At 73.5% G+C, this 230,686-nt stretch carries 186 protein-coding genes and 6 pseudogenes (1 of these 192 cut by a window edge); 132 read left to right on the forward strand and 60 right to left on the reverse strand.

Features of this window, described 5'->3' with window-relative positions:
- Positions 1-17 precede the first annotated feature (17 nt).
- Positions 18-1,280: an IS110 family RNA-guided transposase gene (locus HDA34_RS00005; RefSeq protein ID WP_220482113.1), complete on the reverse strand. Its 1,263-nt coding sequence runs from the start codon at positions 1,278-1,280 to the stop codon at positions 18-20.
- 274 nt (positions 1,281-1,554) lie between these two features.
- Positions 1,555-2,836: pseudogene (locus HDA34_RS00010) on the reverse strand (IS256 family transposase).
- 112 nt (positions 2,837-2,948) lie between these two features.
- Between HDA34_RS00010 and HDA34_RS00015 the strand changes: the two are divergent.
- Both HDA34_RS00015 and HDA34_RS00020 read left to right on the forward strand, forming a co-directional pair.
- Positions 2,949-4,292 carry an IS256-like element ISMlu11 family transposase gene (locus HDA34_RS00015; RefSeq protein ID WP_012750929.1) on the forward strand — a complete coding sequence of 448 codons (1,344 nt, stop codon included), beginning with the start codon at positions 2,949-2,951 and terminating at the stop codon, positions 4,290-4,292.
- A gap of 109 nt (positions 4,293-4,401) precedes the next feature.
- Positions 4,402-4,866: pseudogene (locus tag HDA34_RS00020) on the forward strand (transposase); the annotation flags it as partial.
- On the opposite strand, the pseudogene HDA34_RS00025 reads toward HDA34_RS00020, so the two are convergent.
- Positions 4,835-6,207: pseudogene (locus tag HDA34_RS00025) on the reverse strand (IS1380 family transposase). The pseudogenes HDA34_RS00020 and HDA34_RS00025 overlap by 32 nt on opposite strands.
- Positions 6,208-6,379: 172 nt before the next feature.
- Here HDA34_RS00025 and HDA34_RS00030 point away from each other — a divergent pair.
- The 4 genes and pseudogenes from HDA34_RS00030 to HDA34_RS00045 form a co-directional block, all read left to right on the forward strand.
- Positions 6,380-7,522: a calcium/sodium antiporter gene (locus HDA34_RS00030; protein ID WP_043282823.1), complete on the forward strand. Its 1,143-nt coding sequence runs from the start codon at positions 6,380-6,382 to the stop codon at positions 7,520-7,522.
- Positions 7,523-7,663: 141 nt separating this feature from the next.
- Positions 7,664-8,447: pseudogene (locus tag HDA34_RS00035) on the forward strand (IS30 family transposase); the annotation flags it as partial.
- An 85-nt stretch (positions 8,448-8,532) separates the two neighbouring features.
- Positions 8,533-9,683, forward strand: a protein-coding gene (locus HDA34_RS00040) for an IS3 family transposase (protein WP_131661471.1) whose coding sequence is annotated in 2 segments (ribosomal slippage) — positions 8,533-8,803 and positions 8,803-9,683 — 1,152 coding nt in all. Because the reading frame shifts where the segments join, the coding sequence is not laid out codon by codon here.
- 14 nt (positions 9,684-9,697) lie between these two features.
- A pseudogene (locus HDA34_RS00045) lies at positions 9,698-11,005 on the forward strand (AAA family ATPase); the annotation flags it as partial.
- A gap of 174 nt (positions 11,006-11,179) precedes the next feature.
- Here HDA34_RS00045 and HDA34_RS00050 read toward each other — a convergent pair.
- Positions 11,180-11,701: an adenine phosphoribosyltransferase gene (locus HDA34_RS00050; protein WP_036316668.1), complete on the reverse strand. Its 522-nt coding sequence runs from the start codon at positions 11,699-11,701 to the stop codon at positions 11,180-11,182.
- Between the two features lie 100 nt (positions 11,702-11,801).
- Here HDA34_RS00050 and HDA34_RS00055 point away from each other — a divergent pair, with 100 nt between their 5' ends.
- The 8 genes from HDA34_RS00055 (at position 11,802) to HDA34_RS00090 (ending at position 21,552) form a co-directional block, all read left to right on the forward strand.
- Positions 11,802-13,337 (forward strand): peptide MFS transporter, encoded by a 1,536-nt coding sequence (locus HDA34_RS00055; RefSeq protein ID WP_134377088.1) that lies wholly within the window; start codon positions 11,802-11,804, stop codon positions 13,335-13,337.
- Positions 13,338-13,422: 85 nt separating this feature from the next.
- On the forward strand, positions 13,423-13,809 hold the full coding sequence (gcvH, locus tag HDA34_RS00060; RefSeq protein ID WP_002854607.1) for a glycine cleavage system protein GcvH: 387 nt from the start codon (positions 13,423-13,425) through the stop codon (positions 13,807-13,809).
- 101 nt (positions 13,810-13,910) lie between these two features.
- A complete protein-coding gene (locus HDA34_RS00065; RefSeq protein WP_049146965.1) occupies positions 13,911-14,336 on the forward strand; it encodes an FHA domain-containing protein in 426 nt (141 codons plus the stop codon).
- Positions 14,337-14,348: 12 nt separating this feature from the next.
- Entirely contained in the window at positions 14,349-15,092 is a 744-nt protein-coding gene (gene ftsR / locus HDA34_RS00070; protein WP_060974307.1) for a transcriptional regulator FtsR, read from the forward strand.
- Positions 15,085-15,600 carry a bifunctional nuclease family protein gene (locus HDA34_RS00075; protein ID WP_073116584.1) on the forward strand — a complete coding sequence of 172 codons (516 nt, stop codon included), beginning with the start codon at positions 15,085-15,087 and terminating at the stop codon, positions 15,598-15,600. The genes ftsR and HDA34_RS00075 overlap by 8 nt, the downstream gene beginning before the upstream one ends.
- 212 nt (positions 15,601-15,812) lie before the next feature.
- Entirely contained in the window at positions 15,813-16,376 is a 564-nt protein-coding gene (locus HDA34_RS00080) for a MerR family transcriptional regulator (RefSeq protein ID WP_036384587.1), read from the forward strand.
- A 111-nt stretch (positions 16,377-16,487) separates the two neighbouring features.
- On the forward strand, positions 16,488-20,006 hold the full coding sequence (locus HDA34_RS00085; protein WP_134377089.1) for a pyruvate carboxylase: 3,519 nt from the start codon (positions 16,488-16,490) through the stop codon (positions 20,004-20,006).
- Positions 20,007-20,088: 82 nt separating this feature from the next.
- A complete protein-coding gene (locus HDA34_RS00090; RefSeq protein ID WP_134377090.1) occupies positions 20,089-21,552 on the forward strand; it encodes a mycothione reductase in 1,464 nt (487 codons plus the stop codon).
- A gap of 61 nt (positions 21,553-21,613) precedes the next feature.
- On the opposite strand, the gene HDA34_RS00095 is transcribed toward HDA34_RS00090, so the two are convergent.
- Positions 21,614-23,449, reverse strand: a complete 1,836-nt coding sequence (locus tag HDA34_RS00095) for an AMP-dependent synthetase/ligase (protein ID WP_134377091.1) — start codon at positions 23,447-23,449, stop codon at positions 21,614-21,616.
- A gap of 115 nt (positions 23,450-23,564) precedes the next feature.
- A complete protein-coding gene (locus HDA34_RS00100) occupies positions 23,565-24,335 on the reverse strand; it encodes an alpha/beta hydrolase (protein WP_134377092.1) in 771 nt (256 codons plus the stop codon).
- A 68-nt stretch (positions 24,336-24,403) separates the two neighbouring features.
- Here HDA34_RS00100 and HDA34_RS00105 point away from each other — a divergent pair, with 68 nt between their 5' ends.
- Both HDA34_RS00105 and HDA34_RS00110 read left to right on the forward strand, forming a co-directional pair.
- Positions 24,404-25,111 carry a lysophospholipid acyltransferase family protein gene (locus tag HDA34_RS00105; protein ID WP_134377093.1) on the forward strand — a complete coding sequence of 236 codons (708 nt, stop codon included), beginning with the start codon at positions 24,404-24,406 and terminating at the stop codon, positions 25,109-25,111.
- Positions 25,112-25,182: 71 nt separating this feature from the next.
- Positions 25,183-26,595, forward strand: coding sequence for a class II 3-deoxy-7-phosphoheptulonate synthase (locus tag HDA34_RS00110; RefSeq protein WP_036316682.1), 1,413 nt, complete (start codon positions 25,183-25,185; stop codon positions 26,593-26,595).
- Positions 26,596-26,619: 24 nt separating this feature from the next.
- On the opposite strand, the gene pknB is transcribed toward HDA34_RS00110, so the two are convergent.
- A complete protein-coding gene (gene pknB / locus HDA34_RS00115) occupies positions 26,620-28,557 on the reverse strand; it encodes a Stk1 family PASTA domain-containing Ser/Thr kinase (protein ID WP_220482114.1) in 1,938 nt (645 codons plus the stop codon).
- Positions 28,558-28,612: 55 nt separating this feature from the next.
- Positions 28,613-29,785 carry a LysM peptidoglycan-binding domain-containing protein gene (locus HDA34_RS00120; RefSeq protein ID WP_134377094.1) on the reverse strand — a complete coding sequence of 391 codons (1,173 nt, stop codon included), beginning with the start codon at positions 29,783-29,785 and terminating at the stop codon, positions 28,613-28,615.
- 210 nt (positions 29,786-29,995) lie between these two features.
- Between HDA34_RS00120 and HDA34_RS00125 the strand changes: the two genes are divergently transcribed.
- Positions 29,996-30,394 carry an Rv2175c family DNA-binding protein gene (locus HDA34_RS00125; RefSeq protein ID WP_134377095.1) on the forward strand — a complete coding sequence of 133 codons (399 nt, stop codon included), beginning with the start codon at positions 29,996-29,998 and terminating at the stop codon, positions 30,392-30,394.
- A 42-nt stretch (positions 30,395-30,436) separates the two neighbouring features.
- On the opposite strand, the gene HDA34_RS00130 is transcribed toward HDA34_RS00125, so the two are convergent.
- Positions 30,437-31,552: a polyprenyl synthetase family protein gene (locus HDA34_RS00130; protein WP_078025833.1), complete on the reverse strand. Its 1,116-nt coding sequence runs from the start codon at positions 31,550-31,552 to the stop codon at positions 30,437-30,439.
- Between the two features lie 56 nt (positions 31,553-31,608).
- On the opposite strand from HDA34_RS00130, the gene dinB reads away from it, so the two are divergent.
- The 24 genes from dinB to nrdR all read left to right on the forward strand — a co-directional run bounded on the left by dinB (position 31,609) and on the right by nrdR (position 59,145).
- Positions 31,609-32,904 carry a DNA polymerase IV gene (gene dinB, locus HDA34_RS00135; RefSeq protein WP_134377096.1) on the forward strand — a complete coding sequence of 432 codons (1,296 nt, stop codon included), beginning with the start codon at positions 31,609-31,611 and terminating at the stop codon, positions 32,902-32,904.
- Between the two features lie 133 nt (positions 32,905-33,037).
- Positions 33,038-33,424, forward strand: a complete 387-nt coding sequence (locus HDA34_RS00140; RefSeq protein WP_134377097.1) for an SCO2097 family morphological protein — start codon at positions 33,038-33,040, stop codon at positions 33,422-33,424.
- A 326-nt stretch (positions 33,425-33,750) separates the two neighbouring features.
- Positions 33,751-34,182, forward strand: coding sequence for a division/cell wall cluster transcriptional repressor MraZ (mraZ, locus tag HDA34_RS00145; RefSeq protein WP_044659496.1), 432 nt, complete (start codon positions 33,751-33,753; stop codon positions 34,180-34,182).
- A gap of 142 nt (positions 34,183-34,324) precedes the next feature.
- Positions 34,325-35,320, forward strand: a complete 996-nt coding sequence (rsmH, locus tag HDA34_RS00150; RefSeq protein WP_134377098.1) for a 16S rRNA (cytosine(1402)-N(4))-methyltransferase RsmH — start codon at positions 34,325-34,327, stop codon at positions 35,318-35,320.
- Positions 35,321-35,340: 20 nt separating this feature from the next.
- Positions 35,341-35,910, forward strand: coding sequence for a cell division protein FtsL (gene ftsL / locus HDA34_RS00155; protein ID WP_233437068.1), 570 nt, complete (start codon positions 35,341-35,343; stop codon positions 35,908-35,910).
- Positions 35,911-35,978: 68 nt separating this feature from the next.
- A complete protein-coding gene (locus tag HDA34_RS00160) occupies positions 35,979-37,733 on the forward strand; it encodes a peptidoglycan D,D-transpeptidase FtsI family protein (RefSeq protein ID WP_233437069.1) in 1,755 nt (584 codons plus the stop codon).
- A 38-nt stretch (positions 37,734-37,771) separates the two neighbouring features.
- Entirely contained in the window at positions 37,772-39,529 is a 1,758-nt protein-coding gene (locus HDA34_RS00165) for a Mur ligase family protein (protein ID WP_134377101.1), read from the forward strand.
- Positions 39,526-41,040 (forward strand): UDP-N-acetylmuramoyl-tripeptide--D-alanyl-D-alanine ligase, encoded by a 1,515-nt coding sequence (locus HDA34_RS00170; RefSeq protein WP_134377102.1) that lies wholly within the window; start codon positions 39,526-39,528, stop codon positions 41,038-41,040. Before HDA34_RS00165 ends, HDA34_RS00170 begins: the two co-directional genes overlap by 4 nt.
- Positions 41,037-42,164 carry a phospho-N-acetylmuramoyl-pentapeptide-transferase gene (gene mraY / locus HDA34_RS00175; RefSeq protein WP_036341564.1) on the forward strand — a complete coding sequence of 376 codons (1,128 nt, stop codon included), beginning with the start codon at positions 41,037-41,039 and terminating at the stop codon, positions 42,162-42,164. Before HDA34_RS00170 ends, mraY begins: the two co-directional genes overlap by 4 nt.
- A complete protein-coding gene (gene murD, locus HDA34_RS00180; RefSeq protein WP_182496693.1) occupies positions 42,161-43,756 on the forward strand; it encodes a UDP-N-acetylmuramoyl-L-alanine--D-glutamate ligase in 1,596 nt (531 codons plus the stop codon). The genes mraY and murD overlap by 4 nt, the downstream gene beginning before the upstream one ends.
- A 44-nt stretch (positions 43,757-43,800) precedes the next feature.
- Complete coding sequence (gene ftsW / locus HDA34_RS00185; protein WP_134377103.1) at positions 43,801-45,093, forward strand: putative lipid II flippase FtsW; 1,293 nt, start codon at positions 43,801-43,803, stop codon at positions 45,091-45,093.
- On the forward strand, positions 45,090-46,220 hold the full coding sequence (gene murG / locus HDA34_RS00190; protein WP_134377104.1) for an undecaprenyldiphospho-muramoylpentapeptide beta-N-acetylglucosaminyltransferase: 1,131 nt from the start codon (positions 45,090-45,092) through the stop codon (positions 46,218-46,220). Before ftsW ends, murG begins: the two co-directional genes overlap by 4 nt.
- The gene (gene murC / locus HDA34_RS00195; RefSeq protein WP_134377105.1) at positions 46,217-47,704 is read left to right on the forward strand and encodes a UDP-N-acetylmuramate--L-alanine ligase; all 1,488 of its coding nucleotides are present in this window, start codon (positions 46,217-46,219) and stop codon (positions 47,702-47,704) included. Before murG ends, murC begins: the two co-directional genes overlap by 4 nt.
- The gene (locus tag HDA34_RS00200; protein ID WP_233437070.1) at positions 47,701-48,480 is read left to right on the forward strand and encodes a cell division protein FtsQ/DivIB; all 780 of its coding nucleotides are present in this window, start codon (positions 47,701-47,703) and stop codon (positions 48,478-48,480) included. The genes murC and HDA34_RS00200 overlap by 4 nt, the downstream gene beginning before the upstream one ends.
- A 317-nt stretch (positions 48,481-48,797) precedes the next feature.
- Positions 48,798-50,021 carry a cell division protein FtsZ gene (gene ftsZ, locus HDA34_RS00205; RefSeq protein ID WP_049146932.1) on the forward strand — a complete coding sequence of 408 codons (1,224 nt, stop codon included), beginning with the start codon at positions 48,798-48,800 and terminating at the stop codon, positions 50,019-50,021.
- Positions 50,018-50,839: a purine nucleoside phosphorylase YfiH/LACC1 family protein gene (locus HDA34_RS00210; RefSeq protein ID WP_060974345.1), complete on the forward strand. Its 822-nt coding sequence runs from the start codon at positions 50,018-50,020 to the stop codon at positions 50,837-50,839. Before ftsZ ends, HDA34_RS00210 begins: the two co-directional genes overlap by 4 nt.
- The gene (locus tag HDA34_RS00215; protein ID WP_134377106.1) at positions 50,836-51,624 is read left to right on the forward strand and encodes a YggS family pyridoxal phosphate-dependent enzyme; all 789 of its coding nucleotides are present in this window, start codon (positions 50,836-50,838) and stop codon (positions 51,622-51,624) included. Before HDA34_RS00210 ends, HDA34_RS00215 begins: the two co-directional genes overlap by 4 nt.
- Positions 51,625-51,734: 110 nt before the next feature.
- Positions 51,735-52,367 carry a cell division protein SepF gene (locus tag HDA34_RS00220; RefSeq protein ID WP_061867226.1) on the forward strand — a complete coding sequence of 211 codons (633 nt, stop codon included), beginning with the start codon at positions 51,735-51,737 and terminating at the stop codon, positions 52,365-52,367.
- Between the two features lie 7 nt (positions 52,368-52,374).
- The gene (locus HDA34_RS00225; RefSeq protein WP_049146938.1) at positions 52,375-52,671 is read left to right on the forward strand and encodes a YggT family protein; all 297 of its coding nucleotides are present in this window, start codon (positions 52,375-52,377) and stop codon (positions 52,669-52,671) included.
- 139 nt (positions 52,672-52,810) lie between these two features.
- The gene (locus HDA34_RS00230) at positions 52,811-53,410 is read left to right on the forward strand and encodes a DivIVA domain-containing protein (protein ID WP_134377107.1); all 600 of its coding nucleotides are present in this window, start codon (positions 52,811-52,813) and stop codon (positions 53,408-53,410) included.
- 56 nt (positions 53,411-53,466) lie between these two features.
- Positions 53,467-53,937 carry a signal peptidase II gene (lspA, locus tag HDA34_RS00235; protein WP_134377108.1) on the forward strand — a complete coding sequence of 157 codons (471 nt, stop codon included), beginning with the start codon at positions 53,467-53,469 and terminating at the stop codon, positions 53,935-53,937.
- Between the two features lie 4 nt (positions 53,938-53,941).
- Positions 53,942-54,904, forward strand: a complete 963-nt coding sequence (locus tag HDA34_RS00240) for an RluA family pseudouridine synthase (protein ID WP_134377109.1) — start codon at positions 53,942-53,944, stop codon at positions 54,902-54,904.
- 106 nt (positions 54,905-55,010) lie between these two features.
- Complete coding sequence (gene dnaE / locus HDA34_RS00245) at positions 55,011-58,607, forward strand: DNA polymerase III subunit alpha (protein WP_049146940.1); 3,597 nt, start codon at positions 55,011-55,013, stop codon at positions 58,605-58,607.
- A gap of 43 nt (positions 58,608-58,650) precedes the next feature.
- Entirely contained in the window at positions 58,651-59,145 is a 495-nt protein-coding gene (gene nrdR / locus HDA34_RS00250; protein WP_002855838.1) for a transcriptional regulator NrdR, read from the forward strand.
- Positions 59,146-59,303: 158 nt separating this feature from the next.
- On the opposite strand, the gene ppgK is transcribed toward nrdR, so the two are convergent.
- Positions 59,304-60,128, reverse strand: a complete 825-nt coding sequence (gene ppgK, locus HDA34_RS00255; RefSeq protein ID WP_049146942.1) for a polyphosphate--glucose phosphotransferase — start codon at positions 60,126-60,128, stop codon at positions 59,304-59,306.
- A gap of 21 nt (positions 60,129-60,149) precedes the next feature.
- Positions 60,150-61,094, reverse strand: a complete 945-nt coding sequence (gene map, locus HDA34_RS00260) for a type I methionyl aminopeptidase (protein ID WP_082836650.1) — start codon at positions 61,092-61,094, stop codon at positions 60,150-60,152.
- 36 nt (positions 61,095-61,130) lie between these two features.
- Here map and HDA34_RS00265 point away from each other — a divergent pair, with 36 nt between their 5' ends.
- Positions 61,131-61,343: an SPOR domain-containing protein gene (locus HDA34_RS00265; protein WP_036340724.1), complete on the forward strand. Its 213-nt coding sequence runs from the start codon at positions 61,131-61,133 to the stop codon at positions 61,341-61,343.
- A 68-nt stretch (positions 61,344-61,411) separates the two neighbouring features.
- Here HDA34_RS00265 and panB read toward each other — a convergent pair whose 3' ends face one another.
- Positions 61,412-62,275 carry a 3-methyl-2-oxobutanoate hydroxymethyltransferase gene (gene panB, locus HDA34_RS00270; RefSeq protein WP_044659514.1) on the reverse strand — a complete coding sequence of 288 codons (864 nt, stop codon included), beginning with the start codon at positions 62,273-62,275 and terminating at the stop codon, positions 61,412-61,414.
- Positions 62,276-62,311: 36 nt separating this feature from the next.
- Here panB and glnA (HDA34_RS00275) point away from each other — a divergent pair, with 36 nt between their 5' ends.
- Both glnA (HDA34_RS00275) and HDA34_RS00280 read left to right on the forward strand, forming a co-directional pair.
- Entirely contained in the window at positions 62,312-63,652 is a 1,341-nt protein-coding gene (glnA, locus tag HDA34_RS00275; protein ID WP_134377110.1) for a type I glutamate--ammonia ligase, read from the forward strand.
- Positions 63,653-63,662: 10 nt separating this feature from the next.
- A complete protein-coding gene (locus HDA34_RS00280) occupies positions 63,663-66,785 on the forward strand; it encodes a bifunctional [glutamine synthetase] adenylyltransferase/[glutamine synthetase]-adenylyl-L-tyrosine phosphorylase (RefSeq protein ID WP_080772537.1) in 3,123 nt (1,040 codons plus the stop codon).
- A gap of 66 nt (positions 66,786-66,851) precedes the next feature.
- Here the strand turns inward: HDA34_RS00280 and HDA34_RS00285 are convergent, their stop codons facing one another.
- Together HDA34_RS00285 and glnA (HDA34_RS00290) are read right to left on the reverse strand one after the other, a co-directional pair.
- Positions 66,852-67,856 (reverse strand): LLM class flavin-dependent oxidoreductase, encoded by a 1,005-nt coding sequence (locus HDA34_RS00285; protein ID WP_036314199.1) that lies wholly within the window; start codon positions 67,854-67,856, stop codon positions 66,852-66,854.
- Between the two features lie 153 nt (positions 67,857-68,009).
- Entirely contained in the window at positions 68,010-69,434 is a 1,425-nt protein-coding gene (gene glnA / locus HDA34_RS00290) for a type I glutamate--ammonia ligase (protein ID WP_036314201.1), read from the reverse strand.
- Between the two features lie 151 nt (positions 69,435-69,585).
- Between glnA (HDA34_RS00290) and HDA34_RS00295 the strand changes: the two genes are divergently transcribed.
- Positions 69,586-70,086 (forward strand): RDD family protein, encoded by a 501-nt coding sequence (locus HDA34_RS00295; protein ID WP_049146950.1) that lies wholly within the window; start codon positions 69,586-69,588, stop codon positions 70,084-70,086.
- Between the two features lie 123 nt (positions 70,087-70,209).
- Here HDA34_RS00295 and HDA34_RS00300 read toward each other — a convergent pair whose 3' ends face one another.
- Genes HDA34_RS00300 through lipB form a run of 3 tightly spaced genes read right to left on the reverse strand, consistent with a single transcriptional unit; the run spans position 70,210 to position 72,754 of the window.
- Positions 70,210-71,022, reverse strand: a complete 813-nt coding sequence (locus tag HDA34_RS00300) for a DUF4191 domain-containing protein (RefSeq protein ID WP_036314203.1) — start codon at positions 71,020-71,022, stop codon at positions 70,210-70,212.
- Positions 71,023-71,048: 26 nt separating this feature from the next.
- Positions 71,049-72,056 (reverse strand): lipoyl synthase, encoded by a 1,008-nt coding sequence (gene lipA, locus HDA34_RS00305; RefSeq protein WP_098092552.1) that lies wholly within the window; start codon positions 72,054-72,056, stop codon positions 71,049-71,051.
- Complete coding sequence (gene lipB / locus HDA34_RS00310; protein WP_036314221.1) at positions 72,053-72,754, reverse strand: lipoyl(octanoyl) transferase LipB; 702 nt, start codon at positions 72,752-72,754, stop codon at positions 72,053-72,055. Before lipB ends, lipA begins: the two co-directional genes overlap by 4 nt.
- Before the next feature lie 108 nt (positions 72,755-72,862).
- Between lipB and HDA34_RS00315 the strand changes: the two genes are divergently transcribed.
- Positions 72,863-74,536, forward strand: a complete 1,674-nt coding sequence (locus HDA34_RS00315; RefSeq protein WP_134377111.1) for a serine/threonine-protein kinase — start codon at positions 72,863-72,865, stop codon at positions 74,534-74,536.
- A gap of 116 nt (positions 74,537-74,652) precedes the next feature.
- Here HDA34_RS00315 and HDA34_RS00320 read toward each other — a convergent pair whose 3' ends face one another.
- From HDA34_RS00320 to HDA34_RS00335, 4 genes are all read right to left on the reverse strand, one after another.
- Positions 74,653-74,997, reverse strand: coding sequence for a hypothetical protein (locus HDA34_RS00320; protein WP_010078527.1), 345 nt, complete (start codon positions 74,995-74,997; stop codon positions 74,653-74,655).
- Positions 74,998-75,015: 18 nt separating this feature from the next.
- Complete coding sequence (gene sucB, locus HDA34_RS00325) at positions 75,016-76,881, reverse strand: 2-oxoglutarate dehydrogenase, E2 component, dihydrolipoamide succinyltransferase (RefSeq protein ID WP_134377112.1); 1,866 nt, start codon at positions 76,879-76,881, stop codon at positions 75,016-75,018.
- Positions 76,882-76,979: 98 nt separating this feature from the next.
- Positions 76,980-78,359, reverse strand: coding sequence for a dihydrolipoyl dehydrogenase (gene lpdA / locus HDA34_RS00330; RefSeq protein ID WP_134377113.1), 1,380 nt, complete (start codon positions 78,357-78,359; stop codon positions 76,980-76,982).
- A gap of 115 nt (positions 78,360-78,474) precedes the next feature.
- Entirely contained in the window at positions 78,475-80,007 is a 1,533-nt protein-coding gene (locus tag HDA34_RS00335; RefSeq protein ID WP_041104597.1) for a leucyl aminopeptidase, read from the reverse strand.
- A gap of 233 nt (positions 80,008-80,240) precedes the next feature.
- Between HDA34_RS00335 and HDA34_RS00340 the strand changes: the two genes are divergently transcribed.
- From HDA34_RS00340 to HDA34_RS00350, 3 genes are all read left to right on the forward strand, one after another.
- Positions 80,241-81,197 (forward strand): PAC2 family protein, encoded by a 957-nt coding sequence (locus HDA34_RS00340; protein WP_036336980.1) that lies wholly within the window; start codon positions 80,241-80,243, stop codon positions 81,195-81,197.
- Between the two features lie 36 nt (positions 81,198-81,233).
- Positions 81,234-82,292: a DUF4192 family protein gene (locus HDA34_RS00345; RefSeq protein WP_041104600.1), complete on the forward strand. Its 1,059-nt coding sequence runs from the start codon at positions 81,234-81,236 to the stop codon at positions 82,290-82,292.
- Positions 82,293-82,452: 160 nt separating this feature from the next.
- Complete coding sequence (locus tag HDA34_RS00350; protein ID WP_220482117.1) at positions 82,453-84,003, forward strand: RNA polymerase sigma factor; 1,551 nt, start codon at positions 82,453-82,455, stop codon at positions 84,001-84,003.
- 65 nt (positions 84,004-84,068) lie between these two features.
- Here the strand turns inward: HDA34_RS00350 and HDA34_RS00355 are convergent, their stop codons facing one another.
- Entirely contained in the window at positions 84,069-84,278 is a 210-nt protein-coding gene (locus HDA34_RS00355; RefSeq protein WP_002858172.1) for a DUF7455 domain-containing protein, read from the reverse strand.
- Between the two features lie 252 nt (positions 84,279-84,530).
- On the opposite strand from HDA34_RS00355, the gene HDA34_RS00360 reads away from it, so the two are divergent.
- Positions 84,531-86,636: a DNA gyrase/topoisomerase IV subunit B gene (locus tag HDA34_RS00360; protein WP_041104604.1), complete on the forward strand. Its 2,106-nt coding sequence runs from the start codon at positions 84,531-84,533 to the stop codon at positions 86,634-86,636.
- Between the two features lie 124 nt (positions 86,637-86,760).
- Here HDA34_RS00360 and HDA34_RS00365 read toward each other — a convergent pair whose 3' ends face one another.
- From HDA34_RS00365 to HDA34_RS00375, 3 genes are read right to left on the reverse strand one after another with little or no spacing between them, the layout of a single operon-like run.
- Positions 86,761-87,834, reverse strand: a complete 1,074-nt coding sequence (locus HDA34_RS00365; RefSeq protein WP_041104605.1) for an NAD-dependent epimerase/dehydratase family protein — start codon at positions 87,832-87,834, stop codon at positions 86,761-86,763.
- On the reverse strand, positions 87,831-90,767 hold the full coding sequence (locus HDA34_RS00370; RefSeq protein WP_134377114.1) for an alpha/beta fold hydrolase: 2,937 nt from the start codon (positions 90,765-90,767) through the stop codon (positions 87,831-87,833). The genes HDA34_RS00365 and HDA34_RS00370 overlap by 4 nt, the downstream gene beginning before the upstream one ends.
- Positions 90,768-90,785: 18 nt before the next feature.
- Positions 90,786-91,817 (reverse strand): 3-oxoacyl-ACP synthase III, encoded by a 1,032-nt coding sequence (locus HDA34_RS00375; RefSeq protein ID WP_002858168.1) that lies wholly within the window; start codon positions 91,815-91,817, stop codon positions 90,786-90,788.
- Between the two features lie 272 nt (positions 91,818-92,089).
- On the opposite strand from HDA34_RS00375, the gene HDA34_RS00380 reads away from it, so the two are divergent.
- The 3 genes from HDA34_RS00380 to cydC are packed head-to-tail and all read left to right on the forward strand — an operon-like array spanning position 92,090 to position 98,238.
- The gene (locus tag HDA34_RS00380; protein ID WP_070709091.1) at positions 92,090-93,664 is read left to right on the forward strand and encodes a cytochrome ubiquinol oxidase subunit I; all 1,575 of its coding nucleotides are present in this window, start codon (positions 92,090-92,092) and stop codon (positions 93,662-93,664) included.
- Between the two features lie 27 nt (positions 93,665-93,691).
- Entirely contained in the window at positions 93,692-94,714 is a 1,023-nt protein-coding gene (gene cydB / locus HDA34_RS00385; protein ID WP_036314110.1) for a cytochrome d ubiquinol oxidase subunit II, read from the forward strand.
- A complete protein-coding gene (cydC, locus tag HDA34_RS00390) occupies positions 94,711-98,238 on the forward strand; it encodes a thiol reductant ABC exporter subunit CydC (RefSeq protein WP_134377115.1) in 3,528 nt (1,175 codons plus the stop codon). Before cydB ends, cydC begins: the two co-directional genes overlap by 4 nt.
- A 9-nt stretch (positions 98,239-98,247) precedes the next feature.
- On the opposite strand, the gene HDA34_RS00395 is transcribed toward cydC, so the two are convergent.
- A complete protein-coding gene (locus HDA34_RS00395; protein WP_134377116.1) occupies positions 98,248-100,854 on the reverse strand; it encodes a DNA gyrase/topoisomerase IV subunit A in 2,607 nt (868 codons plus the stop codon).
- A 48-nt stretch (positions 100,855-100,902) separates the two neighbouring features.
- On the opposite strand from HDA34_RS00395, the gene HDA34_RS00400 reads away from it, so the two are divergent.
- Genes HDA34_RS00400 through HDA34_RS00410 form a run of 3 tightly spaced genes read left to right on the forward strand, consistent with a single transcriptional unit; the run spans position 100,903 to position 105,536 of the window.
- Positions 100,903-103,632, forward strand: a complete 2,730-nt coding sequence (locus HDA34_RS00400; protein WP_069941355.1) for a bifunctional acetate--CoA ligase family protein/GNAT family N-acetyltransferase — start codon at positions 100,903-100,905, stop codon at positions 103,630-103,632.
- Between the two features lie 57 nt (positions 103,633-103,689).
- Positions 103,690-104,358: a DUF5998 family protein gene (locus tag HDA34_RS00405; protein WP_044659536.1), complete on the forward strand. Its 669-nt coding sequence runs from the start codon at positions 103,690-103,692 to the stop codon at positions 104,356-104,358.
- The gene (locus HDA34_RS00410; RefSeq protein ID WP_134377117.1) at positions 104,355-105,536 is read left to right on the forward strand and encodes an alkaline phosphatase family protein; all 1,182 of its coding nucleotides are present in this window, start codon (positions 104,355-104,357) and stop codon (positions 105,534-105,536) included. Before HDA34_RS00405 ends, HDA34_RS00410 begins: the two co-directional genes overlap by 4 nt.
- A gap of 30 nt (positions 105,537-105,566) precedes the next feature.
- Here the strand turns inward: HDA34_RS00410 and sepH are convergent, their stop codons facing one another.
- Positions 105,567-107,006, reverse strand: coding sequence for a septation protein SepH (gene sepH / locus HDA34_RS00415; protein ID WP_134377118.1), 1,440 nt, complete (start codon positions 107,004-107,006; stop codon positions 105,567-105,569).
- Positions 107,007-107,297: 291 nt separating this feature from the next.
- On the opposite strand from sepH, the gene HDA34_RS00420 reads away from it, so the two are divergent.
- Entirely contained in the window at positions 107,298-107,597 is a 300-nt protein-coding gene (locus HDA34_RS00420) for a DUF4193 domain-containing protein (protein ID WP_041104622.1), read from the forward strand.
- Between the two features lie 19 nt (positions 107,598-107,616).
- Here the strand turns inward: HDA34_RS00420 and HDA34_RS00425 are convergent, their stop codons facing one another.
- Positions 107,617-108,159 carry a DUF3093 domain-containing protein gene (locus HDA34_RS00425; RefSeq protein WP_041104623.1) on the reverse strand — a complete coding sequence of 181 codons (543 nt, stop codon included), beginning with the start codon at positions 108,157-108,159 and terminating at the stop codon, positions 107,617-107,619.
- A gap of 117 nt (positions 108,160-108,276) precedes the next feature.
- Between HDA34_RS00425 and dut the strand changes: the two genes are divergently transcribed.
- From dut to HDA34_RS00445, 4 genes are read left to right on the forward strand one after another with little or no spacing between them, the layout of a single operon-like run.
- Positions 108,277-108,759, forward strand: a complete 483-nt coding sequence (gene dut / locus HDA34_RS00430; RefSeq protein WP_010078549.1) for a dUTP diphosphatase — start codon at positions 108,277-108,279, stop codon at positions 108,757-108,759.
- On the forward strand, positions 108,756-109,532 hold the full coding sequence (locus HDA34_RS00435) for a DUF3710 domain-containing protein (protein ID WP_134377119.1): 777 nt from the start codon (positions 108,756-108,758) through the stop codon (positions 109,530-109,532). The genes dut and HDA34_RS00435 overlap by 4 nt, the downstream gene beginning before the upstream one ends.
- Positions 109,529-109,846, forward strand: a complete 318-nt coding sequence (locus HDA34_RS00440) for a single stranded DNA-binding domain-containing protein (RefSeq protein ID WP_041104625.1) — start codon at positions 109,529-109,531, stop codon at positions 109,844-109,846. Before HDA34_RS00435 ends, HDA34_RS00440 begins: the two co-directional genes overlap by 4 nt.
- Positions 109,847-109,869: 23 nt before the next feature.
- Positions 109,870-110,574, forward strand: coding sequence for a DUF3159 domain-containing protein (locus tag HDA34_RS00445; RefSeq protein ID WP_020625079.1), 705 nt, complete (start codon positions 109,870-109,872; stop codon positions 110,572-110,574).
- Here the strand turns inward: HDA34_RS00445 and HDA34_RS00450 are convergent.
- Both HDA34_RS00450 and HDA34_RS00455 read right to left on the reverse strand, forming a co-directional pair.
- Positions 110,526-111,239: a potassium channel family protein gene (locus HDA34_RS00450; RefSeq protein ID WP_020625080.1), complete on the reverse strand. Its 714-nt coding sequence runs from the start codon at positions 111,237-111,239 to the stop codon at positions 110,526-110,528. The genes HDA34_RS00445 and HDA34_RS00450 overlap by 49 nt on opposite strands.
- Positions 111,236-111,937, reverse strand: a complete 702-nt coding sequence (locus HDA34_RS00455; RefSeq protein WP_020625081.1) for a potassium channel family protein — start codon at positions 111,935-111,937, stop codon at positions 111,236-111,238. The genes HDA34_RS00450 and HDA34_RS00455 overlap by 4 nt, the downstream gene beginning before the upstream one ends.
- A 134-nt stretch (positions 111,938-112,071) precedes the next feature.
- Between HDA34_RS00455 and HDA34_RS00460 the strand changes: the two genes are divergently transcribed.
- From HDA34_RS00460 to HDA34_RS00475, 4 genes and pseudogenes are all read left to right on the forward strand, one after another.
- On the forward strand, positions 112,072-114,024 hold the full coding sequence (locus HDA34_RS00460; RefSeq protein WP_134377120.1) for an APC family permease: 1,953 nt from the start codon (positions 112,072-112,074) through the stop codon (positions 114,022-114,024).
- A gap of 159 nt (positions 114,025-114,183) precedes the next feature.
- Complete coding sequence (locus tag HDA34_RS00465; protein WP_020625083.1) at positions 114,184-115,656, forward strand: class I SAM-dependent RNA methyltransferase; 1,473 nt, start codon at positions 114,184-114,186, stop codon at positions 115,654-115,656.
- A 201-nt stretch (positions 115,657-115,857) separates the two neighbouring features.
- On the forward strand, positions 115,858-118,560 hold the full coding sequence (gene acnA / locus HDA34_RS00470; protein ID WP_127435158.1) for an aconitate hydratase AcnA: 2,703 nt from the start codon (positions 115,858-115,860) through the stop codon (positions 118,558-118,560).
- Positions 118,561-118,794: 234 nt separating this feature from the next.
- Positions 118,795-119,512, forward strand: a pseudogene (locus HDA34_RS00475) (transposase); the annotation flags it as partial.
- 336 nt (positions 119,513-119,848) lie between these two features.
- Here the strand turns inward: HDA34_RS00475 and HDA34_RS00480 are convergent.
- The 4 genes from HDA34_RS00480 to HDA34_RS00495 all read right to left on the reverse strand — a co-directional run bounded on the left by HDA34_RS00480 (position 119,849) and on the right by HDA34_RS00495 (position 123,814).
- A complete protein-coding gene (locus HDA34_RS00480; RefSeq protein ID WP_127435159.1) occupies positions 119,849-120,472 on the reverse strand; it encodes a CueP family metal-binding protein in 624 nt (207 codons plus the stop codon).
- Between the two features lie 182 nt (positions 120,473-120,654).
- A complete protein-coding gene (locus tag HDA34_RS00485; protein WP_276528384.1) occupies positions 120,655-120,990 on the reverse strand; it encodes a metal-sensitive transcriptional regulator in 336 nt (111 codons plus the stop codon).
- Between the two features lie 11 nt (positions 120,991-121,001).
- Positions 121,002-123,137, reverse strand: a complete 2,136-nt coding sequence (locus HDA34_RS00490) for a heavy metal translocating P-type ATPase (protein WP_134377121.1) — start codon at positions 123,135-123,137, stop codon at positions 121,002-121,004.
- An 89-nt stretch (positions 123,138-123,226) separates the two neighbouring features.
- The gene (locus HDA34_RS00495; RefSeq protein ID WP_036382830.1) at positions 123,227-123,814 is read right to left on the reverse strand and encodes a YdhK family protein; all 588 of its coding nucleotides are present in this window, start codon (positions 123,812-123,814) and stop codon (positions 123,227-123,229) included.
- 501 nt (positions 123,815-124,315) lie between these two features.
- Here HDA34_RS00495 and dxs point away from each other — a divergent pair.
- Genes dxs through HDA34_RS00515 form a run of 4 tightly spaced genes read left to right on the forward strand, consistent with a single transcriptional unit; the run spans position 124,316 to position 128,153 of the window.
- On the forward strand, positions 124,316-126,331 hold the full coding sequence (dxs, locus tag HDA34_RS00500) for a 1-deoxy-D-xylulose-5-phosphate synthase (protein WP_049147652.1): 2,016 nt from the start codon (positions 124,316-124,318) through the stop codon (positions 126,329-126,331).
- Entirely contained in the window at positions 126,328-126,846 is a 519-nt protein-coding gene (locus HDA34_RS00505; RefSeq protein WP_095694651.1) for a hypothetical protein, read from the forward strand. Before dxs ends, HDA34_RS00505 begins: the two co-directional genes overlap by 4 nt.
- Positions 126,847-126,849: 3 nt before the next feature.
- On the forward strand, positions 126,850-127,824 hold the full coding sequence (locus HDA34_RS00510; RefSeq protein WP_036317666.1) for an aldo/keto reductase: 975 nt from the start codon (positions 126,850-126,852) through the stop codon (positions 127,822-127,824).
- Positions 127,824-128,153, forward strand: a complete 330-nt coding sequence (locus HDA34_RS00515; protein ID WP_020627854.1) for a PLD nuclease N-terminal domain-containing protein — start codon at positions 127,824-127,826, stop codon at positions 128,151-128,153. Before HDA34_RS00510 ends, HDA34_RS00515 begins: the two co-directional genes overlap by 1 nt.
- 7 nt (positions 128,154-128,160) lie before the next feature.
- On the opposite strand, the gene HDA34_RS00520 is transcribed toward HDA34_RS00515, so the two are convergent.
- The gene (locus tag HDA34_RS00520; RefSeq protein WP_020627853.1) at positions 128,161-128,673 is read right to left on the reverse strand and encodes a Rieske (2Fe-2S) protein; all 513 of its coding nucleotides are present in this window, start codon (positions 128,671-128,673) and stop codon (positions 128,161-128,163) included.
- A 94-nt stretch (positions 128,674-128,767) separates the two neighbouring features.
- On the opposite strand from HDA34_RS00520, the gene HDA34_RS00525 reads away from it, so the two are divergent.
- Positions 128,768-129,424 (forward strand): hypothetical protein, encoded by a 657-nt coding sequence (locus HDA34_RS00525; protein WP_134377122.1) that lies wholly within the window; start codon positions 128,768-128,770, stop codon positions 129,422-129,424.
- Between the two features lie 41 nt (positions 129,425-129,465).
- Here HDA34_RS00525 and HDA34_RS00530 read toward each other — a convergent pair whose 3' ends face one another.
- The 4 genes from HDA34_RS00530 to msrB form a co-directional block, all read right to left on the reverse strand.
- Positions 129,466-131,637, reverse strand: coding sequence for a 3-hydroxyacyl-CoA dehydrogenase NAD-binding domain-containing protein (locus HDA34_RS00530; RefSeq protein WP_049147647.1), 2,172 nt, complete (start codon positions 131,635-131,637; stop codon positions 129,466-129,468).
- Positions 131,638-131,713: 76 nt separating this feature from the next.
- Positions 131,714-132,964 (reverse strand): ribonuclease D, encoded by a 1,251-nt coding sequence (locus HDA34_RS00535; protein ID WP_020627850.1) that lies wholly within the window; start codon positions 132,962-132,964, stop codon positions 131,714-131,716.
- Positions 132,965-133,035: 71 nt separating this feature from the next.
- Positions 133,036-133,650 carry a DUF3000 domain-containing protein gene (locus HDA34_RS00540; protein ID WP_020627849.1) on the reverse strand — a complete coding sequence of 205 codons (615 nt, stop codon included), beginning with the start codon at positions 133,648-133,650 and terminating at the stop codon, positions 133,036-133,038.
- 75 nt (positions 133,651-133,725) lie between these two features.
- Positions 133,726-134,241, reverse strand: coding sequence for a peptide-methionine (R)-S-oxide reductase MsrB (gene msrB, locus HDA34_RS00545; RefSeq protein ID WP_020627848.1), 516 nt, complete (start codon positions 134,239-134,241; stop codon positions 133,726-133,728).
- Between the two features lie 87 nt (positions 134,242-134,328).
- On the opposite strand from msrB, the gene HDA34_RS00550 reads away from it, so the two are divergent.
- Complete coding sequence (locus HDA34_RS00550) at positions 134,329-135,729, forward strand: alpha/beta hydrolase family protein (RefSeq protein WP_020627847.1); 1,401 nt, start codon at positions 134,329-134,331, stop codon at positions 135,727-135,729.
- Positions 135,730-135,735: 6 nt separating this feature from the next.
- Here the strand turns inward: HDA34_RS00550 and HDA34_RS00555 are convergent, their stop codons facing one another.
- Entirely contained in the window at positions 135,736-137,829 is a 2,094-nt protein-coding gene (locus HDA34_RS00555; RefSeq protein ID WP_049147643.1) for a M3 family metallopeptidase, read from the reverse strand.
- A gap of 99 nt (positions 137,830-137,928) precedes the next feature.
- Between HDA34_RS00555 and HDA34_RS00560 the strand changes: the two genes are divergently transcribed.
- From HDA34_RS00560 to HDA34_RS00595, 8 genes are all read left to right on the forward strand, one after another.
- Positions 137,929-138,690, forward strand: a complete 762-nt coding sequence (locus HDA34_RS00560; protein ID WP_049147641.1) for a YebC/PmpR family DNA-binding transcriptional regulator — start codon at positions 137,929-137,931, stop codon at positions 138,688-138,690.
- A gap of 47 nt (positions 138,691-138,737) precedes the next feature.
- On the forward strand, positions 138,738-139,373 hold the full coding sequence (ruvC, locus tag HDA34_RS00565) for a crossover junction endodeoxyribonuclease RuvC (protein WP_036317938.1): 636 nt from the start codon (positions 138,738-138,740) through the stop codon (positions 139,371-139,373).
- An 80-nt stretch (positions 139,374-139,453) separates the two neighbouring features.
- Positions 139,454-140,098: a Holliday junction branch migration protein RuvA gene (ruvA, locus tag HDA34_RS00570; protein WP_049147639.1), complete on the forward strand. Its 645-nt coding sequence runs from the start codon at positions 139,454-139,456 to the stop codon at positions 140,096-140,098.
- The gene (ruvB, locus tag HDA34_RS00575; RefSeq protein ID WP_095353336.1) at positions 140,095-141,117 is read left to right on the forward strand and encodes a Holliday junction branch migration DNA helicase RuvB; all 1,023 of its coding nucleotides are present in this window, start codon (positions 140,095-140,097) and stop codon (positions 141,115-141,117) included. The genes ruvA and ruvB overlap by 4 nt, the downstream gene beginning before the upstream one ends.
- A 60-nt stretch (positions 141,118-141,177) precedes the next feature.
- Positions 141,178-141,615: a preprotein translocase subunit YajC gene (gene yajC / locus HDA34_RS00580; protein ID WP_049147635.1), complete on the forward strand. Its 438-nt coding sequence runs from the start codon at positions 141,178-141,180 to the stop codon at positions 141,613-141,615.
- A gap of 70 nt (positions 141,616-141,685) precedes the next feature.
- Complete coding sequence (gene secD / locus HDA34_RS00585) at positions 141,686-143,512, forward strand: protein translocase subunit SecD (protein ID WP_134377123.1); 1,827 nt, start codon at positions 141,686-141,688, stop codon at positions 143,510-143,512.
- Positions 143,509-144,549: a protein translocase subunit SecF gene (gene secF / locus HDA34_RS00590; RefSeq protein ID WP_036317952.1), complete on the forward strand. Its 1,041-nt coding sequence runs from the start codon at positions 143,509-143,511 to the stop codon at positions 144,547-144,549. Before secD ends, secF begins: the two co-directional genes overlap by 4 nt.
- Positions 144,550-144,685: 136 nt before the next feature.
- On the forward strand, positions 144,686-146,980 hold the full coding sequence (locus HDA34_RS00595; protein WP_134377124.1) for a RelA/SpoT family protein: 2,295 nt from the start codon (positions 144,686-144,688) through the stop codon (positions 146,978-146,980).
- Positions 146,981-146,991: 11 nt separating this feature from the next.
- On the opposite strand, the gene HDA34_RS00600 is transcribed toward HDA34_RS00595, so the two are convergent.
- The gene (locus HDA34_RS00600; RefSeq protein WP_036380977.1) at positions 146,992-147,609 is read right to left on the reverse strand and encodes a hypothetical protein; all 618 of its coding nucleotides are present in this window, start codon (positions 147,607-147,609) and stop codon (positions 146,992-146,994) included.
- Between the two features lie 85 nt (positions 147,610-147,694).
- Positions 147,695-149,233: a DUF349 domain-containing protein gene (locus HDA34_RS00605; protein ID WP_095694637.1), complete on the reverse strand. Its 1,539-nt coding sequence runs from the start codon at positions 149,231-149,233 to the stop codon at positions 147,695-147,697.
- Between the two features lie 174 nt (positions 149,234-149,407).
- Between HDA34_RS00605 and hisS the strand changes: the two genes are divergently transcribed.
- Positions 149,408-150,784, forward strand: a complete 1,377-nt coding sequence (gene hisS / locus HDA34_RS00610; RefSeq protein ID WP_095694636.1) for a histidine--tRNA ligase — start codon at positions 149,408-149,410, stop codon at positions 150,782-150,784.
- A 59-nt stretch (positions 150,785-150,843) separates the two neighbouring features.
- Here hisS and HDA34_RS00615 read toward each other — a convergent pair whose 3' ends face one another.
- Positions 150,844-152,145, reverse strand: coding sequence for an APC family permease (locus HDA34_RS00615; protein ID WP_060973791.1), 1,302 nt, complete (start codon positions 152,143-152,145; stop codon positions 150,844-150,846).
- A 145-nt stretch (positions 152,146-152,290) separates the two neighbouring features.
- Here HDA34_RS00615 and aspS point away from each other — a divergent pair, with 145 nt between their 5' ends.
- Entirely contained in the window at positions 152,291-154,105 is a 1,815-nt protein-coding gene (gene aspS / locus HDA34_RS00620) for an aspartate--tRNA ligase (protein ID WP_044659819.1), read from the forward strand.
- 45 nt (positions 154,106-154,150) lie between these two features.
- Here aspS and dtd read toward each other — a convergent pair whose 3' ends face one another.
- The 3 genes from dtd to HDA34_RS00635 form a co-directional block, all read right to left on the reverse strand.
- Complete coding sequence (dtd, locus tag HDA34_RS00625) at positions 154,151-154,603, reverse strand: D-aminoacyl-tRNA deacylase (protein ID WP_036380968.1); 453 nt, start codon at positions 154,601-154,603, stop codon at positions 154,151-154,153.
- Between the two features lie 44 nt (positions 154,604-154,647).
- A complete protein-coding gene (locus HDA34_RS00630; protein ID WP_127445893.1) occupies positions 154,648-156,387 on the reverse strand; it encodes a choice-of-anchor I family protein in 1,740 nt (579 codons plus the stop codon).
- 139 nt (positions 156,388-156,526) lie between these two features.
- Positions 156,527-157,117, reverse strand: coding sequence for a DUF1697 domain-containing protein (locus HDA34_RS00635; RefSeq protein WP_134377125.1), 591 nt, complete (start codon positions 157,115-157,117; stop codon positions 156,527-156,529).
- A gap of 52 nt (positions 157,118-157,169) precedes the next feature.
- Here HDA34_RS00635 and HDA34_RS00640 point away from each other — a divergent pair, with 52 nt between their 5' ends.
- The 26 genes from HDA34_RS00640 to HDA34_RS00765 all read left to right on the forward strand — a co-directional run bounded on the left by HDA34_RS00640 (position 157,170) and on the right by HDA34_RS00765 (position 186,079).
- Positions 157,170-158,567: a replication-associated recombination protein A gene (locus HDA34_RS00640; protein WP_127435446.1), complete on the forward strand. Its 1,398-nt coding sequence runs from the start codon at positions 157,170-157,172 to the stop codon at positions 158,565-158,567.
- A gap of 172 nt (positions 158,568-158,739) precedes the next feature.
- Positions 158,740-159,303, forward strand: a complete 564-nt coding sequence (locus HDA34_RS00645; RefSeq protein WP_020621560.1) for a general stress protein — start codon at positions 158,740-158,742, stop codon at positions 159,301-159,303.
- Between the two features lie 284 nt (positions 159,304-159,587).
- Positions 159,588-160,214 carry a 30S ribosomal protein S4 gene (gene rpsD / locus HDA34_RS00650; RefSeq protein ID WP_036313685.1) on the forward strand — a complete coding sequence of 209 codons (627 nt, stop codon included), beginning with the start codon at positions 159,588-159,590 and terminating at the stop codon, positions 160,212-160,214.
- A 171-nt stretch (positions 160,215-160,385) separates the two neighbouring features.
- Positions 160,386-160,775 carry a hypothetical protein gene (locus tag HDA34_RS00655; RefSeq protein ID WP_020621562.1) on the forward strand — a complete coding sequence of 130 codons (390 nt, stop codon included), beginning with the start codon at positions 160,386-160,388 and terminating at the stop codon, positions 160,773-160,775.
- A complete protein-coding gene (gene alaS, locus HDA34_RS00660) occupies positions 160,772-163,483 on the forward strand; it encodes an alanine--tRNA ligase (protein ID WP_049145318.1) in 2,712 nt (903 codons plus the stop codon). Before HDA34_RS00655 ends, alaS begins: the two co-directional genes overlap by 4 nt.
- Positions 163,443-164,012, forward strand: coding sequence for a Holliday junction resolvase RuvX (gene ruvX / locus HDA34_RS00665; protein ID WP_041103686.1), 570 nt, complete (start codon positions 163,443-163,445; stop codon positions 164,010-164,012). The genes alaS and ruvX overlap by 41 nt, the downstream gene beginning before the upstream one ends.
- Positions 164,009-165,277, forward strand: coding sequence for an endolytic transglycosylase MltG (gene mltG, locus HDA34_RS00670; protein ID WP_134377126.1), 1,269 nt, complete (start codon positions 164,009-164,011; stop codon positions 165,275-165,277). The genes ruvX and mltG overlap by 4 nt, the downstream gene beginning before the upstream one ends.
- Positions 165,277-166,200, forward strand: coding sequence for a shikimate dehydrogenase family protein (locus tag HDA34_RS00675; RefSeq protein ID WP_134377127.1), 924 nt, complete (start codon positions 165,277-165,279; stop codon positions 166,198-166,200). Before mltG ends, HDA34_RS00675 begins: the two co-directional genes overlap by 1 nt.
- Before the next feature lie 79 nt (positions 166,201-166,279).
- Positions 166,280-167,515 (forward strand): chorismate synthase, encoded by a 1,236-nt coding sequence (gene aroC / locus HDA34_RS00680; RefSeq protein WP_134377128.1) that lies wholly within the window; start codon positions 166,280-166,282, stop codon positions 167,513-167,515.
- Positions 167,516-167,604: 89 nt separating this feature from the next.
- Positions 167,605-168,216 (forward strand): shikimate kinase, encoded by a 612-nt coding sequence (locus tag HDA34_RS00685; RefSeq protein ID WP_267899369.1) that lies wholly within the window; start codon positions 167,605-167,607, stop codon positions 168,214-168,216.
- Positions 168,213-169,382 (forward strand): 3-dehydroquinate synthase, encoded by a 1,170-nt coding sequence (aroB, locus tag HDA34_RS00690; protein ID WP_134377130.1) that lies wholly within the window; start codon positions 168,213-168,215, stop codon positions 169,380-169,382. Before HDA34_RS00685 ends, aroB begins: the two co-directional genes overlap by 4 nt.
- Before the next feature lie 120 nt (positions 169,383-169,502).
- Complete coding sequence (gene efp, locus HDA34_RS00695; RefSeq protein WP_002857030.1) at positions 169,503-170,066, forward strand: elongation factor P; 564 nt, start codon at positions 169,503-169,505, stop codon at positions 170,064-170,066.
- Positions 170,059-170,511 carry a transcription antitermination factor NusB gene (gene nusB, locus HDA34_RS00700; protein WP_044659811.1) on the forward strand — a complete coding sequence of 151 codons (453 nt, stop codon included), beginning with the start codon at positions 170,059-170,061 and terminating at the stop codon, positions 170,509-170,511. The genes efp and nusB overlap by 8 nt, the downstream gene beginning before the upstream one ends.
- 169 nt (positions 170,512-170,680) lie before the next feature.
- Positions 170,681-171,289, forward strand: coding sequence for a bifunctional pyr operon transcriptional regulator/uracil phosphoribosyltransferase PyrR (gene pyrR, locus HDA34_RS00705; protein WP_036313707.1), 609 nt, complete (start codon positions 170,681-170,683; stop codon positions 171,287-171,289).
- Between the two features lie 3 nt (positions 171,290-171,292).
- Positions 171,293-172,276, forward strand: coding sequence for an aspartate carbamoyltransferase catalytic subunit (locus HDA34_RS00710; RefSeq protein WP_036313715.1), 984 nt, complete (start codon positions 171,293-171,295; stop codon positions 172,274-172,276).
- On the forward strand, positions 172,273-173,652 hold the full coding sequence (locus tag HDA34_RS00715; protein ID WP_036336600.1) for a dihydroorotase: 1,380 nt from the start codon (positions 172,273-172,275) through the stop codon (positions 173,650-173,652). The genes HDA34_RS00710 and HDA34_RS00715 overlap by 4 nt, the downstream gene beginning before the upstream one ends.
- The gene (locus HDA34_RS00720) at positions 173,649-174,275 is read left to right on the forward strand and encodes a PH-like domain-containing protein (RefSeq protein ID WP_012750893.1); all 627 of its coding nucleotides are present in this window, start codon (positions 173,649-173,651) and stop codon (positions 174,273-174,275) included. The genes HDA34_RS00715 and HDA34_RS00720 overlap by 4 nt, the downstream gene beginning before the upstream one ends.
- Positions 174,272-175,456, forward strand: a complete 1,185-nt coding sequence (gene carA, locus HDA34_RS00725) for a glutamine-hydrolyzing carbamoyl-phosphate synthase small subunit (RefSeq protein WP_010078598.1) — start codon at positions 174,272-174,274, stop codon at positions 175,454-175,456. Before HDA34_RS00720 ends, carA begins: the two co-directional genes overlap by 4 nt.
- Before the next feature lie 3 nt (positions 175,457-175,459).
- Positions 175,460-178,765, forward strand: a complete 3,306-nt coding sequence (gene carB, locus HDA34_RS00730) for a carbamoyl-phosphate synthase large subunit (protein ID WP_134377131.1) — start codon at positions 175,460-175,462, stop codon at positions 178,763-178,765.
- On the forward strand, positions 178,762-179,649 hold the full coding sequence (gene pyrF, locus HDA34_RS00735) for an orotidine-5'-phosphate decarboxylase (RefSeq protein ID WP_036336596.1): 888 nt from the start codon (positions 178,762-178,764) through the stop codon (positions 179,647-179,649). The genes carB and pyrF overlap by 4 nt, the downstream gene beginning before the upstream one ends.
- Positions 179,650-179,787: 138 nt before the next feature.
- Positions 179,788-180,102 carry an integration host factor, actinobacterial type gene (gene mihF, locus HDA34_RS00740; protein WP_010078601.1) on the forward strand — a complete coding sequence of 105 codons (315 nt, stop codon included), beginning with the start codon at positions 179,788-179,790 and terminating at the stop codon, positions 180,100-180,102.
- Between the two features lie 71 nt (positions 180,103-180,173).
- A complete protein-coding gene (gmk, locus tag HDA34_RS00745) occupies positions 180,174-180,824 on the forward strand; it encodes a guanylate kinase (RefSeq protein WP_010078602.1) in 651 nt (216 codons plus the stop codon).
- 66 nt (positions 180,825-180,890) lie between these two features.
- On the forward strand, positions 180,891-181,331 hold the full coding sequence (gene rpoZ, locus HDA34_RS12095) for a DNA-directed RNA polymerase subunit omega (protein WP_134377132.1): 441 nt from the start codon (positions 180,891-180,893) through the stop codon (positions 181,329-181,331).
- A 7-nt stretch (positions 181,332-181,338) separates the two neighbouring features.
- Entirely contained in the window at positions 181,339-182,625 is a 1,287-nt protein-coding gene (gene coaBC, locus HDA34_RS00755) for a bifunctional phosphopantothenoylcysteine decarboxylase/phosphopantothenate--cysteine ligase CoaBC (RefSeq protein WP_044659810.1), read from the forward strand.
- A gap of 15 nt (positions 182,626-182,640) precedes the next feature.
- Positions 182,641-183,903, forward strand: coding sequence for a methionine adenosyltransferase (gene metK, locus HDA34_RS00760; RefSeq protein ID WP_010078605.1), 1,263 nt, complete (start codon positions 182,641-182,643; stop codon positions 183,901-183,903).
- A 112-nt stretch (positions 183,904-184,015) separates the two neighbouring features.
- Entirely contained in the window at positions 184,016-186,079 is a 2,064-nt protein-coding gene (locus HDA34_RS00765) for a primosomal protein N' family DNA-binding protein (protein WP_159401773.1), read from the forward strand.
- 66 nt (positions 186,080-186,145) lie between these two features.
- On the opposite strand, the gene HDA34_RS00770 is transcribed toward HDA34_RS00765, so the two are convergent.
- Positions 186,146-187,201 carry an alpha/beta fold hydrolase gene (locus HDA34_RS00770; protein WP_044659808.1) on the reverse strand — a complete coding sequence of 352 codons (1,056 nt, stop codon included), beginning with the start codon at positions 187,199-187,201 and terminating at the stop codon, positions 186,146-186,148.
- A 9-nt stretch (positions 187,202-187,210) separates the two neighbouring features.
- Positions 187,211-188,218, reverse strand: a complete 1,008-nt coding sequence (locus HDA34_RS00775) for an IS481 family transposase (protein WP_182496695.1) — start codon at positions 188,216-188,218, stop codon at positions 187,211-187,213.
- A 376-nt stretch (positions 188,219-188,594) separates the two neighbouring features.
- Here HDA34_RS00775 and HDA34_RS00780 point away from each other — a divergent pair, with 376 nt between their 5' ends.
- The 6 genes from HDA34_RS00780 to holA all read left to right on the forward strand — a co-directional run bounded on the left by HDA34_RS00780 (position 188,595) and on the right by holA (position 198,220).
- Entirely contained in the window at positions 188,595-189,920 is a 1,326-nt protein-coding gene (locus tag HDA34_RS00780) for a YkvI family membrane protein (RefSeq protein WP_044659806.1), read from the forward strand.
- Positions 189,921-190,077: 157 nt separating this feature from the next.
- A complete protein-coding gene (gene leuS, locus HDA34_RS00785; protein ID WP_134377194.1) occupies positions 190,078-192,585 on the forward strand; it encodes a leucine--tRNA ligase in 2,508 nt (835 codons plus the stop codon).
- A 46-nt stretch (positions 192,586-192,631) separates the two neighbouring features.
- Positions 192,632-193,606 carry a DegV family protein gene (locus HDA34_RS00790; RefSeq protein WP_134377193.1) on the forward strand — a complete coding sequence of 325 codons (975 nt, stop codon included), beginning with the start codon at positions 192,632-192,634 and terminating at the stop codon, positions 193,604-193,606.
- Positions 193,607-193,735: 129 nt separating this feature from the next.
- Positions 193,736-194,593 carry a ComEA family DNA-binding protein gene (locus tag HDA34_RS00795; protein ID WP_134377192.1) on the forward strand — a complete coding sequence of 286 codons (858 nt, stop codon included), beginning with the start codon at positions 193,736-193,738 and terminating at the stop codon, positions 194,591-194,593.
- Between the two features lie 29 nt (positions 194,594-194,622).
- Positions 194,623-197,190, forward strand: a complete 2,568-nt coding sequence (locus tag HDA34_RS00800; RefSeq protein WP_134377191.1) for a ComEC/Rec2 family competence protein — start codon at positions 194,623-194,625, stop codon at positions 197,188-197,190.
- Between the two features lie 10 nt (positions 197,191-197,200).
- Complete coding sequence (holA, locus tag HDA34_RS00805) at positions 197,201-198,220, forward strand: DNA polymerase III subunit delta (RefSeq protein ID WP_134377190.1); 1,020 nt, start codon at positions 197,201-197,203, stop codon at positions 198,218-198,220.
- Positions 198,221-198,322: 102 nt separating this feature from the next.
- On the opposite strand, the gene rpsT is transcribed toward holA, so the two are convergent.
- Together rpsT and HDA34_RS00815 are read right to left on the reverse strand one after the other, a co-directional pair.
- On the reverse strand, positions 198,323-198,589 hold the full coding sequence (gene rpsT / locus HDA34_RS00810) for a 30S ribosomal protein S20 (RefSeq protein WP_002854699.1): 267 nt from the start codon (positions 198,587-198,589) through the stop codon (positions 198,323-198,325).
- A gap of 195 nt (positions 198,590-198,784) precedes the next feature.
- Complete coding sequence (locus HDA34_RS00815; RefSeq protein ID WP_134377189.1) at positions 198,785-199,447, reverse strand: type II toxin-antitoxin system PemK/MazF family toxin; 663 nt, start codon at positions 199,445-199,447, stop codon at positions 198,785-198,787.
- A 111-nt stretch (positions 199,448-199,558) separates the two neighbouring features.
- On the opposite strand from HDA34_RS00815, the gene lepA reads away from it, so the two are divergent.
- Both lepA and hemW read left to right on the forward strand, forming a co-directional pair.
- Positions 199,559-201,418 (forward strand): translation elongation factor 4, encoded by a 1,860-nt coding sequence (lepA, locus tag HDA34_RS00820; protein WP_010078615.1) that lies wholly within the window; start codon positions 199,559-199,561, stop codon positions 201,416-201,418.
- Positions 201,419-202,699 carry a radical SAM family heme chaperone HemW gene (gene hemW / locus HDA34_RS00825; protein WP_134377188.1) on the forward strand — a complete coding sequence of 427 codons (1,281 nt, stop codon included), beginning with the start codon at positions 201,419-201,421 and terminating at the stop codon, positions 202,697-202,699.
- A gap of 15 nt (positions 202,700-202,714) precedes the next feature.
- Here the strand turns inward: hemW and HDA34_RS00830 are convergent, their stop codons facing one another.
- Together HDA34_RS00830 and HDA34_RS00835 are read right to left on the reverse strand one after the other, a co-directional pair.
- Positions 202,715-203,134 (reverse strand): DUF4870 domain-containing protein, encoded by a 420-nt coding sequence (locus HDA34_RS00830; RefSeq protein WP_002854682.1) that lies wholly within the window; start codon positions 203,132-203,134, stop codon positions 202,715-202,717.
- 94 nt (positions 203,135-203,228) lie between these two features.
- Positions 203,229-204,089: a DUF3097 family protein gene (locus HDA34_RS00835; protein ID WP_010078617.1), complete on the reverse strand. Its 861-nt coding sequence runs from the start codon at positions 204,087-204,089 to the stop codon at positions 203,229-203,231.
- Positions 204,090-204,259: 170 nt separating this feature from the next.
- On the opposite strand from HDA34_RS00835, the gene hrcA reads away from it, so the two are divergent.
- The 10 genes from hrcA (at position 204,260) to HDA34_RS00885 (ending at position 214,912) form a co-directional block, all read left to right on the forward strand.
- Positions 204,260-205,273 (forward strand): heat-inducible transcriptional repressor HrcA, encoded by a 1,014-nt coding sequence (gene hrcA, locus HDA34_RS00840; RefSeq protein ID WP_134377187.1) that lies wholly within the window; start codon positions 204,260-204,262, stop codon positions 205,271-205,273.
- A 75-nt stretch (positions 205,274-205,348) separates the two neighbouring features.
- A complete protein-coding gene (dnaJ, locus tag HDA34_RS00845) occupies positions 205,349-206,482 on the forward strand; it encodes a molecular chaperone DnaJ (RefSeq protein ID WP_134377186.1) in 1,134 nt (377 codons plus the stop codon).
- A complete protein-coding gene (locus HDA34_RS00850; RefSeq protein ID WP_101962541.1) occupies positions 206,479-207,240 on the forward strand; it encodes a 16S rRNA (uracil(1498)-N(3))-methyltransferase in 762 nt (253 codons plus the stop codon). Before dnaJ ends, HDA34_RS00850 begins: the two co-directional genes overlap by 4 nt.
- A 76-nt stretch (positions 207,241-207,316) precedes the next feature.
- Positions 207,317-208,354 (forward strand): PhoH family protein, encoded by a 1,038-nt coding sequence (locus HDA34_RS00855; protein WP_230278170.1) that lies wholly within the window; start codon positions 207,317-207,319, stop codon positions 208,352-208,354.
- Positions 208,344-208,817, forward strand: coding sequence for an rRNA maturation RNase YbeY (ybeY, locus tag HDA34_RS00860; protein ID WP_041103738.1), 474 nt, complete (start codon positions 208,344-208,346; stop codon positions 208,815-208,817). Before HDA34_RS00855 ends, ybeY begins: the two co-directional genes overlap by 11 nt.
- 11 nt (positions 208,818-208,828) lie before the next feature.
- Positions 208,829-210,154, forward strand: a complete 1,326-nt coding sequence (locus HDA34_RS00865; protein ID WP_119217271.1) for a hemolysin family protein — start codon at positions 208,829-208,831, stop codon at positions 210,152-210,154.
- 43 nt (positions 210,155-210,197) lie between these two features.
- A complete protein-coding gene (gene era, locus HDA34_RS00870; RefSeq protein ID WP_041103742.1) occupies positions 210,198-211,163 on the forward strand; it encodes a GTPase Era in 966 nt (321 codons plus the stop codon).
- A gap of 337 nt (positions 211,164-211,500) precedes the next feature.
- A complete protein-coding gene (leuA, locus tag HDA34_RS00875) occupies positions 211,501-213,234 on the forward strand; it encodes a 2-isopropylmalate synthase (protein ID WP_127435400.1) in 1,734 nt (577 codons plus the stop codon).
- On the forward strand, positions 213,231-214,052 hold the full coding sequence (recO, locus tag HDA34_RS00880) for a DNA repair protein RecO (RefSeq protein ID WP_041103746.1): 822 nt from the start codon (positions 213,231-213,233) through the stop codon (positions 214,050-214,052). Before leuA ends, recO begins: the two co-directional genes overlap by 4 nt.
- Positions 214,049-214,912: an isoprenyl transferase gene (locus tag HDA34_RS00885; protein WP_060973667.1), complete on the forward strand. Its 864-nt coding sequence runs from the start codon at positions 214,049-214,051 to the stop codon at positions 214,910-214,912. The genes recO and HDA34_RS00885 overlap by 4 nt, the downstream gene beginning before the upstream one ends.
- On the opposite strand, the gene HDA34_RS00890 is transcribed toward HDA34_RS00885, so the two are convergent.
- Complete coding sequence (locus HDA34_RS00890; protein ID WP_060973666.1) at positions 214,852-215,961, reverse strand: alpha/beta hydrolase; 1,110 nt, start codon at positions 215,959-215,961, stop codon at positions 214,852-214,854. The genes HDA34_RS00885 and HDA34_RS00890 overlap by 61 nt on opposite strands.
- 55 nt (positions 215,962-216,016) lie before the next feature.
- Between HDA34_RS00890 and HDA34_RS00895 the strand changes: the two genes are divergently transcribed.
- Positions 216,017-217,144, forward strand: coding sequence for a quinone-dependent dihydroorotate dehydrogenase (locus tag HDA34_RS00895; protein ID WP_060973665.1), 1,128 nt, complete (start codon positions 216,017-216,019; stop codon positions 217,142-217,144).
- 66 nt (positions 217,145-217,210) lie between these two features.
- Here the strand turns inward: HDA34_RS00895 and HDA34_RS00900 are convergent, their stop codons facing one another.
- Positions 217,211-217,834, reverse strand: coding sequence for a DUF3043 domain-containing protein (locus tag HDA34_RS00900; RefSeq protein WP_036336545.1), 624 nt, complete (start codon positions 217,832-217,834; stop codon positions 217,211-217,213).
- Between the two features lie 80 nt (positions 217,835-217,914).
- Here HDA34_RS00900 and HDA34_RS00905 point away from each other — a divergent pair, with 80 nt between their 5' ends.
- From HDA34_RS00905 to HDA34_RS00925, 5 genes are all read left to right on the forward strand, one after another.
- Positions 217,915-219,318: a dipeptidase gene (locus HDA34_RS00905; protein WP_060973664.1), complete on the forward strand. Its 1,404-nt coding sequence runs from the start codon at positions 217,915-217,917 to the stop codon at positions 219,316-219,318.
- Positions 219,319-219,436: 118 nt separating this feature from the next.
- Positions 219,437-219,829 carry an iron-sulfur cluster insertion protein ErpA gene (gene erpA / locus HDA34_RS00910; RefSeq protein WP_002854644.1) on the forward strand — a complete coding sequence of 131 codons (393 nt, stop codon included), beginning with the start codon at positions 219,437-219,439 and terminating at the stop codon, positions 219,827-219,829.
- 278 nt (positions 219,830-220,107) lie between these two features.
- A complete protein-coding gene (gene ctaC / locus HDA34_RS00915; RefSeq protein WP_060973663.1) occupies positions 220,108-221,025 on the forward strand; it encodes an aa3-type cytochrome oxidase subunit II in 918 nt (305 codons plus the stop codon).
- Positions 221,025-222,734: an aa3-type cytochrome oxidase subunit I gene (gene ctaD / locus HDA34_RS00920; protein WP_049161847.1), complete on the forward strand. Its 1,710-nt coding sequence runs from the start codon at positions 221,025-221,027 to the stop codon at positions 222,732-222,734. Before ctaC ends, ctaD begins: the two co-directional genes overlap by 1 nt.
- The gene (locus HDA34_RS00925) at positions 222,731-223,132 is read left to right on the forward strand and encodes a cytochrome c oxidase subunit 4 (protein ID WP_002854636.1); all 402 of its coding nucleotides are present in this window, start codon (positions 222,731-222,733) and stop codon (positions 223,130-223,132) included. The genes ctaD and HDA34_RS00925 overlap by 4 nt, the downstream gene beginning before the upstream one ends.
- 1,409 nt (positions 223,133-224,541) lie before the next feature.
- Here the strand turns inward: HDA34_RS00925 and qcrB are convergent.
- From qcrB to ctaE, 4 genes are all read right to left on the reverse strand, one after another.
- The gene (gene qcrB, locus HDA34_RS00930) at positions 224,542-226,236 is read right to left on the reverse strand and encodes a cytochrome bc1 complex cytochrome b subunit (protein ID WP_060973439.1); all 1,695 of its coding nucleotides are present in this window, start codon (positions 226,234-226,236) and stop codon (positions 224,542-224,544) included.
- Positions 226,237-226,241: 5 nt separating this feature from the next.
- On the reverse strand, positions 226,242-227,318 hold the full coding sequence (qcrA, locus tag HDA34_RS00935; RefSeq protein WP_044658560.1) for a cytochrome bc1 complex Rieske iron-sulfur subunit: 1,077 nt from the start codon (positions 227,316-227,318) through the stop codon (positions 226,242-226,244).
- 69 nt (positions 227,319-227,387) lie between these two features.
- The gene (qcrC, locus tag HDA34_RS00940) at positions 227,388-228,194 is read right to left on the reverse strand and encodes a cytochrome bc1 complex diheme cytochrome c subunit (protein WP_002854532.1); all 807 of its coding nucleotides are present in this window, start codon (positions 228,192-228,194) and stop codon (positions 227,388-227,390) included.
- Positions 228,195-228,279: 85 nt separating this feature from the next.
- Positions 228,280-228,918 (reverse strand): aa3-type cytochrome oxidase subunit III, encoded by a 639-nt coding sequence (gene ctaE / locus HDA34_RS00945; protein WP_428842618.1) that lies wholly within the window; start codon positions 228,916-228,918, stop codon positions 228,280-228,282.
- A gap of 190 nt (positions 228,919-229,108) precedes the next feature.
- On the opposite strand from ctaE, the gene trpD reads away from it, so the two are divergent.
- Entirely contained in the window at positions 229,109-230,167 is a 1,059-nt protein-coding gene (trpD, locus tag HDA34_RS00950; protein ID WP_044658561.1) for an anthranilate phosphoribosyltransferase, read from the forward strand.
- A gap of 54 nt (positions 230,168-230,221) precedes the next feature.
- Here trpD and HDA34_RS00955 read toward each other — a convergent pair whose 3' ends face one another.
- Entirely contained in the window at positions 230,222-230,503 is a 282-nt protein-coding gene (locus HDA34_RS00955; protein WP_036384759.1) for an Lrp/AsnC family transcriptional regulator, read from the reverse strand.
- A 68-nt stretch (positions 230,504-230,571) separates the two neighbouring features.
- Positions 230,572-230,686 carry the final stretch of a DUF3054 domain-containing protein gene (locus HDA34_RS00960; protein ID WP_036315092.1) on the reverse strand. 302 nt of this gene lie beyond the right edge of the window, so the window shows 115 of its 417 coding nt (coding positions 303-417); the start codon falls outside the window, past its right edge; the stop codon is at positions 230,572-230,574.

Genomic DNA, 230,686 nt, shown 5'->3' on the forward strand with positions numbered 1-230,686 from the left:
GGATGCTCCTATTGCTGTCAAGCGGCCAGTGGCGGGCTGATCTGCTCCAGGATGGCGGTCGCTCGGGCCTCGAGTTCAGGGTCGGCGCGAGTGCCGATCTCGAGTCGTCGGAGCCGCTGGTAGGGGACGCCGAGAGTGGCGGCGAGAACGCTGATCGGGATGCCTTTCGCTTGTCGGCGTGCTCGGAGTTCGCGCCCGACGGGATTGTCGGTGGCGGGATTGAGCAGAGCGGCATAGATCTCGTTCGCGACGTGTCGTTTGAGGCAGCGCATGATGTCACGGTCGGTGAGTTGCTCCGAACGACGCCTCTCGAAGTAGGCCATCGTCCGAGGCTCGCGATGCCGCATGCGCAACAGCACAATCCGGTGCAGCGCGGCGTTCGCGTGCCGGTTCCCGCCGCGAGAGAGTCGATGCCGTGTGCGTTGTCCGGAGGAGGCGGGGATCGGGGCGACACCGGCGAGAGCGGCGAAGCTGGCGCGGGTTCCGAGCCGCTCGGGGTTGTCGCCGGCGGCGACCAGGAGCGTCGCTGCAGTGACAGGACCGACTCCGCTCAGGGACAGCAGCGTGGGGTTGACCTGCCGGACGAGCATCTCCAACTGTTGTTCTATCAGGTCGATCTCGGCTTGCATCGTGAGGTGTCGGACCGCGAACCGTCGCAGTGTCTGCCGGGCGACGACCGCGGGATCGGGGGACGTGATTGTTCCGGGCCGAGTCTTGGCGAGCGTGTTCACCAGACGCTGCCCGCTGAGAGCGCGGAACGCCTGTCGCACGAGCTCGGGTGCGGTGATCAGCAGCGCGTGGATCTGGTTCATCACTTGCGCTCTGGCCTTGGCCGCCGAGCGCCGCTCTGCGAGGAGGATCCGCATCGACTCGACCGCGCCATCACCAGACTTTGGGATCGCGGTGTCCGTTCCTGCGAGGACAGCGACCGCTGCCTGGTGGGCGTCGAGGGGGTCGGACTTGCCGCGACGACGGCGGGCTTGCCGGTCCTGTCGCGCGACTTCGATGACGGTCAGCCCCGCCGTGGTCAGCGCGCGTGCGAGGCCAGCCCCGTACGACCCCGTTCCCTCCACCCCGATACGGACGACATCACCGTGCGCGTGGAGGAACGCGACGATCTGCGCGTAACCGCGACCGTCGGCACGGAACTCTCGGTCCGCGACAGGTCGGCCCACGAGATCGAGGATCGCGACGTGATGCGTTTTCTTGTGCGTGTCGACCCCGGCGACCAACTCGGAGCCTGGTGGCAACGGGTTGGTCAGCGGCGGGTCGAGTGTCATGCTCGTCATTGACGGGATTCCCTTCCAATGGTGATGAACGTCACCGCGGGTCGGGTGAGTGCAGACAGCACAAAGGTGAGACGACTTTCCGGTCAGGCTCCTATCAAGTCATGTGCCCGCCCGGCCCGCAGCGACCCCGGCGTCGACGGACAGATCCACAAAAAGACAGCCGCGAACGGCGTCCGTGTAATTTCGGGTCACGCCGGCGCCGGAGCCGAATCCATCATCTCTGTGTATCGAGGCTTTGTCGGGTTCCTCGTGGTCGGGTGGGTTGTCAGGCGGCGAGTGCCGCGTGGCCGGGGTCGTCGGTCATGGTGTCGCTGACCTGTAGGGCGGCTTGTTCAGCCGCGGCTTTCGCGGCTGCTTCGGCGAGCATCGTGTCGGTCGCGGTCAGCAATTCCAGGCTCATGTAGCGCCGTGATTCGGTCCATTCGTCGTGCTGCTCGGCCAGCACCGCGCCGAGGAGTCTAATCACCGCGACTCGGCTGGGGAAGATGCCGACGACGTCGGTGCGTCTCCGGATCTCCTTGTTGAGCCGTTCGTTCGGGTTGTTCGACCAGATCTTCTTCCACACCTCCTTCGGGAACTTCGTGAACGTGAGCACCTCATCGCGGGCGCCCTCGAGGTGCTCGGCAGCGGCCGGCAGATGGGTGGCCAGGCTGTCGATCATGTGCTCGTACTGGGCGATCACCGCCTCGACGTCGGGCTGGGTGTAGACGCTGTGCAGCAGCGCTTTCACCGCGGGCCACTGCGACTTCGGGCACACCGCCATCAGGTTGGCCGCGTAGTGGGTGCGGCAGCGCTGCCACTGCGCCGTCCCGAACACCGCCCCGGCCGCTTCGACCAGCCCGGCATGGGCATCGGAGGTGATCAGCTCCACCCCCGACAGGCCGCGGGCAGCCAGATCACGGAAGAACCCGAGCCACCCCTCCCTGGTCTCCGCGGTGCCCAGTTGCAGGCCGAGGATCTCGCGGTAGCCGTCGTTGTTGATGCCGGTGGCGACCATGGCGGCGACCTTGACGACCCGGCCGTGTTCACGCACTTTGAGCACGAGCGCGTCGGCGGCGACAAACCGATACGGCCCAGCATCGAGCGGCCGGGTGCGGAACGCTTCGACCTGCGCATCCAGGTCTTTACTCATCTCTGAGACCTGCGATTTCGACAGGCCCGTGATGCCGAGTCTGCACCAGTTTGTCCATCCGGCGGGTGGAGACGCCGAGCAGGTAGCAGGTGGCGACCACCGTGGTCAGCGCTGCCTCGGCGCGGCGGCGCCGCTCCAGGAGCCAGTCGGGAAAGTAGGTGCCTTCGCGCAGTTTCGGGATCGCGACGTCGATGGTGCCGGCGCGGGTGTCCAGGTCCCGGTGCCGGTAGCCGTTACGCCGGTTGGTGCGCTCATCCGAGCGGGCGCCGTAGGCGGCGCCGCACACGCTGTCAGCCTCGGCCGACAGCAGGGCATTGATGAAGGTGGTGAGCATCTGACGCATCAAGTCCGGCGAGGCCTGGGTGAGCAGATCGGACAGAAACGCCTGGGGGTCGATATCGTGGGGAGCGGTCATCGCGGGTGTCCCTTTCGAGTGGGATGTGAGAGTTTCCTCGAAAGCCTCCCGCGGTGGGCGTGTCAGATGGTCTGTGTAAGCCGTACCGAGAGGAACGGTAAGAATCATGACCATGATCGACGAGAAGAACCCAGGCGAGCCCTCGGGCCAGGACCTGGTCGAGCAGCTGAAAGCCTCAGGGCAGCTTGATGCCCTGTTCGCGCAGATCGACGCGGGCGGCGTCGAGCTCACCGGTGACGGCGGGTTCGTGCCCGCGCTGGTCAAGGCCGCGCTCGAGCGGGGCCTGCAGGCCGAGCTGACCAGCCATCTGGGCTACGAGAAGGGCTCGAGCGAGGCGCCGAAGCACGCCAACTCCCGCAACGGGACCACCCCGAAGACCGTGGAGTCCGAGGTCGGGCCGATCGAGCTGGACGTCCCGCGAGACCGGGGCGGGTCGTTCACCCCGCGCCTGGTGCCCAAGGGCCAGCGGCGCCTCGGGGGCCTGGATGACATGATCATCAGCCTCTATGCCGGCGGAATGACGATCCGGGACATCCAGCACCACCTGGCCTCCACGATCGGCACGGACCTGTCGCACGAGACGATCTCCAACATCACCGACGCCGTGAGCGAAGAGGTCCTGGCGTGGCAGTCGCGGCCGCTGGAGGAGTTCTATCCGGTGATCTATCTCGACGCAATCCGGATCAAGATCCGAGAGAACAGCCAGGTCCTCAACCGTGCCGCCTACATCGCCGTCGGCGTGGACCTCGAGGGCATCAAGCACGTGCTGGGGATCTGGGTCCAGGACACCGAGGGCTCGGCGTTCTGGGCCCACGTCTGCGCCGATCTCGCCAACCGGGGCGTGCAGGACGTGCTGATCGTGTGCTGCGACGGGCTCAAGGGCCTGCCGGAGGCGATCGAGGCGACGTGGCCGGACTCGATGGTCCAGACCTGCGTGGTTCACCTGATCCGGGCCGCGATGCGGTTCGTGGCCTACCAGGACCGCAAGAAGGTCGCCGCCGCGCTGAAGCCGATCTACACTGCCCCCAACGAAGAGACCGCGAGGAAGGCGCTGGCCGAGTTCGAGGCCTCCGAGCTCGGCACGAAGTACCCGTCTGCAGCCGCGACCTGGGCGAACTCCTGGGAGCGGTTCATCCCGTTCCTGCAGTTCCCACCCATGCTCCGCAAGGTCATCTACACGACCAACAGCATCGAGTCGCTGAACTTCCAGCTACGGAAGGTGACCAAGAACCGCGGCCACTTCCCCTCGACCGAGGCGGCGGTGAAGCTGCTCTGGCTGGCGATCTGCAACATCGAAGACAAACGCGCCGCCGAACGCGCTCGGGACCGGGGCAAACCCGCCGGCCAGCGCAAAGCCCAGGGCCGGCTCGTCGAAGGCCAGGCCGTCACGAACTGGAAGCAGGCCCTCGCCCAGCTCGCCGCGGCCTACCCCGACCGGATCAACCCCTACCTGTGACCACCCCGCTTACACAGACAAGTTGACACGCCCCCCGCGGTGACCGCTTCTACTTCGCGGTCGACACGCCAACCGGAGTCAACGTGCTGCGGGATTCGTACACCACTCTGCCGGACGCAACTGCGCCGAACTGCGCCGCACCCTCCACACCGGGATGAGCCTGCTGACCGACCGCCAAAAAGAACACCTCAGCGTCCTCTTCGCCCACGAGAAGCACGCCGCGGTCGAAGCGGCCTGGGAGATCTACCAGGCCATGGTCGCCGCGTATCGAGAATTCGACCGCGCAAAGGCTAAGGCCAAGATGGAGAAGGTGATCGCGGCGCTGAGCAAGAAGGTCCCCGACACCCTCGAGGAACTGGGCAAGCTCGGCCGGACACTGACCAAACGCGCCGCCGACGTGCTGGCGTTCTTCGAGCGACTGGGCACCAGCAACGGTCCGACGGAGGCGATCAACGGCCGGCTCGAACACCTGCGCGGCTCCGCCCTCGGCTTCCGCAACCTCACCAACTACATCGCCCGCAGCCTCCTCGAATCAGGCGGCTTCAGACCCTTGCTACACCCTCAAATGCGATGAGCCTCGAATGCAGGATCTTGTGCCGACAGCGGCGCACGATGGTCGCGGGGATCTCGAACAACCGTGCGCGAAACCGTTTGGGCTCCCAGCGACGTGCATCATGGCCGGCCAGCGCGATGGCCTGCATCCAGGCGACGATGACGCCGGCGAGCTGGACGATCTGGCACCAGACCTGGTTCTGCGCGAATCCCTGCAGCGGGAACTTCATCAGGCCCATGTCCTTGGCGTTGCGGATCCGGTCCTCGCAGCGCGCGCGGCGGCGGTGACGCAGCTCCAGCACTGGAAGCTGGCCGCGTGGGGCGTTGGTCGCGAACGCAGTGATCCGCATCCCTTTGTGATCGGTGATCCGTAGCTGCACTCCGGGGTGGGGGCGTTCCTTCCTTACGGTTACCCGCATTCCGGGGGCCACCCGGGCAGGTCCAGTAGTCCGGTCAGTTCCGCGACCCATGCCCCATCGCGGATCCCTTCGGTGTCGGTGTCGTAGGCAGGAGTCCACGCCTTCGCCTCATCAATACGTTCCAACAGGTCAGGAGTGTTCGCGGGGAGGGTGAACCCGACTGAGTAGGCCAGACGCTGCCGCTCCAGCCAGCCCGCGAAGTCCTTGGGGCCGCCGGCCCCGTCGGTGCGAATCAGGACCTTTTTCGATCCCCGCCCGCCCCGGCCCAGCAGGGCCGGTGGGAGCTGCGCAAGGGCCAGACGGGTGACGGCGATGTGATCGCTGGCGGTGTTCGAGCCCGCGTTGCCGGGGCGAAGGTGGATCGCGAGCGGTTCCCCGGTTCCTTCGCTGCCGTGGTCCAGGAACGCGTACAGAGGGTGGTAGCCGAAGCCGCGTTTGAACGTCGGGGCGGCTTGCTCCTTCTCACTGTGGACGTTGATCAGGGTGGCGTCGAGGTCGATGACCAGCGGGGTCTTCGCGCTCGTCCCCTCGGCCGGGGAATGCTCGCCGGCCAGGGCCCAGGCCTGCTCGCGCGCGGTCCTGCGAGCCCTGGCGATCGCGGTCATCACGGCGGGCGCGTCCTCAGCGAGGGTGGTGAGCGTGCGGGAGATCGTTGGGGCCGAGGCGACGTCACCGAACAGGCCCGGCTCGCACCGCAGCAGGTCGGTGTCACGGGCGACCTCCCCGCCCACCGCGAGAGTCATCGCGAGGTCCAGCAGGACCTTGGAGGCGTGATGCTCGGCCAGCGGTTTCGTCCATGAACCCAACGCTTCACGCAGCGAAGAGGCGAGGCCGGTGGCGTGGATCGTGTCGGTCAGCAGCACCGCGCCCGCATGCGAGGCCGCCGGGACCTCAGCGACGTCCACACGCGGGCGGGGGTAGAAGAACACGGTAGGGTGGGACACCTGAAAGGTGCTCCTTCCGGCCAGGGATTACGAGACTCGACACCCCGTATCATCCCAGGCCAGGAGCACCTTTCTCTATGACGCCCACCCGTCGAGACCACACCCCAGTGAAATCTCGAGGTCAGCGGGTGCTCGTGGCAGGGCCTGAACTGTGGTCCGTACACTCCTACTCATGGATGCGCTTGATATTGGACGGATCGTGGCCGGACTGGTGCTGCTGGTCTTGGGTGGGGAATTTCTGGTGCGTGGGGCGTCAGCACTGGCCGGACGTTTCGGGATTTCGTCATTGGTGATCGGTCTCACCGTAGTGTCAGCGGCGACGTCGGCACCCGAGTTCGCAGTGAGCGTCGGTGCTGTACTGCGTGATGAACCGGGGCTTGCCGTGGGCAATGCGGTTGGCAGCAACATCATTAATGTCCTGCTCATCCTGGGACTGTCCGCGCTGGTCGTTCCCCTCGCTGTAAAGCGGAGGCTGATCCGCTTTGACCTGCCCCTGATGGTCGTCTTGTCAGTTCTACTGCTCCTTGTGTCCCTGGATGGGAGGATCAGTGCGGTGGACGGGCTGATACTATTTTTCGGTGTGGTGGTCCACACCATAATGTCCGTGGTGATTAGTCGGCGGGACGCCAAGACCGCGGTGAATGCCCGGGAAGGGACAGGAGATTCGGCAACCGTCGATCCAGCCGACGAGGAAGGGGCTGCGCTAGGCGCCTCGGTCAGCAGGTCGCTCTTCTTTGTGCTGCTGGGGGTCGCGTTGCTGGTCGCCGGTGCCACGCTGCTCGTGGAAGGAGCAGTGAACATAGCCACCACGTTGGGCGTAAGCAGCCTCGTGGTCGGACTGACCGTTGTGGCTGTCGGGACATCGCTGCCCGAGCTGGCGACGTCCATCATTGCCGTGCGTCGCGGTGAACGCGACCTAGCGGTGGGCAACGTGGTCGGCAGCAATATCTTCAACATAGGGGTAGTGCTAGGACTAACCGCGCTCATCTCTCTTGAGGGCATTCCCGTATCCGGCGCCGCAGTGGCCTTCGATATCCCAGTAATGCTGGCGGCCGCAGTGGCACTACTGCCGATCGCGTTCACGGGCTTCGCGGTGGCGCGTTGGGAGGGCGGCTTGTTCGTGGTTTTGTACGCCGCCTACACCGGATACCTTGTGCTGGCTGCCACAGCGCACGATGCACTGGAGGGATTCACCGTAGCCATGGCGTGGTTCGTGCTGCCGTTAATCGCACTGACGCTCATTTCCTTTACAGCCTACGAAATCGGGCTCCGCAAGGGACGCCGAGACCTGGACCAGACCACGACTTCGACGTAGACCGTCGAGTGCATTCGGCTGCTGGCTTCATTCAGGTCGTCGGCTGGATGTAAATCGGCAAGAGATGACTGTCGGTTGGTGGTGTCATAGCGTCGTAGCAACACTCCCGGTCGGTGGGGGCTCGAGGCGAGGAGGCCTGGGATGGTGCGGCGGCGACTCACGTTCACGGAGCGGATGGAGATCTCGACGGGATCGAAGGCCGGGTGGGGAGTCCGGAAGATCGCGTCTCACCTGGGTAGATGCCCTTCGGTGGTCTCCAGAGAGCTTCGACCGAACTCGACGAAGACGCGCGGCTATCAAGCCGTGACCGCGGACGTGAAAGCGCAACGCCAGCGCTCTCGCCCACAGGTCCGGAAAGTGGCAAAGGACCCGGTACTCGAGGCCCGCGTCAACGCCGACCTCGCAGCGTCATGGATGCCGAACGAGATCGCGGGTCGCTTGCGTCTGGAGGCCGCAGACCCGACCGTTGAACGCATGGCGAACTCTCCCGACGCTCAGGGCCGCACCGTCAGCGGAGAAGCGATCTACCAGTACATCTACGCGATCCCCCGCGGAGAACTCGCCAAGCGTGGGATCTTCTTGCAGTCCAAACGGACCAAGCGCCGGCCCCGCACGCACGGCCGCTCCCGAGGCGGGCCGATCGTGGGGATGGTCCCGATCGCGGAGCGTGGCGAGGACGCGGCGAAGCGGCGGGTACCCGGGCACTGGGAGGGCGACCTGATCATCGGGAAGAACGGGTCCTCGTGCGCGGCGACGCTGGTGGAGCGGATGAGCGGGTTCACCGGCCCGCTCGCCCTGCCCTCGAAACACGCCGAGGGCCCCCGCGGACGCGGTGATCGAGTACTTCACCGAGCTGCCCCGGATGATGCAGACCTCGCTGGTAAGGGACCAGGGCAGCGAGATGGCGCACCACGCAAAGGTCTCCCCTGGGCTGACCCCGTTTCGTAGGTCCAGTCGTTATGAGAGTCGTCCTGTTGCCCGCGGTCGCGGGCAGGGAGACTGGTCAGATCATGACGAACAGCAGGAAGCGTCACACCCCCGAGCAGGTCGTCCGTAAGCTCGGGCAGGCCGACAGGATGCTCGCCGATGGTCAGGACGTCGCGGCGGTGTGCCGGGAGCTCGGGGTGTCCGAGCAGACGTACTACCGGTGGCGGAACCAGTACGGCGGCCTCAAGGCCGACGACGCAAAGCGCCTGAAGGAGCTGGAGAAGCAGAACGCGACCCTGAAGCGTCTGCTCGCGGAAGCGGAGCTGGAGAAGGCCGCGCTCAAGGAGCTGGCTGAGGGAAACTTCTAAGCCCGGACAGGCGCCGCGCCGCCGTCGATCACCTCAAGGGCAAGTTGCGGGTGAGCGAACGGATGGCGTGCCGTCTGGTCGGGCTGAGCCGCTCCGCGTACCGGCGACCGCTCAAGGGCGACACGGTCGCGGACCCGGATCGGGCGCTCAGGGAGTGGCTGCGCGCCTGGGCGAAGGACCATCCCCGCTACGGGTATCGGCGGGCGTATCACGACGCCCGCGCCGAGGGGTGGGTGGTGAACCACAAGAAGATCCAACGCCTGTGGCGTGACGAAGGGCTCCGGGTCCCGCAGCGGCGTCGACGCAAGCGCGTCGGGTCCTCGACCGTCGACGCGCCGACGGCGGACGCGCCGAACGTGGTGTGGGCGGTGGACTTCCAGTTCGACGCCGACGAGCACGGACGACCGATCAAGATCTGCTCGATCGTCGACGAACACACCCGGGAGTGCATCGGCGGGCTCGTGGAGCGCTCGATTACCGCCGACCGACTCACCGCCCACCTCGAGGACCTCGTCGCCGCCCGGGGCGCCCCGGCGGTGCTCAGGTCGGACAACGGGCCGGAGTTCATCAGCGAGGCGATGGCCGACTGGGCCGGCACCCGCACCGGCCTGTCCTACATCCCTCCGGGCTCGCCGTGGCGCAACGGGTACGTCGAGTCGTTCAACAGCCGGATCCGCGACGAGTGCCTCAACATCAACAGCTTCTACTCGCTGCTGCACGCACAGGTCATCATCGGCGACTGGAAGGACGAGTACAACCACCACCGCCGGCACTCCTCGCTCGGCTACCTAACCCCAGCCGAGTACGCTCGGCAGTGCACCCATCAAATGGAAACCGGCGACTCACAGAACGTCCGGACCGAATGAAGGGGGCGGCTCAGAACCTGATGGCCGAGGCCGCCCGGCAGACCACCGGCTACAGGTTCGCCTCCACCGAAGACCGGGAAGCGATCGTCGGCCTCGTGGTCGACGCCGCCGAGTCCGTGTCGCTGCGGCTGACCCCGCCCGAGCTCGCTTCGAGCCCCGCGGCGTTCCGCCGCCCGGATGGCACATCAGTGTTCCGGCCGAAGCACTCGGCCGTGTTCTCCTCCGAGGTTCTGCTGGCGGCCGAAGACCGCCTCCTCGAGCGCGCCCGCACCACTACCGGCCCGACCGTGCCGTTGGCGACGGTAGAGCGGATCACGGCCCGGCCCGACCGGGAGGGCCGCACCCTCGGCCCGGACCAGGCGGACGCGTTGGCGAGGATCGCGCTGTCAGGCCGGATGATCGACGTGCTCGTAGGGCCGGCCGGGGCTGGGAAGACGACGGCGATGAACGCGCTGCGCCGAGCGTGGGAGCACGAGCACGGCCGAGGCTCTGTCGTCGGCCTCGCTCCGTCCGCGGTCGCGGCGCACGTCCTCGCCGACGACCTCGGGATTGCCGCCGAGAACACGGCGAAGTGGCTGGACACCCACGACCGCACCGGGGCCACGTTCCGCCGGGGGCAGCTCGTCATCGTCGATGAGGCGTCGATGGCCGGCACCCTCGCCCTCGACCGCATCACCGCCCTCGCCACCGCGGCCGGGGCGAAGACGTTGGTCGTCGGGGACTACGCTCAGCTCCAGTTGCCGACCGCGGCCGGCGCCTACGCGATGCTCGTCCACGACCGGGATGACGCCCCCGAGCTCACCGCCGTGCACCGCCTCGCCCACGCCTGGGAGAAGACTGCCTCCCTCGGCCTGCGCCACGGCGACACCAGCGTCATCAACGCCTACGCGGACCACGGCCGCATCGCCGAAGGCGACAGCGAGGCGATGGTCGAAGTCGCCTACCGGGCGTGGCGCGCCGACACGCTGGCCGGGCGGGCGGCGGTGCTCGTGGCCGACTCCAACGAAGCCGTGCTCGCCCTCAACCGGCGAGCCCGCGCCGAGCTGATCCTTGACGGCATCGTGAACGCCCTCCGCGAAGTCGAACTGCACGACGGCACCCGCGCCGCCGCCGGGGACACCGTCATCACCCGACACAACGACCGGCGCCTGCGCTCCGGGCGTGGCTGGGTCAGCAACAGCAACAGGTGGACGGTCACCGACGTCCGCGACGACGACTCCCTCGCCCTCCGCCGTGCTGGCCGGAAGCGAGGTGGCTCCGTCGTGATCCCGGCCGACTACGCGGCCGAGCATCTGGAGCTCGGCTACGCCGTCACGTCGCATTTTCGGAGAAGTATGAACGGTCTGGACGCCTGGGGGTCAAGAGGTCGTGGGTTCAAATCCCGCTAGCCCGACCACGTCGACGAAGCCGGAGTTCAGCAGTTCGGGGCTCCGGCTTCGTCGTACCCGGCGCGGAGCAGCCTGGTCCGCCACTCTCCGTCGGTCGGGCGGGGCGGTTCAGGACGCGAACAGCACGTGCGTGTCCGGCACGACGGCCCGGCCGCCAAGGGCCGTGAGCTCCAGCAGGCAGGCCGCGCCCACCACCTCCGCGCCCCGCGCCTCGATGAGCCGTCGGCCGGCGGCGAGGGTGCCGCCCGTGGCGAGGACGTCGTCGAGCAGGAGCACCCGTGACCCGGCCCGCAGGTCTTCCGACACCTCGATGCTCGCGTTCCCGTACTCCAGCGTGTAGTCCGCACGGGCCGCGGGAGCCGGGAGGCGCCCGGCCTTGCGCAGCGGCACGAGGCCGGTGCCGGTCAGGACGGCGGCCGCCCCGGCGAGCAGGAACCCGCGGGCCTCGAGGCCGGCCACGAGGTCGAACCGCCCCTCGAACGGCGCCACCAGGGCTTCGACGCACGCCCTCAGGGCGCGGGCGTCCGCGAGCAGGGGCGTGATGTCCTGGAAGGCCACGCCCGGGCTGGGATGGTCGGGGACCACGCGGATGAGGGAGCGGGCACGGGCGATCTCGGAGGTGACGGACACGGCCTCCACTCTAGGACGGACGCCGCGCGGGCAGCGGATGTGATCGGCGTCACCGGGCAGGGAGTTTGCCCTGACTCCCTCGGAGGAGGACAGTGGATCGGTGGAAAATCCCCAGAATCCTCTCGCGGGCCGCGTGCCCGACGTCGAGCCGCCCGCCCGCGTGGCGGCGTCGACGGCCACCCGTCCCGACGACGCCACCCCCGACTGGCGCGGCCGCCCGTTCCTCGGCCAGCCCGGCCCGCTGGCGAACCTGTTCTCCGTGGAGCTGTGGGAGCGCTTCTCCTTCTACGGCATGCAGGCCATGCTCGTGTACTACATGTCCTGGACCGCCGCGGAGGGCGGCCTCGGGATCGACCCGGCCGTGGCCACGGGCATCGTCGGCGCCTACGGCGGCATGGTGTACGTGTTCTGCATCCTCGGCGGCTGGGTCGCCGACCGCCTGCTCGGCTCCGAGCGCACCATGTTCATCAGCGCCGTCGGGATCATGTTCGGCCACATCGCGCTGGCCCTCGTCCCGGGTGTCCCGGGCCTGGCCCTCGGCCTCGTGCTCGTCGCCGTCGGCTCGGGCGGCCTCAAGGCCAACGCCACGAACCTCGTCGGCTCCCTGTACTCCCGCGAGGACCCCAAGCGCGACGCCGGCTTCTCCATCTTCTACATGGGCGTGAACATCGGCGCCCTCTTCGGCCCGCTGCTGACCGGCCTGGCGCGGGACACGCTGGGCTTCCACGTCGGCTTCGGCCTCGCCGCCGCCGGCATGGCCATCGGCCTGGCGCAGTACGCCCTGACCCGCAAGAACCTGCCCACGGACGTGCACCGGGTCCCGGATCCGCTGCCGCGGTCGCAGTACGGCCGCTGGGGCCTGATCGGCCTGGGGATGGTCGCCGTCGTCGTGGTCCTGTTCCTCACGGGCGTCGTCACCCTGGGCAACCTCTCCGACGCCGTCGTCGTGCTCGCCGCCGTCGCGGCCATCGCGATCTTCGCCGTCCTGCTGACCTCCACGAAGGTCACGGAGGAGGAGCGCTCGCGCGTGAAGGCGTTCATCCCGCTGTTCATCGGCACGTCCGTGTTCTTCGCCCTCTTCCAGCAGCAGTTCACCGTGATCGCGCTGTACTCCGAGCACCGCCTCGACCGGAACCTGTTCGGCTGGCTCATGCCCATGGAGTGGGTCAACTCCATCAACCCGATCTTCATCATCGTGTTCGCCCCGGTGTTCGCCGCGCTGTGGACCAAGCTGGGCGCCCGCCAGCCCGCCACCCCGGTGAAGTTCGGCATCGGCATCGTCCTGATCGGCATCGCCTTCCTGCTGTTCATCCCGGTGGCCGACGTCGTCGCCGTGCCGCTGCTGTGGCTGACGCTGATCCTCTTCGTCTGCACCATGGGCGAGCTGCTCGTCTCCCCGGTGGGCCTCTCCCTGGCCACCAAGGTCGCCCCGCGCAGCTACCCGGTGATGATGGTGTCGCTGTACAACCTGTCCGTCGCCCTGGGCACGGCCCTGGCAGGCTCCCTGGCCGGCTCCTACTCGGAGCAGAACGAGGTGGGCTACTTCGGCATGATCGGTGCGGTCACCCTGGGCGTGGGCCTGCTCGTGCTGGCCATCGCCAAGCCGGTGCGTCGCGGCATGCGCGGCGTGCTCTGAGCGCGCCAGTGGCGCGAATCACGCGCCGCTCGGTAGTCTGCGAGACGACGTCATCACTCCCGACCACACAAAGGACGCGCACTCCATGAGCTCCATCCCCGAAGGCCTGAAGTACTCCGCCGAGCACGAGTGGATCGCCGAGGCCGGTGCCGCCGGCACGGTCCGCGTGGGCATCACCGACTTCGCCCAGGATGCGCTGGGTGACGTCGTCTACGTGGACCTGCCGGAGGTCGGCACCGAGGTCACCGCGGGCACCGCGGTGGGCGAGGTCGAGTCCACGAAGTCCGTCTCGGACATCTACGCCCCGGTCTCCGGCACCGTGGCCGCCGTCAACGACGAGCTCGACGGCGAGCCCGGCCTGGTCAACTCTGCCCCCTACGAGGGCGGCTGGCTGTTCGAGATCACCCTCGCGGACGAGGCCCAGCTCGAGGGCCTCATGGACGCCGAGGGCTACGCCTCGCACACCAGCTGAGCCCCGTCCGCCGTCGCCCCGTCGCTGGCCGGCGGGGCGACGGCGTCCCCTTCGTCTCTCCATCCGGCGCCGCGGCGCCGGCCCCCGCACAGGAGCACCCCATGAACCAGCCCGGACGTGAACCGGACCTGTCCACCTCCGCCATCAACCTCACCGAGCTGGCGCCGCTGGTCTCGGCGGACCTCACCCGCGAGGAGTCGGACGCGATCCGCGCCCTCCCGGCCGGTTCCGCGCTGCTGCTCGCCCACGAGGGCCCGGACCAGTCCGCCCGCTTCCTGCTGGACGAGGACGTGGTCTCCGTGGGGCGCCACCCGGACGCGGACATCTTCCTCGACGACGTCACGGTCTCCCGTCGTCACGCGGAGTTCCGGGCCGAGGACGGCGGCCATCGGCTCGTGGACCTGAACTCCCTCAACGGCACCTTCGTGAACCACGACCGCGTGGACGAGATCCTGCTGCGCTCCGGGATGCACGTGCAGATCGGCAAATACCGGCTCACGTACTACGCCGCACCGGCGCGGGGCTGAGCCGTCATCCCCGTGACCGATCCGCGCCCGCGACCCGACGCCGTCCCCGCCGCCCGCCCTGCGGGCCGGCTGGGCATCGGCGAGGTCGTGGCCGCCCTCGAAGCCGAATTCCCCGGCGTCACCGCGTCCAAGGTGCGCTTCCTGGAGGACCGCGGCCTCGTCCTGCCCGAGCGGACTCCCGCCGGCTACCGGCGCTTCCGGCCCGGGGACGTGGACCGGCTCCGGTTCGTCCTCGCCCTGCAGCGCGACCACTTCCTGCCGCTCAAGGTCATCGCCGACCACCTGGCCGCGCTGGACCGCGGCGAACGCCCCACCGGCCTGCCCGGAACCGCGGCGGTCCCGGCGTCCTCGGACGCGGAGCGGCTCGGCCGCGAGGTCGCCGGGGGTCGCCGGTCGTGGACCCGCGCCGAGCTCGCCGCCGAATCCGGTGCGGGCGAGGAGCTGCTGGCCGAGCTGGATCAGTACTCGCTCCTGCCCGTCGATCCCGACGGCGGCTACCCGAGCCACGCGATGGACGTGGCCCGGGCCGCCGTCGTGCTCGCGGGCCACGGCCTGGAGCCCCGGCACCTCCGCCCGCTGCGGGCCGCGGCCGACCGCGAACTGGGCCTGGTGGAGCGCGCCGTCGCCCCGCTGCAGGCCCGCCGCGACGCCGGCACCCGCCCCCGCGTGGCCCGCTCGGCACGCGAGATCGCGCAGGCCAGCCTGCGGCTGCATGCGGCCCTCGTGGCCGTGGGACTGGAGCAGTGGGATGACTGAGCCGCGCCCCGTGCCCGCCGACGACGCCGGCGACGTGCCGCTCTCCGTGCTCGGCGTGCGTGTCGAGCTGCCCGAACAGCACCACGTGATCCTGCTGGTGGATCCGCCCGGCCGCACGATGGTCCCGCTGTGGGTGGGCGCGCCCGAGGCCGCCGCCGCCGCGCTCGCGCTCGAGGGCGTCCGCGCGCCCCGGCCCCTCACCCATGAGCTGCTCCTGGCCGCCGTCGACGCCCTGGGCGCCGAGGTCGTGCGGGTGCGCCTCACCGAGGTCCGGGACGAGGTCGTGCACGCCGAGCTCGTGCTCTCCACGGGCGCCCGGGTCGACGCCCGCGCGTCGGACGCCGTCGTGGTCGCCCTGCGCGCCGACGCCCCCGTGCTGGGCAGCCCCGCCGTGCTCGCGGACGCCGGCATGCCGGCGCGGACGGGGGAGGAGGACGCCGGCCAGGAGCGCGCCGTCGAGGACTTCCGCGACTTCCTGGACACCGTGCGCCCCGAGGACTTCGCCTGAGCGGAGCCGGCGCGACACGGCGCGGCCTCGCCGCCGGCTTCGTTGACCGCCCCCGGACCCGCGCGTACCTTCGAGGGGAAGAGGGCCCCGCCACCCGGGGCGCCTCCGTCGCCCTCCCCACGGTCACCGGGGAGCGCCGCCACGGTCACCGGCGGCACACGACGGTCGCGTCCCCCTCCCCGCACCGGGGGCCCCGCACCAGGAGGTTCCCCGTGACACCCACTGCAGGTCCTGGCCGGCCCCCCGCGCTCGGCACCCAGGGCACGCTCTTCGACGAGGGCGCGACCCGGGGCGACGACGTCGGCTTCCGCGGTCCCACCGCGTGCAAGGCCGCCGGCATCACCTATCGCCAGCTCGACTACTGGGCCCGCACGGACCTCGTGGTCCCCACGGTCCGCAGCGCCTCCGGCTCCGGCTCCCAGCGGCTCTACTCGTTCCGCGACATCCTCGTCCTCAAGGTCGTCAAGCGCCTCCTGGACACCGGCGTCTCGCTCCAGCAGATCCGCACCGCCGTGGGCCACCTGCGCGAGCGGGGTGTCGAGGACCTGGCGCAGATCACCCTGATGAGCGACGGCGCCTCGGTGTACGAGTGCACCTCGGCGGACGAGGTCGTGGACCTCGTCCAGGGCGGCCAGGGCGTCTTCGGGATCGCCGTCGGCCGCGTGTGGCGCGAGGTCGAGGGCAGCCTCGCCGAGCTGCCCCGCGAGAGCGTGGTCGGCGCCCCCGAGCCGGGGGACGAGCTGGCCGGGCGGCGTCGGGCCCGCCGCTCCGCCTGATCCTCCACCCCGGGGCGCCCCGGAGGGCCGAGTCAGTCATCTTTCGTCTCGCAGCGGTGACTGTGCGCGACATGAGGCGGAACTCCGGCGCGGTGTGACACACTCCCAACCATGACCGCACCTGTCGAGAACTTCACCCCTCCAGAGGACGCGGCCGGGTCGACCGGAGCCGGCGCCGTCTTCTCCAAGGTCTTGGTGGCCAACCGCGGCGAGATCGCCGTCCGCGCCTTCCGCGCCTGCTACGAGCTGGGCGCCCGCACCGTCGCCGTCTTCCCCTACGAGGACCGCAATTCGATCCACCGCCAGAAGGCGGACGAGGCCTACCGCATCGGCGAGGAGGGCCACCCCGTGCGCGCCTACCTCGACGTGGACGAGATCATCCGCGTGGCGAAGGACGCCGGGGCCGACGCGATCTACCCGGGCTACGGCTTCCTGTCGGAGAACGCCGGCCTGGCCCGTGCCGCGGCTGAGAACGGGATCACCTTCGTCGGCCCGCCCGCCGACGTCCTCGAGCTGACCGGCAACAAGGTCGAGGCCCTGCGCGCGGCCAAGCGTGCGGGCATCCCCACCCTGGCCTCCTCGGACCCGAGCGCCGACGTCGAGTGGCTCCTGGAGCAGGCCGAGGAGATCGGCTTCCCCATCTTCGTCAAGGCCGTCGCCGGCGGCGGCGGCCGCGGCATGCGCCGCGTCGAGCGCCGCGAGGACCTGCGCGGCTCCCTCGAGGCCGCGATGCGCGAGGCGGACACCGCCTTCGGCGACCCCACCGTGTTCCTCGAGCAGGCCGTCCTGCGGCCGCGGCACATCGAGGTGCAGATCCTCGCCGACGGCGAGGGCAACGTCGTGCACCTCTTCGAGCGGGACTGCTCGCTCCAGCGCCGCCACCAGAAGGTCATCGAGATGGCCCCGGCCCCGAACCTGGACGAGGAGATCCGGCAGGCCCTGCACCGGGACGCCGTCGCCTTCGCCAAGGAGATGGGGTACGTCAACGCGGGCACCGTCGAGTTCCTCGTGGACACGGCGGGCGAGCGTGCGGGCCAGCACGTGTTCATCGAGATGAACCCCCGCATCCAGGTGGAGCACACCGTGACCGAGGAGGTCACGGACGTGGACCTGGTGGGCGCGCAGCTGCGCATCGCCGCCGGCGCCACCCTGCCCGAGCTGGGCATCACCCAGGACGCCCTCCAGGTCCGCGGCTTCGCCATCCAGTGCCGCATCACCACCGAGGACCCGGCCAACGGCTTCCGCCCGGACACCGGCACCATCACCGCCTACCGCTCGGCCGGCGGCTCCGGTGTGCGCCTCGACGGCGGCACCATCTACGCCGGTGCGGAGATCAGCCCCCACTTCGACTCCATGCTGGTCAAGCTCACCTGCCGCGGACGCGACTACGCCACGGCCGTGCGCCGCGTGCGCCGCGCCCTGGCCGAGTTCCGCGTGCGCGGCGTGGCCACCAACATCCCGTTCCTGATGAACGTGATGGACGACCCGCAGTTCGTCAGCGGCGACGTCGCCACGGACTTCATCGACAAGCACCCCGAGCTGGCCACGGTGAACCGCTCCCAGGACCGCGGCTCCAAGGCCCTGCAGTACCTCGTGGACGTCACGGTCAACCAGCCGCACGGCCCGCGCATCGAGGGCATCGACCCCCGCGACCGCCTCCCGGAGCACCCGGGCGACAAGCACCAGGAGCCGGACCGCTCGCCCTTCGACGGCCCGAGCCGGAACGAGGACGCGGCGCCCCCGCACGGCTGGCGTCAGGTGCTGCTGGAGCAGGGCCCCGAGGGCTTCGCCCGCACCCTGCGCGAACAGACCGCGCTGGCCGTCACGGACACCACGTTCCGCGACGCCCACCAGTCCCTGCTGGCCACCCGCGTCCGCACGCGCGACCTGCTGGCCGCCGCGCCCGCCGTCGCGCACACCCTGCCGGGGCTGCTCTCCGTGGAGGCCTGGGGCGGGGCGACGTACGACGTCGCGCTGCGCTTCCTCCACGAGGACCCGTGGCAGCGCCTCGAGCTGCTGCGCGCGGAGCTGCCGAACATCCCGATCCAGATGCTGCTGCGCGGCCGCAACACGGTGGGCTACACGCCGTACCCCACCGAGGTGACGGACGCGTTCGTGGCCGAGGCCGCGGCGTCCGGCGTCGACGTGTTCCGCATCTTCGACGCCCTCAACGACGTCGAGCAGATCACCCCGGCCATCGAGGCGGTGCGTGCCACGGGCACCGCCGTGGCCGAGGCGGCCCTGTGCTACACGGGCAACATGACGGACCCGAAGGAGACGCTCTACACGCTCGACTACTACCTGGGCCTCGCCCGCCGGATGGTCGACGCCGGCGCCCACGTCCTGGCGATCAAGGACATGGCGGGCCTGCTGCGGCCCGCCGCCGCGCGCGAGCTCGTCACCGCCCTGCGCGCCGAGTTCGACCTGCCCGTGCACCTGCACACGCACGACACCGCCGGCGGCCAGCTGGCCACCCTGCTCGCGGCGGCGGAGGCCGGCGTGGACGCCGTCGACGCGGCCACCGCGTCCATGGCGGGCACCACGAGCCAGGTGCCGCTGTCCGCCCTGGTCGCGGCGCTCGAGCACACCGAGCGGGACACCGGTCTCGGCCTCGAGGCCGCCACCGCGATGGAGCCCTACTGGGAGTCCGTCCGCTCGGCGTACGCGCCCTTCGAGGCGGGGCTGCCCGCCCCGACCGGCCGCGTGTACCACCACGAGATCCCGGGCGGCCAGCTGTCCAACCTGCGCACGCAGGCGATCGCGCTCGGCCTGGGGGAGCGGTTCGAGGCCATCGAGTCGATGTACGCCGCGGCCGACGACCTGCTCGGCCACCTCGTCAAGGTCACCCCGTCCTCCAAGGTGGTGGGCGATCTGGCGCTGCAGCTGGTCGGCTCCGGCGTGGACCCGAAGGAGTTCGCGGAGCGTCCGCAGGAGTTCGACATCCCGGACTCCGTGATCGGCTTCCTGCGCGGCGAGCTCGGCGACCCGCCCGGCGGCTGGCCGGAGCCCTTCCGGACCAAGGCCCTCCAGGGTCGCCGCGAGGGCGCGGGCATGGTGGAGATCTCCGCGGAGGACTCGACCGCCCTCGCCGAGGCCGGACAGACCCGCCGCGCGGTGCTGAACCGCCTGCTCTTCCCCGGCCCCACGAAGGAGTTCGAGGCGCACCGCGAGGAGTTCGGGGACACCGTCACCCTGCACACCCGCGACTTCCTCTACGGCCTCGTCCCCGGGCGCGAGCACGTCATCTCGCTCGGACGCGGTGTGCGGCTGCTCGCCACCCTCATGTCCGTCTCCGAGCCGGACGAGAAGGGCATGCGCACCGTGATGGTCACCCTGAACGGCCAGCTGCGCCAGATGACCGTCCGGGACCGCTCGATCGAGTCCACCGTGCGGACCGCGGAGAAGGCGGACCCCGGCACCCCCGGCCACGTCGCCGCCCCGTTCGCGGGCTCGGTCACCGTGCAGGTGGCCGAGGGCGACGCCGTCGAGGTCGGCCAGGCGGTGGCCACGATCGAGGCGATGAAGATGGAGGCCGCGATCACGGCCCAGGCCGCGGGCACCGTGCGCCGCGTGGTCACGGAGGGCGTCACGCCCGTCAACGGCGGAGACCTGCTGCTCGTGATCGAGTGAGCCCCGCGTGAGCCCGCCGCCGACGGGCCGCCCCACGGGCCCGGACGCCACCGCGTCCGGGCCCGTGCCTATCCTGGGAGGCATGGCCACCTCTGCGGAACACCACGACCTGCTCATCATCGGCTCCGGATCGGGGAACTCCCTGATCAGCGAACACTGGAAGGGCCGGAGCGTCGTGATCGCCGACTCCGGCACGTTCGGCGGCACCTGTCTGAACGTCGGCTGCATCCCCACCAAGATGTACGCCTACCCGGCCGGCCTGGCCGCGCTGCCCCCCGAGGCTCGGAGCCTCGGGGTGGGGCTGGAGTTCACGGGCGCCGACTTCCCGGCCATCCGGGACCGCATCTTCACGCGCATCGACGGCATCAGCCGCGACGGGCTCCGCTACCGCCGGGACGATCTGGACTACACGAGCGTGATCCAGGAGGAGGTCCGCTTCGTCGGCCCCCGCCGCGTGCGCACCGCCTCGGGCCGGGAGATCACGGCGGACCAGGTGGTGGTCGCCGCGGGGTCGCGGCCCACCCTCCCCGCGATCCCGGGCCTGGACCTGCCGTCGGTGCACACCTCGGACACCGTGATGCGACTGGATCGGCTGCCGCGGCGGCTGCTCGTGGTGGGCGGCGGGTTCATCGCCTGCGAGTTCGCCTCCGTCTTCGCCGGGCTGGGGACCGAGGTCGTCCAGGTCAACCGCGGCCACCGGCTGCTCAAGCAGCACGACATGTCCGTGTCCACGACGTTCACGAAGATCGCGGCCCGGCGGTGGGACCTGCGCACGGGGTGGACCCCGGCCGGGATCGAACCGGTCGAGGACGCCGAGCGGGCCGCGGACGGCTGGGTCCGGGTGCGCCTGGATCGCGCAGAGGGCCAGGAGCAGACCGGCATCGTGGAGGAGGCCATCGAGGCGGACGCGGTGCTGATCGCGGTCGGCCGGACGCCGAACACGGACCGCCTCGACCCCGCCGCCGCGGGACTGGACGTCACCGACGACGGCGTCCTGGCCAGCGACGAGCATCAGCGCGCACTCTCCGACGGTGCACCGGTGGAGGGGGTCTACGTGCTCGGGGACGTCGCCAACACGTGGCAGCTCAAGCACGTGGCCAATCACGAGGCCCGCGTCGTCGCGCACAACCTGGAGCATCCGGACGACCTCCGCGCCAACACGCTCGGCCCCGTGCCGGCGGCCGTGTTCACCCATCCGCAGGCGGCCTCCGTCGGGCTCACGGTGGAACAGGCACTCGCCGACTACGGGGCGGACGCGATCACGGTGAAGACCCAGTCCTTCGGGGACGTCGCCTACGGCTGGGCCATGGAGGACACCGAGGGCGTGTGCACCGTCGTCGCGGAGAAGGCCACGGGACGGATCCTCGGCGGGCACATCCTGGGGCACGAGGCCGCGAACCTCATCCAGCCGCTCGTGACCGGCATGGCGTTCGGCATCGACGCCCACCGGCTCGCGCGGGGCCAGTACTGGCCCCACCCGGCCCTCACCGAGGTCGTCGAGAACGCGCTGCTGGGCCTGGACGTGCCGGACTCCGGTCTGCTCTGACCGGACCCGCGGGGACGACGGCGCCCGGCCGAGGGGCCGGGCGCCGTCGTCGAGGGGGCGTTCAGTTCTGCGGGGCGGGCTCCCCGTAGATGTCCGCGATCTGCGCGGCGAAGTCCTTCATGATCGCCGACCGGCGCATCTTCAGGGACGGGGTCACATGGCCCTCCTCCAGGGAGAAGTCGCGGTCGAGGATGCGGAACTCCCGGATCCCCTCGGCGCGCGAGACCAGGCTGTTGGCCTTGTCCACGGCCTCCTGGATGTGGCGGCGCACCGCGTCCTCGCGTGCGGCCGCGGCGACGTCGAGGTCCTTCGGCAGGCCGTTCGCGGCGAGCCACGCGGGCAGGGTGTCGGTGTCGAGGGTGACGATCGCCGCGATGAAGGGCTTGCCGTCGCCGACCACCATCACCTGGGAGACGAGCGCGTCGCTGCGGATCGCGTCCTCGAGCATCGCCGGTGCCACGTTCTTGCCGCCGGCCGTCACCAGCAGCTCCTTCTTGCGGCCGGTGATCGTGAGGAAGCCGTCGTCGTCCAGGACCCCGAGGTCGCCGGTGCGGAACCAGCCGTCCTCGAAGGCCTCCTCGTCCGCCTCCGGCCGGTTGTGGTAGCCGCGCATCAGCGACGTGCCGCGCGTGAGGATCTCGCCGTCCTCGGCGATCCGCACCTGGTTGCCGCCGAGGGGGTGTCCGACCGTGCCGATCTTCAGCCGGTCCGGCCGGCCCACGGTGATGGGGGCCGTCGTCTCGGTGAGGCCGTAGCCCTCGAGGATGGTCACGCCCACGCCGCGGAAGAAGTGCGCCAGGTCGGTGGAGAGGGGGCCGCCGCCGGAGACCGCGTACGCGAGCCGGCCGCCCATGGCCGTCCGGATCCGGCGGTAGATCAGCGCGGAGTAGAACGCGCGCTGCAGCCGCAGGGGCGCCGTCATCTGGCCCGAGTCCAGCGCCCGGGACCAGCGGATCGCCACGTCCGCGCCACGGCGGAAGATCTTCTCCTTGCCGCCGCTCTGCGCGTTGAGCAGCGCCGCGTTGTAGATCTTCTCGAACACGCGCGGCACGGCCAGCACGAAGCTCGGCTGGAAGGTCTGCAGCGAGACCGAGAGCCGCTTGATGTCCGAGACGTGCCCGCAGCGTGCGCCCGCGGCGACGGTGAGCACCGAGACGAAGCGTGCGAACACGTGCGCCAGGGGGATGAACAGCACGGTGGAGGTGTCCTGGCGGACGACGTCGCCGAGCGAGGAGGACAGGGTCTGGTTGACGAGCTCCGCGAAGTTCTCGTGCGTGAGCTCGCAGCCCTTGGGTCGGCCCGTGGTGCCGGAGGTGTAGATGATGGTCGCCAGGTCGGCCAGGCCGGCGGAGGACCGACGCGTCTCGAGCTCCTCATCGGTGACGTCCGCGCCCAGGGCGACGAGCGCCTCGAGGCCGGAGCCGGGGGCGCCGTCGGCCGGGTCCATCGTCCACAGGCCGATCAGCTCCGGCAGGCCCTCGCGCTGCACCGCGTCCCGCACCGTCTTGGCGAGGTCCTCGTTCCCGGTCACGACGGCGCGCACGTGCGCGTCCTCGATGATCCAGGACACCTGGCTGACGGAGGAGGTCTCGTACACGGGCACGGTGACCGCGCCGGCATACCAGATGGCGAAGTCGACCAGTGTCCACTCCAGGCGGGTGGAGGCCAGGAGCCCGACCGTCTCCCCGGGTTGGATCCCGGCGGCGATGAGCCCCTTGGCCAGGGCCCGCACGCGCTCGCGGGCGTCCCGGGCGGAGACGTCCGTCCACTGATCCTGCGCGTCCGCCACCGCGAAGAGGCCGTGGTCGGGACGCTCCGTGGCCTGGCGTTCCAGGAAGTCCGTGATGTTCGCCTCCGGGGACAGGCGGGGCTGGTACGGCTCGCTGATCTCGTGCATGGGACTCCTCGGGCGTTGGGTCGGTTCCGCCGACCGGTGGGCGGCACAACGGAAGTAAGTGTGAGTCGTGTCACGCACACTGTACAACCGGGAGCGGTGGGGTCCGGGGCGCGACTCAGTGCGTCGTCATGGCGGCGACCGCGCTCCGGCCGTGGTCGATCAGCAGCGGCAGGTCGTGGTCGAGCGTGGCGACGTGGCGGCTGCGGGGCAGCCCCACCACTTCCACGGGGGCCTGGCGCAGGCCCCGCACCAGGGTCCGGTGGCTCGAGGCGGGCACGACGGCGTCGCGGGCGGACCGGTAGACCGTCACGGGAGCGGTGATCCGCGGCAGGGCGCGGCGGGCGGCCCGCTGGATGCGGCCGACGGCGGCGACGCCGGCCATCGGCGTGCGGGGGTAGGCGCGCTCGCGCGCCGTCGGGTCCGCGATGTCGTCCGCGATCGGGGCGACCGTGGGGACGAACGGGGCCAGCAGCGGGGCGAAGGGGGCGAGCGGGCTGGCGAAGCGCAGCGCGGGGTTCACCACGAGCACCCCGGCCACGGGTCGGTGGGCGGCGGCGTCGAGCGCGAGGGCGCCGCCCATCGAGATGCCCGCCATGACCACGCGGCCGTGTCGGGCGAGCTCGAGGTCCACGACGGCCCGGACGGCGGCGCGGATCTCGTCCGCACCGGTGGCGGCGAGGTCCTCCCACCGGGTGCCGTGCCCCGGCAGCAGGGGCACGCTCACGGGGGAGCCGCCTGCCGCGAGCCCCTCGGCCCAGGCGCGGACGGAGGCCGGAGTCGAGGTGAACCCGTGTAGGAGCACGACGCAGTGGTCGCGCCGGGCGGGAGCGGCGGGCATGAGACGCAGGGGCAGGTCTTCGGGGGCGACGGCGACGGGGCGGGGCATAGTGCCAGGGTAAGGCAGGCGGACCGTACGATGGGCAGGCACCCGACCGCCCCGACCGGAAGGCCCTCGTGTCCACGTTCTACTGGTCCGCCAAGACGTTCGCCGTGGCTCCGGCCACCCGCCTGCTGTTCCGCCCCTGGGTGAAGGGCCTCGGGAACGTGCCGGCCGAGGGCCCGGCGATCCTGGCCAGCAACCACCTGTCCGTCTCGGACTCGGTGTTCATGCCGGCCATGCTCGACCGCCAGGTGCACTTCCTGGCCAAGCACGAGTACTTCACCGGCCCGGGCGTGAAGGGGTGGGTCACCCGCCGGTTCTTCGAGGCGGCGAACCAGCTGCCCATGGACCGCTCCGGCGGAGAGGCGTCCCTGCGCTCGCTGGACGCGGGCCTCGAGGCGCTGCGGGAGGGCCGGCTGCTCGGGATCTACCCGGAGGGCACCCGCAGCCCGGATGGTCGGCTGCACCGCGGCAAGATCGGCGTGGCCAAGCTCGCGCTGGCCTCGGGCGCGCCCGTGGTGCCCATCGCCATGATCGGCACGGACCGGGTCCAGCCGATCGGCCGCGTGCTGCCGCGGATCCGGCGCCTGGGCGTGATCTTCGGTGAGCCGCTGGACTTCTCCGACCGTGCCGCGGCCGCCGCCGACCGCCGGGTGCTGCGGGAGGTGACGGACGAGATCATGGAGGCCATCCGGCGCCTGTCAGGCCAGGAGTATGTGGACACCTACGCGGCGGACGTGAAGGCGGGCCGCGTGGCCGCTCCGCCGCGCGCCCGCGACTGAGCGGGGCCCGCGCGTCGTCATCCGGGGACGCTCAGACCGGGGCGCGGCACGCGGCCCCTAGCCTGGTGTGCATGACTGAAGACCCCCGCGAGAAGATCCTGGCCTTCGGCACCGCCATCTCGGAGGGCGCCGCCGACATCCCCGGCCTGGACCACTGGCGCTCGCTGCCGATCGCGCAGGCACCGTCCTGGGCGGACGAGGCCGATCACCGCGCCGCCGTCGCCGAGCTGAGCGCCCTGCCCCCGCTCGTCTTCGCGGGCGAGGTCGACCTGCTGCGCGCCCGTCTGGCCGATGTCGCCCAGGGTCGCGCGTTCCTCCTGCAGGGCGGCGACTGCGCCGAGACGTTCGCCGGGTCCACCGCCAACCGGATCAGCGCCCGGGTGAAGACCATCCTGCAGATGGCCGCGGTGCTGACCTACGGCGCCTCCATGCCGGTCGTGAAGATGGGCCGGATCGCCGGCCAGTTCGCCAAGCCGCGGTCCTCGGACACGGAGACCCGCGACGGCGTCACGCTGCCCAGCTTCCGCGGTGAGATCGTGAACGGCTATGAGTTCACCGAGCAGGCACGCCGGCACGACGCCCGACGGATGGTGCAGGCGTACCACACCTCCGCCTCCACCCTGAACCTGGTCCGCGCCTTCACCCAGGGCGGCTTCGCCGATCTGCGCAGCGTGCACCAGTGGAACCAGGGCTTCATGGCCAACCCGGCCTACGCCCAGTACGAGGAGATGGCCGCCGAGATCGACCGCGCGGTCCGTTTCATGAACGCCGCGGGCGTGGACTTCGAGGCCATGCGCCGCACCGAGTTCTATTCGGCCCACGAGGCGCTCCTGCTCGACTACGAGCGCGCCCTGACCCGCGTGGACTCGCGCAGCGGCGACCCCTACGCCACGAGCGCCCACTTCCTGTGGATCGGCGAGCGCACCCGCCAGGTGGACGGCGCCCACGTCGACTTCCTCTCCCGGGTCCGCAACCCGATCGGCGTGAAGCTCGGCCCGACCACCACGGTCGCGGACGCGCTCGAGCTCGCCGAGCGGCTGGACCCGGAGCGCGAGCCGGGCCGCCTGACCTTCATCACCCGCATGGGTGCGGAGCGGATCCGGGACGTGCTGCCCGGCATCGTCGAGGGCGTCCGGGATGCGGGGCTGGAGCCGGTGTGGGTCACCGACCCCATGCACGGCAACACCGTGACCGCGGCCAACGGCTACAAGACCCGCCGGTTCGAGGACGTGATGGACGAGGTCAGCGGCTTCTTCGAGGTGCACCGCGAGCTCGGCACGCACCCGGGCGGCATGCACGTCGAGCTGACCGGCGACGACGTCGCCGAGTGCCTGGGCGGCTCCGACCCGATCAACGAGGCCGACTTCGACGCCCGCTACGAGACGCTGTGCGACCCGCGGCTGAACCACCAGCAGTCCCTGGAGATGGCGTTCAAGGTCACCGAGGCCCTCTCGCACCCCGAGCGTCGCGCGCCGCGGGCCTGACCGCGTGGCCGGGCACGCCCCGGCTCAGCCGACCCAGGCGTGGACCGCGGTGCCCTCGGGCAGCGCGGTCCCGGCGGCGGGGGACTGGTGCAGGACCCGGGACTCGCCCCGGCCGGAGAGCGGCAGCGGCAGGCGATGCACGCGGGCGTCCCAGCCGTCGTCCGCCAGCGTCGTGCGCGCCGTCTCCGGATCCTGCCCGGTCACGTCCGGCACCGGGCGCACGGCGCGGCCCTCGGAGAGCACCACGCGGACCGCGGTGCCCGGCGTCGCCTGCTCGCCGGGGGCCGGGTGCTGCTCGATCACGGCCCCGGCCGGCACTGCGGGATCGGTGCGGCGCTCCGCGACCTCCACGGTGAATCGGGCGTCCCGGGCCACGCCGTGGGCCCGCCGGATCACGACGCCGGTCAGGTCCGGCACCGGCACCGGCGCGGGGCCGGCGGAGACGGTGAGCTCGACGGGGGTGCCGCGCCCCGCCGGCTCCCCGGCCGCGGGCGAGCTGGCGACGACCGTGCCCTCCGTGCGGAGTTCGTCGTGCCGGGCCGTGACCGCCGCGGTGAAGCCCGCGGCGGTCAGCCGTTCCTCCGCCGCCTCCCGGGCCAGCCCGTCGAGGTCGGGGACCACCGCCACGCCACCGACTCCGAGGCCGCCGGAGCCCAGCGTCCAGCCCAGCAGCAGGGCGACGCCGGTGAGCAGCAGGGTCACGGCCGCGCCTATCGCCGCGGCCCGGCCGGTGCCCTGGCCGAGGTCGAGCGCGGGGCGGCGGGCCGCCCGACGCAGCCGCCGCTGGGAGCTGCGCCCCGAATGCCGGTCCGCCGGAGCGGGGTCGACCGCGAGCGGGCCGATCGGCTCCGCCGGATGCGCGGCGGGCCGCCGGTCGGCCCCGCGCGTCGCCGCACGGGTGTCGATGACGTCGGTCATGTCCTCGTCGAGGTCGGACTCGGCCAGGGCGGGGAGCACGCGCGTCGCGTGGTGGTCGCCGGCGTCGAGGGCCCGGGTCTCCAGGTTCCCGTCCGGGGCTGCGTCCTCGGGGCCATCGGCGGCGGGGGCGGCCACCGCCGGCTCCGCACCCGGGCCCTCGACGGGGCGGCGGTCCGGTTCGTCGGGGTCCAGGCCCGCCGCCACGGCGTCGATGCGGTGCAGGAGCTCGCCGGCACCGGCGGGCCGGTCGGCCGGGTCCGGCTCGGTGCACCACAGCACGAGGTCGTCGAGGTCCTCGGGGAGCCCGGGGTGCAGCGTGGACGGCACGGGGACCCGCTCGTGGACGTGTCGGTAGGCGACCTGCAGCGCGGACGCCGCGGTGTACGGCTGGCGGCCCGTGAGCAGCTCGAACAGGATGATGCCCACGGCGTACACGTCGGAGCGGGCGTCGGCGGGCGCCCCGGCGATGTGCTCGGGGGCGAGGTAGGCGGGCGTGCCCACGACGGCCTGCCCGGCCAGGGTGTGGGCCGTGGCGGCGCGGGACAGGCCGAAGTCCGCGACCGTCACCCGGCCGTCGTCGCGGACGAGCACGTTCTCGGGCTTCACGTCCCGGTGCACCAGCCCGGCGCGGTGCGCGGCGGCCAGGCCGTCGACGAGCGGCCGCAGGAACCGCAGCGCCTCCCGGGGCGAGAGCGGTGCACGGTCCCGGATGACGGTGCGCAGCGTGCGGCCGGGCACGTGCTCCATCACGAGGTAGGCCAGCACGTCGCCGTCCTCGGCCTCGGTGTGGCCCTGGTCCAGGACCGCGACGACGTGCGGATGGGACAGCCGCGCCGCCGTCTTCGCCTCCTGCTCGAATCGGCCGACGAGGACGGGGTCCTCCGCCAGGTGTGGGTGCATGACCTTGAGCGCCACCTGGCGGTCGAGACGCTCGTCCACGGCCAGGTAGACGGTGGACATGCCGCCCCGGGCCAGCCGCTCGACGACCCGGTAGCGGCCGTCGACGATGCCCCCCACGAGGGGGTCTCGGCGTGCGCTGCTCATCGTCCCAGGGTAGGACAGGCGGCGGACCCCCTCGGGGCGGTCCGCCGCCGGCGGATCAGAACATCGCCATCGCGGCGCGCACCTTGGCCACGTAGTCCCGTGCCTCCGGGTTCAGGCCGCTGTCCAGCACTCCGCCGAGGCCCTGGTAGTAGGCCCCGATGCCCTCATCGAGCGTGGGGGTGCGGTCCTGGACGTACTTGATGAACGCGACGCCGGCCACCGCGTTGTCGTAGGGGTCCAACAGGTTCAGCTCGCGGCCCACCAGCTCCGAGGCGAACTCGCCCGTGATCGGGATGACCTGCATCGCCCCCACGGCGTTGGCGGGGGAGACCGAGGCCATGCGGAAGCGGGACTCGGTGTATGCGTGGCCCAGGGCCAGGCGGGGGTCCACGCCCATCCGCTCGGCGGTCTCGCGGACGATCTGCTGCATCTGCTCGGGGGTGGGCTGCGGGACGGAGCGCAGCAGGCGCAGGTTCTCGTTCGCCGAGGCCGTGACGTGCGGCGCGTAGGTGCGCCCGAGGAAGGTGTCGCCGACCCCCTGGACGGCGGAGGCCGACTCCACCTCGAGGGTGCCGTCGGAGATCACGAGCACGTCGCCGGGATGCAGCGTCGAGGCCCGCGTCAGGCCGTTGAGCTCGCGCAGACGGGGGATGGAGACCTCGAACCGCTGGGAGATCCCCCAGAGGGAGTCGCCGGAGACCACGGTGTACCGGACCGTCCCGCCGGCCGCCGCCGGGGCCGTCGACGCCGGCGCGGGGGCGGGGGTCGTGGCCGGGGTGGTCGACGTGGGGGCCTTCGGCGCGGGGGCCGTGCGCTGCGTGGTGAGGACCATGCCCGGGTGGAGCATGCTCGACGCGCTCATGCCGTTGAAGCGCTGCAGCTGCGCGGCGGAGACGCCGGTGTGGCGGGCGATGATCCACCACCCGTCGTTCGGCTGCACCGTGTAGGTCCCGGCGGCCGGGGCCGGGGCCGCCGCGCCGGTCAGGCGGAGCTCGTCACCCGGGTAGAGCACGGTCTCCAGGCCCAGGCCGTTGAACCGCAGCAGGTCGGCGACGGAGACGCCGCGGGCGGCCGAGATCCGGGTGAGGGTGTCGCCCGGGCGCACGGTGTGCACCGCCGCCTCCTGGGCGTGGGCCTGGGCGGGCAGACCGGTGAGCAGCAGCAGGGGCACCGCACCGCCGGTCAGGGCGGAGCGCAGTCGGCGGGAGCGGACGGGGGTGTGGGACACGGCAGACCTCGGCATCGGATCGGACGGATGGAACACGACGGGGAAGTGACGGGTGGGACCCGTGGCCCCCGCGGTCGACCGACGACGTCGGCGCCCGGCCGTGGAGCCTCGGCGATGTTATCGGAATGTGATCTTCGTGACCATACTGAGATCTATGCCGTCCGAGGCGCGGCGGGCCGGGCCCGTCGGCGGCCACGTAGGCTGGCGCCCGTGAGCACCACTTCCTCCGACACCCCGGTCCCCGCTGACGCGATCCCCGCCGAGCTCGACGCCCTCGTGGGCGAGTGGCTCTCCGTGCCCGACGTGGCGGAGTACCTCGACCAGCGCGTGACCCGCGTCCACAACCTCGTGCATGATCGCCGCCTGCTGGCCGTGCGTCGTCCCGAGCCCGCGGTGCGGTCCGTGCCGGCCCTGTTCCTCACCGAGACCGGCGTGCTCGACTCCCTGCAGGGCACGCTCGTGCTGCTGGCCGACGCCGGCTTCTCCGACGAGGAGGCCCTCCGTTGGCTGTTCACCGAGGACGAGTCGTTGCCCGGCCGGCCCATCGACGCACTCCGGGACGGCCGGAAGACCGAGATCCGGCGTCGCGCCCAGGCCCTGGCCTGGTGAGCCGGCCCCGCGGGCGGCCTTCGCCCGCGGGGTCCGTGCCGCTCAGTGGCGGCGCGACGTGTAGGCGTCGATCAGCTGCGTGAGCTCGGCGCTAACGTCCTCGGGGACGCCGTGCGCGAGCAGGCCCGCCACGGCCCCGGCCGCCTCGTGCGAGAGCGCCGCGACCCGCTCCTCGACGGCCCGGCGCGCGCCGCACGCCTCGAGGACGCCCTGCCAGTGGGCCACCCGGTCCGCGCCGAGGTCCGGGTCGCCGAGGTCCGCGTCGAGCGCGGCGGCCTCGTCCGGGGCGAGCAGCTCGACGGCGCGGGCGATGAGCACCGTCTGCTTCCCCTCCCGCAGGTCGTCGCCCGCGGGCTTGCCCGTGGTCGCCGGATCGCCGAACACGCCGAGCAGGTCGTCCCGGTACTGGAAGGCCATGCCGAACGGCAGCGACACCCGGGCGAACGCGGTCACCAGCCCGTCGTCCGCCCCCGCCAGCAGCCCGCCGAGGGCCAGCGGGTGCACCGCCGAATAGCGCGCCGACTTGTGCTCCACCACCGCCTCGGCGGCCGCCTCGGCCTCGCGGGCATCGCGCGCCGCCGGGGCCATCTCGGCCACCACGTCGAGGTACTGACCCGCCATCACGCCGAAGCGCATCCGCTCGAGCTCGGCCCGCGCCCGATCCTCCCGGGGCGTGCCGGCGAGGACGCGTGCGAAGGCCGTCTCGCTCATCCCCAGGGCGACGTCGCCGGCGAGGATCGCGGCGGAGACGCCGAAGTGCTCCGCGGCGTGGCGCCAGCCCGCCTCCCGGTGGAGGGACTCGAAGCGGCGGTGCACGCTGGGCATCCCGCGGCGGGTGTCCGAGCGGTCCAGGATGTCGTCGTGGATCAGCGCCGCGGCCTGGAACAGCTCGAACGCCGCGCCCGCCTCGGCGATGCGGGGGTCCTCCGCCTCGCCACCGGCCGCCCGCCAGCCGAGCCAGGCCAGGACGGCGCGCAGGCGCTTGCCGCCCGCGGTCAGGTCCGCGATCGCGTCCACGAGGGGCGCGGTCAGCGGGTGGACGTCCCGGGCGAGGTCCCGGTGCTCCGCCAGCAGGCGGTCGAGGGCGTCGGCGACGGCGGCGCGGAAGCGGTCCTGGTCGGCGGGACGGGGGCGGGGGACGGCGACGTCGGCGGGCATGGCCCCACCCTAGCCGCGCCGCGCGACGGATCGCCGGTCCCGGATAGGCTCGGTCCATGTCCGAGACCGCGCCCGCTGCACCCCGCGATGAGGCGACGATCCTGCACGTGGACATGGACGCGTTCTTCCTGTCCGTCGAGCTGCGCGAACGGCCCGACCTCGAGGGGCGTCCCGCCGCCGTCGCCGCCCCGAGCGGCCGGTCCGTGGTGCTCTCCGCCTCGTACGCCGCGCGGGCCTACGGGGTCCGCTCGGCAATGCCCCTGGCGCACGCCCGCGCCCTGTGCCCGCCCCTCGTGGTCATCCCGCCGCGACAGCAGCTCTACCGGGCCGTCTCCGCCGAGGTGATGGCCGTGCTCGCGGACGTGACCCCCGTGATGGAGCAGCTCAGCGTGGACGAGGCGTTCCTCGACGTCGCCGGCGCGCGCCGCCGGCTCGGCCCGCCCGAGCACATCGGCCACCTGATCCGGGAGCGCGTCCGCTCCGCGCTGGGGCTGCCGTGCACCGTGGGCGGTTCAGCCGTGAAGTTCGTGGCCAAGACGGCGTCCACCGCGGCCAAGCCCGACGGCCTGCTGATCGTGCCGCCGGAGCGCACCCTGGACTTCCTCCATCCGCTGCCCGTGGGCCGGCTGTGGGGCGTGGGACCCAAGGCCGCCGAGCGGCTCGCCCGGCGGGGGGTGGCGACCATCGGCGACCTCGCCCGGGTGGACCCCGCGCGTCTGGAGGCGTCGTTCGGGGCCGCCGGCCGGGAGTGGGCGTCGCTCGCCCGGGGCATCGACCCGCGTCCCGTCGCCCCGCGCCCGGCGGCCCGCAGCATCGGCGCGGACCACACCTTCGACGTCGACCCCGTCGACGTCGCGGGCGTCGACCCGGAGGTCCTGCGCCTGTGTCACCGGGTCGCGGCCCGGCTGCGGGCGGAGCAGGTCACCGCCGGGGCGGTCACGGTCCGCCTCAAGGCGCCGGACGGGTCCGTCCGCAGCCGCACCGCCCGCCTCGCCCGCCCCACCGCCACGGGCCACGACCTCCTCGGCCCCGCACGGCGGCTCGTCCGTGAGCTGCACGCCGAACGGCCGCATCCGGTCCGGCTCGTGGGCGTGCGCGCCGAGCGCCTCGGGGACGCGGCCGATCAGCCCCCGGCCCAGGAGGCGCTCTTCGGCGGTGCCGCCTGGGGGACGGAGGACGAGGCGGCGGAGGCGGGCGACTGGGCCGGCGCCGAGGCCGCCCTCGACGCCGTCGCCCGGCGCTTCCCGACGGCGGCCGTGCGGCCGGCGTCGCTGCTGGATCGCCGCGAGGCCCGCGCCGACGCCCGCCGGGACGCGCCGCGGCCGGGCGCGGGCGGCCCGGACCGGGAGTGAGGGGTTCCGGGGCCGGCGACGTCGCCACCTGGCTGGGGTGGGGCGGCAGGTCCTATCCTGGAGGGCAAGTCGGACGCGCGGGCGTCCCCTCCCGGTCCCGGAGGCGTCGGAGGCCGCGTTTGAAGGAGTCGCCATGCCCCTCTCAGAGCATGAGCAGCGGATGCTGGACCAGCTGGAGCAGCAGCTGCGCACCGAGGACCCCCGGCTGGCCACCCAGATGGCGGACACGGGGCGGTATCGGCTGCCCGTGGGCCGCGTGGTGGCCGGGGCCGTCCTCGGGGTGGCCGGGCTGCTCGTCGTGGTCCTCGGGGTCGCCAACCACGCGATCCTCCTGGGCGTGCTCGGCGTCGTCGTCATCGGGGCCGGCATCTTCCTGCTGACCACGCGGCCGCGCGCCGTCGCCTCCGGGGCCTCGGGCCCGGCGGCCCGACGGTCGGGCGCACCGCGGCGGAAGGGGAGCGGCGACTTCATGGGCCGCCTCGAGCGGCGCTGGGACGAGCGACGCGCCCGAGGCGACTGAGCGCCTGGCCCGTCGGTCCCCCCCACCCTCCTCCACTCGAGGCCCCGATCCGCGTCGGATCGGGGCCTTTCTGCTGCCCGAGACCCCCGTCGTCGCCCCGGCCCTCCACCGGCGTCCCCCCGGCCCTCCACTTCCCTCCACGGCGACACCGGTCCCCGGATCCGCGGGATGGCGCGCCGGACCCGGGGGCCTCGACACGCCCGTGGCGCCGTGACCCGCGTTGTGGGGTTGATGGTGGAGGGAAGTGGGGTAATGTGGAGGAAAGGAGAGAGCATGGGTCCCGACCTTGGTCGGGAGGGACCGCTCGACGAGCCAGGGGGTGTGCCGTGTTCTTGGGCACGTACACCCCCCGGCTCGACGAGAAGTCCCGGCTGATCCTCCCCGCCAAGTTCCGCGAGGAGCTGGCGGAGGGGCTGGTCCTGACCCGGGGTCAGGAGCGCTGCGTCTACGTGTTCAGCGCTCGTGAGTTCGAGCGGGTCCACGAGCAGATGAGGTCGGCTCCACTGTCCTCCCGCCAGGCCCGTGACTACATCCGCGTCTTCCTCTCGGGGGCGTCGGACGAGGTCCCGGACAAGCAGGGTCGGGTGACCGTGCCGGCGCCGCTGCGGCAGTACGCGGGGCTGGACCGGGACGTGACCGTGATCGGCGCGGGGACGCGAGTGGAGATCTGGGACTCGGAGTCCTGGAACACCTACCTCGCCGAGCAGGAAGCCGCCTTCTCCGAGACCGACGAGGACGTCCTGCCCGGCGTCTTCTGACCGTGACCACCCGACCTCGAGCGCGACCTCCAGCCGACGCCGCCGCACCTGACCCGTCTTCCCCTGGGCCAGGCGCGGCGGCGGACGGATGGGGATCCCGCCTGAGGTCCGCCAGGACCGCGATGTGAGCAGGAGGTCGAGAGTGGACGCAGGCCAGCCGCGCCCCGAGGACCGCCACCTGCCCGTGATGCGGGACCGCGTCGTCGACCTCCTCGCCCCCGCCGTCCAGGCCGCGCTCGAGGCCGGCCGCACGCCCGTCGCCGTCGACGGCACGCTGGGCATGGGCGGGCACACCGAGGCCCTGCTGACCCGGTTCCCCCAGCTGCGCGTCATCGGCATCGACCGCGACGCCCACGCCCAGGCCATGGCCGCCGAGCGCCTCGGCCCCCTCGCCGACCGTCTGATCCCCTTCCACGGCACCTACGACCGGGTGCCCGAGGCCATGGCCGCCGCGGGCGTCACGAAGGTCGACGCCGCGCTCTACGACCTCGGCGTGTCCTCCTACCAGCTGGACGACCGGGAGCGTGGCTTCGCCTACTCCTACGACGCTCCGCTGGACATGCGCATGGACGACACCGCCGAGCCCTCCGCCGCGACGCTCGTGGCGGAGCTGGACGAGCAGGAGCTGCGCCGCATCATCCGTCGCGACGGTGAGGAGCGCTTCGCCGGTCCCATCGCACGGGCCATCGTCCGGGCCCGCGCCGAGGCCCCCATCGAGACCACCGGCCGCCTCGTCGAGGTGATCCGCTCGGCCGTCCCCGTCGCCGCGGGGGCCACCGGCGGGCACCCGGCCAAGCGCACCTTCCAGGCCCTGCGCATCGCCGTGAACGAGGAGCTCGACATCCTCGACGCCGCCGTGCCCGCCATCCTCGACGCCCTCCACGTGGGCGGCCGCCTCGTGGTGATGAGCTACCACTCCCTCGAGGACCGGATCACGAAGCGGCACCTGAGCGCGTGGGCCACGTCCACGGCGCCCCCGGGGTTCCCGGTGGTGCTGGAGGAGCACGAACCCGTGGTGCGGGTGCTCACCCGCGGCACCGAGAAGCCCACCGAAGAAGAAATCTCAGAGAACCGTCGCGCCTCCTCCGCGAAAGTGCGTGCGGTTGAGAAGATCAGGACGTCCAGGACCACGGCATGACGCTGCACGAGGAGATGAGCATGGCCGCACACGCACGGATCGCAGAGTCGCTGCGCCCCGGGTCGACCCCCGTCGCCCCCGCGCGGCCGGCTCCGCAGGAGCGCACGCCGCTCTCGGTGGTGCCCGCCCCGCTGCCCCGATCCCGCTCCGGCGTGACCGTGCTGTGCGTCCTCGTGGTGCTCGCCGCGCTCGCGGCGGTCCTCGTCATGAACATCACCATGTCCAACCGGCAGTACGCCCTCCTGGACCTGCGCCAGGAGCAGCAGGCCGTCACCGAGACCAATGAGCGGCTGGCCGAGCAGGTGGGCCACCTCGAGGCGCCGCAGAACCTGGCCGCGCGCGCCGACGCCCTCGGGATGGTCGCCCCCGCCGGCACCGCCTCCGTGGACGCGGGCACGGGCCAGTTCGGCGGCGAGGCCCAGGTGGCCCAGCACGGCGACATCTCCGCCACCTACGTCGCGCCGCCGGCGGACGCGGACGCGGTCCGCCAGGGGGCGTCCGACGACGGCCAGGACGAGATCGAGGGACCGCGCACCTTCAGCGGCGCGGACGCCTCCGCCGCCGCCGACCAGGACGCCGCCGACCGTTGATCGACCGTCCCGCCTCGCACCTTCCCCGCGGCGGATCGACGGTCGGGCCCGCTCCCGGGCACCCTGCCGTGCGCACCCGCATCCTGCTGCTGCTCGTCTTCGTCCTGCTCGGCGGGCTCGCGCTGCGGCTCGTCTACGTGCAGGGCATCGACCCCACGGGGCAGGCCGCGGCCGCCATGGATCAGCGCCTGACCCACCAGGAGACCCTGCCGCAGCGCGGGTCCATCCTGGACCGTGACGGCGACGTGCTGGCCGCCAGCGTGCGCCGATACGACATCGTCGTGGACCAGCGCCTCGTCAAGGACTTCAACGAATGGGACCGCGAGGCCCGGGAGACCGTGCTCGTGGACGTGGACTCCCGCCTGGCCAGCCTGGCCGAGGTGCTCGGCATGACGGAGGAGGAGGTGCGCGAGGCCACCATCGGCTCCCGCCCGTACGCCGTGGTGCGTCGCTCCGTGACCCCGGAGGTCCGGGACAAGGCCATGGCGCTCAACGTGCCGGGCCTGCTCTCCGAGGCGGTGGACCGCCGCACCTACCCGAACGGGTCGGTCGCCGGCAGCATCATCGGCTTCATGGGCGGTGATGGCACCGCCCTCGAAGGCCTCGAGCTCAGCCAGGACGACGTCATGACCGGCACTCCGGGCACCCGCACGTTCGAGGTGGGCGCGGACGGCATCCGCATCCCCAACGCCCCGCTCGAGGAGGTTCCGGCCGTGGACGGCGCCGACCTGCGCCTGACCGTGGACAAGGACGCCCAGTGGTTCGCGCAGGAGACCCTCGGCGCCCTCGCCGCCGAGTACGACGCGGAGTGGGCGAACGCCGTCGTGATGGACGTGAAGACGGGCGACGTGATCGTCATGGCGGACTCCACCACGGTGGACCCCGCCGACCCCGACGCCACCGAGGAAAACTTCCGCACCTCCACCGTGATGAGCACCCCGTACGAGCCGGGCTCCACGGGCAAGGCGCTGCCGATCGCGGCCGCCGTCGACGCCGGGAAGGTCACCGCCACGGACGGCTTCACCGTCCCCGGCAGCCAGGACTTCGACGGGCAGACCATCCGGGACTTCTCCCCGCACCCGACGTTCGACATGACCGTGGCAGGCATCTACGCGCGCTCCTACAACACGGGCACGGTGCAGATCGCCGAGAAGATCACGGACGAGCAGCGCTACGAGTACATGCGCTCCTTCGGGGTCGGCCAGCCCATCGACCTCGGCCTGCCGCAGCAGGCGGGCAGCGTCCTCGTCCCGCCCGAACAGTGGGACGGCCGCCAGCGCCTGACCACGGCCTTCGGCCAGGGCTACACCCAGACCACCCTGCACACCGCCCAGATGTACCAGGCCCTCGCCAACGGCGGCGTGCTGATCCCGGCCCGGCTGATCGACGCCACGGTGGACGGCGACGGCGCGGAGAAGCGCTGGGAGTCGTCCGCGGAGCCCCACCGCGTGGTCTCCGAGGAGACGGCGGCGCAGATGCTCCGCATGATGGAGACCGTCGTGACGCAGGGCACCAGCAAGGCCGCCGCGATCCCCGGGTATCGCGTGGGCGGCAAGTCCTCCACCGCCGAGGCCGCGAGCGACACCGGCACGTACGACGGCTACAACCTCGGCTTCACCGCCGTCGCCCCGCTCGACGACCCCCGCTTCGTGGTGTCTGTGTCCATGCATCGGCCGCCGTCGAAGCAGGGCTCCCGAGACGTGTCCGTCGCGGCCGCCACGATCATGGAGTACATGCTCCGCCAGGCGGACGTGCCCGCCACCGGAGCCGAGCCGAACGACTACCGCGTCTTCGTGGACGATCCGCAGGACCGGCCGTGGTGACCCACGCCTCCGGCCCCGAGCACCCCAGGAGCACCCCCATGACCACTCCGAGCGACCCCCCTGCGCCGCTGACCCCGGCCCAGCAGGACGCCGCCTTCCGGCCCTCCCACACCCCCGCCACGGCCTGGCCCGCCCTCGCACAGGCGCTGGCCGAGGCGGGGATCGCGGCCCACGTCCACGGCGCGGCCCCGGCCGACGGCGTCACGGGGGTCAGCCTCGACTCGCGTGTCGTGCGCCCGGGCGACCTCTACGTCGCCGTTCCGGGGGCGCGCGCCCACGGCGCGGCGTTCGCGGCCACGGCGCTGGAGGCCGGCGCCGTCGGCGTCCTGACGGACGCGGCGGGCCGCGCGCTCCTGGCGGAGCAGGGCCTGGCCGACGTCCCGGTGCTCGAGGTCGACGCCGTGCGCACCGCCGCCGGCACCGTGGCGGCCCGCGTCTACGGCGGCGGGGGCGACGCCGGCCCGCGCCTGCTCGGCGTGACCGGCACCAACGGCAAGACCACCACGAGCTTCCTCGCCGCCGCCCTGCTCGAGGCCCTGGGGCGCCGGTCGGGCATCGTGGGCACGATCCTGATCCGCGCGGGGGAGCGGGAGGTCCCCTCCACGCTCACCACGCCCGAGGCCACCCAGCTGCACGCCCTCATGGCGCTCATGCGCGAGGAGGAGGTGGACACCGCCGTCATGGAGGTCTCCTCCCACGCCGTGGCGTACCAGCGGATCGCCGGCCTGCGCTACGCGGTGGCCGGGTTCACCAACCTGACCCAGGACCACCTGGACATGCACGGCTCGATGCAGGAGTACTTCGCGGCCAAGGCCGGTCTGTTCGACCCCGCTCGCACCGACCACGCCGTCATCACGCTCGACGGCGGCGAGGGGCCCCGCTGGGGCGTCGCCATGGCCCGGGCCGCCGGCGCTCCCGTCACCACGCTCGCCCTCGGGCCGGCCGCGCCGACGCCGGGCGCCCTGGCCGAACACGACCCCGGCCTCCGGGCGGACTGGGAGGTCGCCGAGCTCGCGCCGGACGGCCTCGGCCACCGCTTCACGCTGCGCCACGCGGCCACGGGCCGGGAGCTGCGGGCCTCCGTCGGTCTGCCGGGCCGCTTCAACGTGGCCAACGCGGCCCTCGCGGTCCTGCTCGTGCTGCACGCCGTGGGGGAGGAGCACCTGGACGCGCTCGCCGCGGTCCTGGACGTGCCGGCGGGGGAGGGCCCTCTGGCCGCCGCCGTCCCGGGACGGATGGAGGTCGTGGGCCGCGAGCCGGACGCCGTCGTCGACTTCGCGCACAACCCGGACGGCATGGTCCAGGCGCTGCGCTCCCTCGCCGACGCCCGGGCGGCGGCCGGGACGCGCGGCCGCACCCTGATCGTGTTCGGCTCCGCCGGTGACCGTGACCGTGACAAACGGCCCGTGATGGGCGCGATCGCGGCCCGGGCGGCGGATGTGCTGATCGTCACCGACGACACCCCCCACTCGGAGGACCCGGCCCCGATCCGCGCCCACATCCTCGCCGGCGCCCGCGCCGAGGCCGACCGCATCGCGCGGGAGGAGGGCCGCACGGTCGTGATCGAGGAGGTGGCCGACCGTGCCACGGCCATCCGCCGCGCCGTGGAGCTGGCGGGGCCGCAGGACGGCATCCTCTTGGCCGGCCGCGGGCACGAGACCACGATGGACTACGACGGCGAGCTCGTCCCGCTGGACGACCGGGTGGCCCTGCGCGAGGCCCTGGCCGCCCGTGTCGCGGCGGCCTCCGCCTCGGGCTCCGGCCCCGCCCGCGAGGGTAAGGTCATCGAGTCATGATCGCTCTCACCGCAGCCCAGATCGCCGAGGCCGTGTCCGGCACGCTCTCGGCCACCCTCGACCCCGCCACCGTGCTGGTGCACGTCACCCCCGACTCGCGGGAGGTCACCGCCGAGGGCACGCTCTACGTGGCGAAGCCGGGGGAGCACGCCGACGGCCACGACTTCATCGACGCCGCGCTGGGCGCCGGCGCCGCCGCTGTGCTCGCCGAGCGCGCCACGCACGCCCCCGACGGCGCCGCGCACCCGGCGATCATCGTGGAGGACGCCGTGCTCGCGATGGGCGCGCTCGCCCGGGAGGTCGTGCGCCGCATCCGGGAGCACTCCCCGACCACCGTCATCGGCATCACCGGCTCGGCCGGCAAGACCACCACGAAGGACCTGCTCGCCGCCCTGCTGGCCACCCAGGGCCCCACCGTCGCACCGGTCGGCTCGTACAACGGCGAGGTCGGCGTGCCGCTCACGGTGTTCCGGGCGGAGCTGGACACGCGCTTCCTCGTGGTCGAGATGGGCGCGGACCACGTCGGCAACATCGCGTACCTCTGCGACATCGTGCGCCCGGACATCGGCGTCGTGCTCATGGTGGGCACCGCCCATGCGGGCAGCTTCGGCGGCGTGGCGAACATCACGCGCACCAAGGGCGAGCTCGTGGAGGCCCTCGGCCCCGACGGCGTCGCCGTCCTCAACCTCGACGACGAGCGTGTCGCCGGCATGGCGGCGCGGACCGCCGCCCCGATCACCTGGTTCACCGCGGACGAGCGGGGCGTCGCCCGCGCGGCCGAGGACGTGGCCGCCGGCCGCGCGTCAGGCCTCGTCGCCGCACGGGACGTGCGCGCCGACGACCAGGAGCGCCCCGTCTTCGACCTGCAGGTCGGGACGGAGGAGGCCGCCCTGCGGCACCCGGTCGCCTCCGGACTGACCGGCCTGCACCACGTGCACAACGTGCTGGCCGCCGCCGCGGCCGCCCACGCCGCCGGCATGGACCCGGCCGAGATCGCCCGTGGTCTCGACGGGCTCGGACCCGCCAGCCGCTTCCGAATGGAGCGCACCGACCGCGCGGACGGCGTCACGGTCATCAACGACGCGTACAACGCCAACCCCGAGTCCATGCGCGCCGCGCTCCGGACGCTGGCCACCCTCGGCCGCTCCAGCGGCCGCCGCACCTGGGCCGTCCTGGGGGAGATGCTCGAACTCGGCGATGCCCGCGTCCGTGAGCACACCCTCGTGGGCGAGTCCGTGGTGCGCCTGAACATCGCCCAGCTGCTGGTGGTGGGCGCCGGAGCCCGGCCGCTCTACATCGGCGCCCTCAACGAGGGCAGCTGGGGCGAGGAGGCGCACTTCGTCGACGACGCCGCGCAGGCCGAGGCGTTCCTCGCCGAGCACCTGCGCCCCGGCGACCTCGTCCTCGTCAAGTCCTCCAACGGCGTCGGGCTCGCGGCCCTCGGCGAGCGCCTCGCCACGGCCGACGCCATCGCCGCCCCCTCCGCCTCCCCGAAGGAGTCCCGACCGTGATCGGACTGCTCATCGGCGGCGTGCTCGGCCTGGTCCTCTCGGCCGCCGGCACCCCGCTGTTCATCCGGTTCCTCGTCAAGCGCGGGTACGGCCAGTTCGTCCGCGACGACGGCCCGACCACCCACAAGACCAAGCGCGGCACGCCCACGATGGGCGGCGCGGTCATCATCGGCTCCCTGGTGCTGGCGTATCTGATCACCCACGGGCTGCTCGCGGTGCTCGGTGTCGACTTCGGCGGGCCCACGGCCTCCGGCCTCATCCTGTTGCTGCTCACCGTGGGCATGGCCTTCGTCGGGTTCGTGGACGACTTCACGAAGATCACGAAGCAGCGCTCGCTCGGCCTGACGCCGCGCGGCAAGATCATCCTCCAGGCCCTGATCGGCACCGCCTTCGCCGTCCTCGCCCTGAACTTCCCGGACGAGCGGGGCCTGACCCCCGCCTCGACGGCGATCTCCTTCGCCCGGGATGTCCCGTGGCTCGACCTGGCCTTCGCCGGACCTGCGATCGGCGTCATCCTGTTCGTGATCTGGTCGAACCTCATCACCACCGCCACCACGAACGCCGTGAACCTCACGGACGGCCTCGACGGGCTCGCCACGGGCGCCACCGCCATGATCACGGGCGCCTACGTCCTGATGTCGCTCTTCCAGTCGAGCCAGTCCTGCGCGCTCGAGGGCACCCGCGGCTGCTACGAGGTCCGCGACCCCATGGACCTCGCCCTGCTCGCGGCGATCCTCACGGGCAGCCTGCTGGGCTTCCTCTGGTGGAACACCTCCCCGGCCAAGATCTTCATGGGGGACACCGGCTCCCTGGGCCTGGGCGGCGCCCTGGCCGGCTTCGCGATCTTCACGCGCACCGAGATCCTGGTGGCCGTGCTGGCCGGCCTCATGGTCGCGATCACCCTCTCCGTCATCATCCAGGTGGGCTGGTTCAAGGTCTCCGGCGGCAAGCGCGTGTTCCTCATGGCGCCGCTGCAGCACCACTTCGAGCTCAAGGGCTGGGCCGAGGTGACCGTCGTGGTCCGCTTCTGGCTGCTGTCCCTGATGTGCGTCACCGTGGGGCTCGCGATCTTCTACGGCGACTGGCTCATCCGCCAGGGCGGCCTCGCGGGGGTGACCCCGTGACCGGCCCCGCGTCCGACGCCGCGCCCGCACCGGTGCGCCGGCCCCGCGCCGACACCGCCCGCACCGCCGACCTCACGTCCTGGGACGCCCCGGGGTGGGCCGGCCTGCGCGTCGTCGTCACGGGCCTGGGCGTCACCGGCTTCTCCGTGGCCGACACCCTGGCCGAGCTGGGCGCCGCCGTCGTGGTGGTGGACGGCGACGACGGCCCCGAGAACCGGGCGCGCGCCGAGACCCTGCGGATCGTGGGGGTCCGCGAGGTCCTGCTCGACCGGGCGGCCACGCAGGCGCTGCCCGAGGTCGACGGCGCCGCCGCGGACCTCGTCGTGACCTCCCCGGGCTGGCGTCCGGACCAGCCGCTGCTGATGGCCGCCCACGCGGCGGGCCTGCCGATCTGGTCCGACGTTGAGCTGGCCTGGCGGCTGCGCGAGCGCGCCGGCCGGAAGACCGCCGACTGGGTGTGCCTGACGGGCACGAACGGCAAGACGACCACCGTGACGATGGTCGAGGCCATCCTGCGGGCGGACGGCCGTCGGGCGGTGGCCTGCGGCAACGTCGGCACCCCCGTGCTCGACGCGATCCGCGACCCGGAGGGCTTCGACGTGCTCGCCCTCGAGCTCTCCAGCTTCCAGCTGCACTGGACGCACGGACTGGCGCCGGCGTCATCGGCGGTGCTGAACCTGGCCGAGGACCACGTGGACTGGCACGGCTCGATGGACGAGTACGCCGCCGCCAAGGGCAAGGTGTATGCGAACACGCGGGTGGCCTGCGTGTTCAACGAGCAGGACCCGCTGACCCGCACCCTCGTGGAGCGCGCGGACGTCCAGGAGGGCTGCCGCGCGATCGGCTTCACCACGGACACCCCGGGCCTGTCCGACATCGGCGTCGTGGACGGGATCCTCGTGGACCGTGCGTTCCTGGACAACCGGCGCCACGAGGCGATCGCCCTGGCCGAGCGCGCCGACCTGGGCCCGGTGGCGCCGCGCCACACCATGGCCAACGCGGCCGCCGCGGCGGCGCTGACCCGGGCCGTCGGGGTGAGCCCCGCGGCCGTGGCCGAGGGCCTGCGCGCCTACGACCGCGGCGAGCACCGCATCCAGCTCGTGGCCACCTCCCGCGACGTGATGTGGGTCAACGACTCCAAGGCGACGAACCCGCACGCCGCGGACGCGTCGCTGGCGGCGTTCAGCTCCGTGGTGTGGCTGGCCGGCGGCCTGCCCAAGGGCGTGACCTATCACGAGCTGGTGGCCGCGCACGCCGACCGGCTCCGCGCGGTGGTGCTCCTGGGCAGGGACACCTCGGCCCTGCGCGCGGCCCTGGCCGCGCACGCCCCCGAGGTCCCCGTCCACGCCCCCCTCACCGCGGCCGACGGCACCGGCCCCGCCGACGGTGCGGCCGTGATGGCCGAGGCGGTGCGCGTGGCCGACGGCCTGGCCCGCCCCGGCGACACCGTGCTCATGGCGCCCGCCGCGGCGTCGATGGACCAGTTCCGCTCCTACGCGGCCCGCGGCGAGGCGTTCATCGAGGCCGTCGCCGGGCTGATGCGCGAGCACGGCTGGGACGTGGACGACGACGCCGCGCCCGACGCCGACTGACCTGCCGCCCACCCGACCGTCTCGCTTCCCCCGTGAGGAGGGCCATGTCCCCGATCGAGCTCCGCCCGGTGCGCTCCGGCGCGGACGACGACGCCCCCGAGTCCCGGGAGCGGCTCCTGCGCCGGATGTGGCGGGTCCTCGAGGGTCGCCGCGCCCTCGACCTGTCGGTCCTGCTCATCAGCGGCTGCACCGCCCTGCTCACGGTGCTGGGCCTCGTGATGGTGCTCTCCTCGTCCTCCGTCGAGGCGATCGGCACCGGCGGCGGCTCGTACGCTCTGTTCCTGCGCCAGACCGCCTGGGCGGTGGCGGGCGTGGCGGCCCTGCTCGTGTTCTCGCGCCTGCCGGTGCGCGTCTTCAAGGCGCTCGCCTGGCCGGCGTTCGGCGTGGCCGTGATCCTGCTCGCGCTGGTCGCGTTCTCCCCGCTCGGGGTCACCGTGGGCGGCAATCGCAACTGGCTGGGCATCGGCGGGTTCCGGATGCAGCCCTCCGAGGCCGCCAAGCTCGCCCTGGCCCTGTGGGCGGCGGCGGTCCTGGAGCGCAAGCACCGCCTTGTCACCCAGGTGCGGCACGCGCTGATCCCGGTGCTGCCCGGCGGCCTGTTGCTGCTGGTCCTGGTGATGGCGGGCAGCGACCTCGGGACCGCGATCATCCTCGCGCTCGTGCTGGCCACGGTGCTGTACGTGGCCGGCACCCACTGGGGGGTCTTCCTCACCTTCCTGGCGCTGAGCGTGCTGGGCATCCTGGCCCTGACCCTCCTCGCCCCGCACCGCATGGTCCGGGTGCAGGCCTGGCTGGGGGACTGCTCCGACGCCACCGACCCCTGCTTCCAGCCGGCGCACGGGTTGTACGCCCTGGCCTCGGGCGGCTGGTGGGGCGCGGGCCTCGGCCAGTCCCGCCAGAAGTGGAGCTACATCCCGGAGGCCGAGAACGACTTCATCTTCACCATCCTCGGCGAGGAGCTGGGGCTCGTGGGCACGCTGGTGGTGCTGCTGGCCTATCTCGGCCTGGCGATCGGCATCTACCGCGTCGCCGCCGGGACCACGTCCACGTTCATCCGCCTGTCCACGTGGGGGATCCTGGCCTGGCTGGTGGGCCAGGCGGCCGTCAACATCGCGATGGTCTCCGGGATCATCCCCGTGGTGGGCGTCCCGCTGCCCTTCATCTCCTATGGTGGTTCCGCGCTGACCCTGTCCTTGAGCGCGGTCGGCATCGTGCTGGCCTTCGCCCGTCACGAGCGTCGCCGTGCCGCGCAGCCGGACGCCCGCCCGCAGGTGGACGAGCCGGACACCGACCCCCTCCCCGTGATCCCCACCCCCGTCCTCCAGGAGCCCCGATGACGCAGACCTCTCATCCCTCCGGACCCCTGCGGGTGGTGCTGGCCGGCGGCGGCACCGCCGGCCACATCTCCCCGATGCTCGCGATCGCCCGCGCCCTGGAGGACGACGGCGGCGGTCCCGTCGAGTGCACCATGGTCGGCACCGCCTCCGGCATGGAGACGCGTCTCGTCCCCGAGGCGGGCTACGAGCTCGACCTGATCGACCGGGTCCCGATGCCGCGCCGCCCGTCGATGGACGTCGTCCGCTTCCCGGCTCGCATGCGCGCCGCGGTCGCCACGGCGGCCCGGATCCTGCGGGACCGGCGCGCCGACGTCGTCGTGGGCGTGGGCGGCTACGTCGCCACCCCCGTGTACCTCGCCGCGTTCCGGGCCGGTGTGCCCGTGGTGGTCCACGAGGCCAACGCGCGCCCCGGCCTGGCCAACCGCATCGGGGCCCTGCGGGCCACGCACGTCGGTACCGCCCTGCCGGGCACCCGCCTCCGCGGTGCCCGCTGGGTGGGCATGCCGATGCGCCCCGAGGTCTCCGGCCTGGACCGGGCGGCCGCCGGCCGTGCCGCCCGTGAGGCCCTCGGCCTCGACCCGGACCGGACCACCGTCGTGGTGACCGGCGGCAGCTCGGGCGCGCTGGCCGTGAACCGCACTGTGCGCGCCGCGCTGGGCGACCTCCTCGACGCCGGTCTGCAGGTGTTCCACCTGACCGGTCGGGACAAGGCGCTCACCGAGGACGACGGCAGCCTCCTGGTCCGTGACGGCTACGTCCAGCGGGAGTACCTGGCGGGCATGGAGCAGGCGTACGCCGCCGCCGACCTCATCGTCGCCCGCTCGGGCGCCGGCACGGTCTGTGAGGTGTCCGCGGTCGGCCTGCCCGCCGTCTACGTCCCCCTGCCCATCGGCAACGGCGAGCAGGCGCTCAACGCCCGCCCCGTGGTGGAGGCGGAGGGCGCGCTGCTCGTCCGCGACGACGCCTTCGGGCGCGCGTGGGTGCAGCGTCAGCTGATCCCGCTGGCGACCGACCCCGAGCGTCTGGCGCGCATGGGGGAGGCGGCCGCCCGCTTCGGCGTCCGGGACGCGGACGTCACCATGGCCGGCCTCGTGCGCTCGGCCGCCCAGGAAGGAGCCCGGCGATGAGCCGCGACGAGAGCACCCGTCCCGCGGCCGAGGGCCGCTTCGCCGACCTGGGCCGCGTGCACCTGCTGGGGATCGGCGGCGTGGGCGTGTCGGGGGTCGCCCGCATCCTCCAGGAGCAGGGCGTCGCGGTGTCCGGCTCCGACGCGAAGGCCCTGCCCGTGATGCGCGAGCTTGCCGTGGGCGGCGCCCGGATCACGGTCGGCTACGACGCCGCGCACCTGGGCGAGGACGTCACCACGGTGATCGCCTCCTCGATCGCCGGGCCGGGCAACCCGGAGCACGACGCCGCCGTGGCACGCGGACTGCGCGTGCTGCACCGTTCCGAGGGCCTCGCCCTGGCCATGCGCGGCCACCGGGTGCTGGCCGTCGCCGGCACGCACGGGAAGACCACCACGTCCTCCATGGCCGCCATGGCCTTCTCCGACGCCGGCTGGGACCCCACGTTCGCCGTCGGCGCCGCCGTCGCCGGGCTCGGCACCAACGCCCGGGCGGGCCGGGGCGAGTGGTTCATCGCGGAGGCCGACGAGTCCGACGGCACCCTGGTGAACTACCCGAGCACGATCGGGATCGTCACGACCGTGGAGGCCGACCACCTGGACCACTACGGGACCGAGGAGGCGGTGCACCAGGTCTTCCGGGACTTCGCGGGCGGGCTGCCAGCCGCCGCCCAGGGCGGGGTCCTCGTGGCCTGCCTCGACGACGCCGGCGCGGCGGAGCTCGCCGCGTGGGCCCGTGACAACGCGGCCGCCGACGTCGTGACCTACGGCACGGCGCCCCGCGACGGCGTGGTGCCGGACCTGCTGGTCACCGACCTCGCGGTGGAGCCGGGCGAGACCGGAGTGGGCCAGCGCGCCACGTTCCGGATGGCGGACGGGCCGGAGCGCACCCTGCACCTGCAGGTGCCCGGCCGGCACAACGCGCTGAACGCCGCCGCCGTGGTCCTGGCCGCCGTCCGGGCGGGCATGGCCTTCGAGGCCGCCGTGCGGGGCGTCGAGGCCTTCCGGGGCACGGCCCGCCGATTCGAGTTCCGTGGCGCCGCGCGCGGCGTGCGGGTCTTCGACGACTACGCGCACCATCCCACGGAGGTGGCCGCCGCGGTCTCCGCCGGCCGTGCCGTGGCCGGTGACGCCCGCGTGCACGTCCTGTTCCAGCCCCACCTGTTCTCCCGCACCCGGGACTTCGCCGCCGAGTTCGCCGCCGCCCTCTCCGGGGCGGACGTGGTGCGCGTGCTGCCCGTGTACGCGGCCCGGGAGGAGCCGATGCCCGGCGTCGACTCGTCCCTCATCGCCTCCCGCCTCACCACGGGTGCCGCCGAGGACCGTGTCGTCGCCGAGGACCGCGCCGAGGCGGTGCGCTCGCTCGCGGCGGGCGCCACGGCCGGCGACGTCGTCCTGACGATGGGCGCGGGGGACGTCACCGCCCTGGGTCCGGACCTGCTGGCCGAGCTCGGCCGGGACGCGGCGCCCGGCGTCGCCCACCCGTGAGGCGCGGCCGCGGGACGCCGCCGCCGGCCGGAACCGACGCCTCCACCGTCGTCCAGTTCCCGGGCCGCACCGCGCGCCGGCGCCGCGCCACCCGCTGGGGTGTGGCGGCCGCGGTGCTCGCGGTGCTGGGCGCCCTGGGCTCGGTCGTGTTCTTCTCGCCCGTGCTCGCGGTGGACCGCGTCGAGGTCACCGGCACCCGCCACGTCTCCGCCACCGACGTCCAGGAGCGCCTGGAGCCCGTGTACGGCGTGCCGCTGTCCCGCGTCGGCGCCGGCCGCGTGCGCGAGCTGGTCGGCGGTCTGCCCGGGGTGGCCGAGGTCCAGACCGTGCCCCGCCTGCCCACCGGCCTGGAGGTCGTGGTCCGGGAGCACGAGGCGCGGGCCCGGCGGGACGGCGACGACGGCGTGCAGCTGCTGCTCGCGGACGGCACCGTCCTGACGGGAGTGCCGGAGGAGCGGCTCGAGGGGGAGGACCTCCCCGCGTTCTCGGAGGAGCTGGCGCACCGGGCGCAGGAGGAGCGCGCCGAGGTGGCCGAGGTGCTGGCCGCGCTGCCGGAGTCCGTGGCCGATCGTGTCGAGACCGCGGACTCTCGGGGCCCGGGCCAGGTCCGTCTGGCGCTCGAGGGCGGGGTGACCCTGGTCTGGGGCGACGCGCAGGACGCCGGTCTCAAGGGGTCCGTGGCCGAGGCGTTCCTGGCGGACGAGCGGCACGGATCCGCGGCGGGCGGCGTCGCCGAGATCGACGTCTCCGTGCCCACGCGGCCGATCACGCGCTGAACCGGGGCCACAGGAGTCTCCAGTAGAACGTGAAGGTGAAGGTCGGGGCGCGGGACCTCGTGCGAGTCGGGGGGTCCTCACCGCGGCTGCTGGTCCTTCGAGTCTCACGTGAAAGTTGATGTTGAGGCCGTCTTTTCCGCGTGGACACGCCGTTTTCTTTTGCACGTGACGCGGGCCTCCCAGTACGGTGGACCCGAACGCGCGCGAGGCTCGCTTCACGCTGTGCTTGAAGGTGTCCACCCCGGGTGGCCGCCGATCACCGGGGCGATGTGCCTCGCGCTGACCTCTCGAGATCTCGAACAAAGGGAACCAACACCGTGGCTGCACCCCAGAACTACCTGGCCGTCATCAAGGTCGTCGGCATCGGCGGCGGCGGCGTGAACGCCGTGAACCGCATGATCGAGGTGGGGCTCCGCGGCGTGGAGTTCATCGCCATCAACACGGACGCCCAGGCGCTGCTGATGTCGGACGCGGACGTGAAGCTGGACGTGGGCCGCGAGCTCACCCGTGGACTCGGCGCGGGCGCGAACCCCGAGGTCGGCCGCCAGGCCGCCGAGGACCACGCGGAGGAGATCGAGGAGGTCCTGCGGGGCGCGGACATGGTGTTCGTGACCGCGGGCGAGGGCGGCGGCACCGGCACCGGCGGAGCGCCCGTCGTGGCCCGCATCGCGCGCTCGCTCGGCGCCCTGACCATCGGCGTCGTGACCCGTCCGTTCACGTTCGAGGGCCGCCGTCGCGCCGGCTCCGCCGAGGCGGGCATCGACGCCCTGCGGGACGAGGTCGACACCCTCATCGTGATCCCGAACGACCGCCTGCTGTCCATCTCGGACCGCAACGTCTCGGTCATGGACGCCTTCCGTCAGGCGGACCAGGTGCTCCTCTCCGGCGTCCAGGGCATCACCGACCTGATCACCACCCCGGGCCTGATCAACCTCGACTTCGCGGACGTGAAGTCCGTGATGCAGGGCGCGGGCTCCGCGCTCATGGGCATCGGCCACGCGCAGGGCGAGGACCGCGCCGTCAAGGCGGCCGAGCTGGCGATCGCCTCGCCGCTGCTCGAGGCCTCCATCGACGGCGCGTACGGCGTGCTGCTCTCCATCCAGGGCGGCTCCGACCTCGGCCTCTTCGAGATCAACGAGGCCGCGCGACTGGTCCAGGAGGTCGCCCACCCGGAGGCCAACATCATCTTCGGCGCGGTCATCGACGACGCCCTCGGCGACGAGGTGCGCGTGACCGTGATCGCCGCGGGCTTCGACAAGGTGGACGTCACCTCCGCCCCGGCCGCCCCGCAGGCCGCGCAGCAGCAGCAGGCGGCCCCGCAGCGGGCCGCGGCCCCCGCGCAGCCGCAGCCCGTCCCCGCCCAGCCGCAGCCGGCCGCCCCGGCCCCGCCGCAGCAGGCCGAGCGCCCCGCCGTGCGCGGCACCGTGCCGCTGGCCCCGCAGGAGCAGCAGCCGCGCCGCCAGCAGGACCTGCCCACCGTGGTGGAGCCGGACCTCGGCGCCGGGTCCTCGGACCTGGACGTCCCGGACTTCCTCAAGTGACGGCCGCGGAGGGGCCGGCCGGGACCACACGGGTCCCCGCCGGCCCCTTCGTGCACCGCGAGACCGTCCGCACCGCGACGGGCGCCGTGCACGTCGCCTGGACCTCCGTGGCCGCCGGCAACCTCGCGCTGCACGTGGTCCCGCCGGACGAGGCCGAGGGGCTCGCTCGCGTCAGCGCCGCCCGTCGCGCCCTGGAGCGCGTGATGGGGGTCCCCGAGGGCGCCACGCTCTATCTGGACCAGGTGCACTCGGCCGACGTCGTGTGGGCGGACGGGCCCGGGCGCGGCGGTGCCCCGGCCCCCGTGGCCGACGCCGCCGTGAGCCGCGACGGGTCCCGGCCGCTGGCCGTCATGGTGGCCGACTGCCTCCCCGTGGTCCTCGTCGACGAGACGACCGGCGCGACCGCCGTGGCCCACGCCGGGCGACGCGGGCTGCTGGAGGGCGTCCTGGAGGCGACCGTCGATCGGCTGCTCTCCCTGCGTCCGGAGGCCGACCGGGCCGGTCCCGGCCTGCGCGCCTGGATCGGCCCCGGCGTGTGCGGCCGCTGCTACGAGGTGCCCGCGGCCATGCGCGACGACGCCGCCGCCCGCCTCCCGGCGACCGCCGCCACCACGTCCTGGGGCACCCCCGCCCTCGACCTGCCCGCCGGCGCCGCGGAGGTCCTCCGTGCCCGCGGGGTGGCCGCCGCGACGATCGACGTGTGCACGCGGGAGGACGAGCGCCTGTTCTCGCACCGTCGGGCGCCCGGTGAGGGCCGGTTCGCCGGCCTCGTCTGGCGCGCCGACCCCGACGCCACCACCCCGAGAGGAGACGCATGACCGCCCCCGCCACCGCCGGGCCGACCCCGACGGACCCCCGCGCCCGGGAGATCGCCGACGCGCTCGCCGCGGTGCACTCCCGCATCGCCGACGCCGCGCGGGACGCCGGGCGCGAGGCGGAGCCCGCGCTCGTCGTCGTGACCAAGACCCACCCCGCCGAGGACGTCGTGCGCCTCACCGCGCTCGGCGTGACCGACGTGGGGGAGAACCGCGACCAGGAGGCCCGGCCCAAGGCCGAGGCCGTCGCTGCGGCCCTGGGGGCGGACGCCCCGCGCTGGCACTTCGTGGGCCAGCTGCAGACCAACAAGGCCAAGTACGTGGTGCGCTACGCGTCCGTGGTGGAGTCGGTGGACCGACCCGAACTGGCCGAGGCGCTCTCGCGGGCGCTCGTGCTGCGGCGCGAGCGCGAGCCCGAGGCCGCGATCCCCGACCTGGAGTGCCTCGTGCAGGTGGATGTCGACGACCGCGCCGACGAGGACCGTCCCGAGGGGATCGGCCCGCGCGGCGGCGCCCGCCCCGAGGACGTCCCCGCCCTCGCGGCCGTCGTCGCCGGCCTGCCGGGTCTGCGGCTGGGCGGGCTGATGTGCGTGGCACCGCGCGGCCTGGACCCGGAGGACGCGTTCCGCCGGCTCGCCGCTCTCGGCGCGCGCGTGCGGCAGACGCATCCGGAGGCCACCGCGCTGTCGATGGGGATGAGCGCGGACCTCGAGGCGGCCGTGCGCGCCGGGGCGACACAGGTGCGCATCGGCTCCGACGTTCTGGGGGCCCGGGACGCGGTGGGCTAACGTTGACCCCGCGCGTCCCGGCGGGACGCGACAGGACCGTGCGGACGCACGCGCACCGACGACGAACGACGGCGGCCCCCGGGGCCGGAGGACGTGGTGAAGGAAGACTCATGGCTGGTGCCCTGAAGAAGACGATGATCTACCTCGGCCTGGCCGACGGCGACGAGTACGACGAGCAGCCCCGTGCCACCGAGCGGGAGACCGCGCCCCGACACGAGGTCGTCGAGGCGCGCCGCCCCGCGGAGCCGGACACCGACCCCCACATGGAGGCCGTCCGCCCGACTGCGGTCCGCGATCCCGAGCCGGCCGAGCGGCCGGAGCCCGTGACCCCGTCCGGCTCCACCGCGGCCGATCCCGTCGAACCCCGGCGTCCGGCGCGTCCCGAGCCGGCCGACCCGGGCTACCGGGCCCCGGTGACCCCCATCAAGCGAGCCGCAGCGTCGTCTGCCGAAGGAGCCTCCGTGCACACCCTGTCCACCGTCCACCCCCGCTCCTACAACGACGCGAAGGCGATCGGCGAGGCCTTCCGCTCCGGCGTCCCCGTGATCATGAACGTGACCGACCTCGGTGAGAACGAGGCCAAGCGCCTCGTGGACTTCGCGGCCGGCCTCGTCTTCGGCCTGCACGGCTCGATCTCCCGCATCACCAGCAAGGTGTTCCTGCTGACCCCGGCCACCGTGGACGTCGTCGGCGCCGAGCAGGGCGAGTCCGGCGCGGCCGACTCCCCGTTCGACGGCGACTGAGGCGCCCATGCAGCTGCTCCTCGCCCTCGCCTACCTCGCCCTGACGGTGGTGCTCGCGGCGCTGACCGTGCGGATCGTCCTGGACGTCACGCAGTCGTTCGCCCGCCACTGGCGCCCCACCGGGGCGGCCCTCGTGCTGGCCAGCGGCGTGTACGGGGCCACCGACCCGTTGCTGCGCCCCGTGCGTCGTGCCGTGCCGCCGGTGAACCTGGGCGGCATCGGCCTGGACGTGGCCTTCCTCATCGTGTTCCTCGGCGTCGTCCTGCTGCGGGTCCTGGTGCTGAGCCTGGCCGGCGTGGCCTGACCCGCGGCCCGGGGCGGCTGTCGGCCCCGGTGGTAGTCTTCGCGGCAGGATCGGCGCCGCCCCTCACCGGCGCGCCGACCGCCGACGCGCCGGGCCGCCCGGCCGTCCCCGAGCACCGAGCAGAGAGCGAGACGGTTCCATGGCGCTGTCCTGGGAAGACGTGGTCAACAAGCAGTTCCAGCCCACGAAGTTCCGCGAGGGCTACGACCAGACCGAGGTGGATGACTTCCTCGACGAGATCGTGGCGGAGTTCAAGCGCCTGATCGCGCTCAACGAGCAGCTCGAGTCCGAGAACGCGGAGCTGCGCGCCGGCGGCGCCGCCCCGGCCGCCGGCCCCGCTGCGGACACCCCGGAGGCCGCCGCGACCCCGGCCTCCGCCGAGGAGTCGGCCCCGGCCGCCGCCCCCGAGTCCGCCGACGCGGCCGCGACCTCCGCCGCCGGCGTCCTGGCCATGGCCCAGCGGCTGCACGACGAGCACGTCGCCGCGGGCGAGCAGCGCAGCACCGAGCTCGTCGCCGAGGCCGAGGCCACCGCGGCCCGGCTCGTCAGCGACGCCGAGGAGCAGAAGGCCCGCACCCTCGAAGCCCTGGCCGAGGAGAAGGCCGGCCTGGAGGGCGAGGTCGAACAGCTGCGCAGCTTCGAGACCGACTACCGCAGCCGCCTCACCTCCTACATCGAGGGCCAGCTGCGGGAGATCCGCGCCCAGAAGCGCGTCGAGCCCCCCGCACCCACGGCGTGAGTCGTGCCGTCGACGCCGCGCCGGCCCCGCGATCCCCTCGCGCGGGCCGGCGATCCGTGCTCACCGCCCTCATCCTGGCGGTGGTGGCCTACGCCCTCGACCAGCTGACCAAGTACGCGGTCGAGAGCACGATGCAGCTGGGGGACTCCGTCGCGGTGATCCCCGGGGTGCTGCGCTGGCACTACATCCTGAACCCGGGGGCCGCGTTCTCCATCGGCGAGGACCACACCTGGGTGTTCACCGTCATCCAAGCCGTGGTGGCGGTGGCCGCCCTCGTCGGGATCGCCCGCGTGCGCTCGACGCCGTGGGCCCTGGCGCTGGGCGGGCTCGCCGGCGGCGTGCTCGGCAACCTCACGGACCGGCTGTTCCGGCCCCCGGCGTTCGGCCGCGGCCACGTGGTCGACATGATCTCCGTGCCGCACTTCGCGATCTTCAACGTGGCGGACTCGTTCATCGTCTGCTCCGTCATCGGCGTCGCCCTGCTCGTGATGACCGGCCGCCGCCTGGACGGCACACGGGAGGCGTGAGGACATGGGCATGAGACCGGGACTGACCGAGCGGCTCGAGGTCACCGAGGCCGAGGCGGGCCGGCGGGTCGACGCGGTGCTCGCCGACGCGTTCGGCGTCTCCCGCTCGCTGCTGGCGGACTGGTTCACCCGGGGCCTGGTGCGGGCCGAGTCGCGCTCCGGCCGTCGGGACCGCGTCCTGGCCAAGTCCGCGAAGGCCGTGGCGGGGGAGACCCTCGCCGTCGACGTCCCCGACGACCCCGACCCCCTGGAAGTGAGGGCAGAGCGCGTGGACGCGCTGAGCATCCTGTACGAGGACGAGGACCTGGTGGCCGTGGACAAGCCCACCGGCGTGGCCGCACACCCCTCGCCCGGCTGGGTCGGGCCCACCGTGGTGGGCGCCCTGGCCGCCCTCGGCTACGACATCACCACCTCGGGCGCCCCCGAGCGCCAGGGGATCGTGCACCGGCTCGACGTCGGCACCACCGGGGTCATGGTCGTGGCCAAGACCGAGCGCGCCTACACGGCCATGAAGGACCAGTTCCGCGAGCGCGTGCCGGAGAAGGTCTACCACGCCGTGGTCCAGGGCATCCCGGACCCGCTGAGCGGCACCGTGGACGCGCCCATCGGGCGGCATCCCGGCCACCACTGGAAGTTCGCGGTGCTCGAGGACGGCCGGCCGTCCGTGACCCACTACGAGACGCTCGAGGTGTTCGGCCGGGCCACCCTGCTCGAGGTCCACCTGGAGACCGGGCGCACCCACCAGATCCGCGTGCACACCTCGGCGCTGCGCCACCCGTGCGTCGGCGACCTCACGTACGGGGCGGATCCGCGCCTGGCGGCCGAACTCGGGCTGACCCGCCAGTGGCTGCACGCCCACCGGCTGGCGTTCCCGCACCCGGTCACGGGGGAGCCGGTGACGATCACCTCCCCGTATCCGGACGACCTCGCCCACGCCCTGGCGGCGCTGCGCGGCGACGAGGACTGACCGGCGCCGTCGACGTGACCCCCGTCCCGGTCCGGCCCCGCCGCCCGGGCACCACGAGTAGGCTGGTGCGGCCCCGCCGTCCTCCCCGTCGAAAGGCCCACCCCGCATGACCGTGTCCGCCGACGCCCGCCCCGACGCCGTGAAGGACGGCGGCTTCGTCCACCTGCACACGCACACCGAGTACTCCATGCTCGACGGCGCCGCGAAGCTGGACGACCTGTTCGCCGAGGCCCAGCGGCTGGGCATGGACTCGCTGGCCATCACGGACCACGGCTACCTCTTCGGCGCCTACGACTTCTGGTCCAAGGCGAAGGCGGCGGGCGTCAAGCCGATCATCGGGCTCGAGGCCTACGTGGCCCCCGGGCAGCAGCACCGCACGGACAAGGAGAAGACCCGCTGGGGCGAGCCCCACCAGCGGGGGGACGACGTGTCCGGCGGCGGTGCGTACACGCACATGACGCTGCTGAGCGAGACCACCGAGGGGATGCACAACCTGTTCCGGATGGGCTCGATCGCCTCGCTGGACTCGGTGTACGCCAAGTGGCCGCGGCTGGACCGGGAGCTGCTGAGCCAGTACTCGAAGGGCCTGATCGCCACCACGGGCTGCCCCTCCGGCGAGGTGCAGACGCGCCTGCGCCTGGGCCAGTACCGGGAGGCGATGCAGGCGGCCTCGGACTTCCGGGACATCTTCGGCAAGGACAACTACTACTGCGAGATCATGCACCACGGCCTCGACATCGAGCGCCGGGTGATGACCGACCTGCGCCGGCTCGCCAAGGACCTGGGCCTGCCGTTCGTGGCCACGAACGACCTGCACTACACCCACGAGCACGACGCCAAGGCGCACGAGGCGCTGCTGGCCCTGCAGTCGGGCTCGAAGCTCAACGAGCCCAGCTACGACCAGGGCGGCTCCCGCTTCGCGTTCTCCGGCACGGAGTACTACCTGAAGTCCCCGCGGCAGATGCGCGAGCTCTTCGCGGAGCTGCCCGAGGCCTGCGACAACACGCTGCTCATCGCCGAGCGGTGCGAGGTCGAGTTCGACACGAAGGCCAACTACATGCCGGTCTTCCCCACGCCGGAGGGCGAGGACGAGACCAGCTGGCTCATCAAGGAGGTCGCCTCCGGTCTGGCCTACCGCTACCCGGACGGCGTGCCGGACCACGTGCGCAAGCAGGCGGACTACGAGCTGGACGTCATCATCTCGATGGGCTTCCCCGGGTACTTCCTCGTCGTGGCCGACTTCATCAACTGGGCCAAGGAGAACGGCATCCGGGTGGGCCCGGGCCGTGGCTCGGGCGCCGGATCGATGGTGGCGTACGCGCTGCGCATCACGGACCTGGACCCGCTCAAGCACGGGCTGATCTTCGAGCGGTTCCTCAACCCGGACCGCGTGTCCATGCCCGACTTCGACGTCGACTTCGACGACCGCCGTCGCTCCGAGGTGATCGACTACGTCACCCGCAAGTACGGCGACGAGCGCGTCACCATGATCGTCACGTACGGCACCATCAAGACCAAGCAGGCCCTGAAGGACTCGGCCCGCGTGATGGACCAGCCGTTCTCGATGGGCGAGTCCCTCACCAAGGCGCTGCCGCCGGCGGTGATGGCCAAGGACATCCCGCTCAAGGACATCGAGGACCCCGCGGCCCCGCGCTACGGGGAGGCCGCGCCCTTCCGCGAGCTGATCGCCACGGACCCGGTGGCGAAGGAGGTCTTCGAGACCGCCAAGGGTCTCGAGGGTCTGAAGCGGCAGTGGGGCGTGCACGCGGCCGGCGTGATCATGTCCTCGGTGCCGGTGATCGACGTCATCCCGATCATGCGTCGTCTCCAGGACGGCCAGGTCATCACCCAGTTCGACTACCCGATGGCGGAGTCCCTGGGCCTGATCAAGATGGACTTCCTGGGGCTGCGCAACCTCACGATCATCTCGGACGCGCTCGAGAACGTGAAGGCGAACCAGGGCGTGGACCTGGACCTGGAGACCCTCGACGTGGACGACCCGGCGGCCTACGAGCTGCTGGCCCGCGGCGACACCCTCGGCGTGTTCCAGCTCGACGGCGGCCCCATGCGCTCGCTGCTGAAGATGATGCGCCCGGACAACTTCGAGGACATCTCGGCGACCATCGCCCTGTACCGCCCCGGCCCCATGGGCGCGAACTCGCACACCAACTACGCGCTGCGCAAGAACGGGCAGCAGGAGATCACCCCGATCCACCCGGAGCTGGAGGAGCCGCTGCGGGAGATCCTGGACACCACCTACGGCCTGATCGTGTATCAGGAGCAGGTCATGGCGATCGCCCAGAAGGTGGCGGGCTACTCGCTCGGCCAGGCCGACATCCTGCGCCGCGCGATGGGCAAGAAGAAGAAGTCGGAGCTGGACAAGCAGTACGAGGCGTTCCACCAGGGCATGCTGGACCGCGGCTACTCGGAGGCCGCGGTGAAGGCCCTGTGGGACATCCTGCTGCCCTTCTCGGACTACGCGTTCAACAAGGCGCACTCGGCCGCCTACGGCCTGGTCTCCTACTGGACGGCCTACCTCAAGGCGCACTACCCGGCGGAGTACATGGCGGCGCTGCTCACCTCGGTGGGCGACGACAAGGACAAGCTGGCCATGTACCTCAACGAGTGCCGCCACATGGGCATCACGGTGCTGCCCCCGGACGTGAACGAGTCCCACCTGACCTTCACCCCCGTCGGCCGGGACATCCGCTTCGGCATGGGCGCCGTCCGCAACGTGGGCGCCAACGTGGTCAAGGGCATGGTCCAGGCGCGCGAGGACAAGGGCTCGTACACGGGCTTCGGCGACTTCCTGGCGAAGGTGCCGCTCGTGGTGTGCAACAAGCGCACCATCGAGTCCATGATCAAGGCCGGCGCCTTCGACTCCCTCGGCTACGCCCGCCGCGCCCTGCTGGCCGTGCACGAGGAGGCCGTGGACGCCACCGTGGCGCAGAAGCGCAAGGAGGATCACGGCGAGTTCACCTTCGACCTGTTCGCGCTCGGCGGCGGCGACGAGGACGACTCCGACGCCGCGGACGGCGTCGCCGTCCCGGACCTGCCGGAGTGGGCGAAGAAGGAGAAGCTCGCGTTCGAGCGCGAGATGCTGGGCCTGTACGTGTCCGACCATCCGCTGCAGGGCCTCGACGGCGTCCTGGCCCAGCACGCCGACGTCCAGATCACCCGCGTGCTCGACGACGACGGGCCCGCCGACGGCGCGATCGTCACCATCGCGGGCCTGATCACCACGCTCGAGCGCCGCATCGCCAAGTCCTCGGGCAACGCGTACGCGCGCTGCGAGATCGAGGACCTCGGCGGCTCGATGGACGTCATGTTCTTCGGCCAGGTGTATGCGCCCATCGCGATGATGCTGGCCGAGGACCTCGTCGTCGCCGTCAAGGGCAGGGTGCAGCGCCGGGACGACGGGTCGGTGTCCCTGTCGGCGATGGAGCTGACCATCCCGGAGCTCTCGGACGGCCCCGGCGGCCCCGTGCGGATCACGCTGCCCGCGTTCAAGGCCACGGAGCAGGTCATGGGCCAGCTGGCGGACGTGCTGCGCACCCACGAGGGCTCCTCGGAGGTGCGGCTGTCCCTGGTGGGCCAGCGTGCCACGCAGGAGTTCCAGCTGGGCCCGCAGTTCCGGGTGAGCCCGAACCCGGCGCTGTTCGGCGACCTCAAGATCCTGCTGGGTCCGGCCTGCCTCGGCTGAGCGGACGTAGCATGGGAGTGCCCCGCCCAGGAGGAGAGAGCTGATGCACTGCCCGTTCTGCCGCCATGAGGACTCGCGCGTGGTCGACTCGCGCTCCCTCGACGACGGCTCCGCCATCCGTCGGCGTCGGCAGTGTCAGGCCTGCGGCAAGCGGTTCACCACCATGGAGACCACCGCCCTGACCGTCGTCAAGCGCTCCGGGGTGGCGGAGCCGTTCGACCGCTCCAAGGTGATCAACGGCGTCCGGAAGGCGTGCCAGGGGCGGCCGGTGACGAGCGACGACCTGGCCATGCTCGCCCAGGAGGTCGAGGAGACGGTCCGTGCCACGGGCAACGCCGAGGTGGACGCCCACGACGTCGGCCTGGCCATCCTCGATCCGCTGCGCCGTCTCGACCAGGTGGCCTTCCTGCGCTTCGCCTCCGTCTACCGGGACTTCGAGTCCCTCGACGACTTCGAGGAGGCCATCGCGGAGCTCCGGGCCGGTGACGGGGACGACCGCGGCCGTCCCGCCGTGCAGCCGCGGCTGTTCACCCGCTGACCTGGGCCGATGCGACGGCGCCGCCGGGATCGACGGTGCAGTGGTGCGCACGGCCTCCAGACGCTACAGTGATCCCCGGGCCGACCTCGGTCGGCCCGGCAAGACTGCCGAGGGCGGTTCCGGAGGGGAAGCCGGAACCGCCCTCGGTGTCTGCGCCCTCAGTTGCCGTCGGCGAGCGAGCCGTGCGCGGCCAGGGCGGCGCCCACGATGCCCGCGTTGTTCTGCAGCTGGGCCGGGACGATCGGGGTGCGCAGGCGCAGCAGCGGCAGGTAGTCGTCCGGCCGCTTGGAGATGCCGCCGCCGACGATGAACAGGTCGGGCGAGAAGATCCGCTCCACGTGGGAGAAGAAGCGCTGCAGTCGCTCGGCGTACTCGGCCCAGCTGAGCTGATCGCGCTCCCGGGCCTTCGCGGAGGCCCGCGACTCGGCCATCACGCCGTCGAGCTCCAGGGAGCCGACCTCGAAGTTCGGGACGAGCACGCCGTCGTGGATCATCGCGCCGCCGATGCCGGTGCCGAGGGTGATCACGTGCACCAGGCCGCGCACGCCCCGCCCGGCCCCGTAGCGGGCCTCCGCGAGGCCGGCCGCGTCGGCGTCGTTGACCACGGTCACGGGGCGGCGCAGGTGCTCCTCGAACGTGCCGCGCAGGTCCGTGCCGATCCACGAGTGGTCGATGTTGTTCGCGGACAGGCACACCCCGTCCTTGACGATCGAGGGGAAGCACACACCCAGCGGGGCGGAGGGCTTCGGCGCCTTCTCGCGCCCGTCGAGCTCGGCGGTGATGGCCGCCAGGGTCGCCGCCACGGGCTCGGGCATGGCCGGCTGCGGCGTGGGGATGCGGAAGCGGTCCCCGCGCAGGGTGCCCGCCTTCGGCCCCGACCCGAGGCGGACCAGGCCGCCCTTCATGCCGGTCCCCCCGACGTCGATGCCGATCGTCGTGGGGTACTTGGAGGAGCGCTGGGCGGTGCTGGTGTGCGTCGTCACGGCCCCCAGCTTAGTGCCGGGTCACGGCAGCGTGAGAATCTCCGCGCCGTCGTCCGTGACCACGATCGTGTGCTCGAACTGCGCGGTGCGACGGCGGTCGCGGGTCACCACGGTCCAGCCGTCGTCCCACTGGTCCCACTCGATCGTGCCGAGGGTGAGCATCGGCTCGATGGTGAACACCATGCCGGGCACGAGCAGGCGGTCGTGGGCCGGGGCCGCGTCGTAGTGGGGGATCACGAGGCCGGAGTGGAAGTCCACGCCCACGCCGTGGCCGATGAAGTCGCGCACCACGCCGTAGCCGAAGCGCTTGGCGTAGGACTCGATGGCGCGGCCGATCACGTTGACCTGACGGCCGGGCTTCACGGCGCGGATGCCGCGGCGCAGGGCCTCCTCGGTGCGCTCGACGAGCAGCCGGGACTCCTCGTCCACGTCGCCGACCAGGTAGGTGCGGTTGTGGTCCCCGTGGACGCCGTCCAGGTACGCGGTGATGTCCAGGTTGACGATGTCCCCGTCCTCCAGGACGGTGCCGTCCGGGATGCCGTGGCAGATGACCTCGTTGATCGAGGTGCAGATGGACCGCGGGAAGCCGCGGTAGCCCAGGCAGGACGGGTAGGCGCCGCGCTCCACGAGGAAGGCGTGCGCGATCCGGTCCAGCTCGTCCGTGGTGACGCCCGGGCGGATGTGGGCGGCGGTGTGCTCCATGGCCTGCGCGGCCAGGCGGCCGGCGGCGCGGATCCGCTCGATGCCGGCGGCGTCGTAGACGTCCGAGGCGTTGCCCTCGTCCGGGGTGGCCTTGCCGACGTACTCGGGGCGCGGGATCGCGGCCGGCACGGGCGGGGCGGGGGACGGGGCCCCGGGCGTCAGAGTGCCGACGGGGGCGAGCGACCCGGGCTCCGGTGCGGTGGGGCCCGCGGGGCGGGGACCGTTGTGGCTGGACGGGACGGCGGGGTTCTGACGCTGGGACATGTCCTCCAGCCTATCGGCCCGGCTATTGTGGCCCCCATGACCGAGACGAGCGAGTTCTGGTACAACGTCAACACGCATCAGGTGGAGGTGGGCGCCCAGTCGGACTGGTCCCAGCTGCTGGGCCCGTTCGGCACCCGTGAGGAGGCCCAGGCCGCGATGGACCGCGTGCGGGCGAACAACGAGGCCGCCGACGCGGAGGACGCGCGCGACGACGACTGGGACAGCCGTCCCGTCGACGACGCCTCCTGACCGCGACGCCGGACGACACCGGGCCCCCGTCCCTCGGGACGGTGGCCCGGTCGTCTCACAGGGCGGGTTCAGCCCTCGAAGCCGTGCTCCGGGGCCGGGAACGCGCCGTCGAGCACGTCCGCGCGATAGGCCCGGACCGCCTCACCCACGACCTCGTGCAGGCGGGCGTACTGACGGACGAACCGGGGCACCCGTCCCTCGCGTAGACCGAGCATGTCCTGCCACACGAGCACCTGGCCCGTGGTGCCCGGGCCCGCGCCGATGCCCACGGTGGGCACCCGCAGTGCGGCGTCGACGGCGGCGGCGACGTCCGAGGGGACCATCTCCATCAGGACGGCGAACGCCCCCGCGGCCTCGAGGGCCTGGGCCGACACGGTCATCCGCTCGGCCGCCCCCGCGCCGCGGCCCTGCACCCGGTAGCCGCCGAGCACGTGCTCGGACTGCGGGGTGAAGCCGATGTGGGCCATGACCGCGACGCCGGCGGCCGTCATCGCGGCCACGTGCTCGGCGAAGCGCTCGTCGCCCTCCACCTTGACGGCGTGCGCGCCGGACTCCTTCACGAGGCGGACGGCCGACTCGACGGCCTGCCGCGGGGAGGCCTCGTACGAGCCGAAGGGCAGGTCCGCGACCACGAGGGCACGCTCGGCACCGCGCACCACGGCCTGGGTGAACAGGATCATCTGGTCCAGGGTGACCGGCAGGGTGGTCGGGTGGCCCAGCATGGTGTTGCCCACCGAGTCGCCCACGAGCAGCACCTCGACGCCGGCCTCGTCGAACAGGGCCGCCGTCATCGCGTCGTAGGTGGTGAGCATCGCGAAGCGCCGGCCCTCGTCCTTGGCCCGCTGCAGGTGGACCGTCCGGTACCGGGACGGGGCGGGCGGACCGTAGGGGGCGGTGTCGTCAGGCTGCCGGGGGGACTGGGGAGCAGACATGGGCCGGAGTCTACGCGGCGCGTCTAGAGTGGCGGCATGGATCGACAGCAGGACTACGTGCTCCGCACCATCGAGGACCGGGACGTCAGGTTCGTCCGGCTCTGGTTCACGGACGTGATCGGCACCCTGAAGTCGGTGGCCCTGTCTCCGGCCGAGGTGGAGAACGCCTTCACGGAGGGCCTGGGCTTCGACGGCTCCTCGATCGACGGATACACCCGCATCTCCGAGTCGGACATGCTGCTGCAGCCCGACCCCTCGACCTTCCAGATCCTGCCGTGGCGCGGCGACCAGGGACAGAGCTCCCGGATGTTCTGCGACGTGCTCACCCCGGACGGCCGCCCCGCCCCCGCCGACCCGCGGCACGTGCTGCGCCGCGTGCTGGACCGGGCCGCCGACCGGGGCTTCACGTGCTTCACCCACCCGGAGATCGAGTTCTACCTCCTCCAGTCGGACCAGCCCGGCCCGGACGGGGAGCCGGTGCCCGTGGACCGCGCGGGCTACTTCGACAACGTGCCCGGCTCCGACGCGGCCGACTTCCGCCGCGACGCCGTCAGCCTCCTCGAGGGGATGGGCATCTCCGTCGAGTTCAGCCACCACGAGAACGGCCCCGGCCAGAACGAGATCGACCTGCGCGCGGCGGACGCGCTCACGACGGCGGACAACGTGATGACGTTCCGGACCGTCGTCAAGGAGGTCGCCGCCGCCCAGGGCACGTACGCCACGTTCATGCCCAAGCCGTTCTCCGAGCACCCCGGCTCGGGCATGCACACCCACATCTCCCTCTTCGAGGGCGACTCCAACGCCTTCTACGACCCCGCGGACGAGTTCCGGCTCTCCGTGACGGGCCGCCGGTTCATCGCGGGCCTGCTGCGCCACTCCGTGGAGATCAGCGCCGTCACCCACCAGTTCGTGAACTCCTACAAGCGCCTGTGGGGCGGCGGCGAGGCGCCCTCGTACGTCTCCTGGGGCCACAACAACCGTTCCGCGCTCGTGCGCGTGCCCCTGTACAAGCCGGACAAGGCCGGCTCCGCCCGCATCGAGTACCGCGGCATCGACGCCTCGGCCAACCCGTACCTGGCCTACGCGCTGCTGCTGGCCGCCGGCCTGAAGGGCATCGAGGAGGGCTACGAGCTGCCCGAGTCCGCCGCCGAGGACGTCAGCGCGCTCACCACCCACGAGCGGCGCGTGCTCGGCCACGTCCCCCTGCCCGGCACCCTGCACGACGCCCTGCGCGCCGCCGAGGAGTCCGAGTTCGTCGCCTCCGTTCTGGGCGAGCACGTCTTCGACGCCCTGCTGCGCAACAAGCGCCAGGAGTGGGACGACTACCGGGTGGAGGTCACGCCGTACGAGCTGCGGCGCTACCTCTCCGGCCTCTGAGGCGCCGGCCGTGTCCGCCCTGCCCGACGCGGCGACCGCCGACGCCCCGGACCGCCGCACCCTCGCGCACGCCGGCGTCGCCGACGCCGGCCGCGTGCAGACGCTGCTCACCTCGCCCGAGTTCGAGGGCGTGGACGTGCGTCCCCTCGTCGAGCTCCTCGGCCACGCCGCCGATCCCGACCGGGCCCTGCTGCTGTGGGTGCGCCTGGCCGAGCGCGAGCCCCGCGTCCACCACGCCCTCCGGGACCCCGAGACGACGGCCCGCCTGCTGCGGCTGCTCGGCGCCTCCGAGGCCCTCGGCGAGTTCCTCATCCGCCGTCCCGAGCAACTGGACCTCGTCCTCGACCCGGACGCGGCCGCCGCCACCGCGCCCGCCCTCGCCCAGCCCGACCCGACCGCCGGCGAGCCCTGGGGTGATGCGTCCGCCGCCCTGCGCCGCCTGCTCCTGGACTCGGTGGGCGCCGACCCGGACGCCGACCGCCCCCTCGCGGCCGTCACCGGCAAGGACGCCGCCGTCGCCTTGCGCCGCGCCTACCGCCGCCAGCTGGCCGCGATCGCCCTGCGCGACCTCGACTCCGCCGAGCCCACGGCGGCCATGCCCTCGGTGGGCCGCTGGCTCGCGGACCTGGCCGGCGCCACCGTGGACGCGGCGCTCGCCGTCTCACGGGCCGTCCTCACCGAGCGGGAGGGCCCCGTGGTGGACCGCGTGGACCTCGCCGTGATCGGCATGGGCAAGTGCGGCGCCGGCGAACTCAACTACGTCTCAGACGTGGACGTCGTGTTCGCCCACGCCGTCCGCGAGGCCGCGGACGGCGCGGACCCCGACGCCGAGGTCCCGGACGGGCCGCGCGCCGCCGCGCTCGCGGCCGAGCTGGCCGCGGGCATCGGCCGCGTGATCCAGGGCGCGGCCCCCGAGCCGGGACTGTGGGAAGTCGACGCCAACCTGCGTCCCGAGGGCAAGGACGGCGCCCTGAGCCGCACCGTGGAGTCCCACGCCGAGTACTACCGCCGCTGGGCCCACGGCTGGGAGTTCCAGGCCCTGCTCAAGGCCCGCCCCATCGCGGGCTCGCCACAGCTCGGCGAGCGCTACATCGCGGAAATCTGGCCCCGGGTGTGGGAGTCCTCCGCGCGCGACGGGTTCGTCGAGTCCGTCCGGGCCATGCGCGCCCGGGTCCTGGACACCCTCGCCCCCGCGGAGCGCGAGCGGGAGATCAAGCTCGGGCCCGGCGGCCTGCGCGACGTCGAGTTCACGGCCCAGCTGCTCCAGCTCGTGCACGGCCGTGCGGACGAGTCGCTGCGGGTGCGCGGCACGCTCGACGCGGTGCGGGCGCTGCACGCCGCCTCCTACGTCACCACGCGAGACGCGCGGGCGTTCGACGAGCACTACCGGTGGCTGCGCACCCTCGAGCACCGCATCCAGCTCGTGCACCTGCGGCGCACCCACCTGATGCCGGTCAAGGAAGAGGCCCGCCGCGTCGTCGCCCGGTCGATGCGCGGCGCCGCCGACCGGGGCCCCGCCACCGGCGAGGACCTCCAGGCCGAGTTCACGCGCGTGCGCCGCGCCGTGCGCGGTCTCCACGAGACCGTGTTCTACCGGCCGCTGCTGTCGACGACGGCCGCCCTGTCCGCCGAGGACGTGCGGCTGTCCGCGGAGGCCGTCCGCGACCGCCTGGCGGCGCTGGGCTACCGCGACCCGCAGGGCGCCCTGCGGCACATCGAGGCCCTCACGCAGGGCGTCTCGCGCCGGGCCGCGGTCCAGCGGCAGCTGCTGCCGGCCATGCTCGGGTGGTTCGCGCGGGGCGCCGACCCCGACGGCGGCCTGCTCGCCTTCCGCCGGCTCTCCGAGTCGCTCGGCGGCACGGCCTGGTATCTGCGGATGCTCCGCGACTCCTCGGACGCCGCCCGGCGGCTGTGCCTAGTCCTGTCCGGCTCCCGGTTCGTGGGGGACCTGCTCGAGCACTCGCCCGAGGCCGTGGCCTGGGTGGGGGACGACCGGGAGCTCGACCCCCGGGGCGCCATACAGCTCTGGCGCCAGGTCGACGCGCGGCTCGACCGCCGCGTGGCCGCGCAGGAGGCCCCGGCCGCCGTCCGCCACGTGCGGCAGGTGCGCCGCAGCGAGACCCTGCGCGTGGCCCTGGCGGACATCTCGGGGCTGCTGGACCTCGAGGCCGTCACCGGGGCCCTGTCGGACATCGACCAGATCACCGTCGTCGGCGCCCTGCGCGTGGCCTCGCGCGCCGTCGTCGGGGACGCCGACCCGCTCACCGACGTGCTCGTGGTGGCCATGGGCCGCCAGGGCGGCCGGGAGATCACCTACGGCTCGGACCTCGACGCCCTGTTCGTGCACCGGCCACGCCCCGGCGTCGACGAGGGGCGGGCGCGCGAGCAGGCCGAGGAGGTCGTGCGGACGCTGATGTCCCTGCTGCACCGCCCCGCGACCCCGCCGCTGCCCGGCGAGCGGCCGCTCGAGGTGGACGCCGACCTGCGCCCCGAGGGGCGCCAGGGGCCGCTCGTGCGCACCCTGGACTCGTACCGGGAGTACTACGGGCGCTGGGCGGAGATGTGGGAGCGTCAGGCGCTGCTGCGCGCCCGGCCCCTGGCCGGCGACGACGACCTGGCCACCGACTTCCGGCGGTGGGCCGACGGGGTCCGCTACGCCGGGGACCTGACCACCGCGGACGCGCGGGAGATCCGGCGCATCAAGGCCCGTGTGGAGGCCGAGCGCCTGCCCCGCGGCGCGGACCCCTCCCGGCACGTCAAGCTCGGCCGCGGCGGGCTCTCGGACGTGGAGTGGCTGGTGCAGTCCCTGCAGCTGCGCCACGCGGGAGAGGTCGAGGACCTGCGGGTCACCGGCACGCTGCCGGCCCTGCGGGCGATCGCCCGGCACGGGCTGCTGCCCGAGGCCGAGGTCGCCGTGCTGGAGGAGGCGTGGCTGCTGGCCACCCGGATCCGCGCCGCCCTGCTGCTGTGGACGGGCAAGGTCTCGGACGTGCTGCCCACGAACATGCGCGACCTCGAGGCCGTGGCCCGCCTCAGCGGGGTGGGCACGACCGGCGGGGAGCTCGAGGAGCGCTACCTGCGGGTGACCCGCCTGGCCCGTCAGGTGTTCGAGACCCGGTTCTACGGGCTCTGAACGACGCCGGCCCGCCACCTCGACGGGGTGGCGGGCCGGCCGTGCTCCGGTGTCACGAGCGCCGGCTCAGGCGCGCACGACGTGCTCCCCGAGCAGCTCCAGGGTGCGTCGCCGCACGCCGGCGTCCTGGGCCGCCGTCGTGATGATCAGCTCGTCCGCCTGGACCCGCGCCGCGAAGTCGTGCAGCCACGCCGCCGTCGTCGGGCCGGTGCCCACGGCCGTGCACTCGAGCATCCCGAGCACCTGCTGACCGGCGGGGGAGTGCAGCAGCATCTCGACCTCGTCGTCGGTGAGGGTGCGGCCCCGGCCGAGCATCATCCGGATGCGCGCCCGCTGCGCGGCCTGCCACTCCCGCTCGGCCACCTCCTCGGTGTCCGCGGCGATCACGTTGGCCGCCGCGATGAAGTGCGGCTCCGCGAGGGCCTCGGAGGGCTCGAAGTGCTCCCGGTACAGGCGCGCCGCATGCTCGAGCATCTGCGGTGCGAAGTGGCTCGCGAACGCGTAGCCCAGGCCGAGCTGCGCGGCCAGCTGGGCGCCGAACGCCGAGGAGCCGAGGATGTACAGCGGCACGTTGGTGCCCTTGCCGGGGTAGGCGTCGATGCCGGGGATCAGGCTCTGGCCGGTGAGGTAGCCCTGCAGCTCGAGCACGTCCTGCGGGAAGCGCTCGGCCGCCGACGGATCCCGGCGCAGCGCCTGCAGCGTCCGCTGGTCGGTGCCGGGGGCGCGACCCAGGCCCAGGTCGATGCGGCCGGGGTGCAGCTCGGCCAGGGTGCCGAACTGCTCGGCGATCACCAGCGGCGAGTGGTTGGGCAGCATGACGCCGCCGGAGCCGAGGCGGATCGAGTCGGTGTGCGCGGCCACGTGCGCGATGAGTACGGCCGTGGCGGAGGAGGCGATGGAGGGCATGTTGTGGTGCTCCGCGTACCAGACGCGCCGGAAGCCGGCGGCCTCGGCGACGCGGGCCTGCTCCACGGATTCGGCGAAGGCTTCGCCCATCGGGGCGCCGTCGCGGACGAGGGCGAGGTCCAGCAGGGACAGCGGCAGGGGGGTGGGGGCGGTGTGCTCGGTCATGGTGCTCCTGGTCTGCGGGCCGCCCGGCCGGGCGGAGGTCTCCACAGATCCAGCGCCCACCGGCCCCGGACTATTCCGCGGCCGGGCACGACGACGGCCGCCCGCCTCCGGCGTGGGAGACGAACGGCCGTCGTCGGGGCCGCGGCGGGCGGATCAGACCGAGTAGTACAGCTCGAACTCGTAGGGGTTCGGGCGCAGGGCCAGCGGGGCGATCTCCATCTCGCGCTTGTACGCGATCCAGGTCTCGATCAGCTCCTCGGTGAACACGTCGCCGGCCAGGAGGAACTCGTGGTCCTCCTCGAGGGCGTTCAGGGCCTCGTCCAGGGTGGCGGGTGCCTTCTGGATGTCGGCGGCCTCCTCGGCCGGCAGCTCGTAGAGGTCCTTGTCGATCGGCTCGGCCGGCTCGATGCGGTTGCGGATGCCGTCCAGGCCGGCCATCAGCTGCGCGGCGAACGCGAGGTACGGGTTGCCCGAGGCGTCCGGGGCGCGGAACTCGATGCGCTTGGCCTTCGGGTTGGAGCCGGTGATCGGGATGCGGATGCCCGCCGAGCGGTTGCCCTGCGAGTAAACCATGTTCACGGGGGCCTCGAAGCCCGGCACCAGGCGGCGGTAGGAGTTCACCGTGGGGTTGGTGAAGGCCAGGACCGCGGAGGCGTGCTTCAGCAGGCCGCCGATGTACCAGCGGGCGGTGTCCGAGAGGTTCGCGTAGCCCTTCTCGTCGAAGAACAGCGGCTCGCCGCCGTTCCACAGGGACTGGTGGCAGTGCATGCCGGAGCCGTTGTCGCCGAAGACGGGCTTGGGCATGAAGGTCGCGGACTTGCCGAACATGTTGGCGACGTTCTTGACGACGTACTTGAACTTCTGCAGGTCGTCCGCCGAGTGGGTCAGCGTGTTGAAGCGGTAGTTGATCTCCGCCTGGCCCGCGGCGCCCACCTCGTGGTGGGAGCGCTCTACCTCGAGGCCGACCTCGGCCAGGACCGAGCAGATCTCGTCGCGCAGGTCGGCCTGCTTGTCCGTGGGGGAGACGGGGAAGTAGCCGCCCTTGAGGCCGGTCTTGTGGCTCAGGTTGCCGCCCTCGTCCTCGCGGGAGGCGTTCCACCAGGCCTCGTCCGAGTCCACGGCGTAGAACGAGCCGCGGGGGGAGGACTCGTAGCGGACGTCCTCGAAGATGAAGAACTCGGCCTCGGGGGCGAAGAACGCCGTGTCGGCGATGCCGGAGGAGCTCAGGTAGGCCTCCGCGCGCTGGGCCACGCCGCGCGGGTCGCGCAGGTAGGGCTCGCCGGTGCGGGGGTTCACGATGGAGAAGTTCATCGTGAGGGTCTTGCGGACCCGGAAGGGGTCCACGAAGGCCGTCGCGACGTCCGGGATGAGCTGCATGTCGGACTCGGCGATGCCGGCGAAGCCCCGGATCGAGGAGCCGTCGAAGAGCTGGCCCGTGACGAAGAAGTCCTCGTCGACGCTCGAGGCGGGCACGTTGAAGTGGTGCTGCATGCCGGGGAGGTCGGTGAAGCGGACGTCGACGAACTCGATCCCCTCATCCTTGATGTACGCGAGGACGTCCGCGGGGGAGGTGAACATGGTGCGCTCCTGTGGTCGTGACGATGGTGGCATGTCCGGCACGGCGGCGCTGGCGTGGCGGGTGTCATCACCCTACTTGCCCGGCGGCCTCCGTGGGCGTCGGTGACGCCCCACGGCGAGCCTCGCGGTTCCGCGCCGGTAGGCTGGGCCGGTGGCACGCAGAGCACCCGACCCCGCGCAAGAGCCCGAACCGACCCGCCGCGACGAGCCGCTGATCACCCGGCGCGACCTCGCCGGCTGGGTGGACGGTCCGGGCGGCGGCCTGGCCGGCGGCCGCTGGCCGGGGGACCTGCTGGGCCTGCCCGAGCACGGCCCGACCTCGATGGCCACTGCGGCCCGCCGCGCCGTCGCCCTCGTGATCGACTGGTTCCTGGCCCTGGGCGTGTCCTGGCTGCTCTTCGACTCCGACGCGATCGCCACCCTGATGGTCTTCGCCACCATGCACATCCTGGGCATCACCCTGCTGGCCACCACCGTGGGCAAGGCCGTGTGCCGCACCCAGGTGGTGCGCCTCGGCGGCCGGACCGCCCCCGTGCACCGCGTGGTGGTGCGCACGGCGCTGCTGTGCCTCGTGCTGCCGGCCGTCGTCGTCGGCCCGGACGGCCGCGGCATGCACGACAAGGTCGCCGGCACCGTCGAGATCCGCATGTGAGCGCACCGGCCCGCGCCGGACGACGCCGGATCCGACTCGACGCGAGGCCGGACACGACGAAAGGGGGGCGCCCCGCCGAATCCTCGGCGGGGCGCCCCCCCTTTCGCGCGGGTGCGTCGGCGCTCAGCGGCCGCGCATGGCGCGCCGGCTCGGGCGCACCTTGTTCGGGTCGACGCCCTTGGGGATGGGCAGCCGGTTGGTGTTGAGCGCGGTCAGACGCTTGTCCACGGCCTGGACCTCCTGCGCCGTGAGGGCCTTCTTCATGCCCTTGAGCGTGCCGGGCAGCTCGTGCAGCGGGACCTGGCCCTGGCCGTTGCCGGACTCCACCACGGTGACGGGCACGCCGGGCAGGAAGCGGCGCATGGCCTTCTCCTCCTTGACCACCAGCGCGGCGACGCGGGGGGAGGGGCCCTCCGTCACCAGCACGACGCCCGGCCGGCCCACGGCGCGGTAGACGAGGTCCTGGGTCTTCGGGTTCACGGCGGCCGGCTGCTCGGACACGATCCAGCCGCGGCCCAGCGTGGAGAGCGCGGCGCCGGCGGCGCCGGGGCGGCCCTCGAGCTGGGCGAACCCGGCGCGGCGCGCCTTCCGGTTCAGGATGACGACGGCGGCGAGCACACCGAACGGGATCGCGATGAGCAGCCACGTGATCCAGTTGTCCAGCAGGAGGCCGATGACGAGGCCGACGACCAGGGCGCCCAGGAAGGCCAGCAGCATCCACAGTCCGACCTTGGGGTCGTGCGCCTTGGTCATGGCGTAGGCCTGCTTGAGCTGGGAGATCACGCCCGGGCCCTTCGTGGCGCGCTTGTCCCGGCGCTGGGCCTTCGCCTGCTCCTTCTCGCGGAGGCGACGCTCGCGCTGCATGGCCTTGACCTCCTTGAGCGTGGCGGAGGTGGAGCCGGAGGAGGACGCGGGGGGCTGGCTGTTCTTCGTCATGACGGGGTCCAGTCTAGTCGGGCGGCTCAGGACATCTGGGCGACGACGGCGGAGGCCTCCTGGCGGGCGGTCTTCTCCCCGGCCAGGTGCGCCAGGTTCTCCGGCAGGGCCCGGCCGAGGCGCTGCATGGCCTGCGCATAGAGCTTGCCCGCGCGGTACGACGAGCGCACCAGCGGGCCCGCCATGACGCCCTGGAAGCCGATCTCCTCGGCGCGCTGGGACCACTGGACGAACTCCTGCGGCTTCACCCAGCGGTCGATGGGGTGATGCAGCTTCGAGGGCCGCACGTACTGCGTGATGGTGATGATGTCGCAGCCGGCCTCGTGCAGGTCCACCAGGGCCTGGTCGATCTCGTGGTCCTCCTCGCCCATGCCGAGGATGAGGTTGGACTTGGTCACGAGCCCGTCGGCCTTGGCCATCGTGAGCACCCGGAGGGACTTCTCGTACGTGAAGGCCGGGCGGATGCGCTTGAAGATGCGCGGCACCGTCTCCAGGTTGTGCGCGAACACCTCGGGCCGCGCGTCGAACACCTGCTGGACGAGCTCCGGCACCGCGCCGAAGTCCGGCGGCAGGATCTCGACGCCGGTCCCCGGGTTGAGCGCGTGGATGCGGCGGATGGTCTCCGCGTAGAGCCACGCCGCGCCGTCCTTCTGGTCGTCACGGGCCACGCCCGTGACGGTGGCGTACCGCAGGTCCATCTCGCGGATGTTCTCGGCGACCTTCTGCGGCTCCTCCATGTCCAGGGGGCGCGGCTTGCCGGAGGTGATGTCGCAGAAGTCACACCGGCGGGTGCAGATGTCCCCGCCGATGAGGAACGTGGCCTCGCGGTCCTCCCAGCACTCGAAGATGTTGGGGCAGCCGGCCTCCTCGCACACGGTGTGCAGGCCGGCGGACTTGACCTTGTTCTTCAGGCCGATGTACTCGGGGCCCATGTGGACCTTGGCCTTGATCCACTCGGGCTTGCGCTCGACGGGCACCTCGGCGTTGCGCGCCTCCACGCGCAGCAGGCGGCGTCCTTCGGGGGCGAGGCTCATGCGGGGATTCCTTCCGTGGGGGTGACGGCGATGTACGCAGGCCCGAGCTCGTCCAGATGACGGGTGAGCACCGGCACGACGTCGGCCGGGGTGATGGTCCGGCCCGTCTCGACCGACAGGGTGGTGGTGGCGGCGTCCGTGATGCCGCACGCGATGATGCCCTCGTAGGGGGCCAGGGAGTTGGAGCAGTTCAGTGCGAAGCCGTGCATCGAGACGCCGTCGTGGATGGACAGGCCGATGGCGCCGACCTTGCGGTCCGGGCGGGCCGTGCCGTCGTCGTCCCGGTCCGCGAGGACCCAGATGCCTGCCCGCCCGTCCACGCGGACGGCCGTGACGCCGAACTCGGCGGCGGTGCGGATCAGCAGCTCCTCGAGGAACCAGACGTAGTCCTTGACGTGGGCACGGTCGCGCAGCCGGACCACGGGGTAGCCGACCAGCTGGCCCGGCCCGTGCCATGTGATCTTGCCGCCGCGGTCCACGTCCACGACGGGGGCGCCGTCCGTGGGGCGCTCGGCGTCCTCGGTGCGGCGACCGGCCGTGTAGACGGCTTCGTGCTCCAGGAGGAGGAATTCGCCGTCGGAGCGGCCGGCGACGACGTCCGCGTGCAGGGCGCGCTGGGCGTCCCAGGCGGCGTGGTAGTCCACCAGGTCGGGCGCCAGGCCGAGCACGCGCAGGGGCGGCAGGGGTGTCTCGGGCATGACGTCCACTGTAGTCCTCGGGCCCGGACCTGTGGACAACCGCCGTGACGCTCGGGGACATGCGGCACCCTGGGCTGGAACGGACGGCGCGGCGGAGAGGGGAGACCGATGCGGGACTGGGACGAGGCGGACGGCGGCGCGGCCGGACGCGTCGGCGGCGGGCCGGAGACCGAACCGGGGAGGTCATCGGAGCCGGGCACGGCTGCGCCGCGCGCCCCGGGCTGGGAACCCGTCCGGCTGCTCGGCGCGGGCGCCCAGGCGGAGGTCTGGCTCGTCGAGGACGGCCGGGGCGTCCGGTCCGCCCTGAAGGTGCCCCGCGCCGGCGCGGCGCCGGACGCCCTGGCGGCGGAGGCGCAGGCCGGACGGGTCGCGCATCCCCATCTGCTGCGCGTGCTCGGGGTGGTGGAGACGGACCGGGGCCTCGGGGTCCTCACCGAGCACCGCGCGGCCGGCACGCTGCAGGACATGGTGCAGCGGGTCGGACCCCTGAGCCCGGGGCAGGCCGTCACCGTGCTCGTCCCGATCGCGCAGGCTCTCGCGTGCCTTCACCGCGAGGGGGTGGTGCACGGCGACGTGTCCCCGGCGAACGTCCTGTTCGGCGTCGACGGCAGCCCGGCCCTCGCCGACCTCGGCGTCGCCCGGGTGGTCGGCGGGGCGTCGGGGGCCGGGGCGACGCCGGGCTTCGCGGCCCCCGAGGCGCTCGCCGCGGTGCAGGGGGCCGGGGCGGAACCGGGGGCGTCTCCGGCGGTGGGGGCGCCGAGTGACGTCCATGCGTGGGCCGCCCTGGGCTGGTACGCGCTCACCGGTCGGGCGCCGGGCGCCGCCGGGCATCGGGCGCCGCTGCCCGTCCTGGTCCCCGAAGCGTCCCCCGAGCTCGCGCTGCTGCTCGATGCGGCGCTCTCCCCGGACCCGGCGGCGCGGCCGAGCGCGGAAGAGGCCGCCGCAGCCGTATACGCGACGGCCCGGCCCGAGCCGGTCCCGCTGGGAGAGGCCGCCCCCGCCGAGGTGGCGCACCTGCTGCCCACGGTGCTGCCGGGCTCCGGGCCCACGCGGCGACGCCGGGGACGACGCGCGGCTCCGAGACGGCGCGCGCTCGCGCGCCGACGGGGGGCGGTGCCACGCCGGGGCGTCCTCGTGGCCGCCGGGCTGGCCACCGCGCTGGCCCTGGGCGGCGGCACCGTGGGGCTGTGGTGGCCGGCGTCCCTGGGCGACGCGACGGAGGGGGCGCCGGAGCCGGCGGGCGCGGTGCCGGCCGGCACCTCGGTGGACGCGGCGCGCCCGGCGGACGGGACGCGGGAGAGCGGGACGCCGGCGAGGGTGCCGGACGCGGGTGCCCCCGGGGAGGACGCCGCCGGGGAGGACGCCGTCGACGTGGGCGAGGCGCTGGCCGCGGTCGGCCACGCCCGGACGGCCGCGCTCATCGACCCGGAGCCTGCGCGACTGGACGCCTACGCCGTGCCCGGGGGACCGGCGTGGGAGAACGACCGGGATCTGCTGCGCCGGCTGACGGACGAGGGGTTCGCCTTCTCCGGCCTCGAGGTGACGGTGGAGCAGGCCGGACCCGCCCGGCGGGCCGGGGACGACGCGCTGCGTGTCGACGCCGTGCTCCGGACGTCGGCCCACACCGTGCTGGACCGCGCGGGACGCGTGGCGGCGCATCGGGAGGCGACGGCCGAGGAGGTCGTGCTGGTCCTGCGCAGCGGCCACGGAGAGGGCCCCGAGGGGCGGGACGGCGGCGCGGCGGGTCGGACGTGGCGGGTCGAGACCGTCGATCCGCGCTGACCCCGGGCCCGGATCCAGCGCCGGAGGCCGGCGGTCCAGACGGGGGGACGCCGCGGGCCCCGGGGAGAAGCTCCCCGGGGCCCGCGGCGTGGTGCGGCGTCAGCCGCCTGGGCTGATCACTGCCAGAGGACGGCGACCAGGATGTTCACCAGGCCCAGACCGCCCACCGCGTGGGCCAGGCCCGTGGGCACGACCTCCCCGCGGTTGGACTTGCGGCGGCCGATCAGGGCGGCCACGAAGACGATGACGCCGATCAGGAACTTGACGCCCAGCTTCATGTGGTTCGGCTCCCCGCTCATGGCGAGGCCGAAAAGCACCACGCCGGAGACGATCATGCCCACGGAGCCCCACCACTGCGAGGTGGTGACGGTCGGGTTGCGGAAGTGCGCGAACCAACCGCCCACGATCGCTGCGGCGGACACGATGTGCACGGCCACCAGGATGCTGTGCAGGATATCCACAGTCCTTCTCCCCTTCCGTCAGAGACCCAGCTCGTTGGCGAACTCGCCGCCCTCGAGACGCTGACGCAGCGTCGTCAGGAAGCGGCCCGCGTCGGCCCCGTCCACCAGGCGGTGGTCGTAGGTCAGGGACAGGTACATCATGTGGCGGATGGCGATCGAGTCGTTGCCGTCCGCGTCGGTCACCACCATGGGGCGCTTCACGATCGCACCGGTGCCCAGGATCGCGACCTGCGGCTGGTTGATGATCGGCGTGTCGAACAGCGCGCCCACGGAGCCGATGTTCGTGATCGAGAACGTGCCGCCCGAGAGCTCGTCCGGCGAGATCTTGTTCGTGCGGGTGCGCTCGGCCACGTCGGCGATCTTCTGGGCGAGGCCCGTCAGGTTCAGGGAGCCGGCGTCCTTGATGACGGGCACCAGCAGCCCCTTCTCCGTGTCCACGGCGATCGCGATGTCCTCGGACGCGTGGTAGGTGATCTCCTTGTTGTCCTCGGAGAACGACGCGTTCAGCTTGGGGTGCTGCTTGAGGGCCTCGGCGACCGCCTTGGTGATGAACGGCAGGTACGTCAGGTTCACGCCGGCCTGCTGCTGGAAGGAGGCCTTGGCCTTCTTGCGCAGCTGCACGATGCGGGTGACGTCCACCTCGTGCACCTGGGTGAGCTGGGTGGACAGGTCGAGGGACTCGCGCATGCGCTGGGCGATGACCTGGCGGATGCGCGGCGCCTTCTCCACCTCGCCGCGGACCGAGGGGTCCACGGAGGAGCTCGCGGCCGGGGCGGACGCAGCGGCCGGGGCCGACGACGGGGCGGCAGCCTCGGAGGCCTGCTCGGCCGGAGCCTCGGACCCGCCCGCGGCGGCCTGCGAGGCCAGCGCGGCGGCGAGCACGTCCTGCTTGCGGATGCGGCCGCCGACGCCCGTGCCGCGGACCGTGGACAGGTCCACGTTGTTCTGGTGGGCCAGGCGGCGCACCAGCGGGGTCACGTAGCCCTGGCCGGGCTCGGTGGCGGAGGGCGCCTCGGCGGACTCGGCCTGCGCGGAGTCGCGCTCGGCGGACTCGCGCCGGGAGGCCTCCTCGGACGGGGACGCCTCGGGCGTCTCCTCCGACTTCTCGGCGCCGGCGGCCTCGGCGGCCTCCTCGGTCTCCTCGGGGGCCTCGGCCTCGGTCGCCTTGTCCTCGATCTCCTCGGCGGACGCCTCGTCCTGACCGGAGGAGCCCTCCGACGGGGCGGAGCCGCCGCCGGCGGAGCCGGAGCCGACGAGCGCGAGGACGGCGCCCACCTCGACGGTGTCGTCCTCCTCCGCACGGATCTCCAGGAGGGTGCCCGCCACGGGGGAGGGGATCTCGGTGTCGACCTTGTCGGTGGAGACCTCGAGCAGCGGCTCGTCGACCTCGACCTCGTCGCCGACGGACTTCAGCCAGCGGGTCACGGTGCCCTCGGTCACGGACTCGCCCAGCGCGGGCAGGGTGACCTCGGAGGCCTCGCCGCCGGCCGACGGGGCCCCGTCCGAGCCCTGGTCGGTGGAGGCGCGCTCCTCCGGAGCCGGCTCGCCGGCGGGCTCCTGCTGGGCGTCGTCCTGCTGCGCCTCCTCGACGGCGGGCTCCTCGGCCGCGGCGTCGTCCTCCGACGCAGCGGCGGAGCCGCCGCCGGAGCCGTCGCCGATCGTGGCCAGCGGGGCGCCGACCTCGACCGTGTCGTCCTCCTCGACCAGGATCTCCTCGAGCACGCCGGCCACGGGGGACGGGATCTCGGTGTCGACCTTGTCGGTGGAGACCTCCACCAGGGGCTCGTCGACGGCGACCTCGTCGCCGACGGCCTTGAGCCAGCGGGTCACGGTGCCCTCGGTGACGGATTCGCCCAGGGCGGGCAGGTTCACGGTTTCAGACATGGTTCCGATGCTCCTCATGAGGGGTGGGCGCCGGGGGCGCCCACCCGGGGTTGCGAGGTGGGCCCGACGCACGGACCCGGGATGGTCAGTGCGGTGGGTCAGCTGTGCAGCGGGTGGCCGAACAGGGCCATGGCGGCCTCGCCCAGGGCCTCGTTCTGCGTGGGGTGCGCGTGCACGAACTGGGCGACGTCCTCGGGGTAGGCCTCCCAGTTCACGATGAGCTGCGCCTCGCCGATCTGCTCGCCGATGCGCTTGCCGATGCCGTGCACGCCCACGATCGGGCCGTTCTTCTGGCGGATCATCTTGATGATGCCGCCGGTGCCGAGGATCGAGGACTTGCCGTTGCCGGCCAGGTTGTACTCGGCGACCTCGACGTTGTCCTTGCCGAACTTCTCCTCCGCCTTGGGCTGGGTGTAGCCCACGGACATGATCTCCGGCTCGGTGAAGGTGACCTTCGGGATGTTGATGTCCTCGACGACCATCGGCTTGTTGCCGGCGATCTCCTCGGCCACGAAGATGCCCTGCTGGAAGCCGCGGTGCGCCAGCTGCAGACCGGGGACGATGTCGCCCACGGCGTAGATGTTGCCGACGCCGGTGTGCAGGCGCTCGTCGGTGAGGACGAAGCCGCGGTCCATCTTGACGCCCTGCTCCTCGTAGCCGAGGCCCTCGGTGTTCGGGCCGCGGCCGACGGCGACGAGGCAGACCTCGGCCTCGAACTCCTTGCCGTCCGCGAGGGTCACCTTGACGCCCGAGTCGGTCTCCTCGACCTTGTCGAAGAACGTGCCCAGGTTGGTCTTGATGCCCTTCTTCTTGAACTCGCGCTCGAGGACCTTGATGATCGCCGGGTCCTCGTTGGGGACCAGGGTCGTCAGGCCCTCGATGATGGTGACGTCGACGCCGAAGGAGTTCCACAGGGACGCGAACTCGGAGCCGATGACACCGCCGCCGAGCACGATGGCCGACTTCGGGGTGTAGTCCAGCTCGAGGGCCTCCGTGGAGGTCATGATCTTCTTGGAGATGGGCAGGCCCATGGTCTTGGCCACGGAGCCGGAGGCCAGCACGATGTTCTCCGCCGTGTAACGGGTGCCGTCGACCTCGACCTCGTTCTTCGAGACGAGCTTGCCCTCCCCCTCGATGACCTGGACCTTGCGCATCTTCAGCAGGCCGGCCAGGCCCTTGTGCTTGCCGGCGACGATGCCGTCCTTGTAGTCGCGCACCTTCGCCATGTCCACGGACTCGAGGGTCGCGTTGACGCCGAACTTGGCGGCGTTGCGGGTCTCGTCGGCCACCTCGGCGGCGTGCAGGTAGGCCTTCGTGGGGATGCAGCCCCAGTGCAGGCAGGTGCCGCCGACCTTGGACTTCTCCACGAGGGCGACGGACTTGCCGTACTGCACGGAACGCAGGGCTGCGGCGTACCCGGCGGAGCCACCGCCGAGGACGAGGACGTCGAATTCCTGAGCGGTTGCCTTGTCGGCCACGGTGTTGCTCCTTGGTGCTGGGGTCGGTGGATCGTGGTGGTGGTGCGTCACCGCCACCCCCGGCCGTCGGCGGCGGGCCGCGCGGCCGGGGATGCGGTGGACATCGGGACCAACCTTACCGGGCACGCCCCTCGATGAGACCCAACAGGGTCCGCACCATCACGCCGGTGGCGTCCTGCGGGGTGTAGCCGTACGCGGCCGACTCGTTGAAGGAGGGACCGGCGATGTCGAGGTGGGCCCAGGGGGTCCGGGCGGCGGCGTCGCCCTCCGACCGTCCGGCGTCGACGAATTCGCGCAGGAAGGTGGCGGCGGTCATCATGCCGCCGAAGCGGTCGCCCATGTTGGAGATGTCCGCGACGCGCGAATTGAGCGAGGCGCGCAGCTGCTCCGGCAGGGGCATGCCCCACGCGAGCTCCCCGGCGGCGTCGGCCGCGGCGACGACCTCGTCGCGCAGCGCGTCGTCACCCATGACGCCCGTGTGGCGCACGCCGAGGGCGACCAGCTGGGCGCCGGTGAGGGTGGCCACGTCGAGCACCGCGTCGGGACGCTCGTCGGTGGCCGCCACGAGGGCGTCGGCCATGACGACGCGGCCCTCGGCGTCCGTGTTCATCACCTCCACGGTCTTGCCGCCGTACATCGTGATGACGTCGGACGGGCGGATGGCGGTGCCCGAGGGCATGTTCTCGGCCAGCGCCAGCCAGCCGGTCACCTTCACGGGGACGTCCAGGGCCGCGGCGGCGCGCACGACGGCGAAGACGGTGGCGGCGCCGGCCATGTCCGACTTCATCGTCATCATCGAGGCGGCGGGCTTCAGCGAGATGCCGCCCGAGTCGAAGGTGATGCCCTTGCCCACCAGCGCGATGTGCGCGGCGGCGTCGGCCGGCGCGTGCTCGATGCGCACGAGCCGCGGCGGGCGGGAGGAGCCCTGGCCGATCGCGAGGATGCCGCCGAAGCCTTCGGCGCGCAGGCGGTCCTCGTCCCACACGTCCACGCTCACGGACGAGTCCGCGAGGTCCTCCGCGACGGCGTCCGCGAACGTGGCCGGGTAGAGGTGCGAGGGGGCCGTGTTCACCAGGTCGCGCACGGCGCAGACCGCGTCGCCCACGACGGCGGCCCGGCGCAGCACGGGGTCGGCGTCCGCGGCGGCGAGCGGGGTGACGACCTCGAGCTCGCGGACGGGCCGGGACGTGTCCGCCTCGGCGCGGGCGCGCTCGGACTTCTGGGCGGTGAACGCGTACGCACCCAACACGGCGCCCTCGGCGACGGCGGCCAGCCGGGCCGGGGTGTCGGCCGGCAGGGCCAGGGCCACGGCGTCGGTGCCGGCCAGGGAGCGCACGGCAGCCCCGGCGGCGCGGCGCAGGGACTCGTCCGCGGCCTCGCCGTCGTCGTCCAGACCGCCGACGCCGGCCAGGACCAGCAGCGGCACTGGCACGCCGCCCAGGCCCGGCAGGCGATGGACCTCGTCCTCGGCGCCCCGCACGCCCAGCAGCTCGAACGAGGCCTCGAGGGCGGTGGCCGCCTCGGCCGGCAGCGCGTCCGTCAGGAGCACGGGGCCGTCCGGGCCGGTGCCCACCCCCACCACGAGGGCGGAGGCGGTCAGGTCCTCCAGGGCGCGGGCGGTCAGGGTCGGGCGGTCCAGGGTGATCACGGACGGGCCTCTCTTCCGGGGGTGGGGGATGCGCCCGGCGGGGTGGGCCGGGCCGTCCCGCGTCATCCTAGCCAGAGGGCTCGCGCGCCCGTCCAGGGCGCGCGGGCGCGGAATAGGAGTGTGCCGTGCCGTGGTTGACTGACGCCAGAGGACAGGGAGGGATCCGCGTCCGCCGCCATCCGGGCGGCGGGGACGGCTCTCCCGCAGACGGACCACCGGAAGGGGAACGAGACGTGCAGGACGCCGCGCCGCTGTACACCCGTCATGAGGGGGCGCCCGTGCCCCCCGGCCTGGGCATGCTCGTGGCCCTGACCGGGCACATGGACGCGGGCCGGGTCGCTCGGCAGGTGCGGGCCGCGCTGCACGAGCACCTGACCCATCGGACCGTCGTCTCCTTCGACGTCGACTCGATGTTCGACTACCGCGCCCGGCGTCCCCGGCTCCGGTTCGACCGGGACCGCTACCGTGATCTGCGCCTGCCCGCGCTCGAGGTGCAGCTGGTCGAGGACCTGCTCGGCCACCCCTTCCTGCTGCTGTCCGGCCCCGAGCCGGACTTCCGGTGGCAGGCGGTGACGGAGGCCGTGCTCGGCCTCGCGCAGGAGTGGGAGGTGGACTCGCTCACCTTCCTCGACGCGGCCCCGCTGCCCGTGCCGCACACGCGGCGGCTCGGGGTCACGACGCACGGGTCCCGCGCCGATGCCGTCGAGGGGCTGTCCACCTGGAGCCCGCAGGCGGACATCGTCGCGGGGCTGCTGCAGATGCTCGAGCTGCGCGCCGAGGAGGCGGACCTGCCGACGGCGGGCTACACCGTCCATGTGCCGCACTACGTGGCCGAGGCGTCCTTCCCCCAGGCGGCCGTGGCCGCGCTCGAGTACGCGGGGGCCGCCATGGGGCTCATGCTGCCCTCGGACGACCTGCGAGACGCCTCGCGGGACATCGAGGCCGAGCTGGAGCGCCAGGTCTCCGGGTCCGGGGAGATCCAGCAGATGATCGCCGGCCTGGAGCGCAACTACGACCAGAACGCCGAGGACCAGGAGCGATCGCTCCTGGAGACCGAGCAGGGCCTGCCCGACGGGGACGAACTCGCCTCCGCCGTCGAGGCGTACCTCGCCGCGCGGGACGCCGGCGGCGGGTCCGCTCCTGCACAGGAGGACGGACCCGGCCGTCCGTCCACCGGCGACGGGGACTGATCCCACCGCGGGCGCCCGGTCGGCCAGGGTGGCGGCATGGAAGCCCCCACCTCACTCGACGTCCCCGTCCTGCCGGCCCGCGGCCCGGAGGACCTGCTCGCCTACGTCGGCCACGCCCTCGGGCGGTTGCCCGAGGGCAGCCTGGTCCTCCTCACCCTGCGCGACGGGCGCCTGCGCGCCGTGGTGCGGGTCGACCTGCCTCCCGAGGAGGTCGACGTCGGCGCCTGGGCCTGCGCCGTGGCCGAGGTGTGCCGGCGGGACGCAGCCGCGGACGCGACGCTCTGCCTCGCGCTGCCGGACGGCGCCCGGGCCACGCTCGCCCGTCCCGGCTGGGCCGCGGCGCTCGACGACGCCCTGGCGTCCGCGGGTCGCCCCCTGACCGCGGCCTGGACGTGCGCGCGGGGACGGGCGCGCCCCTGGTGGGGGAGCGGCGTCGCCGAGGAGGGCCCGCTCGACCCCCGAGCCGCGCCGCTGTCCCTGCACCTGATGACCCGCGGTTCGGTCTGGGACCGTGCAGCGGTGCCCGACCCGGTCCCGCGCCGCGGTCCCGCGGCGGCCCGGGCCGACGACGCGCGGTGGCGGCCTCCCGAGCAGGACGCGCCCGCGGCACGCCGCGCGTGGCTGGCGCAGTGGGAGTCGGTGCTGACCGGCGCGGCGCGTGACCGCGGCGCGCCCGCACCGGCCGTGCTGGGCTCGCCGCTGACGCGTCCGGCCTGGCGCGACGGCCTGCTGCTCCATGCCGCCGCGCCGTCCGGCGCGGCCACGGGGGATCCGGGGGACGAGGAACGGATCCTCACCGCGGCCTCGGGCCGGGCGCCGGCCTGGGATCGGCTGGACGCCCTGCGGGCGGGGCTGCGCGCGCTCGTGCCCGTCGCGACGCCGGCTGTGGCGGCGCAGGCCCTGGCGCTGGCCGGGTGGGTCGGCTGGGCCCGCGGCCACGGCTCCGACGCGGACGCCCACCTGACCGCGGCGGCGGCGCTGAGCCCCGGCGACCCGTTCGTCTCCGTCCTGCGACGCATCGTGGCCGCGGGGTGCGTCGCCGGCTGGGCGACCGACCCGGCCACCGCGTGGCGGCCCGACGGTGGCGGCCCATGAGAGAATGATGCGGCTTCACGACGGCACGGCCGACCGCACCCCGTTTCCCGGGTTCGGAATAGATCGGTCACAGCCGTCGTTGACACAGACGGACCCTGCAGTCGACGGGCCCGGACGACGTCGGTCGTCCGAGGCCGGGACTTGACAGGGTCACGTGTATATGGACTGCAAGGATCCGCGGGTGGCCGCGGACGAGACGGAAAGGCCTCGAGTGACCACTTCGACGACCAGCGGTGCGCAGGACGGCAAGGAGACCACTGCCTCCGGGGCCACGACCACGCGCACCCGCTCCACGGCAGCCAAGAAGTCGACCGCCACGAAGAGCGCCACGACCAAGGGCGGCACGACGCGGACGACCGCGACGAAGTCGGCGGCGACCAAGACCGCTGCCACGCCGACGGCCAAGAAGAAGTCGACCCGGAAGCCCGCCGCGGCCAAGACCACCGCCGCGGCCAAGACCACCGCCGCGAAGAAGACCGCCACGACCCGGGGCAAGAAGGCCACCGCGTCCGCCGCCTCCGCCGAGCAGGCCGAGGACGACGAGGAGTTCGTCGAGGCGCGCGAGCGCACCGAGGCCGCGGACGCCGTCGAGGAGGACGTGGTGGAGGACGAGACCGCCACCGAGGACTCGGACGACGAGGACGCGGACGGCTCGGACGCTCCGGAGCGCCCGGCGATGGACGCGGAGGCCGTGACCGGCACGAAGGCCGCCACGGGCCAGAAGGTGGCCCAGTCCAAGGGCGCGTTCGTCATGGACGACTCCGAGGACGACGCCCCGGTGCAGCAGGTGGTCGTGGCGGGCGCCACGGCGGACCCGGTGAAGGACTACCTGAAGCAGATCGGCAAGGTCGCCCTGCTCAACGCCGAGCAGGAGGTGGACCTGGCCATGCGCATCGAGGCCGGCCTCTACGCCGAGCACGTCGTGCAGCACGAGGCCTCCGACGACTACCGCGAGCGCCGGGACATCCAGCTGATCATCGCGGACGGGCGCAAGGCCAAGAACCACCTGCTCGAGGCCAACCTGCGTCTGGTGGTCTCGCTGGCCAAGCGCTACACCGGCCGCGGCATGCTGTTCCTGGACCTCATCCAGGAGGGCAACCTCGGCCTGATCCGCGCCGTCGAGAAGTTCGACTACACCAAGGGCTTCAAGTTCTCCACGTATGCCACGTGGTGGATCCGACAGGCCATCACCCGCGCCATGGCGGACCAGGCCCGCACCATCCGCATCCCGGTGCACATGGTGGAGGTCATCAACAAGCTGGCCCGCGTGCAGCGGCAGATGCTCCAGGACCTCGGCCGCGAGCCCACCCCGGAGGAGCTGGCCAAGGAGCTGGACATGACCCCGGAGAAGGTCGTGGAGGTGCAGAAGTACGGCCGCGAGCCCATCTCCCTGCACACCCCGCTCGGCGAGGACGGCGACTCCGAGTTCGGCGACCTGATCGAGGACTCCGAGGCCGTCGTGCCCGCGGACGCCGTCTCCTTCACGCTGCTCCAGGAGCAGCTGCACTCGGTGCTGGACACGCTCTCCGAGCGCGAGGCCGGTGTCGTCGCCATGCGCTTCGGCCTGACCGACGGCCAGCCCAAGACGCTGGATGAGATCGGCAAGGTCTACGGCGTGACGCGCGAGCGGATCCGCCAGATCGAGTCGAAGACCATGTCCAAGCTGCGTCACCCCTCCCGCTCGCAGGTGCTCCGGGACTACCTGGACTGAGTCGGAGCGGCATGACGAAGGGCCGGACCCCCGCGGGGGTCCGGCCCTTCGTCATGCCGGGCGCGTCAGGCGCCGGCGGTGAGGCGGTCCGTCTCGTCCTGCCACAGTGCGGCCTGGGGACGCAGCGCGTCCTCGACGGCGCGGGCGTGGTGGGCGCAGAACTGGAGGGCACCGCCGGAGTGCAGCACGGCGCGGACGTAGGCCTGCGCGCCGCAGCGGTCGCAGCGGTCGGAACGGGTGAGGGCGGCCGGCTCGGCCACGGCGGTGATGGACATGGTGTCCTCCTCGGGTCTCTCGGGGCTGGAGGGCGACGACGCCGGTGGGGCGGGCCGGTCCTCCTCTTGTCCCATGGAACAGCAAGGATGGCAGGGAACTTCCCCGCGCGCCCGCCCCGCACCCGCGTTTCGCCACCCGCGTACGCAAGCGCGCGGGCCGGGCGGCCCGGGAGGTCCGGCTCGGATCCTGGCGTGTCCGGCCCGCGGAGTAGGCTGGACCGGCCGCCGTCGTCCACCGAAAGGCCCGCCCCCGTGCCCGCGAACACCGAGTACAACGCCCGCCACCTCTCCGTGCTGGAGGGGCTCGAGGCCGTCCGTAAGCGGCCGGGCATGTACATCGGCTCCACCGATTCCCGCGGCCTCATGCACTGCCTCTGGGAGATCATCGACAACTCGGTGGACGAGGCCCTGGCCGGCTTCGGGCAGTCGATCGAGATCACCCTGCATCCGGACGGCTCCGTCGAGGTCGAGGACAACGGGCGCGGCATCCCCGTGGATGTGGAGCCGCGCACCGGCCTGTCCGGCGTCGAGGTGGTGTTCACCAAGCTCCACGCCGGCGGCAAGTTCGGCGGCGGTTCCTACGCCGCTTCGGGCGGCCTGCACGGCGTGGGCGCGTCGGTGGTCAACGCCCTGTCCTCGCGCCTGGACGTGCAGGTGCTGCGCGCGGGCAAGGTCCATCAGATGTCGTTCCGGCGCGGCGAGCCGGGCCGCTTCCAGGACGGGTCGCGCCCGTCGCCGGACGCCCCGTTCGAGCCGTCCACGGACGCCTCGCCGCTGGACGTCGTCGGGAAGGCCAAGCGCGGGCAGACCGGCACGCGCGTGCGCTACTGGGCGGACGAGCAGATCTTCGTGAAGGACGCGACGTTCTCCGCCGAGGAGCTCCGTGCGCGGGCGCGCCAGACCGCCTACCTGATCCCGGGCCTGCGGATCACGGTCAAGGACCTGCGCCGCCGACCCGGCACGCCCGGCGCCGACGGCCCGGTCGAGGAGGTCTTCCAGTACGACGGCGGCATCTCCGAGTTCGTGGAGCACCTCACGCCCGCCACCCCGGTGACGGACGTGTGGCGGATCCAGGGCTCCGGCACCTTCAAGGAGCGGGTCCCGGTGCTCGGCGAGGACGGGCGCACCTCCATGCAGGATGTGCAGCGCACGTGCGAGGTGGACGTCGCCCTGCGCTGGGACGTCGGCTACGACACCGTGTTCCGGTCCTTCGTGAACATCATCGCCACGCCCAAGGGCGGCACCCATCAGTCCGGGTTCGAGGCGGCACTGCTGAAGGTGTTCCGGGCCCAGGTGGAGGCCAACGCGCGCCGGCTCAAGGCCGGGTCGGACAAGGTGGAGAAGGACGACGTGCTGGCCGGCATGACCGCCGTCCTGACGGTGCGGCTCGCCGAGCCGCAGTTCGAGGGGCAGACCAAGGAGATCCTCGGCACCTCCGCGGTGCGGCGGATCGTCTCCCAAGTGGTGGAGAAGCAGCTGACCGCCCGCCTCACCTCCACGGCCCGCGCCCAGAAGCAGCAGGTGCACACGCTGCTGGAGAAGGTCGTCGCCGAGATGAAGTCGCGCATCTCCGCGCGCACCCACAAGGAGAACCAGCGGCGCAAGAACGCCCTGGAGACCTCGACGATGCCGGCCAAGCTGGCGGACTGCCGCAGCAACGACGTCGCCTCCTCCGAGCTGTTCATCGTCGAGGGCGACTCGGCGCTCGGCACCGCCAAGCTGGCCCGGTCCTCCGACTTCCAGGCCCTGCTGCCGATCCGGGGCAAGATCCTGAACGTGCAGAAGGCCTCCGTCTCGGACATCCTGGCCAATGCCGAGTGCGCGGCGCTGATCCAGGTCGTCGGGGGTGGTGCGGGGCGCAGCTTCGACCTGGATGCGGCCCGCTACGGCAAGGTCGTGCTGATGACGGACGCGGACGTGGACGGTGCCCACATCCGCACCCTCCTGCTGACGCTCTTCTTCCGCTACATGCGGCCCATGGTCGAGGCCGGGCGCGTGTACGCGGCCGTCCCGCCGCTGCACCGGATCGAGGCGGTGACCCGGGGCGTCAAGGAACGCGAGGTCATCTACACGTACTCCGAGCAGGAGCTGCACGCGACGCTCGCCCGCCTGGAGCGGGAGGGCCGCTCGTATCGCGAGCCGATCCAGCGCTACAAGGGTCTGGGCGAGATGGACGCGGACCAGCTGGCCGAGACCACCATGGACCCGCGCCACCGCATGCTCCGCCGCGTGAACATCGCCGAGGTGGAGGCCGCCGAGCGCGTCTTCGACCTGCTCATGGGTTCCGCGGTGGCCCCGCGCAAGGACTTCATCGTCTCCCACGCCGACGAGCTGGACCGCGAGCGCATCGACGCCTGACCCTCCGCTTTCGTTCGGGAAACGGCGGCGCGGCCGCCGCCGTTTCCCGAACGAAAGCGGCGTGACCCGCGCCGTTTCCCGAACGAAAGCTCGGGACGGGCGCTCGTTCCGGCCGCGGCGGGCGTCAGCGGTCGCGGTAGTACGCCGCGACGCGGTGCAGGCCCTCGTCGATGCTCACGGTCGGCGTCCACGAGAGGACCTCACGGGTGCGACGCTGGTCGAACCAGTGGGCGGTCGAGAGCTGCTCGGCGAGGAACTCGGTCAGCGGCGGCTCGCCGTCGTCGGAGCCGACGCCCCGGGACCGCAGCCCGAACAGATCCCGCTCCCACGCCCGCTCGATCAGGGCGCCGGCGCGCCGGGCCAGGCCCGCCGGGATGCGGCGTTCGGGCTCCGCGGCGCCGCCCGCCAGCGCGATCTGGCGGATCAGCTCGCCGACCGGTCGCGGCTCGCCGTTGGTGACCACGAGGGCCTCGCCGTGGTGCACGTCGGCCGCGGACACGGCCGCCACCACGGCCTCGACGGCGTTGGCCGTGTACAGCGTGTCGACGAGGGGAGCGCCCGTGCCGAGCACGGGCATCCGCCCGGCCCGCGCGCGCTGCACGATCCGGTCGGTGAGCTGCAGGTCCCCGGGCCCCCACATCAGGTGGGGGCGCAGCACGAGGACGCGGAAGTCGTCGCGGTCGGCGGCCAGGGCCAGCCGCTCGCCGGCCGCCTTCGTGCGGGCGTAGGGTCCGCGCGCGTGCTCGGGGCTGGCGGCTCCGGCGCCCTCGCCGACGATGGAGTCGCCGGCGTGCGCCACGGAGGGGGAGGAGACGTGGACGAAGCGTCGCACGCCGTGCCGCTGCGCGGCGTGCAGCAGGATGCGCGTGCCCTCGACGTTCACGGCCTCGTATTCGTGCTCGGGGCCGGACACGGACACCTTCGCGGCCACGTGCACCACGGTGTCCGCGCCGGTCAGGGCCTCCTCGACGGCGGCCGGGTCGGTCACCGACCCGCGCACGTCCCGCGCACCGGGCACGCCCGAGGGACGCCGCTGCAGGGTGGTCACGTCGTTGCCGGCATCGGCGAGCACCCGGGCGACACCCGCGCCCAGCAGCCCCGAGGCGCCGGTCACCAGGACGCGGCGCGACTCGAGGCGCTCGACGAGGTCGGGCATGCCGGCGGCATCGAGGCCGACGTCGTAGCCGAAGCCGCTCACAGCGCACCCGCCTTCCCGCCGGCGAGCACGGCCTCCGCCCAGTCGGCCACCCGGGCGCGGTCGATCTTGGAATTGTGCCGGATGTCCGTGGGGATCTCATCCGCCACGAGCACCGCGGCCACCGGCAGCGGCTCGAGGGCCGCGCGCACGGCGGAGGCCAGCGCGGTCGGGGCGAGGCCCTGCTTGGGCCGGCCGTCGCGGTGGTGACCCGGGCGCCGCGCCGGGCGCGTGGCCGGCACGGCCGCCTCCACGACGACGACCACGGCCTGCGTGCCCCGGGGCCCGACGCCGACGACGGCGCTGCGCCGCACCGGCCCGAGCGCGTCGACGGTCTTCTCGGGCCCGCCCGGACCGACCGGGCCCTCGGGCGTGGTGATCACGTGCTGGAGCCGACCCTCGAGCCAGACGCGGCCCTCGGCGTCGAAGTGGCCGACGTCGGCGGTGCGGTGCCATACCCGGCCGTCCCGCCGCCACAGCCCGTCGCGCTTGCTCTGCTGGTCGGTGTGCCAGAGCGCGTCGTAGCGGTCCTTCAGGTGGGGGGCGCTGACCACGATCTCGCCGAGGACGCCGTGTCCCCGCGCGGGGTCGAGGATGACGTCCTCGGCGCTACCGTCCTCCAGCAGCGGCGCGATGGCCAGGGACACCGTGGGCAGCGCGGAGCCCACGCAGACGCCCGCGTCGTCGGCGGTGCGCAGGCGCTGCACCTCGGCGCCGTCGATGTCCGTGAGCAGCAGCCCCTCGGTCATGCCCCACGGCGTGTGGACCCGGGCGTTCGGCATGAGGTCCGAGACCTGGCGCATCAGCTGCGGGTGCACGGGGGCGCCGGCCGAGAGCACGAGCCGCACGGCGTCGAGCGCCTCGCGCCGGGGCGCGTCGAGGCCGTCGGCGGTCGCGACCACGTTCGCCAGGGCGGCGGGGGAGGCGAACAGCACGCTCGACTGCCCGGCGATCGCGGCGTCGGCCAGCTTCTGCGCGGTGAGGGTGGCCGGCTGGGTGACGTCCATGTCCGGGGAGACGGACGCGGCGCCGAGGGCGGGTCCGAGCAGCGCGAACGGGGCGAAGCCGGCCAGCAGGGACCCGCCCGGGCGGATGCCCAGGGTGCGGGAGATCAGCGCCACGAGGCGGCCCAGCCGCTCGTGCGTGTACACGACGCCCTTGGCCGGGCCCGTGGAGCCGGAGGTGAACAGCACCGCGGCGTCCGCGTCCAGGGCGGGCTCGGGCAGCACGGTGCCGTGCTCGTCGACGGCGTCGCCCGCGGCCGGGTCGCGGTGGCGGTCCACCATCGCGTAGAGCGAGTCGGAGACGTCGAGCAGGCGGCGCTGGGCGGCGCCCGGCTCGGTCACGGAGATCCGGGTGCCCGGCCAGGACTGGGCGCGGGCCAGCGTCAGCCCGGGGGTGCGGCCGATGATCCAGCGGGGGCGGGCCGACTTCATCGCCCGGGTCATGCCCTTGACCCCGAGGCCCTGGTCCGCCACCACGGCGACGGCGCCCACGCGCAGCACGGCGTACAGGGCCGCCGACAGGTCGCGACCCGGCGGCACGAGCATGGCGACCCGGTCGCCCGGCCGCATGCCCGCGGCCCACAGCCCGGTGGCGATGGCCGAGACCATCTCCTGCAGCTCGCCCCAGGTGACGGCCACGGGGCGGCGGGCGGTGCCCACGAGCGAGCGGCCGGCCTGGGCGCCGGCCATGTCCACCAGTGCGGTGTACTCGCGGTGGTCCGAGCCGGGGGCGCCCCAGTCGCGCAGGTGGTCCCAGAGCCGGACCACGCCGGGCTCGCGGGCTCCGGGCTCCTCCCCGAGGTCCACCTCCAGGCCCGGGTCGGCGGCCGCGTCGGCGGTGGCGTGCGGGACGGGGCCCGGCAGCCCCGAGGCGGGGTCGGAGAGCTGGCCGCCGCGCAGCAGCTGGGCCCACTGCAGCAGGGGCGCGGTGATGTCGCGGTCGTCCACGAGCAGGTGCCCCGCCCGCTCGTAACGGTGCACGCGCGCGTGGGGCAGGCGGTCGCGGAGGTCGTCGAGGTAGCGGTCCAGGAAGACCGGGTCGTCGGCGCCCCACAGGATGAGGGCGGGCACGTCGGTGCGGCCCAGGGCGGCGAGGTCCTCGCCCACCCGCTGCAGTTCGGGATGGCTGCCGTGGCCGGGGTCGGCCGGGATGTCCGCGACGAAGCCGCCGACGCCGCCGCGTCGGGCCGCCGTGTCGTAGGGCAGGTGGTAGGCGGCCCGGGTCTCGCGGTCGAGGGCCGGGGTGGCGAGGGAGGTCGTCACGGAGAGGAAGGCGTCCGTGGTGACGGTGGAGGCCGGCAGGACGGGCCCGGCGAGGGCGGCCTGCAGCGGGGCGGGGATCGGCGCCCCCTCGGGCTGGTGGACCGCGGTGTTCAGGGTCGCGACGCCGGCCACCAGCTCCGGATGACGCGCCGCCCAGCCGAGGGACACGACGCCGCCCCAGTCGTGGCCGAGCGTGATCAGCGGGTGGCCGGTGGCTGCCAGGTCGCGCAGCCCGAGAGCCGCCAGCAGGGCGTCCAGGTCGTCGATGCGGCCGCCCAGCGTGCGGTAGGTGTCGCCGGCACGGCCCATCGACGCGGCGGACGGGGAGCCCGCGTGCGCGAGGCGCTCGGAGAAGCCCATGTCCAGCTGGTCCGGCGCCACGACGCGCCACGCGGCCATGCCCCGGCGTGCCCGGCGCACGGTCTCCGCGAGCAGGGACCGCCACAGCCAGGACCACGTCGGGTTGCCGTGCACCGCCACGATCGTGCCGACGATCTCCGCCCCGGCCGCCGCGAGCACGGGACCGGTGTCCGCCACGTGCAGCGTCCGCACGGTCCCCTCCGGGTCCGCGGCGGAGCGGATCTCCACGAGGCGGGACCACGCCGGGTCCCAGCCGGGCAGTCGGTCGGCCGGCGGCAGGGCGGCGGGGGCGGCGGGGATCTGGGGCATGGCTCTGGCTCCTTCAGCTCACCATTCGATCTCGAGCATCGCGGTGTTCAGACCCGAGCCCACGCCCAGGCAGACCACCGTGTCCCCGTCCTCCAGGGCGTCCATCTCCCGCACGAGGGTGATGGGCAACGACGCCGGGCCGACGTTGCCCAGCGTGGGGAACGTCGTCGGGATGCGCGCCGGGTCCAGGTGGGCGGACTCCGCGATCGCGTCGGTGTGCATCTGCGAGACCTGGTGCGTGATGAACCGGTCGGCCTCCGGCCACGCCCACTCCGCCGGGACGTCGTGCCACGCGTCCATCACGAGCTCGAGACCGTCCTTGAGCAGGGCGGTGGAGTCGGTGTACATGCCGTGGTGGTCGCCCACGCACAGGCCGTGGTGGTCGGTGCCGGCGCGGGTGATCCCGCGGACGATCCGATGGGCGTCCGGGTGGTCCTCGATGCGGCCGACGACGGCGGCGGCGGCCCCGGAGCCCAGCGTCAGGGACGCGAACTGCTCCATGAAGTTGCCGCGGTGCGTGGTCTCGGCGTGCAGGTTGGCCACGGTGGCGGCCTGCACCTTCGAGGCGTCCTCCGCGGCGACCACGACCGCGTAGTCGATCTGGCCGGCGTCCACGAGGGTGGAGGCGAGCATGAGGCCGTTGACGAACCCGAGGCACGCGTTCGTGATGTCGAAGTTGGTCGCCGAGGTCGGCAGCCCCATGAGGTGGTGGATCCGCACGGCCACGGAGGGCTCGAGCGTGGCCCGGGTCACCGACGTGTTCACGAGCAGGCCCACCCGCTCCCGCGGGACGCCGGCCTGCTCCAGGGCCGCGACGCCGGCGCGCGCGGCGGCCTCCTGGAAGTCCTCGGTCTCGTCCCAGTTCCGTCGGCTGCGCACACCGGCCACCCGCTCCAGGAGGGAGCCGGGCAGGCGCAGGCGGGTGAGCACCTCCGCCAGCTGGTCGTCGAGGTCCTGCGAGGTGACTTCGACGGGGGCCTCCACCTCGGTGACCGCCAGGAGGGCGGCGCGGGAGTACTCGTAGCTGGCGTTGCCGGACACGTTCGTCACCAGGACCAATCTGCGGGGGGTCGGGGGAGGGGGCGCTCACCTGCGGTGAGACGACAGCCCACTGTATCGGAGGGGTCGGGTGAGGCGCCCATCGGAGGCGTCGATCGGCCCGAGGCGAACAGGGTCGCCTCGGCCGGGACAGTCCGCGGACACGGTCAGGGCGTCGTCGGCCCGGCGCCGTCCGGCGATGTCACGACGTCCGACGGACTAGGGTGGTGGTATCCAGCGACCGCGTTGTCGCGGTCGAACGCCTGTCTCAGGAGCGCAGCCTCGTGGATCCCCTCGAACTCGCACGGTGGCAGTTCGGCATCACCACCGTCTACCACTTCCTCATGGTCCCGCTGACCATCGGACTCGGCCTCGTCGTCGCCGTCCTGCAGACCCTCTGGGTCGCCACGGGCAAGGACCACTACCTGCGGATGACGAAGTTCTGGGGAAAGCTGTTCCTGATCAACTTCATCATGGGCGTGGCCACCGGGCTGGTGCAGGAGTTCCAGTTCGGCATGGCCTGGTCGGAGTACTCCCGGTTCGTCGGGGACGTCTTCGGGGCGCCGCTGGCCCTCGAGGCGCTCATCGCGTTCTTCCTGGAATCGGTGTTCCTGGGCATCTGGATCTTCGGCTGGGACCGGATCCCGCGCAGACTCCACCTGGCCGCCCTGTGGTGCGCGGTGCTGGGGATCAACCTCTCGGCCTACTTCATCATGGTGGCCAACGGCTTCATGCAGCACCCGGTGGGCTATGAGGTCGTCGACGGCCGCCCGGTGCTCAACGACCTCGGCGCCGTGCTGACCAACCCGATCGTCCTCACCCACTACCCGCACACCATCTTCGGCTCCTGGGCCGTGGCCGGCGGCTTCCTCGTGGGGATCGCCTGGTACCACCTGTGGAAGCGCCGCCGGGACGGCATCGACGTCGTGGACGAGGCGGGCCTGGTCGTCGTCGGCGACGCCGGCACCGCCGCCCGGGACCGCACCGACCACCGCGTCTGGCTCACCTCGCTGCGCGCCGGGGCGGCCGTCGCCCTGATCGGCTTCGTCGGCACCGCATTCTCCGGCCATGCCCAGGCCCAGCAGATGATCCACTTCCAGCCCACCAAGATGGCCGCCGCGGAGGCCGCCTGCCACGACGGCACCGCGTTCTCCGTGCTCACCCTCGGCGATGTGCGCTCGGGTGGAGCGACCACCTGCGAGGACGTCCAGGGCGTGATCGAGGTGCCGGGCCTGCTCTCCTACCTCGCGTACGAGGACTTCACCACGCCGGTGCGCGGCATCAACACCCTGCTGCCGGAGTTCGAGCAGAAGTACGGCACGCACCTGCCCGACTCCGAGCTCTACGGCGACCGCGCCGGCAGCGAGATCTCCTATCTGCCGCTGATGGAGGTCACCTACTGGGGATTCCGGCTCATGATCCTCTTCGGCGGACTCGGCGCGCTCGCGGCACTGGGCGCGCTGTGGTTCTCCCGCCGCGGCACCGTCCCGGCCTCCCGTGGCTGGATGCGCCTGGCCGTGGCCTCGATCGGGGCGCCGTTCGCGGCGAACATGACCGGCTGGGTGTTCACCGAGATGGGCCGGCAGCCGTTCGTGGTGTACCCGAACCCGGCGATGGGCGTAGATCAGGTGTACATGTTCACCGCCGCGGCCGTCTCGCCCGGGGTCACGGGTGAAGAGGTCCTCGTGTCCCTGATCGTCCTGGTCGGGATCTACGCGGTGCTGCTGGGCGTCGAGGTCTTCCTGCTGACCCGGTTCGTCCGCGGCGGCGTCCCGGCCGCCATGCCGGAGCTCACCGCCGCCGAGCACTCCGATGAACAGAAGCGCGACCGCGACGACGTGCTCGCGTTCGCCTACTGACCCGCTCGCAGAGAGGACAGCACGACCATGGCTGAGGTCCTTCCCGTCTACTGGTACGTCATCATCGCCGTGCTCTGGCTCGGCTACCTGGCCCTCGAGGGCTTCGACCTCGGGGTCGGCATGCTCGTGCGCTTCTGGGCGCGGGACGAGCCACGGCGCCGGGTGCTGCTGAACATCATCGGCCCCGTCTGGGAGGGCAACGAGGTGTGGCTGATCACCGCCGTCGGAGCGATGTTCGCGGCCTTCCCGTTCTGGTACGCGGCGGTGTTCTCCACCCTGTACCTGCCGATGCTCGTGATGCTGTTCGGTCTGATCCTGCGGGCGGTGTCCATCGAGTACCGCGGCAAGGCCGCCACCGACGCCGGCCGGGAGATCTGGACCTGGACCCTGGGCATCGGCTCGTTCCTGGCGGCCTTCATGGCCGGCGTGCTGCTCGTGCTGACGACGACCGGCCTGCCGCTGGACGCCAACGGGGACCGGGTGGGCGGCCCCTTCGTGTGGGTGACCGGCCCGGCGCTGCTCGGTGGTCTGGCCGTGGTCGGCTTCTCCCTGGCGCAGGCGTGGGCGTTCATCGGCCTGAAGACCGACGGCGCCCCCCGCCGGTCGGCCGCCCGCTTCCTGTCCACGTGGACCCCGCTGGCCGTGCTGCCGCTGCTGGTCTGGGCAGGGCTCGTGGTGGCCCGCGGCGACCGCCCGTGGACCTGGGCGCTGCTGGTGCTGGCCGTCGTGGCGGTGGCCGCGTCGGTGGTGGCCGCCCGGGCCGGCCGCGAGGGCCTGGCCTTCACGTCCCTGACGCTGGTTCTGGTGCTGGCGTGGACGGCGATCATGGTCACCCAGTACCCGGTCGTGCTGCCCTCTACGGTGGACCCGCAGTTCAGCCTCACCGCTCAGCTGGCCTCCTCCGGCCCGTACACCCTGGGCCTGATGGCCGTGATCTCCCTGATCTTCGTGCCCATCGTGCTGGCCTACACAGGGTGGTCCTACTGGATGTTCCGCCGCCGTCTGGCCGACACCCACATCCCGGAGGCCCACCTGGTGGAGCCGCTGTGAGCCCCAGCCGCCCCGCCGCCCCGGCCGTCGAGCGCTCCGCCTCGGCGGCCGGGCCGCCTCCGGGCCCGACCCGTCGGGCCCGGCCCCCGATGACCCCGGCCGCACTTCGGGCCCTGCCGGCCCTGCTGGCCCTCGCCGTGCTGCGCGCGCTCGGCTGGATCCTGCTCGCCGAATCCCTGGCCCGGCTGATCACCGGCCTGGCGATGACCCTGGACCCCGAGGACTCCGCCCGGCTGCTCGACCTGCTGTTCCACCCGCCGGCCCCCGTGGGCCCTGTGCCCGCCGCGCAGACCCTGAGCGGCCCCGTGCTGCTCGGGGCGGCCGGGGTGGCCCTGCGTGCCCTGGCGGAGGCGGGGCAGCGCGTGGTGGGCCGCCGCGCCGCGCTGGGGGCCCAGCAGCAGGTGCGGGCCGCCGTCGTCGCCCAACGACTGGCCGCCGCCGACGGCGGACGCCCCCGTTCCGGCGCCGATGCCGTCCTGGTCACCCACGGCCTCAAGAGCCTGGACGACCACTACACCGAAGCCCTGCCCGCGCTGGCCGCCACCGCCGTGGTCCCGGCGGCCCTGGGCGTGTGGATCCTCACCCACGACCTCGTCTCCGCCGTGGTGGCCGCCATCACCCTGCCCCTGGTTCCCCTGTTCATGATCCTGGTGGGCCGCCACACCCAGGAGCGCATCGATGCCGCCCAGGACGGGCTCGACCGGCTGGCCGGGCACCTGCTGGAGCTCGCCCGCGGCCTGCCGGTGCTCGTCGGACTCCACCGGGCCGGCGTCCAGCGCCGCGCTCTGCAGGAGGTCTCCCAGCGGCACCACGCGGCCACGATGGTCACGCTGCGCACCGCATTCCTCTCCGGTCTCGCCCTCGAGCTGATCGCCTCCCTGTCCGTGGCCGTCATGGCGGTGTTCATCGGACTGCGCCTGGTGAACGGGCAGATGGCGCTTCTCGACGGCCTGGTGGTCCTCATCCTCGCCGCCGAGCTCTACCTGCCGCTGCGGGAGGTCGGCGCGGCCTTCCACGCCTCCGAGGACGGCCGCGAGGCCGAGTCCCGCGCCCGGGCCGCGGCCGACGCCCCCGTCCCGGCCCCCGTGCTCGACACGCTCGGGCCGGCCTCCGGGCCGGACCGGGACGGCGGCGTCCTGGTGCAGGACCTGAGCGTCCGGATGGCCGGACGGCAGGTGCTCGAGGGTCTCGACCTCACCGCGCCCCCGGGGCATCTGACCGCCCTGGCCGGGCCCTCCGGCACCGGCAAGTCCACCGTCCTGCGTCTGCTGGCCGGCCTGCTGCGCCAGGACGCCGCCGAGGCCACCGGCCGGGTCGCCGGAGTCGACACGGAACGCACCCTCTGGCTCGGGCAGCACCCCGTGCTGACCGAGCGCACGGTCGCCGCCGAACTGGACCTGGCCGCCGGGGGTGCGCTGCCCGGTCCCGTTCGCTCCGCCGTGCTGGCCGCCGTCGCGCTCGGGGGTCTCCAGGAGCGGGACCCGGCCGATCTGAGCCCGGGGGAGCGCCGGCGGGTCGCGGTCGCCCGCCTCCTGGCCCGCCTGCACGCCGCGGACGGGACCGGCCCGTGGCTCGTGCTCCTGGACGAGCCCACCGCCCACCTGGACGGCGCCGCGGCCGCCGTCGTCGCCGAGACCCTCGCGGCCCTGCCCTCCGGTGCGGTGCCCGGGCTGAGCACGCCGCAGTGCACCGTGGTGGTCGCCTCCCACGATCCCACCCTGCTGACGGCCGCCGACGCCCTCGTCCGGCTGGCCCCCGGCGCCGGTCCGACCGCCGGATCCCCGGCCACGGCGGAGCCGGTCGCCGCCGCCCAGAGGCGCTCGCGGCCGGAGCCGGCCACTCCGCGACGGGCCTCGCTGCGGGCCGGGCTGCGGCTGCTGCCGTGGCGGCATCGGAAGCTGTGGGCCGGCATCGGCTGGGCCGCCGGGACCCACGTGTCCGCCGCACTGCTGGCGGCGCTGTCCGGCTGGCTGATCGTCACCGCCTCCTCGCGGCCGCCGGTGCTCTACCTGCTGGCCGTGATCGTGCTGGTGCGCGGGTTCGGCCTGTCCCGGGCCGTGTTCCGCTACCTGGACCGGCTGGTCACCCACGACGCCGTGTTCGGCTGGGCCACGGTGCTGCGGCTGCGCCTGTGGGACGCGCTGGGCCGTCAACCCCGGCTGTGGGGCCGGGTGGGCCGGGCCGACGGCGCCCTGTCCCTGCTGGTCTCGGACGTGGACGCCTTTCGGGACGCGGTGCCCCGGGTGCTCGTGCCTGCCCCGGCGGCCCTGCTCGCCTGGCTGGCCACCGCCGCCCTGACCCAGGCGTTGGCCCCGGAGCTTGCGGTCGTGGCCCTGGCGCCCGGGGCGGTCGCCCTGGTGGTGATCCCCGTGCTGGTCGCCGTCCTGGACCGTCGCCAGACCGCGGCCCAGGTGCGCGGGCAGGGCGCGCTCGTCGACCGCGCGGCCGCCGTGCTGAACGCGGCCGGAGACCTGCGCGGGCTGGGGCTGACCGAGCCTGCACTGCGGGGACTGGCGGCACTGGACGACCGGCTGCAGCGTCCCCGTCGTCGGGCCGCGTGGGCCGCCGGTGGGGGCCGGGCGCTGGCGGTCGTGGCCTCCGGGGGGATCGCGGTGGCCGTGGCGGCCGCGGCGGCCCACACCGGCACCTCCGCGCCGGTCGCGGCGCTGGTGGTGCTGCTCGCGCTCTCCTGGGCAGAGCCCTATGGGGCGCTGGCCGCCGCCGCCCAGCATTGGGGCACCCTGGCGGATCGGGCGCGGGCGACCGGTGAGCTGCTCGGCCCGGAGGAGGGCGGAGCTGCCGCGGCGCGGCGTGCACCGGCGGAGGCCGCAGAATCGGCGGCGCCGCCGGAGGGGCCGGTGTGTCGCCTGCGTCTGTCGGAGGCCGCCTTCGCCCACCCCGGTGCGGCCCCGCTGTGGACCGACCTGGAGCTCGACCTGGCCCCCGGGGACGTCGCCGTCGTCACCGGGCCCTCCGGGTCCGGGAAGTCGACCCTGCTGGCCGTGCTGCTGGGCTTCCTGCCCCTGACCGCCGGCCGGTACACGCTCGGGACCTCGCCCCCGACGCCCCAGTCGGACCCGGCCCGCCCGGACGCGACGGCGCTGGCCCGGGTCGCCTGGACCCCGCAGGACGCCCTGATCTTCGACTCCACGGCGCGCGGCAATCTCGCCCTGGCCCGCGGCGTCGCGGACGCCCCGTCCGACGCAGAGCTCACCGCCGTGCTCGAGCTGGTGGGACTGGGTCCGTGGCTGGCCGCCGCACCGCAGGGCCTGGACACGCGCGTCGGCCCAGGCGGGCAGCGGCTCTCAGGCGGGCAGCGTCAACGCCTGGCCGTGGCCCGGGCACTCGTGGCCCGCGCCGATGTCGTGCTGCTGGACGAGCCGACCGCACACGTGGACGCCGACGAGGCACGCGCCCTCATGAGGGATCTGCGCCAGGCCCTGACGGACAGGATCGTCGTGGTCGTCACCCATGACGGCAGGCTGTTGGAGGACGGCGACGTCCCGGTGCGGATCGGCCGCTAAGGCCCCTGATCAGTCCGCGGACACGGCCACGGCGTCCTCCTCGGCGGGCGGGGCTGAGACGAGTTCGGGGGAGGCGCCGGCACCGACGGCCTCGATGCGCTGGTCCACGGGCACGCCCGAGCCGTCCCGGCGCCCGTACTCGATCGGCAGCGCGCGGGCCACGCCGGCCCGGGAGGCCGCGAGCGCGGGCGCGGCGCCGATCCAGCCGAGCTCGAGGCCGCTCTCGCCCTTGAGCAGCCGGTGGGCGCGCACGCCGCCGGTGCCGCGGCCCTTGGCCGGATACTCCCCGAGCGGGGTGACCTTGACGGAGCCCGGGGCGGAGCCGAGCACGTCCGCCTCGCCGTCCGTCACGGTCACCACGACGGCGGGCCGCGGGTGGGCCGCGGCGTCCGCACCGGTCTCGGTGAGGGAGGCGGCGGGGGCCACCCCGAACGCGAGCACCGTGTCCCCGGCGGCCAGCCGGATGCCCGCGACACCGCCGCCGGCCGGGCCCTGGGGGCGCACGGCGGAGGCGGCGTAGCGCAGCAGCTGGCCGGTGCGGGTGAGGAAGACGAGCTGGTCGGCCTCGTCCGGAGCGGGGGCGGCGCCGACCACCGCGTCGCCGTCCTTCAGGGCGACGGCGTCGACGACCTGGCGGTTCAGGGGCCACTCCGGCCGGACGCGCTTGACGACCCCGTGGGCGGTGCCCAGTGCCAGGACGGCGTCCAGGGGGACCAGGGCCACGAGCGTCTCGCCCTTGGCCAGGGGCACCAGCTCCGCGGCGGGGAGGGCCGCGGTCATCGCGGGGGCCGCGGACGGCTCGCCGGCCACCGGCAGGTCGACGGCCTGGAGGCGGTGCAGCGCGCCGGCGGAGGTGAGGGCCCCGATCTCGCCGCGGGCCGTCGTCGGGACCACGGAGGCGAAGGCGTCGTGCTTGCGGCGCCGGCCCTGCGGGGCGATCGGCGTGCGGTCCACGGTGCGCAGCAGGCGTCCGGAGGTGGAGAGCAGGGCCCAGCACGCCGTGTCCGGGACCATCAGGTCCGCCCCGGCCTCCGCGGCGCCGGCGGGGGTCGGCCCGGACGGCGCGGGCCCGGCGGCGGGGGCCGCGGCGGTCTCGGCCTCGAGCAGGACCGTGCGGCGGTCGTCGCCGTGCTCGTCGGCGACGGCCTGCAGCTCGGCCGAGACCACCTCCCGCAGCCGCGCGTCGGAGGCGAGGATCGCCTCGAGCTCGGCGATCGCGGCCTGCAGCTCGTCGCGCTCGGCCTCCAGCTCGATGCGGGAGAACTTCGTCAGCTGGCGCAGCCGCAGCTCCAGGATGTGATCGGCCTGCACCTGGGTGAGGTCGAAGACGCCCATGAGGCGGGTGCGCGCGGCCGCCGTGTCGTCCGAGGAACGGATGATCTCGATGACCTCGTCGATGTCCACGAGCGCCAGCAGCAGGCCCTCGACGAGGTGGAGACGATCGCGGTGCTTGCCGAGGCGGTGCCCCGTGCGGCGCCGCACCACGTCCAGACGGTGGTCCACGTAGACCCGCAGCAGGGGCAGCAGGCCCAGGGTCTGCGGCTGGCCGTCGACGAGCGCGACGTTGTTGATCCCGAACGTCTCCTCGAGCGGGGTGTGCCGGTACAGGGCGGCCAGCACGGCCTGGGGGTTGAACCCGGACTTGAGCTCGATCTGCAGGCGCAGCCCGTTCTTGCGGTCCGTCAGGTCCACGACGTCGGCGATGCCGCTGAGCTTCTTCGCGTCGACGCCGGCCTTGATCCGCTCGATGACCTTCTCGGGGCCCACGCCGTACGGCAGCTCGGTGACGACCAGGCCGGTGCGACGCGCGGAGACCTGCTCCACGGCGACGGCGGCCCGCATGCGGAACGTGCCGCGGCCGGTCGCGTAGGCGTCGCGGACGCCGTCGAGCCCCACGATCCGGCCGCCCGAGGGGAGGTCGGGGCCGGGGATGTGGGCCATGATCGCCTCGAGGTCCGCCTCGGGGTCCGCGAGCAGGTGGCGCGCGCCCGCCACGACCTCGCGCAGGTTGTGCGGGGCCATGTTCGTGGCCATGCCGACGGCGATGCCGGTGGTGCCGTTGACGAGCAGGTTGGGGTAGGCGGCGGGCAGCACGGCCGGCTGCTGGAGCTGGTTGTCGTAGTTGGGGACGAAGTCCACGGTGCCCTCGTCGAGGTCCGCGGTGAGCGCCAGGGCGGCCGGGGCCATGCGGGCCTCCGTGTAGCGCGGGGCCGCGGGGCCGTCGTCGAGCGAGCCGAAGTTGCCGTGCCCGTCCACCACGGGCAGGCGCAGGGAGAACGGCTGGGCGAGGCGGACCATCGCGTCGTAGATCGCGGCGTCGCCGTGGGGGTGCAGCTTGCCCATCACCTCGCCCACCACACGGGCGGACTTCACGTGACCGCGGTCCGGGCGCAGGCCCATGCGGGACATCATGTAGAGGATGCGCCGCTGCACCGGCTTGAGGCCGTCGCGCGCGTCCGGCAGGGCGCGCGAGTAGATCACCGAGTAGGCGTACTCGAGGAAGGACGCCTCCATCTCCTCGGAGACGTCGACGTCGACGATGTTCTCCTGCTCCAGCGGCAGCGGGCGCGGGGCGTCCTGCTCGGCGGGGCGGGAACGGGATGAACGGGCCATCATGGTGGTCGGGGAGTCCTCACGGCGTCGGGGATTGTCTACAGTGATCCTATGGGTGAGACCGAAGCCGTCCGCGGATATCCCTCCCACTGGGAGGCCGATGTGGTGCTCCGTGACGGCGCCACGGCCCACCTGCGGCCCATCTCGCCCGAGGACGCCGCTGAGCTGCAGCGCATGCACGCCGGGCAGTCCGAGAACTCCATCTACCTGCGCTACTTCACGTACAAGTCCGAGCTGAGCGCCAAGGACCTGGACCGGTTCACCCACGTGGACCACCGGGACCGGGTGGCGTTCGTGATCACCCGCGGCGGCCGCCTGCTCGGCGTGGGCCGCTACGACCGCTACGGGGACTCCGACGCCGCGGAGGTCGCCTTCAACATCTCCGACGCCGCCCAGGGCCGCGGGCTGGGCTCCATCCTCATGGAGCACCTGGCCGTGGCCGCCCGCGAGAACGGCATCCGCCGCTTCACCGCCGAGGTCCTGCCCGAGAACCGCAAGATGCTGTCGGTGTTCCAGGAGTCCGGCTTCGAGGTGACCCGCCGGTTCGAGGACGGCGTCGTGGCCGTCGAGTTCCCCATCGACCCCACCGCCCGGTGGCGCGCCGTCGTCGAGTCCCGCGAGCACCGGGCCGAGTCCCGCAGCGTGGCCGAGCTGGTCGAGCCCGCGTCCGTGGCCGTCGTCGGCGCCTCCCGCGATCCGCAGGCCGTCGGCTCGCTCGTGCTGCGCCACGTCCTCGAGGCGGGCTTCACGGGTGCGGTCCACGCCGTGAACCGCGCCGCCGAGGACGTCCAGGGCCTCACCGCCCACCGCTCCCTGGCCGACATCGGCGAGCCGGTCGACCTCGTCGTCGTCGCGGTGCCCGCCGACGAGGTCGAGGCCCTCATCCCCGAGGCCGCCGCGGCCGGGGCCCAGGGGCTCGTCGTCCTCACCTCGGGCTACGCCGACGCCGGTGCCGAGGGACTCGAGGCCCAGCGCTCCCTGGTCTCCCTCGCCCGCGCCCACGGCATGCGCGTGATCGGCCCGGCCTCCGCCGGCCTGGTCCGCACGGACCCCGCGATCCGCCTCAACGCCTCCCCGTCCCCGGGCCTGGCCCAGCGCGGCCCCGTCGGGCTGTTCAGCCAGTCCGGCGCCGTCGGCGCCATGGTCTCCGCCGGCGTCAAGCGCCGCGGGGTGGGGATCTCCACCTCGATCAGCGCCGGCAACCGTGCGGACGTCTCGGGCAACGACGCCATGCAGTTCTTCGAGGCGGACCCCCACACCGCCGCCGTCGGCGTGTACCTCGAGTCGTTCGGCAACCCGCGCAAGTTCTCCCGCATCGCCCGGCGGCTCTCCCGCACCAAGCCCGTCGTGGTGGTCCGCTCCGACGTCACCGGGCGCTTCCTGCCCCCGGGCCACGAGACCCGCACCACCCAGGCCCCCGAGGGCACCGTGGACTCGATGCTCGACCAGACCGGCGTGCTCGAGGCCCACACGCACGAGGCCATGCTCGACATCCTCATGGCCGTGGCCAGCCAACCGCTGCCCACGGGCCACCGCGTCGTCCTCGTGGCCGACTCGCTCGCCCTGGACCGGCTGGGCCGCGACGCCGCGGCCGAGGCCGGGCTGGAGGTCACGGCCACCATCGGCCTCGTCGGCAGCGAACAGGGCATCGCCCCGCCCGCCGAGACGCTGGTCTCCGCTGTCCGGGACGCCGTCCGCCACGAGCAGCCCGATGCCGTCGTGGTGCTGGCCCGCCTCGGCCTGCACCAGGCGGACGACGAGCCGGAGCGGCTGGCCCACGCCCTCGCCGACGCGACCCGGAACGCCCGCATCCCCGTGCTCGGCTGCCTGACCGACGTCGTCTCCCCGCGCTATCGCGGCGCCACGCTCGGCGCCACCGGGCCCGTGGGTGACGACGCCGAGCCCGGTTCCCTGCAGCCCGGCCTGCCCTTCTACCCGTCGCCGCAGCAGGCCATGACCGTGCTCGGCGCGCTCGCGGACTACGTCCACTGGCGCCGCCAGGAGGTCGGCGAGCCGCTCGAGCCGACCGGCCTGCACCCGCACGAGGCCGAGGAGCTCGTGGAGGCGGCCGCCGCGCGTGCCGAGGGCACCGAACTCGTCCGGCTCTACGACGAGGAGACCGAGACGCTGCTGGGCCACTACGGGATCACCGTGCTGCCCTCGGCCCGGTTCGAGACCGCCGACGAGGCCGTGGCGGCCGCCGAGCGGCTCGGCTTCCCCGTGGCGCTCAAGGCCGTGGACCCCCACCTGCGGCACCGACTCGACCTGGGCGGCGTCCGCCTGAACGTGGTGGACGCCGACTCCCTGCGCCGCAACGTCGAGCACATGCGCCGTCTGCTCGCGCCGTTCGGCGTGCGCGAGCTCGAGGTCCAGGCCATGGCCCCCGCCGGGCAGGCCTGCATGCTCACGGCGCTCGAGGACCCGCTGCTGGGCCCCGTGGTCTCCTTCGGCATCGCCGGCGACGCCACGGACCTGCTGGGGGACTGGGTGCACCGCGTGCCCCCGCTCACGGACCGGGACGTGGCCCGCATGGTCCGCGCCCCCCGCGCCGCCGTGAAGCTGCGCGGCACCGGCGGGGTGCCCTCCGTCGACCTCGCCGCGCTGGAGGACCTCGTGGGCCGCGTCAGCGTCCTCAAGGACGACCTGCCGCAGGTCGCCCGCCTGCGCTTCGCGCCCGTGCTGGCCGCCCCCGAGGGCGTGACGGTGCTGCAGGCCGAGGTGCACGTCGCCAACGCGGCCCGCCGCACCGACTCGGCCCGGCGCGCGCTGCGCGGCCGCTGACCGGGCCGTCCACAGCGGGCCCGGACGGCCCGGCGCCGGACCCGTAGCATGGGGGACATGAGCCCGTTCCGCAGGAGTCACGAGCCAGGCCGTCCCGACCACCGCCCCGACGCCCCCGAGGCCGAGGGCCGGCAGCGCGAGGCCCGCACCCTGGACGGTAGCGGCGGCCTCGACGCCTCACTCGTCCGCGCCGGCTTCTACCCGGACCTCGTGGCGCACGCCATCGCCCTCGAGCTCGAAGGCCGCACCCCGGACGCGCACCTCGTCCACGTGGACACGCACTTCGACTACGAGGAGATCCACCGGCACATCACGGCCCTCGTGCTCGCCGGGGACACCCTGCTGGCCGTCCACCTCGACGACCACGCCGCCGACCCGGCCGGCCAGGCGGTCCTCGCCCAGGTCTCCACCGAGATGGTCCCGGTCCGCGCCCTCGGCTCCGTGGTCCTGACCACCGGCCACGCCGACCCCGCCCGCTTCCGGCCGTCCGACCCCGTGGCCGAGATGACCCTCGGGCTGATGTGGGCCGGAGGCCAGCGACTGGACCTGCAGCCCGCCGGCTGCGCCGACCCCCAGTGCGACCTCGACCACGGCTACACCGGCACCGCCACCCGCGAGGACCTCGTGATCCGCGTCGCCGCCGACGCCGACGGGCAGGGGGCCGTCGACGGCGCCCTGGCCTTCGCCCGGGCCCTGCGCCGCGCCCACCTGGCGGCCACCACGTGACGGGGCCCGCCCTCCCCGACGGCGTGGTCCCCGCCGACCGTGCCCTGCGCTCCGTCCTGACCTCCGCCGCGGCCGCCCTCGGTGTCCCGGGCTGTGAGAACGCGCTCGCGGTCCCGGCGGGCCGCCGCGTGGTCGTCGCCCTGGTGGACGGCCTCGGACGGTCCCTCCTGAAGCGCTTCGGCGGCCACGCCCCCACGCTGCGCTCGGCGATGGCCGACGGCGGCCGCGTCCTCGAGGCGGCCGTGCCCACCACGACGGCCGCGTCCCTCACGAGCCTGGGCACCGGGCTGGACGTCGGGGAGCACGGCGTGGCCGGCTACGACGTGCTCGACCCGGACCGGGACGTGGTGATCAACCAGCTGGGCGGCTGGGACGAGGCCACCGACCCGGTGGGGTGGCAGCCGAAGCCCACCGTGTTCGAGCGCGCCGCCGCGGCCGGCGTGGACGCCGTCACGGTCTCGCTGCCCGCCTTCGAGCGTTCGGCCCTGACACGGGCGGGGCTGCGTGGCGGCCGGTTCGTGGCCGGCCGCGCCCTGATCGCCCGCGCCCAGGCCGTCGAACGCGTGCTGAAGGACGCCCGCGTGCCCACGCTCGTCTACTTCTACGTCAACGAGCTGGACAAGGCCGGCCACCGGGACGGCGTGGGCTCGGACCGGTGGCTGCACGCCCTCGAGGAGATCGACGCGGCGGTGCGGCGCCTGGTGGACCGCGTGCCCGCCGGGACGGTGGTGCTCGCCACCGGCGACCACGGCATGGTCGACGTGCCGCCGTCGCGCCGCGTGGACTACGCCGCCCTGGACGAGGCCGGGGAGCTCGCCGACCCCGCGCTGCTCGAGGGGATCGCGCACACCGCGGGGGAGCCCCGCCTCGTGCAGCTGCACTTCCGATCCGACGCGGGTCCGGACGTGCGCGAGAGGGTGCGGCGCACCTGGGCCGAGCGCTACGGGGCGCACGCGTGGGTGCTCACGCGGGACGAGGCCGTCGACGCCGGCTGGTTCGGCGCCGTCGTCGAGGACCGGGTCCGTGCCCGCATCGGGGATCTGCTCGTCGCCGGGCACGGGGATCTTGCCCTCTACGACGGCCGGCGGGTGCCCCCGCACGCCTTCGAGATGGTGGGCCAGCACGGCGCGCCCACGCGCGCCGAGCGGGAGGTCCCGCTGCTCACCTGGCACCGCTGAGCCCGCCCCGCGGCCGGGGCCGGGCCGGGGTCAGTCGCCCTTGCGGCCGAAGACGATCTCGTCCCAGCTGGGCACGGACGCGCGGCGAGCGGCCGAGCGGGCCCGGGGGCGCGGCGTGACGGCCGGCATGGCAGGGCGCGCGGCACGCTCGCGAGGCGCGGGCTCCGCCCCCTCGTCCTCGACACCCGCGTCCGCGACCTCCGCGTCCGCGACGTCTGCGGCAGTGTCCTCGGCGCGGTCGGTCTCGGCGGCCGGTTCCGGCTCGTCGATGCCCGGGGCGTCGTCGGCGGTCGTCAGGGCCCCCTCGGCGTCGACCGGGGCGAGCGGCTCGGGCGCCTGGGCGGCCTCGCGCCGACTCCGGTCCTGGTGCTCGCGGGCGATCAGGTGCGCGAGCGTGTCGTCCGACTCCAGGTCCGCGCCCACACGCTGACCCCGGCGCACCCGCAGGATCTCCAGCAGATCGGCGTCGCGGTCGGCGGCCGGGGAGTGCGCACCCGCGGGGGTCACGGCGTCCTCGGCGTCCACGTCGTCCGTCACCGGTTCGGCCGCGGGGGCGCGGGGGACCAGGTCCCAGGCCTCCGCCTCGGACAGGGCGCGGGCCCAGGCGTTCTCGGGTTCGAGGTGGCGTCCGGCCGGGCGGAACGTCCAGAGCGCCGGCGGCTCCTCGCGGGTGGGCAGACTCCCCGCACCGGACACGGCGAACCGGGCGGCCACGGTCCAGCCGGCCTGGTCCTCGCGCCACGCGTCCCACTCGAGGCTCGCCTCGTCCACGCCCAGCTCGGCGAGCCGGTGCGCGGCGAGCTCACCGAGCGTCGTGGGGCCGCCGTCCTGGACGAGGTCCGAGTAGAGGTCGGGCCCGCCGACCCAGACCTCGACGGCGCGGGCCTGCCGGGCGATCCAGTCGCGCTCGGCCAAGACGGGGTGACCGTAGGTGCGGATGCGCGAGAACGCGTTCCCGCTCTCCCGGGCCACCTGCTCCACGGAGGCGCCCGCACGGATGCGCTGCTGGATCTCCCGGGGGGTGAGGGGCACGGCCTCCTGGGTCGCGGCGGCCTTGACGGACTCCTGGTCGGTCAGCGGCGCCGGGGTCGGGCCGTCTGCGGTCTCATCGTCGGCCGCGGGCTGCGGGTCGATGCGGGGGGTGAGCGCGAGGTCCTCGTCCGGACGGGTCGGGCCGGAGGGCACGTCGGGAGCCCGCTCGCCCTCCTCCGCGGCATCGTCGGCGTGCATCGTCGCGTCCACCGGTCCCTCGGCGTCCTCGTCGCCCGTCCCGGGGACGTCCGTCTCCGTCATGTCGTGCCAGGCCGCGGGGCCGCCCTCGGCCGGTCGCACGGCCTCGGGCGCAGCGCCCTCGATGACCAGCCGGCGCAGATAGGGGGAGAGGGCGAGCGTGTGCTCCTCACCCTCGGGCCCCGACAGGCGCAGCGCGTCGCCGTCCTCGGTGGGTCCGGTCAGTCGCAGCTCTGCCATGGCGGTGGTCCCTCCCACATCGTGTTCTGGTCACCGGGCATGTGGACGCCCGGCCGGGCATGCCCCGATCCTAGCCGCCGTGCCGCAGACCACGGCCCGGGCGAGGGACGAGCGGCCGCGGGAATCCGCCCTGGGCGAGCGTGCCCGTCAACATTTGGCACGGGTTCGGCCATGGTGCACAATCTACGCGCAACGGCGCAGGCCGGTGACGCGTGGTCCGCCCACGACGCCGTCCGCGCAGTGCCGGCACCGGTCCCGGTGCCGTCCCCCACCAGCGGAGCGTGAAACCCCATGGCCACTGACTACGACGCCCCTCGCAAGAACGAGGAAGAGCTGAGCCAGAACTCCATCGAGGAGCTGAAGGCACGGCGCACGGACACCCAGTCCGCCGTCGTGGACGAGGACGAGGCGGAGGCCGCCGAGGGGTTCGAGCTGCCTGGCGCCGACCTCTCGGGTGAAGAGCTGATGGTGCGGGTGCTGCCCGCCCAGTCGGATGAGTTCACCTGCGCCTCCTGCTTCCTGGTCCGCCATCGCTCGCAGGCCGCGCGTGAGAAGAACGGCCTGATCTACTGCAGCGACTGCGAGGGCTGAGCCCCCGCCGCCGGGGCGGTCAGCGGTCCTCGGCCGCCCCCTCCTGCCGGGCCATGGCCCCGCCGAGGGCCGCGACCAGCTCCTCCGGACGCCGGGTGCTGGTCAGCCAGTAGGGCGTGCGGTCGCGCTCGTCGGTCAGCTGGATCCGCACGACGGGCCCGATCCAGCCGCGCAGGTTCACGAAGGCCAGCCCGTGCAGCAGCGGGCCGCGCTGGGCCCGGGCGTCCTCGCCGCGATACCCCGTGACCTGACCGACGTGGTGCCGTTCGATGCTGGCGCGGCCCACCTGGAGGGTGCGTTCGCGCACCACGATGCGCGGGGTGGTGGCCACCAGGAGCAGGGCCTCGACGGCGAAGAACACGACGGCGGCGGCGATGCCCAGCCCGAGGTCGATCGGCGCGAACACGAGGATCGTCAACGCCGCCAGCATGAGCGCCACGGCCCAGACCCCCGGGGAGGGCGTCAACCGCTCCTCGAACAGGACCGGATCGGGTCCCGCCGCAGCGCCCTCGGGGGCGCGGCGGGAGGCATCGGCGACGGGGTGCTGCTGGGGATCACGCATGGGTCCCAGCTTCCCACATCCGGACTCCGGTCCCGCCGCGCGGCACCGGCGAGGGCGCCCGCCCGACCGCCTCGACGCGGCCCCGGGCCGACGGGTGCTCGTGTAGGGTCGGGCCTCGTGACCGACTCCGCCGAGCTGCCCGTGCCACTGCACGCCCTCGATCCGGGCCTGGCCCCGCCCGCCTACGCGCAGCCGGGCGACGCGGGCGCGGACCTGCGCACCGCCGTCGACGTGACCCTGGCCCCGGGCGAGCGCGCCCTGGTGCCGACCGGCGTGGCGTTGGCCATCCCGGAAGGCCACGCGGGGTTCGTGCACCCCCGCTCGGGTCTCGCGGTCCGTCGCGGCCTGACCATCGTCAACGCCCCGGGCACCATCGACGCCGGCTACCGCGGCGAGATCAAGGTGCCCCTGATCAACCTGGACCCGACCGAGCCGATCGTGCTGCGCCGCGGCGACCGGATCGCCCAGCTCGTGCTGCAGCCGGTTGTGCGCGCCCGCTTCGAGCCCGTGGACGTGCTGCCCGACTCCGAGCGCGGGGCCGGCGGCTTCGGCTCGACCGGCGGCTTCACCGCCGACACCACCCCTGGGAGGACGTCGTGATCTTCGGACGCAACCGCACCGTGCGCCACGAGCAGGTCAGCCTGCCGGACGAGCTGCTGGAGGAGCGCGACCTCGAGATCGCCGCCGCGCCGGCAACCGCCGACGTCGGTCCGCACGACGTCGCCACCCGCCCGGATCCCGCCGGCATGATCGACCTGGGGTCGCTGCGCCTGAGGGCCGTCCAGGGCATGAAGCTGCGCCTCGACGTCGAGGACGCGACGAAGCGGATCGTCGCCGCCACCATCAGCCTCGGACGCTCGGCCCTGCAGGTCCAGGCGTTCAGCGCCCCCCGTCGCACGGGTCTGTGGGACGACCTGCGCGCCGAGCTGCACGACTCCCTGTCGACCACGGCCCACGCGACCGTGCAGGAGCAGACCGGCCGTTTCGGCGTCGAGATCCTCACGCGCGTGCCGGCGGCGCTGCCGGACGGCTCGCCGGGGTGGAACGTCGCCCGGTTCGTGGGCGTGGACGGACCGCGCTGGTTCGTCCGCGGCGTGTTCCACGGCGAGGCCGCCTTCCAGCCGGAGGCCGCCGAGCCGCTGGAACAGGTGTTCTCCGACCTGGTCGTGGTGCGGGGCGACGAGCCGCTCCCGCCGCGCGAGCTGCTGCCCCTGCGTCCGCCGCCCAACGCGCGCCCGCTGCAGCGTCGCCGCCCGGCCCCGGACGAGGGCCGGGACGTGCTCGCGGACACCGCCGCCGGCCCGGGGGACGGCGCGGCACCGGAGACCACCGCGCTGCCCGAGCGCGGTCCGGAGATCACGGAGATCCGGTGAGCCCCGCCGTCGCGGCCCGCCCGACCGGCGCCGCAGGCCGCATCGAGCGCCGCGGCGTCATCGCCTCCGTCACGCTGCCCGGCGCGGACGAGGCGACCGTCTTCCGCGCGGCCCTGGCCGACCGCCTGCCCGCACCCGGGAGCATGGCGCCCGCCGAGACGCTGCAGCTGGTCTGGCACGGGCGGCGCCGCGTGCCCGGCGTCATGCCGGGGGAGTGGCTGACGGTCCGCGGCCGCGTCACCCAGATGGACGGCGTGCCCACCCTGCACAACCCCGAGTTCGACCTGGTCGACGCGCCCGAGGCCACGCTCTGAGCACGGCCCCGAGAGGAGAGCCCATGACCGAGCCGCGTGGCCCCGTCACCGCCGCCCCGGACGGGGCCGGCCCCCTGCCGTCTCGAGCCCGCCTGGACGAGCGCGGCCGCCTCGACGCGCTGGGCAGCGTCGGTGGCTGGCGCGGCATCGTCGAGGCCTCCCTGCCCACCCTCGTCTACATGGTCGGCTACGTCGCCACCCAGCAGGTGTGGCCCTCCGGCGTGGCGGCCGTCGCGGTCGCTCTCGTGCTGGGCGTCGCGCGCCTCGTCCAGCGCCAGTCGCCGGTCCAGGTGCTGGCCGGCCTCGCCGTCGTCGTCCTGTCCGTCGTGGTCTCCCTGACCACCGGCCAGGCCCGCGACTACTACCTGTGGGGCTTCGTCACCAACGCCGCCTACGGCCTCGCGTTCGCGGTGTCCGTCCTCGTGGGCTGGCCCGCGGCGGGCCTGGTGCTCGGCCTCGTGCGCGCCGAGGGCACCCGCTGGCGGGCCCACCGGCGTCGGCGCCGCGCCTACGCCGCGGCCACCTGGATCCTCGTGGCCGTGTTCGCACTGCGCCTGGCGGTGCAGGTGCCCCTCTACCTCGGGGACGCCGTCACCGCGCTCGGGGTGGCCCGCCTGGTGATGGGCCTGCCGCTCTATGCCCTGGGGCTCTGGCTCGCCTGGTCCGTCAGCTCGCCCGGTCAGGACGACGGCGTGCCGGCGGACTCCGCCGCCTCCGAGCGTCCCTGAGCGCGGCCCTCGCCGACGAGGAGGCGACGCAGGGCCGGCTCGGCGGAGCCGGCGGCCAGGAAGAAGAGCTCGTCGCCCACCTCCAGGACCTCGTCCGCCGACGCCTGCCGGGGGGCGCCGTCGCGCACGACCGCCACGAGCGGAGCCTCCTGCGGCCAGGACACGGTGCCGATGCGCCGGCCCTCGAGCCAGTGCTTTGCCGGGACCCGGAACTCGGACAGCGCCGCGCCGCCGGCCTCCAGCCTGAGCAGGCGCACGAGGTCCCCGGTCTCCACGGCCTCCTCCACGAGCGCCGTCATGATCGAGGGGGTGGACACGGCCACGTCCACGCCCCACGACTCGTCGAAGAGCCAGTCGTTGAGCGGGTTGTTGACGCGAGCCACGGTGCGGCCGACGCCGAACTCCGAGCGGCTCAGCAGGGAGCACACGAGGTTGACCCGGTCGTCGCCGGTCGCCGCGACGAGCACGTCCGCCTCCAGGGCGCCGCACTGCTCGAGCACGGTCAGGTCGCACGCATCCCCGAGGACGAGGCGTGCGCCGCCGACGTCGGCCTTGCGGGCCGCGTCCGTGCGCGCCTCGACGACGACCACCTCGTGGCCGTGCGCGTGCAGCTCCCGCGCGATGGAGGCGCCCACGGCGCCGGCTCCGGCGATGACGGCCCTCATGCCCGTCCCTCCTCGTCCTCGTCCGTGCCGTCCGGCACGCGTGCCTCGCCCTGCAGGGCGGCCTCCACCTGGTCCCGGCGGTCCACCGGGTAGACGGCGTGCAGCACGTCGCCCTCCTGCAGGCGGTCGCCCGGCCGGGGCAGCTGGCCGTCGCCGAGCCGGGTGAGGTAGGCGATGCGCATCCCCACCGTGGACTCGACGTCGGTCAGCCGACGGCCCCACCACGAAGAGTGGGGGACCAGCTCGGTCACGAGCAGCCGGCCGGAGGCGTCGCGGTGCTCCGCGTCGGCGGTGCCGGCCGGCAGCAGCCGGTGCAGCACCTGGTCGGCCGTCCACTGGATCGAGGCGACCGTGGGGATGCCGAGGCGCTGGTACAGCCGGGCCCGGTCGGCGTCGTAGATGCGCGCCACCACGTGGTCCACGTGGAAGGTCTCGCGGGCCACGCGGGCGGCGATGATGTTCGTGTTGTCGTCCGCGGTCACGGCCGCCAGGCCCTGCGCGCGGTCGATGCCGGCGGCGAGCAGCGCGGAGCGGTCGAAGCCCACGCCGGCCACGAGCTCGCCGGAGAAGCCGGGGGCCAGCCCCTCCACGGTCCGCGGGTCGCGGTCCACGAGGGCGACGCCGTGACCGGCCGCGTCCAGCGCGGCCGCCAACCGGGTGCCCACCCGTCCGCCGCCGACGATCACGTAGTGGGCCATGCCCGTCCCTGCCTCTCGTGCGGTGCTCCGTGCGCCGGGGAGCCGACGCGCGCTCCATCCTCGCATCCGGCGGGCACGTCCGGGAGCATCCGCGTCGCCGCGGCGCCCGGGCCCGGCGGGGGTACCGTGGTGCGGTGGCCACGCTGTCCTTCCTCCTGCGCCGCGGCCTCCTCGGTCGCCCCGTGACGTCGCACGCCGCCGACGAGCCCCGCATGAACCGGTGGCGGGCGCTGCCCGTGACGTCGTCGAACGCCCTGTCCTCCCTCGCCTACGCCCCGGACGAGGTCATCCTCACCCTGGTCGCGGCCGGCACGTCCGCGCTCGCGCTCGGACCCGCCGTCGGCTGGGCCGTCGTCGCGGTGATGCTGCTCATCGTCGTGTCCTTCCGCGCCGCGGTCGCCGCCGTTCCGCACGGCGGCATCTATCACATGGCCGGCACGAAGCTGGGCCCGAGGGCCGGCGTCGTCGCCTCGGCCGCACTCCTGCTGGACTTCGTGTTCACCGCCGCGGTCTCCGTGGCCGCCTTCGCCCACTTCGTGGCGGCGCTGGCCCCCGGACTCACCGTCGGCAGCCGCGTGCTGGTGGCCTCGGCCGCGCTCGTGGGCGTACTGCTGGCCGCGCTCCGCGGGGTGCGGCTGTCCCGGTGGGTGCTGCCCGTGCTCGTGAGCGTGTTCGTCGCCCTGACCGCGCTGCTCGTCCTGGCGGGCCTGTGGCAGGAGGGCCGTGGGCTGCTCGGCGCGGCGCCGACGGCCGGCTGGACGCAGGAGGGCGCCGGGGTCGGCGGGACCGTCGGCACCGTGGCGACGGCGCTGCTCGCCCTGCGCGCGTTCAGCGCGGGATCGGTGCTGCTCACCGGCGTCGAGGTGCCGGTCTCGAGCACCCGCCTGATGGCCCGGCCGGCCGTGCCCACGGTGCGGTGGGTGCTCACCGTGATGGCCCTCACCCTCGGCGCGCTGACCGTGGGCGTCATGCACCTGGCTCAGCGCACCGGCGTCGTCGTCGGGCTGGAGCTGGAGAACCTCCGGGACGCCGCGGGTGCCGAGGTCACGCCCGACCGCGCCCCCGCCCCCGTGCTCGCCCAGCTCGCGGACACCGTGTACGGCCCGGGCAGCATCCTGTCCGTCGCCACCATCGCGGCCACCGCCCTGCTCCTGCTGTTCGCGGCCAAGTCGGCGTTCCGCTCGTTCCCCGCCCTGGCCGCGCGCGTGGCCGAGGACGGCTACCTGCCCCGGCAGCTGAGGGTCCGCAGCGACCGGCTGGTGCACACGTGGAGCGTCCTCGGGATGGGGGCCGTGGCCCTCTCGCTCGTGCTGTTCTTCGAGGCCCGGACCGCCCTGCTCGTGCAGCTCTACGTCATCGGCGTGCTGCTGGCCTTCACGCTCGCGCAGGCCGGCATGCTGCGGCTGTGGCGCCGCCGGCTCGTGCACACACCGGGCGCCCGGGCCCGCGCGGCCGTCCGGCTGCGCCTGATCATCACGGCGGTGGCCTGGGTGGTCACGGCGCTGGCGGGCGTCGTCGTCCTGGTCACCCGCTTCACGCAGGGCGCGTGGGTGGCGCTGCTGGCGATCGTGCTCGGCTCGCTGGTGATGGGGCGGATCCGCCGCCACTACGCGGACGTGGACCGCGAGCTCGCACCGGACCCCCAGGACGACGCGCGGGCCCTGCCCTCGCGGGTCCACGTGGTGGTCGTCGTGACCACGCTGGACCGGCCGGCGCTGCGGGCGCTGGCCTACGCCCGCGCGTCGCGGCCGTCCTCCCTCGAGGCCGTCGTCGTGGACGCCGAGCGCGCCGCCACCCTGGAGGTGATCGACGCCTGGGAGCGTGCCGGCCTGCCGATGTCGCTCACCGTGATCGCCTCGCCCTACCGCGACACGGTGGCCCCCCTGGTGCGGCATGTGCGCGAGCACCGACGCCGCTCCCCGCGGGACCTGACCATGGTGTTCATCCCGGAGTACGTGGTCCGGCCGGGCTGGCGCACGCTCCTGCACAACCGGACCGCCACCCGCCAGACGCGGCGACTGCAGCGGGAGCCGGGCGTGATGGTGGGCTCGGTGCCGTGGCAGGTCCACGAGGGCCAGGGCTCTTGACCGCCCCGGCGCCCCCGGGGAGCGGCGGATGACGCCGTCCGACGGCGCGCCCACGATCGAGGCGACACAGCCGCATCGGTCTGCAAGGATGATGATGATCTGACCAGTCGATGCTCAGGGCAAGACCTGAAGCGCGCTGCGATGCGAGAGGAGCCAGACATGGCAGTCGTCGACACGTCCACAGACGTCACCGGGATCGGGAGGACCATCGAGGTGGAGGTCGGGGCCATGGCCCACGGCGGCCACTGCGTGGCCCGGCACGAGGGGCGGGTCGTCTTCGTGCGCCACGCCGTGCCCGGCGAGAAGGTCCGGGTGGCCCTGACCGAGGCCGAGGACGGGGCCCGCTTCTGGCGCGGCGACGTCGTGGAGGTGCTGCGGCCCTCCGAGTTCCGCCGCATCCACCAGTGGAAGCTCGCGGACATGCTGCGCGCCCACGCCTCGGGTCGCCCGCCCGTGGGCGGCGCCGAGTTCGGCCACATCGTGGTCCCGCACCAGCGCCGGCTCAAGGCCCAGGTCTTCCGGGACACGGTGCACCGCATCGCCGACCTCGCGGTGGAGCCGGAGGTGTGCTTCGCCGGCTCCGAGGACGAGCCCACCGGCCAGCGCTGGCGGACCCGGAACGCGTTCGCGGTGACCCCCCAGGGGCACATCGCGATGCACGCCTACCGTTCGGCGACCCTCCTACCCGTGCGCAACATGCCGCTCGGCGTGCCGGCCCTCGATGCGCTCGCCCTGTGGGACTGGGACTTCACCGGAGCCGCCCGCGTGGACGTCGCGACGCCGGCCTCCGGCTCCCGCCCCCTCGTGCTGGTGACGCCCACCCCGCAGACGCGGGCGGACGAGGTCAAGCTCGGCCGGCTGCGCACCCGGATCCGCCAGGCGGCCAATGCGTGCGGCGTGGACGTCTCCACCGGCCTGGCCCTGCCCGGCCCGAAGCAGTTCCAGCCGGTCAAGGTCGAGCGCATCACCGGCAAGACCTGGGTCGAGGAGACCGTGGAGTCCGAGCGCGGCGGCACCAAGCGCTTCCGCGTCACGGGTGACGGCTTCTGGCAGGTCCACCAGCACGCCCCGGCCACCCTCGTGGACGCGGTGCTCGAGGACGCGCGCGTCGAGCCGGGCCAGGTCGTGGCCGACCTCTACGGCGGCGCCGGCCTGTTCAGCGCGTACCTGGCGGACGCCGTGGGACCCGAGGGCCGCGTGTACTCGGTGGAGGCCTCCCGCCAGGCCTCGAAGGACGCCCGCCGCAACCTGCACGACCAGCCGCAGGCCTCGGTGCTCAACGGCCCCACGGACAAGGTGCTCGGCAGCTGGCTGAAGTACCCCGAGCGTCCCGTGGCGGACGGCGGCCTCGGCGGTGCCGCGCTGGACACCGTCGTCCTGGACCCGCCGCGGGCGGGCGCGGGGCGGCGGGCGATCGAGCGCATCCTCGCGCTCGAGCCGGGCCGCATCGTGTACGTCTCGTGCGACCCCGCCTCGTTCGCCCGCGACCTGGCGTGGCTGCGCGACGGCGGCTACGAGGTGGAGCGCGCCCGCGTGTTCGACCTCTACCCGGACACGCACCACCTCGAGTCGGTGACCGTGCTGGTGCCGGCCGCCCAGAGCGCCCCGGCCGCGGCCGTCGTCGAGATCTGACCCGGCATCCGCGCGGCGGCCTGCGGGCCGCCGCGCGCCATGCCCGCGTCACACGGGACCGGCGCGGTACCCTGGGACGCAGTGCGGCACCTGTGACGCAGACGACGCCCGTCCCGGACGGGGCGCGGTCCGCGGCCGCGGGTGACCACCCCCCACTGGACGAGCGCCCGGAGGAAACCGGGCGGGAAGAGGAGTCCTCTCGTGACCACCGTCGACAGCTTCGGCTCCAAGGGCGTCCTGGACGTCAAGGGCGCCGAGTATGAGATTTTCCGTCTGAACAAGGTCGAGGGGGCGCAGAAGCTGCCCTACTCCTTGAAGGTGCTGCTGGAGAACCTGCTGCGCACCGAGGACGGCGCCAACGTGACCGCCGACCAGATCAAGGCCCTGGCCGCCTGGGACCCGAACGCCCAGCCGGACACCGAGATCCAGTTCACGCCGGCGCGCGTGATCATGCAGGACTTCACCGGCGTGCCCTGCGTCGTGGACCTGGCCACCATGCGTGAGGCCATCCAGGACCTGGGCGGCGACCCGGAGCGCGTGAACCCGCTCTCCCCGGCCGAGCTCGTGATCGACCACTCCGTGCAGATCGACTCCTTCGGCAACGACGCCGCCATCGAGCGGAACATGGAGATCGAGTACGAGCGCAACGGCGAGCGCTACAAGTTCCTGCGCTGGGGCCAGACCGCCTTCGACGACTTCAAGGTCGTCCCCCCGGGCATGGGCATCGTCCACCAGGTCAACATCGAGAACCTGGCCCGCACCGTGATGACCCGCGAGGTCGACGGCGTGCTGCGCGCCTACCCGGACTCCTGCGTCGGCACCGACTCGCACACCACCATGGTCAACGGCCTGGGCGTGCTCGGCTGGGGCGTCGGCGGCATCGAGGCCGAGGCCGCGATGCTCGGCCAGCCCGTGTCCATGCTGATCCCGCGGGTCGTGGGCTTCAAGCTGACCGGCAGCATCCCGTCCGGCGCCACCGCGACCGACGTGGTGCTGACCATCACCGAGATGCTCCGCCAGCACGGCGTGGTCGGCAAGTTCGTCGAGTTCTACGGCGAGGGCGTCGGCTCCGTGCCCCTGGCCAACCGCGCCACCATCGGCAACATGTCGCCCGAGTTCGGCTCCACCGCCGCGATCTTCCCGATCGACGAGGTCACCCTCGACTACCTGCGCCTGACCGGCCGCTCCGAGGAGCAGGTCGCCCTCGTGGAGGCGTACACCAAGGAGCAGGGGATGTGGCACGACCCGTCCTCCGAGGTCGCCTACTCCGAGTACCTCGAGCTGGACCTGTCCACCGTGGTGCCCTCCATCTCCGGCCCGAAGCGTCCCCAGGACCGCATCGAGCTCACCGACTCCAAGGACCAGTTCCGCAAGGACCTGCACAACTACGCCACGCAGGACGAGGCCGGCGAGGGCCGCCCGTCCAAGCTCGTGGACGTGGCCATGGCGGACGGCCGCCAGTTCCAGCTGGACCACGGCGCCGTGTCCATCGCCTCGATCACCTCGTGCACCAACACGTCCAACCCGTCCGTGATGATGGCGGCCGGCGTGCTGGCCCGCAACGCGGTCGCCAAGGGCCTGAAGTCCAAGCCGTGGGTGAAGACCTCCGTGGCCCCGGGCTCCCGCGTGGTGACCGACTACTACGAGAAGTCCGGGCTGCGCGAGTCCCTCAACGACCTCGGCTTCAACGTGGTCGGCTACGGCTGCACCACCTGCATCGGCAACTCCGGCCCGCTGGAGTCCGAGATCTCCGAGGCCATCCAGGAGAACGACCTGTCCGTGACCGCGGTGCTCTCCGGCAACCGCAACTTCGAGGGCCGCATCAACCCGGACGTGAAGATGAACTACCTGGCCTCCCCGCCGCTGGTGGTCGCCTACGCCCTGGCCGGCACCATGGACTTCGACTTCGAGAACGAGGCCCTGGGCCAGGACACCGAGGGCAACGACGTCTTCCTCAAGGACATCTGGCCGGACCCGACCGAGGTCCAGAAGATCATCGACGCGTCTATCGACACCGAGATGTTCACCTCGCAGTACGCCACGATCTTCGACGGCGACGAGCGCTGGCAGTCCCTGGAGACCCCCTCGGGCTCCACCTTCGAGTGGGACGAGAAGTCCACCTACGTGCGCAAGCCCCCGTACTTCGAGGGCATGACCATGCAGCCGGACCCGGTGTCGGACATCTCCGGCGCCCGCGTCCTGCTCAAGCTGGGCGACTCCGTGACCACGGACCACATCTCCCCGGCCGGCTCCTTCAAGTCGGACACCCCGGCGGGCCGCTACCTGCTGGAGAACGGCGTGCAGCGCAAGGACTTCAACTCCTACGGCTCCCGTCGTGGCAACCACGAGGTGATGATCCGCGGCACGTTCGCGAACATCCGCATCAAGAACCAGCTGCTCGACGGCGTGGAGGGCGGCTTCACGCGCGACTTCACCCAGGAGGGCGCCCCGCAGGCCTACGTGTACGACGCGGCGCAGAACTACGCCGAGCAGGGCACCCCGCTGGTGGTCCTGGGCGGCAAGGAGTACGGCTCCGGCTCCTCCCGTGACTGGGCGGCCAAGGGCACCGCGCTCCTGGGCGTCAAGGCCGTGATCACGGAGTCCTTCGAGCGCATCCACCGCTCGAACCTCATCGGCATGGGCGTGCTGCCGCTGCAGTTCCCGGAGGGTGAGACCGCCGACTCGCTGGGCCTGACCGGCACCGAGACCTTCGACATCTCCGGCATCACCGCCCTCAACGAGGGCACCACGCCGAAGACCGTGAAGGTCACGGCCACCGGTGAGGACGGCAGGGTCACCGAGTTCGACGCGGTCGTCCGCATCGACACCCCCGGTGAAGCCGAGTACTACCGCAACGGCGGCATCCTGCAGTACGTGCTCCGTCAGATCGCCGCGAAGGCCTGATCCACGGGACACCGCCCGCGCGCGGGCACCACGACGACGGCGGCCCGCCGCCCTCCGCACGGAGGGCGGCGGGCCGCCGTCGTCGTGGGGCGCCGGGGCCGACGCCGGTGCAGGACCGCTCTTCATCCCCCAGTGCAGGGACCGGCCAACCCTTGGGCCAGACGGTCCTCGGGCGTGTCTGACAATGAAGCCGGGGGAAGGCCGGCACCCTCGAAGACACGGTCCCGGTTCCAGATGCTCTCCCACGCCCCCACAGGCCGGCAGGGCCGGCCGTTCGCCGATGCCGTCACGATGGTCGACGCCATCATCCACCGGTACAGGTGCTTCGATCCCCTGGCGGGACCTGCCCGAGGTCTACGGGCCCTGGCTGAGTCGTGTGGACCTGGCACGGCCGCATGGCCGAAGAGGGCACCTGGGACACGGTGCTGGCAACACTGACCGCCGCAGCGGATGCCGAAATCGTGATCGATTGGTCGGTCTCGGTGGACTCCACGATCGCCCGCGCCCATCAGCACGCGAGGAACACCACCCGGCTCACGGGGGGCTGGATCGAACGACAAGGAATCCGCGTGAAGAGCCCGCCGATCACGGCCTCGGGCGCTCACGGAGCGGGCTGAGCACGAAGACCCATCAGCTGGTCGACGGTGCTGGGCGAGAAGGCGTACTCATCGCGGGCGATCGGCACCCATCTGCGCGCCGGTGGCATCGAGGCCGTCATCCCCAACCGGCTGACCAGCAGGGCCACCGCAGACGCCGCGGCTCGGCCGGCGGCCGACCCGTGGGCCTGGACTCGGAGGCTTACACGGGCCGGAACGTGATCGAGCGCCAGGACGCGCACCTGCAGCAATGGCCGGGCCTGGCGAGCAGGTACAACGAGTACGCGATCGTGTACTGGGCTGCCGTGGTCCTGAATGCTGTGCTCGCGTGGCCGACGGCATTGTCGGACACGCCCGAGTGGCGTGTTCGAACGGATCGACGACCCAGGTCAAGTGCTCGAGAAGCTCGGCGAGGCTCAGCACCGGCAGGTATGAGCGTGAGGACCTGGACAGAGAGGATCCCCCGAAATGCACGTCGTGAAGCGGCGTGAGCGATGTAGTGCTCTTCAGTTGGCACTGGTTGATATTGGTCGACGAGGCTTCAGCCCGGTGTGGTGATGCCCTGCGATGACTCTGAAGCCGGCTCTCGGGCGAATCCTCACATCGGGACGCCGAGACCCTGTGGGAGTCCAAGGATGGGACGTCTCGACGCCTGATCTGTCGGCGCTGCAGAGGAGCATGAGGCCTGGGCCTCAAGCCAGCTGAAGACCGGTCAAGCAGGTGGGGTCGTCGGGGCGGGTCGAGATGGCCTTTTTCGCGGTGCGGCCTTCAGCTGAGACAGTGAGAGTAGCGTCAATTCCACGCGGCAGCCAGACCCCGACGAATCCGTTGTCGTACGTCGTCAGCGTTTCATCGAGGAGGGTCTCCCCGGACGTCGCCTCGACCACGGTGACGTGGACGTCAGTATTGGCGAGTTCGCCGGTGCAGGTCGTGAGGCTGTGGAAGTAGCATTCGTGAGTCTGGCTGCGATACGGGGCGATAGAGACGTAGAACTCGTCTTCTGGCATCGGCACGGTGGTCTGATTGTTCTGATCGTCGGTCAGTACAAGCTGGTCGGGTTCAATCGACGCGATGAATTCAGACGAGCGATCTGTCACCTTCGTTGAGTCGAGGCGCGTGATGATCTCGCGAGCATTCAATCCGTCCAGATTGTGCTCGACCACCAGTGAGTGATCAGATCCTGGATCAGCGGACGGTCCCGCATCAGCACAGCCGCTGAGCAGGAGGACGGCGCTGGTCGCCAGACCGGTCAAGGCCGCGCAGATCCTCAGGCGGCTCCTGGAGGACTGGATCGGAGCAACAATGGCAAGTGGCATGCCCAACTCTCTTTTCAGGTGAACGTGTTCATGTCGTCAGGTTAGACAGAAGGCATCCCGAGTTCGCCGGTGCCAAGGGCGCGACGACGTGCAAAGCACGCCTGCCTGGAGACATCAAGAGCCTGGTCCTGATCTGGGGCCAACCGGTCCGAGGCACCCTGTGTCGAAGACATCGGCTGGTGTCAGGAGCGCACGAGGCGATTGATGGCGTCGGTGGCCTCCTGGATCTTGGCGATGGCCGCGTCTTCATCGCCTTTCTTGGCGGCGTCGAGCACGCAGTGCTTGAGGTGGTCATCGAGCAGACCGGTCGCCACTCCTTGCAGGGCGCGGGTGAGGGCCGAGACCTGGGTAAGGATGTCGATGCAGTACTTTTCGTCGTCGATCATCTTCGTGATGCCGCGGGCTTGGCCTTCGATACGCTTCATGCGGTTGCGGTAGCGGTCCTTGTCACTGATGTAGCCGTACCGGTGGGCTCCGGTGTCGGTACCGGTCTCATCGGTTGCAGTTTCAGTGGTCACGGGTGTGTCCTTCACTTCTGGTGCTCCAGGACGGAGCGGGTGCTGGCAGCTGGGGCGAGGTCGATGCGACGCAGCAGCTGGGCGTTGAGCGCGACGATGACGGTGGAGATCGACATCAGGATCGCACCTACTGACATCGGCATGACGAAGCCGACGGGTGCGAGCACGCCAGCCGCGAGCGGCACAGAGAGCAAGTTGTACCCTGCAGCCCACCACAGGTTTTGCTTCATTTTACGGTAGGCGGCACGGGAGAGCTGGATCACCGAGAGCACGCTACGCGGGTCGGAGCTGGCGAGGATGACACCTGCAGAGGCGATGGCGACGTCGGTGCCGGCCCCGATGGCGATGCCGACGTCGGCCTGGGCCAGGGCAGGGGCGTCGTTGACGCCGTCGCCGACCATGGCGACCTTCTTGCCCTCCTTCTGCAGCTGGTCGACCTTGGCGGATTTGTCCTCGGGGCGGACGCCGGCGAAGACCCGGTCGATGCCGAGCTCTCTTCCCACCTCGTTCGCCACGGCTTCCGCGTCGCCGGTGATCATGACGACCTCGACGCCGAGCTGATGGAGCGCATCGACGGCGTCGCGGGACTCTGGGCGAACCTCGTCGGCGAGCTTGAGACCGCCGATGACCTTGCCGTCGCGGAGGACGTGCAGGATGATCGCACCCTCTGCCCGCCATTCGTCGGCGACACCGATCTCGTCCTGGCCGGTCTCCTCGAGCAGACGGGGTCCGCCGACGCGGATCTCATGGTCGGCCACCGTCGCGGTGACGCCGACCGCCGGGGAGGAGGTGAACCCGCTGGCCGGTTCGACGGCGAGGCCCTTCTCCTTGGCGGCGGTGACGATGGACCGGGCGAGGGGGTGCTCACTGTCGGCCTCGGCGGAGGCGGCCAGGGCGAGGAGCTGTTCGGCATTCAGGCCGCCGGTCGGCTCCACGCCGGTGACGGTGGGCTCGCCCTTGGTCAGGGTGCCGGTCTTGTCGAAGAGCACCGCGTCGACCTGGCGCATGGACTCCAGGGCGAGGCGGTCCTTGATCAGGACGCCGCCGCGGGCGGCGCGCTCGGTGGCGATGGACACGACCAGAGGGATCGCCAGACCCAGCGCATGGGGGCAGGCGATGACGAGGACAGTGATGGTGCGAACGACCGCGTCGTCGGGGAGCCCGAAGAGCGTCCAGACGACGGCGGTGATCAGCGCAGCTCCGAGGGCGAACCAGAACAGCAGGGCCGCAGCCCGGTCGGCGATGCGCTGGGCACGGGAGGATGAGCCCTGCGCCTCGGCGACGAGCCTGTTGATGCCCGCCAGAGCCGTGTCGTCGCCGGTGGCGGTGATCTCTACGCGCAGGCCGGAGTCGGTGGCCACGGTGCCGGCGGTGACGTTCTCGCCCTCGCCGCGGGCGACGGGGTGTGATTCGCCGGTGATCATGGACTCGTCCATGTCGGCGCGGCCGTCGACGATGGTGCCGTCGGCGGGGACGCTGCCGCCAGGCCGGACGATGACGACGTCGCCGACGCGCAGCTCTGCCGGGTCGACCTTGACGACGTCGTCTCCCTCTATACGCTCAGCCTCGTCAGGGAGCAGCGCGGCGAGGGAGTCCAACGCCGAGGTGGTCTGGGCCAGTGAGCGCATCTCGATCCAGTGGCCCAGCAGCATGATGACGATCAGCAGCGCCAACTCCCACCAGAACTCGAGCTCGGGGTGGACGAGACCGACAGTGGCGGCCCAGGAGGCGAGGAACGCTACGGTGATGCCGAGCGCGATGAGCAGCATCATCCCCGGCTGGCGGCTTTTCAGCTCGCTGACAGCACCGGTGAGGAACGGGGTGCCGCCCCAGGCGTACATGACGGAGCCGAGGACTGCGGCGACCCAGCCCGCCCAGCTGGGGACCGAGTAGCCCAGGAGCATGGCGAACATGGGGGAGAACGCGACCACCGGGATGGCGATGATCAGGTTGATCCAGAACAGCCGCCGGAACTGGCCGACGTGGTCGCCGTGGCCCGCGTGACCACCGCCGTGATGACCGTGCCCGGCGTGGTCACCGTGTTCCATGGTGTGGTCTTCGTTCTCGGCGCGCGAGTCGTCACGGTGGCTGGACTCGGTGGTCGCGACGCCGGCGTGGTCATGGTGATGCGTGGTCGGGTCCGTCATGCTCTTCGCTTCCCCTCGTCATTCCCCGATCTTTCCTTCGATCGGGTCGTATTTCGCCGCGGACCTTCAGCGCGCCCGCGGCGATCGGCTCAGGAGGCCGGCTTGAGCTCGCTCTCGACGACCCACTTGTGGTTGGTCATCGTCATGCCGTCGGACTCGTAATCGACCATGTAGACGGTCTCCTCGGTGGAGGAGGCGATGGTCGCCTTCGCGCCCTTCATGCCTTCCATGTGTTCGGCCTCGAGAGTGACCTCGGTGCCGTCGGCCAGACGTTCATCTCCGGCGTCCTTGATCTCCTGCTGGACGACCCACTTGTGATCCTTGACCGGCTCCCCGCCTGCGGACGGCGTGAAGTCCACCGCATAGGTGTACGTGTCGTACGCGCCGGCGATCGTCGCGTTCGCACCGTCCATGCCCTCCATGTGGTCGGCGGTGAGCGTGACCTCGGTGCCGACCGGGTATGTGGGCGACGCAGCCGTCTCGATGCCCTCGGGGGCGGGGCCGCCGTCCATCGGATGCTCCATCCCGCCGCTGTCAGAGCTGCTGCCGTGGCCCTCGTGCTGGCTGGTCGTCGAGGGGGTCCCTTGGTCCTGGCCGCCGCCGGTGCTGCAGCCGGTGAACACGAGCGCTCCTCCGAGCACTCCTGCGGCGACGGTGGTCATGAGGTGCTTGCGCATGAAGTCTCCTGTTCGTTCTGGTCCAGTCAACGCTATACCCCTCCCGGGTATCAAGTCGATGTCGATCGGCGGGCGTGGAATCGCCCGGCCAAGATCCAATCGACCCGGGGTGGCAGCGCTGAGGCTGCGATGGAGAACATCGGCTCGGCGGCTCTGGTCGCAGATGGAATCGAGGCCCGAACGGACGGGCTCACCTCGCTCGCCGTCGTGACGGGATCAGCTGCGTCGTCTCGTGAACATCACCGTGGTGAGAAGACGATCCCAGTACCGCCGATCACCCAAGAGAAATTGGTCTTGTCCGGTTGCATCGTCGGGCGTCCCATCGAGACAGGGATCCTGAGAGCCGACGGAAGCTGTGCGACTATCGCCAGGCAGAGCGAAGCATGTCTCAGTACGTGCTCCGTCAGATCGCCGCGAAGGCCTGATCCACGGGGCCCGCCCGCGCGGGCCGCCGCCCGCGTCCCGCCCGGGTGCGGAGCCGCGGAGTAGGCTGGTCGCACCATGGAACATCTGCCCCCCACGAGCCCCGGCGCCCCGCTGCTGCCGCAGATCGCCCGCCCGGCGGACCTGTCGGCCCTCACGGAGGACCAGTTGACCGCGCTGGCGGCGGAGATCCGCGCCTACCTGATCGCCCACGTCTCCAAGACGGGCGGCCACCTCGGACCGAACCTGGGCGTCGTCGAGCTGACGCTGGCCGTGCACCGCGTGTTCGAGTCGCCCAAGGACGCGGTCATCTTCGACACGGGCCACCAGTCGTACGTGCACAAGCTGCTCACCGGACGCCAGGACTTCACGACGCTCCGCCAGGAGGGGGGTCTGTCCGGCTACGGCGACCGCACCGAGTCCGAGCACGACGTGGTGGAGTCCTCGCACGCCTCCAGCTCGCTCTCCTGGGCGGACGGCATCGCGCGGGCCTGGGCGCAGACCGGGCAGGGGGACCGCACCGTGGTGGCCGTGATCGGCGACGGTGCGCTCACGGGGGGCATGGCCTGGGAGGCCGTCAACAACATCGCCGCCGGCCGGGACCGGCGCGTGGTGATCGTCGTCAACGACAACGGCCGCTCGTACGCGCCCACCGTGGGCGGTGTCGCCGAGCACCTGGGCGGACTGCGCCGCGGGGTGCTGGACAAGGTGCGCACCCACCACCGCTATGAGCAGACCCTCGACTACCTCAAGCGCCGCCTCCAGGAGGCTGGCCTCGCGGGTGAGCTGGTGTACCGGCCGCTGCACGCGGCGAAGAAGGGCCTCAAGGACCTCTGGGCGCCGCAGGGCCTGTTCGAGGACCTGGGCATGAAGTACATCGGCCCGGTGGACGGTCACGACCTCACCGCCATGGAGGAGGCCCTGGAGGACGCGCGGGCGTACGGCGGGCCCGTGATCGTCCACGCGATGACCGAGAAGGGGCACGGCTATCCGCCGGCGGTCGCGCACGAGGCGGACCAGTTCCACGCGATCGGCGTGATCGACCCCTCCACGGGCGAGCCCATCACCTCGTCGACGGCCCAGTCCTGGACCTCCGTGTTCGGCGAGGAGATGGTCGCGATCGCGAATGAGCGGCCGGACGTCGTGGCCATCACCGCCGCCATGCAGAACCCCGTGGGCCTGGCCCCGATGGCGCTGGCCCATCCGGACCGGGTGTTCGACGTCGGCATCGCCGAGCAGCACGCGGTCACCTCGGCCGCCGGCATGGCCTTCGGCGGTCTGCACCCCGTGGTGGCCGTCTACGCGACCTTCCTCAACCGCGCCTACGACCAGGTGCTCATGGACGTGGGCCTGCACCGTGCGGGCGTGACGTTCGTGCTGGACCGCGCGGGCGTCACCGGGCCGGACGGCCCGAGCCACCACGGCATGTGGGACCTGGCCCTGCTGCAGTCGGTCCCGGGGCTGCGGATCGCCGCGCCCCGCGACGCGGACACGCTCCGGGAGGAGCTGCGCGAGGCCGTCGCCGTCGAGGACGCGCCCACCGTGGTGCGGTTCGCGAAGGGCTCGGTCGGCGAGCCGGTGCGCGCCCTGGAGCGGCTGTCGGACGGCACGGACGTGCTCGCCCGGCGCGGCGAGGCCGGCGGACGCGACGGCGCCGAGCGGGACGTGCTGATCGTGGCGGTGGGCGCGATGGCCGAGCTCGGCCTCGACGTCGCCGAACGGCTCGAGCGGCACGGCATCAGCGCCACGGTGATCGACCCGCGGTGGGTCCTGCCCGTGGCCCGGTCCGTGATCGACACGGCCGCCCGCCACCGGATCGTCGTGTGCCTCGAGGACGGGGTGCGGGCCGGCGGCGTCGGCTCGCGGATCCGGCAGGAGATGCGCGCGGCCGGCGTGGACACCGCCCTGAACGAGGTCGGCCTGCCGGTCGAGTTCCTCGCCCACGGCAGCCGCGAGCAGGTGCTGGCCCGCGTGGGCCTCACCGCGCAGCGCATCACCCAGGACACCGTCGCCCAGGTCCTCGGCGCCAAGGTCCCGTACGCCCGGCCCGTCCCCGAGGACGCGGCCGCCCCCCACCACCAGGAGCAGGCATGAGCATCGTCCGGCTGTACCGTGAGACCGTCGGCGACGACGGCACCCGGCTCTTCGAGTACCGCGAGGCATGGGCCGACGCGGAGGCCGGGGAGTTCGTGGTCCACCACGGCCGGGTCGGCCAGCCCGGCACCGTCGGGGAGCAGCCCCTGGCCGACCAGGCCGAGGGTGATCAGCTGCTGGCCGCGTTCGTGGCGCAGGGCGCGGAGGAGGGCTTCGCCGAGGCGGACCCCGCGACCTTCGCCGTGCTGCCGGTGGCCTACCGGCTCCGCGGCCGGGAGGCCACGGTGATCGAGCGGCGCACCGTGGAACGGCTGCGCGTCGAGGTGACCCACCAGCTGGCCTGGCGCGGTCTTGGCGAGGTCGAGGACGTCGTCGAGGAGGCCGGTGCCCTCGTGCTGCGCGTCCGGACCCCCCACGCCCGCAAGGCCGCCGCCGAGATCCCGGCGGCCGCCAAGCGCGCCGACGGCGTGCAGCCGAACAAGGTGGACGTCCGCACCGCAGAGCAGGAGGGCTGACCCGTGCGCCACACCCGTCTCGGCCGCTCCGGGCTGACCGTCTCCGTCGTCGGCCTGGGCTGCAACAACCTCGGCCGCCCCGGCACCGCCACGCTGGAGCAGGCCGGCACCGACGCCGTCGTCCACGCCGCGCTCGACGCCGGCATCACCTTCTTCGACGTCGCCGACGTCTACGGCGCCGAGCCCGGCCTGTCCGAGGAGCGGCTCGGCCGCGCCCTGGGCGCCCGCCGCGACGAGGTGGTGATCGGCACCAAGTTCGGCATGGACATGGGCGGTGTCGCCGGCGACGACGGCGGCGCGCGGGGCTCCCGCCGGTACATCGTGCGCGCCGTCGAGGACTCCCTGCGCCGCCTCGGCACCGACTGGATCGACCTCTACCAGTTCCACACCCCGGACCCGGCCACGCCCATCGAGGAGACCCTCCGCGCGCTCGACGACCTCGTGCGCGCCGGCAAGGTCCGCTACGTGGGCCACTCGAACCGGGCCGGGTGGCAGATCGCCCAGGCCGAGTACGTGGCCCGCGAGCTGGGCGTGGAGCGCTTCGTGTCCGCGCAGAACCACTACAACCTGCTGGACCGCCGGGCCGAGCTCGAGGTGGTCCCGGCGGCGGCCGAGTTCGGGCTCGGCGTCCTGCCGTACTTCCCGCTGGCCAACGGGCTGCTCACGGGCAAGTACTCGCAGGGCGACGCCCCCGAGGGCTCGCGCCTGTCCCACGTGCGCCAGCACATGGTGGCCGACGCCGACCTGGAGCAGCTGGCCGCGTTCGGCCGGTTCGCCCGGGAGCGGGGGATCACCGAGGTCCAGGCCGCGATCGGGTGGCTGGCGGCGCAGGGACCGGTGTCCTCCGTGATCGCCGGCGCCACCCGTGCCGCGCAGGTCGTGGAGAACGCGGCGGCGGCCGACTGGCTCGCCACCGCGGAGGACCTGGCCGAGCTGGACGCCCTGTTCCCGGGCCCGGAGAAGGTCGCGCTCTTCTGATGGCCGGCGCGCTGACCGGCGCGGCCGCCGCGACCCCGCTCGTGCCGACGCCGGGGGAGGCCGCCCTGGGCTGGACCGTGTCCGTCGTGGCCGGTGCGCTGTGGGTGGCCGGCTTCGTCTCGCTGGGCCGCAGCCCCCTGGACGCCCGGGCGCGCCTGCCGTGGGTCGGCCTCATGCTGCTGCTGCCGGTGCTGGGGGCGCTCATCTGGTTCTGGTGGCGGCACCGCTACTACCCGGCGCGGCGGCGCGAGCAGCCGGCGTGGGACCCCAACGACCGCTCCGCCGTCGTGGTGCCCCCGCGCCGGCGCTACGGCGCGCCGGAGGAATGAGCCGGGCTCAGAGCTTGACGACGATGCGGTCGTCGACGACGGCCGCGTCGTAGTCCATGAGGGCCTTGCGGGCCGGGCCGCCGAACGGCTTCCCCGAGGTGACGTCGAAGTGCGAGCCGTGGCAGGGGCAGGCGTAGGCCGGGCCCTCCTGCCGGTCCACGACCTGGAGCAGGCAGCCCTGATGCGTGCACACGTTGGTGAAGGCGGTCACCGTGGTCTCGTCCACGCGATGCATCATCAGCGTCCGACCCTGCACCTGCACCTCCCGGGAGGCGCCCACGGGCAGCTCGGCGGCGGGCAGCGCGTCGACGGCGTCGGAGCCGGTGTAGTGGTCCTGCGCGGTGTCCTTCTCACGCAGCCGGTCCGTGCAGCCGGCCAGCGCGAGTGTGCCGGCACCCGCGGCGGCGACGGCGGCGCCGCGGCCCAGGACGGTGCGGCGGGAGGTGTCCGGGCGGGCGTGGTCGTCGCAGCAGCCGGACCGGGAGGAGTTCGGGGTGAGGGGGGAGTCCTGCGTGGTCATCGACCCATTATCGCCCGTGGCGAGGGCGGATGCGACCGGGCCCGACGGGTGCGAGGATCGGGGGGACGGACCCCCGAGCCCCAGGAGCACCGCCGTGACCCACCCCGCCCCGCGCCCCACCGGCGCCGCCCGTTTCGACCTCACTCCCTTCGAGCGGTGGGAGGCCGTGACCCTCGACGACGTGCACGTCGGCTTCCTGCACCGGGTGCTGGAAGACGGCGTGCTGACCACCCGCATGGGCTTCGCCCCCACGCCCGCCCAGCGCGCCGCCCGCGGTGGACTGCCCGAGCGCTACCTCGCCCAGACGCAGGTCGGCTTCACGCCCGACGGGGACGGCTGGGCATGGACGACCCACGAGGACTCCGCCGGAGCCCAGCGGGTGCGCATCGACCGTGAGCGGGCCGGCATCGACGCCGCGGTGCTGCCCTCGTACGCGGAGTACCTCCTCCTCGCGCGGGTGGCCGCCGAGGGCCCGCTCGCCGTGGACCGGCTCGAGGAGGCCTCGCCCCTGCAGGGCGGGCTGCGCGTGCCCCGCGCCGAGCTGCGCCCGGCGGACGCGGGCGGGTCGGACGTGCGGGTGGCCGTCGTCGCGGACGGCGTGGAGCTGGGGGCGCACCTCGTGCGCGAGGGCGCCGTGGTCGCCTCCGAATGGGGCGGGGGCACCGCCTCGACCCCCGTGGCCGACCAGGCCGCGGCGACCGCCGGGCTCGACGCGCACGTGGTGACGTTCGCCGGGCTGCCGATCGCCTGAGCCGTGGGCCGGGCCGTCGCGGACGGCCCGGCCGGGGCCGGTCAGGCCTGCGCGGCCGGGTGGAAGCGCCGCCCGTTCACCCGCTCGGCGGCCCCGCAGTCGTCCAGGTACGGCGTGATGCCGCCCAGGTGCAGGGGCCAGTTGGCGCCGAGGATCATGCACAGGTCCACGTCCTCGGGGGCCGCGACGACGCGCTCGTCCAGGAGCAGGCCGATCTCCTCGGCCAGCGCGTCCTCGACCCGGCGCAGCAGCTCCTCGGAGGTCTGCGGGGTCGAGCCCTGCTCCAGCAGGGCCGCGGTCGCCTCCGGGATCTGCTCGCCGGTCGCGCCGGCGGCCTCCTCGTCGCGCCGGTCGGGGCGGACGTCCTTGGCCCAGATCGCGGTCTTGCCGGCGTCGATCAGGCGCTGCAGGTTCGCCGAGACCGGGAAGCGCTCCGCGCCGAAGGACGCGGAGAGGGACTCGGACACGTGCTGGGCCACGGGGATGCCGACCATGGCCAGGAGGGTGAACGGCGTCATCGGCAGGGCCAGCGGGTCCAGCGCGTGGTCGGCCTCGTGCGCGTCGGTGCCCTCGTCGAAGGAGTTCTGCACCTCGCCCATCATGCGCAGCAGGACGCGGTTGACCACGAACGCGGTGGCGTCGTGGACGAGCACGCCGGTCTTGCGGAGCCGGCGGGTCAGTTCGAACGCGGTGGCCACGACCTCGTCCGTCGTCGCCTCGGTCCGCACGATCTCCACGAGCGGCATGACCGCCACCGGGTTGAAGAAGTGGAAGCCCACGAGGCGCTCGGGATGCTCGAGGACCTCGGCCATGGCGGCCACGGACAGGCTCGAGGTGTTGGTCATCAGGATGGCGTCCTCACGCACGATGCCCTCGAGCTCGCGGAAGACGGTGCGCTTGACCTCGAGCTCCTCGAAGACGGCCTCGATGACGATGTCGGCGTCCGCGTACACCGCCTTGTCCGTGTCCGCGGTGATCAACCCGGCCAGGGCCTCGCCGTCCTCGGCGGAGAGCCGTCCACGGGAGACCATCTTCTCGACCTGCGCGCGCACGCCCGCCAGGCCGCGCTCGACACGCTCGGCGTCGATGTCCGTCATCACGACGGGCACCCGCAGGTGCCGGGCGAAGACGAGGGCGAGCTGGCCGGCCATCAGGCCCGCACCGACGATGCCGACCTTGCGGACCTCGCGGGCGAGCTCGCGGCCCGGGTCGCCGGCGGGGCGCTTGGCGCGGCCCTGGACGAGGCCGAGGAACGCGTACACGGTGCGCCGGAACTCGGGGGAGTGCAGCAGCGTCCCGAGGGCGTCCGCCTCGGCCTGGGCGGACTCGGCGCGGGTGCGCGTGCGGGCGCCGGTGAACAGGTCCTCCAGGTGACGGCGCGCCGGCAGGTGGCGTCCGGGGCGAGCGGCCTGCAGCCGCTCCAGCGCCGCCAGGGCGCGGTCCCAGGCGGCGTCGGACACGTCGCGGTCGCGGTGGGCGGCCAGTTCGGCCGCCACGGACTCGTCCCCGGCGACCAGGGCGGCGGCGAGCTCGAGGCCCGCGTCGAGGAGGTCCCCCTCCACGATCCGGTCCATCAGGCCGAGCCCGTGCGCCGCGCGGGCGTCGAGCATGCGGTTGTCGTCGAGGGGGTTCTTCAGCACGACGTCGACGGCGGCCTCCGGGCCGATCAGATGGGGCACGCGCCACACGCCGGACCAGCCGGGGATCAGGCCGAGCCGGACCTCGGGCAGGCCGAAGCCCTTCGCATCGGCGGCCACCACGCGGTGTCCGGCGGCCAGGGCCAGCTCGAGGCCGCCGCCGAGGGCGAGGCCGTTCACGAGCGCGACCGTGGGGATCTCGAGGGCCGCGAGCCGGTCGTAGACGGCGTGGCCGAGCAGGGCCAGGTCGCGGCCGACGTCGTCGGTGAGGCCCGCGATCAGGGACAGGTCCGCCCCGGCCGCGAAGGTCCCCTCCACACCGGTCACGGCCAGGGCCTGGATCTCGCCCGCGGCGGCCCGGGCGGCCTGCTCGTCGAGCACCCGGCCGAGGCCGAGGAGCGTGGCCGGGCCCAGGGTCGCGGGCCGGCGGGGTCCCTGCCCGTTGTCCAGCGTGAGCAGCGCGAGCGTGCCCGCACCCTCGGGCAGGGCGTGGTCGGTCACGGTGACGGTGGTGACGACCTCATCCGGGGCCAGGGCGGGCAGGTGGTCGAAGGAAGCAAGAGAAACGGATGTCATGCGGGTCACACTACCGGCGAGTAGCCTCCGCGTCGACGCGACGCGACGGACCGATCCGGCCGGCCGCGTCGGGGGCTCAGGCGCCGGCGGGATCGGGGTCGAGGAGCGCGACCGTGACGATCGCGCCGACGTTCTCCACCTGCCACGGGCGCGCGCCCCGCTCCGTCAGGAACGCGTCGACGGTCTCGGGGGTGATCGGGGCGGGCGGGGTCCAGCAGATCCGCCGAAGGGTGTCCGGGGTGAGGAGGTTCTCGGTGGGCATCCCCAGCTGCTCGGCCCGTCGGGCGACGCGGGCCTTGGCCGTGCGCAGGCGGCGGTCCGCCACCGGGTCCCGGTCCTTCCAGGCCCGGGGTGGGGGCGGGCCGTCCCCGGTGCGGATCTGCGCCGCGGGGGCGTCGCCCCGCTCGGCGTCCTCGACGCCGGCCCGGATCGCGGCGATCCAGCGCGGGGCCTCGCGGCTCGCGGCGCGGCCGTGGAAGCCGGAGGTCTGGCGCAGGGCGGGGACGGTGCGCGGCTGGGCGGCCGCGGCGGCGACGATCGACCGGTCCGGGATGAGCCGGCCGGGGGCGACGTCGCGGTGGCGGGCGAGGTCCTCGCGGGCCTCCCACAGGCGCTTGAGGACCGCGCGCTGCACGGGGCGGCGCAGCGTCTGGGAGCCCGAGGTGCCGCGCCAGGGGTCCTTCTTCGGCGTGGGCGGCGGGGCCGTGCGCACGTGCTCGAACTCCTGCTCGGCCCACGCGAGCTTGCCGTCGGCCTCGAGGCGCGCGATCAGGGCCTCGCGCAGCGGGACGAGCAGCTCGACGTCGAGCGCCGCGTAGGTGAGCATCGCCTCGGGCAGCGGACGCACCGACCAGTCGGCGGCCGAATGCTCCTTGGCGAGGGTGACCCCCAGCAGCTCCTCCAGGACCGCGGCCAGGCCGACGCGCGGCAGGCCGGACACCCGGGCCGCGAGCTCGGTGTCGAACAGCCGATCGGGGCGCAGCCCCTGCTCGGCCAGGCAGGGCAGGTCCTGGCTGGCCGCGTGCAGGATCCACTCGACGCCCGCGAGGGCCTCCTGCAGCGGGGCCAGCCCGTCGAGGGCTTCGGGATCGACGAGCCAGATGCCGGCGCCCTCGCGCTTGAGCTGGACGAGCATGGCCCGCTGGCCATACCGGATCCCGGAGGCGCGCTCCGCGTCGACGGCGACGGGCCCGGTCCCCGCGGCGAGCGCCGCGGCGCAGGCCTCCAGGCCCGCGCGGGTGTCGGTGAGCCGGGGGACTCCACCGGCCGGTGTGGCGATCAGCCGCGGGGGCGCGTCCGGGGCGGCCGTCTCGGGGGCGTCGGTCATGCTGCTCCTGTTCGGGGAGGTCGGGGCGGGGACGGGCCGGGGCCCGGTGTGTCGGAGGCGCGGGCGCGCGGTCAGGGGCCGGCCGTGTGGACGTCCGCGGCGTGCTCGGGCGGCAGACCGGCGAACGCGCAGATCATGTCCGACCACGCCTCGAGATGCGAGCCGAGGTCCCGCGGGGCCGGGGTCCACGAGGCGCGCAGCTCGATGTCGGTGGTGTCCGGGGCCGCACTGAGCGTCCCGAAGCCCTCCGCGATGCTGCGCGTCGCGGTGCCGCCGGCGTGGGAGTGCTCGGCGTGGCGGCGCTCGAGCGCCTCCACGAGCCACGTCCACGCGACGGCGCCGGCCAGCTGGTCCAGTGCGACGTCCGGTTCCAGGCTCGCACGGATCCATGTCACCGCCCGGAAGCCTCCCGGCCACCGGGCGTCCGGGGCCGGGTCGTGCAGGAGGACGAACCGCCCCGTGGCCAGCACGCCGCCGGTCGCGCCCGGCCCGTCGCACACGTCGGCGGCGAGGGCGACGGCGAAGGGCGCCTGCCCCTCGGGTGCCGGGATCTCCCGCAGCCGCACCTCGGTCCGTGGCCGCGCATCGCGCAGGTCCGCCAGGGCACGCCGGAACACCCCCGGCGGCACGGGCGCCTCGACCGCCCCGGGGGCGGCGGAGAGGCGACGGGGCCCGATCACGCTCATGCCCGTCAGCCTAGGCTGCGGGGCCCAGCGGGCCGCGGGGGCGCGCCGTGGACGCCACGGCGCTCCCGCACCGGATCAGCGCGCCCCGTCCGGGGCCGCCGCGTCGTCGGCGGGGGCCAGGCGCAGCGAGATCGAGTTGATGCAGTAGCGCAGGTCCGTGGGGGTGTCATAGCCCTCGCCCGCGAAGACGTGACCCATGTGGGAGCCGCACGCCGCGCACCGCACCTCGATCCGCTCCATGCCCAGGGTGGTGTCCTTCAGGTACTCCACCCGGTCCTCCGCGAGCGGTGCGAAGAACGAGGGCCAGCCGCAGTGCGCGTCGAACTTCTCGTCCGAGCGGAACAGCTCGGATCCGCACGCCCGGCACGCGTACACGCCCTTCACGTGCGAGTCCCAGTACTCGCCCGTGAAGGGCCGTTCCGTGCCGGCCCGGCGCAGCACCTGGAACTCCTCGGGCGTGAGCCGTCGGGCCCACTCCTCGTCCGTCAGGCGGGCGCCGCCCGGGGCGGCCAGGGTCTGCTCGGGAGCGGGGACGTCCCGCGCGGGGTCGGGGGTGGGGCCGTCATGGGGGGTGTGGGGAGTCTCGGTCATGCCCGGTGCAACGGTCCGGAGCGCCGTCGTGTTCCCGACCGGCGTCGCATTGGCGGGCGCGCCCGCCCGTGGAGGACAATGGCGCGCATGGCCGCACGACCCCGCCGTCCCCGTCCCCACCCCGCCGACCTGCCGCCCGCCCTGGCCGCCGCCGTCACCGTGGCAGCCCGGCGGGCCGGGGGTCGCGACTCCCGCGTCCGCCGAGCGGGCCGCCTGGTCCGCCGCGGAGTCACCGGATCGGTGCGCGGCGGCGTGGCCGTGGCCTCCCCGGTGGCCCGCTGGGCCCCGCCCGTGCTCAGCGTCGCCGCGGCCTCCGCCTTCGTGCTGGCCGGGGCGAGCTCGGCGCTCGCAGGCGTGTTCGCCCGCACCGTGGTGACCCCCGTGCGCCGCCACGCCGAGTCCACGCCGATCCTCGCCGTCGTCGACACGCCCGCCGGGCAGGACGTGATCCTGCAGGCCGACGAGTACACCACCGTGCCCGGCCAGTACTCCCTCACGTTCGACGACGGCGCCGGATGCGCCCGCATCGGGGAGATCACCTCCTTCGACCCCCGGGACGGCACGGTGCAGCGCGCGGTCGAGGAGGTCTTCTCCGGCGATCTGACGACGGCGACCCGGGGCCGGTTCACCGGCTTCGTCTACCCGACCCCCGCCGACGCCGGGCTCGACGCCGAGGACGTGCAGGTGCCGGTGCCCGGCGGCCACGCCCGCGCATGGCGCATCGAGCCGGACCCCAGCGAGGACGGCGAACCCCGTCCCGCGGAGGGGCTGTGGGCGGTGATGGTCCACGGCCGCGGCGCGCGCCGCAACGAGGGCATCCGCGCCGTGCCGACCGCCCGCCGCCTGGGCATGACGTCGCTGCTGATCTCCTACCGCAACGACGGCGACGCCCCGGACGCCGCCGACGCCCGCTACGGGCTCGGCACCACCGAATGGGAGGACGTCGAGGCGGCCATCCGCTACGCCCTCGACCACGGCGCCCGGGACGTCGTCCTCTTCGGCTGGTCCATGGGCGGGGCCGTGGTGCTGCAGACCGTGGACCGCTCCCCGCTGGCCCCGCACGTGCGCGGCGTGGTCCTGACGGGCCCCGTCATCGACTGGGTGGACGTGCTGCGCCACCAGGCCCGGCTCAACCGGATCCCCGAAGCCGTGGGCCTGCTCGGCCAGTGGCTGCTGGCCAACCGGGCCGGCCGGTTCATCACGGGCCTGGCCGCCCCCGTGGACCTCAAGGCCCTGGACTGGGTGACCCGCGCCGACCACGTGCGTGTGCCCACGCTGATCCTGCACTCCGAGGACGACGAGTACGTGCCCGTCGGCCCCTCGCAGGACCTGGCCGAGCGCAACCCGGACCTCGTGCGGTTCGTCCGCTTCCACCAGGCCCGCCACACCCGCGAGCAGAACGTGGACCCGCGCAAGTGGGACACCACCGTGCGCGGCTGGCTGCGCGCCGTGCTCAGCGCCCCCCGCCCCGGCGGCCGGGGGCGCTGACCGCGCTCAGGCCGCGGCGTCCGCCAGCCCCCGACGGCGCAGCAGCGGCTCGAGCTCGGCGTCCCGGCCACGGAACGCGCGGTAGGACTCCAGCAGGTCACGCGTATCGCCCCGCGAGAGCAGCTCGTCCGCGAACCGGCGGCCGTTCTCCCGCGTCATCCCGCCGTGCTCGCGGAACCACTCCACGGCGTCCGCGTCCAGCACCTCGGCCCACACGTAGGAGTAGTACCCGGCCGCGTAGCCGCCGCCGAAGATGTGCTTGAAGTAGCCGGTGCCGTAGCGCGGAGGCACCAGGTCCGGGTCGATGCCCGCCTCGGTCAGCACCCGGCGCTCGAACGCGGCCGGGTCGGCCGTGGCGGCGTCCACCGTCTCCTCCGTCAGCGAGTGCCAGGCCCAGTCCACGAGCGCCGCGCCCAAATACTCGACCGTGCGGTGCCCCTCGCCCCACAGGTCCGCCGCCTCGAGCCGCTCCAGCGTCCCCGCCGGCAGCGGCTCGCCCGACTCCACGTGCCGCGCGTACGCGGCCAGCAGGGACGGCTCGCGCAGCCACACCTCGTTGACCTGCGACGGGAACTCGACGACGTCGCGCGGCACGTTCGTCCCGGTGAGCGAGGCGTACTCGCCCCGGGCCAGCAGCCCGTGCAGGGCGTGGCCGAACTCGTGGAACAGCGTCGTGGCCTCATCCAGCGTCAGCAGGGCCGGACGCCCCGCCGCCGGGGCCGGCACATTCATCGTGGTGAACACCACCGGGCGCTCGCCCAGGGCGTCCGCCATGTCCCGCACCGTGTGCATCCAGGCACCGCCCGACTTGGTCGGCCGCGCGAACAGGTCCGCGACGAACAGACCCACCCCGGCACCGTCCTCACCCGTCACCTCGAACACCCGGATCCCGGGGCGGTACAGGTGCCGCGCCAGCTCCGGGCGCTCGGCGAACGTGAGCCCGTACAGCGCCGTCGCCGCCGCGAACACGCCCTCGGTCAGCACCCGGTCCAGCTCGAAGTACGGGCGCAGGGCGTCCGCGTCCACCGCGAACTCCTCCCGCGCGTACGCCGCGGACAGCGCCGGCCAGTCCCATGGGGCCACCTCGGCGTCCGTCCGGCCCGCGTGCGCCGCCGCCGTCGCCGCGTCCGCCCGCGCGTTGGCCATCGCCCGCGGCGCCATCGCGGCCAGCAGCTCCTCCACGGCCGCCGTCGACGGCGCCGCCCGGTCCTTCAGCGCCTGCTCGGCCCAGCTCTGCGCCCCCAGCAGCCGCGCCTTGCGCAGCCGCAGCCGCACCATCGCCATCGCCGTCGTCAGCGTCTCGTGCTCCCCGGCCCCGCCCCGGCCCGTCGACGCCTCGAACACCTCGCGCCGCATCCCCTCGTCCTGCAGGGACGCCAGCCACGGCTGCGACGTGAACAGGGACAGCGTCAGCAGCCACGGGCCCGCCGCCGCGTCCCCGTCCCCGTGCCCCGCCTCGGCGGCCGCCCCCGCCGCCGCGGCCAGGTCGTCCTCGCTCAGACCGGCCAGGCGCTCGCGGTCCGTGACGAGCACGGCGCGGGCCGCGGTGTCCGCGACGAGGCGGCGCGTGTAGGCGGCCGAGAGGGACGCCAGCTCCGTGTTGATCCCGCGCAGCTCCTCGCGCGCGGCGTCGTCCAGGTCCGCCCCCGCCAGGGAGAGGCGCAGGCGCAGCGCCTCCAGCAGGCGGGCGTCCTCGCCCGTGAGGCCGCCGTCGTCGATCGCCGCGACGCGCGCCGCCAGCCGCGGGTCCAGCAGGATCGCGTCCTCGTGGGCCGCGAGCTCGGGGGAGAGCTCCTCGGCCAGGGCCTGCCGCGCGTCCGTGCCGTCCGAGCCGACGAGCGTGAAGAACATGGCGGCGGAGCGGCGCAGCAGCTGGCCGGACAGCTCGAGCGCGCGGACGGTGTTCTCGAAGGTCGGCGCCGTGGCCGCCCCGAGGATCTGGTCGACCTCGGCGCGCTGGGCCGCCATCCCCGCGCGCACGGCCTCGGCCAGCTGCGCGTCGGAGACGGCGGAGAAGTCGGGCAGCCCGTAGGGCAGGTCGGAGGGGGTCGCCAGCGGGTGGTCGGCGGGCAGGACGGAGGGCGCGGAGGTGTGGGTCATGGGCGCGAGTGTAGTCAGCCGTGATCCGCGCCACCCCACCGGGCGTCGCTAGACTGGGCGGTCGAGCCAGCAGACGAGATCCAGACCTGAGGAGGCGTGATGGCAGGACATTCCAAATGGGCGACCACCAAGCACAAGAAGGCCGTCATCGACGCGCGGCGCGCCAAGGCGTTCGCGAAGTACATCAAGAACATCGAGGTCGCGGCACGTGCCGGCGGACCCGACGTCGCCGGCAACCCCGCCCTCGACCTGGCCGTGTCCAAGGCCAAGAAGGCCTCGGTGCCCAACGACAACATCGACCGCGCCGTCAAGCGCGGCGCCGGCCTGACCGGCGAGGTCATCGACTACGCCGAGATCATGTACGAGGTCCGCGGCCCCCAGGGCTCGGCGCTGCTGGTCGAGTGCCTGACCGACAACAAGAACCGCGCCGCCGCGGACGTGCGCGCGGCCGTCACCCGCAACGGCGGCACCATGGCGGACTCCGGCTCCGTCTCCTTCCTCTTCGAGCGCAAGGGCCTCGTGCGCCTGCCCACCGAGGGCAACACCGAGGACGGCCTGCTCGAGGCCGTGCTCGAGGGCGGCGCGGACGCCGAGGAGGTCGTCGTCTCCGGCGACTCCTTCGAGATCCTCTCGGACCCCTCCGACCTGCAGTCCGTGGCCAAGGCCCTCGACGAGGCGGGCGTGGAGTACGAGTCCGACGAGCTCGAGTTCGTCCCCACCATGAAGGTGGACCTGGACGCGTCGGGCGCCCGCACCTTCCTCAAGCTGGCCGATGCGCTCGAGGACCTCGACGACGTCCAGAACGTCTTCTCGAACGTGGACATCGCCCCCGAGGTCCTCGCCGAGCTCGACGAGGACTGATCGCGCTGAGCGCGCGCCGGCCCGCCGACGTCGTCCGGATCCTCGGGGTGGACCCGGGGCTCACCCGCTGCGGGATCGCCGTGGTGGACGTGGACGCGCGACGGCGGGCCGCGCTCGTCCACGTCGAGGTCACGGGCACCCCGCCCACCGCCCCCCTGGACCAGCGCCTCCTGCGCATCGACGAGGCCGTCTCCGCGGTCCTCGCCGCGCACCGGCCCGATCGCGCCGCCGTCGAGCGCATGTTCGCGAACACGAACACGCCGACCGTGCTGGGCACGGCCCAGGCCGCGGGCGTGGCGATCGCCGCGGCCGCGCGCGCCGGCGTCCCCGTGGGCCTGCACACCCCCTCCGAGGTCAAGGCCGCCGTCACCGGACACGGCGATGCGGGCAAGGAGCAGGTCACCACGATGGTCACCCGGATCCTCCGCCTCGACGCCCCGCCGCGCCCGGCCGACGCGGCCGACGCCCTCGCCTTGGCCATCGCCCACGGCTGGCGCGGCACCGCCCTCGGCGCGGCCGCCGGCCAGACCGGCCTCGACACCGCAGACCTCGCCTCCCGGGCGGGGCGCTCGCAGTTCGCCGCCAAGGCGCCCGCGCGCGCCCGCCCGCGGGGCCAGCTCACCGCCGCGCAGCGGGCCTGGCTCGACGCCGAGCGCTCGGCGGGCGGCGGGCGTCGCCGGTAGGCCGCTGCCGGGCCGGCGTTCGATGATATGTTCGAATCCGCGCCGACCGGCGTCCGTCCGTCCCGACAGGAGGGCCCCTCATGATCGCCTCGCTCAGCGGCACCGTCGAGCACGTGGCCCTCGACCGGGCGGTCATCGCCGTCGGCGGCCTGGGTGTGCAGTTCTCCGCCACCCCGCAGACGCTGTCCACCCTGCACGAGGGCCGGCCGGGGGCGGTGCAGACCCACCTCGTGGTCAAGGAGGACGCCCTGACCCTCTACGGCTTCGCGGACCGCGACGAGCGCGAGGTGTTCGAGGTGCTCATCACGGCCAACGGCGTGGGTCCCCGCCTCGCCCTGGCGATCCTCTCCGTCCACCACCCCGAGACCGTGCGCCGGGCGGTCACCGAGGAGGACGAGAAGACCCTCACCCGCGTGCCCGGCATCGGGCCGAAGATGGCGCGCAAGATCATCGTCGAGCTCTCCGGCCGCCTCGCGCCCACCGGGGAGCCGGTGCCCGAGGCGGAGGCCGAGGCGAGCGCCGAGCCGACCGTCGAGGCGCTCTGGCACGCCGACGTCGTGCAGGCGATGGCCGGCCTGGGCTGGTCCGAGAAGGAGGCGCTCAAGGCCGTCGAGGCCACCGTGGCGGCCCGCCCGGAGCTGGACGAGGGCCGCGACGTCGCCGCGCTGCTGCGCGCCACCCTGCGCGACGTCGGCATGGCCGGCGCGGTGCGAGGCGGGCGATGAGCGCGGAGTCCTCACCGCTGTCCGCGGCGGCCGTCGACCCGGAGGAGCGCCGGCTCGAGGTCGCGCTGCGCCCCAAGCACCTGGACGAGTTCGTGGGCCAGATGCGCGTGCGCGAGCAGCTGGACCTCATGCTCGCCTCCGCCCGGCTGCGGGACCGCGCCGCGGACCACGTCCTGCTCTCCGGCCCGCCCGGGCTCGGCAAGACCACGCTGGCGATGATCGTGGCCGCGGAGATGAACGCCCCCCTGCGGCTGTCCTCCGGCCCCGCGATCCAGCACGCGGGCGACCTCGCGGCCATCCTGTCCTCGCTCACCGAGGGCGAGGTGCTCTTCCTCGACGAGATCCACCGGATGTCCCGCCCGGCCGAGGAGATGCTCTACATGGCCATGGAGGACTTCCGCGTGGACATCGTGGTGGGCAAGGGCGCCGGCGCCACCTCGATCCCGCTCGAGCTGCCGCCCTTCACGCTCGTGGGCGCCACCACGCGGGCCGGCCTCCTGCCGGGGCCGCTGCGCGACCGCTTCGGCTTCACGGGCCACCTGGACTTCTACACCGAGGAGGAGCTCGAGCGCGTCCTGCGCCGCTCCGCCCTGCTGCTGGACATGCGGCTGGCCACGGAGGGGTACCGGCAGATCGCCCGGCGCTCGCGCGGCACCCCGCGCATCGCCAACCGGCTGCTGCGCCGGGTGCGGGACTGGGCGCTCGTGAAGGGGCTGGCCGAGGTCGGCCCGCACGACGCCGCCGCCGCCCTGGACATGTACGACGTCGACGGGCGGGGCCTGGACCGGCTCGACCGGTCCGTGCTCACCGCCCTGTGCACCACGTTCGGCGGCGGGCCCGTGGGGCTCAGCACGCTGGCCACCGCCGTGGGGGAGGAGGCCGAGACCGTGGAGACCGTGGCCGAGCCCTTCCTCATCCGCGAGGGCATGGTGGCGCGCACCCCCCGTGGCCGCGTCGCGCTGCCGGGGGCCTGGGAGCACCTGGGCCTCGCCGCTCCAGAGGCCACGCCGGGGCCGTGACGCCCAGGGCGGGCCCCTACACTGGACAGGCCCGCCCACCCCGAGCATCAGGAGTCCCCCATGCCCGTCGCCACCGCCGCGACCCTGCCCGTGATCGCCCAGCAGGCCCAGGGAGGCGGTGGCAGCTTGCTCATGCTCTTCGCCTTCGCCCTGCTCGCGGTGATGCTCTTCCTCTCCTTCCGCAAGGGCAAGAAGATGCAGCAGCAGCAGGCGCAGATGCGCAGCACCCTCGCCCCGGGCGTCGAGGTCATGACCGGCGCCGGCATCTTCGGCACCGTCGTGGCCGTGGACGCCGAGGCCCAGCGGGTGACGCTGGAGACCGCCCCGGGCACGCGCATGGACGTGCACCTGCAGGGCATCACCACCGTCGTGGAGCCCGAGACGGCCGCCGCGGCCGCCGCGCCCACCACGGACCCGTCGCGTCGGGATGACGCCCCCGGCACCGAGTACCGCGCCGACGACGCCGACCCGCGTCCGCGCCGCGACGACCTGGCCTGAGGCCCACCCACCCCTGCACACGCGGCCCCGCCTGGCGGGGCCGCTCGGATGTGACGGAAGCACCTGAGCAATGGCGAAGAGAACACCCTCCGGCTCCGCCGGGCGCACCCTGACCTGGCTGGCCGCCCTCCTCGTGGTCCTGGCCGCGATCCTCGGCGGGGGCGTGGCCTCCGGCGCGGCCTCCTGGGCTCCCAAGCTCGCCCTCGACCTCGAGGGCGGCACGCAGATGGTGCTGGCCCCCGAGACCTCGACGGGCGAGTCCGTCACCCCCGAGCAGCTGGACCAGGCCGTGGAGATCATCCGCCAGCGTGTGGACGGCTCCGGCGTGGCCGAGGCGGAGGTCGCCACGCAGGGCTCCCAGAACGTGGTCGTCTCCCTGCCCGGGGTCCCGGACGAGGAGACCCGCCGGCTGATCCAGGCGTCCGCGGACATGCAGTTCCGCCCCGTGCTGCAGTCCGGCCCGGGGGAGGCCACCCCCGAGGACCAGCGCCTGCCCGAAGACCAGCTGCCGAAGCCCGACGGCGAGCCGGCCGACGCCTACGACCCGAACTGGGTCACCCCGGCCCTGCTGGCCGAGTTCCAGGCCACGGACTGCACCGCCCCGCGGGACCCGGCCGCGCCCCCGCCGCCGTCCGACCGGGCGATCGTCGCCTGCCAGCCCTCCGAGGAGCTCGCCGACGGCGCCGTCACGTCGGCCCAGAAGTACATCCTGGGCCCCGTGGTCATCCCGGGCACCCAGATCAAGGGCGCGTCCAACGGCATGGCCCAGGCCCAGAGCGGCGTCTCCACCAACCAGTGGGTCGTCAACATCGAGTTCGACGAGGAGGGCACCAAGGCCTTCACGGAGGTCACCCAGAAGCTCACCCCGTACCCCGAGGGCGACCCGCGCAAGCAGTTCGCGATCCTGCTGGACGGGGACGTGATCTCCGCGCCGCAGTCCAACGTGGTCATCACCAACGGCAGCGCGCAGATCAGCGGCCCCACCCTGAACAAGCAGACGACGGCGCAGTTGGCCGAGCAGCTCAACTACGGCTCCCTGCCGATCTCCTTCTCGATCGAGTCCGAGCAGCAGATCTCCGCCACGCTCGGCCGGGACCAGCTCTTCTGGGGCCTGATCGCCGGCCTGATCGGCCTCGGCCTCGTGGCCGTGTACCAGTTCTTCCAGTATCGGGCCCTGGGCCTGCTGACCTTCGCCTCGATCATCGTGGCGGGCGTGCTGACGTGGCTGACCATCGCGATCCTGGGCTGGACGGACAACTACCGCCTGTCCCTCGCGGGCATCGCCGGGCTCATCGTGGCGATCGGTCTGACGGCGGACTCGTTCATCGTCTACTTCGAACGCATCAAGGACGAGCTGCGCGCGGGCCACACCGTGCCCGTCGCCGTGCACGAGGGCTGGAAGCGCGCCCGGCGGACGATCACCGCGTCCAAGGCCGTGAACCTGCTGGCCGCCGTCGTGCTGTACTTCGTGGCCGTCGGCAACGTGCGCGGCTTCGCGTTCACCCTCGGCCTCACCGCGATCGCCGACCTGATCGTGGTGTTCATGTTCACCCACCCGCTCATGGTGCTGTTGGCCCAGACCCGCTTCGTGGGCGAGGGACACCCGATGTCCGGACTGGACCCGTCGCTGTTGGGCGGGCCGTCCCTGTACCAGGGCGCCGGGCGCTTCCGCGAGCCCACCACTGCCCCCCGCACCGGGCTCCCGGCGGAGGCCTCCGACGAGCCGGCCGACGCCGACGACGCGGCGGCCGCCGACGCCCCGCGCCCGCTCGCCGCGACGGGCGCCCCCCGCGCGGGCTCGTCCGCCCGGGGCGGCCGCCGCTCGCGCACCGCGCCGCCCATGACGATCGCCGAGCGACGCCGCGCCGAGCGCCGCCGCCAGGAGGAGGACCAGTGAACCGCTTCGCCGACTGGGGCAACGCCCTCTACTCGGGCCGCATCTCCTACCCGTTCATCCAGCGCTGGCGGCGGTGGTTCGCCCTCGCCGCCCTGCTGCTCGTCCTCGCCGGCGGCCTGACCGCCCTCCGCGGTGGCTTCAACCTCGGCATCGAGTTCCGGGGCGGCTCCGAGTTCACCGTCTCGCAGACGGCCTCCACCGACGTGGCCGCGGGCGAGCGCGCCGTGACCGACGTGCTGGCCGACGGCCACGCCACCGTCACGAACGTCGCCCCGGGCACCGTGCGCGTCCAGACCGAGCAGCTTGACGACGCCCAGACCCGAGCCGTGGCCGCGAACCTGCAGGAGGCCTACGGCGTCGGCCAGGACCAGGTGACCTCGACCTTCGTGGGGCCGACCTGGGGCGCCGCGGTGTCGCAGCAGGCCCTGATCGGCCTGGTGATCTTCGTGGTGCTCGTGACCCTGTTCATGGCCGTGTACTTCCGCACCTGGAAGATGTCCCTGGCCGCCGTGCTCGGCATGCTCTACGTGGTCGCGCTGACCGCCGGCATCTACGGCGCCACCGGCTTCGAGATCACGCCGTCGGCCATCATCGGCTTCCTCACGATCCTGTCGTACGCGCTCTACGACACCGTGGTGGTCTTCGACAAGATCCGCGAGAACACGATCGGGGCCGAGGAGGACCCGGAGCGCTCCTTCGTCGAGAACGTGAACCTCGCGGTGAACCAGACGCTCGTCCGGTCCATCACGACCTCCGTCGTCGGCATCCTGCCGGTCGGCTCGATCCTGTTCATCGGCGCGGGGCTGCTCGGTGCCGGCACGCTGCGGGACATCGCGCTCGCGCTGTTCGTGGGCATCATCGTGGGCACCCTGTCCACCCTGTTCCTCCAGGCGCCGCTGTACGCCCTGCTGCGCCGCAACGACCCGGACGTGCGCGACCACGACGCCCGGGCCGCGGCCCGCGCCGCCCGGGAGCGTGCCTCAGAGGCGGTCACCGATCCCGACGTCGCCCCCTGGGACGACGGCGCGCGACTCTGACGGAGCCGCTGCGGCTCCGGTGCACCTGCCACCGGGCCCGGCGGTCTTTCTGGGGCGGGGCGGGACGGGCGCGGGTAGACTCGCCGATCATCCCGGCCGGAGCGGTCGGGGCCGCACGAGTCAGGAGGCGTGGCCCATGAGCGAGCAGGACCCCACTCCCGCCCCGGCCCGTCCCGCCCCGGTCCGGCCCCGCAGCCGGATCGCACGCCTGACCGGCCGGCACGCCACCGAGTACTCGCCCCTGCTCGAGCCGCTGATGCGCACCGTGCGGCAGCGAGCCACCAAGACCGAGCTGGCCGACATCGTCCGCGCCTTCGAGGTCGCCCGCGCGGCACACGAGGGGCAGATGCGGCGCTCCGGGGACCCGTACATCACCCACCCCGTCGCGGTCGCCACGATCCTCGCCGAGATCGGCGTGACCGGCCCGACCCTCCTGGCGGCCCTGCTGCACGACACCGTCGAGGACACGGACTACTCCCTGGAGCGCCTCCGCGCCGACTTCGGCTCCGACGTCGCCCTCCTCGTGGACGGCGTGACCAAGCTGGACAAGGTGACCTACGGCGCCGCGGCGCAGGCCGAGACCGTGCGCAAGATGGTCATCGCGATGGCCCAGGACGTGAACGTCCTGCTCATCAAGCTCGCCGACCGGCTGCACAACGCGCGGACGTGGCGGTACGTCTCCCCGGAGTCCAGCGCCCGCAAGGCCCAGGAGACCTTGGACATCTACGCCCCGCTGGCCCACCGGCTCGGCATGAACACCGTCAAGTGGGAGCTCGAGGACCTCTCCTTCGCCGCCCTCAAGCCCAAGATGTACGCGGAGATCGTGCGCCTCGTGGGGGAGCGCAACCCGGAGCGGGAGAAGCACATCGCGGCGCTGCGCACCGTGATCGAGGAGCACCTGCGCGAGCACCGGATCCGGGCGACCGTCACCGGACGGCCGAAGCACTACTACTCGATCTACCAGAAGATGGTGACGCGCGGGAAGGACTTCGACGACATCCACGACCTCACGGGCATCCGGGTGCTCGTGGACTCCGTGCGTGACTGCTACGCCGTGCTCGGCGTCATCCACGCGCGCTGGAACCCGGTCCCGGGCCGGTTCAAGGACTACATCGCGGTCCCGAAGCTCAACATGTACCGCTCCCTGCACACCACGGTGATGGTGCCGGGCGGCAAGCCGGTGGAGATCCAGATCCGCACGCAGGAGATGCACCGCCAGGCCGAGTACGGCGTCGCCGCGCACTGGCGGTACAAGGCCCAGGTCGCCGGCCAGGCGCCGGTGCAGGCCACGCCGGCCTGGCTGCGCTCGGTGATGGACTGGCAGGCGGACACCCGGGACCCGGACGAGTTCCTCGCCTCGCTGCGCACCCAGATCGGGGCGGACGAGGTGTACGTCTTCACGCCGAAGGGGGAGATCCGCACCCTGCCGGCCGGCTCCACGCCCGTGGACTTCGCCTACGCCATCCACACCGACGTCGGCCACCGCACCATCGGCGCCCGGGTCAACGACAAGCTCGTCCCGCTGTCCACGCCGCTCAGCCACGGCGACACCGTGGAGGTCTTCACCTCGCGCGCCGAGGACGCGGGGCCGAGCCGGGATTGGCTGGGCTTCGTGGTCTCGCCGCGGGCCCGGTCCAAGATCCGTCACCACTTCGCCACGCAGCGCCGCGACGAGCAGGCCGACCGGGGACGCGAGTCGCTGACCCGTCAGCTGCGCAAGGCCGGCATGGCCGTGCAGCAGGTGCTCGGCGGCGAGGAGCTGGTGCAGGTGGCCACGGATCTCGGCTACGCGGACCTCGACGGGCTGTTCGTGGCCCTCGGCGACGGCCACGTGTCCGCCCAGTCCGTGCAGGAACGCGTCGCGGAGCGCCTCGCTCCGCCGACGTCGACGCAGGCCGAGCCGGAGGGCGAGCTGACCGTCGGCGAGGTGGACCTGCAGGAGCTGGTCCCGGCCCAGTCGCGGCGCGCCCCCGCGCGGGCCACCAACGACGCCGGCGTGCTCGTGGACGGCGACGGCGGCGTCATGGCCAAGCTGGCACGGTGCTGCAACCCGGTGCCGCCGGACGCCATCGACGGGTTCGTCACCCGCGGCTCCGGGGTCTCCGTGCACCGGGTCGACTGTCCCAACCTGGCGACCCTGTTCGCGCAGGAGCCGGAGCGCCGCACCCCGGTCAGCTGGGCGCCGTCGCGGGACACCGTCTACCTGGTGGAGATCCAGATCGAGGCGCTGGACCGCAAGTCGCTGCTCTCCGACGTCACCCGGGTCCTCTCCGAGAACCACGTGAACATCCTCTCGGCCTCCGTGAACACCACCCGCGACCGCGTGGCGATGAGCCGGTTCGTCTTCGAGATGGGCGACCCCCGGTTCCTCGGCCACGTGATCGACGCGGTGCGCCGCATCGACGGCGTCTTCGACGTGCACCGCACCTGAGCCTCCCGGCCTCAGTCGGGGACGTCCAGCGCCGCCAGCAGCGCGCCCAGCCGGCGCCGGGCCGCCACGACGCCGGCACGGCGGGTCCGGCGGGCCAGCCGCTCCCGCAGCCCGGCGGCGCCGTGGGCGCCGATCACGGCGGCCGCGCGCCGCGCCGCATCCGGGTCGGCGCTGAGCAGCAGGTCTTCGACTGTCCGGGCGGGCGTCGTGACCCGCACGGGGCCGAAGCGGAGCACGTCGTGCTCGGCGGGGGCGACGCCCGTGGCATCGGCCGCGACGTCCGACTGCGTGAGCGTCCAGGGCAGCAGGCCCCCGCCGGCGGGGCGCCGGTGGAAGTGCGGCACGGCCGCGTGCAGCCGCCCGGGCGCCGCGCCGCCGGCCAGGATCCAGGCCGCCGACGGGCCGATCGCGGTCCAGCCGGCGGCCAGGAGCGGGCCGCCGAGGGTCCACAGGGCAGCGGCCCGGACCGCGGGATCGTCCGCGGCGTCCGGCCGCGCCCACACCCCGGGCAGCAGCGGCCGCACGGCGCCCCGCGCGCCGAGCGCCTGCAGCTCCGGCTCCGTGAAGGGGTCGCCCGCCAGCACGAGTGCCCCGGTCGGGGCGGTCTCCTCGATCGTCACGGTCGTCATGCCCGGATTCTGCCAGAGACGGGGACGCCCCCGCGGCCGCCTGTGGACAGGCGGGCCGCGGGGGCGTGCTCGAGACGGGTGGGGCTCAGCGGAGCTCGGAGGCCGAGGCCTCGAGGGCCTGCTTCCACTGCAGGCGCGCGTCGAGCGCCTCCTGGGCCTTCTTGACGGCGCGCTGGTCGCCCCGGGCCTGGGCCCGGGCGAGATCCGCCTCGAGCCCCGCGATGGTCTCCTCGAGCTGCGTGAGGGCGGAGTTCGTGCGGGCCTTGGTCTCCGGGTCGGTGCGGCGCCAGTGCTCGTTCTCCGCCTGCTTGAGGGCGTCCTCGAGCTTGCGGAAGCCCTCCTCCATCCGGCGGACGTCCCCGCGGGGCACGCGGCCGGCATCCTCCCACCGCCCGCGCAGCTCGTTGAGCGCGCGCCGTCCGGCCTTGACGTCCGTGAACGGGAGCAGCTTCTGGCCGTCGGCGAGGATCTGCTCCTTCACCTTCAGGTTGGCCCCGTACTCGCGGTCGATCTCCTGGTTCGCGGCCTTGCGGGCGGCGAAGAAGACGTCCTGGGCGGCGCGGAAGCGGGCCCAGAGGGCGTCGTCCTCCTTGCGGGAGGCCCGGGGGGCGCGCTTCCACTCGTCCATCAGGTCGCGGTACTTGCCGGCGGTCACGCCCCAGTCGGTGGAGGTGGACAGCTCCTCGGCACGGGCGATGAGACGCTCCTTGACCTGCTTGGCCTCGGCCGAGGCGGCGTCCAGCCGGGAGAAGTGGGCGCGGCGGGTCTTGTCGAACGCGGTGCGGGCGCCGCGGAAGCGCTTCCACAGGTCGTCCTCGACCGACTTGGCCAGACGCGGACCGGCCTTCTGGGCGGCCTTCCACTCCTCGAACAGCTCCGTCATGCGCTTGGACGCGGTCTTCCAGGGCATCCGCTCGGCCGGGGTCTGGGCGAAGGTCTCGGCCTCGGCGACGATGGCCTCGCGGGTGGCCAGCTGCTCGGCCTGGGCGGCCTGCCGGGCCTCCTGTTCCGCGGCGCGGTAGTCGCCCAGGAGGGTCTCCAGGGCCGCCAGGCGGGTGCGGAGGGCGTCCATGTCGCCGACCATGTGGCGCTCGTTCACCGCGGTCGTCATCTGACCCAGCGCCCGGCCCAGCTCACTCGAGGGGGCGCCGGCGGCGATGCGCTGCTCGAACAGGGCCATCTGGGCGCGCACGTCGTCGTACTTGCGCACGAAGTACGCCAGCGCGTCCTCGGTGCTCGCGTCCGGCACCTGGCCGACCGCGTGCTCCTCCTGCCCGTCCAGCAGCGTGACGTGGCCGTCCTCGCTCACCCGGGCGAACCTGGCGGCCTCCTCCACCGGGGTGGGCGGCACGGTCGGGGCCACGACGGGGGTCGGGGCGGCGGACGCGGCGGCGGGCGTCGCGGGGCGCACGGCGGCCGGGCTGGCCTTCTTCATCGCGGCCGGGGAGGGCACGGCGGGCGCCTCGGCGGGCTGGGAGGAATCACCGTGCGCCGGCGCGTCGGGGACGACCTCGGGGACGGGCCGGGCCTCGGCGGGCACGGTCGGCTCGGCGGCCTCGGCCGACGCGGGGGCGGCCTCGGTGGCGGGGGACTGCTGGTCGTCGGGCTGCATGTGATTGGTCACCGCTGGAACTCTCCCTGACTGCGCCGGCACGCAGTCGTCGAGGGATGCGGCCGGTCGGGATGGACACGAACAGGGCCAGCGTACCGGGCCGGACAGCGCCCGCGCCTAGAATGGGCCGGTGCGCCGGCGGGGGACCGTCGCGCGTCCCCGCCGTCGTCGTCTCGAAGGATCGCCATGTCCCGCAAGGCCTCCCTGTCCGGTTTCCACGAGTGGCTGCCCGCCGAGCGGCTCGTGGAGCAGCACGTGCTCGACACGCTGCGGCGGACCTTCGAGCTGCACGGGTTCGCCGGCATCGAGACCCGTGCCGTGGAGACCCTGGGCCAGCTGCTGCGCAAGGGCGAGGTGGACAAGGAGGTCTACGCGGTCTCCCGCCTGGCCGAGGACGAGGAGGTCGCCGCGGGCCGGCGCGATCCCAAGGACCCGGCCGACCCCAAGCGCCTGGCCCTGCACTTCGACCTCACCGTGCCGTTCGCCCGCTACGTCGTGGAGAACGCCGGCCACCTCGCCTTCCCCTTCCGTCGCTACCAGATGCAGAAGGTCTGGCGCGGGGAGCGCCCTCAGGAGGGCCGCGCCCGCGAGTTCACCCAGGCGGACATCGACGTCGTCGGCGACGGCGCCCTCTCGCCCCGGTACGACGCCGACGTCGCACTCGTGATGGCCGAGGCGCTCGGCGCCCTGCCGATCGGCGACTTCCTCATCCGCGTGAACAACCGCAAGCTCGCCGAGGGCTTCTACCGGGGCATCGGCCTGGAGGACACCGCCGGCGTGCTGCGCAGCATCGACAAGCTGGAGAAGGTCGGCCCGGAGGAGGTCGCGCGGCTGCTCCAGGAGGAGGTCGGCGCGAGCCCCGAGCAGGCTGCGCAGGCGCTGGCCCTGGCGGACATCCGCACGTCGGACGCCTCGTTCGTCGAGCGGGTCCGCGCCCTGGGGGTGACCCACGAGCTGCTCGAGGAGGGGCTGACCGAGCTGGCCGACGTCGTCGCCACCCTGCACCGCCGCGCCCCCGGGCGCGCCGTGGCGGACCTGTCCATCGCGCGCGGCCTGGACTACTACACGGGCACCGTCTACGAGACCGTCCTGGTGGGCCACGAGCAGCTCGGCTCGATCTGCTCGGGCGGCCGCTACGACGCGCTCGCGTCCAAGGGGAACCGCGTGTTCCCCGGTGTCGGGCTGTCCATCGGCGTGACGCGGCTGGTGATGCGCATGCTGTCCCAGCAGATGGCCGTGGCCTCCCGCTCCGTGCCGACCGCGGTGTACGTGGCGCTGACGGCGGACGAGGACTGGTCCGAGGCCCAGGACGTCGCGGCCCTGCTGCGACAGCGCGGCATCCCCGCGGAGGTCGCGGTGTCCGCGGAGAAGTTCGGCAAGCAGATCAAGTACGCGGATCGCCGCGGCATCCCGTTCGTCTGGTTCATGGGCCGGGACGATGCCGGCGCGCGGGTCCACGAGGTCAAGGACATCCGCTCCGGCGAGCAGCACGCCGCGGACCCGGCCGACTGGACCCCGCCGGCCGAGGACCTGCTGCCGCAGGTCGCCCGCGCGCAGGACTGAGCGGGCGGACCGCTGCGCCGGCCCCGGCGCGCGACGCCGACACCCGTCCGCGCGTCGGTTCACCGGCCCCGGCGCCCGGCCCGCACGAACGCGCGCCCGCCCACCCCGATCAGGAACACGCCCGCCATCGCGGCCACGGACATCGGCGGCAGGCTGAGGGCGAGCAGCAGGCACAGGGCCAGGCCGAGGACGTTGACGGCGCGGGGCACGCGCAGCGGGCGCAGCGGGCGCGGCCGGGCCGGGCGGCGGCCGTCGTCGTCCCCGCGCAGGGTCAGGGCGGACAGGTTCGCCACCGCGTAGTAGACGAGCACGCCGAACGAGCTGAAGCCCACCACGGTGAGGATGTCCGTGGTGAGCAGGAGCAGGATCACGGCCGCGGCCACCGTCAGCTGAGCCGTCCACGGCGTGCCGGTCCCCGCATGGACCCGTGCCAGGGGGCGGGGCAGGTCGGACTCGCGGGCCATGGCCAGGGCGGTGCGGGAGATGCCCGTCAGCAGGTTGAGCATGGCCCCGGCCGCGGCGAGGGCGGCGCCGGCCACCGCCACCCAGCCCCAGCCGGAGCCCAGGGCGGTCTCGAGCAGGTCGCGCACGGGCGCCGGGGACCGGGCCAGCCCGGAGGTCCCGAGGCCCGAGATCAGCGCCGTGGCGAGCAGCAGGTACAGCGCCACGGTCACGGCGAGGGCGATCAGGATGGCGCGCGGGATCGTGCGTGCGGGGTCGATGACCTCCTCACCCATGGTGGCCACGCGCGCGTAGCCGGCGAACGCGAAGAACAGGACGCCCGCGCCCATGAGCACGCCCTGCACGGGGGAGTCGACGCCGAGCGCCGCGGCCGAGCCCCCGGGGGCCTCGCGCGCCAGGCCTGCGCCGATGGCCAACACGAGCACGGCGAGCACGGGCACGAGGATCGCCAACGTCGCCTGCGCGGTCCGCGTCACGCCCGCCATCGCCACCCCGGTGAGCACGACGACGGCGGCCACGCCCGTCCACCGGGCCGCGGCGGCGTCGTCGGGGAAGAGGTACAGGCCGAGGGTGGCCGCCATCGCGGCCACCGACGCGGTCTTGCCCGTGACGAAGCCCCAGCCGGCGACGAAGCCGGCCCACGGGTGCAGCTGCCGCCGGCCGTAGACGTAGGCGCCGCCGGACTCGGGGTGGACGGTGGCCAGCTGCGCCGTGGACAGGGCGTTGCACAGGGCCGCGACGGCCGCGACCGCCAGGGCCCCGTACAGCAGGCCGGGGTGGCCGCCGGTGAGCGCGGCCGCCAGGCCGATCGCGGTGAACACGCCCGCGCCGATCATCGAGCCGAGGCCGATCGCGACGGCGTGGAGCAGGGTCAGGCGGCGCTGCAGGGCGGCGGTCATGACGGGGTCCTCCTGGGCTGGGGCAGTGTGGACGGGGCACTAGACTGACGGGAACGGCGCGCGCCCGCCCCGCAGGCGTATCACACGGCGTCGACCATCACATGAACCCCGCACATCGTCCGGCGACCGGACGGAGAGGATCCTCGTGCTGCGCACCCACTCCCTCGGCGAGCTCAACGCCTCGCTCATCGGCCAGACCGTCACCGTCACCGGCTGGGTGGCGCGGCGGCGCGACCACGGCGGCGTGGCCTTCGTGGACCTGCGCGACGCCTCGGGCTTCGCCCAGGTCGTGGTGCGGGACGAGGCGGACTTCGACCCGCTGCGCAACGAGTGGGTCCTGCAGGTCACCGGCACGGTCGAGCGCCGCCCCGAGGGCAATGAGAACCCGAACCTGCCCTCCGGTGAGATCGAGCTGATCGCGGAGACCGTGACGGTGCTCAACACCGCCGCCGCGCTGCCGTTCCAGGTGGACGAGCACGTGGAGGTCGGCGAGGAGGCCCGGCTGCGCCACCGCTACCTGGACCTGCGCCGCCCGCAGCCCTCGCGCATCATGCGCCTGCGCTCCGAGGTCAACCGGACGGCGCGCGAGCTGCTGCACGGCGAGGGCTTCGTGGAGGTCGAGACCCCGACACTCACGCGCTCGACGCCGGAGGGCGCCCGCGACTTCCTCGTCCCGGCCCGCCTGGCTCCCGGCTCCTGGTACGCCCTGCCGCAGTCACCGCAGCTGTTCAAGCAGCTGCTGCAGGTGGGCGGGATCGAGAAGTACTACCAGATCGCCCGCTGCTACCGCGACGAGGACTTCCGCGCGGACCGCCAGCCCGAGTTCACCCAGCTGGACATCGAGGCCTCCTTCGTGGAGCAGGACGACGTGATCGCCCTCGGCGAGAAGATCGTCAAGGCCCTGTGGGCCCTCGTCGGTGTGGACGTCCCGACGCCGATCCGCCGCATGACCTACGCCGAGGCGATGGAGAAGTACGGCTCGGACAAGCCGGACCTGCGCTTCGGCCTCGAGCTGACGGACCTGACCGAATACTTCAAGGACACCCCGTTCCGCGTGTTCCAGAACGAGTACGTGGGCGCCGTCGTGATGCCGGGCGGCGCCTCCCAGGCCCGCCGCACCCTCGACGCGTGGCAGGAGTGGGCCAAGCAGCGCGGCGCCAAGGGCCTGGCCTACGTGCTCATCCAGGAGGACGGCGAACTGACCGGCCCGGTGTCCAAGAACATCTCCGAGGAGGAGAAGGCCGGCCTGGCCGCCGCCGTGGGCGCGAACCCGGGCGACTGCGTGTTCTTCGCCGCCGGCAAGCCGAAGGAGTCCCGCGCGCTGCTGGGCGCGGCCCGCGTGGAGATCGGCCGTCGCTGCGGGCTGTTCACCGACGCCGGTGACGGCGTGGCCGCGAAGGACGCCGACTGGGCGTTCGTGTGGGTCGTGGACGCGCCGATGTTCGAGCCGGCCGCCGACGCCGTGGCCTCGGGCGACGTCGCCGTGGGCGCGGGCGCCTGGACCGCCGTGCACCACGCGTTCACCTCGCCCAAGCCGGAGTTCGCGGACACCTTCGACACCGACCCGGGCTCGGCCCTGGCCTACGCCTACGACATCGTGTGCAACGGCAACGAGATCGGCGGCGGTTCCATCCGCATCCACCGTCAGGACGTGCAGGAGCGCGTGTTCGAGGTCATGGGCCTGTCCCCGGAGGAGGCGAACGAGAAGTTCGGCTTCCTGCTCGAGGGCTTCAAGTACGGCGCCCCGCCGCACGGCGGCATCGCGTTCGGCTGGGACCGCGTGGTCGCCCTGCTGGCCGGCACCGACTCGATCCGCGAGGTCATCGCGTTCCCGAAGACCGGCGGCGGCTTCGACCCGCTGACGGCCGCACCGGCGCCCATCACCGCTCAGCAGCGCAAGGAGGCCGGCGTCGACGCGCAGCCGGAGCCGAAGCAGGCCGAGGCCGAGCCGGGAGCCTGATCCGGGCCCGCGGCGGGCCCGGGGCGGGTCCGCAGCGGGCCCGCCTCAGCCGCGCTGCGGCCCGGCCAGCTCGTCCGAGTCCACGATCAGCGTGAACGGCCCGGAGTTGGTGAGGGAGACGTCCATCATCGCGCCGAACACCCCGCGCTCCACGCGCACGCCGGCGGCCTCGAGCTCGGCCGTGAACCGCTCGTAGAGCGGCTCGGCCTGGTCGCCCTTCGCCGCGCGCGTCCAGGACGGCCGCCGGCCCTTCCGCACGTCGCCGTACAGCGTGAACTGGCTGACGACGAGCGCCAGGGCGCCGGCGTCGGTGAGGGACCGCTCGCCGTCGAGCATGCGGAGCCCGGCCACCTTGCGGGCCACCTGGACGGCCTCGGCCTCCGTGTCCGTGACTGACACTCCGAGCAGGATCACCAGCCCCTCGCCCTCGAAGGAGCCGACCACCTCGCCATCCACGACGACGGAAGCGGAACGGGCGCGTTGCAGAACGGCTCTCATGCAGCCATTCTGCAACGCGCCCGGAACCGGTCCGCGTCAGCGGATCACTGACGACGGGTCGGATCCACCTCGTACACGGTGGTCGAGCCGGAGACCTCGTTGGCGACGATCAGCAGGGCGGTGCCGGAGGGGGACTCGTCGGCCGGCACGAAGGTCAGGCCCTCGGCGCCCATGTCACCCAGGCCGGCCGCGGCGTCGTCGCCCGCGGCATCCCAGTCACGGTCGTTGACGTAGTCCACGTAGGTGGCGTTCCGCGGGTCGGTGATGTCGAAGACCATCACGCCGCCGATGCGCTCGAGGCCCACGAACGCGTAGGTGCGGCCCTGGATCGTGCCCACCACCACGGACTCGGGCTCGGGGCCCTTGTCATCCGAACGGGAGTCCCCGGACGGGGTCTCGTCGTTGTTCGCGTTGAACGCGTGCTCCGGCAGCTCGCCGGCGGCCACGAGCCGGGCGATCTGCTCTTCGATCATGCCGGCGGAGTCGAACAGGCGGGTGCCGTCCGCGGTGTAGATGGAGAAGGACCGGCCGCCCAGTGTGGTCAGGGAGGAGTGGCACTCGCGCTCAGAGTCGTAGCCGAGGTCGGTGAGCACCTTCAGGCGGCCCAGGGCATCCTTCTTCTGCAGGGCCTTGGCCCCCGGGAACTCGGCGGCGCACAGGTCCAGGTCGCTGACGCGCTCGGAGTCGTTGAAGTCGCCCCACTCCCGCCCGTCACCCTCGTTGGCGGTGACGACCAGGTTCTGACCGCGCCAGCGGTACGTGTCGATGCCGTCGGGCATGGGCAGGCCGTCGACCGGCCAGTGGCCCAGCTCGATGCCGCCGTCCTTGTCCGAGGCGTCCAGCATGCCCTCGGTGGACCAGTCGGTGGGCGTCAGCGCCCAGAGGTCCTCCAGCGTGGCGGACTTCAGGTCCACGACGGCGACGGCGTTGGCCTCCTGCACGGACACGTAGGCGGTGCGTCCGGGCGGGTCGACGGTGACGTACTCCGGCTCGAGGTTGCGGGCCACCCGACCGGCGGGCTCGTGACCGGCGGGCACGGCCACATCGGGGCCGGAGACGCGCACGCCGGCGGGCAGGGCGGTGCCGGCGTCGTAGGCGCGGAAGTCCACGGTGCGCACCGCGTCTTGGGTCAGGCGGGAGAACTGCTGGGCGTTCTTCGGCACGGAGACCACGGAGATCGTGCCCTCCGGGTCGACGGAGAAGTCGTCGGCCGGTTCGCCCTCGTTGGCGACCACCACGTACGCCCCGTTCGGGGAGAAGGCCAGCGAGTCCGGCAGGGCGCCCACCCGCACGCCGCCGAGGTAGCGCAGGGTGGTGGTGTCGAAGAACACGACCCAGCCGTGGTCGGTCTTCTCGGCGGCCTCCACGGCGACGGCCATCACGCCGCCGGAGACGGCCACGGAGTTCACCGTGGCGCCCTTGTCCGTGACGGAGCCGTCCGCGGTGCGCAGGCCCTCGGCGGAGAGGGTCCGCTCGGCCACGGGGGCGGCGTCGGCGCCCAGGCGCATGACGTCGACGGCGCCGCGCTGCGCGTTCACCACGAACAGGCGGCCGGAGACCGCGTCGAAGGCCGGGATCTCGGCGGCGGACTCGCCGAACACGCCGGTCCCGTGGGTGCCGGCGCGGGTGAGCTCGATGCTCTTGCCGGACGGGTTGGCGGCGATGGCGGCGCGCTGGGCCGTGGCCGAGTGCGGGGCGGGCGCGCTGAGGGAGGCCGGGGCGAGGAAGGCCGTGGACAGGGCCGCGGCGGTGACGGCCGTGGCGAGGCGTGCGAGGCGAGGCATGGATGCTCCAGTCAGGGCAGGGAGGCGGAGGACGGGGTCACCCCATCGCACGGATGTGAACGGACCGTGACGCCCCGGCCAGCGCGCGGTGTCCCGCGGGTGTCGACGCCCCGGACGCCCCGCGTGCCGTCCGCCGAGGTCAGTCCTCGCTCGGCAGCCCCGCGAGCACCCGCACCGTCGTGAGGTTCCGGGCCGTGCCGCGCACCCCGAGCGCCCGGTCGAGGCGGGCCGGGGTGAGCGGGGAGTCGGCGACCCCCGTGGCGCAGCGCATCCACAGCAGCCGTCCCTCCAGGGCCGTGCGATCCGGCCCCGCGGGTCGGTCGTCCCCGTGGTCGAGCGCGGCCAGGGCGGCGGCCGCCTCGGGTGCGGGGTCGTCCTCGAGCACGGTGAGCTGCGTGCGTTTCGGCTCGCCGCCGGCCCAGGGGAGCGCGTCGTGCAGCTCCAGGGCGCGCCGGAGCGTGCCCACGTCCACGAGGACCACGGGGACGTCGAGGCCGCCCTCCTCACGCGCCCGTCGCGCGAACCCCTGCCGCACGCCCTCGGCGGCCGCGTCGGAGGACGCCCGGAACAGGACGTTGCCGCTGGCCAGGTGGGTGGTGACCGCCTCCCCGCCGGCGGCCTGGGCCCAGCGGATCAGCGTGTCCTTGCCGACACGGTTGCTCCGCCCCACGTTGATCCCGCGCAGCAGCAGGACGTGGGTGTGGTCGGTGCGCGGGGCGGCGGGGCTCATGCGGCCATGATGCCACCCACGCCCCCGCGGGCCGAGGACTACCCTGGACCCGATGGACGACCTCTTCAGCGCCGTGCACACCGGGGCCGACGACGACGGCCCGGCCGGCACCGTGGCCGCCCCGCACCCCGGCGCACCGCTGGCCGTGCGCATGCGCCCGCGCACGCTGGATGACGTGCTGGGCCAGCGGCACCTCATGCGGCCGGGCTCCCCGCTGCGCAAGCTCGCCGAGCCCGATCCGGACTCCGCCGCGGGACCGAGCTCGGTCATCCTCTACGGGCCTCCGGGCATCGGCAAGACGACGCTGGCCCACGTGATCGCCCGCGCCCCCGGGCGCACGTTCACGGAGCTGTCCGCGATCACGGCCGGTGTGAAGGACGTGCGGCAGGTGATGGAGCAGGCCCAGCGCGAACGGGACCTCTACGGGCGCACCACCGTCCTGTTCCTCGATGAGATCCACCGCTTCTCCAAGGCGCAGCAGGACGCGCTGCTGCCGGGCGTCGAGAACCGCTGGGTCGTGCTGGTGGCCGCGACCACGGAGAACCCGTCCTTCTCCGTGATCGCACCCCTGCTCTCCCGGTCGCTGCTGCTCACGCTGCGTCCCCTCACGGACGACGACATCGTCGGGCTGCTGGACCGTGCCGTGACCCAGGAGCGCGGGCTCAACGGCGCCGTGGTGCTCCAGGACGACGCGCGGGACTACCTGGTGCGGATGGCCGGCGGCGACGCGAGGCGGGCGCTCACGGTGCTGGAGGCCGCGGCCGGCGTCGCCCTGGACAAGGCGCGCGAGGCCGGCCGGGCGGGGGAGGGCGCCGTCGCGGTCACGGAGGAGGACGCCGCGCAGGCGATGGACCACCACGTCCAGCGCTACGACAAGGACGGCGACCAGCACTACGACGTGATCAGTGCCTTCATCAAGTCCATCCGCGGCTCGGACGTGGACGCGTCGATGCACTACCTCGCCCGGATGCTGGAGGCGGGGGAGGACCCCCGGTTCATCGCCCGGCGGCTGATCATCTCCGCGTCCGAGGACGTGGGCATGGCCGACCCGACCGCGCTGCAGACCGCCGTGGCCGCCGCCCAGGCCGTGCAGCTGATCGGCATGCCGGAGGGACGCATCATCCTGGCGCAGGCCGTGACGCATCTGGCCACCGCGCCGAAGTCCAACGCGAGCTACACCGCCGTGAACGAGGCGATCGCGGACGTGCGGGCCGGCCACACGGGCGCGGTGCCGGCGCACCTGCGGGACGCGCACTACCCCGGCGCGGCGGCCCTCGGCCACGGCCAGGGCTACGTCTACAGCCACGACGAGCCGCACGCCGTCGCCCGTCAGCAGTACGCGCCGGACCCCCTGGTCGGGAGGGACTATTACCGGCCCAAGCCCATCGGACACGAGAAGCGGCTCACCGAGCAGGTGGCCGCGCTGCGCCGGATCATCCGCGGCGACTGAGCGCGCGCCGGGCCCGGGGGCGGACGCCTCGGGCGGCCGCGCGGAATAAAGACGCCCGGATCACCGGTTGTCCAGGGATGAGCGGGGCGGTCGACGTCGGCCCGCCGACTCCTCGCCCGCTCGCGCCCCCATGCACCACCGACGCACAGAAGGAACAGAAGGAGCCGCCCCCATGACCCAGTCCACTCCGCAGCAGTCCACCCCCCAGCACACCGCCGCGCAGCAGCCGGCCCCGTACGGCCGCCCCGGCGCCGGCGGCCCCGCCCTCCCGCAGGCCGACTACCGCATCCTGCGCTCCGTCCCGGCCTACGCCGAGGCCCAGGCCCTCGTGGACCAGCTCTCCGACGCCGGGTTCCCCGTGGAGCGCGTGCGCATCGTGGGCACCGGGCTGCGCTCCGTGGAGCAGGTCCTGGGCCGGATGACCACCGGCAAGGCCGCCGTCCGCGGCGGGCTGCAGGGCCTGTGGTTCGGCCTCCTGCTCGGCCTGCTCTTCTCGATCTTCGCCCCCGGCTTCGGGTTCCTCTGGATCCTGCTGATCTCCCTGGGCCTGGGCGCCCTGTGGGGGGCGGTCTTCGGGGCGATCGGCCACGCGGCCACCGGCGGCAGGCGCGACTTCACGTCCCTGCAGACCATGGAGGCCGAGTCGTACGACGTGCTGGTCGAGGCCTCCCACCTGGACCAGGCCGGTCAGCTCCTCGGCGCGGACCCCGGCACCGCGGCCACGCCGCGCGCCTGAGCCCCGGCCCGCCCCGTCGTCGTCGCTCTGGTAAGGTGGACCGGTCTGGCAGGCGCTGCGCCCCGGACGCATCCCCCTCGCTCGGATCCCCGCGGACGCCCGCGTGCCCGGGCGAGGGACGCGCAGCGCATCAGTGGATGACGGGCGGCGGCACGCCCCTCAGCTCTCCTCAGGATCGCGGGGAGGCCAGGTTCGAGGCCCCTTGACCCGTGCGCCCCGGCGCCCGGACGAGACCTCGAGACAAACCCGAACCGTGCCGCACGTCAAGGAAAGGCAGGTCCACCATGAGTGGCAACCTTCGCACCCGCCGCACCGTGCGGCACTCCCGCGCCCTGGGCATCGCGCTGACCCCCAAGGCCGAGAAGTACATGGAGCGTCGTCCGTACGGCCCCGGCCAGCACGGCCGTGCCCGCCGCAAGCAGGACTCGGACTACGCGGTGCGCCTCAAGGAGAAGCAGCGTCTGCGCGCCCAGTACAACATCCGCGAGGCCCAGATGCGCCGCTACTTCGAGGAGGCCAAGCGCACCGCCGGCCTGACCGGTGAGAACCTGGTCGAGCTCCTCGAGCAGCGCCTCGACGCCCTCGTGCTGCGTGCCGGCTTCGCCCGCACCATCCAGCAGGCCCGTCAGCTCGTCGTGCACCGCCACATCATGGTGGACGGCAAGCGCGTGGACGTCCCCTCGTTCCGCGTGAAGGAGGGCCAGATGATCCACGTGCACGAGCGCTCGGAGAAGATGGTCCCCTTCCAGCTGGCCGCCGCCGGCGCCCACCAGCAGGTCCTGCCCGCCACCCCGGGCTACCTGACCGTGGAGATCGACAAGCTGCGCGCCACCCTCACCCGTCGCCCGAAGCGCTCCGAGGTCCCCGTGACCTGCGAGGAGCAGCTCGTGGTCGAGTACTACGCGCGCTGATCCGCCGCGGCCGGGTCCGTCCCGGACGACGGCGCCCCGCGCGTCCCGCAGGCCCGGTCACCTCTCGGAGGTGACCGGGCCTGCGGCGTCCCCCGGGCCCGCCGCCGGGGATCGGCGCCGCGCCCGGTAAGGTGGGGCCGGAATCCCTGCCGTCCGAAGGAGGCCCCCGCCATGCTCCGCTCGCTGCTGCTCGTCGGCGCCGGCGCCGCATCCGGCTGGTTCGCACACCGCGCCCTCGGCGACCGTGCCCACCCGGCCACCGACGCGACCGACGCGCCGACGTCTGACCCTGGCTCCGCGGGGGGGCGCGCGGGGTTCTCCGCCCGCCTGGACCCGGAGCGTCTGGCCCGCCAGGCCGGTGAGGCCGCCGCCGACGCCGCGGCGGCCGCCCTGCAGGACGGTGCCCGGCGCCTGGCCGAGCGCGTCCGCGCCGAGGCCCCCTGGGCCGCGCCCTACCTGCCCCACACGGGGCCGATCATCTCCGGGGAGACCGTGGAGCCGCCGTCGCACGGCGCCGCCCGCCCCCAGACCACCACCACGCAGAAGGACACCCCCGCATGAAGTCCCAGGAGATCGCCCGCCGCTGGACCGCCTTCTTTGAGTCCAGGGGGCACCGCGTGGTGCCGTCGGCGTCGCTCGTCTCGCCGGATCCGTCGCTGCTGTTCACGGTGGCCGGCATGGTCCCGTTCATCCCGTACTTCCTGGGGGAGCAGACCCCGCCGAGCCCGCGCGTCGTCTCGGTGCAGAAGTGCATCCGCACCGCGGACATCGAGGAGGTCGGCAAGACCGTCCGCCACGGCACCTTCTTCCAGATGTGCGGCAACTTCTCCTTCGGCGACTACTTCAAGGAGACGGCCATCCCGATGGCCTGGGAGCTGCTGACGTCCTCGGTCGAGGACGGCGGCTTCGGCCTGGACCCCGAGCGCCTCTGGGTCACCGTGTACCGCGAGGACGACGAGGCCGAGCGCATCTGGCGCGAGGACGTGGGCGTCCGTCCCGAGCGCATCCAGCGCATGGGCAAGGACGACAACTACTGGAACACCGGCCAGCCCGGCCCGGGCGGCCCCTGCTCGGAGATCTTCTACGACCGCGGCCCCGCGTACGGCGTCGACGGCGGCCCGGCCGCGGACGACACCCGCTACATCGAGATCTGGAACCTCGTGTTCATGCAGTACCGCCTCTCCGCGGTGCGCTCGAAGGACGACTTCGACATCGCCGGCGAGCTCGAGCACAAGAACATCGACACCGGTCTCGGCCTCGAGCGGCTCGCCATGATCCTCCAGGGTGTGGAGAACATGTACGAGACGGACCAGGTCCGCCCCGTGCTCGACCGCGCCGCGCAGCTGGCCGGCCGCTCCTACACCTCCACCGAGGACCCGGCCGACCCGCACTACGACGACGACGTCCGCCTGCGCATGGTGGCCGACCACGTGCGCTCGGCCCTGATGCTGATCAGCGACGGCGTGCGCCCCGGCAACGAGGGCCGCGGCTACGTGCTGCGCCGCCTCATCCGCCGCGTCGTCCGCGCCCTGCGCCTGATGGGCGTCACCGAGCCCGTTTTCCCTGAGCTGCTGCCGGTCTCCCGGGACGCGATGAAGGGCACCTACCCGGTGGTCGCGGACGAGTTCGAGCGCATCGCCCGGATCGCCTACGCCGAGGAGAAGGCGTTCCTGCGGACCATCGCCGCGGGCACGGCCCGCCTCGACGCCGCGGTGGGCCAGGCCCGCTCGGCGGGCGGCGGCATCGCGGGCCCGGACGCGTTCGAGCTGCACGACACCTACGGCTTCCCGATCGAGCTGACGCTGGAGATCGCGGAGGAGGCCGGCGTCGCCGTGGACGAGGCCGGGTTCCGCGCCCTCATGGCCGAGCAGCGCGACCGCGCCCGCGCGGACGCCAAGGCCAAGAAGGCCGGCCACACGGACACCGCCGTGTACCAGCGCCTGCGCGCCGAGGGCCAGACCCACTTCACCGGCTACACCGAGCACACCACCGAGTCCGTGGTGCGCGGCCTGCTGCAGAACGGCGAGGAGGTCGCGTCCGCCGGCGCCGGCACGGAGCTCGAGCTCGTCCTGGACGCCACGCCGTTCTACGCGGAGTCCGGCGGCCAGGCCGCGGACACCGGCCTGATCACCGGCGACGGCTTCCGCCTCGAGGTGCTCGACGTGCAGGCCCCCGTGAAGGGGCTGTCCGTGCACAGGGTCAAGGTCCTCGACGGCGAGGTCGCCGCCGGCGCGCAGGCCCTCGGCGCGATCGACCTGCAGCGCCGCCTCGACGGCGAGAAGGCCCACTCCGGCACCCACCTGGTGCACGCCGCACTGCACCAGATCCTCGGCCCCGAGGCCACCCAGTCCGGCTCCTTCAACAAGGAGGGCTACCTGCGCTTCGACTTCCGCTGGGCCGAGGCGCTCTCGGCCGGGGCCCGCTCCGAGGTCGAGGACGTGGTGAACATCGCCATCCGCGACGACCACGCCGTGCTCACCCAGGAGATGAGCCTCGAGGAGGCGCGCGCACTCGGCGCGATGAGCCTGTTCGGCGAGAAGTACGGCGACCGGGTGCGCGTCGTGGAGATCGACGGCGCCTGGTCCCGCGAGCTGTGCGGCGGCACCCACGTGGGCCGCACCGCGCAGATCGGCTCGCTGACCCTGCTCGGCGAGCAGTCCGTGGGCTCGGGCAACCGCCGCGTCGAGGCGCTCGTCGGCCTGGACTCGTTCCGCCACCTCGCCGCGGAGCGCACCCTCGTCTCCGAGCTCTCGGAGATGTTCAAGGCCCCGGCCGAGGAGCTCAAGGACCGCATCGGCGCCACCCTGGACCGGCTCAAGGCGGCCGAGAAGCAGGTCGCGGAGCTGCGGGCCCAGGCGCTGCAGGCCCAGGCCGGGCAGCTCGCCGGGCAGGCCCAGGACGTCACGACGTCCGCCGGGACGTCGGTGCGGGTGCTGGCCCACCACGCCGGCGACGTGGCCGGGGACCAGCTGCGTTCCCTCGCGCTGGACCTGCGCGCCCGGATCGAGTCGGCCGGCGGCAACGCGGCGGGCACGCCCGTGCTCGTGGCCCTCACGGCCGAGGCCAAGGGCCGGCCCCTCGTGGTCGTGGCGACCAACGAGGCCGCCCGCGCGGCCGGCCTCAAGGCGGGCGCCATGGTCAAGACCGCCACCGGCGTGCTCGGCGGCGGGGGCGGAGGCAAGGACGACGTCGCCCAGGGCGGCGGCCAGGACGTCACGCGCGTCGGGGATGCGCTCGACGCCGTCGTCGCCGCGGTGCGCGCGGCCTGAGGCGGACGTGAGCGCAGGTCAGGACGGGGCCAACGCGGCAACCGACGCCGTGCGCCGGGGGCGCACCCTCGGCGTCGACGTCGGCCGTGCCCGCGTGGGCGTCGCGTCGGCCGACCCCGACGGCCTGATCGCCACCCCCGTGGCCACCCTGCGGCGGGATGCGCGTCGACGTCGTGACGTGGACGAGCTCGTCGCCCACGCACGCGAGCTCGACGTCGTCGCCGTGTACGTCGGCCTGCCGGTGAATCTACGGGGCGAGCACACGCCGTCCACGCAGGACGCCCTCGACTACGCGGACGCCGTCGCCGCCGCCCTGGCCGAGGCGGGCCACCCTGTGCCGGTCCGGCTCGTCGACGAGCGGCTCAGCACGGTCTCCGCGCAGGCCGGACTGCGGGCCGCGGGCCGGTCCGTCAAGGACAGCCGCGGCGTGATCGACCAGGCGGCCGCCGTCGCGATCCTGCAGGCCGCCGTGGACGAGCAGCGCCGCACCGGGCGCTGGGCCGGCCAGGACCGGGAGCCGATCCGGTGACCGGCGACCACCAGCACGCTCGGCGTGAGGACCACTGGGACGATCTGCTCGACGACGAGGCCGACGTCCACGACGACCTCGACGTGTTCGGCTTCGCCCACGAGGAGGCGGACGAGGCCGACGTCGGCGCCCCGTCCCAGCCGGCCGGCGCGGCCGGCCCACGCCGGCCTCGCATGCTCCTGCGCCGCCGGGGCACCGGGTCCCACCCGGCCTCGCGGGTCGACCGCGGCGCCGGCCGGCGGCGGACCGCGCTGGTGCTGGGCACGGTGCTGGTGGCGTTCGCCGTCGTGGTCGGGCTGATCGTGCGCGGCTTCCTGAGCGGCCCCGACCACACGGCCGTCGAGGGCGACGAGGTGACGTTCTCGGTGGAGCCGGGCGAGGACCTGGGCTCCGTGGCGGCCCGCCTGGACCGGGCCGGCATCGTGGCCTCCGCCCGTGCGTTCGAGCGCGCCGCCAGGGACACGGGCAGCGGTCTCGTGCGCTCGGGGGACTTCGTGCTGCGCGAGCGGATGCCCGCGGCCGAGGCCCTCGCGGTGCTCCAGGGCGCCGCGGACGGGGCCGTGCACTACGTGCTCGTGGAGCGCGGCCGGCGACTCACCGAGGTGCTGGACGCCGTCGCCGAGGCCACGGGGCTGCCCCGCGAGGAGCTCGAGGCCGCCGCCCACGACCCGACCCGCTACGGCGTCCCCGGGGAGGCGGGCACGCTCGAGGGCTGGCTCGACGCGGGGGAGTACCGCCTCCCCGTCGACGCCACCGCCGAGCAGGTGCTCGACGCCCTGATCCGGCCCACCCTCGCCGAGCTCGACGCCCTCGACGTCCGCGACCCGGCCGAGCAGCAGCGCGTGCTCACGATCGCCTCCATCCTCGAGGCGGAGGCCCTGCCCCAGGACTACCGGCAGGTCGCCGGCGCCATCGAGAACCGCCTCGCCCCGGACAACACCGAGACGCGCGGGCTCCTGCAGATCGACGCCACCGTCACGTACGGCCTCGGCGTGCGCAGCCTCAGCTTCACCTCGGGCCAGCGGCAGGACGCCTCGAACCCCTACAACACGTACGTGCACCCGGGCCTGCCGCCGGGTCCGATCGGCATGCCCTCCGACGCGGCCGTCGAGGCCGCCCTCGACCCCGCCGAGACGGACGCCTACTACTGGGTGACCACGGACATCGGCACCGGCCACACCGAGTTCTCCCGCACCTATGAGGAGCACCAGCAGCACGTGCGCACCCTGCAGCGCTACTGCGCGTCCAATCCGGGGGTGTGCTGATGCGCCCCGTGCTGCACGCGGCGGTCCTGGGCCGGCCGATCGCCCACTCGCTCTCCCCGGTGCTGCACGCGGCCGCCTACCGGGTCCTGGGCCTCGACGTCGACTACGGCCGCCGAGACCTGGGCGAGGACGAGGCGCTGGCCTTCGCGGCCGAGCACCTCGGCGCCCCGGGCACGGCCGACGGCGGCGCGGCCGCGGCCCGCGGGCAGGACTGGCTCGGCTGCTCCGTCACCATGCCGCTGAAGCGGGCGGTCGTCGCCGCCGCCGGGCACGTCAGCGACCGCGTCCGCCTCCTGGGCACCGCGAACACCCTCGTGCGCGACCACCCCTCCGCCCCCGGGGTCGTCCACGCCGAGAACACGGACGTGGACGGCATCCTCGGCGCCCTCGCCGCGGCCGGCCTCGACCGTGCCGCCCGGGGCGGGACCGTCGGCGTCCTCGGGAACGGGGGGACCGCGACGGCGGCCGTCCTCGCCGCCGCCACGCTCGGCGCGGACGCGGTGCTCTTCGGCGTCCGCGACCCCGCCCGCGCCGCCGAGGTGACGGCCCTGGCCGACGCGCTCGGGCTGCGCTGGGCGACCTTCGCCCAGGCGGACCTGCTCCGGCGGGCGCCGGGGCTGCGTGCCGTCGTCGCCACCCTGCCGCCGCGCGCCGCGGACGCCCTGGCCGCACACGTGCCGGCCGGCGCCGCCCTGCCGCCCCTGCTGGACGCGGCCTACGACCCGTGGCCCTCCGTGCTGGCGTCCGCCTGGTCCCGGGAGGGCGGTCCGGTGGCGTCCGGGCTGTCCATGCTGCTGCACCAGGGCATCGAGCAGGTCCGGCTGTTCACGGCCCGGCCCCGCGCCGCGGCCGGGATGCCCGAGCCGGACTGGGCGGCGGTGACGCGCGCCGCGGCGGACGCCCTGGGACCGGCCGCCGGCTGAGCGTCGAACGCCGGATCCGGTGCGTCCCGTCCGGTCACACGTGGCGGCGCGGTGCCCCGTGCGTGAGAGACTGCACGCCATGGTGCGCTGGTTGACAGCGGGGGAGTCTCACGGCCCCGCGCTCACAGGAATCGTTGAGGGACTGCCGGCCGGGATCCCGGTCACGACGCAGGACGTGCAGGACGCGCTCGCGCGCCGCCGCCTGGGGTACGGGCGCGGCGCGCGCATGAAGTTCGAGCAGGACGCGGTGACGATCCTCGGCGGCGTCCGCCACGGCCGCACCCTCGGCTCGCCCGTGGCGATCCAGGTGGGCAACACGGAATGGCCCAAGTGGGAGAAGGTGATGGCCGCCGATCCCGTCCCCGCGGAGGAGCTCGACGGTCTGGCCCGCAACGCGGCGCTCACCCGCCCGCGGCCCGGCCACGCCGACCTGACCGGCATGCAGAAGTACGGCTTCGACGAGGCCCGCCCCCTCCTCGAGCGCGCCTCCGCCCGTGAGACCGCCGCCCGTGTGGCCCTGGGCACCGTCGCCCGCGCCTTCCTCGGCGAGCTCGGCGTGCGGATCGTCTCCCACACCGTGGCCTTCGGGGAGGCCGCCCTGCCGGAGGGCCACCCGTTCCCCGTCCCCGAGGACGAGGCCCGCCTCGACGCCGACCCGGTCCGCTGCCTCGACCCGCAGACCTCGGCGGCGATGGTCGCCGAGGTCGACGACGCCCACCACGCCGGGGAGACCCTCGGCGGCGTCGTGGAGGTGCTGGCGTACGGCGTGCCGATCGGCCTGGGCTCCCACGTGCACTGGGACCGCCGCCTCGATGCGCGGCTGGCGGGGGCGCTCATGGGCATCCAGGCGATCAAGGGCGTGCAGGTCGGCGACGGGTTCGCCATGGCCGCCCGACGCGGCTCCGCCGCCCACGACGGGATCGCCCGCGGCGCGGACGGTCGCCCCCGGCGCACGAGCGACCGGGCCGGCGGCATCGAGGCCGGCATGTCGACGGGCGAGCTGCTGCGCGTGAGCGCCGCGATGAAGCCGATCGCCACGGTGCCGCGCGCGCTGCCCACGGTCGACGTCGCCACGGGCGCGGAGACCACGGCCCACCATCAGCGCTCCGACGTGGCGGCCGTGCCCGCCGCGGGCATCGTCGCCGAGGCCATGGTCGCCCTCGTCCTGGCCGACGCGATGCTCGAGAAGTTCGGCGGCGACTCCGTGGCCGAGACGCGCCGCAACCTCGAGGCGTTCCAGGCCGCGGTCCCCGCCCTGCCGGAGCCGGGCGCCGACGTCGTGGCGGACGGCCCGATGGGCGACCCCCTGCCGTGACCGACACCCCCGGGACCGCGCCGGCCCCGGGACCGGACCCGAGCACGCGTCCCGTCCCCGGGCCCGTCACCGTGTGCCCGTGGGAGGGCATGACCGGTGCCCTCGAGGCGCGCCTGACGGCCGCGGCCACGGTGGCCGCCGCGTCCGACGAGGACCCGGACGCGCGCCCGGCCCGCCGGGTCGTCCTCGTCGGCCCGATGGGGGCCGGCAAGACGACGGTCGGCCGGGCCCTGGCCGCCCTGACCGGGCTGCCCTTCGTGGACTCCGACGAGCTGTTCGCCCAGGTCCACGGCCCGATCCCGGAGTTCTTCGCCGAGCACGGCGAGGCCGCGTTCCGGGCGGAGGAGGCCCGCGTCATCGGCCATGTGCTCGGCCGACCCGCCCCATGCGTCCTCTCGTGCGGCGGCGGCGCCGTCCTGCATCCGGGCACCCGCCGCGCGCTGGCCGGGCCGGACTCCGACGTCGTCTACCTCGCGGTCGGAGAGGCCGAGGCGCTGCGCCGCGTGGGCGGCGGCGCGGGCCGCCCCGTCCTGGCCGGAGACCCCGCCGGGACCTGGCGGCGTATCCTCGCCGAACGCGAGGGGCTGTACCGCCAGGTCGCCGACCTCGTGCTCGACACCACAGGCCTGACGGCCGCCGAGGCGGCCTGGCGTATCGTGGGGGACGCCCACCGCCCCCGAAGGAGTGAGTCACACCCATGACGGACCGTCAGCCGGACAGCACCGAGCAGGAGACCCCGGGGGCGGCGCCCGTGGCCGCTCCGGCCGCACCCGAGGACGTGACGGTCATCCCCGTGGCCGGCGGCCACGAGGCGGCCGTGCACGGCGGCTACGACGTGGTGGTGGGCCGGGGCCTGCTCGCGCGCCTGCCGGACATGCTCGGCCCGACCGTCCGACGCGTGCTGGTCATCCATCCGCGCGCCCTCCGGGCCACCGGCGACGTCGTCAAGAACGACCTCGAGGCCGTGGGCCTGACCGCACTGACCGCCGAGATCCCGGACGCCGAGGAGGGCAAGCACCTGCAGGTGGCCGGGTTCTGCTGGCAGGTGCTCGGCCAGAACGACTTCACCCGGTCGGACGCGATCGTCTCCGTGGGCGGCGGCGCCGTGTCCGACCTGGCCGGCTTCGTGGCGGCCACGTGGCTGCGCGGCGTCCGCGTCGTGCACATGCCCACCACCCTGCTGGGCATGGTGGACGCGGCGGTGGGCGGCAAGACCGGCATCAACACCGCCGAGGGCAAGAACCTGGTGGGGGCGTTCCACAATCCGGCCGGCGTGCTGGCGGACCTGGACACGCTGCTCACCCTGCCGGCCAACGAGCTGATCTCCGGCCTGGCCGAGGTCGTGAAGTGCGGCTTCATCGCCGACCCCGCGATCCTCGACCTCATCGAGGAGGACCCGGCCCAGGCCCAGAACCCGCACTCCGCGCGGCTGCGCGAGCTGATCGAGCGTTCGATCCGGGTCAAGGCGGACGTCGTCTCCCGCGACCCCCGCGAGTCGGGCGCCCGCGAGGCGCTGAACTACGGCCACACGATGGGGCACGCGATCGAGCTCGCCGAGCGCTACCAGTGGCGCCACGGCGCCGCGGTGTCCGTGGGGCTGGTCTTCGCGGCCGAGCTGGCCCGCTCCCTCGGCCGGCTCGACGACGCCACCGCGGACCGCCACTGGTCGGTGCTGACGGCCCTGGGCCTGCCCGTCTCCTACCGCGGGGACCGGTGGCAGACCCTGCTCGAGGGCATCCGCCGGGACAAGAAGAACCGCGGCGACCAGCTGCGCTTCGTCCTGCTGGACGGGCTCGCGCAGCCCACCACCGTGGACATCCCGGACGCGTCCCTGCTCTTCGCGGCGTACCAGGAGATCGCAGAGTGAGCCGCCGCTGACCCCGGCCCCGCGCGGGGCCTCCCGTAGACTGGCCCGCGCACATCCAAGACCCCACCCACTGCAGGCGGACCCGTGACGGTCCGCGAGACCGATCGGGAGCACACACACGTGGCAACGAGCAACGACATCAAGAACGGCGCCGTCCTGAAGCTGGAGGGCCAGCTCTGGAACGTCACCGAGTTCCAGCACGTCAAGCCGGGCAAGGGCGGCGCGTTCGTCCGCACCAAGATGAAGAACATCACCACGGGCAAGGTCGTGGACAAGACCTTCAACGCCGGCGCCAAGGTCGAGTTCGCCACCGTGGACCGCTCCGACTACCAGTACCTCTACCAGGACGGCGCGGACTACGTGTTCATGGACGTCAAGGACTACGACCAGATCACCGTGCCCGGGGCCGTGGTCGGCGACGCCGCGAAGTACATGCTCGAGAACACCCAGGTCGTCATCGCCCTGCACGAGGGCACGCCGCTGTACCTCGAGATGCCGGCGTCCGTGGTCCTGGAGATCACCTACACCGAGCCGGGCCTGCAGGGGGACCGCTCGTCCGCCGGCACCAAGCCCGCCACCGTGGAGACCGGCGCCGAGATCCAGGTGCCGCTCTTCGTCGAGCAGGGCACCCGCGTCAAGGTCGACACCCGCACCGGCGACTACCTCGGCCGCGTCAATGACTGAGCGGGCCTCCGCCGGCTCCGCTGCCAAGCGGGGGACCACGGCGCGCAGCCGCTCCCGGCAGCGTGCGGTGGAGATCCTGTTCGAGGCCGAGCAGCGGGGCTCCAGCGCGCTGGAGGGCATCCGCACCCGCCGCGAGAGCACCGATCTGCAGGTGAACGCCTACACCCAGCGGCTCGTGGAAGGCGTCATCGCGGACCAGGAGCGGCTCGACGAGGCCCTGAGCTCCTACTCCCGCGGCTGGTCCCTGGACCGCATGCCCGCCGTCGACCGGGCGATCCTGCGCGTGGGGGCCTGGGAGCTGCTGTTCCAGGACGACGTGCCGGACGCCGTCGCCATCTCCGAGGCCGTCGCCCTGGCCGCCCAGCTGTCCACGGACGACTCGCCCGAGTTCGTCAACGGTCTGCTCGGCCGCCTGCAGCAGGTCAAGCCGACGCTGCTCGCCTGAGCCGCCGAGAGCTCCGTCACGAGGCCCGTCCCGCACCGCGTCATCCGCGCCGTGGGGCGGGCCTCGCTGGTAGAGTCGGCGACGTCCCGCGCGGGGGCCCACCGGCGCCCCGGGACGAACCACGCATCCTTTAAGAGCCGTCCTGTGAGGCGGGGAAGGAGGCGCCGGCATGGGAACTGACCCCGCCGCACCTCGTGCTGCCCGGACCGTGCTGTCCACGTCCGAGATCGACCGGGCGCTGACCCGGATCGCCCACGAGATCCTCGAGTCCAACAAGGGCGCCGAGGGTCTCGTCCTGATGGGGATCCCGCGCCGCGGGGCCCCCCTGGCCCGGCGGCTCGGCGCCCTGCTGGCCCGCATCGAGCCGGCCTTCGACCCCACCGCCGCCGTCGGTGAGGTGGACGTGACGCTCTACCGGGACGACCTCCGCCGCGGCACGGCCCGCACCCCGATGCCCACCCGCCTGCCCGAGGTCCCCCTCGACGGCGCCGTCGTCGTGCTCGTGGACGACGTCCTCTTCTCCGGCCGCACCGTCCGGGCCGCCCTCGACGCGATCGCCGACCTGGGCCGCCCCGCCGCCGTGCGCCTGGCCGTCCTCGTGGACCGCGGGCACCGCGAGCTGCCCGTCCGGGCCGACTTCGTGGGCAAGAACCTGCCGACCTCCACCGCCGAGCGCGTCCAGGTCCGGCTCATGGAGGTCGACGGCCCCGAGGGCACCGGCGAGGTCACTGAGGACGCCGTGAGCATCGTCGACCGTGTCGCGACCCGGGAGGGTTGAGCCGTGCGCCACCTGCTGTCCACCGCCGACCTCTCCCGCGCCGACGCCCTCGCCGTCCTCGACACCGCCGAGGAGATGGCCGCCGTCAACCAGCGCGAGGTCAAGAAGCTGCCCGCCCTGCGCGGCCGCACCGTGGTGAACCTCTTCCTCGAGGACTCCACCCGCACCCGCATCTCCTTCGAGGCCGCCGCCAAGCGGCTCTCCGCGGACGTGATCAACTTCTCCGCGAAGGGGTCGTCCGTCTCCAAGGGGGAGTCGCTCAAGGACACCGTCCAGACGCTCGAGGCCATCGGCGCGGACGCCATCGTGATGCGCCACTGGTCCTCGGGCGCGGCCCGCCAGCTGGCCGACTCCGGCTGGGTGCGCTCCGCCGTCGTGAACGCCGGCGACGGCACCCACGAGCACCCCACCCAGGCCCTCCTGGACGCCTTCACCCTGCGCCGGCGCCTCGCCGCGGCGACGGGAGAGGACCTGGTCGGCCGGGACCTGACCGGCATGCGCGTGGTGATCGTGGGGGACATCCTGCACTCGCGCGTGGCCCGGTCCAACGTGTGGCTGCTCAGCACGCTGGGCGCACAGGTCACCCTGGCCGCCCCGCCCACCCTGCTGCCCGTGGGCGTGGCCGCGTGGCCGTGCCAGGTCACCTACTCGCTGGACGAGGCCCTCGACGCCGGCCCCGACGCCGTCATGATGCTCCGCGTCCAGGCCGAGCGAATGGGCGGCGCCTTCTTCCCGTCCGCAGGGGAGTACACCCGGACCTGGGGGCTGACCGATGACCGCTTCGCCCGCCTCACCGCCGGCCGGGGCGCCCTGCTCGACGAGCCCGTGGTCATGCACCCCGGCCCGATGAACCGCGGCCTGGAGATCAGCCCGGCGGCGGCGGACTCGCCCCGCAACACCGCCCTCGAGCAGGTCGCCAACGGCGTGTCCGTCCGCATGGCGGTCCTGCACCTCGTCCTCAACCACGACCAGGAGGTCCGCCCGTGAGCGCCCCCAGCCCCGCCCCCCTGCTGCTGCGCAGCGCGCGCCTGACCACGGGCGAGACCGCCGACGTGCTCGTCGCCGAGGGCCGGATCGCCGCCCTCGGCCCGGACGCCGCGACCCACGCCGCCGGCCTCGACCCGGCCCCCGAGGAGGTCGACTGCGCCGGCCTGGTGCTGCTGCCCGGGCTCGTCGACCTGCACACCCATCTGCGCCAGCCCGGCAAGGAGGACGCGGAGACGGTCGAGACCGGCACCCGCGCCGCCGCGATGGGCGGCTTCACCTCGGTCCACGCGATGGCCAACTCGACGCCGACGGCCGACACCGCCGGCGTGGTGGAGCAGGTGTGGCGGCTGGGCCGGGACGCGGGCTGGTGCGATGTGCACCCCGTGGGCGCGGTGACCGTGGGCCTGGCCGGCGAGGCCCTGGCCGACCTCGGCGCGATGGCCGACTCGCAGGCCCGCGTGCGGATGTTCTCCGACGACGGCATGTGCGTCCACGACGCCGTGCTGATGCGCCGTGCGCTCGAGTACGTGAAGTCCTTCGGCGGCTTCGTGGCCCAGCACGCGCAGGAGCCGAACCTCACCGCCGGCGCCCAGATGAACGAGTCCGAGCTCTCCGGCGTCCTCGGCCTGGCCGGCTGGCCCGCCGTGGCGGAGGAGGCCATCATCGCCCGTGACGTGCTGCTGGCCCAGCACGTGGACTCCCGCCTGCACGTGTGCCACGTCTCCACGGCCGGCTCCGTCGAGCTGATCCGCTGGGCCAAGGCCCAGGGCGTGGCCGTGACCGCCGAGGTCACCCCGCACCACCTGCTGCTCACCGAGGAGCTCGTCCGCTCCTACGACCCCGTGTTCAAGGTCAATCCGCCGCTGCGCCGCGAGTCCGACGTGATGGCCCTGCGCGCCGGGCTGGCCGACGGCACCATCGACACCGTGGGCACCGACCACGCCCCACACACCGCCGAGACCAAGCAGTGCGAGTGGACGGTCGCGGCGATGGGCATGACGGGCCTCGAGACCGCCCTGTCCGTGGTGCAGCAGGCGATGGTGGACACCGGCCTGATGGACTGGGCCGGCGTCGCCCGCGTGATGTCCACGGCGCCGGCCCGGATCGCCGGCCTGACCGACCAGGGCCAGGCCGACGAGCGCGGCGTCCCGCGCGTCGGCGCGGTGGCCAACCTCGTGCTCGTGGACGCGCAGGCCCGCCGCACCGTGGACCCCGAGCAGCACCTGACCAAGTCCCGCAACAGCCCGTACCGGGGCATGGAGCTGCCGGGCGCGGTGCGCCACACGGTCTATCGCGGTGCCCGCGTCGTCGCCGACGGCGCCCCCGCCCGGCCGTACCGCCACCCGGCCCTGACGGAGACGGGGGAGCGCGCGTGAGCATCACCTCCCTGGCCGCCGCCCTGGCGGCCCGTCCCGTCCCGCCGCGGACCCCGACGAAGGACTACGCGGACGTGTGGCTGCCGGTGACCCTGGGCACCCTGGCCGTCGTCCTCGTGCTGCTCGGCCTGCTGGCCCTCGGGTGGCGGGCCCGCCGCCGGGCGCAGGCCGGGATCCCGGCCCCGGCCCCCGTGCCGACGGCCCTCTACGACGCCGAGCCGACGCTGTCCGCGGAGGGCATGCACGTGGGCACGGTGCGCGGCGAGGACCGACTGGACCGCGTGGCGGTGCACGGCCTGGGCCTGCGCTCGCGCGCCGTCCTCGAGGTCCACGACGCCGGCACCCACCGCGGCCTGCTCGTGCTCCGCCCCGGGGCCGCCAACCTGTTCATCCCCGCGGACGACCTCGTCGAGGCCGGCCTGTCCGGCGGGATCGCCGGCAAGTTCGTCGAGCCGGGCGGGCTCGTCGCCTGGGGCTGGCGCCTCGGCGACGTCGAACTCACCTCCGCCTTCCGCCCCGACCGCCCCGAGGACCGCGACCGGCTCCTCGCCGCCCTGCAGACCATCATCGACCCCGCCCCGGCCGACCCGGCCGGCCGCGCAGGAGAAGGAGACCCCCGATGAGCACCCCCACCGACGACCTGGCCCTGCTCGTCCTCGAGGACGGCACCGTCCACCGCGGCCGGGCCTACGGCGCCCGCGGCCGCACCCTGGGCGAGGCCGTGTTCACCACGGGCATGACCGGCTACCAGGAGACCCTCACCGACCCGTCCTACGCGGGGCAGATCATCGTGCAGACCTCCCCGCACATCGGCAACACCGGGGTCAACGACGCCGACCGCGAGTCGTGGGCGATCTTCGCCGCCGGCTACGTGGTCCGCGACGCGGCCCGGCGTCCGTCCAACTGGCGCGCCGAGCGCACCCTCGACGAGGAGCTCGAGGCGTTCGGCGTCGTCGGGATCCGCGAGGTCGACACCCGGGCCATCACCCGCCGCCTGCGCACCGAGGGCTCGATGCGCGCCGGCGTGTTCTCCGGCGAGCACGCCGCCCGCCCGGAGGCCGAGCTGCTGGCGGAGGTGCGCGCCCAGCCGTCGATGGCCGGCGCCCGCCTCGCGGAGTCCGTCACCACGGAGCAGCCGTACGTCATCGAGCCGGCCGAGCACGGCTGGGAGGGCGAGCCGATCGCCGAGATCGCCGCCCTCGACCTCGGCATCAAGGCCGCCACGCCGCGGCACCTGGCCTCCCGCGGCATCCGCGTGCACGTGCTGCCCGCTGCCACGGACCTGGCCGGCATCCGCGCCGTGGACCCGGACGGCGTCTTCCTGTCCAACGGCCCCGGCGACCCGGCCACGGCAGACGCCCAGGTGGAGCTGCTGCGCGAGGTCCTCGACGCCGGCCTGCCGTTCTTCGGCATCTGCTTCGGCAACCAGATCTTCGGCCGCGCGCTCGGCTTCGACACCTACAAGCTGAAGTTCGGCCACCGCGGCCCGAACCAGCCGGTGCTGGACAAGGCCACGGGCCGCGTGGCCATCACCTCCCAGAACCACGGCTTCGCCGTGGACGCCCCCCTCGGCGAGCCGATCGAGGCGCCGGAGTCGCGCTTCGGCCGCGTCGAGGTCTCCCACTGGTCCCTGAACGACCAGGTCGTCGAGGGCCTGCGCCTGCTCGACCGGCCCGCCTTCTCCGTGCAGTTCCACCCGGAGTCCGCGGCCGGCCCCAACGACACCCTCGACCTGTTCGACCGCTTCGTGCAGCTGCTCACCGAGCACCGCGCCGCCACCACCCCCGCCACCGAAGGAGCCTGATCCATGCCCAAGCGCACCGACCTGAAGTCCGTCCTGGTCATCGGCTCCGGCCCCATCGTGATCGGCCAGGCCGCCGAGTTCGACTACTCGGGCACCCAGGCCATCCGCGTCCTCAAGGAGGAGGGCGTCCGCGTCGTCCTCGTCAACTCCAACCCGGCCACGATCATGACCGACCCGGAGCTGGCCGACGCCACCTACGTCGAGCCCATCACCCCGGCCGTGGTCGCCAAGATCATCGAGAAGGAGCGCCCGGACGCCCTGCTGCCCACCCTGGGCGGCCAGACGGCGCTGAACACCGCCATCGCCCTCGACAAGGACGGGGTGCTCGAGCGCTTCGGCGTCGAGCTGATCGGCGCGAACATCGAGGCCATCGAGCTCGGCGAGAACCGCGAGCTGTTCAAGGGCGTCGTGGAGCGTGCCGGCGGCGAGTCCGCCCGGTCCCACATCGTGCACACGATGGAGGAGGCCCTGGCCGCCGTCGAGGACCTGAAGTACCCCGTGGTGGTGCGCCCCTCGTTCACGATGGGCGGCCTCGGCTCCGGCATGGCCTACGACGAGGCCGACCTGTACCGCATCTGCGGCGCCGGCTTGCAGTACAGCCCGACCTCCGAGGTCCTGCTCGAGGAGTCCATCCTCGGCTGGAAGGAGTACGAGCTGGAGATGATGCGGGACAAGAACGACAACGTCGTCGTCGTCTGCTCCATCGAGAACGTGGACCCCGTGGGCGTGCACACCGGCGACTCCATCACCGTGGCCCCGGCCATGACGCTGACGGACCGCGAGTACCAGAAGCTGCGGGACATCTCGATCAACGTCATCCGCGAGGTCGGCGTGGACACCGGCGGCTGCAACATCCAGTTCGCGGTGAACCCCGTGGACGGGCGCGTCGTCGTCATCGAGATGAACCCGCGCGTCTCCCGCTCCTCGGCGCTGGCCTCGAAGGCCACCGGCTTCGCGATCGCCAAGATCGCCACCAAGCTGGCCCTGGGCTACACGATGGACGAGATCCCCAACGACATCACCCAGAAGACCCCCGCGTCCTTCGAGCCGGTCCTGGACTACTTGGTCGTGAAGGTCCCGCGCTTCGCGTTCGAGAAGTTCCCGGCGGCGGATCCCACGCTGACCACCACCATGAAGTCGGTCGGCGAGGCCATGGCCATCGGCCGCAACTTCACGGAGGCCCTGCAGAAGGCCCTGCGCTCGCTCGAGCAGAAGGGCTCGGAGCTCGCGTTCCCGCAGGACGCCGACCCGCAGGCCCTGCTCGCGGCGGCGAGCACGGCCACTACCGACCGGCTCTCCCAGACCCAGCAGGCGCTCTACGCCGGCGCCACGATCGAGGAGGCCTTCGAGGCCACCGCGATCGACCCGTGGTTCCTGGACCAGTTCGTGCTCATCAACGAGGTCGCGGACGAGATCCGCGACGCCGAGGTCCTCGACGAGGCCCTGCTGCGCCGCGCCAAGCGGCACGGGTTCTCCGACGCCCAGATCGGCTCGCTGCGGCACATGGACGCCGCGGTCGTGCGCGGCGTGCGTCACGCCCTGGGCGTGCGCCCCGTCTACAAGACCGTGGACACCTGTGCCGCCGAGTTCGAGGCCTTCACCCCGTACCGGTACTCCAGCTACGACCTCGAGACCGAGGTCGCCCCGCACGAGGGCGAGTCGGTGATCATCCTCGGCTCGGGCCCGAACCGGATCGGCCAGGGCATCGAGTTCGACTACTCGTGCGTGCACGCCACCATGGCGCTGCGCGAGGCTGGCTACGAGACCGTGATGGTCAACTGCAACCCGGAGACGGTATCCACGGACTACGACATCTCCGATCGCCTCTACTTCGAGCCGCTCACGCTCGAGGACGTCCTGGAGGTCATCGCGGCAGAGGAGGCCTCCGGCGGCGTGCGCGGCGTCTTCGTGCAGCTCGGCGGTCAGACCCCGCTCAAGCTGGCCCAGCAGCTCGCCGACGCCGGCGTGCCGATCCTGGGCACCTCGCCCGCGGCCATCGACCTGGCCGAGCACCGCGGCGAGTTCGCGCTCGTGCTCGAGCGCGCGGGCCTGGTGGCGCCGAAGAACGGCACGGCGGTCTCCTTCGACGACGCCAAGCGCGTGGCGGACGAGATCGGCTACCCCGTGCTCGTGCGCCCCTCCTACGTGCTCGGCGGCCGCGGCATGGAGATCGTGTACTCCGAGGAAGCACTGGCCCACTACGTGGCGCACGCCACGGAGATCACCCCCGACCAGCCGATGCTCGTGGACCGCTTCCTCGAGGACGCGATCGAGATCGACGTCGACGCCCTCTACGACGGCACCGAGCTGTACCTCGGCGGCGTCATGGAGCACATCGAGGAGGCGGGCATCCACTCGGGTGACTCCGCGTGCGTGCTGCCTCCCGTCACCCTGGGCCCGGACGTGCTCGAGCGCGTGCACCGCGCCACCGAGCGGATCGCGGCCGGCGTCGGCGTGCGCGGCCTGATCAACATCCAGTTCGCGCTCGCCTCGGACGTGCTGTACGTGATCGAGGCGAACCCGCGCGCCTCGCGGACCGTGCCGTTCGTCTCGAAGGCCACGGGCGTCCAGCTGGCCAAGGCGGCCGCGCGGATCGGCGTCGGCGAGAGCATCGCCGACCTGCGCGCGGCGGGCATGCTGCCCACGGCGTACGACGGCGGCACCCTGCCGATCGGCGCGCCCGTGGCGGTCAAGGAGGCGGTGCTGCCGTTCACCCGCTTCCGCACCGCGGAGGGCCGCGTGGTCGACTCGCTGCTGGGCCCGGAGATGCGCTCGACGGGCGAGGTCATGGGCATCGACAAGCACTTCGACACCGCGTTCGCCAAGTCCCAGTCCGCCGCCGGCGGCCCGCTGCCCACCTCGGGGCGCGTGTTCGTGTCGGTCGCCAACCGGGACAAGCGCACCCTCGTGGGCCAGGCCAAGCGCCTCGTCGACCTCGGCTTCCAGGTGGTCTCCACCGGCGGCACCGCCGAGGTGCTGCGGCGCAACGGCATCCCCGCGGAGGTCGTGGCGAAGATCGCCGACGCCGGGCACGAGGACGGCGCGGGCACCGTGCTGGAGCAGCTGCACGCCGGCACCGTCGACCTCGTGCTGAACACGCCCTCCGGCGGCGACGCCCGCACGGACGGCTACGAGATCCGCGCGGCCGCGACGTCGCTCGGCGTGCCGGTGATCACGACCACGGCCGAATTCGGGGCGTGCCTGCAGGCCATCGAGGCCATGCGGTCCTACGAGTGGTCCGTCACCTCACTGCAGGAGCACGACGCGCGCCTGCAGCAGGCTGTCGCCGGTCCGGAGGCCGCGGCGTGACCACGACGGCGACGGGCGGCGCGGGGCCCCGCGCCCCCTTCGGGCGGCGGCTGGCCCACGCCATGGAGACGGCCGGTCCGCTGTGCCTCGGCGTGGACCCCCATCCGGGCCTGCTGCGGCAGTGGGGCCTGAGCGACACCCCGGCGGGCCTCGAGGCGTTCTCCCTGACCGCCCTCGAGGCGGCGGTGGGTCCCGAGGGGCCCCGCGTGGCGGCGATCAAGCCCCAGGTGGCGCTGTACGAGCGCCACGGATCGGCCGGCCTGGCGGCCCTGGAGCGGCTGCTCGCGGCCGCCCGGGACGCCGGGGTGCTCACGATCGCGGACGCCAAGCGCGGTGACATCGGCTCCACCATGGACGGCTACGCCGCCGCGTGGATCGCCGACGCCTCGCCCCTGGCCGCGGATGCGGTGACGCTCAGCCCGTACCTGGGTTTCGGCACCCTCGTGCCGACCATCCGCGCCGCCCACGAGGCCGGCCGCGGCGTGTTCGTCCTCGCGCTGACCTCCAATCCGGAGGGCCGCGAGGTCCAGCACGTGGGCGAGGGGTCGGCCGAGGGATCGGTCGCCCGGCGCATCGCCGCGGCGGCGGCCGCCGAGAACGCGGCCCTGCGCGGCGACGACGCGTGGGGGCCGGTGGGACTCGTCTTGGGCGCCACGGTGGCCGCCGAGGCGGACCGCCTCGGCCTGGACCTGCCGGCCCTCGGCGGGCCCCTGCTGGCGCCCGGGTTCGGTGCCCAGGGCGCCACGGCCCGGGGCATGCGGGCCGACTTCGGGACGGCCTGGCCGCAGGTCTTGGCGACCTCGTCCCGCGGCATCCTGAGCGCGGGCCCGTCGGTGGCCTCGCTGGTGGACACGATCGAGGAGAATCGCGCCGCCCTGCGGTGACGCCCGCGTCCTCCCGGCGCGCCCGTGCCGTGTGGACGGGATGGTATCTTCCCTTCCGATCGGCTGTGCTCGTCGTCCTTGACCATGGAAGGGTCACGACGGGGCCGGTGGGGAACGAGAGGCATCGAGGTCAGACCCATGGCGTTGCGGCAGCTCAGTGTGCAGGAGAGGGCGGAGGCCCGGAGGAAGGCCCTCCAGGCCCGCCAGGCGCGGGCGGAGCTCAAGGCGGCCTTCGCCGCCGGTGAGGTCGGCCTGGCCGACATTTTCGCGCGCGCGGACGCCGACGACGCCGTCGCCCGTCTGCGGACCGTGGACCTGCTGCTGGCCCTGCCGGGCGTGGGCGAGGTCCGGGCCCGGGAGGCGATGGCGGGGTGCGGCATCTCGCCGCGGCGTCGGCTGGGCGGCCTGGGCCGTCGTCAGCGCGAGGCGCTGATCGCCTATATTGGCCGGTGACCCCCACATCCCGGCGGGTCGGCGCCGGCCCGGGTGACGGGTCTGCGAGGCCCGTCCCACCAGGAGGATGCGTGACCGACACGTTCGACCCCGGACCCGCCCCCGCCGTCCCGGTGGCCCGCACCGCCGTCCAGGAACGCCCCCCGGGCCCGGGCGTCACCGTCCTGGCCGGCCCCACCGCCGTCGGCAAGGGCACCGTGTCGGCCTACGTCCGCGAGCACTACCCCGAGGCCTGGCTGTCCGTCTCCGCCACCACCCGCCCGGCGCGCCCGGGCGAGGAGGACGGGGTGCACTACTACTTCACGACGCCGGAGGAGTTCGACTCCCTCGTCGAGGCGGACGAGATGCTGGAATGGGCCGTCGTGCACGGCGTCCACCGCTACGGCACGCGGCGCGACCGCGTGATGGAGGCCGTGGCGCAGGGCCGCCACGTCCTGCTGGAGATCGACCTGCAGGGAGCGCGCCAGGTCCGCCGTGCGCTGCCGGAGGCCACCTTCGTGTTCCTGGCGCCGCCGAGCTGGGAGGAACTCGTGTCCCGGCTGCTCGGCCGCGGCACCGAGAGCCCGGAGGAACAGCGCCGCCGGCTCGAAACGGCTAGACTGGAACTCGCCGCGGAACCCGAGTTCGACGCCGTCGTCGTGAACGACCGCGTGGAGCGGGCCGCCGAGGAACTGGTGAGACTCATGGGGCTGGACCCCGAGCGCCGTCCGACCGAGGCCTGAGGACCGGCCGCACCGACGCCGCACCCGGCGCCGACGTGACAGTGAGATGAAGACTTTGGAGACCCCGTGACCGAACAGTACGAAGGCATCGTCAACCCGCCCATCGACTCCCTGCTGGAGCGGGTCGACTCGAAGTACGCCCTGGTGCTCTTCGCCGCCAAGCGGGCCCGGCAGATCAACGCCTACTACTCGCAGCTGCACGAGGGGCTGTTCGAGTACGTCGGCCCGCTCGTGGACACCCAGCTGAACGAGAAGCCGCTGTCCATCGCCCTGCGCGAGATCGAGGCCGACCTGCTCGTGTCCCGCGAGGCCGTCGAGGCCACCCCGGAGGCCGACCTGGCCGCCGAGGACTTCGGCGACTTCTCCCTGCCGGGCGAGGACGACCCGTTCGCCACCCTCGAGTCGGCCGACGCCCGCCAGCCGATGGGCGATCCCGCCGCCATCGAGGAGGCCGCCGAGACGGTGCGCGCCGAGGAGGGCACCTCCGAGGACGCCCCGGAGGCCTGAACCCGTCATGGAGATCGTCCTCGGGGTCGGCGGCGGCATCGCGGCCTACAAGGCGGCGCTGCTGCTGCGCCTGATGACCGAGGCCGGCCACGGCGTGACCGTGGTGCCCACCGCCAACGCCCTCGAGTTCGTGGGCGCGGCGACGTGGGAGGCCCTCTCCGGTCGCCCGGTCCGCACGGACACGTTCGAGGCGGTCGACGAGGTGAACCACGTCCGGCTCGGCCGGCGTGCGGACCTCGTGGTGGTCGCGCCGGCCACCGCCGATCTGCTCGCGCGCACCGCCGCGGGGATGGCGCCCGACCTGCTGGGCAACGTGCTGCTCACCGCCACGTGCCCCGTCGTCCTGGCCCCCGCCATGCACACCGAGATGTGGCACCACCCCGCCACGGTCGCCAACGTCGCCCTCCTGCGCGAGCGCGGCGTCACGGTCGTGGACCCCGCCGTGGGCCGGCTCACCGGGGCCGACTCCGGCGCCGGGCGGCTGCCCGAGCCCGCCGAGATCTGGGAGCGTGCGCAGGCCGCCGCGGCCGCGGGCGCCCCGCGCCGTCCCCGGGCCTCCGGGTCCGACGCCGAGCCGACACCCGGCCCGCTGGCCGGTCGCACCGTGGTGATCACGGCCGGGGGCACCCGCGAGGCGCTGGACCCGGTCCGCTACCTGGGGAACCGCTCCTCCGGCAAGCAGGGGGCCGCCCTGGCGCGCGCGGCCCTCGAGGCCGGCGCCACCGTGCGGTTCGTCGCCGGGTCCATGTCCGTCCCGACGCCCGAGGGCGTCGAGCGCGTCGTGCCCGTGGAGTCCACGCAGGACCTGCTCGAGGCCGTGCTGGCGGAGGCCGCCGACGCCGACGTCCTCGTGATGGCGGCGGCCGTCGCGGACTTCCGACCGGCCGAGGTCTCCGACGCCAAGATGAAGAAGGGCGACGACGGCGGCGCGCCCGTCATCGTGCTCGAGCGCACCCCGGACGTGCTCGCCACGGCCGTGCGGACCCGCTCCGAGGGCGGGCCCATGGCCCCGCTCATCGTCGGCTTCGCCGCGGAGACCGGCGACGCGACGTCCTCCGTGCTCGAGTACGGCCGGGCCAAACTGGCGCGCAAGGGCTGCGAGATGCTCGTGGTCAACGAGGTCGGCACGGACAAGGTGTTCGGCCGGGACGAGACCGCCGTGACCATCCTGTTCGCCGACGGCCGCCCCGCCGTGGAGACCGTGGGCTCCAAGGACCAGGCGGCGGCCGCCGTCGTGCAGGCGATCGTGGATGACCTCGCCGGTCGCGACCCCGCCGGCGCGTCGGGCCGCTGACCTAGACTGTGCGGCATGACCGATGCCGCCTCGCTGAGCCCCGCCCGCCACGCCGACCCGTATTCGGGGGTGGGCGGCGGAGAGCTCCGCCTCTTCACCTCCGAGTCCGTCACGGCGGGCCACCCCGACAAGATCTGCGACCAGATCTCCGACGCCATCCTGGACGCGATCCTCGCCGCCGACCCGTCGGCGAAGGTGGCCGTGGAGACCCTGACCACCACCGGCCTGGTGCAGGTGGCCGGCGAGGTGAACACCTCGGCGTACGTGGAGATCCCCAAGATCGTGCGCGAGACCATTCTGGACATCGGCTACGACTCCTCGGCCAACGGCTTCGACGGCGCCCAGTGCGGCGTGAACATCTCCATCGGCCAGCAGTCCTCGGACATCTTCGCCGGCGTCTCCCGGTCCCTCGAGGCCCGCGAGTACGGCTCGGCGGACGAGGTGGACGAGCAGGGCGCGGGGGACCAGGGCATCATGTTCGGCTACGCCACGGACGAGACCCCGGCGTACATGCCCATGCCCATCTACCTCGCGCACCGGCTCTCCGAGCGGCTCACCGCGGTGCGCCGGGCGGAGAACACGCCCATGCCGTACCTGCTGCCGGACGGCAAGACGCAGGTCACCATCGGCTACGCGCCCGGCCACGTGCCCACCACGGTCGAGGCCGTGGTGGTCTCCACGCAGCATCACGAGTGGGTCACGCAGGAGCAGCTGCGGGCGGACGTGGAGGAGCACGTGATCCGGCCCGTCATCGAGCGCTCCGGCCTCGACACCTCCGGCATGCGGATCATCATCAACCCGGGCGGCAAGTTCGTCATCGGCGGCCCCGTGGGCGACGCCGGCCTCACCGGTCGCAAGATCATCGTGGACACCTACGGTGGCATGGCCCGGCACGGCGGCGGCGCCTTCTCCGGCAAGGACCCGTCCAAGGTGGACCGCTCCGCCGCCTACATGCTCCGCTGGGTCGCGAAGAACGTGGTGGCCGCCGGCCTCGCCTCGCGCGCCGAGTTCCAGGTGGCCTACGCGATCGGCTCGGCCCGGCCCGTGGGCCTGTACGTGGACACCTTCGGGACGGCCACGGTGCCGGAGGAGAAGATCATCGAGGCCGTGAACGCGGTGTTCGACCTGCGTCCGGCCGCCATCGTGAAGGAGCTGAACCTCCTGCGGCCCATCTACCGACGGACCGCCGCGAACGGCCACTTCGGCCGGGACGACGCCGACTTCACGTGGGAGCGCACGGACCGCGTCGAGCAGCTGCGCGCTGCCGCCGGCCTCTGATCCGGAGGCGGGCATCACGGACACGCTGTTCGCCCTCCCGGAGCCGGAGGACGCGCCCCGACTGCCGGAGCGGGCCGAGGGGTGGCCGGAGCGGCCGATCGCCCGCGTCCTGCTGGACTCGCCCGTGCCGCACCTGGACCGCGAGTTCGACTATCTCGTGCCCGTGGCCCTGGACGACCGGGCGGTCCCCGGCTCCCGCGTGTCCGTCCGCTTCGGCGGACGGGCCATGACGGGCTGGCTCGTCTCGCGGGAGCAGGAGCCGGCCACCGGCGCCCAGCTCACCGAGCTCACCGGCGTGCTCACCGCCATCCCGCCGCTGACGGAGGAGGTCCTGGCGACGGCTCGCGCGGTGGCCCGCCGCCAGGCCGGCGTCGTCACGGACGTGCTGCGGGCCGCGGTGCCCCCGCGCGTTGCGCAGGTCGAGAAGGCCGCCCTGGCGGAGGACGCGGAAACCGCCGCGGACCACCCTGTGACGCTGACCGGCACGGACGCCGAGCGCCCGGAGCCTCCCGCGGCGGAGGAGGGCCTCGTGCCCACGGTGTGGGAGTCCCTCGAGGGGGGCACCGCGTTCGTGTCCGCCGTGCTGGCCGGGGACGCCGCGCGGGCGGCCGCCGTCGTGCCCTCGCGCCTGTTCGAATGGGACGAGGCGGGCGCGCTGGCCGCTCTGGCGCGCACGGTGGCCGCCTCGGACGGCGGCGTCCTGCTGCTGGTGCCCGACCACCGCGACCTCGACCGGCTCTGCGCCGCCCTCGACGAGCACGTGGGGGAGGACGCCTACGCGCGGATCGGCTCTGAGGACGGCAACACGCCCCGGTACCGCGCCCACCTGGCCGCGCTGCGCGGCACCCGGCGCATCGTGGCCGGCACCCGGGCCGCCGTGTGGTCGCCCGTGCGCGACCTGAGGCTGGTGGTGCTCTGGGACGACGGCGACGACGCGTGGGCAGAACCCCGCGCGCCCTACTTCCACGCCCGAGAGGTCGTGTTGGAGCGGGCCCGCGCGACCGGCGCGGCGCTGCTCTTCGCCGGGCCCTCCCGGTCCGTCCCGGTGCAACGGCTCGTCGAGTCGGGCTGGCTGCTGCACCTGGGCCCCTCCCGCGCGACCCAGCGCGAGCTCGGGCCACGGGTCGTCTCCACCGCCGACGCCTGGGAGACGGCGCGCGACCCGTTCGCGCAGCGGGCGCGGCTGCCGCAGGCCGCCTGGGCCGCCGCCCGCGCCGCGCTGCTCGGGCCACGGCCGGGCCCGGTGCTCGTGCAGGTGGCCCGGGCCGGCTTCATCCCCGCCCTCGTGTGCGAACGGTGCCGCACGCCCGCCCGCTGCCGCGTCTGCGCGGGGCCGCTGGGCTTCCGCGACGCGCGGGCCGCCCGGCACGGGGAGGTGGCCTGCCGGTGGTGCGGCACCCGGGAGCGCGGCTTCCGGTGCACCGAGTGCGGCGGCACGACGCTGCGGGCCGGCGCCCGCGGCGTGGACCGCACGGCCGAGGAGCTGGGCCGGGCGTTCCCGCGCGTGCCCGTGCACGCCTCCTCGGCGCAGCACATGCTCGGCTCGGTGCCGCCCGGGCCCTCCCTGGTGGTGGCGACCGTGGGGGCCGAGCCGGCGACGCCCGACGGCTACGCGGCCGCCCTGCTGCTCGACGGGGACAGCCAGCTCCAGCGCGAGGGCCTCGACGTGCCGGGCCGCGTGCTCGCCCGCTGGCTCGCGGCCGCCTGCCTGGTCCGCCCCGCCTCCGACGGGGGCGTCGTGGTGGTCACCGCGGACGCGGGGGAGGCGGTGAACGCGCTCGTCCGACGGGACCCCGACGGCTTCGCCGCGCGCCAGGTCGCCGAGCGGCGCGAGCTGCACCTGCCTCCCGCCGGCCGCCTCGCAGAGGTCACGGGGGAGGCCGCCGCCGTCGCGGAGTACCTCGAGCTCGTGGAGGCCGCCCGCCGGGAACGGCCGGACGAGGACGTCCACGAGGATCCGCACTCGGCCCCGCTCGATGGCGGCCCGGCGCGGCTGCCCTGGATTGGGCCGGTGCCGGACCCCGCCGACGAGACCCGCTCCCGCGCCCTGCTGATCTTCCCCTACGCGGCGGCCGAGGCCACCGTCGGCGCCCTGCGCGCCGCCCGGTCCGCAGCGAGCGCTCGGCGGGAGACCGCCCCGGTGCGGGTGCGGCTCGACCCGGCCGGGGTGCTCTGAGGGGGCGGCCGGACCGACCCGCAGCCCGAGGGGCCGGAGCGCGGCGACGCCGGGGCGATGACGGTGTCAGCGGCCGGCGCGGCGGAGCCAGTCGCGGATCAACGCCGCACAGGCGGCCGGCCGCTCGTAGTGCAGCAGATGCCCGACGCCGTCGAGGACGTGCAGCTCCGCCGTGCCGCCCGCGTCGTCGATCGCCGCGGCGAGCGCCTCCTGTGCCGGCACCGAGCCCAGCGGATCCTCCCGCCCCGCGACCAGCAGCACCGGCAGGCTGAGGCGGGCGGCGACGTCGGCCACGGAGCCCGTGCTCGAGGCGCGGTACGCCTCGGAGAGCATGCGTGCGGAGGCGAAGTCCGAGAAGTGGCGCCGGTGCTGGTCATGGGTGTACGCGAGGACATCCCTGTCCCTGGTGTGGGTCATGGCGAGCGTGGTCACCCACACGACCGGCGGCGCGCCCAGCAGCAGCCGCGCCGGGCGCTCGGGCAGGCGGGCGGCGACCTCGTAGTACCCCTCGGCGACGGCCGCCAGCACCCGACTCGACACGGACGCCGACGCCTCCAGCGCGGGTTCGGCGATGGGGTTGAGCAGGACCAGCCGTCCCCACCGGGACGGGTCCCGCGCGACCAGCTCGGCCGCCACCGTCGTCCCGTAGGAGTGCGCGACCAGCACGGGGGTCGCCCGCAGACCCAGGGCGGCGACGACGGTGGCCACCGCGTCCGCGTGATGGGCCACGGTGTGCTCGGCGTGGGGGAAGGGCTCCGAAGCCCCGAAGCCGGGCAGCTCGATCGAGTGGATCGGATGCTCCGGGAGCGCGTCGGCCAGCAGGGCGAGGCCGTGGTGGTCCCCGCGGAAGCCGTGCACGAACACGAGCGGGGCAGCGGCCGCGTCCCCCTCGGGTGCGCCGGGCGATCCCGGCGCGGCCACCGGAACGGGGGTGTACTCCCACACGGCCACGGACGACCGGATCCCGCTGACGGGGTCCGGGACGGCCAGGGTGTGCCGGCGGGGCGTCCGGGCCGGGTGGCCCGTGAGCACGCGGGGATCGGCGGGCGCCGCGGGCGGGCGCAGCAGATCGCGCAGGCGGACGGGCGGGCCCGGGGCGGCGGACGGCGTCGGGACAGGCACGTCCCCACCCTAGCTGTAGGAGGGCATGACGTTGTTGACTCGGGCCGGTGCCAACGAGGCCGGAGGAGCGTCTCCGCAGGAGGTATGAGGCCGATGGTAGTTGTAGTGGTTCACCCACACCGCCAGGGCCTCACGCCGAGCTTGCTCTGAGGTGTAGGGGCGGGCGTAGAGGACCTCATCGACCATCAGCCGGTTGTACCGTTCGACCTTCCCGTTATGGCGCGGGGTGTAGGGGCGGATCCGGTGGTGCCGGCCCCCGAGCGAGACCACCTTGGCGGTGAAGTCCACGGCCCGGTAGTTGTTCCCGTTGTCCGTGACCACCCGGTCCACGGTGATGCCGTGGGCGGCGAAGAACGCGCGGGCCCGGCAGAAGAACCCGATCGTGGTCACCGCCTTCTCGTCCTCCAACGCCTCGGTGTACGCCAGGCGGGTGTACCCGTCGATCGCCGAGTGCAGGTAGGTGTAGCCGACCCGCCGGCCTGCACCACGCTTGGAAGCACGGCCTGCTTCACTGTCACGTCCGTGAGCACGCCAGCCGCCCCCGTCTGGGATCTTCCCGATCTTCTTCACATCCAGGTGCACCATGTGCCCCGGGCCGCGGGCGGTGATCTTCTGGGGTCGTTGGCGCAGGTCTTCTCCGGCCGGGGTCAGGTCCCGTAGGCGGGAGATCCCGAGTCGGTGCAGCCACCGTCCCACGGTACGAAGACACACCCGGTGGCCCTCGGAGACGAGGTGGTGATGGATGCGCCGTGCGGACCACTTGCGCTCCCGCCGCAGGGCGTGGATCTGGGCGACCAGGACCGGATCGAGCTGGGCAGGTGAACGGTGCGGCCGGCTGGGCAGGTCCTGAAGGCCGGCTTCTCCCTGGGCGCGGTAGCGGGCGACCCAGGTGGCCACCGTGGGCCGGCTCACCCGGAACTCGGCGGCCACGTGTGCCTGCGGGATCCCGTCGTGCAGGTGGCGGTGGACCATCCTGAGTCGGCCGGTGGGGGTCAGGGGTGCGTTAGCGTGAGTCATGAGTGGGTCTCTTCTGGCAGGTGGGTTGTTGAGGAACTTCCATCCTGCGGGAGAGGCCCACTCGTCTCATCTCAGCCGGCGCCTCGTGGCAAGAACCTCATGACCCACAACACCTAGCCAGGCCTTCGACCGCCGACGCCGTGGCGCCTCGTCTCCGCTGGACGCGGGGACGGGGTCCGCCGAGATGCTCGGCCTGATCGCGACCGCGGCGTACCAACGGGAGGGCGGCCCTGGGGCGGGCCTGAGGCCACGCTGCCCGGAACCCGGCGACGCCTGGTCCTGGCCACGATGGCGCGCGCGTGCCTACCGTACTCCGGCCCGTCCTCGGTCCCGGGGCCCGGACGGGCGCACCCCGTCCCCCACGAAAGGTCCATGCGTGCAGCACCCCGTCGCCCTCAGATCCCTGAAGATCGCCCTCGCCTTCGTCGGTCTGCTCGTCGGCGCCGGCTTCGCCACCGGCGCCGAAGTCATCCAGTACTTCGTCGGCTTCGGCTGGATCGGCATCGTGGGCGCGGGACTGGCCGGCCTGCTCGTCACCGCCGGCGGCGCCGTCATCCTCCAGCTGGGCAGCGTGTTCCTCGCGGCCGACCACAAGGTCGTCTTCCGCAGCGTCTCGCACCCCGTGATGGCCCGGATCCTGGACGTCGTGGTGACGGTGACGCTCTTCGCGATCGGCGTCGTCATGCTCGCCGGGGCAGGCTCGACGCTCGCCCAGCAGTTCGGCTGGCCGACGTGGGCGGGCTCCACCCTGATGACCCTGCTCGTGCTCGTGACGGGCATGCTGGACGTGGAGAAGGTCTCCGCGATCATCTCCCTGATCACGCCCCTGGTGGTCGTCGCGGTCGTGGCCGGGTTCGTCCACGTCCTGGTCACCCGCGACGGCGGCTTCACCGCCCACGAGTCCCTCGCCGTCCAGGCCACCACGCCGGTGGACCCGTGGTGGCTGTCCTCGGTCAACTACTTCGGCCTCGTCGTCGTGATGGCCGTGTCCATGTGCCTCGTGATCGGCGGGTCCATCACCCACCCCCGGGAGGCGTTCCTCGGCGGCCTCACCGGTGGCCTGATGTACACCGCCCTGCTCCTGATGGCCTCCACGCTGCTCTACCTCGGCTACGCCGAGATCGGCCGCGCCGACGTCCCCATGCTGCGGCTGTTCGCCTCGATCGCGCCCTGGCTGGGCTGGGCGATGGTCGTGGTGATCTACCTGATGATCTTCAACACCGCGATCGGCATGTTCTACGCGCTGGGACGCCGCCTCACGGCCGACCGCCCGGGCCGCTACCGGCCCGTGTTCGCCGGCGTCACGCTGCTGGCCTTCGCGGTGAGCTTCGTCGGCTTCGGCGACCTGATGAACGTCGTCTACCCGGCGCTGGGCCACCTGGGGATCGTGCTCGCGCTCGTGCTCCTCGTCTGGTGGCTCACCCACCGCCGGCAGATCTCCGCCGAGTCGGGGCTGCGTCTGCGCCTGCTCGCGCTGCTCCGCCTGCGTGAGCATCCGGAGAAGACCTTCACGGCCCAGCACGCCGTGCAGCTGCAGGAGGCGGTCGGGGACTCCGTGGCGGCCCCAGGCGCGGTGACGGAGGCCCTCGAGGACGAGGTCGCCCAGGTGCTGGAGGAGGACGACGCGGTCACCCCCGACGAGGTGCATCCCGGTCCCGACGCCGGGCCCGAGCGTCCGGCAGGCGGCAGCCACTCCGCCTGAACGCGCCTGCCCGGCCGGGCACGGCGTCTCGGAGCGGCCCTGCGGCCGGGCCGGGGCGCCGTCGCCGTAGGATGGGGTGGCCGGCCGTGCCGCCGGCCCCGTCCGCGCCGCCCGAGGGCCGGCGCTCCATCCCGACTGCGTGAGGACTCGAACCGCCGTGAGCCAGACCCCCGACAGCGCCGTGCCGGCCACCCCCAGCATCCCCGCCGACGCGGAGTACTCGTTCCGTGACGTGGAGGCCCGCTGGGCCGGGTACTGGGAGCAGGCCGGGACGTTCGCCCCGCGCGAGGACGGCTCCGAGACCCGCACCGTGGTCGACATGTTCCCGTACCCGTCGGGCGACCTGCACATGGGGCACGCCGAGGCGTTCGCGATGGGCGACGTCGTCGCGCGCCACTGGATGCAGCGCGGCTTCGACGTGCTGCATCCCATCGGCTGGGACTCCTTCGGCCTGCCGGCCGAGAACGCCGCCATCAAGCGCGACGCCCACCCGGCCGAGTGGACCTACGCGAACATCGAGACGCAGAAGCGCTCCTTCCAGCGGTACGGCATCGCCGTGGACTGGTCCCGTGAGCTGCACACCTCGGACCCCGAGTACTACCGGTGGACCCAGTGGCTGTTCCAGCAGCTGTACCGCAGGGGCCTGGCGTACCGGAAGGACTCCCCGGTCAACTGGTGCCCCCAGGACCAGACGGTGCTCGCCAACGAGCAGGTCGTGGACGGCCGCTGCGAGCGCTGCGGCACCGAGGTCACCAAGCGGACCCTGAACCAGTGGTACTTCCGCATCACCGAGTACGCGGACGCGCTGCTGGACGACATGGACCAGCTCACCGGCCACTGGCCCGAGCGCGTGCTCGCCATGCAGCGCAACTGGATCGGCCGCTCCGAGGGCGCCCACGTCGACTTCCAGGTCGAGGACGGCCCCGTCGTCACGGTCTTCACCACCCGGCCGGACACGCTGCACGGCGCGACCTTCATGGTGGTCGCCGCCGACGCCCCGCTGGCCGCCGAGCTCGCCGGCGATGACGTGCGGGCCGAACTCGAGGCGTACCGGGAGGACCTGAAGAAGGTCTCGGACATCGACCGCCAGGCCACGGACCGCCCGAAGAGCGGCGTGTTCCTGGGCCGCCACGCCGTGAACCCGCTGACCGGTGAGCGTCTGCCGATCTGGGCCTCGGACTACGTGCTGGCCGACTACGGCACGGGCGCCATCATGGCCGTGCCGGCCCACGACCAGCGCGACCTCGACTTCGCCCGCGCCATGGGCCTGCCCGTGCGCACCGTGCTGGACACCGGCGAGGAGGACCCGGCGGTCTCCGGCGTCGCGACGACCGGCGAGGGCATCCTGGTGAACTCCGGGGAGCTCGACGGCCTGGACAAGACCGCGGCCATCGCGCGGGCCATCGAGATCGTGCAGGAGCGCGGCACCGGCCGGGGCACCACCACGTACCGGCTGCGCGACTGGCTGCTCTCCCGTCAGCGCTTCTGGGGCACCCCGATCCCCGTGGTCCACTGCCCGGACTGCGGCGAGGTGCTCGTGCCGGAGGACCAGCTGCCGGTCACCCTGCCGACCGACCTCAAGGGCGAGCAGCTCGCCCCCAAGGGCCAGTCGCCCCTGGCCGCGGCGACGTCGTGGGTCGAGGTGGACTGCCCGCAGTGCGGCGGCCCCGCGCGACGGGACACCGACACCATGGACACGTTCGTGGACTCGTCCTGGTACATGCTCCGCTACGCGTCCCCGAACGACGACGCCCGCGTCTTCGACCCCGAGGCCCTGCGCCGCTGGCTGCCCGTGGACCAGTACGTGGGCGGCGTGGAGCACGCGATCCTGCACCTGCTGTATGCCCGCTTCTTCACCAAGGCCCTGCACGACCTCGGCCTGGTGCCCTTCACCGAGCCGTTCCGCGCCCTGCTCAACCAGGGCCAGGTGCTCAACGGCGGCAAGGCCATGTCCAAGTCGCTGGGCAACGGCGTGGACCTGGGCGACCAGCTGGACGAGTTCGGCGTCGACGCCGTGCGCCTGACCATGGTGTTCGCCTCGCCGCCCGAGGACGACGTGGACTGGGCCGACGTCGCCCCGGGGGCCGCCGGCAAGTTCCTGGCCCGCGCGTGGCGCCTGGCCCGCGACGTCCGCGCGACGGGCGCCCCGGCCGGCACGGACCCGGCGGACGGGGCCGTGACCCTGCGCCGGGTGACGCACCGGACCGTGCACGAGGCCCAGCAGCTGCTGGACGACGGCAAGTTCAACGTGGTCGTCGCCAAGACGATGGAGCTGGTCAACGCGGCCCGCAAGGAGATCGACGCGGGCGCCGGCGCGGCCGACCCCGCCGTCCGCGAGGCCGCCGAGGCCGTGGCCGTGCTGATCTCCCTCGTGGCGCCGTACACGGCCGAGGACATGTGGGTCCTCCTGGGCCACGAGCCCTCCGTGGTCCGCGCCGGCTGGCCCGCGGTGGACGAGGCGCTGCTGGTCGAGGACACCGTCACGGCCGTCGTCCAGGTCAAGGGCAAGGTCCGCGACACCCTCGAGGTGCCCGCGGACATCACCGCCGAGGACCTCGAGGCGCGCGCCCGCGCGTCGCAGAAGGTGCGGAACTTCATCGGGGACGCCGAGATCGTCAAGGTGATCGTGCGCGAGCCCAAGCTCGTGAACCTGGTGATCCGCTGACCGCGTGAGACCGGCCCCGACCGGGCCGGGGGAGAGGAGGCAGGCCGTGGCGAGCATCGAGCAGTGGCGCGACGACGCGCTCGCCCGCCTGCGCTCCCGCCGCTCCCAGCTGGCCGGGCGGGCACGCTACGGGCTGCGCCCGCCCCGCCGGGACCGCACGGCCGTCGTCACGGACTCGGCCGCGGCCCTGCCCGGCGCCGTCCTCGGACACGGTCTGGCCGCCGGGATCCGCCAGGTGGCGCTGCCCGTCATGGTGGGCGAGCAGATCCACACGGAGGGCACGGACGAGCTCGCGCTGGAGCTGCCGCTGGCCCTGGCCGCCGGCACCCCGGTGCGCACCTCACGGCCCTCGCCGGGCGCGTTCCGGACGGCCTACGCCGAGCTGGCCCGCGCCGGCTACGCACGCATCCTCTCCGTCCACCTGTCCGGCGAGCTCTCCGGCACCGTGGAGGCCGCACGCCTGGCCGCCGCGGACGCCGAGCGCCCGGTGACCGTGGTGGACTCGCGCACCGTGGGCTTCGCGCTGGGCATGGCCGTGGTGGACGCCGCCGTGGACGCGGGGGTGGGCATGCCCGTGGCCCGCATCCGCGAGCGGCTCGAGGCCACCGTGGACTCCAGCCACGTGCTGTTCACGGTGCCCAGCCTCGAGCAGCTGCGCCGGGGCGGGCGGATCAGCGGGCTGGCCTCGCTGCTGGGCACGCTGCTGCAGGTGCGCCCCGTCATGGCCGTCGACGACGGCGCGATCGGCCTGGTCGACCGCCCGCGCTCCGCGGCCCGGGCCGTCGACCGGCTCGTGGAGCTCGCGACCGAGCGGGCCGGCGGGGACCCGGTGCGGATCGCCGTGCACGCGTACGGCGACCCCGAGACGGCCGTGCAGCTCGCGGAGCGGCTCCAGCCGATCTCCACCACCCCCGTGCCCGTCGTCGAGCTGCCCGCCGTGCTCGCCGCGCACCTGGGCCTGGGCGCCCTGGGTGTGGTGATCTGCCCGCTGGAATCGCCCACGGGGGGCTCGGGGGACTGAGGCCGCCCGTGCGGGAGCGCTGAGGAGACGGGCGCGTCCGTTCCTGCACACCGCCCTGGAGCGCGATGGTGATCCCCAAGCCGGGTGCGGGACGCGCCCGGCTCAGACGCGGGGACGCAGACTGCCCGCATGAGCCCCAGCCACCGCCTCTGCGACGATCCGCCCGCCTTCGCCCCGGACCCCGCGCCCTCGGCCGTCCCCGACGTCGACACGGCCAGCCCGCACGCCGCGTCCCGGTGGGAGCGCACCCCGCCCCGGGGCCCGGTGCTGCGGTGGCGGCCGGCCCTGCTGGCGGTCACGGTGCTGCTCGTCGCCGCCGCGGCCTGGTGGGCGGTGGCCTGGTTGACCACCCCGGCGCCGCCTTCGGCGATCCCGGCGGCCGCGGCCGGTGCGGGCATCCCGCAGACCGACGCTCCCTCCACCGCCCCGTCGGCGGCGGGCACCGACGCGCGGACGCCGGAGGCGGGGCCGTCGGGGGAGGCGTCCGGCCCCGCCGGGTCCACCCCGCTGCGGGTGCACGTGGTGGGCGAGGTCGCCCGGCCGGGTGTGGTCAGCCTCGCGCCGGGCTCCCGGGTGGCCGACGCCGTGCGCGCCGCCGGCGGCACGACCCGGCACGCCCGGGCGGAGCGCATCAACCTCGCGGCCCCGCTGGACGACGGCCAACAGGTCCTCGTCCCCTCCGCCCACACGCCGCAGGACGCCCTGGACCGGGTGGCCGGGGCCGCGCAGGCGCAGCCCACGCCGACCACGGGCAGGGCCGGTGCCGGAGGCGAGCCGGGCGGCGCCGAGTCCGGCGACACCGTGGACCTGAACACCGCCGACGCCACGGAGCTGCAGACCCTGCCCGGCGTCGGCCCCGCCACGGCGGAGAAGATCATCGCCCACCGCGAGACGGTCGGCCCGTTCACCGGCCTGCCGGACCTGGACGCGGTGCCCGGCATCGGCCCGGCCACGCTCGACCGGCTGCGTGACCACGTCTCGTGGTGAGCCCGGCCCCGGGTCCGTCCAGCGATCCCATGGACCGCCGCGCCCGCCACCGCGAGGTGCCCGGCCCGCTCGAGGCCCGGTGGGTGCCCGCCCTGCTCGCCTGCCTGACCCTCGGGATCCTCGGCGTCGCCTGGGACGCCCCGGCCCGCTCGGCGGCGGCCCTCACCGGGTTGGCCGTCGCCGCGGCCGCCGTCCTGGGGGCCGCCCGCTCGACCGGTCGGATACGGGGCGTGGCCACCGCGACGGCGCTGGCCGGCGTAGCCGCGGCCCTGATGCTGCAGCACTCGGCCGGGCCCGCCGCCGCGGCCAGCGCCAGCGGTTGGACCGGCGCGGTGCACGCCGGCTCACCGCTGCGGCTCGAGCTGACCCTGGACGGGCCCGCCACCCGGAGCGAGGCGACCTTCGGCCCGCGCTGGAGCGTGCCCGTGCGGGTCGAGACGTTCGGTCATCCGCCGCGGGCCCCCGAGGCGGCCGTGACGGCCCGACTCACGGGCGGGGGCGCACCGCCCGCGACGATCGCCGCGCCGTCGGACGGAACGGCGGCCCCCGGCGGCGGGCCGGGATCGCGGGTGTGCGTCGTGGCCCGGCCGTCGAGGTCCGGCTCCACCGTGTTCCTGGCCGCCGCGGCCGCCCCGCAGCCGGGACCCTGCCCCGGCGGGGTGGAGACGGCGGGCGGGGCCACCGACGGCGGCCCGGGCCCGCCTCGGCGGGAGGCGCTGCGCGCCGCATTCCGTCAGTCCGCGGAGCGCACGGTCGGCGCGGCGCCGGAGCTCATCCCGGGGCTGGTGCTGGGCGACCGCTCCGCCCAGGGGGCCGCCCTCGACGACGCCATGAAGGCCTCGGGCCTGTCGCACCTGTCTGCCGTGTCCGGGGCCAACGTGGCCATGATCCTCGGCGCGGTCGCGATCACCCTGCGCTGCGCGCGGGTGCACCGGGCGGTGGTCCTCAGCGCCGGGCTGGCGGTCCTCGGGGTGTTCGTGGTCGTGGTGGGGCCGGAGCCGTCCGTGCTCCGGGCGGCCGTGATGGGCGCCCTCGGCGCCCTCGCGGTGTTCTTCGGCCGCGCGCGGCAGGCGTTCGGACTCCTGACGGTGGGCGGCACGGCCCTGCTCGTCGCGGTGCCGGCCCTCGCCGTGGAACCGGCCTTCCACCTCTCCCTGGCCGCGACCGCGGGCATCGTCCTGGGCGGCGCGCCCCTCGACCGTGCGCTGCACGCCGGGCTCGGCCGGGTGCTGCCCGACGTCGTGGCGCGGTGGCTCTCGGCGTCGCTCGCGGTGACCGTGGCCGCCCACCTGGCCTGCCAGCCGATCATCCTGGCCATGACCGGTGAGGTGTCGGCCTACGCGGTGCCGGCCAATCTGCTGGCCGCCCCGGCCGTGCCGCCCGTGACCGTCCTGGGCACCCTCGCCGCGGCCCTCGCCCTGCCCGCGCCGGGGATCGCCGCCGCCCTCGTCGCCGTGATCCAGTGGCCCGCGGCCTGGATCGGGTGGGTCGCCCACACCAGCGCCTCCCTGCCCGGGGCGCTGCGTCCGTGGCCGGCCGGAGCCCTCGGCGCCGGGCTGGGCGTCCTGCTGGTTGCCGCGACGCTCCTCGGATTCGCCGCCGTGCTCCTGCTCGAACGCCGCCGGGCCGCCCCGGTGCGGCGTGTCGGCCGCAGCGCGCCGCGGACCCGCGAGCGCCTCCCCGCCCTGGTCGTGCTCGCCGCCGCGCTGGCCGCGGCCACCACGGGTGCGGTCGGGGCGGTCCTCGTGCCGCGGGCCTCGGGCGCGGCCCCGCCGGACTGGGCGGTGGCGTTCTGCGACGTCGGCCAGGGGGACATGGCCGTGTTCCGGTCCGGCCCGCGCGCGGGGGTCGTCGTCGACGTCGGGCCCGAGCCGGGGCTCGCTCGTCGCTGCCTCGACGACCTCGACGTCGACCGGGTGGACGCCGTGCTGCTCACCCACCTGCACGCCGACCACGCCGGGGGGCTGGCCGGCGTGGTCGACCGCGCCTCCCCCGGGGCGGTGCACTACGCGACCCGGGACGCACCGGGGCAGGGCAGGGGAGGGCGCGGCGGGGAGGCGGAGGGCGTCGACCCGCCCGCCGACGCGGCACGGCTCCGCACCGGCGCGACGGGCACGGCCGGGCCGGTGCGGTGGCATGTGCTGCTCGCCGACGCGCGGGCCCCCGAGGAGAACGACGCCTCCGCGCAGGTGCTGGTCACCGTCGAGAGCGGGGCCGGTCCGGTCACGACGCTGGTCACCGGCGACATGGAGGAGGACGCCTCCGCGGCGTGGGTCGCGGGGCGCCGGTCCGATGCCGCCGCACCGCCGCGCGTGGACGTGCTCAAGGTCGCCCACCACGGGGCCCGCAACGGTGGGACGGCCGTGCCGCGCGCGGCCGGCGCCCGCCTGCACGTGGTCTCCGTGGGCGCCGACAACCCGTACGGCCACCCTCACCGGGCCACGGTGGACGCGCTCGGCCGCCTCGGGCCGGTGGCCCGCACGGACCTGCACGGCACGCTGGCCCTCACGGCCGCGGACGGCCCCAACCCCGACGGCGCGCCCGAGATCACGGCTCACACCGTCCGCCCGCCCTCGAGCGTCCGCACCGGACCCTAGGATGGGACGCATGTCCGCCGCCCGCAGCCCCCGTTCCGGCCGAGCCGGCCGCACCGACCCGCTGGCCTGGCGGCGAGCCGAGCCCGCCCCGCTCATGCTCCTCAAGGGACCCGAGGACCATGCCGCCCGGTGGGTGACGGACCGCGTGACCCAGGCTCTGCGCGAGCGTCACGGTCAGCTGGAGATCCACCGGCTCCGCGCGGGGGAGTACCAGCCCGGCCAGCTGGCCACCGCGGCCAGCCCGTCCCTCTTCGCCGAGCCCACCCTCATCACGGTCGAGGGCCTCGAGGCCATGAACGATGCGTTCCTCGAGGACGCCCTGCGCCTCGTCCAGCAGGGCCCCGGCGCGGACGACGTCACGCTCGTGCTGCGTCACACCGGCGGCACCCGCGGCAAGAAGCTGCTGGATGCCGTCGCGAAGGACGGCACGGTGGTCGAATGCGTGCCGCTGAAGAAGGACGAGGAGCGGCTGGCCTTCGTGCAGGCCGAGTTCCGCGACCGGCGTCGACGCATCGACGAGGAGGCGGCCCGCGCGCTCATCCGCGCCACCGGCGCCTCGCTCACGGAGCTCGCGGCCGCGTGTGCCCAGCTCGTCGACGACACCGAGGGCGTCGTCACCGTCGAGACCGTGGACACCTACTACAGCGGCCGCGTGGAGGCCACGAGCTTCGCGGTGGCCGACGCGGCGCTCGAGGGGCAGGCGGCGAGGGCCGTGTCCCTCGTGCGGCACGCGATGGCCACCGGCGTGCACCCGGTGATGATCACCGCGGCGCTCGCGCTCAAGGCGCGGCAGGTGGCACGGATGATCGACGCCCGCCGGCCCGCCGCCGAGCTGCCGTCCCTGCTCGGAGTGGCCCCGTTCCAGGTGCGCTACATCCAGCAGGCGGCGCGGCACTGGACGGCGGCCGGCATCGCGCAGGCCGTGGAGTGGATCGCCCAGGCCGACGCCGAGGCCAAGGGCGCCTCCCGCAACCCGGAGTTCGCCGTCGAGCGCGCGGTCATCCGCGTGGCCACCGCCGTCAGCCGCTGACGGCGCCGCCGGACGGCACGCGACGGGGGCAGCCCGGACACGACGCGGCCCCCGCACCGATCGCTCGGGGCGGGGGCCGCGGTCACAGCCGGGGGGCGTGGATCAGCCGAGGAGGGCCTTCACGCGGGCGGCGATGCCGGACTTGCGGTTCGCGGCCTGGTTCTTGTGGATGACGCCCTTCGAAGCGGCCTTGTCCAGCTTGCGGGAGGCGGTGCGCAGCGCGGCGGCGGCGGCCTCGGCCTCGCCGGCGGCGACGGCCTTGTCCACGGCGCGGATGGCGGTCTTCAGCTCGGACTTCACCGCGACGTTGCGCTGGCGCGCCTTCTCGTTGGTGAGGATGCGCTTCTTCTGGGACTTGATGTTAGCCAAATCGGGTCCTTCGTCGTCGGCGGCGCGGACGAGGGTCCGGGCGCCGCATGAACAGGGGGTCGTGGAGGGTGCCCGGATCCGTGGACTGAGCGGCGTGGGGAACACCGATGATGACCCGTTCCGGGGGTGCCCGTCGACCGGCGGACACAATGCGGACGATCCTACCACCCAGACCCCGCGATCCGCGCGGCCGACTCAGCGCCCCCGCCTCCGGGCGCGGGCCAGCGCGGCCGTGACCCGGTCGAAGGCCGCCCGGTCCAGGACGCCGCCCTCCCGGCGCACCGCGGCCGGATCCACGCGGACCACCCGGTCCAGCTTCACCTCCGAGGCGCGGCCGGACCGGTCCCAGGCGCCTGCGCCCACGTCCACGTAGTCCTCGTCGCGGGTCAGCGCGTTGTTCCGGTCCCGGCTGGTCAGCATGAGCCCGAGCAGGAGCGCCCCGTCCCGGCCGATCAGGAGCACGGGGCGGTCCTTGCCCCGGCCGTCCATCTCCTCGTACGGCACCCAGGTCCACACGACCTCGCCCGGCCCGGCCGTCGGCCCGGGCGCGGGCGCGTATTCGACGCGGACGGTCCCGGTGAAGTCCGGCAGGGACACGTGGCGGTCGGTGTCCTGTCGCCGGGGCCGGCGCTCCTGCCCGGGCCCGGGCATCGGCCACGAGTCGGTGGGCTCCGTGGGGTCCCACGCGGGCCCGGGAGGCCCGGGCGGGCCCGGGAAGGGCGACGGGCCGCTCCGTTCGCCGGCCCGTCGACCGGCCTCAGAGGCGGCTCGACGCGGCCGGGCGTCGTCGCGGAGGGCGCCGATCAGGCGTGCCGTCCGGCGGCCGAGGGACAGGGCGCGATGCAGGTCGAAGGCCATGGGCGTGAATCTAGTGGACGCGCGGGCCCGGCGTCCGGGTCGGGTCGGCGGCGGGACATGAGAGACTAGGCGGTCAGAGTCCCGTCCCCGTCACCCGTAGAGGAAGTGCCCGTGTCGCCCCTGGCGTCGAACCCCCCGGTGCCCGCTGCCACCGACCCCTCGGTGATCCGCAACTTCTGCATCATCGCCCACATCGACCACGGCAAGTCCACGCTGGCGGACCGCATGCTGCAGGCCACCGGCGTCGTGCAGCCCCGCGACATGAAGGCCCAGTACCTGGACCGCATGGACATCGAGCGTGAGCGCGGCATCACCATCAAGTCCCAGGCCGTGCGCATGCCCTGGTCCGTGGACGGGGTGGACTACGCCCTGAACATGATCGACACCCCCGGGCACGTGGACTTCACCTATGAGGTCTCCCGCTCGCTGGCCGCGTGCGAGGGCGCGATCCTGCTGGTGGACGCCGCCCAGGGCATCGAGGCCCAGACCCTGGCGAACCTCTACCTCGCCATGGAGCACGAGCTGGAGATCATCCCCGTGCTCAACAAGATCGACCTGCCCGCCGCGGATCCGGACCGCTACGCGGCCGAGCTGGCCTCCCTGATCGGCTGCGAGCCCGAGGACGTGCTGCGCGTCTCCGGCAAGACGGGCGTCGGCGTCGAGGAGCTGCTGGACCGCGTGGTCCGCGCCATCCCCGGCCCGGAGGGGGACGCGGACGCCCCGGCCCGCGCGATGATCTTCGACTCCGTGTACGACACCTACCGGGGCGTCGTCACGTACGTGCGCGTCGTGGACGGCCGGCTCTCCCCACGGGAGAAGGTCCGCATGATGTCCACGGGCACGACCTACGAGCTCCTCGAGATCGGCGTCTCCTCCCCGGAGCCCGTGCCCACCAAGGGCCTGGCCGCGGGCGAGGTGGGCTACCTCATCACCGGCGTGAAGGACGTGCGTCAGTCCAAGGTGGGCGACACGGTCACCAACCACGCCCACCCGGCGGAGCAGTCCCTGGGTGGCTATGAGGACCCCAAGCCCATGGTGTTCTCGGGTCTGTACCCCATCGACGGCTCGGACTATCCCGTGCTGCGTGACGCCCTGGACAAGCTCAAGCTCAACGACGCCGCGCTCGTCTACGAGCCGGAGACCTCGGTCGCGCTGGGCTTCGGCTTCCGCGTCGGCTTCCTCGGTCTGCTGCATCTGGAGATCGTGCGCGAGCGCCTCGAGCGCGAGTTCGACCTCGACCTCATCTCCACCGCGCCCAACGTGGTCTACGAGGTCACCCGGGAGGACCGTGAGGTCGTCACCGTGACCAACCCCTCCGAGTTCCCCGAGGGCAAGATCCTCGAGGTGCGCGAGCCCATGGCCTCGGCCACGATCATCGTGCCGGCGGAGTTCATCGGCGCCGTCATGGAGCTGTGCCAGGCCAAGCGCGGCAACCTCAAGGGCATGGACTACCTCTCCGAGGAACGCGTGGAGATCCGCTACTGGATCCCGCTGGCCGAGATCGTGTTCGACTTTTTCGACCAGCTCAAGTCCCGCACCAAGGGGTACGCCTCGCTGGACTGGAAGGCCGACGGCGACCAGGTCGCCGACCTCGTCAAGGTGGACATCCTGCTCCAGGGCGAACAGGTGGACGCGTTCTCCTCGATCACCCACAGGGACAACGCCTACGCGTACGGCGTGATGATGACGGGCAAGCTCAAGGAGCTGATCCCGCGCCAGCAGTACGAGGTGCCGATCCAGGCCGCCATCGGCTCGCGCATCATCGCCCGCGAGAACATCCGCGCGATCCGCAAGGACGTGCTCTCCAAGTGCTACGGCGGCGACATCTCCCGCAAGCGCAAGCTGCTCGAGAAGCAGAAGGAGGGCAAGAAGCGCATGAAGATGGTCGGCCGGGTGGAGGTCCCGCAGGAGGCCTTCATCGCCGCCCTGTCCTCGGACGGCGCCGGCGCCGACCAGGCGGCGAAGAAGTAAGTGCCCGCCCTGCCCCTCGGCGAGCCCGTCCCCGACGACGGCCGGCTGCCGGCTGACGTCGGGCAGCGGGTGCGCGCGGCCGCCCGCGACGGCGCGGCGCGCACCTTCAGCCTGTACGTCCACGTGCCGTTCTGCACGGTGCGCTGCGGCTACTGCGACTTCAACACGTACACGGCCGTCGACCTCGGCCCCGGCGCGGGTCGCGGCGACTACTGGGAGTCGGCGGTCGCGGAGCTGGACTTCGCCGCGGACGTGCTCGCGTCCTCGGACGTGCCCGCCCGCCCGCTGCACACGGTGTTCTTCGGCGGCGGCACGCCCACGCTCCTGCCGGCCGCGGACCTCGTGCGCATCCTCCAGGCGGCGGTGGACCGGTTCGGGATCGCGCCCGGCGCGGAGGTGACCACCGAGGCCAACCCGGACACGATCACCCCGGAGTACGCCCGCCAGCTCGCGGCCGGCGGCTTCACCCGCCTCTCCCTGGGCATGCAGTCCGCGGTGCCGCACGTGCTCGCCACGCTCGAGCGCACCCATCGGCCCGAGTCCGTCCCCGCCGCCGTCGCCGCGGCCCGCGAGGCCGGCCTGGAGGTGTCCCTGGACCTGATCTACGGGACCGCGGGGGAGTCCCTCGCCGACTGGCGGGCCACGCTCGAGGCCGCCGTCGCCCTGGCCCCGGACCACGTGAGCGCGTATTCGCTGATCGTGGAGGAGGGCACCAAGCTCGGGGCCCAGGTGGCCCGCGGCGAGGTGGCGGACGTGGACCCCGACGACCAGGCGGACAAGTACCTGCTCGCCGAGGAGCTGCTCGGCACCGCCGGCTACCGCTGGTACGAGGTGTCCAACTGGGCTCGGGACCCGCAGGGCTCCGGGGTCCACCGTGCGCGGCACAACGTGGCGTACTGGGAGGACCAGGACTGGTGGGGGATCGGCCCGGGCGCGCACTCGCACCTCGCCGGGGTCCGGTTCTGGAACGCCAAGCACCCCGCCGCCTACGCGCAGCGGCTGGCCACAGGGGTCACCCCCGCCGTGGGCCGCGAGCGGCCCGACGCCGACGCGCGGCGCCTCGAGCGCATCATGCTCGCGGTGCGCACGGTGGACGGGCTCCCGACCGCGGAGCTCGTCTCGGAGACGCCGGGGGAGGCCGCGCGGATCCGCGGGGCGATCGCCGAACTCATCGCCGCGGGCCTGCTGGACGGGCGCGCCGCCGTCGACGGCCGCATCGTCCCCACGCTCGAGGGGCGGCTGCGCAACGACGCGATCGTCCGGGCGCTGGCCGGCTTCTGACCGGCCGGCCCCGGGTCAGCGCAGGATGCGCAGGTTGAACGGGTACCGGAACGGACGGCCCTTGGACACGTGCGAGGCGCCCATCACGCCGTAGACCGCCATGGCGGCCCACGTGAGCGCGCCGAGGATCGCGAAGATCGGGCCGACCACCGGCAGCAGGGACAGGAAGAAGAACAGGAGCGTGATGAGCGTGGGCGGCCCGGAGAAGTTCAGGGCCTCGCGCGACTCCTGCGAGGTGAACGGGCCGCGGTCGCGGTAGAGCAGCCACACGACCAGCGGGCCGAGCACGCCGAACGCCAGACTGAGGTGGGCCAGCGCCGCGCGGTCACGGTCCTGCTTCGCCGTGAGCGGGGCGCCGCGGCCGCCGGCCGAGACGAGCCAGGCGGGCGGGCCGTGGCCGGTGCGGCCGGCGTCGGGCTGCGCGCGGGTGTTCACGAGGGGCTCCTCCTGGATTGCGAGACCCGCGCGCCGGGGACCGGGCGCAGGGCATGGGCCAGCATAGCGCGGGCGGGCGGGGGCCGCGCCGAGATCAGTGCTCGGGTGCGGCGGTGAGGAAGTCGATGAGCTCCTCCACGCGGCCCAGCAGGGACGGCTCGAGGTCCGCGTACGTGGTGACGTGGGAGAGCAGCCGCTTCCACCCCAGCCCCGTGGCCTCCTTGCTCCCGTGCGGCCAGCCCAGTCCCCGCAGGATCCCCGTCTTCCAGTCCTGCCCCTTCGGCACGACGGGCCACGCGGGGATGCCGAGGACGGAGGGCTTGATGACCTGCCAGACGTCCACGTAGGGGTGACCGAGGATGAGCACGTTGCCCGCGGCCCCCGGCACGCGCATGGCCTCGGCCGCGAGGCGCTCCTCCTTGGACCCGGTGACGAGGTGGTCCACGAGGATCCCGAGCCGGCGCCGCGGACCGGGGGCGAACGCACGGATCGCCCCGGCGAGGTCGTCCACGCCGTGCAGGGGCTCCACGACGATGCCCTCGAGGCGCAGGTCCTCGCCCCACACCTTCTCCACCAGCTCGGCGTCGTGCACGCCCTCCACCCAGATGCGAGAGGCGCGAGCGGTGCGGGCCCGCGCCCCCTCGACCCGTCGCGAGCCGGAGGCGGTGCGGGCCGGCGCCGCCGGGGCCGCGGCGGTCGGGGGGACCAGGGTCACGGGCTCGCCGTCGATCCAGAAGCCGCCGCCGAGGGGGAAGCCGCGGCGCACGCCGCGACGGTCCTCCAGGACCACCACGTGCACGCCGCCGGAGCGCTCGATGCCGATCACGGCCCCGGTGAACCCGGAGGCCACGTCCTCGACCACCGTGCCGGGGGTGGCGGGCACATCGGGGACGGTCCGGGCGGGGCGGCGCGTCAGGTCGTCGTGGCCCGCGGGGCCCCAGCTGCTCCAGTCCATGGGAGAGCACGGTAGCAACGGGGGCGGGCGATCACCGTGAGCGAAGCCGTGCGGGCCGGTCGGGTCGTCCCCCGGGTCGGACGGTAGCATTGGCACTTGACCCGCCGGAGTGCCAGCCAGGGGCACCTCCGGGGTCGCCCCGGATCCCGACGGACCAGAGGAGGACCGAGATGTCGGAGCAGCCCCGCCGCCTGCAGGTGCTCCAGGCGATCGTGGAGGACTACGTGGCGCTGCGCGAGCCCGTGGGCTCCAAGGCGCTCGTGGAACGGCACGCCCTGGGCGTGTCCTCCGCGACCGTGCGCAACGACATGGCTGGGCTCGAGGAGGAGGGCCTCATCGTGGCCCCGCACACCTCCGCCGGGCGCGTCCCCACGGACAAGGGCTACCGCGTGTTCGTCGACCGCCTCTCCGAGGTGAAGCCGCTGTCCCCGGCCGAGCGCCGGGCCGTGCGGACCCTGCTGGATCCGGAGACGGACACCGAGCACATGATGGAGTCCACGGTGCGCCTCCTGGCCCAGCTGACCCAGCAGGTCGCCGTCGCGCAGTTCCCCCACGAGGACGGCTCCACGATCCGCCACCTCGAACTGGTCTCCCTCGCGCCCACGCGCGTGCTCGTGGTCCTCATCCTGTCCACGGGGCGGGTGGACCAGCGGCACGCCGTGCTGGACCGTCCGGTCGAGGAGGCGGAGCTGTCCGTGCTCCGCGGCCTCCTGCTGGACGCCCTGCTGGGGCTCGGTCCGGTGCAGGCGGCTACCGTGGTGGACGACGTCGTCACCCGGGTCCGCCCGGAGCACCGGCAGTCCGCCGCCCTCGTGGCCGCGGCCGTCCACGACCTGCTCGAGGCCGGCCGGCAGGACCGCATCGTCCTGGCCGGCACCGCCAACCTGGCCCGCTCCCCGGGGGACTTCGGCGCGTCCATCGGGCCGATCCTGGAGGCGCTCGAGGAGCAGGTGGTGCTGCTGCGCCTGCTCACGGAGATGGAGCAGGACGCCCACGGGGTGTCCGTGCGGATCGGCTCCGAGAACGCCGGATCGCTCGCGGACACCTCGGTGGTCGCGGCCGCCTACGGCCCCGGCGCCGTGGCGAAGGTCGGTGTCATCGGCCCGACCCGGATGGACTATCCGGGCACCATGGCCGCCGTCCGGGCGATCGCCCGCTATCTCTCCCGCATCCTGACCACCTGACGCGCCTCCGCGCGTCCTGGCGGGCCCCGTCCCGCATCGCCCCACGTCCCGCTCTCCCCGAGAGGAATCCCCACCGTGACCGACCACTACGAGACGCTCGGCGTCAGCCGTGACGCCAGCACCGAGGAGATCCGCCGCGCCTACCGCAAGCTCGCGCGCACCCACCACCCGGACGTCAACCCCGACCCGGAGGCGGCCGAGCAGTTCAAGCGCATCTCCCACGCCTACGAGGTGCTCTCGGACGAGGGCCGGCGCCGGGCCTACGACACGACGGGCAACGAGAACGGCCAGGCCGGCTTCCCGGGCGGCTTCGGCGGGACGGGCGGCTTCGGGGGCTTCGCCGACATCTTCGAGACCTTCATGAACGCCGCCGGCCAGGGCGGCCGCGGCGGCCCCGCCAGCCGCGCCCGCCGCGGCCAGGACGCCCTGGTGACCGCGCGGATCGACCTGCGCGACGCCGTCTTCGGCGGCGAGCAGACGATCGAGCTGGACACGGCCGTGCGCTGCGATCGGTGCGAGGGCTCGTGCTGCGAGCCCGGCACCCAGCCGGAGACCTGCCAGACCTGCCACGGCCACGGCATGATCCAGCGCCCCGTGCGGTCGCTGCTGGGCACCGTCATGGCCACCGAGGCCTGCCCCGCCTGCCAGGGGTTCGGCACCGTCATCCCGACGCCCTGCCACGAGTGCGACGGGCAGGGCCGCGTCCGCACCCGGACGCCGCTGACCCTGCGCATCCCCGCGGGCGTGGACGACGGCACCCGCATCCACCTCGCCGGCCGCGGCGAGGCCGGCCCGGGCGGCGGCCCGAACGGGGACCTCTACGTGGAGATCGCGGTCCGCCCGGACGAGACCTTCCGCCGCGAGGGCGACCACCTGGCCACCACCGTGACCGTCCCCATGGCCGCCGCGGCCCTGGGCACCACCGTCACGCTGGACACCCTGGACGGCAAGCAGTCCGTCAGCCTGGACCCGGGCGTGCAGTCCGGCCACGTCGAGGTCCTCCACGGCCTGGGCGTCGGCCGCCTGCGCGGGCAGGGCCGTGGCGACCTCAAGGTGGACGTGGTGGTCACCACGCCCACCGACCTGGACGACGAGCAGCGCCAGCTCCTGGAGCGCCTGGCCGAGGTGCGCGGCGAGGAGGTCGTGCACGGCGCACCCCAGGCCAAGGGCATGTTCGCCCGGCTGCGGGAGAACCTGAGGAACCTGTGACCGCCCCCCTGTTCCACCTCGAGCCGGGCGCCCTGGCCGGCGCGAGCGCGGGCGCGGAGGTCGTCTTCGGCGGCCCCGAGGCCCGGCACGCCGCCGCGGCCATGCGCCTGGCCCCCGGGGAGGCCGTGCTCCTGGCCGACGGGTCGGGCACGCTCGGCCACGGCACCGTGCTCGCGGCCGCCCCGGACGCGGTGACCGTGCGGCTGGACACGGTGGCGGAGGAGCCGGCGCCCACCCCGGCGCTCGTGCTCGTCCAGGCCCTCGCCAAGGGCGACCGGGATCTCATGGCGGTCCAGGCCGCCGTCGAGCTCGGCGTGGACGCCGTGGTGCCCTGGGAGGCCGAGCGCTCGATCGTCCGCTGGAAGGGTCCCAAGGCCGCCAAGGCCCGCCAGAAGTGGGCGGACACGGCCCGCGCGGCCGCCAAGCAGGCGCGTCGCGCCCGGGTGCCCGCGGTCCGGGACCACGTCTCCGGGACGGCGGTCGCCGGGCTGGTCCGGGACGACGACGGCGGCCGGCTCGTCCTCGTGCTGCACGAGGACGCGGAGCACGGGGTGTCCGCGGTGCCCGCGGAGCGACTCTCCGCGGCCGCCGAGATCGCCGTCGTCGTGGGCCCCGAGGGCGGGATCGGCCCGGCCGAGCTCGAGGCCTGCGTGGCCGCGGGGGCCGTGCCGGTGCGGCTCGGCCCGCACGTGCTGCGCGCCTCCACGGCCGGCCCCGCCGCCCTCGCCGTGCTCCAGCACCGGCTCGGCCGCTGGTGAGCCCCGGCAGGACGACGCGCCGACGCCTAGACTGGACGGGACGTCCCGCCCCCACGACCCCGAGGTGATCCGCCCCATCGTGACCGTGCCCCCCACGACCCCGACCCCGCCCGCCACCGCGCACGAGGGGGTCGCGTTCGAGACCGCCGACCTCATGGTCCGCACGCTCGGACCGCAGGACGCCCTGCTGCGGATCCTCGGCGGCGTGTTCCCCACCGTGGACGTCACGGTCCGCGACCAGCGGCTGGACCTGGCCGGGCCGGTGGCCGACGTGGCGTCGGTGCGGCGCGTCGTCGAGGACCTGCGCTCGATCGCCCGCCGCGACCAGGCCGTCACCCCCGAGGTGATGGGCCAGGTCGTCCACCACGTCCGCGATGCCGCCACCGGGCGCGGCGCGGGTCAGCTGCACCTGGACTCGATCCTCTCGGGCCGGGGCCGCCGCATCCGCGCGAAGACCCTGCACCAGCAGGACTACGTGGAGGCGATCGACCGCTCCACCGTCGTCTTCGGCATCGGCCCGGCCGGCACCGGCAAGACCTACCTGGCCATGGCCAAGGCCGTGCAGGCGCTGCAGGCCAAGGAGGTCAACCGCATCATCCTCACCCGCCCGGCCGTCGAGGCCGGCGAGCGGCTCGGCTTCCTGCCCGGCGGGCTCTCCGAGAAGATCGACCCGTACCTGCGCCCTCTGTACGACGCGCTGCACGACATGATCGAGCCCGAGTCGATCCCGCGGCTGATGGAGGCCGGGACCATCGAGGTCGCCCCGCTGGCGTACATGCGCGGCCGCACCCTGAACGACGCGTTCGTGATCCTCGACGAGGCCCAGAACACCACCGGCGAGCAGATGAAGATGTTCCTGACCCGCCTCGGCTTCGGTGCGCGCATGGTCGTCACGGGAGACACCTCGCAGGTGGACCTGCCGCGCGGCACCCAGTCCGGCCTGGCCCAGGCCGTCGAGGTGCTCGAGGGGATCGAGGGACTGGAGATGGTCCGCTTCGACTCCTCGGACGTGGTCCGGCACTCGCTGGTGAGCGCCATCGTGGACGCCTACGACGCCGCCCGCGGCCCCGCGGAGCGGTCCCAGAAGCGAGGAGGGGCCCGCCGTGGCCGTTGAGATCCTGAACGAGTCGGGGATCGAGGTCCCCGAGGACGCGCTGCTGCGCATGGCCCGGCACGTGTACGCGCGCCTGCACGTCCACGAGCGCGCCGAGACGGCCGTGACCGTCGTGGACGCCGCACGCATGGCCGAGCTGCACGAGGAGTGGATGGACCTGCCCGGGCCCACCGACGTGATGAGCCTGCCCATGGACGAGCTGACCCCCGGCTCGCCCGAGGCGCCGGCCGAGGGCGTGCTCGGCGACGTCGTGCTCTGCCCCGAGGTCGCCGCCGAGCAGGCGGCGCGCGGCGGGCACTCCCGTGACGACGAGCTGCTCCTGCTGCTCACCCACGGCATGCTCCACCTGCTCGGGTACGACCATCTCGAGGACGCCGAGCGCGAGGAGATGTTCACGCTCCAGGATCGGCTCGTCTCCGAGGTCCTGGGGCGGCCCGCCCCGGCCCCCACCGTCGAGGATTGACGGCACCGCCCATGCTGACGCCCGCCGTCCTCTTCGCCCTGTTCCTGGTCTTCCTCGGCCTGACCTGGACGCTGTCCCTGGCCGAGTCCGCGTTCTCCTACCTCTCCCGGCGGGACGCGGAGGACATCGTCCGCGAGCAGCCCGGCTCCAAGGTCCTGGAGATCGCCCGCGAGCGGGAGAGCCACCTCGGGGCCCTGCGGGTCTGGCGCTTCGTCGCCGAGGCCCTGTCGGCCGTCTGCCTGACCGCGGCCGCCGACGCGGTGGTGGACGACACGTGGCTCGCCGTGGCGATCGCCGCGGTCGTGCTCGTGGGCGTGGCCGCCCTGCTGGGCGTCTGGAGCCCGCGGCCGATCGGCTCCCGCAACGAGGCCGCCGTCGCCCGCCGCCTCGGCGGGCTCGTGTGGGTGCTCCGCCGGGCCCTGGGCCCGCTCGCCGCCCGCCTGGACCGGGACCGGCGCCGTCGCGAGGTCGAGCCGGAGGACGAGGACGACTTCCAGGAGCGCCACCTGCGCGAGTTCGTCGCCCGCGCCCACGACGCGGACGTGCTCGCCGACTCCGAGGCGGAGCTGATCCAGTCGGTGTTCTCCATGAACGACACCATCGTCCGCTCCGTCATGGTGCCGCGCACCGACGTCGTCACGATCGACGCCGACCACACGCTCGGCCAGGCCATGGCCCTGTTCCTGCGCTCCGGTAACTCCCGCATCCCGGTGATCGGCGAGGACGCCGACGACATCCGGGGCATGCTGCACCTCAAGGACGTCACCCGCGCCCTGCACCACGACGGCGCTGCGACCGACACCCCCGTCACCGAGGTCATGCGCGACGTCCGCTTCGTCCCCGAGTCGAAGTCCGTGGCCACCCTCCTGCAGGAGCTGCAGCGCGAGTCCACCCACGTGGCCGTGGTGGTGGACGAGTACGGCGGCACGGCGGGGCTCGTGACGCTCGAGGACCTCATCGAGGAGATCGTCGGCGAGATCTACGACGAGGACGACCACCCGGACCGCCCCGAGGTGGAGTTCGTCGCGCCCGGCGTCTACTCCGTCGACGCGCGCATGGGCATCCACGACTTCCGGGAGGAGTTCGAGCTGCCGGAGGAGGACGAGGACGACGACGTCGACACGGTCGGCGGCCTGCTGGCCAAGGAGCTCGGCCGCGTCCCGATCCAGGGCTCGCGCGTCGTGGTCCAGGGGATCGAGCTCGTCGCGGACACCCTCGAGCCCCGCCGCAACCGGGTCGCGCGCCTGCGCGTCTCCGAGACCCCCGACCGCCCGGTGCGGCTGCGCCGGCGCGAGGAGCAGGCCCACGGCGCCACGCCCGCCGACCCCGTGGCCTGAGCCGGCCGCCCCACCCCACGCCCCGCCTGACAAGGATGACCCCATGACCGATCTCGTCGATCCGGCCCGCGCCGCGGACGGCTTCCGTTCCGGCTTCGTCTCGCTCGTGGGCCGGCCGAACGCCGGCAAGTCCACGCTCACCAACGCGCTGGTGGGGGAGAAGGTGGCGATCACCTCCTCCAAGCCGCAGACCACGCGCCACACCATCCGCGGGATCGTCCACCGCGAGGACTTCCAGCTCGTGCTCGTGGACACCCCGGGCCTGCACCGGCCCCGCACCCTGCTCGGCGAGCGCCTCAACGACCTCGTGGCGGAGACGCTCAACGAGGTCGACGCCGTGGGCATGTGCCTGCCGGCCGACGAGGCGATCGGTCCCGGCGACCGGTTCATCGCCCAGCAGCTCTCCTACCTGCACCGCACCCCGGTGGTCGCCGTGGTGACGAAGACGGACAAGGTGGGCCCGGAGCAGCTCATGGCGCAGCTCGTGGCCGTGACCGCGCTGGGCGACGAGGTCCTCGGGCCGGAGAACGGCGGGGAGGGCTTCGCGGCCGTCGTGCCGGTCTCGGCGGTGGCCGGCCGCCAGGTCGACGACGTCCTGGGCGTCTTCGCGGGCCTGCTGCCGGCCGGGCCGCCCCTGTACCCCGACGGCGAGCTCACGGACGAGCCGGAGGCGGTCATGGTCGCCGAGCTCATCCGGGAGGCGGCCCTGGAGGGCGTGCGCGACGAGCTGCCGCACTCGGTGGCCGTGATGGTCGAGGAGATGTCCCTGCGCGAGGACCGCCCCGCGGATCGGCCCCTCATGGACGTGTGGGCGAACGTCTTCGTCGAACGGGACAGCCAGAAGGGCATCATCATCGGCAAGGGCGGCTCCCGGCTGCGTGAGATCGGCGCGCAGGCGCGGGCGGGCATCGAGCGCATGCTCGGCACCAAGGTGCACCTGGACCTGCGGGTCAAGGTCGCCAAGGAGTGGCAGCGCGACCCCAAACAGCTCGGCCGACTCGGCTTCTGAGCCCGAGGCCCCGGCCCGGGCGCGCACGCGCCGGAGCGGGCCGCCGTCGTCGTGCGTCACACGGGGACGGCCTCCTGTGGCCCGGCCCACCTCGGTGCTAGGGTCGGGGGCATGTCCCTCCGCCTCGCGACGACAGCGCCGGCCACGGCCCGCCTGCTACTTCCCGGCCGCACGGGGTCCCCGTGCCAGGCCGTGATCCACGCCGCCTGAGCGCATGCGGAGGCAGGACGCCTCCCACCGGACCGGACACCCCGTGCGGAGCCCCTGACCTCCCGGTCCGGCCACCGACCACCCACCTTTCGCGCGCCCGCCGCGCGCACGTCGAGGGAGAACACGCATGAGCGCCCACCTGCAGAAGTCGTCGGGGATGAAGTTCCACAAGTACGTCCCGTTCCAGGACCAGATCGAGGTCGCCCTGCCGGACCGCACCTGGCCGGACAAGGTCATCGAGAAGGCGCCGCTGTGGTGCGCCGTGGACCTGCGCGACGGCAACCAGGCCCTGATCGACCCCATGGGCCCCGAGCGCAAGTTGCGCATGTTCCAGCTGCTCGTCGGCATGGGCTTCAAGGAGATCGAGGTCGGCTTCCCCTCCGCCTCGCAGACCGACTACGACTTCGTCCGCCAGCTCATCGAGGGCGACCACATCCCGGACGACGTCACCATCCAGGTCCTCACCCAGTCCCGTGAGCACCTGATCGAGCGCACCTTCGAGGCGCTCGAGGGCGCCGACCGGGCCATCGTGCACCTGTACAACTCGACGTCGGTGCTGCAGCGCCGCGTGGTGTTCCGGCAGGACGAGGACGGGATCGTGGACATCGCGACCTCCGGCGCGCGCCTGGTGAAGAAGTTCGAGGAGCAGCTCAAGGGCACGCAGATCACCTACGAGTACTCGCCCGAGTCCTACACGGGCACCGAGCTCGAGTTCGCCCGGCGCATCTCGGACGAGGTGGCCACGGTCCTGGAGGCCTCCACCGACCGCAAGATGATCCTGAACCTGCCGGCGACGGTGGAGATGTCCACCCCGAACGTGTACGCCGACTCGATCGAGTGGATGCACCGCAACCTGGAGCACCGCGACTCGCTCATCCTCTCCCTGCACCCGCACAACGACCGCGGCACGGGCGTGGCCGCCGCCGAGCTGGGCTACCTGGCCGGGGCGGACCGCATCGAGGGATGCCTGTTCGGCAACGGCGAGCGCACCGGCAACGTCGACCTGGTGACGCTGGGCATGAACCTGTACTCGCAGGGCGTCGACCCCATGATCGACTTCTCCGACATGGACCACGTCAAGCGCACGGTCGAGTACTGCAGCCAGCTGGCCGTGCCCGAGCGCTCGCCCTGGGGCGGCGACCTCGTCTTCACGGCCTTCTCCGGCTCCCACCAGGACGCCATCAAGAAGGGCTTCGAGGCCATGGAGGTCGACGCCAAGGCGGCCGGCACCGACGTGGACGGCATCCCGTGGGCCGTGCCCTATCTGCCCATCGACCCGAAGGACATCGGCCGCTCCTACGAGGCCGTCATCCGCGTGAACTCGCAGTCCGGCAAGGGCGGCGTCGCCTACCTGCTCAAGTCCGAGCACAACCTGGACCTGCCGCGCCGCGCGCAGATCGAGTTCTCCCACGTCATCCAGGATCTGGCCGACGCCCAGGGCGGCGAGGTCTCCGGCGCCGACCTGTGGCGCGTGTTCCAGGACGAGTACCTGCCCGCCGACGCGGCGGAGGCGCAGTGGGGCCACTACCGGCTCCGCTCGGTCTCCTCGGCCTCCGGCGAGGACGGCGCGTTCCGGATGGAGGCCGAGCTCGAGGTCGACGGCGTCACGCAGACCCGCGCGGCGCAGGGCAACGGCCCGATCGACGCGTTCCTGCGCATCCTCGGCGAGGAGGGCGTGGACGTCCGCGTGCTCGACTACTCCGAGCACGCACTGTCCGAGGGCGGCGCGGCCATGGCCGCCGCCTACGTGGAGGCGGCCGTGGGCGACCGTGTCCTCTGGGGCGTTGGCCTGGACCACAACACCACCACCGCCTCGCTGAAGGCCGTGGTGTCCGCGGTGAACCGCGCCCTGCGCGCGTGAGCGGCTCCGGCTCCTCTTGGCGGGGTGCGCGGCACGGCGGCTACGCGGCGAACTCGTTCCGCACCGAGGCCATCGTGCTGCGCACCCACCGTCTGGGGGAGGCCGATCGCATCGTCGAGGCGCTCACCCCCGAGCACGGCCTGGTCCGGGCCGTGGCCAAGGGGGTGCGCAAGACGTCCTCCCGGCTGGGCTCGGTGGTGGAGCCGTTCATGCACTCCACGCTCCAGCTCGCGCGCGGCCGGGGCGAGCTGCACACCGTGAGCCAGGCGCAGCTGCTGCACCCGTACGCGACCATGCTGGCCGCCGACTACGACGCCTACACCGTCGCCGGCGCCCTCGCCGAGGCCGTCGAGCGGGTCCCCGCGGTGGACGACGACGGTCGGCGCGCCCAGTACCGCCTCTTCCACGGCGCGCTGGCCGCGCTGGCCCGCGGTGCGCACGACCCACGCCTGATCCTGCACTCGTTCCTGCTGCGCGCGCTCGCCCAGGCCGGCTGGGCCCCCACCTTCGACCGGTGCGCCCGCTGCGGCGCCCCCGGCCCGCACACGGCGCTGCACGTGGGCCTCGGCGGGGCCGTCTGTCTCGAATGCAGGCCACCCGGTGCCGCGCACCCAGCCCCGGAGACCTTCGACCTGCTCTCGGCCCTCGCGGCGGGGGACTGGGCCACCGCGGACGCCTCCGGGGCCCCCGCCCGCCGCGAGGCGGCCGGTATCGTGGCCGCGTACCTGCAGTTCCACGCCGAGCGGCGCCTGGTGTCCCTGTCCGTCCTGGACCAGGACCTCGGCCTCCCCGCCCCGCGCGTCGAGAGGAGACCATGAGCGCCGACCGAGCCCCGCAGTCCCCGCCGCCGCACCCCTCGGGTGCGGTCGCCCCGCGGATCGACCCGCGTTGCGTGCCCCGGCATGTGGCGATCGTGATGGACGGCAACGGACGGTGGGCCAACCAGCGCGGCCTGCCGCGCACCGAGGGCCATCGGGCCGGCGAGGCGGCGCTGCTGGACGTCGTCGCCGGGGCGGTGGAGCTGGGGATCGGCCACGTGTCCGCGTATGCGTTCTCCACGGAGAACTGGCGGCGCTCGGCGGAGGAGGTGCGCTTCCTCATGGGCTTCTCCCGGGACGTGCTGCGCCGGCAGCGGGACACCCTGCACTCGTGGAACGTGCGGATCCGGTGGAACGGGCGGGCCCCGCGCCTCTGGACCCCCGTGATCCGGGAGCTGCAGGAGGCCGAGGAGCTCACGCGCCACAACACCGGCACCACCCTGCACATGTGCGTGAACTACGGCAGCCGGGCCGAGATCCTGGACGGCGTCCAGGCGATCGCCGAAGAGGTCCGGGCCGGCCGGATGCGGCCGGGGGAGATCAGCGAGGACGTCATCACCCGCTACCTCGACCGCGGTTTCCGCACGGGTCAGGACGTCGACGTCGTCCCGGACGTGGACCTGTTCCTGCGGACCTCGGGGGAGCAGCGCCTGTCCAACTATCTGCTGTGGCAGTCCGCCTACGCGGAGCTGCTGTTCCTGGACGTGCTGTGGCCGGACGTCGACCGGCGGACCCTGTGGGCCGCCGTCGAGACCTACGCCCGCCGGGACCGCCGCTACGGCGGCGCCGTGGACACCCCTCAGCCGGCGCCGTCGTCCGGCGCGCCGGACTCGGCCTCGGACGCCGACGGCGGCGCGTAGGCCCCCAGCCACGTGAGCGTCGCGGCACCGGCCGCCTCGCGCACCGACGCGGGGGAGGCGAACACGTCGTGCAGCGCGTCGGGGAGCCGGTGGACGGTCACCCGGTCGCCGAGCCGCAGGGAGCGGCGGGCCATGGCGTCGGGGTCCAGGACGATGTCCGAGGTCAGCATCGCCTCGGCGTAGGACGTGCCCCGATGCCCGCGCGCGGAGACGAGCACGAGGATCGGCACGGTGACGTCGAGCCGCCCGGCCACGGCCCGGTGCCCCGAGAGGACCGCACTCAGCCAGGCGGCCGGCACCTCGAACGCGTGCGGGGGACGCCAGAGCGGGTGCAGGTCCCATTCGCCCTCGGCCTGGTCCGAGAGGGTGCGCCAGTAGTGGTCGATGCGCGGCAGTGTGAGCATGGCGTAGGGCTTCATGGCGGAGACGGGCCCCACGATGGACTTCGCCAGCAGGCGCACCCCCGCGCTGCCCTGCATCTCCAGCCACGGGCTGTTGAGCACGAGCGCGGCGAGGCGGCCGGGATTCCGGTCCGCCCACAGCGCGGCGATCAGCCCGCCGGTGGAGTGTCCCATGAGGATGGGCGGCAACGGGTGGTCCTGGGCGATGGTCTCGAACGCGGCCTCGAGGTCCGCGTCGTAGCGGGCCAGGTCGTCCGTCCAGCCGGGCGTCTGTCCCGTGCGCAGCGAGCGGCCGTAGTGGCGGAGGTCGACGGCGTGGAAGGCATAGCCGGCGGCCTCGAACGCGTGGGCGAGCGGGGCGTTGTAGAAGTAGTCGCTCCAGCCGTGCACCGAGAGGATGGGCCGCCGGGCCGGGTCACGGGCGGCGTCGGTGCGCGGACGCACCACTGTGACAAGGTTCTGTCCTTGTTCATCGGTGTCGAGGCCGAGCGTGCATCGTTCGAAGCCCGGCAGCCCGTCCGGGACCCAGCCCAGGCCCGGCGGATCGTCGAGGAACGGGCGGGTGTCCTCCTCCGTCGGTCCGCCGGCGGGTGCGCCGTGCGGGGCGGAGGGGTCCGGGGGCGTCGGCTGGATCGGGTCACGGGCCATCCGACCACTCTAGGAGGACCCCGGACGGGCGGGAGGCCCGTGCGAGGATGGGGGCATGCAGCTGCCTGATCCCAAGTCCGCCGTCGACGGCCTCCTGACCTCCCGTGCGCCTCGCCTGTACCCGCCCTTCTTCCGTGCCGTGTTCGGCGGCATGGACGCGGAGCAGGCGCACCATCGGGGCTTCGACGCGATCCGGCTGGTCGAGCGCACCGGGGCGTCCGCCGCCCTGCGCGCCGCCTTCCGCCCGGACCCGATGCTCGCGCGCACGGTCATGGGCCTGCGGTTCCCGACGCCCTTCGGCCTGGCCGCGGGGTTCGACAAGGACGGCCGGGGGACCGCCGCTCTGGCCGACCTCGGGTTCGGCCACATCGAGGTCGGCACGATCACGGCGCAGCCGCAGCCCGGCAACCCGCAGCCGCGACTGTTCCGTCTCGTGGACGACCGGGCGCTGGTCAACCGCATGGGCTTCAACAACGACGGCGCGGCGGCCGTCGCCCCCCGCCTGGCGCGGACCCGGCAGACACTGGAGCGCCGCTTCGGCCCGGCCCGGCCGGTCCTGGGCGTGAACATCGGCAAGACCAAGGTGGTCCCCCTCGAGGACGCGGCGGACGACTACCGGGCCTCGACCCGCCTGCTCGCGCCCCACGCCGACTACCTGACGGTCAACGTGTCCTCGCCGAACACGCCGGGGCTGCGCCAGCTGCAGGAGATCGACGCGCTGGAGCCGATCCTCACGGCGGTGCGCGAGGAGGCCGACCGTGCGGTCCCGGACCGTCGCGTGCCGCTGACCGTGAAGATCGCCCCGGACCTGGCGGACGACGACGTGCGCGCCGTCGGGGCGCTCGCCGAGCGCCTCGGGCTCGACGGCGTCATCGCGACCAACACGACCGTCTCCCGGGAGGGTCTGCGCACCCCGCGTGCCGACGTGGACGCCCTGGGCGCGGGCGGCCTGTCCGGCGCCCCGCTCCAGGAGCGGTCGATGCGGGTGCTGGAGGTCCTGCGGGCGGCGCTGCCGACGGGCACCGCCGTCGTCAGCGTGGGCGGGGTGACGGACGCCGACGACGTCCAGGCCCGGCTCGACGCGGGCGCGGACCTCGTCCAGGGCTACACCGCGTTCCTCTACGAGGGCCCGTTCTGGGCCGGCCGGATCACCGCCGGGCTGGCCCGGTCCCTGCGGGGCTGACGGTCTGCTCGCCGGGGACGCGACGGCCCGGACCCACCGGGGTCCGGGCCGTGGCGCGGTGTCGTGTCAGGCGGGGTACTCGCCCCGCTTGACCTGGGGCTTGGGCAGACGCAGGCGGCGGAACTGCAGGGCCCGCATGATGCCGTAGAAGCCGGTCCCGGACTCCGGCGTGCCGAAGCGCTCCGTGAGGCCCTTCTTGATGTGCCGGCTGACCAGGAAGCTCTCGATGAGCACGAGGGCCACGAGGACGTACAGGCTGATCATCAGGATCAGCTGCGCCTCGCGGCCGGGGATGAACATGAGCAGGACGTAGGCGAAGACGACGGGCATGAGCCACTCGCCGATGCCGGTGCGTGCGTCCACGTAGTCACGGACCCAGCGCTTCTGCGGTCCCTTGTCGCGCGCCGGGAGGCCGCGCTCGTCCCCGGTCTCCAGCGCGGCGCGCTGGCGCATCCGCTCCTGGGCCATCGCCTGACGCTCGGCCTTGCGGGCCGCCTTGCGATCCTCGGGGACCAGGGTGCGACGGCGCGCGGCCTCCTGGTCGCGGCGCCGCGGAGTCGGGCCCTTCTTGCCCTGCGAGCGGTCGCGCGGCCCGGCCTCGGCCACGGCGGCGCCCTCGGCGGGAGCGGCCGAGGAGCCGTGAGTCGAGGGGGCGGGCGCGGTCTCGGGGGTCTTGTCTCGCTTGAACACCCCTCCAGTCTAGTGGTGGGGCGCGTCCGGCCCGCCCGGAGGCGCGGCCCTCGGCTCGGCCGCCGTCTACGCTGGCCGTCATGACTGACATCACCTCCCGTGCGCCGCAGGACGCGGCCCTCGTCTCCGCCGTCCGTGAGGCCGTCGAGGCCCGTTTCCCGACGACCCTCCAGACCCTCACCGACCTCGTGGCGATCCCGGGCATCGCCTGGGACTCCGCGGACCGCACCCAGCTCGAGCGGTCCGCCGAGGCCGTCGCGGGCCTGCTGCGCGAGGCGGGCCTGCAGGAGGTGGAGATCGTGACCGAGACCCGCGACGACGACCGGCCCGGTGGGCCGGCGGTGATCGGCGAGAAGCCCGGCGCCTCTGACAAGCCCACCGTCTTGTTGTATGCCCATCACGACGTGCAGCCGATCGGGGACGAGGACCTCTGGGACACCCCGCCGCTCGTGGCCACCGAGCGCGGCGGGCGGCTGTACGGCCGCGGCGCCGCCGACGACAAGGCCGGCATCATGGTCCACCTCGCCGCTTTCGCCGCCCTGCGGGACGTCCTGCCCGACGCCGGCGTCGGCGTCCGCGTCTTCATCGAGGGCGAGGAGGAGGCCGGCTCGCCCACCTTCCGCACCTTCCTGGAGAAGCACCGGGCGCGCCTCGACGCCGACGCGATCGTGGTCGCGGACTCGTCCAACTGGGCCGTGGGGGAGCCCGCGCTGACCACCTCCCTGCGTGGGCTGGTGGACGGCACGGTGACCGTCCGGGTGCTCGACCACGCCGTGCACTCCGGCATGTTCGGCGGGCCGGTCCTGGACGCCGTCGTCCTGCTCTCGCGGCTGATCGCCACGCTCCACGACGCGGACGGCGCGGTCGCCGTGCCCGGCCTCGAGCCGCGGCAGACCGCGGGCCTGGACTACCCCGAGGACGTCTTCCGTGCGGACGCGGGCGTGCTGGACGGGGTGACCCTGGCCGGCCGCGGCCCGGTCGCGGACCGGCTGTGGAACGCTCCCGCGCTGAGCATCATCGGGATCGACGCGCCCTCGGTCGCGGAGTCCTCGAACACGATCCAGCCCGCGGCGCGCGCGAAGTTCTCGCTGCGCCTGGGCCCCGGCATGGAGCCCGCGGAGGCCTTCGAGGCGCTGCGCACCCACCTGGAGGCGCAGTCCGCGGCGGTGCTCGGCGCGGAGATCACGGTCACCGCGGGGGAGTTCGGTCAGCCGTTCACGACGGACACCTCGGCCCCCGCCGCGGCCGCGATGATGGCCGCCCTGGAGGACGCCTGGGGCGTCGAGCCCCGGGCGATCGGCATGGGCGGCTCCATCCCGTTCACCGCGGACCTCGCCGAGGTCTTCCCGGAGGCCACCCTCCTCATCACGGGCGTGGAGGACCCGGACACGCGGGCGCACTCGGCCAACGAGTCGCTGCACATCGACGACTTCAAGCGGGCCGTCGTGGCCGAGGCGCTCTGGCTCGCGCGGCTCTCGGCGTGAGCGCCGCCCGGCCCGTCGGTGCGGCGGGCCGGGAATGCCCCGTGGGCGGCTAGTGTTGTCCAGGAGACCACACGCGCGTGACGGCCCCGTCCGCGCCCCATGATCTGAGGAGGTCACGATGGCTCTGTCCGCAGAGGAGACCGGCGTCGAGATCGGCGCAACCCAGGACGCCGAGGGCCTGCCCCCGCACGAGGTCGAGCTGACCGACGTGGCGGCCGGCAAGGTGCGCTCGCTGCTCGAGCAGGAGGGTCGCACGGACCTGCGGCTGCGGGTCGCCGTGCAGCCGGGCGGCTGCTCTGGCCTGATCTACCAGCTCTACTTCGACGAGCGCGTCCTCGACGGCGACACCGTCCGTGACTACGACGGGGTCGAGGTGATCGTCGACAAGATGAGCGTGCCCTATCTCATGGGCGCGACCATCGACTTCGAGGACACCATCTCGAAGCAGGGCTTCACGATCGACAACCCCAACGCGGGCGGCTCCTGCGCCTGCGGCGACTCCTTCCACTGATCTGCGGGCGCCCGGAGCGCCTCGGACCGCGAACCGGCGGGTCGGCCTCGGCCGGCCCGCCGTCGTCGTGCCCGGGCACCGTGCCCAGGATGCTCGGACCCGACTCCCAGACACGATCGGCACGTGTCACGGTGCGGTGAATCCGCGTGTTTCGGCTTAGACTGGCTCTGAATCATCAGGGCATACCCGTGCTCCCTGCGAGGACGCTGCGAGAAGTCGCCGAATCGTCGGGGGAGCGGGGACGCCCCTCGCACACGAGATGAAGAGGAAGGCCGTCTGTGAGAGCACAGAATGACGCCGGACGTCGGACTCGCCGCCGCTGGAGCGCCGGTGCCGTGGGCACCACGGCGCTCCTGGTGCTGACCGGCTGTTCGGCAGAGGTCCAGCGCGGCTGGTACCCCGGCACCCGGGAGACCACCAACCACAACGCCCAGCTCACCGACCTGTGGGTGAACTCTTGGATCGCGGCCATGGCCGTCGGCCTGCTGGCCTGGGGCGCCATGATCTGGTGCATGGTGGCCTACCGCCGTCGCAAGAACGACCAGGGCTTCCCGAAGCAGACGGCCTACAACGTGCCGCTCGAGACCATGTTCACGGCCATCCCGATCCTGATGGTCTTCACCCTCTGGGGCTTCACCGACCGCGTCCAGACCGAGGTCGACCGCCCCGTGGACGACTCGCCGCTGACCGTCACCGTGTACGGCAAGCAGTGGTCCTGGGACTTCAACTACTCCTACGAGCAGGAGAACGGCGAGGTCATCGAGGCCCACTACTCCGGCATCCAGGCCCAGCTGGACGGCACCGAGGGCGTGCGTGACACCCTTCCGGTCCTGTACCTGCCGAACGACGTGCCGGTGCACTTCGAGCTGAAGTCCCGTGACGTGGCCCACTCCTTCTGGATCCCGCAGTTCCTCCAGAAGCGCGACATGGTGCCCGGCAAGACCAACCACCTGTACCTGACCCCCCAGGAGCTGGGCAGCTACGACGGCAAGTGCGCCGAGCTGTGCGGCGAGTTCCACTCCGAGATGCTCTTCAACGTGGAGGTCGTCGACGAGACGGAGTTCGTCCAGCGCCTCGAGGAGATGGAGCCGGGTCAGGTGGGCGAAGAGTACAGCCGCAATCCCAACAACAACCCTGACGGCGCCGGGACGATGGAGCGCGATCTCCAGACCCCCCGCGGTGGAGGTAGCCACTGATGACCACTTACGAGTACGCAACGGATGAGGTGCGCTCACAGGCGCAGCCTCGTGTGGTGCCCCGTTCGCTGGGCAAGATCGTCGTCAGCTGGCTGACGACGACCGACCACAAGGTGCTCGGGTACATGTACCTGATCACGTCCTTCGTCTTCTTCTGCATCGGCGGCGTCATGGCCCTCATGATCCGCGCGGAGCTCTTCGAGCCCGGCATGCAGATCCTGCAGACGAAGGAGCAGTACAACCAGCTGTTCACCATGCACGGCACGCTCATGCTGCTCATGTTCGCGACCCCGCTCTTCACGGGCTTCGCCAACGTGCTGGTGCCGCTGCAGATCGGTGCTCCGGACGTGTCCTTCCCGCGTCTGAACGCCTTGGCGTTCTGGTTCTTCCTGTTCGGCTCGCTCATCGCGACCGCCGGCTTCCTCACCCCGCAGGGTGCGGCCTCGTTCGGCTGGTTCGCCTACGCCCCGCTCTCCAACACCACGTACTCGCCGGGCGTCGGCGGTGACCTCTGGGTGTTCGGTCTGGTCCTCCAGGGCTTCGGCACGATCATGGGCGGCGTCAACTTCATCACCACGATCCTGACGATGCGTGCCCCGGGCATGACGATGTGGCGCATGCCGATCTTCACCTGGAACACGCTCATCACCGGCATCCTGATCATGGTGGCGTTCCCGCCGTTCGCCTCCGCGCTCTTCGCGCTGGGCCTGGACCGTCGCTTCGGCGGCCACATCTTCAACCCGGAGAACGGCGGCGCCATCCTGTGGCAGCACCTCTTCTGGTTCTTCGGCCACCCCGAGGTGTACATCATCGCCCTGCCGTTCTTCGGCGTCGTGTCGGAGATCATCCCGGTGTTCTCCCGCAAGCCGATCTTCGGCTACAAGTCCATCGTGTTCGCGACGACGGCGATCGCCGCGCTCTCCGTGACGGTGTGGGCGCACCACATGTACGTGACCGGCGCCGTGCTCCTGCCGTTCTTCTCCGTGATGACCATGCTCATCGCGGTCCCGACCGGCGTGAAGTTCGTGAACTGGATCGGCACCATGTGGCGCGGTTCGATCACCTTCGAGACCCCGATGCTGTGGACGCTCGGCTTCATGGTCACCTTCCTGTTCGGTGGCCTGACCGGCGTCATCCTGGCGTCGCCGCCCCTGGACTTCCAGGTGTCCGACACGTACTTCGTCGTGGCGCACTTCCACTACGTCGTCTTCGGCACCGTGGTGTTCGCGATGTTCGCCGGCTTCTTCTTCTGGTGGCCGAAGTTCACCGGCAAGATGCTGAACGAGCGTCTCGGCAAGATCCAGTTCTGGATGCTGTTCGTGGGCTTCCACGGCACGTTCCTGATCCAGCACTGGCTCGGTGTCATCGGCATGCCCCGTCGCTACGCGGACTACATGGTGGAGGACAGCTTCCAGGCGATGAACGCGTTCTCCTCGGTGTTCTCCTTCGTTCTCGGCGCGTCGCTGATCCCGTTCTTCTGGAACGTCTACATCACCTCGCGCTATGGCAAGAAGGTCACCGTGGACGACCCGTGGGGCTTCGGCGGCTCGCTCGAGTGGACCACTTCGTGCCCGCCGCCGCGGCACAACTTCCACTCCCTGCCGCGCATCCGCTCCGAGCGTCCGGCGCTGGATCTGCACCACCCGGAGCTCTTCCCGCACTCGCCTCAGAACACGTCTGAGGCCTTCGGAGAGAAGGTCGCCCAGTGAAGGTCGCAGCCAACATCTTCTGGATCATCGGCCTGTTCTTCATCGCAGCCGCCACCCTCTACGGGTTCTGGGTCGAGTGGACCGAGTGGGCAGGCATCCCGGCCATCTACGCCGTGGGCGGGATGTCCTGGATGATCGCCTGGTACCTGCGGGCCGCCGAGCACAAATACGGCGTCGGCCCTGCAGATGACGAGGACGGTCAGATCGTCGAGTACGCCGGCACCTACGGCACCTTCGCTCCCTGGAGCTGGTGGCCCCTGGGCCTCGGCCTGGGCTGCGCGATCATCGTGACCGGCCTGGCCGTCGGCTGGTGGGTCTTCATCATCGGCATCGTCGCCGCCGCCTACTTCACCTTCGGGTGGGTCTACGAGTTCTCTCGGGGCAAGTACGCCCACTGACCCGTCCGTCGTTCCACCACCGCAGGCCGGATCCCCTCGGGGTCCGGCCTGCGGCGTTTCCCTGTGCGCTGAGTACGGCCGGCCCGCCGTCGTGGCAGCCGGCCAGCCGCTCGACGTACACCGCGGCGGCGGATCTCCACGACCTGTCTCGCCGCGTCTGGGGAAGCGGGAGCCGTGCACCATGAGCGCGCGTGCCGCGCAGCGGCGCTGGGCAGGCCACCCGACGTCGGCGCGTGCGTTGGCAGCCGCCCTGAGGGGTCGGGCGGCGATGCCCTGATGAGCCCTGCACGGCCGGGGAGTGGGCCGCACGACCGCGTGTGACCGTGTCGGCGGCCGCGCGGCTTTCACCCCGCTCCGGGCGACCGGAGACCGCCGCGTCGTGTGGCAGGAGGGTATGAGGCCGCTGCCAGCCGTGGGGCCGGCCGAGCCCGGGGGAGCGTCGCCACCGGGGTAGGGGCCGACGGTGAACGTCGTGTCCCGCCTCCATCGCCGACGCCTCGCGTCGCTGGGCCTCGCAGGTGCACGCCCGAGCGAGACCACGGTCGCGGTGACAGGCCGGTACGTCCTCTCTCGCCCCGGTCCGGGCCAGGGGGTGTGCTGGTCGATCGCTGAGTTGCAGCTCGGTGCACCCCGCCCGGGCACCGCTGCCACACGCGGCGACAGGTCCGGCTTCGCCGTGAGGCCGTCAGAGCTCCGCGCGCCACCGCTAGGGGGTCGGCCCGTGTCCCACAGCTTGCAGGTGCACGGTGCGCCTCGGCCTGCGGCGGCGACCCGCTGAGGCGTCTGGCGCCGGTCTTTCCCTGCCGGGGTGGGCACGCAGGCGGAGGATTCCGGCCCGGTGCCGGTACGTTCGACCGTGTCCGGGCGCAGCTGGTGGTGGGCGGGCGCAGCGGACGGTACAGAGGGCAGTGGTGTGCGTGGGCGAGGCCCATGCGCGGACCTCCCTCCGAGGACGAGCGGATGTCGCAGCGCCCACCCGTGGTGGGGCGCCACCTCATCGACTCTGAGCGCACGTGGGAGGAGAGCCGCTTGAGGACCCAGAGCATCGACGGTGCCCGTCTCCGGCCGTCTCTCGGGATGCCCCCGTAGAACGCCACCTGCATCCGCCCCGCATCCGTCGTCGCGGACCGGACGCACGCCTGTCCGTGCCCGAACCGGCCGGCCGCGACGAGCGAGGCGCACCACTTTGCTCACGCCCACCCGAGGTGGCCGCCGAACGAGGACCCCGCAGCGCAGGACGCAGAGACCCGGCAGTCGGGGGGGCGGGGCGCTGGACCGCCTCGTGACGCCCGCTGCGGCCGTGGGCGGGCTCTCCCTCGGTGGCCGCGGCGGCCCGCCTCCCGGGACGCCGAAGGGCCCCGCGCACCGTGGTGCGCGGGGCCCTTCGTCAGAGGATCAGCCGACCGGGGTCAGCGCTCCAGACGAGGAGCGTCCGAGCCGTGTCCGAGCTCGACGGGGTGCTCCTCGTGGCCATGCTGACCGTGGGTACGGGCCTCCACCAGCTCCTCGCGGGAGACCGGGGCGACGCGTTCCTGGTAGAACATGCGGTTCAGGCCGGCACGGGCCTTCTCCAGCATGCCCACCTTGCCGTTGCGGCTGGGGATGGCAGCCACCGGACGGCGGTCCTCGAAGGACACCAGGCGGTACAGCTCGTAGTCGGTGAGCTGACGGTGCCGCTCGTGGAAGCCGCCCTCGGGGGACATCTCGATGACACCGGCCTCGTGGCCGTGGAGCACGAGCTCACGGTCCTTGCGCTGCAGGGACAGGCAGATGCGGCGGGTCACGATGAAGGCGATCACCGGGCCGAGGAAGAACAGCGCGCGCAGCACGTACAGCACGTCGTTCAGGGAGAGGTGGAAGTGGGTGGCGATGAGGTCCGAGGACGCGGCCGCCCACATGACGCAGTACCAGACGACGGCGGCCACGCCGATGCCCGTGCGGGCCGGGGCGTTGCGCGGACGGTCGAGCAGGTGGTGCTCAGTGTTGTCCTTGGTGATCCACCGCTCGATCCAGGGCCAGGTGCACATGCCGACGAGCAGGACGCCGACCGGGATCAGCGGCACGAGCACGCCCATGGGCAGGGACACCGAGGAGCCCCACGGCATCGGGATGTTCCAGAGGAAGGAGTAGTCGCCGATCATGCCCGGCATGAGGCGCAGGGCGCCGTCGAACACGCCGATGTACCAGTCGGGCTGGGTGCCGGCCTGCACCGGGGACGGATCGTACGGGCCGTAGTTCCAGTTGGCGTTGATCGTCACCGTGGAGGCGATGAGCGCGAGCACACCGAACACGATGAAGAAGAAGCCGCCGGCCTTGGCCGCGTACACGGGGCCCACCGGGTAGCCGACCACGTTGTCCTCGGTGCGGCCCGGGCCCGGGTACTGGGTGTGCTTGTGCACGACGACCATGAACAGGTGGATGCCGATCAGCAGCAGGATGGCGGCCGGCACGATCATGATGTGCAGGGCGTACAGGCGGCCGATGACCGAGTGGCCGGGGAACTCGCCGCCGAAGAAGAAGGCGGAGAGGTACGTGCCCACCAGCGGCAGCGACTTCAGGATGCCGTCGATGATGCGCAGGCCGTTGCCGGAGAGCACCTCGTCGGGCAGGGAGTAGCCGGTGAAGCCGGCGGCCCAGCCGGCCATCAGCAGGAAGCAGCCGACCAGCCAGTTCAGCTCACGCGGGCGACGGAACGCGCCGGTGAAGAACACGCGCAGCATGTGGACGGACATGGCCGCCACGAACATCAGCGCCGCCCAGTGGTGCAGCTGGCGCATGAACAGGCCGCCGCGCACGTCGAACGAGATGTCCAGGGTCGAGGCGTAGGCCGCGGACATCTCGATGCCGCGCAGCGGGGCGTAGGCCCCGTCGTAGACGACCTCCGACATGGAGGGGTCGAAGAAGAGGGTGAGGAACGCGCCGGACAGCAGCAGGATGACGAAGCTGTACAGGGCGACCTCGCCGAACATGAACGTCCAGTGGTCCGGGAAGATCTTGCGGCCGAAGAACTTCACGATCGGCGACATGCCCATGCGGGTGTCGACGAAGTTGGCGATGCGGCCGGTCGTGGTCGCCGGCTGGAACTCATTCACGGTGGTGCTCATAGGTGTCAGCCACGCTCCCAGTAGACAGGCCCGACGGGCTCATGGAAATCGCTCTGGGCCACGAGGTAGCCCTCGTCGTCCACGGTGATCGGCAGCTGCGGCAGCGCGTGGCTGGCCGGGCCGAAGATGACCTTGCACTCCTGCGTCAGGTCGAAGGTCGACTGGTGGCAGGGGCAGAGCAGGTGGTGGGTGTGCTGCTCGTACAGGGCGATCGGGCAGCCCACGTGCGTGCAGACCTTGGAGTAGGCGAAGATCCCGTCCACGTTCCAGTCCTCGCGACCCGGGGTGATCTTCACCTTGGCCGGGTCGAGGCGCATGAGCAGGACGACGGCCTTGGCCTTCTGGTTGAGCTTGTCAGGGCCCAGGTCGTTCAGGCCGTCGGGGATGACGTGCACGGCGGAGCCGAGCGTGACGTCCGAGGCCTTGATGGGGGAGCCGGTGGGGTCGCGCACGAGGCGCACGCCCTCGGCCCACATGGTGTGACGCAGACGCTCCGGACCGAAGTTGTGGATCTCCTCATCCGAGAAGTTGTCCGAGTCGTCCAGATCGCGGAACACGGCGATGAACGGCAGGGGGGCAAGCAGGGCGGCGCCGATCAGGGTGTTGCGCAGCAGGGGGCGGCGCTTGATCTGCGACTCGTCCAGGATCTCGGAGATCATCCCGGTGGCGGCGACACGGTCGGCCTCCGAGCGGATCTCATGACGGTCCTCCACGGTCTCGTGGTCGGGCATCAGGGTCTTGGCCCAGTGCACCACGCCGATGCCGATGCCGAACATGGCGAGGGCGGTGCCCAGGCCGAGCAGCAGGTTCTGCAGGTAGATCTTGCTGAACGCCTCACCGTTCCCGATCTGCCCCACGCCGAAGTAGCCGATGAAGAAGAGCACCGTGCCCACGATGGAGATGAGGAACATGACCGAGACCTGACGCTCGGCGCGCTTCGCAGCCTTCGGATCCTCATCGGCCAGGCGCGGACGGTGCGGAGGCAGGCCCGGGTTGTCGATCGCGTACCGGGGCGCGTCCTCGCCGGCGTGCTCGAGGGAACCCGAGCGGTGCTCGGTCCCTTCAAAGCCTTTCTCGCCCATATGTCCTGTTTCCTTTACTCGAGTGATGAATGTCGATGACGGGTGGTCGGCGCGCCTGCGCCGACGGGATCAGGAGGACCGGCTGGTGAGCCAGACCATGAAGCCGATGATCAGCGCCAGGCCCGCGGTCCAGATGAACAGGCCCTCGGAGACGGGGCCGAGCGAGCCGAGGGCGAGGCCGCCGGGGGAGCCCTGGTTCTCGATGGTCTTCAGGTAGGCGATGATGTCGCGCTTGTCCTCGGGCTTGATGTTCGAGTCGGAGAACACCGGCATGTTCTGCGGGCCGGTCTCCATGGCCTCGTAGATGTGCTTCTCCTCCACGCCGTGCAGAGACGGGGCGTACTTGCCGCGGGTGAGCGCACCGCCGGCCGCAGCCGCGTTGTGGCACATGGCGCAGTTGATGCGGAACAGGTCGCCGCCGCGGGTGATGTCCACATCCTCGTGGTTCACATCCAGGTACTCGTCCTCGGGGACGGCGGGGCCGGCGCCCAGCGAGGCGACGTAGGCGGCGAGCTGCGCCGTCTGCTCGTCGTTGAACTGGTTCGGCTTGACCTGGGCCTGCGGGCCGTTCATCTGCATCGGCATGCGGCCGGTGCCCACCTGGAAGTCGACGGAGGCGGCGCCGACACCGATCAGGGACGGACCGGAGGGACCCCCCGCGGCACCCGTGCCGTGGCACGAGGCGCAGTTCGCGTTGAAGAGCTTCTCGCCCTCGGAGATGTCATCAGCCGAGGCGGCCGCGGTGACCTGCGTGGCCGCCTGCGCCTGGTTCACGGTGCTCGCGACGGAGTACAGTCCGCCGGTCACCAGGAGTCCCAGCAGGAGGAGCGCCAGCCCCATCAGGGGATGGCGTCGGTTCTGCGAAAGTGCCTTCACGGGGGTTTCCTATCGTTCTCTTCCCGGGCGGGCCGCTCATGCTGCCGGCCCGGGCCTGAAGTCGGTGCGGTGAGTGGGGGTCGTCTTACTTCAGGAAGTAGACGATGAAGAACAGGGCGATCCAGACGACGTCCACGAAGTGCCAGTAGTAGGACACGACGATCGCCGACGTCGCCTCGTGGTGGCCGAAGCGGCGGGCCATGTAGGCGCGGCCGATGATGAAGAGGAACGCGATCAGGCCGCCGGTCACGTGGATGGCGTGGAAGCCGGTGGTGATGTAGAACGCCGAGCCGTACGCGTTCGCCGCGACGGTCACACCCTCGGAGACGAGAACCGCGTACTCGTAGGACTGCACCGCCACGAAGATCGAGCCCATGATGAAGGTCAGGATGAACCACTCGACCATGCCCCACTTCCCGAACTGCAGGAAGCCGCCGGTGCGGCGGGGCTGAAGGCGCTCGGCGGCGAGGACGCCGAACTGGGCGGTGACGGAGGAGAGCACCAGGATCGTCGTGTTCACCGCGGCGAGCGGGACGTTGAGGATCGCGGTGTGCTCGGCCCAGAGCTCCGGAGACGTGGAGCGCAGGGTGAAGTACATGGCGAAGAGCCCACCGAAGAACATGAGCTCGCTGGCAAGCCACACCATGGTCCCGACCTGCACCATGTTCGGCCGGCTCGGGAGCCCCGTGGTGGGCTGATGGAGAGTGGGGTTAGCTGTGGTCACCCAGCCATTATGGCCCCAAACACCGCCCGGGCGGTAAATCGAACCTACCGTGTCGCAGGACAGGTCGTCAGCACCGTCGGGGGGTTTCAGTGACAGTCGGGGGCTGGCGTCCAGGGGATGTTCAGGTTCGCGGTGCGCGGCGCATGACACGACGCGGTGCCGGGTGCGGCCGGGCCGCTAGGCTCAGTGCGTGAGCACCCCCGAGAACACCGCAGCAGTCCTTGGGACCTCCTGGCCGGAGGTCTTCCGCGCCCTCACCGTCGGTGAGGACCTCAGCGACGACGTCGCCGCGTGGGCCATGGGGGAGATGATGGCCGGCGATGCCACCGAGGGGCAGGTGGGGGGATTCCTCCTCGCCCTGGCCGCCAAGGGGGTGACGGTGCCGGAGCTGCGCGGCCTGACCGAGGCGATGGTGCAGGCGGCGAACCCGGTGCACGTGCCGGGGGAGACCCTCGACGTCGTGGGCACGGGCGGCGACCGTCTGGGGACCGTGAACCTCTCCACGATGTCCTCGCTCGTGGCCGCAGGTGCGGGCGCGCGGATCGTCAAGCACGGGAACCGCGGCGCCTCGTCCACCGCCGGCGCGGCCGACGTGATCGAGGCCCTCGGCGTGGACTTGTCCATGCCGGCCCGGAAGGCCGAGGAGTGCGCCGAGGCCGTGGGCATCACGTTCCTGTTCGCCCAGAACTACCACCCGTCCATGAAGTATGTGGCCCCGGTGCGCAAGCAGCTCGGCGTGCCCACCGTGTTCAACTTCCTCGGCCCCCTGAGCAATCCGGCCCAGGTCACCGCCCAGGCCCTGGGCTGCTCGAGTGAGGCCATGGTCCCGCTGCTGGCGCAGGTGCTCGCGGACCGGGGGGTGCGCGGCTTCGTCTTCCGCGGGGCGGACGGCCGGGACAAGATCACGACGTCGGGGCCGTCGACCGTCATGGAGGTCCGGGACGGTGTGCGCACCCACGAGCTCGATCCCCGGGAGCTGGGCATCGACCTGGCCCCCGTCCAGGCCCTGGCCGGGCGGGACGGCGCCTACAATGCGACCCTCGTCCGCGCTCTGCTGGCGGGGGAGAAGGGCCCGATCCGCGACGCCGTCCTCCTCAACGCGGCCGCGGGCCTGACGGCCTGGGACCGCGACGCGGACGCGCCGCTGATGGAGCGACTGGCGGCCAACATGGCGCGGGCCGCCGAGTCGATCGACTCCGGCGCCGCGCGTGACGTCCTGGACCGCTGGGTCGCCTTCTCCCGATCCTGATGGTGCGACGACGGGCCCTCGCCGGCGAGATGGGGCCCGTCGTGGAGAGGACGCTCAGGAGTCGAAGCCGAGCGCCCATCCCTCGCCGAGGTCCTCAGACGAGTAGGTCCGGAAGGCCAGCATGGTCTCGGTGTCCTGGATCCCGTCGACCTTGGAGAGGTGGTCGGCGATCACGTCGGCGAGGTCCTCATAGCGGCGCACCTTGACCATCGCCACCAGGTCCCACGCGCCGGTCACGGAGTAGACCGACCCGACCCCCTCGAGCGCAGCGAGGGCCTCGGCGGTCTCCGGGATGCTGGATTTGTCGGTCTTGATCAAGACGATGGCGGTGACCACGGGCGGTCCTCATTTCCTCGATGCTGCGGGTCCGGTGTCCGCGATGATCCTAGCTGCGCGCCGGCTCCTCACCTCCGGGTGCGGCGCACCAGCCAGGCGGTCACTGCCCGGCGGCCCAGGAGCAGGACGCCCAGCACCCCGAGCGCCACGAGCACGAAGGACACGGGTGCGCCACCGAGGCCG

Origin of the sequence: Micrococcus luteus (assembly GCF_014138885.1) — a bacterium.
GTDB lineage: Bacteria > Actinomycetota > Actinomycetes > Actinomycetales > Micrococcaceae > Micrococcus > Micrococcus luteus.

What these genes read in the sequence shown, in the direction of transcription:
- dtd (WP_036380968.1), bottom strand. Translation starts at nt 154,603, where the DNA reads ATGAGAGCCGTTCTGCAACGCGCCCGTTCCGCTTCCGTCGTCGTGGAT.
- HDA34_RS00420 (WP_041104622.1), top strand. Translation starts at nt 107,298, where the DNA reads ATGGCCACTGACTACGACGCCCCTCGCAAGAACGAGGAAGAGCTGAGC.
- HDA34_RS00355 (WP_002858172.1), bottom strand. Translation starts at nt 84,278, where the DNA reads ATGTCCATCACCGCCGTGGCCGAGCCGGCCGCCCTCACCCGTTCCGAC.
- HDA34_RS00030 (WP_043282823.1), top strand. Translation starts at nt 6,380, where the DNA reads ATGGATGCGCTTGATATTGGACGGATCGTGGCCGGACTGGTGCTGCTG.
- HDA34_RS00075 (WP_073116584.1), top strand. Translation starts at nt 15,085, where the DNA reads ATGACTGAGCCGCGCCCCGTGCCCGCCGACGACGCCGGCGACGTGCCG.
- carB (WP_134377131.1), top strand. Translation starts at nt 175,460, where the DNA reads ATGCCCAAGCGCACCGACCTGAAGTCCGTCCTGGTCATCGGCTCCGGC.
- HDA34_RS00630 (WP_127445893.1), bottom strand. Translation starts at nt 156,387, where the DNA reads ATGCCTCGCCTCGCACGCCTCGCCACGGCCGTCACCGCCGCGGCCCTG.
- holA (WP_134377190.1), top strand. Translation starts at nt 197,201, where the DNA reads ATGTCCGCCGCCCGCAGCCCCCGTTCCGGCCGAGCCGGCCGCACCGAC.
- HDA34_RS00240 (WP_134377109.1), top strand. Translation starts at nt 53,942, where the DNA reads ATGGGCATGAGACCGGGACTGACCGAGCGGCTCGAGGTCACCGAGGCC.
- nusB (WP_044659811.1), top strand. Translation starts at nt 170,059, where the DNA reads ATGACTGAGCGGGCCTCCGCCGGCTCCGCTGCCAAGCGGGGGACCACG.
- pyrR (WP_036313707.1), top strand. Translation starts at nt 170,681, where the DNA reads ATGGGAACTGACCCCGCCGCACCTCGTGCTGCCCGGACCGTGCTGTCC.
- HDA34_RS00540 (WP_020627849.1), bottom strand. Translation starts at nt 133,650, where the DNA reads ATGAGCGTGATCGGGCCCCGTCGCCTCTCCGCCGCCCCCGGGGCGGTC.
- nrdR (WP_002855838.1), top strand. Translation starts at nt 58,651, where the DNA reads ATGCACTGCCCGTTCTGCCGCCATGAGGACTCGCGCGTGGTCGACTCG.
- dxs (WP_049147652.1), top strand. Translation starts at nt 124,316, where the DNA reads ATGGAACATCTGCCCCCCACGAGCCCCGGCGCCCCGCTGCTGCCGCAG.
- HDA34_RS00215 (WP_134377106.1), top strand. Translation starts at nt 50,836, where the DNA reads ATGACCGCCCCCGCCACCGCCGGGCCGACCCCGACGGACCCCCGCGCC.
- coaBC (WP_044659810.1), top strand. Translation starts at nt 181,339, where the DNA reads ATGGAGATCGTCCTCGGGGTCGGCGGCGGCATCGCGGCCTACAAGGCG.
- sepH (WP_134377118.1), bottom strand. Translation starts at nt 107,006, where the DNA reads ATGGCAGAGCTGCGACTGACCGGACCCACCGAGGACGGCGACGCGCTG.
- erpA (WP_002854644.1), top strand. Translation starts at nt 219,437, where the DNA reads ATGGCTCTGTCCGCAGAGGAGACCGGCGTCGAGATCGGCGCAACCCAG.
- HDA34_RS00865 (WP_119217271.1), top strand. Translation starts at nt 208,829, where the DNA reads ATGCTGACGCCCGCCGTCCTCTTCGCCCTGTTCCTGGTCTTCCTCGGC.
- HDA34_RS00640 (WP_127435446.1), top strand. Translation starts at nt 157,170, where the DNA reads ATGGACGACCTCTTCAGCGCCGTGCACACCGGGGCCGACGACGACGGC.
- HDA34_RS00230 (WP_134377107.1), top strand. Translation starts at nt 52,811, where the DNA reads ATGGCGCTGTCCTGGGAAGACGTGGTCAACAAGCAGTTCCAGCCCACG.
- secD (WP_134377123.1), top strand. Translation starts at nt 141,686, where the DNA reads ATGGCGAAGAGAACACCCTCCGGCTCCGCCGGGCGCACCCTGACCTGG.
- HDA34_RS00795 (WP_134377192.1), top strand. Translation starts at nt 193,736, where the DNA reads ATGAGCCCCAGCCACCGCCTCTGCGACGATCCGCCCGCCTTCGCCCCG.
- gcvH (WP_002854607.1), top strand. Translation starts at nt 13,423, where the DNA reads ATGAGCTCCATCCCCGAAGGCCTGAAGTACTCCGCCGAGCACGAGTGG.
- HDA34_RS00815 (WP_134377189.1), bottom strand. Translation starts at nt 199,447, where the DNA reads ATGGCCTTCGACCTGCATCGCGCCCTGTCCCTCGGCCGCCGGACGGCA.
- glnA (WP_036314201.1), bottom strand. Translation starts at nt 69,434, where the DNA reads ATGTTCACCTCCCCCGCGGACGTCCTCGCGTACATCAAGGATGAGGGG.
- ruvX (WP_041103686.1), top strand. Translation starts at nt 163,443, where the DNA reads ATGCGCTCGACGCCGTCGTCGCCGCGGTGCGCGCGGCCTGAGGCGGAC.
- HDA34_RS00895 (WP_060973665.1), top strand. Translation starts at nt 216,017, where the DNA reads ATGCAGCTGCCTGATCCCAAGTCCGCCGTCGACGGCCTCCTGACCTCC.
- HDA34_RS00065 (WP_049146965.1), top strand. Translation starts at nt 13,911, where the DNA reads ATGAACCAGCCCGGACGTGAACCGGACCTGTCCACCTCCGCCATCAAC.
- HDA34_RS00400 (WP_069941355.1), top strand. Translation starts at nt 100,903, where the DNA reads ATGGGTGAGACCGAAGCCGTCCGCGGATATCCCTCCCACTGGGAGGCC.
- HDA34_RS00535 (WP_020627850.1), bottom strand. Translation starts at nt 132,964, where the DNA reads ATGACCGACGCCCCCGAGACGGCCGCCCCGGACGCGCCCCCGCGGCTG.
- HDA34_RS00885 (WP_060973667.1), top strand. Translation starts at nt 214,049, where the DNA reads ATGAGCGCCGACCGAGCCCCGCAGTCCCCGCCGCCGCACCCCTCGGGT.
- pknB (WP_220482114.1), bottom strand. Translation starts at nt 28,557, where the DNA reads ATGAGCAGCGCACGCCGAGACCCCCTCGTGGGGGGCATCGTCGACGGC.
- murG (WP_134377104.1), top strand. Translation starts at nt 45,090, where the DNA reads ATGACGCAGACCTCTCATCCCTCCGGACCCCTGCGGGTGGTGCTGGCC.
- HDA34_RS00835 (WP_010078617.1), bottom strand. Translation starts at nt 204,089, where the DNA reads ATGGACTGGAGCAGCTGGGGCCCCGCGGGCCACGACGACCTGACGCGC.
- HDA34_RS00560 (WP_049147641.1), top strand. Translation starts at nt 137,929, where the DNA reads ATGGCAGGACATTCCAAATGGGCGACCACCAAGCACAAGAAGGCCGTC.
- HDA34_RS00600 (WP_036380977.1), bottom strand. Translation starts at nt 147,609, where the DNA reads ATGACGACCGTGACGATCGAGGAGACCGCCCCGACCGGGGCACTCGTG.
- HDA34_RS00005 (WP_220482113.1), bottom strand. Translation starts at nt 1,280, where the DNA reads ATGACACTCGACCCGCCGCTGACCAACCCGTTGCCACCAGGCTCCGAG.
- HDA34_RS00505 (WP_095694651.1), top strand. Translation starts at nt 126,328, where the DNA reads ATGAGCATCGTCCGGCTGTACCGTGAGACCGTCGGCGACGACGGCACC.
- HDA34_RS00220 (WP_061867226.1), top strand. Translation starts at nt 51,735, where the DNA reads ATGGCTGGTGCCCTGAAGAAGACGATGATCTACCTCGGCCTGGCCGAC.
- HDA34_RS00095 (WP_134377091.1), bottom strand. Translation starts at nt 23,449, where the DNA reads ATGCACGAGATCAGCGAGCCGTACCAGCCCCGCCTGTCCCCGGAGGCG.
- HDA34_RS00495 (WP_036382830.1), bottom strand. Translation starts at nt 123,814, where the DNA reads ATGCGCAAGCACCTCATGACCACCGTCGCCGCAGGAGTGCTCGGAGGA.
- yajC (WP_049147635.1), top strand. Translation starts at nt 141,178, where the DNA reads ATGCCCGTCGCCACCGCCGCGACCCTGCCCGTGATCGCCCAGCAGGCC.
- HDA34_RS00455 (WP_020625081.1), bottom strand. Translation starts at nt 111,937, where the DNA reads ATGGCCCACTACGTGATCGTCGGCGGCGGACGGGTGGGCACCCGGTTG.
- HDA34_RS00165 (WP_134377101.1), top strand. Translation starts at nt 37,772, where the DNA reads ATGACCACTCCGAGCGACCCCCCTGCGCCGCTGACCCCGGCCCAGCAG.
- glnA (WP_134377110.1), top strand. Translation starts at nt 62,312, where the DNA reads ATGGATCGACAGCAGGACTACGTGCTCCGCACCATCGAGGACCGGGAC.
- lipB (WP_036314221.1), bottom strand. Translation starts at nt 72,754, where the DNA reads ATGCCCGAGACACCCCTGCCGCCCCTGCGCGTGCTCGGCCTGGCGCCC.
- HDA34_RS00890 (WP_060973666.1), bottom strand. Translation starts at nt 215,961, where the DNA reads ATGGCCCGTGACCCGATCCAGCCGACGCCCCCGGACCCCTCCGCCCCG.
- aroB (WP_134377130.1), top strand. Translation starts at nt 168,213, where the DNA reads ATGACGGACCGTCAGCCGGACAGCACCGAGCAGGAGACCCCGGGGGCG.
- ftsL (WP_233437068.1), top strand. Translation starts at nt 35,341, where the DNA reads ATGGCCGCACACGCACGGATCGCAGAGTCGCTGCGCCCCGGGTCGACC.
- HDA34_RS00130 (WP_078025833.1), bottom strand. Translation starts at nt 31,552, where the DNA reads ATGCCCGCCGACGTCGCCGTCCCCCGCCCCCGTCCCGCCGACCAGGAC.
- metK (WP_010078605.1), top strand. Translation starts at nt 182,641, where the DNA reads ATGACCGATGCCGCCTCGCTGAGCCCCGCCCGCCACGCCGACCCGTAT.
- lipA (WP_098092552.1), bottom strand. Translation starts at nt 72,056, where the DNA reads ATGAGCCTCGCCCCCGAAGGACGCCGCCTGCTGCGCGTGGAGGCGCGC.
- HDA34_RS00615 (WP_060973791.1), bottom strand. Translation starts at nt 152,145, where the DNA reads ATGACCGCCGCCCTGCAGCGCCGCCTGACCCTGCTCCACGCCGTCGCG.
- msrB (WP_020627848.1), bottom strand. Translation starts at nt 134,241, where the DNA reads ATGACCGAGACTCCCCACACCCCCCATGACGGCCCCACCCCCGACCCC.
- era (WP_041103742.1), top strand. Translation starts at nt 210,198, where the DNA reads ATGACCGATCTCGTCGATCCGGCCCGCGCCGCGGACGGCTTCCGTTCC.
- HDA34_RS00085 (WP_134377089.1), top strand. Translation starts at nt 16,488, where the DNA reads ATGACCGCACCTGTCGAGAACTTCACCCCTCCAGAGGACGCGGCCGGG.
- panB (WP_044659514.1), bottom strand. Translation starts at nt 62,275, where the DNA reads ATGTCTGCTCCCCAGTCCCCCCGGCAGCCTGACGACACCGCCCCCTAC.
- qcrB (WP_060973439.1), bottom strand. Translation starts at nt 226,236, where the DNA reads ATGAGCACCACCGTGAATGAGTTCCAGCCGGCGACCACGACCGGCCGC.
- HDA34_RS00370 (WP_134377114.1), bottom strand. Translation starts at nt 90,767, where the DNA reads ATGCCCCAGATCCCCGCCGCCCCCGCCGCCCTGCCGCCGGCCGACCGA.
- HDA34_RS00595 (WP_134377124.1), top strand. Translation starts at nt 144,686, where the DNA reads ATGAGCGAGCAGGACCCCACTCCCGCCCCGGCCCGTCCCGCCCCGGTC.
- HDA34_RS00265 (WP_036340724.1), top strand. Translation starts at nt 61,131, where the DNA reads ATGACCGAGACGAGCGAGTTCTGGTACAACGTCAACACGCATCAGGTG.
- HDA34_RS00395 (WP_134377116.1), bottom strand. Translation starts at nt 100,854, where the DNA reads ATGATGGCCCGTTCATCCCGTTCCCGCCCCGCCGAGCAGGACGCCCCG.
- HDA34_RS00480 (WP_127435159.1), bottom strand. Translation starts at nt 120,472, where the DNA reads ATGCCACTTGCCATTGTTGCTCCGATCCAGTCCTCCAGGAGCCGCCTG.
- HDA34_RS00315 (WP_134377111.1), top strand. Translation starts at nt 72,863, where the DNA reads ATGCGGGACTGGGACGAGGCGGACGGCGGCGCGGCCGGACGCGTCGGC.
- HDA34_RS00350 (WP_220482117.1), top strand. Translation starts at nt 82,453, where the DNA reads ATGGACTGCAAGGATCCGCGGGTGGCCGCGGACGAGACGGAAAGGCCT.
- HDA34_RS00550 (WP_020627847.1), top strand. Translation starts at nt 134,329, where the DNA reads ATGGCCGCACGACCCCGCCGTCCCCGTCCCCACCCCGCCGACCTGCCG.
- HDA34_RS00520 (WP_020627853.1), bottom strand. Translation starts at nt 128,673, where the DNA reads ATGACCACGCAGGACTCCCCCCTCACCCCGAACTCCTCCCGGTCCGGC.
- HDA34_RS00100 (WP_134377092.1), bottom strand. Translation starts at nt 24,335, where the DNA reads ATGCCCCGCCCCGTCGCCGTCGCCCCCGAAGACCTGCCCCTGCGTCTC.
- ctaD (WP_049161847.1), top strand. Translation starts at nt 221,025, where the DNA reads ATGACCACTTACGAGTACGCAACGGATGAGGTGCGCTCACAGGCGCAG.
- HDA34_RS00345 (WP_041104600.1), top strand. Translation starts at nt 81,234, where the DNA reads ATGGAAGCCCCCACCTCACTCGACGTCCCCGTCCTGCCGGCCCGCGGC.
- carA (WP_010078598.1), top strand. Translation starts at nt 174,272, where the DNA reads ATGAGCACCCCCACCGACGACCTGGCCCTGCTCGTCCTCGAGGACGGC.
- alaS (WP_049145318.1), top strand. Translation starts at nt 160,772, where the DNA reads ATGAAGTCCCAGGAGATCGCCCGCCGCTGGACCGCCTTCTTTGAGTCC.
- HDA34_RS00490 (WP_134377121.1), bottom strand. Translation starts at nt 123,137, where the DNA reads ATGACGGACCCGACCACGCATCACCATGACCACGCCGGCGTCGCGACC.
- HDA34_RS00140 (WP_134377097.1), top strand. Translation starts at nt 33,038, where the DNA reads ATGCCCCTCTCAGAGCATGAGCAGCGGATGCTGGACCAGCTGGAGCAG.
- dinB (WP_134377096.1), top strand. Translation starts at nt 31,609, where the DNA reads ATGTCCGAGACCGCGCCCGCTGCACCCCGCGATGAGGCGACGATCCTG.
- mihF (WP_010078601.1), top strand. Translation starts at nt 179,788, where the DNA reads ATGGCGTTGCGGCAGCTCAGTGTGCAGGAGAGGGCGGAGGCCCGGAGG.
- ftsW (WP_134377103.1), top strand. Translation starts at nt 43,801, where the DNA reads ATGTCCCCGATCGAGCTCCGCCCGGTGCGCTCCGGCGCGGACGACGAC.
- cydB (WP_036314110.1), top strand. Translation starts at nt 93,692, where the DNA reads ATGGCTGAGGTCCTTCCCGTCTACTGGTACGTCATCATCGCCGTGCTC.
- HDA34_RS00450 (WP_020625080.1), bottom strand. Translation starts at nt 111,239, where the DNA reads ATGAGGGCCGTCATCGCCGGAGCCGGCGCCGTGGGCGCCTCCATCGCG.
- HDA34_RS00300 (WP_036314203.1), bottom strand. Translation starts at nt 71,022, where the DNA reads ATGACGAAGAACAGCCAGCCCCCCGCGTCCTCCTCCGGCTCCACCTCC.
- leuA (WP_127435400.1), top strand. Translation starts at nt 211,501, where the DNA reads ATGAGCGCCCACCTGCAGAAGTCGTCGGGGATGAAGTTCCACAAGTAC.
- HDA34_RS00645 (WP_020621560.1), top strand. Translation starts at nt 158,740, where the DNA reads ATGACCCAGTCCACTCCGCAGCAGTCCACCCCCCAGCACACCGCCGCG.
- HDA34_RS00530 (WP_049147647.1), bottom strand. Translation starts at nt 131,637, where the DNA reads ATGACATCCGTTTCTCTTGCTTCCTTCGACCACCTGCCCGCCCTGGCC.
- sucB (WP_134377112.1), bottom strand. Translation starts at nt 76,881, where the DNA reads ATGTCTGAAACCGTGAACCTGCCCGCCCTGGGCGAATCCGTCACCGAG.
- HDA34_RS00555 (WP_049147643.1), bottom strand. Translation starts at nt 137,829, where the DNA reads ATGACCCACACCTCCGCGCCCTCCGTCCTGCCCGCCGACCACCCGCTG.
- aroC (WP_134377128.1), top strand. Translation starts at nt 166,280, where the DNA reads ATGGTGCGCTGGTTGACAGCGGGGGAGTCTCACGGCCCCGCGCTCACA.
- HDA34_RS00800 (WP_134377191.1), top strand. Translation starts at nt 194,623, where the DNA reads ATGGACCGCCGCGCCCGCCACCGCGAGGTGCCCGGCCCGCTCGAGGCC.
- rpsD (WP_036313685.1), top strand. Translation starts at nt 159,588, where the DNA reads ATGAGTGGCAACCTTCGCACCCGCCGCACCGTGCGGCACTCCCGCGCC.
- HDA34_RS00635 (WP_134377125.1), bottom strand. Translation starts at nt 157,117, where the DNA reads ATGAGCCCCGCCGCCCCGCGCACCGACCACACCCACGTCCTGCTGCTG.
- HDA34_RS00090 (WP_134377090.1), top strand. Translation starts at nt 20,089, where the DNA reads ATGGCCACCTCTGCGGAACACCACGACCTGCTCATCATCGGCTCCGGA.
- HDA34_RS00465 (WP_020625083.1), top strand. Translation starts at nt 114,184, where the DNA reads ATGGCAGTCGTCGACACGTCCACAGACGTCACCGGGATCGGGAGGACC.
- HDA34_RS00110 (WP_036316682.1), top strand. Translation starts at nt 25,183, where the DNA reads ATGACTGAAGACCCCCGCGAGAAGATCCTGGCCTTCGGCACCGCCATC.
- HDA34_RS00655 (WP_020621562.1), top strand. Translation starts at nt 160,386, where the DNA reads ATGCTCCGCTCGCTGCTGCTCGTCGGCGCCGGCGCCGCATCCGGCTGG.
- HDA34_RS00905 (WP_060973664.1), top strand. Translation starts at nt 217,915, where the DNA reads ATGACTGACATCACCTCCCGTGCGCCGCAGGACGCGGCCCTCGTCTCC.
- dnaE (WP_049146940.1), top strand. Translation starts at nt 55,011, where the DNA reads ATGACCGTGTCCGCCGACGCCCGCCCCGACGCCGTGAAGGACGGCGGC.
- HDA34_RS00225 (WP_049146938.1), top strand. Translation starts at nt 52,375, where the DNA reads ATGCAGCTGCTCCTCGCCCTCGCCTACCTCGCCCTGACGGTGGTGCTC.
- ruvB (WP_095353336.1), top strand. Translation starts at nt 140,095, where the DNA reads ATGAGCGCGGAGTCCTCACCGCTGTCCGCGGCGGCCGTCGACCCGGAG.
- qcrA (WP_044658560.1), bottom strand. Translation starts at nt 227,318, where the DNA reads ATGGGCGAGAAAGGCTTTGAAGGGACCGAGCACCGCTCGGGTTCCCTC.
- HDA34_RS00405 (WP_044659536.1), top strand. Translation starts at nt 103,690, where the DNA reads ATGAGCCCGTTCCGCAGGAGTCACGAGCCAGGCCGTCCCGACCACCGC.
- HDA34_RS00285 (WP_036314199.1), bottom strand. Translation starts at nt 67,856, where the DNA reads ATGACCGAGCACACCGCCCCCACCCCCCTGCCGCTGTCCCTGCTGGAC.
- HDA34_RS00170 (WP_134377102.1), top strand. Translation starts at nt 39,526, where the DNA reads ATGATCGCTCTCACCGCAGCCCAGATCGCCGAGGCCGTGTCCGGCACG.
- HDA34_RS00775 (WP_182496695.1), bottom strand. Translation starts at nt 188,218, where the DNA reads ATGACTCACGCTAACGCACCCCTGACCCCCACCGGCCGACTCAGGATG.
- HDA34_RS00685 (WP_267899369.1), top strand. Translation starts at nt 167,605, where the DNA reads ATGACCGGTGCCCTCGAGGCGCGCCTGACGGCCGCGGCCACGGTGGCC.
- hisS (WP_095694636.1), top strand. Translation starts at nt 149,408, where the DNA reads ATGTCCCGCAAGGCCTCCCTGTCCGGTTTCCACGAGTGGCTGCCCGCC.
- hrcA (WP_134377187.1), top strand. Translation starts at nt 204,260, where the DNA reads ATGTCGGAGCAGCCCCGCCGCCTGCAGGTGCTCCAGGCGATCGTGGAG.
- HDA34_RS00675 (WP_134377127.1), top strand. Translation starts at nt 165,277, where the DNA reads ATGCGCCCCGTGCTGCACGCGGCGGTCCTGGGCCGGCCGATCGCCCAC.
- map (WP_082836650.1), bottom strand. Translation starts at nt 61,094, where the DNA reads ATGTCCCAGCGTCAGAACCCCGCCGTCCCGTCCAGCCACAACGGTCCC.
- HDA34_RS00445 (WP_020625079.1), top strand. Translation starts at nt 109,870, where the DNA reads ATGACCGAGCCGCGTGGCCCCGTCACCGCCGCCCCGGACGGGGCCGGC.
- murC (WP_134377105.1), top strand. Translation starts at nt 46,217, where the DNA reads ATGAGCCGCGACGAGAGCACCCGTCCCGCGGCCGAGGGCCGCTTCGCC.
- ruvA (WP_049147639.1), top strand. Translation starts at nt 139,454, where the DNA reads ATGATCGCCTCGCTCAGCGGCACCGTCGAGCACGTGGCCCTCGACCGG.
- HDA34_RS00015 (WP_012750929.1), top strand. Translation starts at nt 2,949, where the DNA reads ATGATCGACGAGAAGAACCCAGGCGAGCCCTCGGGCCAGGACCTGGTC.
- HDA34_RS00515 (WP_020627854.1), top strand. Translation starts at nt 127,824, where the DNA reads ATGGCCGGCGCGCTGACCGGCGCGGCCGCCGCGACCCCGCTCGTGCCG.
- HDA34_RS00425 (WP_041104623.1), bottom strand. Translation starts at nt 108,159, where the DNA reads ATGCGTGATCCCCAGCAGCACCCCGTCGCCGATGCCTCCCGCCGCGCC.